Source organism: Streptomyces cavernae (assembly GCF_004023625.1).
GTDB classification, from domain to species: domain Bacteria; phylum Actinomycetota; class Actinomycetes; order Streptomycetales; family Streptomycetaceae; genus Streptomyces; species Streptomyces cavernae.
Genome location: NZ_RPDJ01000006.1, coordinates 1 through 230,686, shown reverse-complemented (window position 1 = coordinate 230,686; position 230,686 = coordinate 1). Strand labels below are relative to the sequence as shown.

General features: G+C 70.3%; 187 protein-coding genes, 16 tRNA genes, 1 other RNA gene, 8 pseudogenes and 1 riboswitch (1 of these 213 cut by a window edge). Of the genes and pseudogenes, 102 read left to right on the top strand and 110 right to left on the bottom strand.

Going from position 1 to position 230,686, the window contains the following annotated elements; all coding sequences use genetic code 11:
- A protein-coding gene (locus tag EF387_RS17565) for a GNAT family N-acetyltransferase (RefSeq protein ID WP_128377494.1) crosses the window boundary here: on the bottom strand, positions 1 to 155 show its 5' portion. It extends 298 nt beyond the left edge of the window; 155 of the gene's 453 nt are visible here — the first part of the coding sequence; the start codon lies at positions 153 to 155; its stop codon lies off the left edge, out of view.
- Between the two features lie 67 nt (positions 156 to 222).
- On the bottom strand, positions 223 to 1,089 hold the full coding sequence (locus EF387_RS17560; RefSeq protein WP_128377493.1) for a GNAT family N-acetyltransferase: 867 nt from the start codon (positions 1,087 to 1,089) through the stop codon (positions 223 to 225).
- A gap of 1,037 nt (positions 1,090 to 2,126) precedes the next feature.
- Between EF387_RS17560 and EF387_RS17555 the strand changes: the two genes are divergently transcribed.
- Positions 2,127 to 3,467 carry a globin domain-containing protein gene (locus EF387_RS17555; protein WP_420802587.1) on the top strand — a complete coding sequence of 447 codons (1,341 nt, stop codon included), beginning with the start codon at positions 2,127 to 2,129 and terminating at the stop codon, positions 3,465 to 3,467.
- 16 nt (positions 3,468 to 3,483) lie between these two features.
- Here the strand turns inward: EF387_RS17555 and EF387_RS17550 are convergent, their stop codons facing one another.
- The 5 genes from EF387_RS17550 to EF387_RS17530 form a co-directional block, all read right to left on the bottom strand.
- Positions 3,484 to 3,966 (bottom strand): NUDIX domain-containing protein, encoded by a 483-nt coding sequence (locus EF387_RS17550; protein ID WP_128377491.1) that lies wholly within the window; start codon positions 3,964 to 3,966, stop codon positions 3,484 to 3,486.
- A gap of 61 nt (positions 3,967 to 4,027) precedes the next feature.
- Positions 4,028 to 4,933, bottom strand: a complete 906-nt coding sequence (locus EF387_RS17545; protein ID WP_128377490.1) for a LysR family transcriptional regulator — start codon at positions 4,931 to 4,933, stop codon at positions 4,028 to 4,030.
- A gap of 255 nt (positions 4,934 to 5,188) precedes the next feature.
- Positions 5,189 to 6,367, bottom strand: coding sequence for a cystathionine gamma-lyase (locus EF387_RS17540; RefSeq protein ID WP_128377489.1), 1,179 nt, complete (start codon positions 6,365 to 6,367; stop codon positions 5,189 to 5,191).
- A complete protein-coding gene (locus EF387_RS17535) occupies positions 6,364 to 6,861 on the bottom strand; it encodes a low molecular weight protein-tyrosine-phosphatase (RefSeq protein ID WP_128377488.1) in 498 nt (165 codons plus the stop codon). Before EF387_RS17535 ends, EF387_RS17540 begins: the two co-directional genes overlap by 4 nt.
- 9 nt (positions 6,862 to 6,870) lie before the next feature.
- A complete protein-coding gene (locus EF387_RS17530) occupies positions 6,871 to 7,248 on the bottom strand; it encodes a phage holin family protein (RefSeq protein WP_128377487.1) in 378 nt (125 codons plus the stop codon).
- Positions 7,249 to 7,305: 57 nt separating this feature from the next.
- Between EF387_RS17530 and EF387_RS17525 the strand changes: the two genes are divergently transcribed.
- The 4 genes from EF387_RS17525 to EF387_RS17510 all read left to right on the top strand — a co-directional run bounded on the left by EF387_RS17525 (position 7,306) and on the right by EF387_RS17510 (position 9,523).
- Positions 7,306 to 7,623, top strand: a complete 318-nt coding sequence (locus tag EF387_RS17525; protein WP_128377486.1) for a cupin domain-containing protein — start codon at positions 7,306 to 7,308, stop codon at positions 7,621 to 7,623.
- 158 nt (positions 7,624 to 7,781) lie between these two features.
- Positions 7,782 to 7,994: a DUF5326 family protein gene (locus tag EF387_RS17520; protein WP_128377485.1), complete on the top strand. Its 213-nt coding sequence runs from the start codon at positions 7,782 to 7,784 to the stop codon at positions 7,992 to 7,994.
- 205 nt (positions 7,995 to 8,199) lie between these two features.
- A complete protein-coding gene (locus EF387_RS17515; protein WP_238431567.1) occupies positions 8,200 to 8,982 on the top strand; it encodes an IclR family transcriptional regulator in 783 nt (260 codons plus the stop codon).
- A 103-nt stretch (positions 8,983 to 9,085) separates the two neighbouring features.
- Positions 9,086 to 9,523, top strand: coding sequence for an SsgA family sporulation/cell division regulator (locus EF387_RS17510; RefSeq protein WP_128377484.1), 438 nt, complete (start codon positions 9,086 to 9,088; stop codon positions 9,521 to 9,523).
- A 177-nt stretch (positions 9,524 to 9,700) separates the two neighbouring features.
- Here the strand turns inward: EF387_RS17510 and EF387_RS17505 are convergent, their stop codons facing one another.
- On the bottom strand, positions 9,701 to 11,332 hold the full coding sequence (locus EF387_RS17505; RefSeq protein ID WP_128377483.1) for a YibE/F family protein: 1,632 nt from the start codon (positions 11,330 to 11,332) through the stop codon (positions 9,701 to 9,703).
- A 220-nt stretch (positions 11,333 to 11,552) separates the two neighbouring features.
- Here EF387_RS17505 and thiC point away from each other — a divergent pair, with 220 nt between their 5' ends.
- Complete coding sequence (gene thiC, locus EF387_RS17500; RefSeq protein WP_128377482.1) at positions 11,553 to 13,382, top strand: phosphomethylpyrimidine synthase ThiC; 1,830 nt, start codon at positions 11,553 to 11,555, stop codon at positions 13,380 to 13,382.
- 81 nt (positions 13,383 to 13,463) lie between these two features.
- Here thiC and EF387_RS17495 read toward each other — a convergent pair whose 3' ends face one another.
- Both EF387_RS17495 and EF387_RS17490 read right to left on the bottom strand, forming a co-directional pair.
- Positions 13,464 to 13,862: a VOC family protein gene (locus tag EF387_RS17495; protein ID WP_128377481.1), complete on the bottom strand. Its 399-nt coding sequence runs from the start codon at positions 13,860 to 13,862 to the stop codon at positions 13,464 to 13,466.
- Positions 13,859 to 14,218, bottom strand: a complete 360-nt coding sequence (locus EF387_RS17490; protein ID WP_128377480.1) for a DUF1801 domain-containing protein — start codon at positions 14,216 to 14,218, stop codon at positions 13,859 to 13,861. The genes EF387_RS17495 and EF387_RS17490 overlap by 4 nt, the downstream gene beginning before the upstream one ends.
- Positions 14,219 to 14,349: 131 nt before the next feature.
- Here EF387_RS17490 and EF387_RS17485 point away from each other — a divergent pair, with 131 nt between their 5' ends.
- Positions 14,350 to 15,234 carry a LysR family transcriptional regulator gene (locus EF387_RS17485; RefSeq protein ID WP_238431566.1) on the top strand — a complete coding sequence of 295 codons (885 nt, stop codon included), beginning with the start codon at positions 14,350 to 14,352 and terminating at the stop codon, positions 15,232 to 15,234.
- A 602-nt stretch (positions 15,235 to 15,836) separates the two neighbouring features.
- Positions 15,837 to 16,157, top strand: a complete 321-nt coding sequence (locus tag EF387_RS17480; protein ID WP_338058111.1) for a DUF397 domain-containing protein — start codon at positions 15,837 to 15,839, stop codon at positions 16,155 to 16,157.
- A gap of 71 nt (positions 16,158 to 16,228) precedes the next feature.
- Here EF387_RS17480 and EF387_RS17475 read toward each other — a convergent pair whose 3' ends face one another.
- The 4 genes from EF387_RS17475 to EF387_RS17460 all read right to left on the bottom strand — a co-directional run bounded on the left by EF387_RS17475 (position 16,229) and on the right by EF387_RS17460 (position 21,461).
- A complete protein-coding gene (locus tag EF387_RS17475; protein ID WP_162467159.1) occupies positions 16,229 to 17,101 on the bottom strand; it encodes a helix-turn-helix domain-containing protein in 873 nt (290 codons plus the stop codon).
- Between the two features lie 460 nt (positions 17,102 to 17,561).
- On the bottom strand, positions 17,562 to 18,440 hold the full coding sequence (locus EF387_RS17470) for a hypothetical protein (protein WP_128377476.1): 879 nt from the start codon (positions 18,438 to 18,440) through the stop codon (positions 17,562 to 17,564).
- A 182-nt stretch (positions 18,441 to 18,622) separates the two neighbouring features.
- Positions 18,623 to 19,780, bottom strand: coding sequence for a metallophosphoesterase (locus tag EF387_RS17465; protein WP_128377475.1), 1,158 nt, complete (start codon positions 19,778 to 19,780; stop codon positions 18,623 to 18,625).
- A 568-nt stretch (positions 19,781 to 20,348) separates the two neighbouring features.
- Complete coding sequence (locus tag EF387_RS17460) at positions 20,349 to 21,461, bottom strand: LacI family DNA-binding transcriptional regulator (protein ID WP_128377474.1); 1,113 nt, start codon at positions 21,459 to 21,461, stop codon at positions 20,349 to 20,351.
- Between the two features lie 428 nt (positions 21,462 to 21,889).
- Between EF387_RS17460 and hisC the strand changes: the two genes are divergently transcribed.
- From hisC to cydD, 4 genes are all read left to right on the top strand, one after another.
- Positions 21,890 to 22,969: a histidinol-phosphate transaminase gene (gene hisC, locus EF387_RS17455; protein ID WP_128377473.1), complete on the top strand. Its 1,080-nt coding sequence runs from the start codon at positions 21,890 to 21,892 to the stop codon at positions 22,967 to 22,969.
- Positions 22,970 to 23,228: 259 nt separating this feature from the next.
- A complete protein-coding gene (locus tag EF387_RS17450; RefSeq protein WP_128377655.1) occupies positions 23,229 to 24,737 on the top strand; it encodes a cytochrome ubiquinol oxidase subunit I in 1,509 nt (502 codons plus the stop codon).
- 16 nt (positions 24,738 to 24,753) lie between these two features.
- Complete coding sequence (gene cydB / locus EF387_RS17445) at positions 24,754 to 25,758, top strand: cytochrome d ubiquinol oxidase subunit II (RefSeq protein ID WP_128377472.1); 1,005 nt, start codon at positions 24,754 to 24,756, stop codon at positions 25,756 to 25,758.
- A gap of 52 nt (positions 25,759 to 25,810) precedes the next feature.
- A complete protein-coding gene (gene cydD / locus EF387_RS17440; protein WP_128377471.1) occupies positions 25,811 to 29,425 on the top strand; it encodes a thiol reductant ABC exporter subunit CydD in 3,615 nt (1,204 codons plus the stop codon).
- A gap of 107 nt (positions 29,426 to 29,532) precedes the next feature.
- Here the strand turns inward: cydD and EF387_RS49435 are convergent, their stop codons facing one another.
- Positions 29,533 to 29,664, bottom strand: a complete 132-nt coding sequence (locus EF387_RS49435) for a hypothetical protein (RefSeq protein ID WP_274388946.1) — start codon at positions 29,662 to 29,664, stop codon at positions 29,533 to 29,535.
- On the opposite strand from EF387_RS49435, the gene EF387_RS17435 reads away from it, so the two are divergent.
- Complete coding sequence (locus tag EF387_RS17435) at positions 29,663 to 30,709, top strand: M23 family metallopeptidase (protein WP_128377470.1); 1,047 nt, start codon at positions 29,663 to 29,665, stop codon at positions 30,707 to 30,709. The genes EF387_RS49435 and EF387_RS17435 overlap by 2 nt on opposite strands.
- 297 nt (positions 30,710 to 31,006) lie before the next feature.
- Here the strand turns inward: EF387_RS17435 and EF387_RS17430 are convergent, their stop codons facing one another.
- The 3 genes from EF387_RS17430 to EF387_RS17420 all read right to left on the bottom strand — a co-directional run bounded on the left by EF387_RS17430 (position 31,007) and on the right by EF387_RS17420 (position 33,671).
- Positions 31,007 to 31,894: an HAD-IIB family hydrolase gene (locus tag EF387_RS17430; RefSeq protein WP_162467158.1), complete on the bottom strand. Its 888-nt coding sequence runs from the start codon at positions 31,892 to 31,894 to the stop codon at positions 31,007 to 31,009.
- 78 nt (positions 31,895 to 31,972) lie between these two features.
- Positions 31,973 to 32,884: an LLM class flavin-dependent oxidoreductase gene (locus EF387_RS17425; protein WP_128377468.1), complete on the bottom strand. Its 912-nt coding sequence runs from the start codon at positions 32,882 to 32,884 to the stop codon at positions 31,973 to 31,975.
- A gap of 238 nt (positions 32,885 to 33,122) precedes the next feature.
- Positions 33,123 to 33,671 (bottom strand): RNA 2'-phosphotransferase, encoded by a 549-nt coding sequence (locus EF387_RS17420; protein WP_128377467.1) that lies wholly within the window; start codon positions 33,669 to 33,671, stop codon positions 33,123 to 33,125.
- A gap of 314 nt (positions 33,672 to 33,985) precedes the next feature.
- Here EF387_RS17420 and EF387_RS17415 point away from each other — a divergent pair, with 314 nt between their 5' ends.
- The 6 genes from EF387_RS17415 (at position 33,986) to EF387_RS17390 (ending at position 38,229) form a co-directional block, all read left to right on the top strand.
- On the top strand, positions 33,986 to 34,963 hold the full coding sequence (locus EF387_RS17415; RefSeq protein ID WP_128377654.1) for an ABC transporter ATP-binding protein: 978 nt from the start codon (positions 33,986 to 33,988) through the stop codon (positions 34,961 to 34,963).
- Positions 34,953 to 35,858: an ABC transporter permease subunit gene (locus EF387_RS17410; RefSeq protein WP_128377466.1), complete on the top strand. Its 906-nt coding sequence runs from the start codon at positions 34,953 to 34,955 to the stop codon at positions 35,856 to 35,858. The genes EF387_RS17415 and EF387_RS17410 overlap by 11 nt, the downstream gene beginning before the upstream one ends.
- The gene (locus tag EF387_RS17405) at positions 35,855 to 36,766 is read left to right on the top strand and encodes an ABC transporter ATP-binding protein (protein ID WP_128377465.1); all 912 of its coding nucleotides are present in this window, start codon (positions 35,855 to 35,857) and stop codon (positions 36,764 to 36,766) included. Before EF387_RS17410 ends, EF387_RS17405 begins: the two co-directional genes overlap by 4 nt.
- Positions 36,767 to 36,779: 13 nt before the next feature.
- Positions 36,780 to 37,499 carry an ABC transporter permease gene (locus EF387_RS17400; RefSeq protein ID WP_128377464.1) on the top strand — a complete coding sequence of 240 codons (720 nt, stop codon included), beginning with the start codon at positions 36,780 to 36,782 and terminating at the stop codon, positions 37,497 to 37,499.
- A gap of 144 nt (positions 37,500 to 37,643) precedes the next feature.
- The gene (locus EF387_RS17395) at positions 37,644 to 37,880 is read left to right on the top strand and encodes an SGM_3592 family protein (protein WP_128377463.1); all 237 of its coding nucleotides are present in this window, start codon (positions 37,644 to 37,646) and stop codon (positions 37,878 to 37,880) included.
- A gap of 264 nt (positions 37,881 to 38,144) precedes the next feature.
- Positions 38,145 to 38,229, top strand: a tRNA-Ser gene (locus tag EF387_RS17390).
- Positions 38,230 to 38,447: 218 nt separating this feature from the next.
- Here the strand turns inward: EF387_RS17390 and EF387_RS17385 are convergent.
- The 9 genes from EF387_RS17385 to EF387_RS17340 form a co-directional block, all read right to left on the bottom strand.
- The gene (locus EF387_RS17385; RefSeq protein WP_128377462.1) at positions 38,448 to 39,257 is read right to left on the bottom strand and encodes an HAD family hydrolase; all 810 of its coding nucleotides are present in this window, start codon (positions 39,255 to 39,257) and stop codon (positions 38,448 to 38,450) included.
- Positions 39,254 to 40,531 (bottom strand): serine--tRNA ligase, encoded by a 1,278-nt coding sequence (gene serS, locus EF387_RS17380; RefSeq protein ID WP_128377461.1) that lies wholly within the window; start codon positions 40,529 to 40,531, stop codon positions 39,254 to 39,256. Before serS ends, EF387_RS17385 begins: the two co-directional genes overlap by 4 nt.
- 747 nt (positions 40,532 to 41,278) lie before the next feature.
- A complete protein-coding gene (pheA, locus tag EF387_RS17375; protein ID WP_128377460.1) occupies positions 41,279 to 42,211 on the bottom strand; it encodes a prephenate dehydratase in 933 nt (310 codons plus the stop codon).
- An 82-nt stretch (positions 42,212 to 42,293) separates the two neighbouring features.
- Positions 42,294 to 43,628, bottom strand: coding sequence for an iron uptake transporter deferrochelatase/peroxidase subunit (gene efeB / locus EF387_RS17370; protein WP_128377459.1), 1,335 nt, complete (start codon positions 43,626 to 43,628; stop codon positions 42,294 to 42,296).
- A 2-nt stretch (positions 43,629 to 43,630) separates the two neighbouring features.
- Complete coding sequence (locus tag EF387_RS17365) at positions 43,631 to 46,003, bottom strand: copper resistance protein CopC (RefSeq protein ID WP_128377458.1); 2,373 nt, start codon at positions 46,001 to 46,003, stop codon at positions 43,631 to 43,633.
- A 14-nt stretch (positions 46,004 to 46,017) separates the two neighbouring features.
- Positions 46,018 to 46,497: a copper chaperone PCu(A)C gene (locus tag EF387_RS17360; RefSeq protein WP_238431565.1), complete on the bottom strand. Its 480-nt coding sequence runs from the start codon at positions 46,495 to 46,497 to the stop codon at positions 46,018 to 46,020.
- Positions 46,494 to 47,183, bottom strand: a complete 690-nt coding sequence (locus EF387_RS17355; RefSeq protein WP_128377457.1) for an SCO family protein — start codon at positions 47,181 to 47,183, stop codon at positions 46,494 to 46,496. The genes EF387_RS17360 and EF387_RS17355 overlap by 4 nt, the downstream gene beginning before the upstream one ends.
- 73 nt (positions 47,184 to 47,256) lie before the next feature.
- Complete coding sequence (locus EF387_RS17345; protein ID WP_128377456.1) at positions 47,257 to 48,009, bottom strand: YcnI family copper-binding membrane protein; 753 nt, start codon at positions 48,007 to 48,009, stop codon at positions 47,257 to 47,259.
- Between the two features lie 115 nt (positions 48,010 to 48,124).
- Positions 48,125 to 48,895, bottom strand: coding sequence for a hypothetical protein (locus EF387_RS17340; protein ID WP_202918297.1), 771 nt, complete (start codon positions 48,893 to 48,895; stop codon positions 48,125 to 48,127).
- 329 nt (positions 48,896 to 49,224) lie between these two features.
- Between EF387_RS17340 and EF387_RS17335 the strand changes: the two genes are divergently transcribed.
- Together EF387_RS17335 and EF387_RS17325 are read left to right on the top strand one after the other, a co-directional pair.
- Positions 49,225 to 49,677, top strand: coding sequence for an ATP-binding protein (locus EF387_RS17335; protein ID WP_128377455.1), 453 nt, complete (start codon positions 49,225 to 49,227; stop codon positions 49,675 to 49,677).
- A gap of 313 nt (positions 49,678 to 49,990) precedes the next feature.
- A pseudogene (locus EF387_RS17325) lies at positions 49,991 to 50,854 on the top strand (triphosphoribosyl-dephospho-CoA synthase).
- 129 nt (positions 50,855 to 50,983) lie between these two features.
- On the opposite strand, the gene EF387_RS17320 reads toward EF387_RS17325, so the two are convergent.
- A complete protein-coding gene (locus tag EF387_RS17320; protein ID WP_128377454.1) occupies positions 50,984 to 52,459 on the bottom strand; it encodes an aminopeptidase P family protein in 1,476 nt (491 codons plus the stop codon).
- Positions 52,460 to 52,645: 186 nt separating this feature from the next.
- Positions 52,646 to 54,166, bottom strand: a complete 1,521-nt coding sequence (locus EF387_RS17315; protein ID WP_128377453.1) for a PP2C family protein-serine/threonine phosphatase — start codon at positions 54,164 to 54,166, stop codon at positions 52,646 to 52,648.
- Positions 54,167 to 54,634: 468 nt separating this feature from the next.
- Between EF387_RS17315 and EF387_RS17310 the strand changes: the two genes are divergently transcribed.
- Positions 54,635 to 55,309: a bifunctional DNA primase/polymerase gene (locus EF387_RS17310; protein WP_128377452.1), complete on the top strand. Its 675-nt coding sequence runs from the start codon at positions 54,635 to 54,637 to the stop codon at positions 55,307 to 55,309.
- Positions 55,310 to 55,365: 56 nt separating this feature from the next.
- The gene (locus EF387_RS17305; protein ID WP_128377451.1) at positions 55,366 to 56,085 is read left to right on the top strand and encodes a hypothetical protein; all 720 of its coding nucleotides are present in this window, start codon (positions 55,366 to 55,368) and stop codon (positions 56,083 to 56,085) included.
- A 573-nt stretch (positions 56,086 to 56,658) separates the two neighbouring features.
- On the opposite strand, the gene EF387_RS17300 is transcribed toward EF387_RS17305, so the two are convergent.
- From EF387_RS17300 to EF387_RS17290, 3 genes are all read right to left on the bottom strand, one after another.
- On the bottom strand, positions 56,659 to 57,621 hold the full coding sequence (locus tag EF387_RS17300) for a DUF5926 family protein (protein ID WP_128377450.1): 963 nt from the start codon (positions 57,619 to 57,621) through the stop codon (positions 56,659 to 56,661).
- A gap of 232 nt (positions 57,622 to 57,853) precedes the next feature.
- Positions 57,854 to 58,483, bottom strand: a complete 630-nt coding sequence (locus EF387_RS17295; protein ID WP_128377449.1) for an ATP-binding protein — start codon at positions 58,481 to 58,483, stop codon at positions 57,854 to 57,856.
- Positions 58,484 to 58,580: 97 nt separating this feature from the next.
- Positions 58,581 to 59,390, bottom strand: a complete 810-nt coding sequence (locus EF387_RS17290; RefSeq protein WP_128377448.1) for a glycerophosphodiester phosphodiesterase — start codon at positions 59,388 to 59,390, stop codon at positions 58,581 to 58,583.
- A gap of 308 nt (positions 59,391 to 59,698) precedes the next feature.
- Here EF387_RS17290 and EF387_RS17280 point away from each other — a divergent pair, with 308 nt between their 5' ends.
- Positions 59,699 to 61,171, top strand: coding sequence for a S1C family serine protease (locus tag EF387_RS17280; RefSeq protein WP_128377447.1), 1,473 nt, complete (start codon positions 59,699 to 59,701; stop codon positions 61,169 to 61,171).
- Between the two features lie 204 nt (positions 61,172 to 61,375).
- Positions 61,376 to 61,460: transfer RNA gene (locus EF387_RS17275), tRNA-Ser, on the top strand.
- A 147-nt stretch (positions 61,461 to 61,607) separates the two neighbouring features.
- On the opposite strand, the gene EF387_RS17270 is transcribed toward EF387_RS17275, so the two are convergent.
- From EF387_RS17270 to EF387_RS17205, 13 genes are all read right to left on the bottom strand, one after another.
- Complete coding sequence (locus EF387_RS17270) at positions 61,608 to 63,014, bottom strand: tyrosine-type recombinase/integrase (RefSeq protein WP_128377446.1); 1,407 nt, start codon at positions 63,012 to 63,014, stop codon at positions 61,608 to 61,610.
- A 62-nt stretch (positions 63,015 to 63,076) separates the two neighbouring features.
- Complete coding sequence (locus EF387_RS17265) at positions 63,077 to 63,265, bottom strand: helix-turn-helix transcriptional regulator (protein WP_128377445.1); 189 nt, start codon at positions 63,263 to 63,265, stop codon at positions 63,077 to 63,079.
- 107 nt (positions 63,266 to 63,372) lie between these two features.
- A complete protein-coding gene (locus EF387_RS17260; protein WP_238431564.1) occupies positions 63,373 to 64,788 on the bottom strand; it encodes a DNA primase family protein in 1,416 nt (471 codons plus the stop codon).
- The gene (locus EF387_RS48380; protein WP_238431563.1) at positions 64,785 to 65,141 is read right to left on the bottom strand and encodes a hypothetical protein; all 357 of its coding nucleotides are present in this window, start codon (positions 65,139 to 65,141) and stop codon (positions 64,785 to 64,787) included. Before EF387_RS48380 ends, EF387_RS17260 begins: the two co-directional genes overlap by 4 nt.
- Entirely contained in the window at positions 65,138 to 66,064 is a 927-nt protein-coding gene (locus EF387_RS17250) for a bifunctional DNA primase/polymerase (protein ID WP_238431562.1), read from the bottom strand. The genes EF387_RS48380 and EF387_RS17250 overlap by 4 nt, the downstream gene beginning before the upstream one ends.
- On the bottom strand, positions 66,061 to 66,792 hold the full coding sequence (locus tag EF387_RS17245) for a class I SAM-dependent methyltransferase (RefSeq protein ID WP_128377444.1): 732 nt from the start codon (positions 66,790 to 66,792) through the stop codon (positions 66,061 to 66,063). Before EF387_RS17245 ends, EF387_RS17250 begins: the two co-directional genes overlap by 4 nt.
- A 90-nt stretch (positions 66,793 to 66,882) precedes the next feature.
- On the bottom strand, positions 66,883 to 67,191 hold the full coding sequence (locus tag EF387_RS17240; RefSeq protein WP_128377443.1) for a hypothetical protein: 309 nt from the start codon (positions 67,189 to 67,191) through the stop codon (positions 66,883 to 66,885).
- A gap of 244 nt (positions 67,192 to 67,435) precedes the next feature.
- Complete coding sequence (locus tag EF387_RS17235; protein WP_155589768.1) at positions 67,436 to 69,535, bottom strand: hypothetical protein; 2,100 nt, start codon at positions 69,533 to 69,535, stop codon at positions 67,436 to 67,438.
- A gap of 2 nt (positions 69,536 to 69,537) precedes the next feature.
- Positions 69,538 to 71,121, bottom strand: coding sequence for a hypothetical protein (locus tag EF387_RS17225; RefSeq protein WP_128377440.1), 1,584 nt, complete (start codon positions 71,119 to 71,121; stop codon positions 69,538 to 69,540).
- 76 nt (positions 71,122 to 71,197) lie between these two features.
- Positions 71,198 to 71,581, bottom strand: coding sequence for an RRQRL motif-containing zinc-binding protein (locus EF387_RS17220; protein WP_128377439.1), 384 nt, complete (start codon positions 71,579 to 71,581; stop codon positions 71,198 to 71,200).
- 16 nt (positions 71,582 to 71,597) lie between these two features.
- Entirely contained in the window at positions 71,598 to 72,488 is an 891-nt protein-coding gene (locus tag EF387_RS17215; RefSeq protein ID WP_128377438.1) for a DUF2637 domain-containing protein, read from the bottom strand.
- On the bottom strand, positions 72,485 to 72,778 hold the full coding sequence (locus EF387_RS17210; RefSeq protein WP_128377648.1) for a hypothetical protein: 294 nt from the start codon (positions 72,776 to 72,778) through the stop codon (positions 72,485 to 72,487). The genes EF387_RS17215 and EF387_RS17210 overlap by 4 nt, the downstream gene beginning before the upstream one ends.
- 38 nt (positions 72,779 to 72,816) lie before the next feature.
- Positions 72,817 to 73,080: a DUF6284 family protein gene (locus EF387_RS17205; protein ID WP_128377437.1), complete on the bottom strand. Its 264-nt coding sequence runs from the start codon at positions 73,078 to 73,080 to the stop codon at positions 72,817 to 72,819.
- Positions 73,081 to 73,656: 576 nt separating this feature from the next.
- On the opposite strand from EF387_RS17205, the gene EF387_RS17200 reads away from it, so the two are divergent.
- Together EF387_RS17200 and EF387_RS17195 are read left to right on the top strand one after the other, a co-directional pair.
- Positions 73,657 to 74,421, top strand: coding sequence for a GntR family transcriptional regulator (locus tag EF387_RS17200; protein WP_162467157.1), 765 nt, complete (start codon positions 73,657 to 73,659; stop codon positions 74,419 to 74,421).
- 198 nt (positions 74,422 to 74,619) lie between these two features.
- Complete coding sequence (locus tag EF387_RS17195; protein ID WP_338058110.1) at positions 74,620 to 75,111, top strand: histone deacetylase; 492 nt, start codon at positions 74,620 to 74,622, stop codon at positions 75,109 to 75,111.
- Between the two features lie 216 nt (positions 75,112 to 75,327).
- On the opposite strand, the gene EF387_RS17190 is transcribed toward EF387_RS17195, so the two are convergent.
- Positions 75,328 to 75,936 carry a hypothetical protein gene (locus tag EF387_RS17190; protein WP_128377435.1) on the bottom strand — a complete coding sequence of 203 codons (609 nt, stop codon included), beginning with the start codon at positions 75,934 to 75,936 and terminating at the stop codon, positions 75,328 to 75,330.
- A gap of 233 nt (positions 75,937 to 76,169) precedes the next feature.
- Here EF387_RS17190 and EF387_RS17185 point away from each other — a divergent pair, with 233 nt between their 5' ends.
- The 3 genes from EF387_RS17185 (at position 76,170) to EF387_RS17180 (ending at position 77,325) form a co-directional block, all read left to right on the top strand.
- Positions 76,170 to 76,541 carry a beta/gamma crystallin domain-containing protein gene (locus EF387_RS17185; RefSeq protein ID WP_128377434.1) on the top strand — a complete coding sequence of 124 codons (372 nt, stop codon included), beginning with the start codon at positions 76,170 to 76,172 and terminating at the stop codon, positions 76,539 to 76,541.
- Between the two features lie 359 nt (positions 76,542 to 76,900).
- A tRNA-Ser gene (locus tag EF387_RS46705) sits at positions 76,901 to 76,980 on the top strand.
- Between the two features lie 153 nt (positions 76,981 to 77,133).
- A complete protein-coding gene (locus tag EF387_RS17180; RefSeq protein WP_128377433.1) occupies positions 77,134 to 77,325 on the top strand; it encodes a hypothetical protein in 192 nt (63 codons plus the stop codon).
- A 241-nt stretch (positions 77,326 to 77,566) separates the two neighbouring features.
- Here EF387_RS17180 and EF387_RS17175 read toward each other — a convergent pair whose 3' ends face one another.
- Positions 77,567 to 78,433 carry a bifunctional DNA primase/polymerase gene (locus EF387_RS17175; RefSeq protein WP_128377432.1) on the bottom strand — a complete coding sequence of 289 codons (867 nt, stop codon included), beginning with the start codon at positions 78,431 to 78,433 and terminating at the stop codon, positions 77,567 to 77,569.
- 349 nt (positions 78,434 to 78,782) lie between these two features.
- Here EF387_RS17175 and EF387_RS17170 point away from each other — a divergent pair, with 349 nt between their 5' ends.
- From EF387_RS17170 to EF387_RS17140, 7 genes are all read left to right on the top strand, one after another.
- Positions 78,783 to 79,982 carry an acyl-CoA dehydrogenase family protein gene (locus EF387_RS17170; RefSeq protein ID WP_128377431.1) on the top strand — a complete coding sequence of 400 codons (1,200 nt, stop codon included), beginning with the start codon at positions 78,783 to 78,785 and terminating at the stop codon, positions 79,980 to 79,982.
- A complete protein-coding gene (locus tag EF387_RS17165) occupies positions 79,979 to 81,079 on the top strand; it encodes a bifunctional MaoC family dehydratase N-terminal/OB-fold nucleic acid binding domain-containing protein (RefSeq protein ID WP_128377430.1) in 1,101 nt (366 codons plus the stop codon). Before EF387_RS17170 ends, EF387_RS17165 begins: the two co-directional genes overlap by 4 nt.
- 1 nt (position 81,080) lies before the next feature.
- On the top strand, positions 81,081 to 82,229 hold the full coding sequence (locus EF387_RS17160) for an acyl-CoA dehydrogenase family protein (protein ID WP_128377429.1): 1,149 nt from the start codon (positions 81,081 to 81,083) through the stop codon (positions 82,227 to 82,229).
- A 107-nt stretch (positions 82,230 to 82,336) separates the two neighbouring features.
- Complete coding sequence (locus EF387_RS17155) at positions 82,337 to 82,846, top strand: MaoC family dehydratase (RefSeq protein WP_238431580.1); 510 nt, start codon at positions 82,337 to 82,339, stop codon at positions 82,844 to 82,846.
- Positions 82,843 to 84,009, top strand: a complete 1,167-nt coding sequence (locus EF387_RS17150; RefSeq protein ID WP_128377427.1) for a lipid-transfer protein — start codon at positions 82,843 to 82,845, stop codon at positions 84,007 to 84,009. The genes EF387_RS17155 and EF387_RS17150 overlap by 4 nt, the downstream gene beginning before the upstream one ends.
- A gap of 214 nt (positions 84,010 to 84,223) precedes the next feature.
- A complete protein-coding gene (locus tag EF387_RS17145) occupies positions 84,224 to 84,769 on the top strand; it encodes a SigE family RNA polymerase sigma factor (protein WP_128377426.1) in 546 nt (181 codons plus the stop codon).
- 571 nt (positions 84,770 to 85,340) lie between these two features.
- Entirely contained in the window at positions 85,341 to 87,017 is a 1,677-nt protein-coding gene (locus EF387_RS17140; protein ID WP_128377425.1) for a long-chain fatty acid--CoA ligase, read from the top strand.
- A 146-nt stretch (positions 87,018 to 87,163) separates the two neighbouring features.
- Here the strand turns inward: EF387_RS17140 and EF387_RS17135 are convergent, their stop codons facing one another.
- A complete protein-coding gene (locus tag EF387_RS17135) occupies positions 87,164 to 92,041 on the bottom strand; it encodes a PAS domain-containing protein (RefSeq protein ID WP_128377424.1) in 4,878 nt (1,625 codons plus the stop codon).
- Positions 92,042 to 92,242: 201 nt separating this feature from the next.
- Positions 92,243 to 92,911, bottom strand: a complete 669-nt coding sequence (locus EF387_RS49740) for an SSI family serine proteinase inhibitor (protein ID WP_128377423.1) — start codon at positions 92,909 to 92,911, stop codon at positions 92,243 to 92,245.
- 340 nt (positions 92,912 to 93,251) lie between these two features.
- Here EF387_RS49740 and EF387_RS17125 point away from each other — a divergent pair.
- Positions 93,252 to 93,342, top strand: a tRNA-Ser gene (locus EF387_RS17125).
- A 185-nt stretch (positions 93,343 to 93,527) separates the two neighbouring features.
- Positions 93,528 to 93,600, top strand: a tRNA-Arg gene (locus EF387_RS17120).
- A gap of 77 nt (positions 93,601 to 93,677) precedes the next feature.
- On the opposite strand, the gene EF387_RS17115 is transcribed toward EF387_RS17120, so the two are convergent.
- The 5 genes and pseudogenes from EF387_RS17115 to EF387_RS17090 all read right to left on the bottom strand — a co-directional run bounded on the left by EF387_RS17115 (position 93,678) and on the right by EF387_RS17090 (position 99,267).
- Positions 93,678 to 94,907 (bottom strand): site-specific integrase, encoded by a 1,230-nt coding sequence (locus EF387_RS17115; protein WP_128377422.1) that lies wholly within the window; start codon positions 94,905 to 94,907, stop codon positions 93,678 to 93,680.
- Positions 94,904 to 95,029 (bottom strand): annotated as a pseudogene (locus tag EF387_RS50030) (DNA-binding protein); the annotation flags it as partial. The pseudogene EF387_RS50030 and the gene EF387_RS17115, both read right to left, overlap by 4 nt.
- Positions 95,030 to 95,352: 323 nt before the next feature.
- The gene (locus EF387_RS17100; protein WP_128377421.1) at positions 95,353 to 96,363 is read right to left on the bottom strand and encodes a YdcF family protein; all 1,011 of its coding nucleotides are present in this window, start codon (positions 96,361 to 96,363) and stop codon (positions 95,353 to 95,355) included.
- A gap of 70 nt (positions 96,364 to 96,433) precedes the next feature.
- Positions 96,434 to 98,458 carry an FtsX-like permease family protein gene (locus EF387_RS17095; RefSeq protein WP_238431561.1) on the bottom strand — a complete coding sequence of 675 codons (2,025 nt, stop codon included), beginning with the start codon at positions 98,456 to 98,458 and terminating at the stop codon, positions 96,434 to 96,436.
- On the bottom strand, positions 98,455 to 99,267 hold the full coding sequence (locus EF387_RS17090; RefSeq protein ID WP_128377420.1) for an ABC transporter ATP-binding protein: 813 nt from the start codon (positions 99,265 to 99,267) through the stop codon (positions 98,455 to 98,457). Before EF387_RS17090 ends, EF387_RS17095 begins: the two co-directional genes overlap by 4 nt.
- Before the next feature lie 211 nt (positions 99,268 to 99,478).
- Here EF387_RS17090 and EF387_RS17085 point away from each other — a divergent pair, with 211 nt between their 5' ends.
- The 12 genes and pseudogenes from EF387_RS17085 (at position 99,479) to EF387_RS17030 (ending at position 113,705) form a co-directional block, all read left to right on the top strand.
- Positions 99,479 to 100,675 carry a sensor histidine kinase gene (locus EF387_RS17085; protein ID WP_128377419.1) on the top strand — a complete coding sequence of 399 codons (1,197 nt, stop codon included), beginning with the start codon at positions 99,479 to 99,481 and terminating at the stop codon, positions 100,673 to 100,675.
- Positions 100,672 to 101,373, top strand: coding sequence for a response regulator (locus EF387_RS17080; RefSeq protein WP_274388945.1), 702 nt, complete (start codon positions 100,672 to 100,674; stop codon positions 101,371 to 101,373). Before EF387_RS17085 ends, EF387_RS17080 begins: the two co-directional genes overlap by 4 nt.
- A gap of 131 nt (positions 101,374 to 101,504) precedes the next feature.
- Positions 101,505 to 101,852, top strand: coding sequence for a DUF4333 domain-containing protein (locus tag EF387_RS17075; protein WP_128377418.1), 348 nt, complete (start codon positions 101,505 to 101,507; stop codon positions 101,850 to 101,852).
- 218 nt (positions 101,853 to 102,070) lie between these two features.
- A pseudogene (locus tag EF387_RS50025) lies at positions 102,071 to 102,670 on the top strand (Hint domain-containing protein); the annotation flags it as partial.
- A 193-nt stretch (positions 102,671 to 102,863) separates the two neighbouring features.
- Positions 102,864 to 103,403: an NUDIX domain-containing protein gene (locus EF387_RS17065; RefSeq protein ID WP_128377417.1), complete on the top strand. Its 540-nt coding sequence runs from the start codon at positions 102,864 to 102,866 to the stop codon at positions 103,401 to 103,403.
- Positions 103,404 to 103,452: 49 nt separating this feature from the next.
- Positions 103,453 to 104,325 carry a DUF2797 domain-containing protein gene (locus EF387_RS17060; RefSeq protein WP_128377416.1) on the top strand — a complete coding sequence of 291 codons (873 nt, stop codon included), beginning with the start codon at positions 103,453 to 103,455 and terminating at the stop codon, positions 104,323 to 104,325.
- Between the two features lie 369 nt (positions 104,326 to 104,694).
- The gene (locus EF387_RS17055; RefSeq protein ID WP_162467164.1) at positions 104,695 to 105,435 is read left to right on the top strand and encodes a response regulator transcription factor; all 741 of its coding nucleotides are present in this window, start codon (positions 104,695 to 104,697) and stop codon (positions 105,433 to 105,435) included.
- On the top strand, positions 105,432 to 107,114 hold the full coding sequence (locus EF387_RS17050) for a sensor histidine kinase (RefSeq protein ID WP_128377414.1): 1,683 nt from the start codon (positions 105,432 to 105,434) through the stop codon (positions 107,112 to 107,114). The genes EF387_RS17055 and EF387_RS17050 overlap by 4 nt, the downstream gene beginning before the upstream one ends.
- Before the next feature lie 26 nt (positions 107,115 to 107,140).
- The gene (locus EF387_RS17045) at positions 107,141 to 108,781 is read left to right on the top strand and encodes a bifunctional glycosyltransferase family 2/GtrA family protein (protein WP_128377413.1); all 1,641 of its coding nucleotides are present in this window, start codon (positions 107,141 to 107,143) and stop codon (positions 108,779 to 108,781) included.
- Positions 108,778 to 110,997: an ArnT family glycosyltransferase gene (locus EF387_RS17040; RefSeq protein ID WP_128377412.1), complete on the top strand. Its 2,220-nt coding sequence runs from the start codon at positions 108,778 to 108,780 to the stop codon at positions 110,995 to 110,997. The genes EF387_RS17045 and EF387_RS17040 overlap by 4 nt, the downstream gene beginning before the upstream one ends.
- Positions 110,998 to 111,254: 257 nt before the next feature.
- Positions 111,255 to 112,730, top strand: coding sequence for an MFS transporter (locus tag EF387_RS17035; RefSeq protein ID WP_128377411.1), 1,476 nt, complete (start codon positions 111,255 to 111,257; stop codon positions 112,728 to 112,730).
- A 117-nt stretch (positions 112,731 to 112,847) separates the two neighbouring features.
- A complete protein-coding gene (locus tag EF387_RS17030) occupies positions 112,848 to 113,705 on the top strand; it encodes a TetR/AcrR family transcriptional regulator (protein ID WP_128377410.1) in 858 nt (285 codons plus the stop codon).
- A gap of 33 nt (positions 113,706 to 113,738) precedes the next feature.
- Here the strand turns inward: EF387_RS17030 and EF387_RS17025 are convergent, their stop codons facing one another.
- The 4 genes from EF387_RS17025 to EF387_RS17010 all read right to left on the bottom strand — a co-directional run bounded on the left by EF387_RS17025 (position 113,739) and on the right by EF387_RS17010 (position 118,278).
- A complete protein-coding gene (locus tag EF387_RS17025; protein WP_128377409.1) occupies positions 113,739 to 114,206 on the bottom strand; it encodes a PPOX class F420-dependent oxidoreductase in 468 nt (155 codons plus the stop codon).
- A 48-nt stretch (positions 114,207 to 114,254) separates the two neighbouring features.
- Positions 114,255 to 115,076 carry a YceI family protein gene (locus EF387_RS17020; protein ID WP_128377408.1) on the bottom strand — a complete coding sequence of 274 codons (822 nt, stop codon included), beginning with the start codon at positions 115,074 to 115,076 and terminating at the stop codon, positions 114,255 to 114,257.
- A 105-nt stretch (positions 115,077 to 115,181) separates the two neighbouring features.
- Positions 115,182 to 117,698: an MFS transporter gene (locus EF387_RS17015; protein ID WP_162467163.1), complete on the bottom strand. Its 2,517-nt coding sequence runs from the start codon at positions 117,696 to 117,698 to the stop codon at positions 115,182 to 115,184.
- 97 nt (positions 117,699 to 117,795) lie between these two features.
- Positions 117,796 to 118,278 carry a MarR family winged helix-turn-helix transcriptional regulator gene (locus EF387_RS17010; RefSeq protein ID WP_128377406.1) on the bottom strand — a complete coding sequence of 161 codons (483 nt, stop codon included), beginning with the start codon at positions 118,276 to 118,278 and terminating at the stop codon, positions 117,796 to 117,798.
- A gap of 230 nt (positions 118,279 to 118,508) precedes the next feature.
- Between EF387_RS17010 and EF387_RS17005 the strand changes: the two genes are divergently transcribed.
- Positions 118,509 to 118,703: a hypothetical protein gene (locus EF387_RS17005; protein WP_128377405.1), complete on the top strand. Its 195-nt coding sequence runs from the start codon at positions 118,509 to 118,511 to the stop codon at positions 118,701 to 118,703.
- Between the two features lie 166 nt (positions 118,704 to 118,869).
- Here EF387_RS17005 and EF387_RS17000 read toward each other — a convergent pair whose 3' ends face one another.
- The 7 genes from EF387_RS17000 to EF387_RS16970 all read right to left on the bottom strand — a co-directional run bounded on the left by EF387_RS17000 (position 118,870) and on the right by EF387_RS16970 (position 123,597).
- Positions 118,870 to 119,721 (bottom strand): RNA polymerase sigma factor SigF, encoded by an 852-nt coding sequence (locus EF387_RS17000; RefSeq protein WP_128377404.1) that lies wholly within the window; start codon positions 119,719 to 119,721, stop codon positions 118,870 to 118,872.
- Between the two features lie 244 nt (positions 119,722 to 119,965).
- Positions 119,966 to 120,826 carry an RNA polymerase sigma factor SigF gene (locus EF387_RS16995; protein ID WP_128377403.1) on the bottom strand — a complete coding sequence of 287 codons (861 nt, stop codon included), beginning with the start codon at positions 120,824 to 120,826 and terminating at the stop codon, positions 119,966 to 119,968.
- A gap of 823 nt (positions 120,827 to 121,649) precedes the next feature.
- Entirely contained in the window at positions 121,650 to 121,829 is a 180-nt protein-coding gene (locus EF387_RS16990) for a hypothetical protein (RefSeq protein WP_128377402.1), read from the bottom strand.
- 129 nt (positions 121,830 to 121,958) lie between these two features.
- Positions 121,959 to 122,043, bottom strand: a tRNA-Ser gene (locus EF387_RS16985).
- 124 nt (positions 122,044 to 122,167) lie between these two features.
- Positions 122,168 to 122,635, bottom strand: coding sequence for a tRNA adenosine(34) deaminase TadA (gene tadA, locus EF387_RS16980; protein ID WP_128377401.1), 468 nt, complete (start codon positions 122,633 to 122,635; stop codon positions 122,168 to 122,170).
- Between the two features lie 9 nt (positions 122,636 to 122,644).
- Positions 122,645 to 123,175, bottom strand: coding sequence for a tRNA adenosine deaminase-associated protein (locus EF387_RS16975; protein ID WP_128377644.1), 531 nt, complete (start codon positions 123,173 to 123,175; stop codon positions 122,645 to 122,647).
- Between the two features lie 239 nt (positions 123,176 to 123,414).
- Positions 123,415 to 123,597: a hypothetical protein gene (locus EF387_RS16970; RefSeq protein WP_128377400.1), complete on the bottom strand. Its 183-nt coding sequence runs from the start codon at positions 123,595 to 123,597 to the stop codon at positions 123,415 to 123,417.
- 115 nt (positions 123,598 to 123,712) lie between these two features.
- On the opposite strand from EF387_RS16970, the gene upp reads away from it, so the two are divergent.
- Positions 123,713 to 124,348 carry a uracil phosphoribosyltransferase gene (gene upp / locus EF387_RS16965; RefSeq protein WP_128377399.1) on the top strand — a complete coding sequence of 212 codons (636 nt, stop codon included), beginning with the start codon at positions 123,713 to 123,715 and terminating at the stop codon, positions 124,346 to 124,348.
- A 155-nt stretch (positions 124,349 to 124,503) separates the two neighbouring features.
- Here the strand turns inward: upp and EF387_RS16960 are convergent, their stop codons facing one another.
- The 4 genes from EF387_RS16960 to EF387_RS16945 form a co-directional block, all read right to left on the bottom strand.
- On the bottom strand, positions 124,504 to 125,163 hold the full coding sequence (locus EF387_RS16960; RefSeq protein ID WP_238431560.1) for a LytR C-terminal domain-containing protein: 660 nt from the start codon (positions 125,161 to 125,163) through the stop codon (positions 124,504 to 124,506).
- Between the two features lie 257 nt (positions 125,164 to 125,420).
- Positions 125,421 to 125,717 (bottom strand): type II toxin-antitoxin system VapB family antitoxin, encoded by a 297-nt coding sequence (locus EF387_RS16955; protein ID WP_003999914.1) that lies wholly within the window; start codon positions 125,715 to 125,717, stop codon positions 125,421 to 125,423.
- A 177-nt stretch (positions 125,718 to 125,894) separates the two neighbouring features.
- Positions 125,895 to 126,509 (bottom strand): HhH-GPD-type base excision DNA repair protein, encoded by a 615-nt coding sequence (locus EF387_RS16950; protein WP_128377642.1) that lies wholly within the window; start codon positions 126,507 to 126,509, stop codon positions 125,895 to 125,897.
- A 164-nt stretch (positions 126,510 to 126,673) separates the two neighbouring features.
- A complete protein-coding gene (locus EF387_RS16945) occupies positions 126,674 to 127,444 on the bottom strand; it encodes a DUF1775 domain-containing protein (protein WP_238431559.1) in 771 nt (256 codons plus the stop codon).
- A gap of 44 nt (positions 127,445 to 127,488) precedes the next feature.
- On the opposite strand from EF387_RS16945, the gene EF387_RS16940 reads away from it, so the two are divergent.
- From EF387_RS16940 to EF387_RS16920, 5 genes are all read left to right on the top strand, one after another.
- On the top strand, positions 127,489 to 127,806 hold the full coding sequence (locus tag EF387_RS16940; RefSeq protein WP_162467153.1) for a hypothetical protein: 318 nt from the start codon (positions 127,489 to 127,491) through the stop codon (positions 127,804 to 127,806).
- 102 nt (positions 127,807 to 127,908) lie between these two features.
- Positions 127,909 to 128,139, top strand: coding sequence for a hypothetical protein (locus EF387_RS16935; protein WP_128377396.1), 231 nt, complete (start codon positions 127,909 to 127,911; stop codon positions 128,137 to 128,139).
- Positions 128,140 to 128,350: 211 nt separating this feature from the next.
- A complete protein-coding gene (locus tag EF387_RS16930) occupies positions 128,351 to 129,541 on the top strand; it encodes a cation diffusion facilitator family transporter (RefSeq protein ID WP_128377395.1) in 1,191 nt (396 codons plus the stop codon).
- Between the two features lie 92 nt (positions 129,542 to 129,633).
- On the top strand, positions 129,634 to 130,137 hold the full coding sequence (locus EF387_RS16925) for a hypothetical protein (protein ID WP_202918294.1): 504 nt from the start codon (positions 129,634 to 129,636) through the stop codon (positions 130,135 to 130,137).
- 4 nt (positions 130,138 to 130,141) lie between these two features.
- Positions 130,142 to 132,268 (top strand): copper resistance CopC/CopD family protein, encoded by a 2,127-nt coding sequence (locus EF387_RS16920; RefSeq protein WP_128377394.1) that lies wholly within the window; start codon positions 130,142 to 130,144, stop codon positions 132,266 to 132,268.
- Positions 132,269 to 132,294: 26 nt separating this feature from the next.
- Here the strand turns inward: EF387_RS16920 and EF387_RS16915 are convergent, their stop codons facing one another.
- Positions 132,295 to 132,897, bottom strand: coding sequence for a TetR/AcrR family transcriptional regulator C-terminal domain-containing protein (locus EF387_RS16915; protein ID WP_128377393.1), 603 nt, complete (start codon positions 132,895 to 132,897; stop codon positions 132,295 to 132,297).
- Between EF387_RS16915 and EF387_RS16910 the strand changes: the two genes are divergently transcribed.
- The gene (locus EF387_RS16910; protein WP_128377392.1) at positions 132,884 to 133,693 is read left to right on the top strand and encodes an MFS transporter; all 810 of its coding nucleotides are present in this window, start codon (positions 132,884 to 132,886) and stop codon (positions 133,691 to 133,693) included. The two genes, EF387_RS16915 and EF387_RS16910, sit on opposite strands and share 14 nt — an antisense overlap.
- Positions 133,694 to 133,857: 164 nt before the next feature.
- Here EF387_RS16910 and EF387_RS16905 read toward each other — a convergent pair whose 3' ends face one another.
- A complete protein-coding gene (locus tag EF387_RS16905; RefSeq protein ID WP_128377391.1) occupies positions 133,858 to 134,811 on the bottom strand; it encodes a DUF72 domain-containing protein in 954 nt (317 codons plus the stop codon).
- Positions 134,812 to 135,243: 432 nt separating this feature from the next.
- Here EF387_RS16905 and EF387_RS16900 point away from each other — a divergent pair, with 432 nt between their 5' ends.
- On the top strand, positions 135,244 to 135,762 hold the full coding sequence (locus tag EF387_RS16900) for a hypothetical protein (RefSeq protein ID WP_128377390.1): 519 nt from the start codon (positions 135,244 to 135,246) through the stop codon (positions 135,760 to 135,762).
- A gap of 109 nt (positions 135,763 to 135,871) precedes the next feature.
- Here EF387_RS16900 and EF387_RS16895 read toward each other — a convergent pair whose 3' ends face one another.
- Both EF387_RS16895 and EF387_RS16890 read right to left on the bottom strand, forming a co-directional pair.
- Positions 135,872 to 136,369 carry a hypothetical protein gene (locus EF387_RS16895; RefSeq protein WP_128377389.1) on the bottom strand — a complete coding sequence of 166 codons (498 nt, stop codon included), beginning with the start codon at positions 136,367 to 136,369 and terminating at the stop codon, positions 135,872 to 135,874.
- The gene (locus EF387_RS16890) at positions 136,369 to 139,959 is read right to left on the bottom strand and encodes a polymorphic toxin type 17 domain-containing protein (RefSeq protein WP_128377388.1); all 3,591 of its coding nucleotides are present in this window, start codon (positions 139,957 to 139,959) and stop codon (positions 136,369 to 136,371) included. The genes EF387_RS16895 and EF387_RS16890 overlap by 1 nt, the downstream gene beginning before the upstream one ends.
- 849 nt (positions 139,960 to 140,808) lie before the next feature.
- Between EF387_RS16890 and EF387_RS16885 the strand changes: the two genes are divergently transcribed.
- Together EF387_RS16885 and EF387_RS16880 are read left to right on the top strand one after the other, a co-directional pair.
- A complete protein-coding gene (locus EF387_RS16885; protein ID WP_128377387.1) occupies positions 140,809 to 141,327 on the top strand; it encodes a hypothetical protein in 519 nt (172 codons plus the stop codon).
- Between the two features lie 70 nt (positions 141,328 to 141,397).
- Positions 141,398 to 143,593 carry a S1 family peptidase gene (locus EF387_RS16880; RefSeq protein WP_420802586.1) on the top strand — a complete coding sequence of 732 codons (2,196 nt, stop codon included), beginning with the start codon at positions 141,398 to 141,400 and terminating at the stop codon, positions 143,591 to 143,593.
- Between the two features lie 109 nt (positions 143,594 to 143,702).
- Here the strand turns inward: EF387_RS16880 and EF387_RS16875 are convergent, their stop codons facing one another.
- From EF387_RS16875 to EF387_RS16860, 4 genes are all read right to left on the bottom strand, one after another.
- Positions 143,703 to 144,374 (bottom strand): response regulator, encoded by a 672-nt coding sequence (locus EF387_RS16875; protein WP_420802585.1) that lies wholly within the window; start codon positions 144,372 to 144,374, stop codon positions 143,703 to 143,705.
- Positions 144,367 to 145,692, bottom strand: coding sequence for a sensor histidine kinase (locus tag EF387_RS16870; protein WP_128377385.1), 1,326 nt, complete (start codon positions 145,690 to 145,692; stop codon positions 144,367 to 144,369). The genes EF387_RS16875 and EF387_RS16870 overlap by 8 nt, the downstream gene beginning before the upstream one ends.
- Before the next feature lie 219 nt (positions 145,693 to 145,911).
- Positions 145,912 to 146,712, bottom strand: coding sequence for an ABC transporter permease (locus tag EF387_RS16865; protein ID WP_128377384.1), 801 nt, complete (start codon positions 146,710 to 146,712; stop codon positions 145,912 to 145,914).
- Positions 146,709 to 147,611 carry an ABC transporter ATP-binding protein gene (locus EF387_RS16860; RefSeq protein WP_128377383.1) on the bottom strand — a complete coding sequence of 301 codons (903 nt, stop codon included), beginning with the start codon at positions 147,609 to 147,611 and terminating at the stop codon, positions 146,709 to 146,711. Before EF387_RS16860 ends, EF387_RS16865 begins: the two co-directional genes overlap by 4 nt.
- A 273-nt stretch (positions 147,612 to 147,884) precedes the next feature.
- On the opposite strand from EF387_RS16860, the gene EF387_RS16855 reads away from it, so the two are divergent.
- Both EF387_RS16855 and EF387_RS16850 read left to right on the top strand, forming a co-directional pair.
- Positions 147,885 to 148,298, top strand: coding sequence for a hypothetical protein (locus EF387_RS16855; RefSeq protein WP_238431578.1), 414 nt, complete (start codon positions 147,885 to 147,887; stop codon positions 148,296 to 148,298).
- A 165-nt stretch (positions 148,299 to 148,463) separates the two neighbouring features.
- A pseudogene (locus tag EF387_RS16850) lies at positions 148,464 to 149,246 on the top strand (Fpg/Nei family DNA glycosylase); the annotation flags it as partial.
- Positions 149,247 to 149,354: 108 nt separating this feature from the next.
- On the opposite strand, the pseudogene EF387_RS16845 reads toward EF387_RS16850, so the two are convergent.
- A pseudogene (locus EF387_RS16845) lies at positions 149,355 to 150,024 on the bottom strand (phosphorothioated DNA-binding restriction endonuclease); the annotation flags it as partial.
- On the opposite strand from EF387_RS16845, the gene EF387_RS48370 reads away from it, so the two are divergent.
- Positions 149,948 to 150,187, top strand: a complete 240-nt coding sequence (locus EF387_RS48370) for a hypothetical protein (protein WP_238431587.1) — start codon at positions 149,948 to 149,950, stop codon at positions 150,185 to 150,187. The pseudogene EF387_RS16845 and the gene EF387_RS48370 sit on opposite strands and share 77 nt — an antisense overlap.
- A gap of 236 nt (positions 150,188 to 150,423) precedes the next feature.
- Here the strand turns inward: EF387_RS48370 and EF387_RS16840 are convergent.
- Positions 150,424 to 150,651: pseudogene (locus tag EF387_RS16840) on the bottom strand (ATP-binding protein); the annotation flags it as partial.
- Positions 150,652 to 150,773: 122 nt separating this feature from the next.
- Here EF387_RS16840 and EF387_RS16835 point away from each other — a divergent pair.
- From EF387_RS16835 to EF387_RS16820, 3 genes and pseudogenes are all read left to right on the top strand, one after another.
- Positions 150,774 to 152,027, top strand: a pseudogene (locus EF387_RS16835) (IS256 family transposase).
- 49 nt (positions 152,028 to 152,076) lie between these two features.
- Positions 152,077 to 152,538 (top strand): NUDIX hydrolase, encoded by a 462-nt coding sequence (locus tag EF387_RS16830; RefSeq protein WP_128377382.1) that lies wholly within the window; start codon positions 152,077 to 152,079, stop codon positions 152,536 to 152,538.
- Between the two features lie 606 nt (positions 152,539 to 153,144).
- Positions 153,145 to 153,474, top strand: a complete 330-nt coding sequence (locus EF387_RS16820; protein ID WP_128377639.1) for a hypothetical protein — start codon at positions 153,145 to 153,147, stop codon at positions 153,472 to 153,474.
- Positions 153,475 to 153,662: 188 nt separating this feature from the next.
- On the opposite strand, the gene EF387_RS16815 is transcribed toward EF387_RS16820, so the two are convergent.
- Positions 153,663 to 154,073, bottom strand: a complete 411-nt coding sequence (locus EF387_RS16815) for a winged helix-turn-helix transcriptional regulator (RefSeq protein WP_238431557.1) — start codon at positions 154,071 to 154,073, stop codon at positions 153,663 to 153,665.
- Positions 154,074 to 154,144: 71 nt separating this feature from the next.
- Between EF387_RS16815 and EF387_RS16810 the strand changes: the two genes are divergently transcribed.
- From EF387_RS16810 to EF387_RS16795, 4 genes and pseudogenes are all read left to right on the top strand, one after another.
- A complete protein-coding gene (locus tag EF387_RS16810) occupies positions 154,145 to 155,008 on the top strand; it encodes an NAD(P)H-binding protein (protein WP_420802584.1) in 864 nt (287 codons plus the stop codon).
- Between the two features lie 144 nt (positions 155,009 to 155,152).
- Positions 155,153 to 155,452: a DUF6959 family protein gene (locus EF387_RS50020; RefSeq protein ID WP_420802591.1), complete on the top strand. Its 300-nt coding sequence runs from the start codon at positions 155,153 to 155,155 to the stop codon at positions 155,450 to 155,452.
- 286 nt (positions 155,453 to 155,738) lie between these two features.
- Positions 155,739 to 156,461: a hypothetical protein gene (locus tag EF387_RS16800; RefSeq protein WP_128377377.1), complete on the top strand. Its 723-nt coding sequence runs from the start codon at positions 155,739 to 155,741 to the stop codon at positions 156,459 to 156,461.
- A 149-nt stretch (positions 156,462 to 156,610) separates the two neighbouring features.
- A pseudogene (locus EF387_RS16795) lies at positions 156,611 to 157,889 on the top strand (tyrosine-type recombinase/integrase).
- Between the two features lie 62 nt (positions 157,890 to 157,951).
- On the opposite strand, the gene EF387_RS16790 reads toward EF387_RS16795, so the two are convergent.
- Positions 157,952 to 158,039, bottom strand: a tRNA-Ser gene (locus tag EF387_RS16790).
- A 72-nt stretch (positions 158,040 to 158,111) separates the two neighbouring features.
- Here EF387_RS16790 and ffs point away from each other — a divergent pair.
- From ffs to EF387_RS16760, 6 genes are all read left to right on the top strand, one after another.
- An RNA gene (ffs, locus tag EF387_RS16785) (signal recognition particle sRNA small type) lies at positions 158,112 to 158,206 on the top strand.
- Positions 158,207 to 158,378: 172 nt separating this feature from the next.
- Entirely contained in the window at positions 158,379 to 160,766 is a 2,388-nt protein-coding gene (locus EF387_RS16780) for a DNA polymerase III subunit gamma and tau (RefSeq protein ID WP_128377376.1), read from the top strand.
- Positions 160,767 to 161,043: 277 nt separating this feature from the next.
- Positions 161,044 to 162,294, top strand: a complete 1,251-nt coding sequence (purD, locus tag EF387_RS16775; RefSeq protein ID WP_128377375.1) for a phosphoribosylamine--glycine ligase — start codon at positions 161,044 to 161,046, stop codon at positions 162,292 to 162,294.
- 298 nt (positions 162,295 to 162,592) lie between these two features.
- Positions 162,593 to 164,287 (top strand): M48 family metalloprotease, encoded by a 1,695-nt coding sequence (locus EF387_RS16770; protein ID WP_128377638.1) that lies wholly within the window; start codon positions 162,593 to 162,595, stop codon positions 164,285 to 164,287.
- Positions 164,288 to 164,648: 361 nt separating this feature from the next.
- Positions 164,649 to 166,208, top strand: coding sequence for a N,N-dimethylformamidase beta subunit family domain-containing protein (locus tag EF387_RS16765; RefSeq protein WP_128377374.1), 1,560 nt, complete (start codon positions 164,649 to 164,651; stop codon positions 166,206 to 166,208).
- 421 nt (positions 166,209 to 166,629) lie between these two features.
- On the top strand, positions 166,630 to 167,529 hold the full coding sequence (locus tag EF387_RS16760) for a phosphoribosylaminoimidazolesuccinocarboxamide synthase (protein ID WP_128377373.1): 900 nt from the start codon (positions 166,630 to 166,632) through the stop codon (positions 167,527 to 167,529).
- Between the two features lie 201 nt (positions 167,530 to 167,730).
- On the opposite strand, the gene EF387_RS16755 is transcribed toward EF387_RS16760, so the two are convergent.
- The 8 genes from EF387_RS16755 to EF387_RS16720 all read right to left on the bottom strand — a co-directional run bounded on the left by EF387_RS16755 (position 167,731) and on the right by EF387_RS16720 (position 172,533).
- Positions 167,731 to 167,806: transfer RNA gene (locus EF387_RS16755), tRNA-Gly, on the bottom strand.
- Positions 167,807 to 167,829: 23 nt separating this feature from the next.
- Complete coding sequence (locus EF387_RS16750) at positions 167,830 to 168,450, bottom strand: response regulator transcription factor (protein ID WP_128377372.1); 621 nt, start codon at positions 168,448 to 168,450, stop codon at positions 167,830 to 167,832.
- Complete coding sequence (locus tag EF387_RS16745) at positions 168,447 to 169,751, bottom strand: sensor histidine kinase (protein WP_128377371.1); 1,305 nt, start codon at positions 169,749 to 169,751, stop codon at positions 168,447 to 168,449. Before EF387_RS16745 ends, EF387_RS16750 begins: the two co-directional genes overlap by 4 nt.
- 49 nt (positions 169,752 to 169,800) lie before the next feature.
- The gene (locus tag EF387_RS16740; RefSeq protein WP_128377370.1) at positions 169,801 to 170,607 is read right to left on the bottom strand and encodes an ABC transporter permease; all 807 of its coding nucleotides are present in this window, start codon (positions 170,605 to 170,607) and stop codon (positions 169,801 to 169,803) included.
- Complete coding sequence (locus EF387_RS16735) at positions 170,604 to 171,596, bottom strand: ABC transporter ATP-binding protein (RefSeq protein ID WP_128377369.1); 993 nt, start codon at positions 171,594 to 171,596, stop codon at positions 170,604 to 170,606. Before EF387_RS16735 ends, EF387_RS16740 begins: the two co-directional genes overlap by 4 nt.
- A 132-nt stretch (positions 171,597 to 171,728) precedes the next feature.
- Positions 171,729 to 171,801, bottom strand: a tRNA-Gly gene (locus EF387_RS16730).
- A gap of 99 nt (positions 171,802 to 171,900) precedes the next feature.
- Positions 171,901 to 171,972, bottom strand: a tRNA-Gly gene (locus EF387_RS16725).
- Between the two features lie 243 nt (positions 171,973 to 172,215).
- Entirely contained in the window at positions 172,216 to 172,533 is a 318-nt protein-coding gene (locus EF387_RS16720) for a histone-like nucleoid-structuring protein Lsr2 (protein ID WP_128377368.1), read from the bottom strand.
- Positions 172,534 to 172,912: 379 nt separating this feature from the next.
- Here EF387_RS16720 and purS point away from each other — a divergent pair, with 379 nt between their 5' ends.
- The 8 genes from purS (at position 172,913) to purM (ending at position 181,537) form a co-directional block, all read left to right on the top strand.
- Positions 172,913 to 173,179: a phosphoribosylformylglycinamidine synthase subunit PurS gene (purS, locus tag EF387_RS16715; protein ID WP_128377367.1), complete on the top strand. Its 267-nt coding sequence runs from the start codon at positions 172,913 to 172,915 to the stop codon at positions 173,177 to 173,179.
- The gene (gene purQ, locus EF387_RS16710) at positions 173,176 to 173,856 is read left to right on the top strand and encodes a phosphoribosylformylglycinamidine synthase subunit PurQ (RefSeq protein WP_128377366.1); all 681 of its coding nucleotides are present in this window, start codon (positions 173,176 to 173,178) and stop codon (positions 173,854 to 173,856) included. The genes purS and purQ overlap by 4 nt, the downstream gene beginning before the upstream one ends.
- Positions 173,853 to 176,111 carry a phosphoribosylformylglycinamidine synthase subunit PurL gene (gene purL / locus EF387_RS16705; protein WP_128377365.1) on the top strand — a complete coding sequence of 753 codons (2,259 nt, stop codon included), beginning with the start codon at positions 173,853 to 173,855 and terminating at the stop codon, positions 176,109 to 176,111. Before purQ ends, purL begins: the two co-directional genes overlap by 4 nt.
- Positions 176,112 to 176,278: 167 nt before the next feature.
- A complete protein-coding gene (locus tag EF387_RS16700) occupies positions 176,279 to 177,157 on the top strand; it encodes a M23 family metallopeptidase (RefSeq protein ID WP_128377364.1) in 879 nt (292 codons plus the stop codon).
- The gene (locus EF387_RS16695; protein ID WP_128377363.1) at positions 177,123 to 177,920 is read left to right on the top strand and encodes a maleylpyruvate isomerase family mycothiol-dependent enzyme; all 798 of its coding nucleotides are present in this window, start codon (positions 177,123 to 177,125) and stop codon (positions 177,918 to 177,920) included. Before EF387_RS16700 ends, EF387_RS16695 begins: the two co-directional genes overlap by 35 nt.
- An 89-nt stretch (positions 177,921 to 178,009) precedes the next feature.
- Positions 178,010 to 178,834 (top strand): META domain-containing protein, encoded by an 825-nt coding sequence (locus tag EF387_RS16690; RefSeq protein WP_128377362.1) that lies wholly within the window; start codon positions 178,010 to 178,012, stop codon positions 178,832 to 178,834.
- A gap of 67 nt (positions 178,835 to 178,901) precedes the next feature.
- On the top strand, positions 178,902 to 180,428 hold the full coding sequence (purF, locus tag EF387_RS16685; protein ID WP_128377361.1) for an amidophosphoribosyltransferase: 1,527 nt from the start codon (positions 178,902 to 178,904) through the stop codon (positions 180,426 to 180,428).
- Positions 180,429 to 180,463: 35 nt separating this feature from the next.
- The gene (gene purM / locus EF387_RS16680) at positions 180,464 to 181,537 is read left to right on the top strand and encodes a phosphoribosylformylglycinamidine cyclo-ligase (protein ID WP_128377360.1); all 1,074 of its coding nucleotides are present in this window, start codon (positions 180,464 to 180,466) and stop codon (positions 181,535 to 181,537) included.
- 103 nt (positions 181,538 to 181,640) lie between these two features.
- On the opposite strand, the gene EF387_RS16675 is transcribed toward purM, so the two are convergent.
- Both EF387_RS16675 and EF387_RS16670 read right to left on the bottom strand, forming a co-directional pair.
- Positions 181,641 to 181,901: a DUF3073 domain-containing protein gene (locus EF387_RS16675; RefSeq protein WP_128377359.1), complete on the bottom strand. Its 261-nt coding sequence runs from the start codon at positions 181,899 to 181,901 to the stop codon at positions 181,641 to 181,643.
- Between the two features lie 289 nt (positions 181,902 to 182,190).
- Positions 182,191 to 183,288: a Leu/Phe/Val dehydrogenase gene (locus EF387_RS16670; protein ID WP_128377358.1), complete on the bottom strand. Its 1,098-nt coding sequence runs from the start codon at positions 183,286 to 183,288 to the stop codon at positions 182,191 to 182,193.
- A gap of 276 nt (positions 183,289 to 183,564) precedes the next feature.
- Here EF387_RS16670 and EF387_RS16665 point away from each other — a divergent pair, with 276 nt between their 5' ends.
- Complete coding sequence (locus EF387_RS16665) at positions 183,565 to 184,407, top strand: DUF8083 family protein (protein WP_128377357.1); 843 nt, start codon at positions 183,565 to 183,567, stop codon at positions 184,405 to 184,407.
- 1,110 nt (positions 184,408 to 185,517) lie between these two features.
- Complete coding sequence (bldC, locus tag EF387_RS16660; RefSeq protein ID WP_003949541.1) at positions 185,518 to 185,724, top strand: developmental transcriptional regulator BldC; 207 nt, start codon at positions 185,518 to 185,520, stop codon at positions 185,722 to 185,724.
- A 557-nt stretch (positions 185,725 to 186,281) separates the two neighbouring features.
- Here bldC and EF387_RS48365 read toward each other — a convergent pair.
- From EF387_RS48365 to EF387_RS16615, 9 genes are all read right to left on the bottom strand, one after another.
- On the bottom strand, positions 186,282 to 186,470 hold the full coding sequence (locus tag EF387_RS48365; RefSeq protein WP_128377356.1) for a DUF6274 family protein: 189 nt from the start codon (positions 186,468 to 186,470) through the stop codon (positions 186,282 to 186,284).
- Between the two features lie 232 nt (positions 186,471 to 186,702).
- A tRNA-Asp gene (locus EF387_RS16650) sits at positions 186,703 to 186,777 on the bottom strand.
- A gap of 119 nt (positions 186,778 to 186,896) precedes the next feature.
- Positions 186,897 to 190,889, bottom strand: a complete 3,993-nt coding sequence (gene hrpA, locus EF387_RS16645; RefSeq protein ID WP_128377355.1) for an ATP-dependent RNA helicase HrpA — start codon at positions 190,887 to 190,889, stop codon at positions 186,897 to 186,899.
- A gap of 161 nt (positions 190,890 to 191,050) precedes the next feature.
- Positions 191,051 to 191,776 (bottom strand): hypothetical protein, encoded by a 726-nt coding sequence (locus EF387_RS16640; protein ID WP_128377354.1) that lies wholly within the window; start codon positions 191,774 to 191,776, stop codon positions 191,051 to 191,053.
- A gap of 290 nt (positions 191,777 to 192,066) precedes the next feature.
- A tRNA-Phe gene (locus EF387_RS16635) sits at positions 192,067 to 192,140 on the bottom strand.
- A gap of 23 nt (positions 192,141 to 192,163) precedes the next feature.
- Positions 192,164 to 192,238, bottom strand: a tRNA-Asp gene (locus EF387_RS16630).
- A 251-nt stretch (positions 192,239 to 192,489) separates the two neighbouring features.
- Positions 192,490 to 193,086 carry an alpha/beta hydrolase gene (locus EF387_RS16625; RefSeq protein ID WP_162467156.1) on the bottom strand — a complete coding sequence of 199 codons (597 nt, stop codon included), beginning with the start codon at positions 193,084 to 193,086 and terminating at the stop codon, positions 192,490 to 192,492.
- Positions 193,087 to 193,137: 51 nt separating this feature from the next.
- Positions 193,138 to 193,213: transfer RNA gene (locus EF387_RS16620), tRNA-Glu, on the bottom strand.
- Between the two features lie 103 nt (positions 193,214 to 193,316).
- Positions 193,317 to 195,038, bottom strand: a complete 1,722-nt coding sequence (locus tag EF387_RS16615; RefSeq protein WP_128377352.1) for a metallophosphoesterase family protein — start codon at positions 195,036 to 195,038, stop codon at positions 193,317 to 193,319.
- A gap of 85 nt (positions 195,039 to 195,123) precedes the next feature.
- Between EF387_RS16615 and EF387_RS16610 the strand changes: the two genes are divergently transcribed.
- The 4 genes from EF387_RS16610 (at position 195,124) to EF387_RS16590 (ending at position 201,191) form a co-directional block, all read left to right on the top strand.
- Positions 195,124 to 195,474, top strand: a complete 351-nt coding sequence (locus tag EF387_RS16610; RefSeq protein ID WP_018092664.1) for a metallopeptidase family protein — start codon at positions 195,124 to 195,126, stop codon at positions 195,472 to 195,474.
- Positions 195,475 to 196,891: 1,417 nt separating this feature from the next.
- A complete protein-coding gene (locus EF387_RS16600) occupies positions 196,892 to 199,018 on the top strand; it encodes a DEAD/DEAH box helicase (protein ID WP_162467155.1) in 2,127 nt (708 codons plus the stop codon).
- A gap of 457 nt (positions 199,019 to 199,475) precedes the next feature.
- Complete coding sequence (locus EF387_RS16595) at positions 199,476 to 201,029, top strand: amino acid permease (RefSeq protein ID WP_128377348.1); 1,554 nt, start codon at positions 199,476 to 199,478, stop codon at positions 201,027 to 201,029.
- An 89-nt stretch (positions 201,030 to 201,118) separates the two neighbouring features.
- Positions 201,119 to 201,191 (top strand) — tRNA-Lys (locus EF387_RS16590).
- Between the two features lie 108 nt (positions 201,192 to 201,299).
- On the opposite strand, the gene EF387_RS16585 is transcribed toward EF387_RS16590, so the two are convergent.
- The 3 genes from EF387_RS16585 to EF387_RS16575 form a co-directional block, all read right to left on the bottom strand.
- Positions 201,300 to 201,980: a class I SAM-dependent methyltransferase gene (locus tag EF387_RS16585; RefSeq protein WP_128377347.1), complete on the bottom strand. Its 681-nt coding sequence runs from the start codon at positions 201,978 to 201,980 to the stop codon at positions 201,300 to 201,302.
- 182 nt (positions 201,981 to 202,162) lie between these two features.
- Positions 202,163 to 202,789 carry a GTP cyclohydrolase II gene (locus tag EF387_RS16580; protein ID WP_128377346.1) on the bottom strand — a complete coding sequence of 209 codons (627 nt, stop codon included), beginning with the start codon at positions 202,787 to 202,789 and terminating at the stop codon, positions 202,163 to 202,165.
- Between the two features lie 119 nt (positions 202,790 to 202,908).
- Positions 202,909 to 203,421 carry a MarR family winged helix-turn-helix transcriptional regulator gene (locus EF387_RS16575; RefSeq protein ID WP_128377345.1) on the bottom strand — a complete coding sequence of 171 codons (513 nt, stop codon included), beginning with the start codon at positions 203,419 to 203,421 and terminating at the stop codon, positions 202,909 to 202,911.
- Between the two features lie 119 nt (positions 203,422 to 203,540).
- Here EF387_RS16575 and EF387_RS16570 point away from each other — a divergent pair, with 119 nt between their 5' ends.
- The 5 genes from EF387_RS16570 (at position 203,541) to EF387_RS16550 (ending at position 208,846) form a co-directional block, all read left to right on the top strand.
- A complete protein-coding gene (locus tag EF387_RS16570) occupies positions 203,541 to 204,683 on the top strand; it encodes a dihydrofolate reductase family protein (RefSeq protein ID WP_128377344.1) in 1,143 nt (380 codons plus the stop codon).
- A gap of 89 nt (positions 204,684 to 204,772) precedes the next feature.
- Positions 204,773 to 204,846: transfer RNA gene (locus tag EF387_RS16565), tRNA-Met, on the top strand.
- A gap of 220 nt (positions 204,847 to 205,066) precedes the next feature.
- Entirely contained in the window at positions 205,067 to 206,266 is a 1,200-nt protein-coding gene (locus EF387_RS16560) for a PP2C family protein-serine/threonine phosphatase (RefSeq protein WP_420802581.1), read from the top strand.
- A 335-nt stretch (positions 206,267 to 206,601) separates the two neighbouring features.
- Positions 206,602 to 206,758, top strand: a riboswitch (cyclic di-AMP (ydaO/yuaA leader).
- A gap of 11 nt (positions 206,759 to 206,769) precedes the next feature.
- Positions 206,770 to 207,822 carry a M23 family metallopeptidase gene (locus tag EF387_RS16555; protein ID WP_128377343.1) on the top strand — a complete coding sequence of 351 codons (1,053 nt, stop codon included), beginning with the start codon at positions 206,770 to 206,772 and terminating at the stop codon, positions 207,820 to 207,822.
- 79 nt (positions 207,823 to 207,901) lie between these two features.
- A complete protein-coding gene (locus EF387_RS16550; RefSeq protein ID WP_128377342.1) occupies positions 207,902 to 208,846 on the top strand; it encodes an aldo/keto reductase in 945 nt (314 codons plus the stop codon).
- A gap of 26 nt (positions 208,847 to 208,872) precedes the next feature.
- On the opposite strand, the gene EF387_RS16545 is transcribed toward EF387_RS16550, so the two are convergent.
- From EF387_RS16545 to EF387_RS16530, 4 genes are all read right to left on the bottom strand, one after another.
- Entirely contained in the window at positions 208,873 to 210,300 is a 1,428-nt protein-coding gene (locus EF387_RS16545) for a PrsW family intramembrane metalloprotease (protein WP_128377341.1), read from the bottom strand.
- Between the two features lie 253 nt (positions 210,301 to 210,553).
- Positions 210,554 to 211,348, bottom strand: a complete 795-nt coding sequence (gene trmB / locus EF387_RS16540) for a tRNA (guanosine(46)-N7)-methyltransferase TrmB (protein WP_202918293.1) — start codon at positions 211,346 to 211,348, stop codon at positions 210,554 to 210,556.
- A 375-nt stretch (positions 211,349 to 211,723) separates the two neighbouring features.
- Positions 211,724 to 212,935, bottom strand: a complete 1,212-nt coding sequence (gene lhgO / locus EF387_RS16535) for an L-2-hydroxyglutarate oxidase (RefSeq protein WP_420802580.1) — start codon at positions 212,933 to 212,935, stop codon at positions 211,724 to 211,726.
- Positions 212,936 to 213,222: 287 nt separating this feature from the next.
- Positions 213,223 to 214,647 (bottom strand): NsdA family TPR-like regulatory protein, encoded by a 1,425-nt coding sequence (locus tag EF387_RS16530; protein WP_128377338.1) that lies wholly within the window; start codon positions 214,645 to 214,647, stop codon positions 213,223 to 213,225.
- A gap of 660 nt (positions 214,648 to 215,307) precedes the next feature.
- On the opposite strand from EF387_RS16530, the gene EF387_RS16525 reads away from it, so the two are divergent.
- Entirely contained in the window at positions 215,308 to 217,404 is a 2,097-nt protein-coding gene (locus EF387_RS16525) for an asparagine synthase-related protein (protein ID WP_128377337.1), read from the top strand.
- Between the two features lie 57 nt (positions 217,405 to 217,461).
- Positions 217,462 to 221,079, top strand: a complete 3,618-nt coding sequence (locus EF387_RS16520) for an AfsR/SARP family transcriptional regulator (protein ID WP_202918292.1) — start codon at positions 217,462 to 217,464, stop codon at positions 221,077 to 221,079.
- Here the strand turns inward: EF387_RS16520 and EF387_RS48360 are convergent.
- Together EF387_RS48360 and EF387_RS16510 are read right to left on the bottom strand one after the other, a co-directional pair.
- The gene (locus EF387_RS48360; RefSeq protein WP_238431555.1) at positions 220,963 to 223,401 is read right to left on the bottom strand and encodes a sigma-70 family RNA polymerase sigma factor; all 2,439 of its coding nucleotides are present in this window, start codon (positions 223,399 to 223,401) and stop codon (positions 220,963 to 220,965) included. The two genes, EF387_RS16520 and EF387_RS48360, sit on opposite strands and share 117 nt — an antisense overlap.
- A gap of 363 nt (positions 223,402 to 223,764) precedes the next feature.
- Positions 223,765 to 224,544 carry a TetR/AcrR family transcriptional regulator gene (locus EF387_RS16510; RefSeq protein ID WP_128377336.1) on the bottom strand — a complete coding sequence of 260 codons (780 nt, stop codon included), beginning with the start codon at positions 224,542 to 224,544 and terminating at the stop codon, positions 223,765 to 223,767.
- A gap of 372 nt (positions 224,545 to 224,916) precedes the next feature.
- On the opposite strand from EF387_RS16510, the gene EF387_RS16505 reads away from it, so the two are divergent.
- Positions 224,917 to 226,284 carry an NAD(P)/FAD-dependent oxidoreductase gene (locus EF387_RS16505; protein WP_128377335.1) on the top strand — a complete coding sequence of 456 codons (1,368 nt, stop codon included), beginning with the start codon at positions 224,917 to 224,919 and terminating at the stop codon, positions 226,282 to 226,284.
- Positions 226,285 to 226,417: 133 nt separating this feature from the next.
- Complete coding sequence (locus tag EF387_RS16500) at positions 226,418 to 228,055, top strand: ATP-binding SpoIIE family protein phosphatase (protein ID WP_128377334.1); 1,638 nt, start codon at positions 226,418 to 226,420, stop codon at positions 228,053 to 228,055.
- A gap of 95 nt (positions 228,056 to 228,150) precedes the next feature.
- Here the strand turns inward: EF387_RS16500 and EF387_RS16495 are convergent, their stop codons facing one another.
- Positions 228,151 to 229,419 (bottom strand): MFS transporter, encoded by a 1,269-nt coding sequence (locus tag EF387_RS16495; RefSeq protein ID WP_128377635.1) that lies wholly within the window; start codon positions 229,417 to 229,419, stop codon positions 228,151 to 228,153.
- Between the two features lie 124 nt (positions 229,420 to 229,543).
- On the opposite strand from EF387_RS16495, the gene EF387_RS16490 reads away from it, so the two are divergent.
- The gene (locus tag EF387_RS16490) at positions 229,544 to 230,092 is read left to right on the top strand and encodes a MarR family winged helix-turn-helix transcriptional regulator (RefSeq protein ID WP_128377333.1); all 549 of its coding nucleotides are present in this window, start codon (positions 229,544 to 229,546) and stop codon (positions 230,090 to 230,092) included.
- The last annotated feature ends 594 nt before the right edge of the window (positions 230,093 to 230,686 follow it).

Below are 230,686 nucleotides of genomic sequence, written 5' to 3'. Positions count from 1 at the left end.
TGGTTCGGGTCGTCGGCCAGCCGTTCCAAGGCCCCTCGGTAGGGAGTGAGGTCATCTGGGGATTCACGCTGGGCGCCGAGGGGGTCGTCCGCCAGCATCTCCACGATGGCGGGTAGGTCGTCCGGAGCAGCGGCTCGTATTTCAAGATCTCCCATGACTGGACCCTATCCAGGCCACCTGCACGACTCACCACGTGAGGCTGCCGACCTCGTATGACCGGCCTCAGCCCGCCGCCACCGTCAGGGGCGCGAAGCGGCGGGTCCAGTCACCCGGCAGTTCGGCAATTCCATACGTCATCACCGCGTTGCCGCTCTCGTAAGCCAGCCCGTGCTCCTTCACCCACGCCAGCAATTCCTCGTGCCGGACGTCGATGTCGGTGCGCATCAGACGGTCGGTGTGGGCGGCGAGCGAAACGATGAGGGCTTTGGCTGCCTCCGTGTCACGAGCGATCAGTGGGCCAACGACTTGGTTGGTCATATTGGGCCAGGCAGCCGCGTATCCGATGACCTGGCCGTCATTCTCGGCGACCCGTAGTTGATCGGCGAAGGCGGGCAGCCGCGTGATCATGTGGGTGCGGTCGGTGCCGAAGACCTCCGTGTCGAGCCGGAGAATCGCTTGCAGGTCCTCGGCCGTGGCCGGGCGGGTGGCGACCTCTGGTTTCCGCCCTCGGGGCTTGAAGTGTCCGCGGACCATCTCCGCATGACCGATGACCTTGAATCCCAGTTCCTCGTAGAGCGGTCGCCCGTTCGGTGTCGCATGCAGGGTCAGGGGTGTCGTGCCCATTTCCCCGATGACGTGCCGCATGAGGCGGCGACCGACGCCCCGCCGGGCATGACGTTCGGCGACCAGCACCATGCCGATGGCACCCAGTTCCGGCCGCTCGGGGGAGCCATACGAGGTCAGGGTGCAGGCGGCCACCAGTCCGCCGGCGGGGTCGTCGATGCCATAGCCCTTTCCGGCCGCGAGGAGCAGCCCCCACTTGTGCTCTTCACGGGGCCAGCCCCGGTTCTGAGAGAGATCGGCGCACGCGCTGAGATCGCGTGGCGTCAGTCGGCGGATGGGCAGAGCTGCGAGAGAGGGTGTCGACACGCAGGTCAGGCTGTCCGACCGAGCGCCTTGGCGTCCAGCGCTTTGCTGTGAGACCTATGAGCTTTTAGCCACCTTGTGGGAGTGCTGCAGGCGCTGAGGCTGAAGCGGCGTTTCACGTGAAACACGCGGTTCTCCATGGAGAAGGGGCGACTACCGGGTCATGTCCAGGAATTGAAGGAATTGCCGGGGCGGCGCTGCCAATTCTCGGTCGAGGAGGGGGGACTTGTGTGTCAGGCGCCTGCCGGTAGGGTCGACTCCGGTTCGTGTCCGGCGTGGTGCACCCCACTCCTCGATGCGGAGCACGCGTTGTTGCAGCCTAACGGGACGGAGAGATCGACGACCGGTACTTCCCGTTATGCCGTCCGTGCCTCGGCCAGGGTGGGATGCTCCGGTGAGTGCACTGCGGCCAATGTCACATTCCCGTCCTACTTGTCCGTAGGGGGCGGGAATACAGGGTTCAATATGGCCGCATCGGCCACAGGAACATACGCGGGAAGCCAGCCGTCCTCAGGGTAAGCAGGCACCTTCCGAGCGAAAGTGCGCAGACCGACCGAAAGATGTTCGAGGCGAGGCACAACATGGACGCTCCGACCACCGCGTCGGCCGACAACGGCAGTTCCGGCGGTAACGGCGGGAGCGGCTGGTTCAAGCCGCGCAAACAGCCGGACACGCCGACGGGCGGGGGCCAGGAGACGGCGGAGGGCAACCGGCTGGCTTCCATGCGTCCGGTGGGTCGGCCCGCCTCCAAAGACAGCGGTGCGACGCAGCGAATACCGCCGACGGCCGATCCCGCCACGGAGCCGGCCGAGCCGTCCCGCCCAGCACCTGAGACGCCACGCCCGGCGCCTGCGCCCGAGGCGCCCTCCCCACAGCCATCCCCCTTCCAAAGCGGTCCGGCACGGGCCGACTCGCCCCTGGCCGAGCCTCAGCAGCCCCTGGCTCCGTCCCTGGCAGCCCAGGAACAGGCCCCGCAGCAGACCTCCGAGTCGCTGTCCGTATCCGCGGCGTCGGGGGGGCACGCCTGGCACTCGGGCCCTATGTCTGCGGCGTCCGGACACGCCTGGCACTCGGGGCCCGTGTCCGCGGCGCCCACGCCCACGCCCATGCAGGCCGCAGAGACACAGACCGTGCCGGCACCCACCTCACGGCCTGACGACGGCGCCGGACAGCCCGGTACACAGGCGCAGACCGAGCCTGCGGACCCAGCCTCCGGAACCGCGCCCTACCCCGATTCGGCCCCAGGCTTCGAGAGCACGGTGGACGCTTCTCCGGATGCCATCCTCATCCGCCGAACCATGGCCGAGATCGGTCCCGTCGCCGACAAGGTCACCTCGTACTTCTACGCCCTTCTCTTCGTGCGCCACCCGGATCTGCGATCACTGTTCCCGGCCGCCATGGACACCCAGCGCGACCGGCTCCTCAAGGCACTGATGACAGCGTCCGAGCACATCGACAACACCGAGGTGCTCGTCGCCTATCTGAAGAACCTCGGCCGAGGTCATCGCAAGTACGGGACCCGGGCCGAGCACTACCCGGCCGTCGGTGAGTGCCTGATCGGAGCCCTGAGCAGATATGCGTCGGCGGTGTGGGACGAGGAAACGGAAGCCGCGTGGGTCCGGGCGTACACGACGATCTCGCAGGTGATGATCGACTCAGCGGCAGAGGATGAGCTGACTGCCCCTGCCTGGTGGCACGCCGAAGTCGTCTCGCACGAGCTGAGAACCCCTGACGTCGCGATCATCTCCGTCCGCCCCGATCAGCCGTACCCCTTCCTCGCCGGTCAGTACACCAGCCTGGAGACGCCCTGGTGGCCGCGCATATGGCGGCACTACTCCTTCGCCGCCGCACCCCGTTCCGACGGGCTGCTGTCGTTCCACGTCAAGGCGATCCCGGCGGGCTGGGTCTCCAACGCGCTGGTGCACCGGGCCCGCCCCGGCGACGTCATCCGGCTCGGCCCGCCGGGCGGCTCGATGACCGTGGACCACAACAGCGGCAGCGGACTGCTCTGCCTGGGCGGCGGCACCGGGATAGCGCCCATCAAGGCACTCGTCGAGGACATCGCCGAGCACGGGACGAGGCGCCCCGTGGAGGTCTTCTACGGCGCCCGCACCGACGTCGACCTGTATGACATCGACACCATGCTCCGGCTCCAGCAGAGCCACTCGTGGCTCGCTGTACGCCCGGTCGTCGACCAGCAGGCCCATCTCCAGCTCCCGGATGCCGTGCGGCAGTACGGGCCGTGGCACGAGTACGACGCCTATCTCTCCGGCCCGCCCGGCATGATCCGCAACGGGGTGACGGCCCTGCGGGAGGCGGGCGTCGCGCCGCAGCGGATTCGCCATGACGCGGTGGAGGAACTGGTCGGGCTGGAGCCCTAGCCGCGCGTTCAGAGCCTCATCCCAGGTCGGGGGCGTGCAGCGCCCTTACGCCCTCGATGTTGCCGTCGAGATAGTGCCGAAGCGACAGGGGCACCAGATGGACCGAGGCGATTCCGACCCGGGTGAACGGCACCCGCACTATCTCGTACTCGCCGGACGGTTCCTCGACCTCCGGGCCGTGGCGCAGCGCCGTGTCGATGGACTCCAGGCGGCAGACGAAGAAGTGCTGCACCTTCACACCGGTCGCTCCGCCGTCCTCACCGATGTGCTCGACCGTGTCGACGAAACAGGGGACGACATCGACGATCTTGGCACCGAGTTCCTCGTGCACTTCACGGTGGAGTGCGTCGACGACGGTCGCGTCGTCCGGTTCGACCCCGCCTCCAGGAGTGACCCAGTAGGGATCGACGCCGGGCTTCGTCCGTTTGATCAGGATCAGATCGTCGCCATCGAGCAGGATTGCGCGTGCGGTGCGCTTGACCACGGGTCGGACGGTCATGGGAGAAATGTGGCCTTCCTGGTTCCACGTGAAACATCGCGAACACTCGCGGGGGCGCCGGTCAACTCCAGGTGACGGCGGCGCGCAGCAGCCATTCGTGCGCCCGCGCGATATGTGGCATGGCCAGTGTGCCCGTGCGCACCACCAGGAAGTAAGTGCGAAGCGGCGGAACGGGGGGATCCAGCAGTTCCGCGACCTCGCCGCGCTCCAGCGCGGGCGCGCACAGATAGCGGGGCAGTACGGCCAGCCCGGCCCCTTTGACGGCGCAGGCGAGGACCGCACGAAGATCCGGCACGATGACGGTGCCCGAGGCGGATGGACGGGAGTCGAAGACGGTGGCCCAGTAGCGGGAGACGAACGGCAATGACTCATGGACCTCGACCACCGGCAGGTCCTTCAGAGCCTGGGCGCCCTTGCGGCGCAGCTTTGTGGAGCCGAGGCGGGCGACCCAACGCGGGGCGGCCACCAGGACGTGCTCTTCGTCGCAGAGCGCAGTCGCCGTGAGCAGTGCGCCACGTGGCTGGGCTGTGGTGATGGCCAGATCATGGTGCCCCGCGGCGAGTCCCTCGAGGGTTTCCTCGGCGTTTCCGAAGGAGGCGCGCAGGGCGAACCCCTGACCGTCGTCGCCAGTGAGCGAGGTGAGTGCGGGCACGGCGCGTTCGGCGGTGAACTCAGGCGGCCCGGCGAGGTGCAGGGTGCGTAAGAAGGAGTCGTCGTCGATCCCGGTCTCGGCGATCTCCACCAAGGCGTCGAGATGCGGCGCGGCCTTGTGAGCGAGTTCGTCGCCGATCGACGTCGGAGTCACCCCGCGGGCCTGGCGCAGGAACAGCGGCCGACCGAGTTGCCGCTCCAGGGTGCGGATCTGCGAGGTGACCGCGGGTTGTGAGAGGCCAAGCAACGCGGCGGCACGCGTGAAGGAGCCGGCCCGGTGCACGGTCACGAACGTGCGCAGCAAGGCCAGATCCATGGTGCCTGATCCCTTCCCCGTCCCTCCGGCCCCCGCGACCGCGCCCAACTATAAATAAGTCGATAGGTCTCTGTCGCTACTGTGATTGGACACTGACACAGAGTCAACTAGCCTTGTACGGGCGGTTCTTCGCGCGCGGAACCGGGACGGTCCGAGCCACGAGGGGGGAGGCTCGGACCGTCCGCCACACGCTGCGGCGTCGGTCCCGCTTCCTGCCGCTGACAGCCCGTCGGCCTCGCCAGACGCCGCCGGTGCTCAGGAATCCGTCACCTGAGCCGATTCGTCCAGCGCACGCAGGACATCCGCCACGAGGTCCTGCGGGTCCTCGATCCCGGCCGAGAGCCGGATGAAGCCCTCCGGCACCGCGTCCCCGCCCCACCGGCGACGTCGTTCGGCGGTGGATCGCACCCCGCCGAAACTCGTCGCGTCGTCCACCAGCCGCAGCGCGTCGAGAAAACGCTCGGCACGCGCGCGTGCGGGCAACGAGAACGACACCACGCACCCGTAACGCTCCATCTGCTTCGAAGCGATCTCGTACGACGGGTCGCCGTGCAGCCCCGGATAGCGCACCGCGGTCACGACGTCGGGCCGGTCACGCAGGGCCTCGGCGAGCGCCAGGGCGTTGGCGGTCTGCCGGTCGGCGCGCAGCTGGAGGGTGGCCAGCGAGCGGTGCGCGAGCCAGGCTTCCATGGGACCCGGGATCGCCCCGGCGATCTTGCGCCAGCGCCGGACAGCGGCCATCCGGTCGGCGTCGTGGCCGGTGACGTACCCCAGCAGGAGGTCTCCGTGCCCGGTCAGCATCTTGGTACCGCTGGCGACGGTGAAGTCGGCTCCCAGTTCGAGGGGCCGCTGGCCGAGCGGAGTCGCCAGGGTGTTGTCCACGGCGACGAGGGCGCCCTGAGCGTGCGCCGCCGCGGCGAGCCGTCGAACGTCGCACACGTCGAGCCCGGGATTCGACGGGGTCTCGATCCACAGCAGGTCGGCGCCGTCGAGGACCTCGAGCTGGGCGTCACCCGCGGTCGGCGCGGTGCGCACCTCGATCCCGTAAGCGGTGAGCTGCTCCCGGAGCAGGGGCAGCGCCTGGTATCCGTCGCCGGGCAGGACCACGGCATCGCCGGCGCGCAATTGGGAGAAGACGACGGCCGAGACGGCGGCCATCCCGGAGGCGAAGGCCAGGGTCTCGACGCCGTCCTGTCCGGGGGCCTCCAACTCGCTGACGGCCCGCTCCAGATGGGTCCAGGTGGGGTTCTCGTCGCGCCCGTAGGCATAGCCGCCGGTGGGTTCGCCGGGGAGGTGGAAGTGGGCGGCGAAGACAGGGCCGGGGAGGGCCGGTTCGTGCTTGACGGGTTCCGGAAGCCCGGCCCGCACAGCGCGTGTGCCGTCGCCGATCCGTTTTCCGCCGCCAGCCCTGGCACCGAATTCCCCGGACGTCATGCCGCCTGTCCCTCCACTTGGTCCCGTACCGCGGCGAGCAGGCCGTCGCTCGCCGCCTCCACCATTTCAAGACACTCCTCGAAGCCGTCCATGTCCCCGTAATAGGGGTCCGGAACGTCGAGGTCGTGGTCCGGGGTGGCGGCCGGGTCGTAGGAGCGCAGCAGCCGGACCTTGTCGGCGTCCGCCGGAGTGGGGGCAAGGCGGCGCAGGGCGCGCAGATGGCCCGAGTCCAGGGCGATCACCAGGTCGAGGCGGGAGAACCACTCGGCGTGGAACTGGCGGGCGGTGTGAGCGCCGCCGTAGCCGTTCGCCTCCAGGACGGCGACGGCGCGCGGGTCGGCTCCGTCGCCCTCGTGCCAGCCTCCGGTTCCCGCGCTGTCGACCTCGACCAGGCTCTCGAGCCCCGCCTCCTCGATCCGTGCGCGGAAGACGGATTCGGCCATCGGTGAACGGCAGATGTTGCCGGTGCAGACGAAACAGACGTGGAAGGACATCGGGGACACTCAGTCCTCGTCGGGCAGCACGACGTGCAGCGCCCAGGAGACGACGGAGATGATCAGACCGCCGACGACCGCGGTCCAGAAGCCCTCGACGTGGAAGCTCAGGTCGAGCACGCCCGCCAGCCAGGACGTGAGCAGCAGCATCAGGGCGTTGACCACCAGGGTTATCAGGCCCAGCGTCAGGACGAACAACGGGAAGGTGAGGACCTTCACGATCGGTTTGACCAGGAAGTTCACCAGACCGAACAGCAGCGCGACGACGATCAGCGTGCCGATCTCCTTGCCGGCGCTGTCACCCGTCAGGGTGATCTTGTCCAGCACCCACACGGCGACGGCCAGGGCCCCCGCGTTGGCGATCGTCTTGACTAGGAAATTCTTCATGTGTCTGATCGTGGCAGACGAGATCGGCTACGGATACAGGCGAGGCGGACGAGGCTGATGAAGGCATTCCGGTTGGACGAACTGGAGGCGGAACGCGCCGCCAACGACGGTGCCTACCTGCAGTTCCTGCGGGAGAGGAACATGTCGGTCGGCCTCTACGCACTCAACGCGGGCCAGCCAGACCCGCAGAACCCACACCGGCAGGACGAGGTGTACTTCGTCGTCAGCGGACGGGCCTCGATCACGGTCGGAATGGAGACCACGCAGGTGGCGCGCGGCAGCGTCGTCTACGTCCCGGCCGGCGTCGCACACAAGTTCCACCACATCACCGAGGATCTACGGGTCCTGGTGGTGTTCTCTCCCCCTGAGAGCTGAGCCGCGGCTCGGGGTTCCCTAGGGGAACGATCAGGGGTTGACAAGGGATCCGAGGCCCCTGTTGATCTCACCGGGCCCCTAGCATCGACAGCACGAAGTCACAGTTGCGCAGGATGCGTCGGACGCAGAACTGCCTGGGAGAGACAAGGACAAGGACGATGCGGGAGATTTTCGCGGGAATGCCGTGGTGGGTGAAGTGGGTCGCGGTGCCGGTCATCGCGCTGGTCGTGTTCGGCGGCATGATCGCGACTGTCGTCGGATTCGTGGTCGGTTTGCTCTTCAAGCTGCTGCTCTTCGTCGCCATCGTCGGCGGACTGATCTACGTGGTGCGGAAGTTCATGGCGAGCTCCTCATCGCGCAGCGACTGGTAGAAGGGGCCCCGGGAGGCACAGGCAAGGGTGGGCGGTAACAGGAAGCCGAAGTTCCCTCGGGCGGGGGAACTTCCCCGACGGGGCCGACCGGTGGCCGTGACAGGCGGTTAAAGTCCGGAATTCGACGCGGGGTTGCTCCCCCGGTGTGGCGCACATTCCCTCCCGGGCCTCCCCGCACGGGACCGCACACGCTCCGGAGTAACCCTTGGCCCTGGCCGAAACCACAACCGCCGACCTCCACCCCACGACCCTCATCGGCTCCGTGCAGCGGGCACTGCGCCTGCTGGAGTCCGCCGCGGCGCACGAGCACGGGGCCCCGGCGAAGCAACTGGCCCGCGAGGTCGGGATCGCCCTCCCCACGGCGTACCACCTGCTGCGCACCCTGACGCACGAGGGCTATCTACGCCGGGAGAAGGGGCTGTTCTTCCTCGGTGAGGCCACCGAACGACTGTGTGGCAACGGGGCTCAGCAGAAACGTCGCGGCATACTGAGCGACGCTCTGGCCCACTGGCGCGACGCCATCGGTGTGCCCGTGTACTTCGCGGTCTACCGCGAGGGAGAGATCGACGTCATGGGCGTCGCCGACACCCCCGGCAACCCCGCCGTGGCGGAGTGGGCCGACTTCCGCGAGACGGGGCATGCCCACGCGATCGGCCAGTGTCTGCTCTACCAGCTCGACGACGAGGCCCGGCGGGACCACCTGGACCGCTATCCGGTGCGGTCGATCACCCCGTACACCGTCCGCGACAACCAGGCGCTGCTGAGGCGGCTGGACGGCATTTCGCGTATGCGGCCCATCACGGAGCGGCAGGAGTACGCACTCGGGACGGTATGCGCCGCGCTACCTGTCACCGCGGGGGACACGGCTGGGGCGATCGCGCTTTCGCTTCCGGCGCATCAGGCCGAACGGCTGCTGCCCGCGGCACGGCGACTGCAGGCGGAGATCGGCAGGCTGATGGGAACCTTCGCGCTCTCTATCGGCATCTGAAAACTCACTCCTTGTGATCTGCTGTGTACGTTGAGCAATATCTCACCAGTGTCCGGGGGACGGAGGGTTCCCGGCCAGTCGAAGGCAAACGACGGGGTAGGCGATGCGCGAGTCGGTAGAGGCAGAGGTCATGATGAGCTTTCTGGTATCGGAGGAGCTGTCCTTCCGGATCCCGGTGGAGCTCGGATACGAGACCTGCGATCCCTATGCCGTCCGGCTCACCTTCCATCTGCCCGGTGATGCACCGGTGACCTGGACCTTCGGACGGGAGTTGCTGATCGACGGTATGGGTGAGGCCTGCGGGGACGGCGATGTACGGATCGAGCCGGCGGACTCCGACACGGTCGGCGATGTCCTCATCCGGCTCCAGGTAGGCGTCGACCAGGCGCTGTTCCGCTGTGGTGCGGCGCCGTTGATCACGTTCCTCGACCGCACCGACAAGCTGGTGCCGCTCGGTCAGGAACGCTCGCTCGCGGACTTCGACTCACATCTCGACGAGGCGCTGGACCGCATCCTCGCGGAGGAGCAGAGCACGGGCTGACTGCCTCCTGACCTGGGGAGGCGTAACGCTTCGGCACCCATTTGGAGTAACGCTTCCTCGCATGCGCATGCGCATGCGCATTTGGGGATGAGGGCGTCGGCGCCTCGAGGCTCCGCAGTTCGGCGGCCGACCGGTTCGGCGACTCGGCATGCGTGGTGACGGTGCACACCGGGTGACTCAGCGCTTGCGGCGTCGGCCGTGGCCGCCGCGGACCAGAGGCAGGGCTCCCGTGGTCTCGGTGGACCCCGCTGCGGCGGTCTCGGGGCCGGGCCGGTCCGCGGACACCACCAACGCGGCCAGCGCCGTCGTCACGGGGACGGAGGCGACCAGACCGATCGAGCCGATGAGGGTCCGTACGATCTCCTCGGCGACCAGCTCGCTGTTGGCGACCGTGCCCACGCTGCTCTGGGCGATCGAGAAGAGCAGCAGGAGTGGCAACGCGGCGCCCGCGTAGGCGAGGACGAGCGTATTGACGACCGACGCGATGTGGTCGCGTCCGATGCGGATGGCCGCGCGGTACAGGCCCCGCCAGCCCATGGACGGGTTGGCCGCGTGCAGTTCCCAGACCGCGGACGTCTGCGTCACCGTCACATCGTCCAGGACACCGAGCGAACCGATGATGACGCCCGCCAGCAGCAGACCGCTCATGTCGATCGTCGGGTACAGACCGTGGATCAGACCTGTGTTGTCGTCGGTGTTGCCGGTGAGCGCCGCCCATCCTATGAACAGCGAGCCGAGCACACCGATCAGCAGCAGCGAGACCAGGGTGCCTAGCACAGCCACCGACGTTCGGGCGGAGAGGCCGTGGCACATGTACAGGGCGATCAGCATGATCGCGCTCGAGCCCACCACGGCCACTATCAGCGGGTTCGATCCCTGCAGAATCGCAGGCAGGATGAAGAGGGTCAGTACCAGGAAGCTGATGGCCAGCGCGATCAGGGCCATCAGACCGCGCATCCGGCCCACCACCACGACGACGAGCGCGAAGATCCCGGCGAGCAGAATCATGGGGAACTTGCGATTCACGTCAGCGACCGAGTACTGGAGTTCCTTGGGCGCGGACGGCTCGTACGCGACGACGACCTCCTGGCCCTCCTTCAGTTGTCGCGACTGGTCCGGCTGGACGATCTCGGTGAAGGTGCGGCCCTCGTCCTTGCCCGTGTCTACGCGGATCGTCGCCTTCTTGCAGGTGCCCGTCGCCTGCTGCTGAGCCGAACTGCCCTCCGCGGTGGAGGTGTCGCCGGTCGGGGTGTCAGCCGAGGCGTTCACCGACTTGCAGTCCACCTCGACGACCTTGGTGACCGTCGCCTGCTGGGTCTGCCGGTCGAAGCCGACACCCGTGCGCTTGTGGTCGGGGGCGCCGCCCGGCCAGAGCACCAGGAGCCCCACGACGACCGCCGTGGCGAACGGGATCAGTACGGCGGCGATCACCTTGCGCAGATGCTGGGAGACGGGGGCGGCAGGGCCGTGGCTGTGTGAGTGGGAATGACCATGGCCGTGTCCATCATCTGGGCCGTGCCCGCCGTGCCCGCCCTGGCCGCCGGAACCGCCCGGTCCGCCTTGGTCACCGGAGCCGCCGTGTCCGCCAGAGCCGTTGGGCCCGGAGCCGCCGTGTTCTCCGTGTCCACCTGGTTCGCCAGGCCCGTGCCGGTCACCATGGAAGGGCCCATGCCCACCCGCAGCTACCGGGCCGTGGCCGCCGCCAGGCCCGTAACCCCGTGTGTTCCCGGGTTCATGGCCGGAGGACCCGCCGGCACCGTGGCCGTGCGGGGGCTCGGAAGGGAACGAGGACTGTTGCGTCGTGGTCACCGCCCGATCATCGCAAGAACAACGCGGGCCCACTGTTCACCGCGCCACATCTAACGCTAGCGTGGAGGGACTTTTGCACACGCGGGAGCTCGGAGCACCGGGCTGAGAGGGCGCTGACCTCCGCATACGCGATGTTTCACGTGGAACATCGACGGGCGGAAATTGCTGCGTCGACCGCTGAACCTGTTACCGGGTAATGCCGGCGTAGGGAGTAGGTCTCATGACCAACAAGGACGCACGCACGCCTGCCTCCAACCGGACGGACGGGGCATTTCCTTCGTCTGCCGCGTCCCAGGACGGCGAGGCCGGGAAGTCCATCGGCTGGCACAAGGCATATGTCGAGGGCTCACGCCCCGATCTGCGGGTGCCGGTCCGCCAGGTGCACCTCACCAACGGGCAGTCGGTGACGCTCTACGACACCTCCGGCCCGTACACCGATCCGACCGTCGACACCGATGTGCGCAGGGGCCTGTCCCCGCTGCGTGAGAGCTGGATCATCGCCCGCGGTGACACCGAGGAGTACGCGGGCCGTCCCGTCCGACCCGAGGACGACGGGATCAAGCACACCTCGCCTCGAGGCGGGCTGCGCAACCTCGACGCGGTGTTTCCGGGGCGGTCGCGGCAGCCGCGCCGCAGCCGAGACGGCAAGGCCGTGACCCAGCTCGCGTACGCCCGTCGCGGGGAGATCACACCCGAGATGGAATTTGTGGCCGTCAGGGAGAACGTCTCGCCCGAGGTCGTACGTGAGGAGATCGCGGCCGGGCGTGCGGTGCTGCCCTCGAACGTCAATCACCCGGAGATCGAGCCGATGATCATCGGCAAGCGTTTCCTGGTGAAGGTCAACGCCAACATCGGCAACTCGGCGGTCACCTCCTCCATCGAGGAGGAGGTCGAGAAGATGACCTGGGCGACCCGTTGGGGAGCCGATACGGTCATGGATCTCTCCACGGGCCGCAACATCCACACCACACGCGAATGGGTGCTGCGCAACTCCCCCGTGCCGATCGGCACGGTTCCGCTCTACCAGGCCCTGGAGAAGGTCGACGGCCGCGCCGAGGAGCTCACCTGGGAGATCTACAAGGACACGGTCATCGAGCAGGCCGAACAAGGCGTGGACTACATGACGGTCCATGCGGGCGTGCGTCTGCCGTACGTGCCGCTGACCGCGAACCGCAAGACCGGCATCGTCTCCCGCGGCGGTTCGATCATGGCGGCCTGGTGCCTGGCACACCACAAGGAGTCGTTCCTCTACGAGAACTTCGAGGAACTCTGCGAGATCCTCGCGGCGTATGACGTCACGTACTCGCTGGGCGACGGTCTGCGCCCCGGTTCGATCGCGGACGCCAACGACGAGGCACAGTTCGCAGAGTTGCGGACGCTGGGAGAACTCAACCGGATCGCGAAGAGCTTCAATGTACAGACCATGATCGAGGGACCGGGACACGTCCCGATGCACAAGATCAAGGAGAACATCGACCTTCAGCAAGAGATCTGCGAGGAGGCCCCGTTCTATACGCTCGGCCCGCTGACCACGGACGTCGCCCCGGCCTACGACCACATCACGTCAGGTATAGGCGCCGCGATGATCGCGTGGTGGGGCACGGCGATGCTCTGCTACGTCACGCCCAAGGAGCACTTGGGCCTGCCCAACCGTGACGACGTCAAGACCGGCGTCATCACCTACAAGATCGCGGCTCACGCGGCGGACCTCGCGAAGGGGCACCCGGGGGCACAGGAGTGGGACGACGCGCTGTCGGACGCCCGCTTCGAGTTCCGCTGGGAGGACCAGTTCAATCTGGCCCTCGACCCGGACACGGCCCGTGACTTCCACGACGAGACGCTCCCCGCGGAGCCGGCCAAGACAGCTCACTTCTGCTCGATGTGCGGGCCGAAGTTCTGCTCGATGAAGATCAGCCAAAGCATCACAGAGCGGTTCGGTGGCGCGGCGGTAGATGGGGCGTCTGCTGAGCAGATCGCTGAGGGGATGCTCCAGAAGTCGAAGGAGTTCGCGGCGAGCGGGAACCGGGTGTACCTGCCCATGGCGGACTGAAACGTCCGATACTGATCCGACCGCTCGCCGCCAGGGTCCCGGTCTAGGTCTTACCCACCCTGACCGGGACCTCCGGGCCGGTCACGCCGGGACGGCGTCCTGCGGGTACATGCGGAGCTCCACCGTGTTGCCGTCCGGATCCTGCACGTAGACCGACGTGGCGGAGCCTCGTGCGCCAAAGCGCTCAACAGGGCCTTCGAGGACGGTGAAGGCTCCCGCCGCGATGAACGCGTCCCAGTCCAGAGGCTCCACGGTGAGACAGATGTGGTCGATATTGGACTCTCCCCGAGGGCGAGAGGCCAGGTCGATGATGGTCTCGGAGGTGATTCTCACTGACGGGAAGGGGACCTTCCCGGCCCGCCACTCGGCGACGCGTACCGGTTCCAGACCGAGCAGTCCGGTGTAGAAGGCCAGGGACCGCTCGACATCCCCGACGTTGAGGACCAGATGGTCGAATGCCTTCACGCGCGGAGAGCTCACTTCTTCTCCAAGGCGACGGCGTTGTGCAGCCAGTTCGTGAAGAGGACGGGGTCCACGTCGTCGGTACTCATCAGCTTCACGGAGGCCATCCGGCGAGCGCCGGGGACCAGGCGCCCGGACGCGTCGACGATCTCCTGGCCTCGCCACAGCCCGAAGGTGACATAGGAGTTGTACGCCTTGAGCAGACAGACCGGGGTTCGGCCGGGTTTGTCGCCCAAACTCCACGTCGGGTGGCCGTGCCAGAGCTTGCCGGCACCATTCGGCAGGGTCGCGTCGATGAGGGGACGCAGCTTCTGGCCGATTTCCCGCAGGTGATCGTCAAGCCCGCCCAGGTAGGCGGTGATGTCGGAGGTCATGAGGCTTTCCTTATGGGGTCGGGTCCGAGTGGATGCCTCTTACGATCCGGCCGGGGACAACCGTCATCAAGGCGGAATGGGCTTACGGTCGTTGAGCCTGATTAAACGCCGGGGGGATCATGCTGGAGCGGGTGGAGATCGAGGCCTTCCTGACGCTTGCCGAGGAGTTGCACTTCGGCCGTACCGCCGAGCGCCTGCGGATCACTACCGGCCGGGTCAGCCAGCTGATCAAGAAGGTTGAACGGAGGGTCGGAGGCACGCTGTTCGAGCGGACCAGCAGGGCGGTTCGACTCACCGAGATTGGGCGGCAGTTGGCCGATGACCTGGTACCCCTGGTCGCGGGGATGGAGGAGGCGCTCCGGAGGGCAACCGATGCCAGTCGTGGTGTCACAGGAGAGCTGCGGGTCGCCTTCCTCGGCGAGTGGACGGCACCTGTGCTCCTGAAAGCGGTCGGTCTGTTCAATCGGCGTCACCCGGACTGCAGGGTCGAGGTACGGGAAGTGCAGCTGTCCAACTCCCGTGCAAGCCTGCTAGACGGCGTGGTGGACGTCCTCATCGCCTCGTACCCGTTCGACGGAATGGCTTGTGGGCCCGTACTGCTGACGGAGAAACGGGTGCTTGCCGTCGCTGCGGGGCATCCGCTCGCCGGCGAGGAGTCGGTCTCGGTCGAAGTGCTCGCCGAACACCCTGTTGTGCAGTATCCGGAGGTGACCTCAGTGGCGTTCAAGCGGGATCGCACACCGGACCACACCCCATCGGGCAGGCCGGTTCCCAGGGGGCCGGTCGGAGGTTCGTTCTCCGAAATGCTCACCCTGGTTGCGATGGGCAGGGGCGTCCTTCCCGTCGGGGAGCACTCACGGCGCTACTATCCACGACCGGATGTTTCCTATGTGCCCATTCACGACGCACAGCCGATCGAACGAGGACTGGTTTGGCTGGTGGGAAGAACCACGGAACGCATCCGCGAGTTCGTACGGGCCGCGACCGACGCTGCCGGGAAGCCGTCGATCGCCTGACATATGCCGCCGGCTTTGGCTTCCCCGTACATTCCGCTTCGTCCGGGAACGGGCCTAATACCTTCCGTTGCTTCGCGGCGCAGCACGGAGATCCCCACCAGGAAGGTCCAATCGTCCCCTCAGTGGCGGACAGGTGCGGGATCACTCCGTGCCGAGGCCCTGTGGGCAGCGGGCCTCGGCACTCCGGCCAGGCGCTCATGCCCTGTTGGGTGCCGGTGGTGAGAAGGGGCAGTTATCTGGTGCAGAGCCAGTGCAGCAGCTCGGTGACCGCATCGGACACATAAGCTGCACACGCCCCCCAGAAAGACACTGGCGCCAAGAGCGGATGCCCTCTGCTTCCAGTTCCTTCGGCTGGTCGTGTTTGCGGTGTGGCCCTCTCCGATGGAGTCGCTAGACTCCATGACAGAGCTCCTTTCGGTTTGCCAGATGAGGACGCTCGGCGTGAGGGAGTCCGCGGCCTGATGCTTGCCGGCTGGGTCGCAGGGCTCCCTTTTGCTGTGCTGGTTCGGTGATTAATCGGGTTCTTTTCGGCCAACTGTTCGTGCAAACATGCTGGCGATTTATGTGTTTATAGTGCATTTACCTCCATTTATCATTATGTGATGTGCGCCCGGTCGTCTCTTGGCAGTGCTGGTGGTGACGCTCATACTGAATTCGATGCTGGAAAGCGATGGCGTCGCCACCTCGTTTGGTTAGGACATGGGGGTTGCATGCGGCTCGACGGTACTGAAGGCCGGTGGCGAAAGAGTTCGCACAGTGCCCAGGGGAACTGTGTTGAAGTAGCTATCGGCCGTGATGTAGCAGTGCGCGATTCACATGACCCCGACGGGTCTTCTCTGGGTTTCAGTGCATATGCCTGGTCTTCTTTTCTGCTGGGTCTCGATGGCGCTGAACCCTCCTCGTCGGTAGGACCCGGCGCATGAGCGATGCTGGTCGATGAGGTGATGCCAGGACCGCGGCCAGTGATCTCATCCGTCATCGGCTCCCCATGCCTTCACTCGCCGAACAGGAAATCCCTGGTCACCTCGGTTGCCACCCCCTTTTCGACCTTCCAGAAGTCGTCCAGATAGTCGGTGGGACGGCGGGGTGATGTACGCCCCAGGGCTTTCTCGCTGAGAATCGCCTCGCCGTCCGCGTTTTCCAGATAGGCGACCATGTCGTCTTCGTCGCCGAGGAACTCGAAGAGCACATACGGCGAACGGAACTGCGGGTAGATGCCTGCGCTGAATGGGACCGTCAGCACGGTTACGTTCGGCATCTCATGAACCGTCAGCAGTTTTTCGTACTGCTTTTTCATGGTCCCCTCGGATCCAACGATCCTGCGCACCGCGGCTTCGTCCAGGATGAAGAAGATTTCGGGTCCATCGGGTTGGATGAGGCGGTCCTGACGCTCGAGCCGAAGCTGCACCAGCTGTTCCATGCGTTCGTCACCGGTACCGAGACGTTGCAGGACCTCCCGGGCGTATTCCTCGGTCTGCAGCAAACCGGGTACGAGGTTGGACTCGAAGTTGCGAATGATTGAAGCGGAGCTCTCGTATCCCAGGTACATCTCGAAGTCCGGTGAGACCCAGGAGCGGAAGCTCGCCCACCACGGCGGACGCCGGGCCGCCCGTGCCATTTCGGTCAGTGCGGCGACCTGTTCCGGGTCGGTGATCCCGTAGTGCGTCAGCAGGACGCGTACGTCGGTGACGGACACGCCCACGCTTCCGGCCTCGATTCGGATCACCTTCGAGGGTGACCAGTCCAGCTGCTCGGCGACCTCCCGCTGCTTCATTCCTGCGCTCTCCCTAGCCTTCTTCAGGCGGTCGCGCAGTCGTGCTCGCTGGAATCCCGGCTCTTCCTGGACCACTGGGCTCTCCGTCTCCACGCAGCTGACGTTGTCAGTCGGTAGGCTATCCGCCCCTAAGCGGTCCGACACCCCGCTTTGGGCCTCTCGGCGGTCCGCCCTTAGGCTGTCTGCCGCCCACCGGAGCGACTCCGGGCTCTCGGCTGTGAGTCCAGCTGCCCGGTTGCCCAACGCCCTCATGCTGCTTGCCTTCGTACGAAGTGCCTCATGATGGTCTGCCACATAGCACATAGCATGCTCTCTGCCGGTGCATAAAACAACCCCACCTGCGAATTCATATAACAGCGGGAATTCTGAGGTTTTATGCGCATAGAAATGTAGGCGATTTTCATGTGAAAGCAAGGGGTTGGGGTGCTGCTGATGCGTGACGGAGTCATGATGCCGTGAAATCGGAGAATAATTGGGGCAGTGCGGTATCAAGGGACAAAAAGGGGACTGATCGGCGGCAGGGCGTCTGCCGCCGATCAGTCTGTTACGGCTCCTATTCGGGAGCGTGCTCCGGTCCCCCGAAGTCCGGGCTGGTGAAGTCCGGGCTGGTGAAGCTGGGGCGGGGGCCGGCGGCCGGTCCTCCGTCGGGGCTGCTGAAGCCCGGGCGGTGGTAGCCCAGGTGGGGGATGCGGCCGGTCGGCGTCGGTGCCGGTGGTGCCGGACGGGCCAGTGCCGCCGATGCCGGATCCGCGAGGGCGTCCCGGAGAAACGGCAGGATGCCGCGCTCCAGAAGCGCCTCACGCCAGGCTTCCCTGGCGTGTGTCAGCTCCTCGTTCAACTCGCCGTGCGCGTCCGCCTGAAGAGAGGAGGCGCTGTTGCGCAGGGCGGTGAGCAGGAGACCGACGGCCGCGACCAGGATCGCCGCGGCGGTGATGGCGCCGAAGACCCATCCCGTGGTCAACAGTGTCTGGGCGAAGGCCGGCTCGGGGGTGAGCATCTTGAGGATGTAGCCGACGAGCAGGAAAATCGCGGCGGCCGTCCCGGCGAGGACGGGTGCGAGCACCGCGACGACTGCGACCGCCCCGGCTCCCGCGGTCTCCGTGACTTCGCCCACGGTGGCAGCGAGCCCCACCGAGCCCGGACCCTGCTCCGCGGAGCTGCTGGTTCCGTCACGGACGGGCGGGGTGGACGGCGCCGGACGGCGCAGTTCCTCGCGGACCTTTACGTAGTGCTGGTACTCGGTCGCCGCGGCCGCCGTGATGATTGCGGTGGCGTTGAGCGCCATGGTGCGCAGCTGTTCTGTATTCAGCCGCTGTCGGCCAGCGGCTGGTTCCGGACGGTGTGGTGCGGAGCGCAGCGCCTCATCGAGGATCCGCTCGTAATCCTGGCGGTCCTCGTTCATCAGGTGCTGCGGAACGCTGTTCATGTGCATCCCCCGATGCTCCGTAGGGCTTGGGGCTCGCATGGTTGTGAGCCGTCGGGCAGAAACGGAGGGGAGCCTGCTACGGATAAGCCGATGGTAGAGCGGCGACGGCACACGGTGACAGGGGGTTTCCAGAAATCACCTGCTGGCCTGCGCCTGTTCCCCGGGCTGGACGCCTGCCCGGAGAAACCTCAGCTATCCAGGGGGAGTTGCTGGACCAGCAGTTTTCCGGCCATGGTCACGCCGCCGTCCATCGCGATGGCGAGGCCGTCGGCGTAGATGTGCGGTCCCGCGACCACGGGTTTGGAACTGTCCTCGTTCTCCTCGGTGCCGACCTCGCCGAGGAGATAGGGAATAGGGCTGTGACCATGGACGATGCGTGAACCGCCATAGGTGTCGAGCAGTGAACGCACCGCTTCGGAACCACCGTCGTCGCGGAACGCGAAGCGCTTGGTGAACTTCCGGAAGAGGTCCCAGCATTCGTCGGCGTCGTTGCGGGTGAGTGCGTCACGAACGGTGTCGTTGACGGCTTCGATCGAGTCGCCGTAGTCGAGGTAGGCGGTCGTGTCGGAGTGGACGAGCAGATGCCCGTCCTCCAGCTCGATCGCGTCGAGCCGGGCCATCCACTGGAGGTGGTGGTCCTCCAGGCGTTCCATGTCGGTCTTCTGGCCGCCGTTGAGGAGCCAGGCGGCCTGGAAGGTGGCGGTGCCCGCGCCGGAGTTGACGGGAGTGTCGCCGAACCGCTTGGCCCCGAGCAGCAGCAGCTCGTGGTTGCCCATCAGCGCCTTGCAGTAGCCGCCCGCCGCGGCGGCCTCGGCGGACAACCGCATCACCAGGTCGATGACGCCGATGCCGTCCGGGCCGCGGTCGGTGAAGTCGCCGAGGAACCACAGCCGGGCCGTGCCCGCCGCCCAGTTGCCGTCGACGTCGATGAGGCCCTTCTCACGCAGCGCCGCGATCAGTTCGTCGAGGTAGCCGTGCACGTCACCGACGACGTACAGCGGGCCGGGACCGTTCGCCCCCTGCGGAGCCTCCTCCGGATCGACGGTCATCTGGAGGGTGTCGCCACGGTTGATCACCGGCAGGTCGCGCTGGGTCGGCGTGTAACCCTCCGGCTCCTCGGCGTGATCGCCGCCCTCTCCGGGCGCGGATCCCTTCGCCTGAGGTGCGGCCGGGTAGGGATGGGCCTGGTCGGAGGGGGACTGCTGCTCCGGCAGGTACGGCGCCGGGAGCGGGCCGGGCGGCATCTGCGGCGTGTGCGGACCGGCTTCGTGCACGTACGCGGGCACGCGGAAATCACGCACCGTCGGCGTTCGCACCTCGGGTCCCTGACCGGCCCCCTGAGTCATCGACCCCTCCACCACCATCGCGCCGCATCTGCACCGCATCGGACTGCCTGGTCGCAGCGGTCCGCGGTGTCGTGCGCCCATCATAGGAATGCGGATCGCGCCATGTGATGACCCAGGGGTGGTGAAATGGCGCTGCACCCCGGTTCACTGCGGTTTTCGCCCGAATTAGGCGGTGCTTCCCCCTGGCACCGCGCCCCGCGTCCGACCGGACGCAGAGGCTCCGCCCGGAAGTGCGCCCACCGGGCGAGGCGGGGCTGGACCGTGTGCCGCACCGGGGGCCCGAGCTTCCGCGGTGGGACCGGGCACCGGGAACGGAGGCCTGTGGGGCCGTGAAACCGGGGTGAACGCCGGAGAAACACGGGTACCGGTGCGGTGATCCCCCCGGCCGCCGGCCGGGGTCGACCGCCCGGGCATCCGGCACCGCTGCCCGGAGCACACCACGCACAAGACTGCCGCGAAGTGTCCGAAAAGCCCCTACCCGTCGTGGTTGACAGCCCGGCCACCACCGTCGGGGCCCAGCTGCCGTCGGCGACCATGAGAGCCGTTCCCGCGCCCGCCCTCCTGGCTCCTATCCCCCCTCGGGCCCCCGCGGCGCGCTGACCGTCGTCCTCGGCGACCTCCGCTCCGACGAGGTTCGTACGATCAGTTCGGTCGGTATCACCTGCTCGACCGGATGGTTCGACTCGACCCCCTCGATCGCGTCGATGAGTAGCTGCACGACTGCCGTGCCGATCCGGCGCGGTTTCAGCGAGAGCGTCGTGACCGGCGGCTCCGTGTTGGCGTACACGGCCGACTCACTGCAGCACACGAGCAGCAGATCCTCGGGGACGCGTAACCCGTACCGGCGGGCCGCGGCCAGCAGATCGGTGCCGTTGGGGTCGAACAGTCCGTAGACCGCGTCAGGACGGTCGGGCCGGGCGAGCAGCCGGTCGGCGGCGACGGCTCCGGCGCACGGATCGTGCGCCGGATAGGCCTCATACACCGGATCCTGTCCCACGCGCTCGCACCAGTGCAGGTAAGCGGTGGTGGAGAGGTGCGTGTACGTGTCCGTGGTGGTGCCCGTGAGCAGGCCGATCCGGCGGGCGCCCGCGTCGGCGAGGTGATCCAGGATGCCGAGGACGGCGGCCTCGTGGTCGTTGTCCACCCAGGCGGTCACCGGAAGGGCTCCTGCCGGGCGGCCGTCGGAGACCACGGGCAGACCCTGCCTCACCAGCTCGCTGACCACCGGGTCCTGATCCGAGGGATCGATGACCACGGTTCCGTCCAGGGCGACGTTCGACCACACGTCGTGGCGCGAGGTCGCGGGCAGGATGACCAGCGCGTACCCCCGGGCCAGCGCGGCCGATGTCGCGGCTCTCGCCATCTCCGCGAAGTATGCGAACTCCGTGAAGGTGAAAGGTTCATCCCCGTACGTCGTCACGGTCAGTCCGATGAGTCCGGACTTGCCGGTGCGGAGCGTGCGGGCCGCGGCGGACGGCCGATAGCCGAGCCGGTCGGCGACTTCACGGACATGGCGTCGAGTGGCGTCGGGGAGCCGGCCCTTTCCGTTGAGCGCGTCGGAGACCGTCGTGATGGAGACCCCGGCGGCCGCGGCCACGTCTCTGATGCCTGCCCGGCCCGGCCGGCTTCCTCGGCGGGAGGTCTCCGCCCGGCTCACCTGGTGCTTCCCTGCTGCTGTCATGGCGAGCCGATAGTAGGGCTCATGCGGTGGGGTAGGGCGGACGCATATGCACTCGTTGACAGGCACGTTTCTGCATGGCGGAAGGGGGCAATGACCTTGGATCGCAAGGGAGTTGCACGATCCAGTAGCAGTACGTGACTTGTCGGCGCGCGCGGGCCTGCCAAGTGGGTCATGTCTCGAAGAGGTCTCAACTCACCTTCACGAGGGATGCGCGCCACGGCGCGAGCCACCGGCGCGCGCCGAAGTGGATGGCGCGCCCCCCGTTTCGTACGCCTTCGTACGCCGATGACCACCACCCCGTGCGCCGGTGGCCGCCATCCCCCCGTCGCGGAGGCGGCCGTACCCGCGGCCGAGCCGTTCGCAGACGGCCCGAATCCTCATAAGGTGAGCAGTATTGAAAGCGCATGGTGGTCATGAGGAGGACTGCGGTGAGCGAGACGAGCCCCAAGCTGCGTGCCGTGCTGGAGGGTATCCCCACCTACAAGCCCGGCAAGCCCGCGGCGGTCGGCGGTCCGGTGACGTACAAGCTGTCCTCCAACGAGAACCCCTATCCGCCGCTGCCCGGGGTGATGGAGACCGCGATCGCCGCGGCCGGGTCCTTCAACCGCTATCCGGACATGGCGTGCACCGCGCTCATGAACGAGCTGGCGGACCGTTTCGGCGTTCCGCTGAGCCATCTGTCCACCGGCACCGGCTCGGTCGGCGTCGCGCAGCAGCTGGTCCAGGCGACGAGCGGGCCCGGTGACGAGGTGATCTACGCCTGGCGCTCCTTCGAGGCGTATCCGATCATCACCCAGATCAGCGGGGCACGGTCCGTCCAGGTGCCGCTGACCGAGGGCGATGTGCACGACCTCGACGCGATGGCCGACGCGGTCACCGACCGGACGCGGCTGATCTTCGTCTGCAACCCCAACAACCCGACCGGCACGGTGGTGCGCCGGGCCGAGCTGGAGCGGTTCCTCGACCGGGTGCCGAGCGATGTGCTGGTCGTCCTCGATGAGGCGTACCGCGAGTTCATCCGTGATCCCGAGGTGCCGGACGGCGTCGAGATCTACCGTCGGCGGCCGAACGTCTGTGTGCTGCGCACCTTCTCCAAGGCCTACGGCCTCGCGGGCCTGCGGGTGGGCTTCGCGATCGCCCACGAGCCGGTGGCGGCGGCGTTGCGGAAGACCGCCGTGCCGTTCGGTGTGAGTCAGATCGCACAAGAGGCGGCGGTCGCCTCGCTGCGCGCCGAGGACGAGCTGCTCGGCCGGGTCGGCTCCCTCGTCTGCGAGCGGAACCGGGTGGTCGAGGCACTGCGCGACCAGGGCTGGACCGTGCCCGAGACCCAGGCGAACTTCGTGTGGCTGCGACTCGGGGATCGTACGACCGACTTCGCGGCCTTCTGCGAGAAGTCGGGCGTCGTGGTCCGGCCGTTCCCGGGTGAGGGGATGCGGGTGACGATCGGCGAGGCGGAGGCGAACGACATCTTCATCAAGGCGGCGGAGACCTTCCGCAAGGAACTCTGATCGCGCCTGATTTCTCGGTTTGGAACGTGCCCCGGTCTCCAGGACCGGGGCACCGTCGCGTCTACGGGCCGACCGGTCCAACCTCCCGATGACCTTTGGTCCCCGGCAGGGGACACCCCGCCCCTCACGCGGCGCCCGGCCATGCGTCATAATTGCTTGTGAATGTGAACGCGTTCACAAGCGCCTTCTCGCGATGTCGCATGGGCGAGACGGACTGCCGTTGTGACCACGGCGACGGAAGGAGATCGACGACGTGGAACTGAACCTGGCCCTGGCGCCGGAAACGCTGGCGCGCTGGCAGTTCGGCATCACCACCGTCTACCACTTCCTCTTCGTCCCCCTGACCATCTCGCTCGCCGCGCTCACCGCCGGCCTGCAGACGGCCTGGGTGCGTACGGAGAAGGAGAAGTACCTCAAGGCCACCAAGTTCTGGGGCAAGCTCTTCCTGATCAACATCGCGATGGGCGTCGTCACCGGCATCGTGCAGGAGTTCCAGTTCGGCATGAACTGGTCCGACTACTCGCGCTTCGTGGGTGACGTCTTCGGTGCCCCGCTGGCCTTCGAGGCCCTCATCGCCTTCTTCTTCGAGTCCACCTTCATCGGGCTGTGGATATTCGGCTGGGACAAGCTGCCGAAGAAGGTCCACCTGGCCTGCATATGGATGGTCTCCATCGGCACGATCCTGTCGGCGTACTTCATCCTCGCGGCGAACTCCTGGATGCAGCACCCCGTCGGCTACCGGATCAACGAGGCGAAGGGCCGCGCCGAGCTCACCGACTTCTGGCTGGTCCTCACCCAGAACACCGCGCTCAGTCAGGTCTTCCACACCCTGTCCGCGGCCTTCCTCACGGGCGGCGCGTTCATGGTCGGCATCGCCGCCTACCACCTGGCCCGCAAGAAGCACATCCCCGTGATGAAGACCTCGCTGCGGCTCGGGCTGGTCACCGTGGTCGTCGGGGGCCTGCTCACCGCGATCAGCGGTGACGTGCTCGGCAAGATCATGTACGAGCAGCAGCCCATGAAGATGGCCGCCGCCGAGGCCCTGTGGGACGGCGAGGAGCCGGCGCCCTTCTCGATCTTCGCCATAGGTGACGTCGACAAGGGCCACAACAAGGTCGCGATCGAGATTCCGGGCCTGCTGTCGTTCCTCGCCAAGGACGACTTCACCTCGTACGTGCCCGGTATCAACGACGTCAACAAGGCCGAGCAGGAGACGTACGGGCCCGGCGACTACCGGCCCAACATCCCGGTCGCCTACTGGGGCTTCCGCTGGATGATCGGCTTCGGCATGACGTCCTTCGCCCTCGGCCTCCTCGGTCTGTGGCTGACCCGCAAGAAGTTCCTGCTGCCGGGGCATCTGCGGGTGGGCGACGACGAGGTGCCGCATCTGTCGCTGCTCCCCGGCCGGGCGCTCGGTCCGACGCTCACCAAGTGGTACTGGCGCATCGCAATCCTGACCCTGGGGTTCCCGCTGATCGCCAACTCCTGGGGCTGGATCTTCACCGAGATGGGCCGCCAGCCGTGGGTCGTCTACGGAGTGCTGCAGACCCGCGACGCGGTCTCCCCCGGCGTCTCCCAGGGCGAGGTCCTCACGTCGATGATCGTCTTCACCGCGCTCTACGCGATCCTCGCCGTCGTCGAGGTGAAGCTGCTCGTCAAGTACGTGAAGGCCGGACCGCCAGAGCTGACGGAGGCCGACCTCAACCCGCCCACCAGGATCGGCGGCGACTCCCGGGACGCCGACAAGCCGATGGCCTTCTCCTACTGAGGCCGAGGGAGCTGTCATGGAACTTCACGACGTCTGGTTCGTCCTCATCGCCGTCCTGTGGATCGGCTACTTCTTCCTCGAGGGCTTCGACTTCGGGGTCGGCGTCCTCACCAAACTGCTGGCCCGCAACCGCCCGGAGAAGCGGGTTCTGATCAACACCATCGGGCCGGTGTGGGACGGCAACGAGGTCTGGCTGCTCACGGCAGGCGGCGCGACCTTCGCCGCCTTCCCCGAGTGGTACGCCACGCTTTTCTCCGGCTTCTACCTGCCGCTGCTGCTCATCCTCGTCTGCTTGATCGTCCGTGGTGTCGCTTTCGAGTACCGGGCGAAGCGCCCGGAGGAGAACTGGCAGCGAAACTGGGAAGAGGCGATCTTCTGGACCTCGCTGATCCCGGCGTTCCTGTGGGGCGTGGCCTTCGCCAACATCGTGCGTGGCGTGGAGATCAACTCCGATCTGGAGTACGTGGGCGGTTTCGGTGATCTGCTCAACCCGTACGCCCTGCTGGGTGGACTGGTCACCTTGGCGCTGTTCACCTTCCACGGGACGGTGTTCGTCGGACTGAAGACAGTGGGTGAGATCCGGGTACGCGCACAGGGCCTGGCCTTGCGTCTGGGGCTGGTGACAGCCGGACTGGCGCTCGTGTTCCTGCTGTGGACACAGGCCGACAAGGGTGACACCGCGTCCCTGGCCGCCCTGATCGTGGCGGTGGTCGCGCTCCTGGTGGCTCTGGGGGCGGTCAAGGCCGGACGTGAGGGCTGGGCGTTCGCACTGTCAGGACTCACCATCGTGGCGGCCGTCGCGATGCTCTTCCTGACGCTCTTCCCGAACGTCATGCCGTCCTCGCTCAACGCAGACTGGAGTCTGACGGTGACCAACGCCTCTTCCAGCCCGTACACGCTGAAGATCATGACCTGGTGCGCCGCGGTCGCGACGCCGGTGGTGTTGCTCTACCAGGGCTGGACCTATTGGGTCTTCCGTAAGCGGATCGGCACACAGCACATCGCGGACCCCGCGCACTGAGTCCGACAGAGAGCCGTGTTTCACGTGAAACACGGCTACTCGACCGAAGGGCATGTTCCACGTGAAACCGATAGACCCGCGTCTCCTTCGATACGCCCGCGCCACCCGGCTCTTCCTCCTGGCGGTCGTAGGGCTCGGCACCGCCGGTGCGGCGCTGGTCATCGCCCAGGCCATGCTGATCGCAGAGGTGGTCGTCGGGGCCTTCCAGCAAGGGCTGACAGCTGCAGAACTCCGCACGCCGTTGCTGCTGCTGGTGGCCGTGGCCTGCGGGCGGGCGCTTGTCGCATGGCTCACCGAACTCGCCGCCCACCGGGCCAGCGCGGCGGTGAAGTCGGAACTGCGGGGCCGGCTGCTGGAGCGGGCGGGCGCCCTGGGGCCCGGGTGGCTGAGCGGGCAGCGGACGGGCTCCCTGGTCGCGCTGGCGACGCGCGGCGTCGATGCCCTCGACGACTACTTCTCGCGCTATCTGCCGCAGTTGGGGCTCGCGGTGGTGGTGCCGGTGGCGGTGCTGGCACGGATCGTCACCGAGGACTGGGTGTCCGCGGCGATCATCGTGGGGACCCTGCCGCTGATCCCCGCCTTCATGGCGCTGATCGGCTGGGCGACCCAGTCGCAGATGGACCGCCAGTGGCGGCTGTTGTCCCGCCTGTCGGGCCACTTCCTCGACGTCGTCGCGGGACTGCCCACGCTCAAGGTGTTCGGACGGGCCAAGGCGCAGGCGGAGTCCATCCGGCGGATCACCGGCCAGTACCGGCAGGCGACCATGCGGACACTGCGCATCGCCTTCCTGTCGTCCTTCGCACTTGAACTCCTGGCCACCATCTCGGTCGCCCTGGTGGCGGTGACCGTCGGAATGCGACTCGTCCACGGTGAGATGCACCTCTACGACGGACTGGTCATCCTCGTGCTGGCGCCCGAGGCGTATCTGCCGCTGCGGCAGGTGGGGGCCCAGTACCACGCCGCTGCGGAAGGCCTCGCCGCGGCAGAGGAGATCTTCGCGGTGCTGGAGCGGCCGTTGCCGGCGTCCGGGACCGGGCCCGTGCCGGCCGGCGGTCTTGCGTTCCAGGACGTCACCGTCCGCTATCCCGGGCGGTCGGCCGACGCGGTGACCGATGTCTCCTACTCGGTGGAGCCCGGGGAGACGGTCGCCCTCGTCGGGCCGAGCGGGGCGGGCAAGTCGACGCTGCTCAACGTGCTGCTGGGGTTTGTGGAGCCCACAGCGGGGCGGATACGGGTCGGGGGAGCGGATCTCGCTTCCGTTGACCTTGACCAGTGGCGGTCCAGGATCGCGTGGGTCCCTCAGCGACCCCATCTGTACGCGGGGTCCATCGCCGAGAACGTACGGCTGGCCCGTCCGGACGCGGACGACGAGGCCGTACGGCAGGCGCTCGCCGACGCGGGCGCCCTGGGTTTCGTCGATGCGCTGCCCGACGGGGTGAGCACGGTCCTCGGTGAGGACGGCGCCGGGCTCTCAGCCGGTCAGCGTCAACGACTTGCTCTGGCCCGCGCGTTCCTCGCCGACCGGCCGCTCCTGCTGCTCGACGAGCCCACGGCAGCCCTCGACGGGGCCACCGAGGCCGAGGTCGTCGAGGCGGTGCGCCGACTGGCGGTCGGGCGGACCGTGCTCCTGGTCGTCCACCGTCCCGCGCTGCTGGGCGTGGCGGACCGGGTGGTGCGGTTGGAGGAGGCCTCCGCTGCATCCGGCGCCGGGCGTACTGACGCCGTGCCGGATCGTCGGCTCGAAGAGCCCCACGGTGCGGGTGAGGACGGCAAGGCGGCCCTGTCCGCATCGGAGACAGCTCCGCCCGCATCGGAGACGATCCCGCCCGGGTCGGAGGCGGCCCCGCCCTCTTCGGGCACGGCTCCGCGCACCCCCGAGGCGGCCACGCAGGCACTCGAGGACAGCGGTGCGCGGCCGGACATCCTCGCCCGTGTACGCGCCATCGCCGGCCCTCGGCGGGGGCGCCTCGCCCTGGCTCTGCTGTTCGGCAGTCTCGCCCTCGGCAGTGCCGTGGGGCTCATGGCCACCTCCGGGTGGCTGATCTCGCGGGCCTCCCAACAGCCGCCGGTGCTCTACCTCATGGTCGCCGTGACCGCCACGCGGGCCTTCGGCATCGGGCGGGCCGTCTTCCGCTACGCCGAGCGACTCGTCTCGCACGACGCCGTCCTGCGGATGCTGGCCGACACGCGGGTCGCGGTCTACCGGCGGCTGGAGCGGCTGGCGCCCGCCGGACTGCGCACCACTCGGCGCGGTGACCTGCTGTCGCGGCTCGTCGCGGACGTGGACGCCCTGCAGGACTACTGGGTGCGCTGGCTGCTGCCCGCCGGGGCCGCGGCCGTGGTGTCGGCCGCCTCCGTCGGCTTCACCGCCTGGCTGCTGCCCGAGGCGGGCGTCGCGCTCGCCGTCGGCCTGCTCACGGCGGGCGTCGGCGTCCCGCTGCTGAGCGGTGCCGTCGCCCGGCGGGCGGAGCTCCGGCTGGCTCCCGCCCGGGGCGTCCTGGCCACCCGTGTCGCAGACCTGCTCACCGGCACGGCCGAGTTGACGGTCGCCGGTGCGCTGACCGCCCGCACCGCCGAGGCCCGCCAGGCGGACTCGGCCCTCACCCGTATCGCCTCCCGAGCCGCCACCGCCACCGCCCTCGGCGACGGGCTCGCCGCGCTCGCGTCCGGGCTGACCGTCGCGGCCACCGCGTTCGCGGGCGCCCAGGCGGTCGCGGACGGCCGCCTCGGCGGGGTCGCGATGGCTGTCGTCGTCCTCACCCCGCTCGCCGCATTCGAGGCGGTCTTGGGGTTGCCGCTCGCGGTGCAGTACCGGCAGCGGGTGCGCAGGAGCGCCGAGCGCGTGTACGAGGTCCTCGACGCCCCCGAGCCCGTACGGGAGCCGGAGCGGCCGGGCACCCCGCCCAGCACGCCCTTCCCGCTCCGGGTACGAGGGCTCACGGCGCGCCACCCCGGACAGGACCGGGACGCCCTCGTCGGCCTGGACCTCACCTTGGACCAGGGGCGCAGGGTGGCTCTGGTCGGGACGTCCGGGGCCGGCAAGACCACGCTCGCACAGGTCCTGCTGCGCTTCCTGGACGCCCGGGAGGGGACGTACACCCTCGGTGGCCGGGAGGTGTACGCGTTGGACGGCGACGACGTACGACGGCTCGTCGGCCTGTGCGCCCAGGACGCGCACCTCTTCGACAGCTCCGTACGCGAGAACCTGTTGCTGGCGCGCAGGGAGGCGACCGAGGAGGAACTGCGCGAGGCCCTCGGCCGGGCGCGGTTGCTCGACTGGGCCGACGGGCTGCCCGAGGGGCTGGACACGCTGATCGGCGAGCACGGGGCGCGGCTGTCCGGAGGCCAGCGCCAGCGGCTCGCGCTGGCCCGCGCGCTGCTCGCCGACTTCCCCGTCCTCGTCCTCGACGAGCCCGCGGAACACCTCGACCTGCCGACCGCCGACGCCCTCACCGCCGATCTGCTCGCCGCGACCGAGGGCCGCACGACGCTCCTGATCACCCACCGGCTGGCCGGTCTTGAGACGGTGGACGAGGTGATCGTGCTGGAGGAGGGACGGGCCGTGCAGCGTGGCCCGTACGCGGAACTGGCGGTGACGGAAGGGCCGTTGCTGCGGATGATGAGGCGTGAGGCAGAGGGAGAGCTGTCGGCCGCGATGGCGACTTGAAGGCTGAAGGAGAGCTGTCGGCCGCGATGGAGACCTGAAGGCTGAGGCCGGCGTCGGCGGTACCTCGGGACGGTGATCTGTGCGCCTGCTTCTGAGCAATCATCAGATCACCGCTCGCCGACGCGCCGCTCGGCCCCCTGTTCGGCCCAGCCCATCTCGACCATCCGAGTCAACCGGTCCCCCAGCCGTACGACTTCGACAGGACCGGAGGGCGTCGCGCGGGTCACGATCCGAGACATGCGTTCAACTCGCCGTCATCCGCTGATCGTCCCGTTCCTGTTGTGCTCGCTCGTCGGTCTCGTCGCCGCCCGCCCCGCCGACGCCCGGAGCGATGCCACCGATGTCGGAACCAGTGCCCTGGTGGCCCGGCTGTACGAGGAGGCGGCTGTGGCCACTCAGCAGTACGTGGCCGGGCAACGGGAGGCGGACGTCGTGCGGGAGCGGGCCGAACATCTGGAACGCCTCCTGGACCGCGAGCGTGCCTCGATCGCCCTGCTGCACGAGGACCTCGGCCGTATCGCCCGCTCGCAGTACCGCACGGGCGGCGGCCTCCCCTACACGGCGCAACTGCTCTTCGCGAAGGACGCCGATGAACTGATGCGGGGTCAACGCGCGGTCTGGCAGGCGGACCTCGCGCTCAACAACGCGGTCGACAAGAGCCGCCGGGCCGAGCGGCGGCTCGCCCGGGACGAGGCGAAGGTCGCCGCCGAGTGGGAGGCGCTGGACCGGCGGAACGCCCAGCTGGCCGACCTGAAGAGCGGCATCGAGGAGAAGCTCGAGCAGGCGCGCTGGACGCTGCAGGGCGAGGCGAACAGTTCGGCGGCGGCGGGCAGTTGCCGGGGTGCCGTACGGCTCGACCAGCCGGAGCCGGAGACGACGCGTGCGTGGGTGCCGCCCGTGGCCGGTTACGCGCTCTCCGCGTCCTTCGGCAGCGGCGGCTCCCGTTGGGCGAACCTGCACACCGGGCAGGACTTCGCGGTGCCCATCGGTACACCGGTGCGCGCGGTGGGCGCGGGACGTGTGGTCCGGGTGTCGTGCGGCGGCGCGTTCGGCATCGAGGTGGTGATCGAGCACGACAACGGCTACTACACGCAGTACGCGCACCTCGCCGCGGTCACCGTCGACCAGGGTGAGCGGGTCGGGCCCGGGCAGTGGATCGCCCAGTCGGGCACGACGGGCAACTCCACGGGCCCGCACCTGCACTTCGAGGTGCGCGTCACCCCGGAGCTGGGCTCCGGGGTGGACCCGGTGCCGTGGCTGGCGGAGCGTGGAGTGACCCTCTGAGCCGGGAGGCCACGCTGTCGGCGACCGCGACCGCGACCGTGCCCCCGGCCGGGACCGCTGAACGGCGACTGTGACGGAAACGGCGTGGTTGCGGCGACCGCGGCCGTGACCCGCAACAGTGGCTGTGACCGTGACCCGCAACAGTGGCTGTGACCGTGACCGTGACCGCGACTGGCGACGGCGAAGCGGCGACCGTGACGGCGCTGGCGACGGCGCAACAGCGACCGCGACACAACCGGCGACTGCGCCGGTTCCATCAGGCGAGCCGCCGGGGACCCGAGCCCGCCGGCTGCTTCCTCACTCCCGCTCGGCCAGCATCCGCTCGATCACGACGGCGACTCCGTCCTCGTTGTTCGCGACCGTCCGGCCCGAGGCGGCGGCGATCACGTCCGGGTGCGCGTTCCCCATCGCGTACGAAGCGCCCGCCCAGGTCAGCATCTCCACGTCGTTCGGCATGTCCCCGAAGGCGACGACCTCCTCCGGGCGGATGCCCCGCTCGGCGCAGCACAGCGCCAGGGTGCTGGCCTTGGAGACTCCGGGGCCGCTGATCTCCAGCAGCGCGGTCGGGCTGGAGCGGGTGACGTTGGCGCGCTCGCCCACCGCCGCGCGCGCCGAGAGCAGGAAGTCGTCCGGCGCCAGCTCGGCGTGGTAGGCGAGCACCTTCAGCACCGGCTGGTCGGCGTCGAGCGCGTCCTCGGAGAGCAGTGCCTCCGCGGCGTCGACGCTCTCCGCGGGCTCCGCGTGCAGCGGCGGGTACCCCGGCTCCAGATGGAGGCCGTACGTCCGCTCGACGGCGAAGACCGTGCCGGGTGCGACCTCGCGCACCAGCTTGACCGCGTCCAGGGCGTTGGCGTGCGCCAGCTCGCGGACCTTGACGAAGCGGTGGGCGCCGGGACCGCCGTGCAGGTCGACCACCGCCGCACCGTTTCCGCAGATGGCCAGACCATGGCCGTGCACGTGGTCGCTGACGACGTCCATCCAGCGGGCCGGGCGGCCGGTCACGAAGAAGACCTCGATACCCGCCTCCTCGGCTGCGGCGAGGGCGGCGATGGTGCGCTCGGACACGGACTTGTCGTCGCGCAGCAGGGTGCCGTCCAGGTCCGTGGCGATCAGCCGGGGAGGAACGAGGGGAGCCGGGTTCTGGGGCCGTCTGGTCGCTGAGGTCACGGGCTCATTGTCCCGCACCCGCGCACACGGCCGTGCCGAGGTCCGCACAGGCGAGTGAATTCCTCCCCTCACCTGCACGGTCGCGCCGGGTACGGGTCAGCCCAGCAGGCCGGGCGCCTCGGTGGCGATCTTCTCGAAGACCGATTCGTCCGCCGCGAAATCGGAGTCCGGAACCGGCATGTGGACCACGATGTCGGTGAACCCCAACTCCTGGTGCCGTCCCGCGAAGTCGACGAAGGCTTCGAGGGACTCCAGCGGACGGGCGCGGTCCGGGGTGAAGCCGGTCAGGAGGATCTTGTCGAGTTCGGCGACGTCCCGTCCCATGTCGTCACAGGCCTCGCCGAGCCTCTCGAGCTGCCCGCGGATGGCGTGGAGGGACTGTTCCGGGGTTCCCGTTTCGTACAGCTTCGGATCGCCCGTGGTGACCCAGGCCTGCCCGTGCCGGGCCGCCGTCCGCAGTCCGCGCGGGCCGGTGGCCGCGACCACGAAGGGGAGCCGGGGGCGCTGGACACAGCCCGGGATGTTGCGTGCCTCGTGGGCGCAGTAGAAGTCGCCCTCGTACGAGACCCCTTCCTTGCCGTCCTCGGTGAGCAGCCGGTCCAGCAGCGGGACGAACTCGGTGAAGCGGTCCGCGCGTTCGCGCGGGGTCCAGGGCTCCCGACCGAGCGAGGTGGCGTCGAAGCCGCTGCCGCCCGCGCCGATGCCGAGCGTGACCCGGCCGCAGGAGATGTCGTCAAGGGAGATCAGCTCCTTCGCGAGGGGCACGGGGTGGCGGAAGTTCGGCGAGGTCACGAGGGTGCCGAGGCGCAGCCGAGTGGTGACGCCGGCGGCCGCGGTCAGGGTGGGCAAGGCACCGAACCAGGGGCCGTCCCGGAAGGAGCGCCAGGTCAGATGGTCGTAGGTGAAGGCGGTGTGGAAGCCGAGTTCTTCCGCGCGCACCCATGCGGCACGGCCACCTTCGTTCCAACGGCGGTACGGCAGGATCACGGTGCTCAGGCGCAGACTCATGCCCGAGAGCGTAAGCGGAGCAGGGCGAGGGCCGTACTGGTGGTTGCTGCCGCGGGCGGCCGGGCCGGGAGTTTCGGCCGGGCCGGGATGTTCTGCGGGCTCTTGGGGAGTCCGGCTCCTGGGTGATACCGGCTCGTGGGTGGGAACGGCTCGTGGCGGGTTCGGCTGGTGTTCGGTATGGCCGCTGAGATTTGTGGCGCGGGCGTTCCGGGCCGGTGCGGGTACGGCGGCCCGCTGCTCAGTGGTCCTGGGGAAAGCGCAGGTAGCGCGGTGGTACGGCCGCGGTGAGCCACACCCCGTTGGCGCTCACGCGGAATTCGTGGCCGTCACGGTGCATCGTCCCCGCGTCGACGGAGAGGACCACGGGACGGCCGCGGCGGGCGCCGACACGGGTCGCTGTTTCGCGGTCGGGCGAGAGGTGGACGTCGTGCCGGGTCATGGGCCGCAGGCCTTCGGCCCGGATCGCGGCCAGACTGTGGGCCACGGTGCCGTGGTAGAGGAGAGCGGGAGGGGTGGCCGAGGGCAGCCCGAGGTCGACCGTGACCGTGTGACCCTGGTTGGCCCGGATCCGGGTGCCGTCGATCGAGAACCGGCGCTTGTCGTTGTGGGCGACCACGTGGTCCAGCTCGGCCCGGGTGAACGGGAAACCATGTGCCGTAGAGGCGGCGATGAGTGTCTCGATCTCGACCCAGCCGGCCTCGTCGAGCGTGAGACCTATCCGCTCCGGCTGGTGCCGCAGATGTTTGGAAAGGTACTTCGACACCTTTACGGTGCGTCTTGCGTCCATGTCCTCAGGGTGCCGGGTGAGCCGGACCACGCGCAGGTGATTTCTTTTGGACGATTCCGCCCCGGAGGTTTGATCCACAGCCAAGTAGGGTTATCCACAGGGGATTTGAAGAATCTGTGGACAACTAGGGGGTTCTTCACAGAGGTTTCGTCCCCCGGCCCGGGCGTGGTTTCCGTCGAAGCCTCGGACGAGATGCGCGTACCTCTTGAGTCCTACCTTCCCCTACGGGTCCGTACGACTGGAGTCTGACAAGGATCCAGCTCCCTGGGGTGACGCTGGTTGTGGTCCTCGCCACTACCGTCGATGACGTGACTGTGATCGCGACCGAAAGCCTGAGCAAGCGGTTCCCGAGGGTGACCGCGCTTGACCGGCTCTCCGTGGACATCGGGCCCGGTGTGACCGGACTCGTCGGAGCCAACGGAGCCGGCAAGTCCACACTGATCAAGATCCTGCTGGGTCTGTCCCCCGCCACCGAGGGCCGTGCCGACGTGCTCGGCCTCGATGTCGCCACCAAGGGTGGTGCCATCCGGGAACGCGTCGGGTACATGCCCGAGCACGACTGCCTGCCCCCGGACGTCTCGGCCACCGAGTTCGTCGTCCATATGGCCCGGATGTCGGGGCTGCCCCCGACCGCGGCCCGGGAGCGCACCGCGGACACCCTGCGCCACGTCGGTCTCTACGAGGAGCGCTACCGCCCCATGGGCGGCTACTCGACCGGCATGAAGCAGCGCGTGAAGCTCGCCCAGGCCCTCGTCCACGACCCGCAGCTGGTCTTCCTGGACGAGCCGACCAACGGCCTCGACCCGGTCGGCCGCGACGAGATGCTGGGCCTGATCCGCCGCATCCACACCGACTTCGGCATCTCGGTCCTGGTCACCTCGCACCTGCTCGGCGAACTGGAACGCACCTGCGACCACGTCGTCGTCATCGACGGCGGCAAGCTGCTGCGCTCCAGCTCCACCAGGGACTTCACCCAGACCACCACGACCCTCGCCATCGAGGTCACCGACTCCGACGAGCACCCGGACGGCACCCGCGCGGTGCGCGAGGCGCTCAGGGCGCGCGGAGTGGACACGAACGACAGCAGCGGGCTGCCCGGCGCCGGACACATCCTGCTGCTCACCGCCGATGGTGAGCAGACGTACGACCTCGTACGGGACGTCGTCGCCGACCTCGGACTCGGCCTGGTGCGCATGGAGCAGCGCAGGCACCACATCGCGGAGGTCTTCCGCGACGACCGGACGACGGACGCGCAGGACGCACGGAAGGAGGCGGTCGGCCATGGCGGTTGAGCAGCCCCTCGCCCCCTCCGGCGAGCAGACCCGGATCCACAACATCGGCTACCGCAACTACGACGGCCCCCGCCTCGGCCGCGCCTACGCCCGCCGCTCGCTGTACTCGCAGTCGCTGCGCGGCGCCTACGGACTCGGCCGCTCGGTGAAGTCCAAGGTGCTGCCGATGCTGCTCTTCGTGGTGATGTGCGTCCCCGCGGCCATCATGGTGGCGGTCGCGGTGGCCACCAAGGCCAAGGAACTACCGGTCGACTACACCAGGTACGCGATCTTCCTCCAGGCGGTCATCGGCCTCTACGTCGCCTCCCAGGCACCCCAGGCCGTCTCCCGCGACCTGCGCTTCAAGACCGTACCCCTGTACTTCTCGCGCCCCATCGAGACCGTCGACTACGTGCGCGCCAAGTACGCCGCGCTGGCCTCGGCGCTGTTCATCCTGACCGCGGCTCCGCTGCTGGTGCTCTACATCGGAGCGTTGCTCGCCAAACTCGACTTCACCGACCAGACCAAGGGATTCGCGCAGGGACTGGTTTCCGTGGCACTGCTGTCGCTGCTCTTCGCCGGCATCGGACTGGTGATCTCCGCGGTCACGCCCCGGCGTGGCTTCGGCATCGCGGCCGTCATCGCCGTACTGACCATCTCCTACGGAGCGGTGTCCACCATCCAGGCCATCGCCTTCGACCAGAACAGCCCCGACGCGGTCCCGTGGATCGGCCTCTTCTCGCCGATCACGCTCATCGACGGCCTGCAGACCGCCTTCCTGGGAGCGTCCTCGTCCTTCCCCGGAGGAGTGGACGTCTCGTCGGCCCAGGGCGTCGTCTACGTGATCGTCGTCCTCGGGATCATCGCGGGCTGCTACGGCCTCCTGACGCGCCGCTACCGAAAGGTCGGACTGTGACAACCCTGAAGATCGACCATGTGTCGCGCTGGTTCGGCAACGTGGTGGCCGTCAACGACGTCACGATGGACATCGGCCCCGGCGTCACCGGCCTGCTCGGCCCCAACGGCGCCGGGAAGTCCACGCTCATCAACATGATGGCCGGCTTCCTCGCCCCCTCCACCGGCTCCGTCACCCTCGACGGACAGCAGGTGTGGCGCAACGAGCAGATCTACAAGCACATCGGCATCGTCCCCGAGCGCGAGGCGATGTACGACTTCCTCACCGGGCGTGAGTTCGTCGTGGCCAACGCGGAGTTGCACGGCCTGGGCACCAAGGCGGCCGACCGGGCGCTGGCCACGGTGGAGATGCAGTACGCGCAGGACCGCAAGATCTCGACGTACTCCAAGGGCATGCGCCAGCGCGTGAAGATGGCCTCCGCGCTGGTCCACCAACCTTCCTTGCTGCTGCTCGACGAGCCTTTCAACGGTATGGACCCGCGGCAGCGCATGCAGCTGATGGACTTGCTGCGGCGCATGGGAGACGAGGGCCGGACGGTCCTGTTCTCGTCCCACATCCTGGAAGAAGTCGAGCAGCTCGCCTCGCACATCGAGGTGATCGTGGCCGGGCGGCACGCGGCCAGCGGTGACTTCCGCAGGATCCGCCGGCTGATGACGGACCGTCCGCACCGCTATCTGGTGCGTTCCAGCGACGACCGGGCTCTTGCCGCCGCGCTGATCGCCGACCCGTCGACCGCCGGGATCGAAGTGGACCTCCAGGAGGGCGCGTTGCGCATCCAGGCCGTCGACTTCGGGCGCTTCACGACGCTGCTGCCGCGCGTGGCACGCGACCACGGCATCCGGTTGCTGACGGTCTCGCCGTCCGACGAGTCCCTCGAGTCCGTGTTCTCGTATCTGGTCGCGGCGTAGGAGGCCGAAGAAGATGTACGACCCCACAGTCGCCCGGCTCACCTACCGGGCCCTGCTCGGCCGTCGCCGGGCGCTCATCCTCGGCGCGCTGCCCGTCCTGCTGATCGCGATCTCCGTGGCGGTGCGCGTGCTGGCCGGCGCCGACGACCAGGTCGCCGCCGATGTGCTCGGCGGGCTGGCGCTCGCCACCATGGTGCCGATCATCGGCGTCATCGCGGGAACCGGCGCGATCGGACCCGAGATCGACGACGGCTCGGTGGTGTATCTGCTCGCCAAGCCGGTCAAGCGGCCCACCATCATCGTCACCAAGCTGATCGTGGCCATCGCCGTGACCATGGTGTTCTCCGCGGTTCCGACCCTGCTGTCCGGACTGATCCTGAACGGCAACGGCCAGCAGGTGGCCGTCGCCTACACGGTGGCCGCCCTGGTCGCCTCCATCGCGTACGCGTCCCTGTTCCTGCTGCTCGGCACGATCACCCGGCACGCGGTGGTCTTCGGGCTCGTCTACGCGCTGGTCTGGGAGGCCCTGTTCGGGTCGCTGGTCTCGGGGGCGAAGGACCTCAGTGTCCAGCAGTGGTCCCTCGCGGTGGCGCAAAAGGTCTCCGGAGGAGACCTGATCACGTCCGACGTCGGGCTGCCGGCGGCGACCGTACTGCTGGTCGTGGTCACCGTGGCCGCCACCTGGTACGCCGGACAGAGGCTTCGGTCGCTGACGCTGGCCGGGGAGGAGTGAGAGAGGGCTCCGCGCCTGCACGCACGCACGCGTGCAGCGCGGAGCCCTCTCCCGGCGCAGGGGGTCCGTTGTCCGTCTTGACGTCGGCTTCACATGCGTATCCGCACACTTGGGCAAGGGGATGCACACGGAGGAGGAACGGGGATGGCCGAGGCAGCCCGGAACGACGATTCGGGGGATGTGGGCGACGCCTGGGACGACGTGGTGCTCGACGAAGACTTCATACGGTCCGCCGACACCAGCGAACCGTCGGCGCGGGCGCGGATGCTGGCGGCGCGGTGGCGCAAGCAGGCACCCGATCCGCAGCCCTGGCGGTCCGACGAGCCGCCGGCGGGGTGGCTCTTCAGCAAGGCCCGGCGGCGCAGGTGGCGCAGGCGTTAGGCCCTGTCGTCCCAGAACCCCGCTGAAGTAATTCGGTGGCGCCCAACGGCTGGTCAGGGCACAGTTGTTGTGTCGACGACGCCGGAACGAGCCGGCGCCACATTCTGGGAGAGGAGCCGACGATGTTCATCGAGAGTACGTCGAGCTCCCTGCAGGGCAGCCCGCGGCGGGTTCCGGAGTAGCTACCCTCCGTCGAGCCCGCCCGCACGGGAGCTGCCCGGGGCGGCCGCTTCGAGCGCGCGACTTCGCGCGGGCCGCCCACCCGGAGGATTGGCCGAGTGGTAAGGCACCGGCTTGCTAAGCCGTGGTCGGGGTCATTCCCGCGCGCGTTCGATCCGCGCATCCTCCGCTGGACGCTGTCGCCGTGACTGGGCGGTTCATTGCTCAGGGTGCCGTGGGGTTCGGCCTTCTTCGGGGCTTCGCCTCGGGCTGGGCCTGGCTTTGAGCTGGCCCTTGCCTTGGGCTGGGACCGGGGCCGGGCTTTCGCCGTGAGGGTGGTGTCCCGGAGGGCATCTCACAGCCGGGCTCCCATGCCGGGGAGGTCTGACCCGTGCCTGGGCCTCCGCGTCAGCTGCCCAGCAGGCGTTCCAGTACCACCGCGATGCCGTCCTCGTCGTTCGAGGCCGTCACCTCGTCGGCCACGCTCTTGAGCTCGTCGTGGGCGTTCTCCATGGCCACGCCGTGGGACGCCCAGGCGAACATGGAGATGTCGTTGGGCATGTCTCCGAAGGCGATGCTTTCCGTGGCCTTCACGCCCAGTCGGCGGGCCGCCAGGGAGAGGCCCGTGGCCTTGCTCAGGCCCAGCGGGAGGAGCTCCACGATTCCCTCGCCCGCCATCGTGACACCCACCAGCCCACCGGCGGCCTGGTGCGCTGCTTGGGCCAGTTCGTCGTCGGAGAGGGTCGGGTGCTGGACGTACACCTTGTTCAGCGGCGCCGACCAGAGGTCCTCCGCACTGGTGATCGGGACGTACGGCAGCGGCCCCTCCTCGTAGCGGTAGCCCGGCCCGACCAGCACATCGCCGTCGAGCCCCGCACGGCTCGCCGCGAGCAGCAGCGGCCCGACCTCCGCCTCGACCTTGGCGAGCGCCAGCCCCGCGATCTGCCGGTCCAGTGTCACCGCAGTCAGCAGCCGGTGCTCACCGGCGTGATAGACCTGCGCGCCCTGCCCGCAGACCGCGAGGCCCTCGTAACCGAGGTCGTCGAGGACGTGCTTCGTCCAGGGCACGGCACGCCCCGTGACCACGATGTGCTGGGCGCCTGCCGCGCTCGCCGCGGCGAGCGCCTCGCGCGTACGGGTGGAGACCGTTGCGTCGGAGCGCAGGAGCGTTCCGTCGAGGTCGGTGGCGATCAGCTTGTACGGGAAAGCCGCGCTCACTTGGCCACGGGCTCCAGGAGTTCCCGGCCACCGAGATACGGACGCAGAACTTCCGGCACCCGTACGGAGCCGTCGGCCTGCTGGTGGTTCTCCAAGATCGCCACGATTGTGCGAGGCACCGCGCACAGCGTTCCGTTCAGCGTCGCGAGCGGCCTGACCTGCTTGCCGTCGCGCATCCGGATCGACAGCCGACGCGACTGGAACTCGGTGCAGTCCGAGGTGGAGGTCAGCTCGCGGTACTTGCCCTGAGTCGGGATCCACGCCTCGCAGTCGAACTTGCGGGCAGCCGAGGAGCCGAGGTCACCGGTCGCCACGTCGATCACACGGAACGGCAGCTCGAGCGAGGTCAGCCACTGCTTCTCCCACTCCAGCAGCCGCTGGTGCTCGGCCTGCGAGTCCTCCGGGGCGACGTAGGAGAACATCTCGACCTTGTCGAACTGGTGCACGCGGAAGATGCCACGCGTGTCCTTGCCGTGCGAGCCGGCCTCGCGGCGGAAGCAGGGCGAGAAGCCCGCGTAGCGCAGCGGCAGCCGGTCGGCGTCGATGATCTCGTCCATGTGGTACGCCGCCAGCGGTACCTCGGAGGTGCCGACGAGGTAGAGCTCGTCCTTCTCCAGGTGGTAGACGTCCTGCGCGGCCTGGCCGAGGAAGCCGGTGCCGGCCATCGACTGCGGGCGGACCAGCGCCGGGGTGAGCATGGGCGTGAAACCGGCGGCGGTGGCCTGCGCGATCGCCGCGTTGACCAGGGCGAGTTCCAGCAGCGCGCCGACACCGGTGAGGAAGTAGAAGCGGGAACCGGAGACCTTCGCGCCGCGCTCGACGTCGATCGCGCCGAGCGTCGCCCCGAGTTCGAGGTGGTCCTTGGGCTCGAAGCCCTCGGCGGCGAAGTCGCGGATCGTGCCGTGCGTCTCCAGCGTGACGAAGTCCTCCTCGCCGCCGACCGGGACGTCGGGGTGCACGAGGTTGCCCAGCTGCAGGAGGAGTTCCTGGGTCTCGGCCGCGGCCTCGTCCTGTGCGGCGTCGGCCGCCTTGACGTCGGCCTTGAGTTGTTCGGCCCGCTTCAGCAGGTCGGCCTTCTCCTCGGCCGAGGCCTTCGGGATGAGCTTGCCGAGCTGCTTCTGTTCGGCCCGCAGCTCGTCGAAACGGACGCCGGACGACCTGCGCCGCTCGTCGGCGGAGATCAGGGCGTCGACGAGTGCGACGTCCTCTCCACGGGCGCGCTGCGACGCGCGCACACGGTCGGGGTCCTCACGGAGCAGGCGAAGGTCAATCACCCCTCAAGGCTACCGGTGTGTGCTTCGGGCTCACGACTCGATAACCCTGTGCGCTCCTTCTGTCGCCTTATGAGCGAAATATCTCACCGGATGCCCGGTCAAGTCAGAGAGCGGCAACCCCTCGGGCCGGTGCGCCCGTAGGTGTCGCGTTGACCGCGAACCCTGTGGTGCAGCCGGATCTGGGCCACGCTGCCGACATGGTTGTCCACAGGGGGTGACCCTTCCCGGAGAGTTATCCACAGGCTGTGCGGAAGATCTGTGGATTTCGGAACTGATCGTTCTGAGCGGTGTGAGCAGGATGAAGAATTCCCGGGTCAAACCGCATATAGCTTCACTTTTGGGTGTAAATAGTTCCCCCAATGGATTGCATGCCGGAAAAGAGTGGACGACGGCCAGGGAACGGAGCTGCGGTCCGAGCATCGCCCAGTGGGGGATTTGTCGACTGTGCGGCGCCAGGTTGTCGACTTGTCCCCAGGTCGAGAAGCAAACCTGTGGATAACTTCTGTGGACAACGCGAACCTGCAGGTCGGACCCCGGTCCGGCGCCTCGGCGTATCCATCGCGAGACTGCAGGGGCTGGTGTGGCTGAAGGGAAAACTACCTGCGGCGGGGAGGGCTGGAAACTGGAGGGGGTCACGGTCGCGCGGGCTGGGCACTGGCGGGTGGCGCGGTCGCTGGGGCTGGGCAGCTCAGCATGGTAGTGAGGCGGCCTCGCACCCGCCGCGCCGTCGTCGCCGACCGCGACCGATCAGAAACGGCCGTCCTGGCAGCGAGCCAGCCAGTCGGACGCCGCCACGAACTCGCTTTCCGAGGTACCGGCCCGCGGCGTGCGGACGTCTTTCGGGTCGACCCCCGCCCGCGGGTAGGAGCCGAGGAAGCGCACCTGGGGGCAGACTCGCTTCAGGCCCATGAGGGCCTCGCCCACGCGCCGGTCCGAGATGTGGCCCTCGGCGTCGATGGCGAAGCAGTAGTTGCCGATTCCCTCGCCCGTGGGCCGGGACTGCAGCAGCATCAGGTTGACGCCGCGCACGGCGAACTCCTGGAGCAGTTCCAGCAGAGCGCCGGGGTGGTCGTCCCGCTGCCAGATGACCACCGACGTCTTGTCCGCACCCGTCGGCGCCGCCGGGCGGGCCGGGCGGCCCACCAGCACGAACCTCGTCTGGGCGTTCTCCGCGTCGTGAATGCCGGTCTCCAGCGCCTGCAGACCGTAGCGCGACGCCGCGAACTCGCCCGCGAAGGCAGCGTCGTAGCGGCCCTCCTGGACCAGGCGTGCCCCGTCCGCGTTCGAGGCCGCCGACTCCCAGACGGCGTCCGGGAGGTTGTGCCGAAGCCAGTTGCGCACCTGCGGCTGTGCGGCCGGGTGTGCGGTCACCGTCTTGATCTCCGAGAGCTTGGTCCCCGGCCGGACGAGCAGGGCGAAGGTGATCGACAGGAGCACCTCGCGGTAGATCATCAGCGGATCACCCGCCACCAGCTCGTCGAGCGTGGTGGTGATGCCGCCCTCCACCGAGTTCTCGATCGGTACGAAGGCGGCCTCGGCCTCACCAGCCCGGACGGCATCGAGCGCCGCCGGTACGGACACCATCGGGACGAGCTCCCGGGTCGCGGCTTCCGGGAGCGTACGGAGGGCGACCTCGGTGAAGGTGCCTTCGGGACCGAGATACGCATAGCTGGCTGGCATGGGGTCACCCTAATGGGCCCGGCGGATTGTGGCTGACGCCTGTGGACAACCTCGCACCGGCCCCCGCCTCGGGAAGCCTCTTTCACCCCTCCAGCAACCGCTGCCCCACGTACTCCCCCTCGGCCGCCCCGCCCGGCACGGCGAACAGCCCGCTCGCCTCGTGCCGGATGAACTGCGACAACGCGTCTCCGCGGTCGAGCTTGCGCTGGACCGGCACGAAGCCGCGCACCGGGTCCGCCTGCCAGCAGATGAAGAGCAGACCCGCATCGGGCACCCCGTCGGCGTCGATGCCGTCGTGGAAGGAGAACGGGCGGCGCAGCATCGCGGCCCCCCCGTTCTGGTCGGGCCGGGTGATTCTGGCGTGTGCGTTGACAGGAACGATCAGCTTCCCGTCGGCGTCGGTCTTCTCCAGGTCCATCTCGGTCGTCTCGGTCCCGCCGGTGAGCGGTGCGCCGTCGGACTTCCGGCGCCCGATGACGTCCTCCTGGTCCTTGACCGAGAGCTTCTCCCAGTCGTCGAGGAGCATGCGGATCCGGCGCACGACGGCGTACGAGCCGTTCGCCATCCACTCCGGGTCACCCGAGGCGGGCACGAAGATCCGCTTGTCGAAGTCGGCTTCGGTGGGCTTCGGGTTGCGAGTGCCGTCGATCTGACCCATCAGGTTGCGGGCCGTCATCGGCTGTGCGGTGGCGCCGGGCGAGCGGTTGAAGCCGTTCATCTGCCAGCGCACACGGGCCGCGGCGCCCGCGTCCTTCTGGATGGCGCGCAGGGCGTGGAAGGCGACCAGAGCGTCGTTGGCGCCGATCTGTACCCACAGGTCGCCGTTGCTGCGCGACTTGTCCAAGTGGTCGGAGGAGAAGTCGGGCAGCGGGTCGAGGGCCTCAGGACGTTGTTTCTCAAGGCCCGTACGTGCGAAGAAGCTGTTCCCGAAACCGAAAGTGACCGTCAGGGAGGACGGACCGGCGTCGCGGGCGACGTCCGTGTCGTCCTGCGCGCTCGCCTCGCCCGCCATCAGCCTCCGGGCCGTGTCCGACCAACGGCGCAGCAGGGCGGCCGCCTCCTTGCGGCCCGCGCCTGCCGCGAGGTCGAAGGCGATGAGGTGGCCCCGAGCCTGGAGTGGTGTCGTGATGCCGGGCTGGTGTTTCACGTGAAACGCCACCTGGTCGGCGCCGACCGAGGTGAGAGGGGTCTCCTCGTCGGCGGCGGCCGCGGTGGCGTATCCGCCTGCGGCGCCGGCCGTCCCCAGCGCGAGTCCGGTGACGCCCGCGGTACCGAGCAGACGCCGTCGCGAGATCGAGCCCTTGGAGGCAATGCCGTCGGACACGGCCTCTTGGGAGGGAAGGCTCTTCCCCGAGGTGCGCTCCAAGGGGGACGAGTTCTTGGGCGGGGTCGCCTCCGGCGTGGACTGTCCAGCCATGTTCAGCCGATCTCTGCGTTCTTGTCGACGGTCACCTGGTCGATGTCCGACGTCCGTACGGTGACCTCGACCTGCCAGTCGCCCGCCATGGGGATCTGCACCCCACGCGCGCTCCAGTGCCCGGTGGCGACGCGGTCGGGCGTGACGGGCAACGGACCGATCTTCTTGGATTCCAGGGTGAAGGCGACCTTCACCTCGGGGACGTCGAAGGCCCGGCCGTTGGGGCGCTGCACATAGACGTGCATCACGTTGGCGCCGACGCGCGCCGGGTCGAGGTCGATCCGCACGACGCCCTTGCCGTCCTCGCCCCCGGTGTCGAAGGACATGTCCAGGGTGAGCGCGCTGGACGGGGCGGATTCGGACGCCGAGGCCGCCGATGCCGCCTTGACCTGCTCCTCCGTACGCCCCGGCTCGGTCGACGTCAGGACGGTGGTGACGGCGAGCACGACCACGGCGACCGCCGTCTCCGCGAGCACCGACCGGCGCAACCCGGGCCGCGATGGGTCGGCGTCGCGCAACCGCTTCGCCCGCGCGGTGGCCACGGCGGCCTCCTGCCGGGCGAGTTGAGCGGCGCGGAGGGAGTCACCGGAGCTCGCGGTGCCCGCCGAGCCGTTGGGGGCGCCCGAGCCGTCGGGGGAGTCGGAGGCACGGCCGTCGGCCGCGTAGCGCGAGGCAGCTGCCTCGGCCTCCGCGGGTCCGGCGACCTCAGGAACCTCGGTGTTACCCAAACCGACGTCGGCGTTGCCCGAACCCTTCGACACCTCCGAGGCTGGGTCGGCATCCGAGGAGGCACCGCTCGAGCCGTTCGCGGCGGCACCCACCGAAGCCTTCACGGCGACCGAACCCACCGCCGCGGGCTCCCTTTCCGCCACGGCCACCGCCATCGGAGTCTCCGCCAGCCGACCGGTCCACCGCCGCGAGATCCACGCGGCGCCCACCATCACGGCGACCAGGCCGACCTTGACCAGCAGCCACCGCCCGTACGAGGTGTCGGTGAGCGCGGACCAGGAGCCGGTCTGGCGCCAGCCCTGGTAGGTACCGGTCGCGGCCAGTACGGCGACGCTGCCGAACGCCAGCCGGGAGAAGCGCCGCACCGCGGATACCTCGATCGCCGGCGCCGACGTCCGGAACAACACCGTGAGCAGCGCGGCGAGTCCGCCCAGCCAGACCGCGACGGCCAGCAGATGCACCACATCGACGGGCATCGCGAGCCCGGTCTGGATGCCGGTCGAGGCGTGCTCGGCCAGCGCCCAGGTCGCGGCCAGGCCGATGGCCACGACCGAACCGCCGATCGCCAGCCCGAAAGTGAGGTCCCGCTTCTCGGCAGCAGCGTCGACCGCGTCGACCGCGTCGGTCGTCTCCGATGCGGTGGCCCCCGCCCGGCCGTCGGATCCGCCGGACTCACCGGACTCGGCGGAAGTGCCGGTCCCGGCGGCGACGGACACCCCGTCACCGTCCTCCGTGCCGGCCCCGACAGCCTCGGCCCGCTTCGTACGTCGGGCCCGCTCGCCTTCGATCGCCCGGCTCTCCTGCTCCCGCCGCGCGTACGCCCCGAAAAGCACCGCGATGAACAGCGCACCCGCGGAGAGCAGCAGCAACCGGGAGACCAGCGCGGCGCCCATCTTCGTCTGGAGCACGGTGGCGAGTGGGCTCAGGTCGAAGACGTCGGAGAGCTTCCCGGAGCCGGTGTACGAGCCGCGCAGCAGCAGGAGCATCAGCGTGCCGACGGTCAGCGCGAGCCACCCGGCGACCACCAAGCGCTGCACCGGCCGTTGACCGGCCCCAGGCTGCCAGCAGGTCAGCACGAAGGCGGTGCCTCCGACGAGCACGATGAATCCCGCGTACGACAGATAGCGCCCGAACCCGTAGAGCGCCCCTACCACTCCGCCGCCCGCGGTCTGCTCGGAGGCCGAGACGGACGTGCTGGACGGAGCGCCCACGGAGAAGGTGAAGGCGCCTGAGACGGGGTGGCTGTCCGCCGAGACCACCTGGTAGGTGACGGTGAACGTGCCGTCCGGCAGACCCGAGTGCAGGCTCACGGCATAGGTGTTGCCGCCCGCTTCGGACGTCTTTCCGGTGTCGACCCGCTTGCCCTTGGGGTCGAGCACCCGTACCGAGTCGTCGGACAGGGCGACCTCTTCGGAGAAGGTCAGCGAGACCCGGGAGGGCGCCTTGTCGACCACCGCTCCCTGCGCCGGGTCGCTTCCCGTCAGCGCGGCGTGCGCGGACACGGGCGCGGCACCGGCGAGCAGTGCGCCGGCCACCGCGAGGACCAGCAGCAGCAGCGTCCGCAGCCGGGGAACGAAGGCCCGCCCCGGGCGTGCGGCGGTCTGCGGGCGAGCGGCGCTCTGCGGGGGAGCGGTGGTCTGCCTCATCGGTGATCCCTCCCTCAGCGCCCGGACTTGGGGTTGTACGTCGGCGGCTTCACCGGGAGTTGGACGTCGATCCTGCCCGCCTTCCGGAAGCGCAGTTCCACCGTCACCTTTTCGCCCTGCTTCGGCTTGTGCGTGAGCTTCTCGAACATCAGATGGCTGCCGCCGCTCTCGAAGTTCAGCGTGCCGCCGGCGGGCACGCTGAACGTCTTCTGTTCCTGCATCACACCGTCCTTGGTGGAGTGCATGGTCACCTGGTTCGCGAGGTCACTGCGGACCGAGAGGAGCGTGTCGGCGCCTCCGGAGTTGCGTACGACGAAGAAGCCGGCCGCCATGGCGTCCGTGACGGGCGCCGGCATATAGGCGCCCGTGACCCGCAGCTCTGGTTCGGCCGCTGCCTTGGCGGAGGACCGTTCTGCCGAACCGCAGCCGGTGAGGACGGCGGCGACGGCCACCGCCACACCGAAGGCCACGGCCCGCCGGCCGGGTACTGTCACGGATTCTCACCCTTGATGATCTTGGGCATGTCCTTGGTGTAGTCCTCCACGGTGGCGTCCTCGTCGTAGAGCACATAACCCCCGTCGGTCTTCGGGGAGAACGCGATGACCTGGGTGCCGTGCTGGGAGACGACCTTGCCGGCCTTGTCCTTGGTGGGCGCCTCGATGGTGATGCCCAACTGCCGCGCGCCCGCCTGAATGGTGGCGAAGTCCCCGCTCAGACCGATGACCTCGGGATCGATGCCCTTGAGCCACTTGCCGAGCGCCGAGGGCGTGTCGCGCTCCGGGTCGGTGGTGACGAGGACGATGCGCAGCGAGTCCTTCTGGGCCTGCGTCAGCTGCTTGCTCTTGTCGATCTCCTTCTTGGCGACGGCGAGGTTGTTCATCGTCAGCGGGCAGACGTCGGGGCAGTTCGTGTAGCCGAAGTAGAGCAGGGTCGGCTTGCCCTGGGTCTCGGCTCGGAAGTCGTACTTCTTCCCGTTGGTGTCGGTGAGGATCAGGTCGGGCTTCTCGAACGGCTTGTCCAGCACCGTGGCCGCCTTGCTCGTGCCCGACTCCGCCGAAACCTGCGCCACAGGGGCGTTGGCGTCGTCGCTGCTGCCCCCGCCGCAGGCGGACAGCGCGAACACGCCGACCGTGAGGAGAGCGGCCGTCGACAGGGCCTTGGTGCGTGTCTTCTTGTGCATGTTGCAATCTCCCGAGGGGACACCCCCGGCCCCGGACGGGGCTGCGGGGGATGCCCAAGTGGTGGTCGTGGGCTCAGGCGGTGGTGCGTCGGCGGCGGCGGGCCGGGTCGCCGTACGCCACGCCCACGGCGCCGACGACGATGCCCACCACCGCGAGGACACGGGCGGTGGTGTCGCTGCCGCCGGTGTCGGCGGGAGCCGCCGTGGTCTGTTCGGCGCCGGTCTTCTGCGAGGCGGTCTCGGCCTTTGCGCCGGCGGCCGTGTCGACGGAGTCGTGGTGGCCGTCCTCCGATGCGGCGGACAGCGCGAGTACCGGCGCGGGGTTCTCCGGCTCCTCCTGCCCGTCCTGCGGCACCTCGATCCAGCGCGCGACGTCCTTGTTGGAGTAGGTCTGGATGGCCTTGAACACCAATTCGTCGGTGTCCTCGGGCAGTGCGCCGATGGAGAGCGGGAACTTCTGGAAGTAGCCGGGCTCGATGCCCCTGCCGTCGGCGGTCCAGGTGACCTTGGTCACCGCCTCGGTGATCTTCTTGCCGTGCATCTCCAAGGGCTTGTCGAGCTTGCTCCTGGTGACCTTCACGTCCCAGCCGTCGACGGCCTCCGGCATCACCGACGCGAGCGGGTGGTCGGCCGGCATGGTCACCTCGAGCTTGGTGGTCGAGGCGTTGTCACGTTCGTTGGGCACCTTGAAGTTGACGGTCGCATAACCGCCCTTGGGGGCCTCGCCCTCCGGCGCCACGCTGACGTGCGCGAAGGCAGGCACGGACAGGGCGAGAACGGCCGAGGCGGCGACGGCGCCGGCGGCGGCGATACGGGAAGCCTTCATGGCAGGGAGAACTCCACTTGTCGGTGGTCCGATGTAAGGGGATCGCACACCCGCAGCAGGCGGGCACGCGCGCGTGCCGCACGACGGGCACCCCTTCGTGGAGTGGCGCGTCGCGTCAGGCAGCGAGGCGGAACGCCGCCGCAGCGGGCGGACCACGCCGGATCACTGAATGTTGGAGCGCGGTGGTGCGCGGCGCCGACGGCGCGCGCAGGGCACCGAGAGGGACGTGCGGGGCCGCGTCCGGTGCCCCCGGCAGCCCGGTCCGCAGTGCGCGCACCAGCGCGAGCGCCCCGCGCAGGGAGCGTACGAGTGCGTATTCCCCCGAGAGCCGCGACAACCGCAGCAGCGCCAGGTCACCGTGGCGGAGCAGCCAGCCCGCGGCGACCGCCGCGAGGACATGGCCGAGCAGCATGGCCAGCGATGGAAAGGCGGACGCCACGGACGTGCTTGTCGCGGTGTGCTGTGCCGTGTCCTGCGCGGCCGGGTCGAGTCCTGCCTCGGCGAGGACACGCCGGGCCCGCGCCGGACTGATCGCCGCCGTCGTAGTACCGCACAGGAGCCGGGCGGCGCGCTCGACGAGTGCGGCGTCCGCACTGTCCACGGTCATCGTCGTGCCGTGCCGCTGCCCCAGCCCGAACAGCGCGTGGAGGGTGACCTGTCCCACAGCGAGCACCCCTGTGATGCCGGGAAGCGACCGCTCCCGCCCGGCCAGCGCCGCGGCGACGGCGAAGACGGCGAGGAACCCGGCGCCCAGCGTCCACAACGGCAGCGTCTCGCATGAGGCCAGACCGTGACCCGCGGCGGACAGCAGAACGCAGACCGCGGCGAACACCGCGGCCCGCAGCAGCCTGAGATCGCGTCCGGCGCGCCGGTGGGGGGCAGACATGGCGGGCTCATCATCGCACTGGCGTCGCCCGCCCCCCGCGGCAGGTCCGCAAGATGCCGTACGTCCCGGAACATCACTGTGTGCATGGAGTCGCCCGCCCGACGGCCGTCCGCCCCGACAGGGCACACCGTCCGGGCCGAGTACCGCTCCCCATCCAGGTCCGGGCCCTGATCGCCTCTCGGAGGCTCAGCTCGCAACGCAGGGCCATACCTGATGATCGCCGGCAGCGCATCCGCTGTATGGGCGGTATCACTTCGCCTATGAGATTGCACACGCGCCCTTGCGGCAATACGTAGGGGTATGTCGAGCCGCGGCCAGGAGGCTGGAGCATGAGCATCTGGTGGTCCCTCCATCTGCGGCGTGAGGCTGCGAGCGTTCCGCTCGCCAGGCGGCTGCTGCTCGGCACGATGGAGACCGCGGGCGTCGACCCGGACATCTCCTACGACCTCTCCCTCGCGCTCAGCGAGGCCTGCGCGAACGCAGTCGAGCACGGGGGCCGGTCCGCCCCCGAGGCGTCGGGCGCGTACCGGGTGACCGCCTACCTCGACGGTGAGAAGTGCCGTATCGAAGTGGCCGACTCGGGACCGGGTTTCCCCTCCGGACCGGCCCGCGCACCGGTCCGCCCGCCGGCCGTCGATGCCGAGCACGGCCGTGGCCTGCGGCTGATCCAGGAACTCGCCGACCACGTCCACATCGGCAACAAGCCGGGCAAGGGCGGCGCGGTGGTCAGCTTCGACAAGATCCTCAAGTGGCGCAAGGACGCACCACTGGTGGCCAGTTGAGGTCGGCCACGACCTGAGAGGGCGCCACCGATACGCCGAGCCAAGCCTCCTGAGCCCGTCGCGCATCGCCTCAGGATCCGGTATCCGCCGGCTTCCGCCCTTTCACCATTCTCAGCTCCTGCACAGCCCGGCCCCATGTCACTGATGGCCGCCGTTCGTAACTTCCCGTCGACGCACCTCGACGGTGCTCTGGTGCGCAAAGACATCACGGAGGGCAAGCGCGGGGTTCCGTTGACGCTCCGCATCACCGTGCAGGACACCACCAAGACGACCCGATCACGAACTGCACCTCCAGGAAGGGCCGATGGCCGCGATGACCGCACGGTCGGACGAAACGCTGGCGCGGGCCGCGGTGGCCGCGCCGACCGGGCAGCTGGAACTGGAGCCCAAGCCGGGACTGCCGGATCCACGCGATCTCGGGGCCGGTACCACCGGCCGGGACCTGCGTGCCCGCCGCTGGTCCGCCAAGGCGCTGGTGCCCGGCCTCACCGCGATGGCGGCGGCAGCGCGGCGCACCGGCGGGCCGACGCGGGGGCTGCGCGAGGAACTGGCGGCGATCGGGCGCTCTACGGAGCACTCGGTGGCGTTGACCGCGTCCGGCTATCCACAGGAGGGCGCCGGCGGCGGTCACCGGGGCGCGGTGTGGGTCCTTGGGCTGCTCGTCGCCGCGGCGGCCCTGGAACCCGGCGCGGCGCCACGTGAACTCACCATGACGGCCAAGCTGATCGCCGCGCACGCGGACCGGCGGGCCCCGCGGGTGCCGTCACAGGGGTCGACCGTCTCGGCGAAGTTCGGGGGGCGGGCGCCCGGGGCGAGGCTCGGGCCGGCTTCCCGCACGTACGCCGCGCCTGGGACGCACTGGCCGCGGCGCGCCGGGCGGGCGCCGCGGAACAGTACGCCCGGCTGGACGCCCTGCTGACCGTTATGTCCACCTTCCAGGACGCCGGGCTGCTGCACCAGGCGGGGCCGCACGACCTGCGCCACGTACAGGCTGGCGCCCGCGGGGTCCTTGAGGCGGGCGGCAGCTCGACGCCGGGCGGCCGCCGGGTGCTGGAGGCCTTCGACGCCGACCTGCACGCGCGCGTGGCGGCCGCGCGGCAGCGGGGCACTGCTGACGGGGGCGCTGTTCCTGGACGCGCTGCCGACGGCCCTCGGTACGCCGGCACGCGCTGCCTGACGTCCGCGCACCGAAAGGCGCGCACGGCAGGGAGGGAGCCGCCCTTCACAGCCTTCAGGATGGTGAAGGAGGCTCATCCCTGCGTGCACGGCGAAGAAGGAGTCCATCCTTCAGGACGGCGAAGTGGAATCAGCCCTTCAAGGACGCCATCCACGCCTCGACCTCGTCGGAACGCCGGGGCAGCCCGGCCGACAGGTTCCGGCTGCCGTCCTCGGTCACCAGGATGTCGTCCTCGATGCGGACGCCGATGCCCCGGTACTCCTCGGGCACGGTCAGGTCGTCCGCCTGGAAGTACAGGCCCGGCTCAACGGTGAGGACCATGCCGGGCTCCAGCGTGCCGTCGACGTAGGTCTCGGTGCGCGCGGCGGCGCAGTCGTGGACGTCCATGCCGAGCATGTGCCCGGTGCCGTGCAGTGTCCAGCGGCGCTGCAGTCCGAGCTCCAGGACCCGCTCGACCGGGCCTTCCACCAGACCCCACCCGACGAGCTTCTCGGCCAGCACGCGCTGCGCGGCGTCATGGAAGTCCCGGTACTTGGCGCCCGGCCGCACGGCCGCGATACCGGCCTCCTGGGCCTCGTACACGGCGTCGTAGATCTTCCGCTGGATCTCGCTGTACGTGCCGTTGACCGGCAGCGTGCGTGTGACGTCGGCGGTGTACAGCGTGTGCGTCTCCACGCCGGCGTCCAGCAGGAGCAGGTCCCCGGCGCGCACGGGCCCGTCGTTGCGCACCCAGTGCAGGGTGCAGGCATGCGGGCCGGCGGCGCAGATCGAGCCGTAGCCGACGTCGTTGCCCTCGACCCGGGCGCGCAGGAAGAACGTTCCCTCGATGTACCGCTCGCTCGTCGCCTCGGCCTTGTCCAGCACCTTCACGACGTCCTCGAAGCCGCGCACGGTCGAGTCGACGGCTTTCTGCAGTTCGCCGATCTCGAACTCGTCCTTGACCAGCCGGGCTTCGGACAGGAAGACCCGCAGCTCCTCGTCGCGCTCGGCGGTCACCTTGTCGGTGAGCGCGCCCTCGAGCCCGGTGTCGTGGCCGCGCACGACGCGGACCGGGCCGGTGGCCTCCTTGAGCTTGGCGGGCAGTTCGCGCACATCCGAGGCCGGGATGCCGTACAGCTGTTCGGCCTCGGTCAGGGAGTGGCGGCGGCCGACCCACAGCTCGCCGTGTCCGTCAAGCCAGAACTCGCCGTTCTCCCGGTCGGAGCGCGGCAGCAGATAGATCGTCGCCTCGTGGCCGTTCGTCCCGTCCGGGAGGCTCGTCGGTTCCAGGACCAGGACGCCGTCCTCGGTCTGGTTTCCGGTGAGGTACGCGTACTCGACCGAGGCGCGGAACGGGTAGTCCGTGTCGTTCGAGCGGGTCTTGAGGTTGCCGGCGGGAATGACCAGCCGCTCACCGGGGAAACGCGCCGAGAGGGCCGCACGGCGGGCGGCCGTGCGCTCCGCCTGGGGGATCGGCTCCAGGCCGTGCAGTTCGGTGTCGGCCCAGCCGGACTTCATGTTCTCGGCCAGCTCGTCGGACACGCCCGGGTACAGGCCGTTCTTGCGCTGCTTGATCGGCTCTTCCGTCTCTTCCGGGGTCTCCGGGAGCTCGTCGGCCACGGTCATCCTCCTTGTGACGGCACTGGACCCCCTCCATCGTACGGTCGTACGGGCGGGGGTTCCGCAGTGGTAAGTCCCGTCACCTGCGCGCCTTCGGACGCCTGGAGGCCGTCCACTCGGGTCTCCAGAGGCCGTCTGGACGAAGGTCGCCTCAGCAAAGGCCGTCACGAAGGCCCTCTCCACGAAGGACGTCTACTCGAAGCGAGCCGCGAGCAGCACCACGTCCTCGTCGCTGTCCGCCTCGTCCAACCCGTCCGGAAGCACATTGCGCAGAACATGATCGGCGAGCGCGTCGGGGTCCGCCCGCGCGGTTCTGGGGGCGCAGGCCGCCACGGAGTGCAGACGGGCGAAGGCACGGTCCATGGGGTCGCCGGTGCGGCGCAGCAGACCGTCGGTGTACAGCAGCACCGTCTCGCCCGGCGCGGCGGTCACCTCGACGCTCGGCGCCTCCCAGCACGCGAGCATCCCCAGGGGCGCCGACAGCGAGGTCTCCACGTACTCCGTGCGCCGCTCGCCGATCACCAGCGGCGGACTGTGCCCGGCGCCGGCCAGTGTGATCTTGCGCAGTGCCGGCTCGCAGTAGCCGAACAGGGCGGTGGCGCTGCGGGCGGGCTCGGTCAGACGCAGCAGCAGTTCGAGATCGGACAGGACGGCCACCGGGTCCTCGCCCTCCATCACGGCGTACGCCCTCAGCGACGCCCTCATGCGGCCCATGGCGGCGATCGCGCCGGCCCCGGAGCCCGTGACGGAGCCGACCGCGAGGCCGAGCGCGGCGTCGGGCAGCGGCAGCGCGTCGTACCAGTCGCCGCCGCCGCGCGGCCCGGTGCGGTGCCGGGCGGCGAGCTGGACACCGGGGACCCGGGGCAGCCGTGGTGGCAGCAGTTCCTCGGAGATCGTCGCCATGCACGCGCGCGTGCGCTCCAACTCCAGCAGTCGGCCGACGTGTTCGGTGGCGTAACGGGTGTACAGGCCGACGAGGTGGCGTTGACGCTCGACCGGTTCGGCGGGTTCGTCGTACAGCCAGACGGCGGCGCCCAGTCGGCCCGCCGCCTGGGTGGTCAACGGCAGCGCGTAGCTCGCGGCGTAGCCGAGCCGGGAGGCCACCTCCCGGTGATGCGGGTCCAGCCCGTCCTCGGCGAGCAGATCGGGGTGTGAGATTTCCCTCTCTCCACCCGGCAGTCCGGCAGGGGTGTCGAGGAGTCTGCCGTACGGCATGGCGCTGCGTGGCACCGTCTCGATGTGGCCGAGATCCGCCCGGTGCAGGCCCAGGCCGACGGTGGTGTCGGGGCCGTGACCGTCGGCCGGTTCCAGGACGAGAAGCCCTCGCCGGGCACCCACGAGGGCGGCTCCGGCGACGAGCACTTCGTGGAGTGCGTCACACAGCGATGCCGTACGGACCAGGCGTTCGGTCAGGTCGTGAAGAGTCGTGAGGTCGGAGATCCAGCCGGCCAGCCGGTCCTGGAGGACGGCCCCGGGGGCGGTCGGGGAGTGGACGGAAGAAGGACCCGTGGGCGGGTGCGCGGGCGCGACAGTGTGGGCCGGAGCCGGAACCGTTGAATCGATTCCAGCCACTTTCGCAGGGTGCGGGGCGTTCATGGCGTCCGGCTCTCTGACCGGTGCGTATTGCTCAATAGCATCGCAAACCCCCATGTCATTCTGCGCCGCTAGCAGTGTCTCCACATGTACACGCACTCGTGATGAGATGTCCAGCATTGTCCTGCTGGGATTCCTGGTGTCAGTGAGGCGCTTAGAACAAAGCAAAGTTGGCCTAAAACTGCCTCGGGTTACGACATATTGCGGTCGACTGGCATTGTTCGACACAGCGTCACAGCGGTCGTGATGGGTACGTACTCGGTGAAGGCCGGGGTGGTGGGGAAACCCGGAACCCGGCAACGGACCCGGGCGTCTTAACCACCGACGACCGTGCCCCATCCTCCGTGGCGGAGGCGGTTGGAAAAACGCGGGACGGCAAAACGCCAGGCGCCGCCACCCCACGCCAGGCCCATGCTTTTGACCGGCGCAGTATGGACGCGGATACAGCCAACGTTCGGCCCATAGGGGTTCCCCTTGCCTCGCGCAGGGGTGTGATGCGCCAACAGGTACGCACAGTGAAGTGATTGTTACATGGTGTGATGTCGTCCGCAGTGTTCCTCGGCGTGCAACGGAAAGGAACGAGCGCTCATGCGCGAGATCCCCGGAAGGCGACGCAGGCTCCTGTCCAAACGCAATGAGCGGAGCGACAGGGGGCCCGACATGCTCGGGGCGGCCCTGACGTTCGCGACCGAATGGCAGTGGCCCGTGCTCCCGGGTGTGGCACCGGACCCGCGGCTGAGCGGCGGGTGCGGATGCCCCGACCCGGCGTGCTCGGTGCCCGGAGCCCATCCCTTCGACCCCGGGCTGCTCGCGGCCACCACAGACGAGCGCATGGTGCGCTGGTGGTGGACCAACCGCCCCGCGGCCCCCATCGTGCTGGCCACCGGAGGCAAGGCGCCCTGCGCGGTCAGCCTGCCCGCCGTGGCCGCCTCCCGGGCGCTGGCCGCACTCGACCGGGTGGGCATGCGCCTCGGCCCGGTCGTCGCCTCACCGGAGCGCTGGGCGCTGCTCGTGGCCCCGTACTCCCTTGAGCAACTCGGCGAGCTGCTGTACGCAAAGGACTTCGTGCCCGGGTCGCTGCGCTTCCACGGCGAGGGTGGTTATCTGGCACTGCCCCCCTCCGAGACCGGTCGGGGCCAGATCCGGTGGGAGCGGGCACCGCTGCCCGGCTCGGCCGCACCCTGGACGCCCGATGTGGAAGCCGTCGTCGACGCGGTGATCGAGGCCCTCACTCATACGGGTGTGAGCGCGCCCGAGTTGTAGGGAGGTCGGGCGCGCGACGAGCCGTGCGCCCGTGAACGGCCGTTATCTTCGCGCTTATGAACCTCCGCCTGCTCGCGCTCACGGTCGCCCTTCCGCTGGCCGTCGCGTCCGCCGGACCCGTGGGTGACGGGACGGCGGCCGGCGCCGTCGTACATCAGTCCGAGCGCCTCGCTCGCGCTGGTGCGCACCCTGCCGAGGCCTCCTCCGGCGACCTCCTCCGGGACCTCCCCGAGGCACCCTCCGGCCCCTCAGACCTCTCCGGCCTTTCCGCCCTGACGCGTCCCTCCGACGCATCCGAAGACTCTGACGCATCTGAGGACTCTGGCGCATCCGGTGGCTCCGGCGCTTCCGCCGCGCCTTCCGAGGCGCCGGCCGAGGAGGTGTCCGACCCGTACGAACCGGAGGCGCGGCTACTGGGCATCGGGCTGGCCACCGCCGCCCGATGCGGTCCCGAACTCGTCTCCCCCGGCGGTGTCGAGGCGCAGACCTGTGTGATGACCCAGGGGCGGGAGACCTGGGCGCGCACGTACTACCGCAACACGAGCGGGAAGCGGCTGAGCTCCGCGCTGAGCCTCATGGCACCCGACGGCCGAACCGTGCAGACGCAGTGCGCTGTGGCGGCGGACGATGAGCCGGGGGTGTGCGAGACACCGCGGTGGCGGACCGTGGGAGCGACGAGTGCCTACCAGGCCGTGGCCGAGTTCGCGGGAGCGGGCGGCCGGGGGCCGCTGTTGCTGCGCTCCGGGAGCAACTCACCGGTGCCGAGCGCCGGTTGACGTGCCCGAGTGGTGAAAGATCACCGGATGTCCGGTGAGGGAAATGAAAAGACCCGGTTGCTGGCGACGGGGGATGCACCAGCAACCGGGCTACTGAAACGGTAACAAGAGATCGGCTGTTAGCAAATTCGGTCTTGGCTATTCGGACACCGATGTGCTTGTCACGGCGGGGGGTTGTGACAGGAGTCACCTGGTCCATGATCCCTGACCGGCCTGACCGATCAGCCGACCGGTTTTGGCACTCGGCTGTGGGGCGATCGCGGGCCGCCGGAGCGGGCGATCGCGGGCCGCCCGCACGCTCGCCACGGGGCAGTCCCGTTTGTCATCTTGGGCCGCCGCGCGCTCGACCATGGGCGGGCCGTGTCTGCGCTGTGGGCCGGCCCGAGCGGGCGAACCTGGGGTTGTCTTGACTGCGATCCGGGTCGGCCGGGCCGGCGGCCCGTGGGCAGCCGCGTCTGCGACTCGGGCCGCCGCGCGCTCGGCCACGGGTCTGCCGCGTCGACGCTCTGGGCCGACCGGGCGCGCGATCGTGGGCTGTCTGCCTGAGATCTGTCGGCCGGGCTGGCGGCCGGGTCAGCTCAGCGTGACCTGCCGGTTGGTCAGGCCGCCGCGGGCCCGCCGCTCGTCCGGGGTCAGCGGTTCCGTGACGGCGAGCGCCACGGCGAGCCGCTCGGCGAACTCGGCGGCCGGCTTCTCCACGTCGTCGGCCGTCACCCCGGACGGCAGGTCCCACACCGGGACCGTCAGGCCGTGCGCCCGGAAGGAGCCGACCAGCCTGGTGCCTTCGCCGAGCGATGACGTGCCGGCCGCGTGCAGCCGGGCCAGCGCGTCCAGCAGCTGCTCTTCGGGATAGGGCATGACCCAGCGCAGGTGGTTCTTCTCCGGCGTCTCGCACCAGTACGCGGCGTCCACGCCGGAGAGCTTCACTGTCGGGATCGCCGCCGCGTTGGCTCGCTCCAGGGACGCGGCCACCTCCGGGGAGGCGTTCTCCGCGTCCGGTACCCAGAACTCGAAGCCCGGGTGCACGACCGGCTCGAAAGCGCTCTCGGCGTCGAGCACGTCCTGCAGCCGCGGTGCATCGGCCGGGGCGCGGCGGCCCTGCACCGGGGAACCCGGCTCCGCGGTCAGTGCCCGCTGCAGGTTGTCGGCCAGGTCGCGGCTGATGTCTCCGGAGGAGGTGTCGTTCTGCAGGCCGAGCAGGACGGAGCCGTCGTCGCGGCGGAGCGCCGGCCAGGCCATGGGCAGCACCGTCGCCAGGGTCACCGAGGGGACGCCCTCGGGGAGGCCGTCCTTGAGGGTCAGCTCCACCGTGGCGGCGGGGACGAGCTCGCGCAGCGCCACCCAGTCGCACTCGCCGGGCAGTCCTTCGAACGGGCGCTGCACCAGCTCCGTCGCGGCGTGCGCGGCTGCCCGGCCGTGACAGGCCTTGTAGCGGCGGCCACTGCCGCAGGGGCAGGGCTCACGGGCGCCGACGACCGGGATCTCCCCGTTCTGCAGCTGTGGCTTGGCCTTCGTCTGGGGGCGCTTCTTGGCCATCGTGCGTGTCTCCCGGTAACGGCTCGTTTCGTACGGCGTGAGCCTAGCCGTTCGTACGAGGGCCGACGGGAACCTGTGGACAACCTGCCGGGATCCCGGCAGGTGCTGTGGACGAAGTGCAGACCGGCCGGGAGTCAGGGGAGGGTGTCGGCAGACTCATTCGGGTCGTCGAAGGCCTTCAGGGACCGGAGGGCTCATTCAACGTCGTCGAAGGCTTCTGGGAGCGGCGGACTCATTCGAGGTCGTCGAAGGCGTCTCCGAAGTTCAGGTCCGATATAGAGGAGGACGTTGGGCCCCCCACCCGCGCGGGGAAGCTCTCGCGGCGGCTGTGGACGTGGCCGTTCTCCTGGACCACGGCCCATACGGTGACCTCGCCGGGGGCGTCGTCCCGCACGCCCCAGTCGTCGGCCAGCGCCGTGATGATGTTCAGCCCGCGGCCCCCGTGTGCGGTGACCGAGGGCGTCGATGGAACCGGGCGGGTCGGGCCACCACCGTCCGTCACTTCCACCGTGAGCCTGCCTCCGGTGTCGACGCTCCACGCGGCGCGGACGTCGCCGTCCCCGTTCAACTCGTTGCCCAAGGGCCTGCCGTGCCGGCAGGCGTTGCTGAGCAGTTCGGAAAGGATCAGTACGGCATCGTCGATGACCGATTCCGCCACCCCGCCGACGCGCAATTGATCACGCATGCGGTGTCTTGCTGCCCCCACGCCCGCAGGGCCATGGGGTACGGCCATGCTCGACGACGTGGGCACCTCCTGTGCCACCACCAACGCCACCCCCGAGACCTCCTTCGCCCCACGCCACGGGTTGGATGCCCCCTTGGACTGGACCGGAAACCGTCGGATGCACGTGCAATGACGCACTCTTTACAGTCGAATACGGATCGAACGCGCCGGAGCACTCCCTGTAATCGAGTGGCCTGATTTCGACCGTGATTTCGCGGCGAGGCGGGTGTCCGGATCAGCGGCCGAGCTGGTGCAGCACCGCGCGCGGCCGGTTGGTGATGATGGCGTCCACGCCCAGTTCAACGCAGAGATCGACGTCCTCGGGCTCGTTCACGGTCCACACGTGCACTTGATGGCCCATCCGCTTCAGGCGCGAGACGTAGGCCGGATTACTACGCACGATCCGGATGGAGGGGCCGGCGATTCGGACACCCGCCGGAAGTCGTCCGTCGCGCAAACGCGGTGACACGAACTGGAGCAGATAGACCGTCGGCAGAGTCGGTGACGCGGCCCTGACACGATGCAGCGAGCGCGCCGAGAAACTCATGATGCGTACGGGGGACTCGGCGGCACTGTCCGGGGCGTCCAGGCCGAACCGCTTCAGCAGCATCAGCAGTCGTTCCTCGACCTGGCCGGCCCAGCGTGTGGGGTGCTTCGTCTCGATCGCCAGTTCCACTCGGCGCCCGGCGTCCGCGACCAGTCCCAGCAACCGCTCCAACGTCAGCACGGAGGTGTCGGCGCGGCCCCCTGGTTCCTCCTCCCAGTCGGGGGCTTCGTCGCGGTTCTTCCAGGAACCGAAGTCCAGGGCGGCGAGTTCGGCGAGCTCCAGGGCGGAGACCGCGCCGCGCCCGTTCGACGTACGGTTGATGCGGCGGTCATGGACACAGACCAGATGGCCGTCCGCAGTCAGCCGTACATCGCACTCGAGAGCGTCCGCGCCGTCCTCGATGGCCTTCTTGTACGCGGCCAAAGTGTGCTCGGGCGCGTCCTCTGAGGCTCCACGGTGAGCGATGACCTGGATCCGGTGCTGTCGTGCTTGGGTCACCGCGTCATGGTGCCACCCTAGGGGGGTACGCGCGTGCGTGGAGGGTGTCCTGGGAGTGCGCTCCCGGGAAACCCTCTGCCGTCGGTCTCTCCCAGAGGCGGCGATGTGTCCGTTTAGCCGGTCTGATCCCATATAAGGAAAGGTGCCGGACGCACAGCCGCCGCTTATGGTGCCCTGACGGGTCATGGGAAAAGCTTGCGGCATACAAAAAGAGACGCACCGCCACATCGCAACCGGGCCCGTGAACGAACCTGAGACAGCGAGACCGAGTGCGACCAGAAGGACGCCGTGGAGCTAGGAGAAGAGCTGTGAGCACCGAGAACGAGGGCACTCCGGTAACCCCGGCCCCGTCAGCACCTCCCGTGCCGGTGGAATCTCCCGCTCAGGCCGCCGGGAGTGCCCCCACCGCTCCCCTTCCGCCGGTGCCTCCGGGACCCCCCGAAGGCGGTGCTGAGCACGGGTTTTCGTACGCCTCGACCTCCGCGGGCCACTCGGACACCGCGGCGTACGGCCAGGGTGCCGAGTCGGCCTCCTCCCCGGCGGGCACGGGAGCCTGGCCGCCACCTCCACCGCCGGCCCAGCCCGCGTACGCGGCGGGCGGCGGTGCGGGACCGACCTGGGGTGCCCCGTACCAGCAGCCGCAGCCCGGTCCGAAGCCCGGCCGGATGCGCGGTGGGCTGGTCGCCGCCGTCCTGGCGGCTGCCCTGGTCGCGGGCGGTGTCGGTGGTGGCATCGGATACTGGGCGGCGCAGCGCGATGACAATGCCGTCAGCTCGACGACGGTCTCCGCCTCCCAGAGCGGCGGCGACATCAAGCGGGCCGCCGGCACGGTGGCGGGGGTCGCCGCCACGGCGCTGCCCAGCGTCGTCACCATCGAGGCCGAGGGCAGCGACGGCGAGGGCGGAACCGGCACCGGGTTCGTCTACGACCAGCAGGGCCACATCCTTACGAACAACCACGTGGTGGCGTCGGCCGCCGACAGCGGGAAGCTGTCGGCGACCTTCTCGAACGGCAAGAAGTACGAGGCCGAGGTCATCGGCCGCGCCCAGGGCTACGACGTCGCCGTCATCAAGCTCAAGAACGCCCCGGCGAACCTCAAGCCGCTCCCGCTCGGAAACTCCGACCAGGTGGCCGTCGGCGACTCGACCATCGCGATCGGCGCGCCCTTCGGCCTGTCGAACACGGTTACGACGGGCATCATCAGCGCGAAGAACCGCCCCGTTGCCTCCAGTGACGGCAGCGCCAGCAGCAAGGCCTCGTACATGAGCGCACTGCAGACGGACGCGTCGATCAACCCCGGCAACTCCGGCGGCCCGCTCCTCGACGCGCGCGGCAACGTCATCGGCATCAACTCCGCGATCCAGTCCTCGGGCGGCGGTCTCGGCGGCTCCGGTCAGTCCGGCTCCATCGGCCTGGGCTTCGCGATCCCGATCAACCAGGCGAAGAACGTCGCCCAGCAGCTCATCAAGACCGGCAAGCCGGTCTACCCGGTGATCGGCGCGTCGGTCTCGCTGGAGGAGGGCACCGGCGGAGCGAAGATCACCGACCAGGGCGCGGCCGGCGCGGAATCGGTCACACCGGGCGGCCCGGCCGACAAGGCGGGCCTCAAGGCGGGCGACGTCATCACCAAGCTGGACAAGAGGGTGATCGACAGCGGTCCGACCCTGATCGGCGAGATCTGGACCCACCAGCCGGGCGACAAGGTGAAGCTCACCTACACGCGCGACGGTGAGACCCGCACGGCAGAGGTGACGCTGGGCGAGCGAGAAGGCGACAGCTGAGGCGCCACGCCGGGCGGGCCCAGCACGAGGGGCCCACCCGGCGACCACCGACTTCTCCCCCCGGCCGCACCTCGCCTGGTGCGGGTCTCACATAGAGTCTCCGCAGGTCAGAGGCCCTGCTCGGCCTAACTGTGCGCCACGTGATCCCGTCCCCTCCGCACGCCCGGTAGGCTGTAGCCCGCTCCGGGCCCCGGCTTGGAGCGGGGTGGGTTGCCCGAGCGGCCTAAGGGAACGGTCTTGAAAACCGTCGTGGCGCAAGTCACCGTGGGTTCAAATCCCACACCCACCGCTTGCAGGTCAGAGGTATTGCAGGTCAGAAGGGGTGTCTCTCTCCGAAGGGGTACCCCTTCTGTGTGCCGCCTGTCTCACCCTGACTCACCGGTATCCCACCTTTGACCAGTGCGTATGGGCCATCTGTGGGCCAGACGCAGGCCCGTCAGCCCTTGTTCAGTTCCTGCGCGATGAGCTGATTGGAGCGGGACTGCTCGCCGCGAAGGATCTTGGCGTAGAAGCGGAAGAGCACCGCGATGCTGTGGCCGGCGCGGCGGGCCACTTCCACGGGGTCTACCCCCGACTTGATCCATAAGGACACCCCTGCATGGCGCAGGGAGTAGGGCACTTCCGCGAGCGGCGTCGCGGCGTCCTCGGGCGAGAGAACAGCCGCCCGTGCGGCATCCCAAAGATCGCAGTACTCCGTGGAACGGACCCGGCCGCCTTGGGCTGCGCGGAACAGTCGGCCGTCCGGGGCCGTGCCGTACACCGCGATGTGGTCCCGCAGCATCCGTACGAGGACGGGCGGAATCGGCACGGAACGTGTCGCCCCGCGGGCCCGACGCTTGAGGCTGCGTGCCTCGTAGGACGCGCCGTCGTCCGTCCAGCCGCCTCCCACTTCAGGACGGCTCTCACCGAGCAGCAGTTCGCCCCACTCTTGTGCGGCGTCCTCGGTGTCTGGGGGCAGCGTGCAGTCCGCGCGCTTGAGCGAGGCAATCTCAGCGGGCCGCATCGCGGCGTAGTAGAGGCACCCGAAGAACGCTGCCAAGTGCTCGCCACGGGGTCCGGTGTCGCGCACCGCGTCGATGAACGCCTGGGCCAGCGTTGGCCCCGGAACGTACCGGAAGTCGATCTCGTCGTCTGTCTCTGGCGGGGTCCAGTCCACGCGGGCGAGCGGGTTCGCGGACAGCAGGCCCTTCTCGTCCACGGTGTATCGGAGGAAGTTGCTCAGGACCATGCGCTTCCTGCGCGCCGTGTTCTCTGCGGCTTTCTTGCCGTCCATTCGGCGCGAGAGTGCTTCCAGAGCGGGACGGAGAAGAGCCGGGTTCTCCAGGGCGTTAACCTTCATGGAGTACTCAGAGATCCAGGACAGAGCGGCGCGGATGTCGGCTGGAGGTTCCTCCACCGTGTGGCGAGCGGCCATCGCCCCGTCGGGGCCCGGCAGCGCACGGAATGCCCACTGATACAGCGCTGCTCGCAGCGTCTTGGGATCGGGGGCACCCCGGGTCGTTGTGACCAGGGTCGGCACGATCACCGCGAGCGCTTCGGCGATGCCGGCCCGGTGCTTGGCCGCTGCACGCGGCCACTTCATCAAAGCGTATGCAGCGGCATGTTCGTACCAGGTAGGCGACGTAAGCGCGGCCAACTCGCGCGCCGGCAGACCGGTGTCCTCGTCGAATTGCTCGCGGTCCCGGAGAGCAGCCATGAGTTCCGAGCGGCGGCCGTCTGCTTGCGGTTTGAGCTTGAAGCTTTTCGAGTGTGGGCGAGAGCCGACGCGCCAACGCAGCTCATAGGGCTTTTGGCGTCCTGCTCGCTTGCGGATGGACCAAATGTCGACGTCGTACGTGAGCATGTGACTCCCAAAGAGGGCGGGGCCCGCCGTGTTGGCGGACCCCGCGATAGGTGCGGCTGGAGCTAGGCGGCGTTCTGCTCGCAGCGCTCCCACCAGGCGTCCAGGTCCCTCCTGCTGATTCGGACCTGGCCGTTCGGAAGCTTGCGGATTCGGGGGGCCTGGCCACGGGCGCGCATGCGGTAGAAGGCGGCGCGACTCATGCCGATCTCGTCGAGCACTTCGGGGAGCTTGAGCATCTGGGCGCGGGCCACGGTTGCGACTCCTTGTCTCGGGCCTGAGCTGAGTTGGAGGGACATTGCTCTGAGTCGTGACTCATCGCGACTCAGAGCGGGTTTGCTGGGTCGTGAGACGCGATGAGTCACGACTCAGGCGGATGTGGATCCGACGGTTTGAGGGTGATCCCGTTGTAGGTGGCCACCTGTCGGCCGTACGCGTCCCGGGGCCGTGTGCGGTTGAGCTGGGGGATGACGGATAGGAGATTGCGGCCGAAGATCTGTTTCGTGCCAGCGCGGACGCCGTTGTCCTCGGCCCACTCGCGCCAGACGGCCCACAGACTGTCCACGGGCACGCTGCACGTTGGGCCGGTCATGCAGCGTTCGCGGACGAATGCGCTGGTGGGGGATGCGGTGTCCCGCATGGTGGTGACTGCCTCACGGCTGGACGCCGGCTCCGTGATCCGGCCCTTCTGCTGGAGACGGGCGAGTCCCTCAAGTGCCCAGTTGAGGATGCCGGGCATTTCGGCGGTGAGCCGGTCGGTGAGGGTGGGATCTTCCTTGCCCAGCCACGACGTGCGCATGGTGAGCAGGACGAATCGGTTGGCGATGACGCCGGATGAGTCGCCGAAGTGCGGCAGTTCGTTGGACAGGATCACCAGCCGGGTGGGCAGCTTGCCGGTCCACTGCTCGCGGTACTTGCGGTCGACGTCGATGGTGTCCTCACCCGAGATGGTCAGCAGTCGTTCGACGATCTGACTGTTGTCGTTGCCGGACAGCCGGGCGTCGGAGATGACCGCGAGGGGTTTGCCGACGAGGGTGGCCAGTCCGAAGTTGGTGCCGAGTCCGGCGAGTGTGGGCCCGGCGAGGTTCTCTTTGCCGACCAGCGCTTTCAGTACGCGGGCGATGGTGCCTTTGCCGGAACGGGTCGGGCCGACCATGAGCAGGATCTTCTGTTGGTCGGTGCGGCCGGAGAGGACGTAGCCGAACCATTCCTGTACTGCGCGGATGGCGTCGGCGTCGTCGGGCCAGATCTGCGTCAGGAACCGTTCCCACGTCGGGGCGGTTGCGGTGGGGTCGTAGGCGAAGGGGACGGAGACGAAGTTGAAGAAGCCGGGCGTGTGTGGCAGCAGTGCGCGGTCGCGGATCCTGAGCAGGCCGTTCTCACAGGCCACGATCGGCCCGTCGTCCTGCTCGCCGTCGCCGTCGAGCCACGCGGGTGCGTCGGTGTCGGTGGGCAGGAGCGTGATGGCGCCCAACGCGTCCAGAAGGTTGCTGATCTTCTGCTTCGTCGGGGCCCAGTCGCGTTCCTCGGTCTCACCATCCTTGGCGGGCGCCCGGTAGACGGCGTGCTCAAGACGCTCGTACATCGCGGCGCGCACCTGCGCTTCGTCCATCTCGCGCCAGCAGGTGCCGTTCCAACGCATCCACGAACCGCGCCAGCGCCGGCACATGAGCTGTCCGTCCTCGGTCTGCCAGTCGGGCAGCAGATGGCGGGCGACGGCCAGGGGGTTGGACGGCGCGGGGAGTTCCTCGGTCTCGGGGGCGGGTTGGTCGGTCACGCGGCATCCCTCCCTTCCTCGGGGGTGCGGAGCGGGCAGGTGTCGCGGTGGGCTTCGTGGTCGGTGATCAGGGCGAGTACACGGGCGTGGCCGATGGCGCTGCGGTCCCGGCCGCACGCGCACCGCGAGGTGGCGGTAGGCACGGCGCCTCGGGGCGCGACGATGTGCAGCCACCCAATGGGGTAGCGGCCGTCGTCACGGCGTCGGTCAGAGCGAAGTGCAGTTCGGACGCCCTTGCGGGCGGCGACCTTCGGCTCGCCTACGGCCGTGGTGTCCACAGGCTGTGGAGCGGCGTGCGCCCCGGTGGCGGCAGGGGTTGGGCAGTCCAGGTGGGGGGAGTTGGCGCCGGTCATGCGGCCTCCCGCGGTGTGGCATGGGCGATGATCCAGTCCATGGCGCTGCGGATGGTGGTGCGGCATTCGGCCGGCGGCAGTCCGGTGGCCTCCCCTGCCCCCTGGATTGCCTGCTCGGCCACGTGCCGGGGGAGGTGGCCCCATGCGACGAACCGGGCAATCTTGCACGCGCTCTTGTGGAGCGTGTTGTTGCGGCCGTCCGGCCCGCCCTGGGTCGCCGCGCGGATGACCGCGCACTCACGGTCCAGCGCGGTTTGTGCGGCGCGGGTGCCGTCCCGTACCGGGGCCAGGTCGACGGCGGCCGGGGGCTTGTGCTGCTCGGTGAGCAGTGCGGCCAGCCATGCTGGCAGCGGTGTCACGGGGGCGTTGTCGGTGATCTCGTACACCCCGTCTGGGGTGGTGCTGCCGGGGGCGACGACGTAGCCGCCCCACGCTCGGGTGTCGATGTGCGGCCCGAGGCGGTTGGCGCTGTTCTTCAGCCGCACTCCGGCGGGGGCGGTGAAGTACAGGTGCTCTCCGCCGCGCGCGGTCCGCACCCGGTATGTACGCGGGACGGTGTGGCCGGTGCGCTCGCAGAGCGCCGCAAGGGAAGTCGCGCCGTCAGGCGCTCCTTTCGGCTCTTCAGGCTTGAGGACGTCCAGGTCGATGACGAGCAGTCCGGCCGGGCCGGTGGCGATGCCGACGTTGTACGGGCGGGTCGCCCAGGTGGCGTGGATGAGCGCGGGGTCGGTGGTGGCGCGCTGTTCGGGTTTGCGGTGGCCGTTCGCGCAGCGTCCGGTGCCGGGGCAGGCCCGTTCGGGGTGTCCGGCGGGCCGCTTGGCCCGAGGGTGCAGGGGAATGACGGGCCAACCGCGTTCGGCCGCGGTCAGTGCGGTGGCGAGCAGGGGCAGGCAGGCCAGATCGGCGGTCAGGATGCCGCTCACGCAGCCACCCCCAGCGTGCGGGAGGCGAGGAACGCGCGGCCGATCCACTCCGTGTAGGCGGGGGACAGGGCCTCCCGCAGACGGAGGTGATCGGTGGACCAGTCGATCTGCTTCGCGGCGCGGATCTCCTCCACGGTGGCCTTGCCTCCACCCTTCCCGTACGCGGCCACGTACGGGCCTTCCCGGTACTCGCCGTGCCGGTAGCCGCGCACGTAGCCGCGGTGTTTGGGATGGGCGGGCTGCCGGGTGGTCCAGCCTCCGAGTTCGAAGTAGCGGTGCATGAGTACCGCGAGTCCGAACTGTTCCCCGCACAGGCGGATGTCCTTGCGGACTTCGGAGCCGGGCACGTTCTTGATCACGTACGGCCGGCCCGTTGCCTCCAGCGCGGCGCGGGTCGGGGCAATGAGTCGGGGGTAGGCGCGGCCGATCGCCGCGTTGCGAGCCGCGTTCGTGCCCTTGGTGGGCGCACCCTCGCCCTGGCAGGGCGGTGAGGCGTGGATGAAGTCGAATTCGTGGCCGTGGGCGCGGATGAACTCGATCGCGTCGCCCTGCTGGAAGGCGTCACCGTAGTAGTCCGGCTGCTCCTGGATGTCGACGCCGGTGATGTGGCAGTTGACGAACGCGCGCCGGTAGCCCTTGGCGGCGCCGCCGATGCACGAGAACGCATCGAGCACACGGACGGGTTCGAGCAGGGCGAGCAGTCGCCCGATGTCGGGTCGATGGGTCATTCTGGATGTCTCCAGTTCCTAGATGGATGCTGGCTGACAAGGGCGGCCCCGTGATCTTTGGCGAGATGAGGGGGGCCGCCCTTGGCGTAGCTAGGTGTTCTTGGAACGGGCGAGTTTGAGGGTGATTCCGCCGATGCCGATGGGTCCGGCGGCGCCAGCGATGACGGTGGCGGTGTGGGCGGCGACGTCGAGCAGCCAGCACAGGGCGGCGGCCAGTCCCCAGCCGCCGGCGACCACGGCCCCGGCGATCGCGAAGGGGAGGACGATGCGCCGCCACGGGATGCCGGGCGGGGTGTCGTTGGCGACGAACACGACCGGCTGCCCGGTCGCCTGAGCGCGCTGGAAGACGTCGGCGGGGATGTGCGGGGCCATCTGGTCGGGCGGGGTGTGCTGGCTCATTTCAGGCTCCCTCGGGGTGAGCCACGGGCCCGCGCCGAAGGTGGCGCGGGCCCGTGCGGATGAGTGCGTGATGGACGCTGTGCTTGTCGTGCGGCTTGTCGTCTCTCTTGTCGTGCGGCTTGTCGTCTGGCTTGTCGCTTGTCTTGTCTTGTCGCTTGTCGCCTCCCAGGTCACAAGCCGTTTCCGGGACTCGTGGCCCCGACAGGCGACATGTGGTGAAGCGAGGACGACAAGCGACAAGCGATCAGTCGCCGGACGCGTGCGAGCGATGGATGTAGCGGGCTTTGGTGCCCTCCCCGACGCGGACGGCGGTGCCGTCTTGCATCCACGTTTTCAGCCAGCCGACGACCGTCTGACGGGTCGTTCCGTACTGGTCCGCGAGCGCGCGGGCGATCGCGGAGGCTCCGGTGCCCTGGGGCCCGGCGGCGATCAGCGCGGCGAGCGCGGCCTGTTGCGCGGGGCTGTCCTGCTCACCCCGCAGCGCCGACAGGTTCAGCCCTGCCGGCCGGCCCGGCCCGTCGCCCTGCTCGGGGGTGCGGGGGTCGGGCGCGGTGGCGAACTGCGCGTCGATCTCCTCACGGAACCGGCGCGCCAACGCATCCTCCGCTGACTCCGGCTGCTCGCTCAGCGCGGACAGACGCAGCGCCCCCGGCATGGTGGGTGACGCGTCGTCGGCGCCGTCCGCCGCGACCTGGTCGCGCATCCATGCGGTGCGGTCGGCATCCCAGCGCCGCGCGTAGGCGGGCCCGGCGGCCTTGGCGGAGATGTCATCGAGCCGGGGGTGCCGGTCGGATGTGGCGGCGGTGATCTCCCGAATTTGGTTCGGGAGGATCCGCCACGCCTTGAACAACGCGGCCGGCGACTCTGGGGTCCCCATGAACCCGGCTCCCTTGTGCGGGGCCTGGTCCACCCGCAGGCCGCGGGAGCCTGGGAACATCTTGGACAGGTCCATGCCCTCGGTCTCACCGCCGGTGAGGGCGACGCGAACCTTGGCTTCCCGGCGGATCATCAGGTTGTTCAGCACAGCGCCGGTGGCTCCGAGCGCGGTGATGACGGTGCGCACGCCCATGGCGCGGGCGATCCGGATCACTTCCAGGATCTTTTCCCCGAGTTTGCGGATCTGCCGGTCCGGGCTGGCCAGGATCTCCGCGCCCTCGTCAATGACGAGCATGATCTGAGGAATCTTGGCGCTGACCGGCAGCAGATCCGTGTTGGCCTTGGACAGAAGGTCCTGGTAGCCCATCTTGCGCTGCTTGGCCACGCGCACGGCCGCATCGAGCATGGTCAGGGCTTCGTCGTAGGTGCCGGCGAGCCAGTCGACGCCGGGCCGCACAGGCTTGCCGTCCTCCCGTGTGATCTCCCCGTTCAGGGCGGGCAGCACCCAGGGCAGGCCAGCCGATCCGGCATTCAGGTCGATCACCCACGTGAGGATGTCCTCGGCGCGGGCGAACCCGGCGAGGATCGCGTGCACCATGTTCGTCTTGCCCGATCCGGTCGGGCCGACGATCAGTGCGCACTGTTCACGCAGGTAGGCGAGGATCTGTTCGGCGTTGGTGCGGTAGCCCCACGGGATGCCGGTGTGCACGGAAAGCGGCCCGTAGTCGGCGGGGTAGGTGCGCTCTTCTTCCAGGACGTTGACCGTGGTCACGTCGATGATGACCCGCCCCTGGTGGATGCCGGGGGAGGCAGTGGCCGTACAGCCGTGCGGCAACCGGGCGTCCGCGGACAGCCTCGGGGACTCGGCTGCAATCTTGTTCCAGGTGGCGCCGCCGGGCGGGAGTTCGGCGTCGATGGAGAACCCGGCGCCGGTCTCCCACATCTCAACTCCCAGCACGCGCACGGTGATCGAGCAGACGCGCTGAATGCGGTCGACCCATTCCGCGGCGATCGCACGACGCTCCGCGGACAACTCCGCGGCAATGGCCCGCTGTTCAGCCGCGATGGCCTCCTCTTCCCGCGCTTCCTCATACAGCGCGCTGGATCGTGTGGCGGCGCCGATGCCGACACCGATCGTGGCGAGCGAGCCGAGGGCGGCCCAGGTGAGCGGGCCGTGGGTCATGGCCCAGGTGGTCCAGCCGGCGCCGACGAGCCAGGACGCGGCCTTGGTGGCGAGGGTGCGGCCGGCGTTGCGTACCCGCAGGCCGACCACGGTGTGGCCGATGGCGCCGGCGGCGCCGACGGCGAGGGCCCAGCCGGGGGGCATGGCGGTGGCGGCGCCGGTGGTGGCGACGGCGAAGGCTCCGGTGGTGGCGGACAGGGCGCCGGTCACGGGTCCGTGACCGGCAGCCCAGTCCAGCACCGGGCCACTGCTCGCGTTCTTGTTGGCGGTGGCGGTGCTGCTCATGGTTAGACGTTCCAGCCCTTCTCGGCCTCGGTGCCGTTGCGGGGGTCCTCGTGGCGGGCGATGTCCTGCTCGTGGGCCTGACGGAAGAGCGGGCCCATGTCCTCCGCGACGGCGACGGCGCTCATCAGGGCGCCGAAGATGTCGTTGAAGCCGTCCGCGACTTCCTTCTCCAGCGGGAACTCGCTGTCGGAGCGCTCGGCGAGGATCTTCATCACGTTCGCCACGCTGGTCAGCGCGGCCGGGAGCCCTTCGACCATGGCGAGGATCTCCATGGCGTTCTCGGGGTCGTACTGGTTGGCGGCCTGCTCCATCTCGGAGGCGGCCTCTTCGAACCGGAAACCGGACACGTGCTCTCCTTCACTCACCTCGGGTGTGGTGCTGGTGGGGACCGTGGCCGCGGGCCGCTCCACGCCGTCCGCGATGCCGTCCGTGCCGTCCTTCGCGGCCTCCGCATCGGCGGCGGCCTCCTGCTCGCGCAGCTTCTTGCGCGTGGCCTCGTCGCGCTCCGCGCGCTGCTCAGCCGCCGTGCGGACCAGGCCGCGGAACAGGCGGCGCCCGGGGTACATCAGCCACGGGATATCGAACTTGCGTCCGATGGGGGTGGTGATCAGTCCGAGCAGTCCGATGGGCAGGGCGAGCAGCGCGGCGAGCAGGCGGCGGCCGTGGAAGCGGGCCGCTGACCTGCGCAGCGCCTTTCGGGCGGCCTTGCGGGCGGGGGCCTTGCGGACCGCGGCACGCTGCGCCGCCACCGTGTTGCCGGCCCTGGCGTCCCGCTTGGCCCGGTTCTTGGCGATCGCCGCATCCCGTACAGCGCGGGCCTTACGGGCGGCACCACCCAGCAGGCGGCCCCCGCCGTTCCCGCGTTTGCCCAACTGGCCCTTGCCCGCTGGTGTCTTGGTGTTGCGGCGGGCGTCCGCTACCGCGCGGCGGGCGGCGGTGGTCTGCGCCCGCTTGTCCGCACGGGATGCGCCCCCGGCTTGCTGCGCTGCCCGGAGGGCCCTTATCTGTTCGCCTCGGCCGGGTGCCTTGCCCGTGGCGCTGGCCGTGCGCTTGGACGCGCCGTGACCGGGCTTCCCGGTGTTCTTTCCGCTGGTAGCGGTGCTGCCGTGCCGCCCGGCCGGGCCAGTGCCACGACGGTGCCGACCCGGCACGCCGCCGGACCGGCCGGCGCCACCGGAACGAGAGCCTGACGAACGGCTTCCGCCGCGGTTGGCACCGGCTCCCGCGCCGCCGCGGCGAAGGACCGTGCTGCGGGCGGCCGTGCGGTCGGCAGCACGGGCAGCGGCCCGGCGGGCGTCACGGCGGGTGTTGGGCTTGCGGGACCGGGTGGCGGCGACCGTGCCGAGCACGACTATGCCGGTAGCGGCCACAGCCGCGGCGATCGGTCCACCAGCCAGGGAGGCAGCGGCGACCGCGCCGACCGTGCTGTTCGCTCCTGAGAGGGCGAGCGGGACGATGGGCCAGCCACCAGGCGTGTGCTCTACCTCCTTCGCATCCTTCGCCGCGGCGGGCGCGGGGTCGGGCGGCGGGGGCGGTGTGGTTGGGGCAGCCTCGACGGCTACCGGCTCTGTGCTGAGTTCCGTCATGCTGAGAGCACTCCTTATGGGGAGTAGGGCCCGGCCGGGGCTGTAGGAGGTGTTCGGCCGGGCCTGCCAACAGGGCTTATGCGGTGCTCTGTTCCTCGGTGGCGATGCACGTGCCGCAGATCCCGTACGAGCGGGGGATGCAGTAGCCGACGTCGAGTCGGCAGCGGGGGCAGGTGCGGCGGGCGAGCATCGCCAGGGCGAGCGCGCCCCACTTCCGCGACGTCATCGGCCGCACGGGCTTCGCGCGGTCGATGCGGTAGAGGTAGGCGACCTGGGCGCCGCCGACGCGCCGGTTGCGGCGCATCACCTGCGCGGCGATCGGCTGGCCACCCGGCCGTAAGCCGCGGGCGCGGAGCTGACGGCGGGTGGCCAAACCGTCCGGGGCGAGCCGGTAGGGGTAGGTCGGGATGCCGTAGCGGGCGCCGTTGGGGTCGAAGCAGTCGGCGTAGGCGTGGGACATGGCAGCGTCCTCCCGCTCAACCGGCGATGGTGGCGGGGAAGTCGGCCAGGTACGGCTCACGCGCTTTGACCCGGCCGCGCGCCGTGCGGGCGGTCGACTCCGACGCTCCGAGCCCTGCCGCGGCCATTGTCTGGGTCATGCGGGCGGTGCTCGGCTGAGTGAAGTCGGTGCCGTACAGGGCCCGTACCAACTGATCCACCCGGTTCGGGTAGACCACCGGCATGCACAGGTCGACGGCCGTCGACGGACGCTCGACGGGAGACGCGTCCGGGGCGACGGGCGTCGAAGCGTCCTCGACGCTGTGCACTGCCGCCGGGAGTTCCGGGACCGGACCGGCGTCGTGGCGGGGCTCGACGGGCGGGACGACCGCGGGGCGGTCGACGCTCACGATGACGGGCGTCGACGGTCCTTCGACGCCCGGCGGGGGCGTCGCGACGCCCGTCGACGTTCGGCGGGCGAGGTAGGCGTGCACCTGCCGCATCAGTGCACCGAACGCCAGCAGCGCGGCCACCGGGGGAACCGCGGCAACCACGTAGTTGAGCGCGCCGGCATCCTGCCCCACCCCGGCCACGTTCAGCGCGATGGAAGCGCCATCCCCTGCGGTGACCAGCATGATTGCCCACCAGTCGACCCGGTGGGCGAGCGAGGCACGCAGGATGAGCAGCTCACCGATCACGATGAACAGATCCACCGTGGCCGGCCACGCCCATGAGCGGGCCACCGCTTCGGCCATGCCGTGCGCGGCGGCGACTTCCTGCAAGTGCTCATACGACAGCCAGAACGCCACCGCGGTCAGCACCACCGTGAGCGCCGCGGCGACCGCGGTGATGGCGTGGTCCACATTGACGGGCGTCGACGGTGCTTCGACGGGCGTCAACGATGCGTCGACGCGGGTCGGGGCGCTCATGCCGCCGTCGCTTCCGCCGGTACCGGAGCGCACACGTCGCCGTAACCGACCAGCTCCACCGCCGCGCCCGCATACGCGGCCACCGCGCGCAGGACGCGTGTGCGGCCGTCGTTCTGCTCGCGGTAGAGCACCACGTCCGGGGCGATGCCCAGGGCCTCCCGCCATGCCTCGAAGCCGGGCAGGCCGGAGTGGAGCGAGAGCTCCAACCGCTCCGGGTAGACGGGCGAGACGCTCACGGTCGGCGCCGGGAGGTGCCCGAAGTCCGCGGCCAGCAGGCGCAGCGCGCGCATGGGCACGGTCAGATCGTCCAGCGTCGGCGTCTCGGTACTCACGCGCTCACCCCCGTGGCCGGGGCGGACAGGTTGGTCAGCTCCACTCGCGCGGCCAGCGCCCGGCGGCGGGCCCGGCGCAGCCGGCGCGTGTCCAGCTCGCTCGGGGTGCGGTCGAGAGTGGCGATGTAGGCGTCCATCAACTCGATGTCCGCGGCGATGACCGGCATCTCCCGGTCGATCGCGTCCAGCTCCGCATCCGTCGGCTCCAGCCAATCAGCGAACGCGGTAACAGCTTCCTGAACAGTGACGATGTGGCTCATTGGGTCGTGTTCTCCCTTGCAGGTGGTACGGCCCGAAAGCACCCTCCGGAGCGGCTACTCCGGAGGGTGCGCGCCGTTGTAGTGGAAGACCGCGCGAGAGCCGCGCGGCACGGCCGCGAGATCAGCGGCCGGAGTGCCCCGGGCCGGATTTGATCCGGCGCCCTCACGGCTGGATGCCGGGGCGGCTGAGGACCGAGGACTTCCCCGGTAGCCGTCGCCACGGCCATCGGGCCCGAGCCTCGAGGTATCGGGGCGCCCTATGCGCACTGCTCGGCGCCAGCAGAACGACCATGAACGGTCGTCGACGGTCATCACCCGGCCGTCGCGGGGACGGGGCGTGATAGCCCTGTCGATCTCAAAGCACTCTGTTCAGTTCTCAAGGAACGGCCGCTTCCTTCGAACCCGTTTCACGGGGCCCTCCGGGCGGTGACGTCACATCAGAAGGTGGTGCAGATCCAGCAGTTGGACTTGTTCCAACAACCTGATGGGTCATGAGTTTGCATGCCTCGCTTGGGAAGCGCAAGCGTTTCGGCGTATGTTGTTGGAACAAGTCCGTCAAAGCTTGGGAGGTTCAACGTGGGCGAGCAGACTCCGCGTTACCACCGCATCGCCGATGAGCTGCGGCATCTCATCGACACAGGGGAACTGGAGCCCGGCCAACAACTGCCGACTGAGCACCAGTTGATGGCGCAGTACGACGCCAGTCGGAACACGATCCGACTGGCCCTCAGACGGCTGACGGACGAGGGCCTGGTGGTCGCCGGCCAGGGGCGCGGAAGCTTCGTGAGGAAGAAGCACCCAGCCGCAATCTGGGACTGGTCGGTGCTCGAATCTCGATCGCGACACAACTCCACACACAGCAACGGTGATCAGTGGGCAACCGTGGTTGCCGAGAGCGGCCGAAAGCCTCGCCAAGAGGTCAACGTGTCGATCAGGCGCCCACCGACCGAAGTTGCCGAGCAACTAGGTCTCGACCCCGAGACTGCTCTGACCGTTGTCCGGGAACGCGTCAGGTACGTGGACCAGGAGCCGTACGCTCTTGCCGATTCGTACTTCCCCGAGGAACTCGTCAGGGGGACGCCGTTGATGCTGCCTGAAGACGTGTCAGCTCCCGGTGGGGTCCTGGCCAGCAGTGGACTGATCCAGGAGCACTACCAGGACGAAATCACGGTTCGCATGCCGACACGCACCGAGTCTGAGAAGCTCGGGCTCCCTGCCGGAACCCCGGTTGCCGTGCATCGGCGCACCGGCTACGACAAGGACGGTCGCGCACTTCGTGTCATGATCACCGTTTTGCCTGGGGATCGCCACATCATCCGCTACGACGTCCCGGCAGAGTGACTCTTGATCATCCCTAGGCAACTCGATCGCCGCGTACCAGAACCGGCCGAGCCGGCGCAGGTCTGGTACGCGGCGTTCGGCTCCAACATGCACTTGAAACGCCTGTCTTACTACCTCTCGGGCGGTCAGCCGCCCGGGGGGCGTCGCACGTACCCCGGCTGTCGTGACGGGAGCCCACCTGAGCGTATGGACCCGGTCATGCTCCCCGGTGAGCTGTACTTCGCCCTGGAGTCTCAGGCGTGGACCGGTGGCATGGCCTTCTATGATCCGAACGTCGACGACCAGATGGCCGCTCGGGCGTACCTGGTCACGGCCGAACAGTTCTCGGACATTGCGGCACAAGAGATGTACCGGAAGCCAGGGGAGAACCTCGACCTGGGCAAGGTGCTCGCCACAGGCCGAGCCGTGATGGGCCGCGGGCGATACGAAACGCTGGTCTGTCCGGGCTATCTCGATGGACATCCGGTGCTGACTTTCACAGCCCCATGGGCCATGGATGACGTTGAGTGGAACCCGCCGGCCGCGAACTACCTGCGTCACCTCGGTTCCGGCCTGGCCGAGGCTCACGGATGGCCAAGCGAGCACATCGCCCAGTATCTGGCGTCACGTCCCGGGGCGGTCGGTCACTGGACCGCCGAGACTGTGGCAGCTCTTCTGGAGAGTTCGAGTCGTGCGGGGCTGCGAGGATAAGACTCGGGGGCGCAACGGCCTCGGTTCGAAAATCTCGGCATCACAGCGGAGTTTCATGCTACGGGGTTTACGACCAGGTGCAGCCCCGAAAGCGGTGCTGTTCCTAGGGGGCGTGTTTGCCGCTCTGAATGCGCCCGGCTCTGACCCTCGATGTCACCGGAGGGCAGCCCGCCCGGATCGATCTGGGCGGGCTGCTGCGACATCCCAATTCGGCGCTCAGGCGTTGCTCCACGCTTCACGGAATCGCTTGCGGTCGTCCTCTGTTTCGTGCGTCCGGCGACTGGCGAGCAGGACATGCCAGGCAGTGGTCTCGGCGTCACGCAGCCACAGCATCCCGAGGTACCGGCCACCTGCTGCGAACGTGTTGCGGTCCAGTGCGCGGCCAATCACTTCGGCCACGGCGTCGCGCTGCTGGTCGTCAAGCTTTTCCAGAAAGCTGAGCACACGGCCAGCAATGCCCGCTTCATTCCCGTTGAGCAGGTAGTCGAAGAAAGGGCCACCCGCGTTGGCGGGAACGATGTTCCAGGCGGCACTACCTCCCGCATCCCTGAGCGAACGCCAGAACTCATCCCCTTCGGGGGTGCCTGGCAGAGGGAGCGCGGCGAAGAGGTCGACCAGATGACCGTTGGCCGCTTGGTTGTATGAGACGTCACAGGCTGCAGCGGAGGCAATCCTAGCAACGTGCTCGGTGTTAAATCCCCCGTCCTTTGGCCAGTCCAGCGGAGTGTTGAGCTGGTGGGTAAGGTGCTGGGTCAGTTCGTCATCTTCGTCTAGGTAGCGCCGGACGATCACAAGTGCCCCCATTTTCGGTATCAGATAGCGCACATGGCGGTTTCTCTCCGCTTGTCAGTATGCCCAACTAGCCACTGATTTACTGGAGCGTGTGTACTACGTCTGAAAATGCCCGTCTGTTGACCTGATGGTGGCGTTACCTGAAGGGTTGGAGCGAGAGGCCGAGAAAAAAATCTGCTGTGGTGAAGCAACCTGGTCCACCGTCGGCTCGTATTAACAGTCGACCGATTCGACTCTTGTCGACTTACAGAACGCGGAGAACTCCCATGAAACAAATCGCCAAGCGGGCGGCTCTGGCCGCGACGACGACCTTGGCGCTGACGGCCTCGCTGACCGCCGTCACGGAGGCGGACGCGTTCGCTATGAACAAGGTGGACTGCGGCCGGAGCGACTTCGTGCAGGTCACGTGGCACGACGGCGGCGTCGGCTACTCCCCCGATCTGTGCTTCGCCAACGCCGGACAGGTCCTCCTGCCCGGCGGCCATGCGTGGATCCACCGGATCTCGACTGGCAACAACCGCGTCCAGTGGTTCGGGGACGGAAGGTGGCAGCCCGCCGACGGGATCAACAAGTGGACCGTCATGACCTTCCCGAACAACCCCGGCGGGGTGAGAGCAGAATGGATCAGGATCCTCTGAACCAGCGGCAGTTGCCCCAAAAAGCATGACCATACTTCTGTAAGGCAACGGCGAGGGCGGGGCCCAGCTTCTAGGGCCTAACTTGGCAGGGTCGGGCCGAAGGGGTGAAGTACCGCCGTGACGAAGATGGACGGGCCTCTCAAACGAGGAGACTGCCGAAGCTCGACGCAACAGGGCCGTGCTTTGGCCCGCCGGCACAACAGCAGTGGCAGGTCTCGTGTCAGCCGCGGCCCCGTTGATTACGGCCCTCAGGGGTTAGTTCCGAGCGTGCTGGGCGGTGGGGCGACAGCAGGCTGTGGGCCATCTGTGGGCCAAGAAGGCACAGCACCTGCTTGACCAAGAAGTTCATGCAGGTCAAGGGCCGAGGGACCGCGAAATGGCGACGCTCTTGAAAACCGTCGTGGCAGCGATGTCACCGTGGGTTCAAATCCCACACCCACCGCACGATGAGCAGTACGAACGGCCCTTGATCAGGTCATATGGTCGGGGCCGTTGTGTTGGGCGGCGTCCGGTTGGGGTAGTGGTTACGCACTGATCCGCCCGAGATGCGCGCAGCCCGCACTCTGCCCTGATCTGCGGAGCTGCCTGCTGCGTGGCGGCGGCAGCCGTCCCACGACTGGTCTCGGCCCACCCGGATGCCGAGGCGGCCGCCGTACTGATGCGGGCGTGTGCGGTATTCGCCGTCACCGGCATCGCCTTTCTCCTCGACGGCCCGGCGGCGCGCAGCACCGCGGTCACTCCGGTCACGAGCCGCACGCGCCGTGCCGTCCGGCTGGGGGCCTGACTGCTGCTGCCGGCCGCTGCCTGGGCTGTCGCGGCCGCTCTGGTCCGAGCGGCCATGCCTGACCGCCGCATACCGCCGGCCGGGGAACGCGTCGCGCCGATTCGCGACCGCCGATGATCCCGCACCCGACCGCGCAGCCGCGTGCGCGCCTGAGCGCGTACGCAGACCGCCTCGCTGCGGTCACGGCTCACCGGTCGGCCAACCCCCGGGGCCGGCCCGGGTGGGGCGCACCCCGGCGGGCTCAGGGGCGGTGGCCCGTCAGGCGCGCCGCGGAGGCGATCGTCGCGCGGGCTTCGCGTTCCGTGAGGCCCGTGCGCACGGCCGCGTCCGCGAGGGGTGTGACCAGTTCCGATCCGATGCCGTTCTCGTAGGCGCGGCAGGCCGCCCAGAAGAGGCGGGTGTTGCGTTGCCCCTCATGCGCCGCCAGGACGAATTGCACTAAACCCTGACCGTGCCGACCGGTGGACGACGGTGTCGAGTGATGTGCCCGGGGCGGGGGCATCAGGAGGCGCAGCAATGAGGGCGGGCAAGGGGCGGGTGCGAGGTGGGCCGTGCCGGGGGCCGTGCTGTAGACGCCGTGCTCGGTGCGTGATCCGGGGCCGACGAGGTAGCCGCCGGCGCCCCGGACGTCGATGCCGGGCGCAAGCCGCCCCGCCGAGTTGGGAACGACGACGTCCGGCGGGCCGCTCAGCCAGATGTGGCGTCCGCCGCTTGGCGTGATCACCACCACAGTGGCCGGGATGGTGAACAGATGCCGCAGTGCCAGTTCGCGCAGGGCCGCGGAGGAATCCGTGCCGGACTTGGTGTCCAGGTCGATGCCGATGAGGTGGTGTGGATGGAGTCCGCACGCGATCCCGTAACCGGTGGCCCAGGGGGCGGCGGCGAACAGCTCTCGGATGCGGTGCGAGTCGGTCGTGGCGTCGTACACGCCGTGCCCGAGACGTCCGCACTCGCCGTGGCAGGGGGTCGGTACGGGGTCGTCGCGATGCGGTGAGCGGAGGGCGGGCAGTTTGGTGCGGGACAACGGGATGACGGCCAGTCCGCGCTCGGCTGCGGACAGGGCGTGTGCGAGGGCCATGGTCGTGGCCTGCCGGTCATGGGTGGCCATGGCTTCATTTTCGTACGAATGTTCGAAGAAGGGAAGGGGGTTTGTTCGAACAGGCGGCGCAGGTGTTCGGGTCTTCTGTGGCAATAAATCGAACGTCTGGCTGGGTGTCGGTGTCGGTGCCCGCGCCGGTGCTGCTGTCTGTGGCGGTACCGGTGTCAGCCTGCGGTTGGGCGCAAGGCTGAGGGGTGAGGGGTGAGGGGTGAGGCGGTGGGGCGTCGTCGAGCGGTGGCGTGGCGCCGCGTGGTCGGGGTCCTGTGTGCCGTCCGTGACCTTGACACCCACCACTATCTGACGGACAGTCAGAAACCGTTGCTCCGTTGTTCGTACGAGGTCCGGGAGGGCCGCCACCGTGCACCTCGCCCCCACCGAGCGCCAGCAGCGACTGCGCGCCGAACTCCGTGCCTACTTCAGGAATCTGATGCCGGACGGGCCGCCCTCCGCCTCGGATGCCGCGGCTCAGCGCACCCTGCTGCGGCGCATAGGCGCGGACGGGCTGCTGGGCCTCGGGTGGCCGGTCCGATACGGAGGGCAGGGGCGTGGAGCGGACGAGCAGTTCGTCTTCTTCGACGAGGCCTACCGTGCCGGCGCCCCGGTTTCGATGGTCACGCTGAACACGGTGGGGCCGACGCTCATGAGGTACGGGAGTGACGAGCAGAAGGCGTACTTCCTGCCGCGCATCCTCAGCGGGGACGTCGTCTTCGCGATCGGCTACTCGGAGCCGTCGGCGGGGACGGATCTGGCGGCGCTGCGAACCAGGGCGGTGCGTGTTGCAGGCCCGGAGGCGGGCGATGTGAGCGGCCGGGACGGTGACGCCTGGCTCATCGACGGGCAGAAGGTCTTCACCTCGAACGCCCAGAACGCCGACTGGATTTGGCTCGCCTGCCGCACCGCTCCCGACGCGCCCAAGCACCAGGGCATCTCCATCATCCTCGTGCCGACCTCCGCGCCCGGCTTCTCCTGGACGCCGATCGAGACCGTGGGCGGGCTGACGACGACGGCCACGTACTACGACGGGATCCGCGTGCCCGCCTCCCACCTCGTCGGTGAGGAGAACGGCGGCTGGAACCTGATCACCAACCAGCTCAACCACGAGCGGGTCGCGCTCGCCGCGATCGGGATGCAGGCCGAGGACTTCTACGCGGCGGTGCTCGCGGCGGCCCGTACAGCCGATCCAGTGACCGGGCGGCGTCGGGTTGACGAGCCGTGGGTGCGATCCAAACTGGCCGAGATACATGCCCGGCTGGCGGCAACACGCCTGCTCAACTGGCGTTTGGTGGGTGATGTCGGGGCGGGTCGACTCGCGCCCGGCGACGCGAGCGGCGTGAAGTTCGCGGGAACCGAGTCGGCGGTCGCGGTGTATCGAATGTGCCAGGAAATTCTGGGGGAGGCGGGCCTGATCCGCTCCGGTTCCCCGGAGGCGTTCGGGGACGGAGAGCTGGAGCGGATGAACAGGGCGGCACAGATCAACACGTTCGGGGGCGGGGTGAGCGAGGTGCAGCGGGAGCTGGTGGCGACGATGCGGCTCGGGATGTCGAGGGGGCGCCGGTGAGCCTGTACGAGGAGCTGAAGGCCTACGAGGGACGGGCGGCCGCTGTCGCCGGGGTGGGAAAGGACCCGGTCAACGCGCCGATGATCCGTCACTGGTGCGAGGCCATGGGCGACACCGACCCGGCGTACTTGGGACCGGACGCCGTGGCGCCGGCGACCATGCTCCAGGTATGGACGATGGGAGGCCTGTCCGGCCACGCGGGACGCTCGGACGCGTACGACGAACTTCTGGGACTGCTCGACGCCGCCGGCTACACGTCGGTGGTGGCCACCGATTGCGAGCAGGAGTATCTGCGACCGCTGCGCCCCGGGGAGGAGATCACCTTTGACGCGGTGATCGAGTCGGTCTCCGACCGGAAGACGACGAAGCTGGGCACGGGGTACTTCGTCACGACCCGGACGGAAGTACGTGCCGACGGCGAGCCGGCCGGAACGCACCGGTTCCGCATCCTCAAGTACTCCCCCAAGGTCTCGGCTTCTCCCCCGATCCAGGCCGCGCCCGCAACCTCGGCTTCTCCCGCGATCCTGGCCGCTCCCCGAACCGCGGGTTCTCCCTCGATCCAGGCCGCTCCCCCAACCTCGTCTTCTCCCCGGCTCTCGGCTTCGCTCGAGCGAGGGGGAGCGGAGACGCCGTCGGCCCCTGAGCAGGGTGGAGCACGATCGGTCCGCCGGAAGACCGGGGGCGGTCCGGAGCGACGCCCCCGTCCCGTCGTCAACCGGGACAACGCCGGCTTCTGGGAGGGCGTGGCCCGGCACCGGCTGCTGATCCAGCGCTGCGCCGGTTGCAAAACCCTGCGTTTTCCGTGGCTGCCGGGCTGCAGTACCTGTGGCTCGCCGGACTGGGACACGGTGGAGGCGCGCGGGGAGGGGACCGTCTACTCCTATGTGGTGATGCACCATCCGCCGTTCCCCGCCTTCGATCCTCCGTACGCGGTCGGGCTGATCGAACTCGCCGAGGGGGTGCGGATGATCAGCAACGTGGTCGGTGTCCCGCACGACGAGGTGCGGATCGGCATGCCCGTACGCCTCACCTTCCAGCGCGTCGACGAAGAGCTGGAGCTGCCCGTGTTCAAGGCAGTCGAGGGGAGTGCGGTCTGAGATGGACTTCACGCCCACCGAGGAACAGTCGGCGGCCCGGGCACTGGCGGCGCAGATCTTCGGCGACCTGTCGACCCACGAACGCCTGACGGCTGTCGGCACAGGCAGCGACGCCGAGCTCTGGAAAGAACTGTGCTCTGCCGGACTCACGGCCGCCGTGGCGGACATCGGTCTGCTCGGCCTGGTGCTCGTTCTGGAGGAACAGGGCCGGACGACAGCGCAGGTGCCGTTCGCGGCGAGTTGCGTGTACGGCGCGCTGGCCGTCGCGGCGCATGGTTCTCGGGAGCAGCGGGGGCGGCTGCTGCCGAGGATCGACGACGGGACGGTCGTGGTGAGCGGGGCGCTGTCCGCCGGGGGAGGCGGCGTACGAGCAGCCGAGCGCGCCGATCGTGGAGGGGGGACGGAAGGGGTCGTCGAACGGGGCGAGCCGAGCCGGACGGACGGAGCCTGCGAGCGGGCCGAGTTGACCGGGACGGTACCCGCGGTTCCCTGGCTCCGCGACGCCACTCATGTCCTCGTCGCGGACGACCGTCACCGGCTCTGGCTCGTTCGGACCGCCGAAGCGCAGTGCACACAGGTCGAGCTGACGGCACCGTGGGCCGCCGGACGCCTGACGCTTGACGGCACGCCCGGTGAGCGGATCGGTGATGAGCATGCGTTCGATGACGTGCTGGCCGCCGCACGCATCGCCTTCGCGGGGCTCCAGGCCGGAGTCTGCGCGGGATCGCTGGCCCGGGCCGTGCAGCACACGAACACCAGGGAGCAGTTCGGGCGTCCACTCGCCGCCAAGCAGGGGGTTCAACTCCGGGCCGCCGACGCGTACATGGACACCGAGGCCATCCGGGTCACCGCCTACGAGGCCGCCTGGCGGCGGGACGAAGGGCTGGAGTACGCCACGCATGCGCTGACGGCGGCGTGGTGGGCTTCGGAGGCGGGCCACCGCGTGGTGCACACCGGTCAGCATCTGCACGGCGGTACGGGAGCCGACCTGGAACACCCCGTGCACCGGCACTTCCTGTGGGGCCGCCAGTTGGAAGCGTATCTGGGCTGCGGGAGCGAAGTGTTGCAGGAACTGGGGGAGTTGATCGCGAGAGGACCGGGTGAGGGACAAAAGCTGGGACACGCGGAGAGGGAGGGGGTGGAGGAATGAACGCGGAGGCGAAGGCCGACGAGAGCTCGTTGGCACCGGGTGCGGGTGCGGGTGCGGGTGCGGGTGCGGGTGCGGGTGCGGACACCGGCGTGGGCGTGGGCGCGGGCGTGGAGCCACCGGTCCGGCCATGCGCGGGGGACCTCCTGCCGGCACTGGAGATTCCGATCACGCGCACTCTGATCGTCGCAGGGGCGATTGCGTCCCGGGACTACCAGGACGTGCACCATGACGTGGAGCTCGCGCGGAAGAAGGGCTCCCCCGACATCTTCATGAACATCCTGACGACCAACGGGCTGGTCGGCCGGTACATCACGGACCACCTCGGACCCAAGGCCGTGCTCAGGAAGGTGGCGATCCGGCTCGGGGCGCCCAACTACCCGGGAGACACCATGGTGTTGACCGGCAGGATCGAGACGGTGGACGGCGATACGGCGACCGTGAAGGTCGTCGGGGAGAACGGCGTCGGCAGACACGTGAGCGGCACGGTCACCGTGGTGCTGCCGACGCCGGAAGCGACCGTCGCCGCAGGCCCGGGGGATGGCGGCGCCCGGGATCCCGACGCTGGTTCGGGGTCCCCGCACACCGGCACGGCCGTGGCGCAGGGTGGTGCGTCATGAGCGTGCGTTTGAAGGACACGCTCGGCGGGCGGGCCGCGGTCGTCGGGATCGGGGCGACGGAGTTCTCCAAGGACTCCGGGCGCAGTGAGCTGCGGCTGGCCGTCGAGGCGGTGCGGGCCGCGCTCGACGACGCGGGGCTGACGCCGGCCGATGTGGACGGCATGGTCACGTTCACGATGGACACGAGCCCGGAGATCACCGTCGCCCAGGCGGCCGGCATCGGGGAACTGTCCTTCTTCTCCCGCGTGCACTACGGAGGCGGTGCGGCCTGCGCCACCGTGCAGCAGGCCGCGCTGGCCGTGGCGACGGGCGTCGCCGAGGTGGTGGTCTGCTACCGGGCGTTCAACGAGCGCTCGGGCAGGAGGTTCGGCTCCGGTGTACAGCGACGCGAGCCGTCCGCGGAGGGGGCGGCGCTGGGCTGGTCGCTTCCGTTCGGACTGCTGACGCCCGCGTCCTGGGTCGCCATGGCGGCTCAACGGTATCTGCACACCTACGGACTGACCCCCGAGGCGTTCGGGCAGGTGGCCGTGGTCGACCGGAAGTACGCGGCGACCAACCCGGCGGCGTACTTCCACGGCAAGCCGATCACGCTCGCCGACCATGCGGCCTCGCGGTGGATCGTCGAGCCGTTGCGGCTGCTGGACTGCTGCCAGGAGACCGATGGTGGGCAGGCGTTGGTCGTCACCTCGACTGAGCGGGCGCGCGATCTGCCGAACCCGCCCGCGGTGATCGCCGCCGCGGCTCAGGGCGCGGGCCGGGCACAGGAGCAGATGACCAGTTTCTACCGGGACGACCTGACCGGCCTGCCGGAGATGGGAGTGGTGGCTCGGCAGTTGTGGCGGACGTCGGAGCTGACCCCGGCCGAGGTCGACGTGGGCATTCTCTATGACCACTTCACGCCGTTCGTGCTGATGCAGCTGGAGGAATTCGGGTTCTGCAAACCCGGTGAGGCCGCGGACTTCGTGGCAGAGGAAAGACTGCCGCTCAACACGCACGGGGGTCAGCTCGGGGAGGCGTATCTCCACGGGATGAACGGGGTGGCGGAGGCGGTCCGCCAACTACGCGGCACGTCCGTGAATCAGATACCCGGGGCGCAGCGGGCGCTGGTCACCGCAGGAACGGGGGTTCCCACCTCAGGGCTCGTTCTGTGCGCGGACGGATGAGCGAGGGACGGACGACACCTGCGTCAACGGTCCGACGCCGGGGGCACTGGCGCGCCGCCGGGGGAGACTTTCTCGGGGGTGAACCCTCAGAATCTCCCCGCCCCGGCTCCACCTTCAGTAGGTGGGGCCTACCCCCCTCCTACAACCTGAGGGGGACAACGCTTCGGGACCTGCGGCCGATCCGTGGGAGAAGGGCTGTCCCTAGCGTGGAGCCATGACCACACCCGTCTGCACCAGCGCTTCGAACGTCGCGACGCGGACCCGTTCGTACCCGTCGTTCTCCTCCTACGTGAGGGCACGTCAGCCTGTGCTGTTGCGTACCGCCCGCTCGCTGACGGCCAACCCGACCGACGCCGAAGACCTGTTGCAGACCGCGCTGACCAAGACGTACGTCGCGTGGGACCGGATCGAGGACCACCGCGCGCTGGACGGCTATGTCCGCAGGGCGTTGCTGAACACGCGGACGTCCCAGTGGCGCAAACGCAAGGTGGACGAGTTCGCGTGCGAGGAACTGCCGGAGCCGGAGGGCATGCCCGCCGGGGACCCTGCGGAGCAGCAGGCACTGCACGACGCCATGTGGCGCGCGATCATGAAGCTGCCCGCGCGGCAGCGGGCCATGGTGGTCCTCAGGTACTACGAGGACCTGAGCGAGGCCCAGACCGCGGAGGTACTCGGAGTGTCGGTGGGCACGGTGAAGTCGGCGGTGTCACGCGCCCTCGGCAAGCTCCGCGAGGACCCGGAACTCGGCCCCGTACGCTGAGGCGGGACCACCGCGATCGGTCTGCTTGCTCTCAGCGGAGACCTGCCCGGACGGTACCTCCTGCTCGCTCTGCCCCAGCCATAACACGCTCCAGCCCATCTCCCGCCCCAGTCCATCACCCGCCTCACCCCCTCATCCGGCGCCGGCCTGCGCCTGCCCCAGCACCCAGACTCCGCTGTCTGCCCCAGCGTGCGCGGTCTGGCCAGCGCCCTCTGCCGTCCGCCCCAGCGCGCGGTTTGGCCCAGCGCCGGCTGCTCTCTGCCGTCTGCCGTCTGCCCCAGCCTTCTCCGCTGTCGGCCCAGCCTCCGTCGCCCGCGCCGCGGCCTCCGTCGCACGCCTGCCCGCCGCCGTCCGGCGCGCAGGTTGTCCGGAATGTCTCTGCCCGGTATGCGGCTGTCCGGTACACCGTTCTGTCGGCGAATGGCTGCGATCCGGTGGTCGCGTCGCAGGCCAGGCCTGATCGATCATCCCGGTTCCCAGTGACATACCCCGCGGTATGTGAGCAGAATCAGCGCAACCCTTTGCAGCGGCGCCGGTCGGGAACGGCGTCGCTGAGCCGCCGCGTAAGGCAATGTCGCCCCAGGAGGACGCCGTGCTGAGCACGATGCAGGACGTACCGCTGCTGATCTCGAGGATCCTGGACCACGGGTCGAGGCTTCACGGAACCTCCCAGGTGACCACCTGGACCGGCGAAGGCGCCCCGCAGCGCCGGAGTTTCGCGGAGATCGGAGCCCGGGCCGCCCAGCTCGCGCACGCATTGCGCGAGGACCTCGGCGTCGCGCCGGACGACCGGGTGGCCACGCTGATGTGGAACAACGCCGAGCACGTGGAGGCGTACTTCGCGATCCCCTCCATGGGCGCTGTGCTGCACACGCTCAACCTCCGGCTGCCCCCCGAGCAGCTCGCGTGGATCGTCAACCACGCGGCCGACCGGGTGGTCTGCGTCAACGGGTCGCTGCTTCCGCTGCTGGCGCCGCTGCTACCGCACCTCAAGCCGGTCGAACACGTCGTGGTCGCGGGCCCCGGGGACCGCTCGCTGCTCGACGGCGCGGCCGTCCAGGTCCACGAGTACGAGGACCTGATCGCGTCGAAGCCCACCAGCTACGACTGGCCCCAGCTGGACGAACGCCAGGCCGCCGCCATGTGCTACACCTCCGGCACCACGGGCGACCCCAAGGGCGTGGTCTACTCGCACCGGTCGATCTACTTGCACTCCATGCAGGTCAACATGGCCCAGTCGATGGGGCTGACCGACCAGGACACCTCGCTGGTGGTGGTCCCGCAGTTCCACGTCAACGCCTGGGGACTGCCGCACGCCACCTTCATGACCGGTGTCAACATGCTGATGCCGGACCGGTTCCTGCAGCCCGGACCGCTCGCCGAGATGATCGAGACGGAGCGCCCCACCCACGCGGCCGCCGTCCCCACCATCTGGCAGGGCCTGCTCGCGGAACTCAGGGCCAAGCCGCGTGAGGTTCGTTCCCTCTCCCAGGTCACCATCGGCGGCTCGGCCTGTCCTCCCTCGTTGATGGAGGCCTTCGACGAGCTGGGCATGCGCGTCTGTCACGCCTGGGGCATGACCGAGACCTCACCACTGGGCACGATCGCCCGGCCGCCGGCCCATGTGATCGGCACGGATGAGGAGTTCGCGTACCGCCTCACGCAGGGCCGTTTCCCGGCCGGTGTCGAGGCGCGGCTGACCGGTCCCGGTGGCGAACGCCTGCCCTGGGACGGCGAGTCGGCCGGTGAGCTGGAGGTGCGCGGGCCCTGGATTGCGGGTGCGTACTACAACGGCCCCGACGCAGAGCCGTTGCGTCCCGCCGACAAGTTCAGTGAGGACGGCTGGCTGAAGACCGGAGACGTGGGAACCATCAGCCCCGACGGTTTCCTGACCCTCACCGACCGTGCCAAGGACGTCATCAAGTCCGGCGGCGAGTGGATCTCCTCCGTGGAGCTGGAGAACGCGCTCATGGCCCATCCGGATGTCGCCGAGGCCGCGGTCGTCGCCGTCCCGGACGAAAAGTGGGGCGAACGCCCGCTGGCCACCGTGGTGTTGAAGGAAGGCGCGAGCGCGGACTTCGCCTCGCTGCGAACCTTCCTCGCCGACGAGAGGCAGATCGCCAAGTGGCAGCTTCCCGAGCGCTGGACGATCATCGAGGCGGTGCCGAAGACGAGCGTGGGCAAGTTCGACAAGAAGGTACTGCGCAGGCAGTACGCGGACGGGGAGCTGGACGTCACGCAGATCTGACGCGCAGACCGGCAAGACAGACCTGAACCGGAGATCTGGACCGGAGACCTGAACTGGGCGTGCATCCATGAGGTCACGCTTCCGGGGAGGTCGCTCAGTGGGGCACTGTTTCACGTGAAACAGTGCCCCACTTGACGCACATACGGTCAGTTCGTGCCGATCCGTGCCAGCAGGTCGACGATCCGGGTCTGTACCTCGGTGCTCGTGGAGCGTTCCGCGAGGAACAGCACGGTCTCGCCGGCGGCCAGGCGCGGCAGTTCCGAGCGGTCGACGGCGGCGGTGTAGACGACGAGCGGAGTGCGGTTCAACTGACCGTTGGCGCGCAACCAGTCGATGATTCCGGCGCGTCGGCGGCGCACCTGCATCAGGTCCATCACCACAAGGTTCGGCCGCATCTGGGCCGCCAGGGTCACCGCGTCGGCGTCGTTCGCGGCCCGGGCCACCTGCATTCCGCGGCGCTCCAGGGTGGACGTGAGCGCCAGCGAGATCTCCGCGTGCTCCTCGATGAGGAGCACACGCGGCGGGTGTTGCTCGGAGTCCCGCGGGGCGAGGGCCTTCAGGAGCACGGCCGGGTCGGCGCCGTACGCGGCGTCGCGAGTCGCCTGGCCGAGGCCTGCCGTGACAAGGACGGGTACCTCGGCGGCTACGGCGGCCTGACGCAACGACTGGAGCGCGGTGCGTGTGATCGGCCCGGTGAGCGGGTCGACGAAGAGCGCGGCCGGGAAGGCGGCGATCTGTGCGTCGACCTCCTCGCGGGAGTTGACGACCACCGGGCGATAGCCGCGCTCGCTCAGCGCCTGCTGGGTCGCCGCATCCGGCGCGGGCCAGACGAGAAGACGACGCGGGTTGTCGAGCGGCTCCGGCGGAAGCTCGTCGTCCATCGGCTGAGGCTGCGGCGGGTCGGCGACCTCGACGGCGCCACCTGGCCCGTCGAGTGGCTCCGGTCCTTCGTCAGCGTTCTCGTCCGGGGCGCCTATGGCGTAGGAACGTCCGGCCCCGTCGGTGGTCGTGGTCAGCCGGGCCTGGGTGTTGTTGGGGTGCGGGCGGGCGCCCGTCTCGGGGCGCTCGGTGGGCTCGGGAGGGGTGCCGAGCTTACGGCGGCGGCCTGAGCTGGTCCCGCTGACCGGCGGGGGCGTGGCCTGCGGCAGGCCGTGCTGGGGCAGCCCTTGCGGCAGGTTCTGCTGCGGCTGCCGTACGAAGGGGACGCCCTGGCCCAGCGTACGAACGCTTATGGCACGGCCCTGCGTCGAGTTGGGATCGACGGGGGCTTCGGCGGGCAGGGGCTGGGCCACTCTCGGCTGAGTGCCGGCCGTCTGTGGCCGGGTCCGGGCCTGAGCGTTCCCGGCCGCCGTACCGGCGAGTGAGGGGTTCGTGGGCACGGCGCCGGTGGTGGGGCCGGTCGGCCCGCCGGGGGTGAGGGAACCCGCGGGGTACTGGCCGGTGGCGGGCGACGCGGGCGGAGCGCCGACGGGGGTACCGGTCGGGGACGCCTGCCCAGGGGCGGCGACCTGCGGGGCGGCAGGGGCCTGGGCCGGGGCGGCGGTGCCGAGCGCGGGCCGGCCGTTCGGATTCTGTGTGGGGGAGGGCGCGACCGCGGGGGCGGCTGCGGCGCCGGGCGCGGGCACCGAGACAGCGGTCTGCGGCTGAAGACCCTGCCCGGATGTGCCCTGCGGCGGCAGAGCCTGGCTGGGGACGGCTTGACCGGGGACTGCCTGGCCGGGGACCGCTTGACCAGGGATGGCCTGGCCGGGGACCGCTTGGCCGGGGACTGCCTGGCCGGGCGGGAGGGCTTGGCCCGGACCCGACTGAGCGGGAATGCCCTGTCCGGGCCCACCAGGCCCAGGCATCCCCTGCTGCGGGACACCCGGACCCGGCACCGACTGCGCGGGGCCCGCCTGCCCAGGGATGCCCTGTGGGATGCCCTGTCCCATGGTGCTGTGCGTGGGAAGCGCCTGGGCCGGGAAGCCCTGCCCCGATGTCGCCAGACCGGGGTCGACCTGCGCCGGCACACCCTGTCCGGCGAGGCTGTGACCGGGGAGCGCCTGCCCGGGGACGGTGATACCCGCGTTCACATGTGCCGCGACCGCCTGCCCGGGCACAGGCACCGGGGCCCCCTGTCCGACCGGGCCGGGGCCCGCGAGGCTCTGCTCGGGCACACCCTGCCCGGGAGCCGCGACAACGGCATTGGCCTGGGCCGCGACGGCCTGCCCCGGGGCTGTCTGCGCAGGGACTCCCTGGCCCGGAATCCCCTGCCCTGCCATCCCCTGCCCCATGGTGTGCTGCTGCCCGACAGCGTGCTGCGTGGGAAGAGCCTGTGCGGGAAGACCCTGTGCGGGAACGCCCTGCCCGGCCGTCGCAGCCTGCACTTGCACCTGCGGTTGTGCCTGCGCCTGTGCCGGTACCGGCGTCTGTGCCGGTACCTGCGCCTGTGCCGGGACCGGCATCTGCGCCTGTCCCTGTCCCTGTCCCTGTGCAGGCACAGGAACTGATGCCGGTGTCGCCGCCGCTGCCGGGGCTTGTGCCTGTGGTGCCCGTCGGCGGCCCGAGGGCGTGGAGACCGGATGGGGCTGGGGCGGGGTGTGATCCTCCGCCGGGTCGTGCAGTGCCGCGTCGTGGCGGCCCTCGTCGTACCCGTCGTGCCCGTCGTATCCGTCGTGCACGTCGGGTCCGGCCATGGGCATGGGCTGGGCGGGCGGCAGCGGAGCCGCCACGGGCTCGGGCGCGGTGCCCCGGTCCGCGGCCGCGGGCGGAAGGGCGAACACCTGACGAGGCCCGCTCTCCTGCGCGGTGGCCCGCTCCTGCGCCGCGGCCAGGGCCCGGCGACGGCGCCCGGTCGGCTGGGCGACCCCGGTCCCGGCCGCGTTCTCGCCCGGCCCGGCGGGCAGGGCCGGTGGCAGGGCCTGGCGCGCGGGCTCCGGCTGGACCCGTCCCCCGGGCGGCACGGGCACTCCCTGCGGCGGCACGGTCTGCCCCAGTGCGGGCCCGCTGGACGCGGCGTGCTCGGCCGCCGTCATCACGGATCCCTCCGAGACGGCACCGTCCGTCGGACGCCCACGCCGCCGTCCCGAACCGGCCCCGACACCGGTAGCGGCCTCGGGAGCGCCCTCGGGACCCGGAGGCTCAGCCGCGGCAGCCGCAGCCGCCGCCGTGGTCCCGTCGGCAGCCTCGGCCCGCCGACGCCGCCGTCCGGTCGGCGGGGCCGGCTCCGCGGCCTCGTCCTCGCTCTCCAGGAAGGCGTCCACGGACGAACGCCGGGCCCGTCGGCGCCCACCGCCCCCTTGGGCGGCGCTGTCCTGCGCGACACCTTCCGGCGCGGCCTGCTCGAGCACGGCGACCTCGGCCGCGGCCGGGGGAGGCACCACCCCGGCACCACCGCCGATCGGCACCTCCAGGACGAACGCGCTGCCGCTCATCCCCGGCACCTCATGCGTCTGCAGCACCCCGCCGTGCGCGCGGACGATCCCGCGGACGATCGGCTCGTGCACCGGGTCTCCCCCGGCGTACGGCCCGCGGACCTCGATGCGTACGCCCTCACCGCGTTGGGCCGCCGCCACGACGACGGTGTTGTCCATGTAGCCGCCGGTCACCATGCGAGCGTTGCCGGTTGCGTCGACCCCGGCGACGTCCGCGATGAGGTGCGCGAGCGCGGTCGCCAGTCGCTGTGGGTCCACCTCGGCCTCGATCGGCGGCGCGTGCACGGCGAACTGCACCCGTCCGGGCCCGATCAGTTCGACGGCGCCGTCGACACCGGCCGCGACGACCGCGTCCAGCATCACGTTCGTGCGGGAGATCTCCTCGGCCCCGGCGTCGAGGCGCTGGTAGCCGAGGACGTTGTCGACCAGGGTCGTGATGCGTGAGTAGCCGGCCGCGAGGTGGTGCAGGACCTGATTGGCCTCGGGCCACAGCTGGCCCGCGTCGTCGGCGGCCAGCTTGCCGAGTTCGCCGCGCAGTTCGTCGAGCGGGCCGCGCAGCGAGGAACCGAGCACCGCGAGCAGTTGCTCGTGTCGTGCGGCCAGCGCCTCGTAGCGGTCCTTCTCGCGTTCGCCGAGGGCCGCGTACCTCTCGTCGTTCGCGGCGAGCTCCTCGTCATGGCGCTCGACCACCTCGGCCAGCTCGGTTGCGTGCCGTTCGCGCAGTTCCTTGAGCTCGTCGGCGTGCTCGGCCGTGATCCGCTCGAGCTCCTCGGCGTGCGCGGTCTCCGCGGCCTGCTTCTCCCCCAGCAGCGTTTCGTACGGCCGCCGGTCGGTGAAGGTCATCACGGCGCCGACGAGCTGGTCGCCGTCACGCACGGGCGAGGTCGTCAGGTCGACCGAGACCTGCTCGCCGTTCTTGGCCCACAGCACCTGCCCGCGCACCCGGTGCTTGCGCCCGGAGCGAAGGGTGTCGGCGAGCGGGGACTCGTCGTAGGGGAAGGGCGAGCCGTCCGCACGCGAGTGGAGCACCAGCTGGTGCAGCTCCTGGCCGCCCAGGTCGCTGGCGCGGTAGCCCAGGATCTGGGCCGCGGCCGGGTTGACGAGGACGATCCGTCCCTCGGTGTCCGTGCCCACCACGCCCTCGGCGGCGGCGCGCAGGATCATCTCGGTCTGCCGCTGCGACCGTGCGAGCTCGGCCTCGGTGTCCACGGTGCCGGAGAGGTCCCGTACCACGAGCATCAGCAGCTCGTCGCCGGTGTAGCCGCCGTCGTACGCCTGCTGGCCATTCTCCAGGTTGGCGCTGGTGACCTCGACGGGGAACTCGCTGCCGTCGGTGCGCCGGGCCACCATCCGGGTCGGTTTGGTGCGCCCGCGCTGGTCCGTCGTGTCCGGACGGCGCATGGAACCGGGGATGAGGCGGGAGTCGAACTCGGGCAGCAGATCGAGCAGCCCGCGCCCGACGAGCGCGGTGCCCGGTGCCTCGAAGGTCCCCAACGCGATGGTGTTGGCGTTGACGACGGTGCCATTGGCGTTGACCAGGACCAGCGCGTCAGGGAGCGCGTCCAGTATCGCTGCGAGGCGAGCAGCGCCTCGGGATGGCCTGCTGCTCACGAGACGCGTCCTCCCTGTTACCTCTCTTGCCGACCGCGGACGCCATCTTGCCAATCTGCCCGCGACGTGTCACCCGAGGGAGTCTACGGGCAGCGGTTGCGCTCGCGATGCCGGATGAGAGGGAGGTCGCACGCGGAACTGACGGGGATGCTGTGACCGTGCGTTTCGTTTCCGGAACGGTCGGAATTTCTGTGCCGACGCCTACCCGCGGGTCCGTACCCGGTCCTCTGCGGGGCGCTGTACGACGTCCTGCGCGGCATGCTGTACGAGGCCCTGCGCCCCCTGTCGTACGTGTCCGGGTGCGGGTTTCCCGCCACGGACGGGTGCGAGGTGCTTCGCGGGGAGCCGCGCGGGGTGCCCGACCGCCGGGTCCGCCGGGTCCGCCGGGTCCGTCGGGCCGACCGGAGCGGTGTCCGGAGTGGTGTGCGGTCCGGGTTCCTGGGCTCGGACGTCCGGGAGCACGGGGACGAGGGCGTCCCAGCGCTCGATCTGGCACCCGTTGGTGCGGTCGTAGTGGGCGTCGACCGGGCGTCCGGCCCAAGTGCCGGTGATGTGGGCGGTGGCGGGGCCACCGTTGATCATGGTGCACATGCGTTCGGCGGGTTCCGGTAGCGGAGCGAAGGGGCTCTTCCCCCAGACCGTCTTCTTCTCGAGCAGGTCGCACGCCCGGTCGGGCGTCGGGTGGCTGCCGGCCGCGGGGCGGCAGCGGAGGTCGTAGGTGACGCCCGCTCCCTCCCCCGTGTGGCTGTAGGTGATGGTGAGGTGACCGTCGGCCGGTTCCGCCGCCCGGGCCGCGGCGTGGGCCGGGCCGGGGAGGGAAGCGAGGGCCGCGATCGAGGCGGCGGCGGTCAGGGCGAGGTGACGCAGCATGGCGGCTCCAAGGTGGGCTGGTGGGACGCCGGGGGCGGGCGCACCGTGACCTCGGTGCCTACGAGGACGACCCCGTGGCGTGCGTGAGGCACCGAGGCGTGTACGAGGCACCGTGGTGGTGTGCACGAGGCACTGCGGTGTGCACGAGGACTAACGCCGGACAGACCGCGACGTTGCGCCACCGCCGGCTGCCGTACCGCGGTCGGACGTGTCATGACCGGCACCGCGCTTTGCCCTGCGGGCTTCCCGCCTAGTACCGTGGGGGGCGATTGGTGACAGCCCGCTCGGCTGTGTCATCATCTGCAACGCACCACTCGCGCTCGCGCGGGCGGTCGTAGCTGGAGGCGTCGCCTAGTCCGGTCTATGGCGCCGCACTGCTAATGCGGTTTGGGCCTTAAAGCCCATCGAGGGTTCAAATCCCTCCGCCTCCGCGCAAGATCCCGAGGCCCCGGTCGTTCCAGACCGGGGCTTCACCCGTCTCGGAGCACGTTTCCGCAGGTCGGGCCGGGTGCGGTAAACGGATTTCGCCTCACGGGCCCAGTCATGTAATGTTGTTCCCGCGACGCCGACCGGGCCGAAAAGCCCGGAAGGAAGAGCACAACAACAGAACAGACAAGCACTCGTAGCTTAACGGATAGAGCATCTGACTACGGATCAGAAGGTTGCAGGTTCGAATCCTGCCGAGTGCGCACAGGTGAGAGGCCCCGGAGAGATCCGGGGCCTCTTACGCTTCAGGGGCGTACAGCAGCGAAGTACAGCAACCGCCTCAGCCGGTACCGCCCATGGCGTCGGACAGCTTGCCGATCGCGGCCCGCACTTCCTCCTCGCTCGCCTCGGCGTAGACCTCCATCGTCATGGCGATCTGCGAGTCCCGAAGGATCCGCTGCGCCACCTTCGGGTGGACCTTCAGCGCCACGAGGAGCGAGCTGCAAGTGTGCCGCGTGTTCCGGAGCGGGATCACCCGGAGTCCGGCGCGACGGGCTCGCAGGGCGAACATGCGGGTCATGTTGCCCGGCTCGATGGGCGTCCCGTACTTCGTGGTGAAGATCAGGTCGTGGCTCTCCTGCCAGAGCTCCCCGGCGGCCTTCCGGTCGCCGCTCTGCTGAGCGCGGCGCATCCGCAGCGCCTTGAGGCACAGCGTCGGCAGAGGAAGGAAGTCGTCGGAGTCCTCGGTCTTGCTCTCGCGGTGCAGGATCTGACGCCCCGCCCGCTGGATCTGGTGATCCACATACAGCTCCCCGGTCTCGAAGTCGACCGACTTCCACATGAGACCGAGGACTTCACCGCGGCGCAGCCCGAGGCACAGCACCAGCACCCAGGCCGCGAAGAGATGGTCATCCCGGGCGGCGGCATCGGCGAGGAACCGGCCCGCCTCGGCCACGGACCACGGCTTGATCCGACGACGGCGCGGCTTGGGCACCTTCACGAGCGAGGCGACGTTCTTGGTGATCTCCTCCTCGGCGACAGCGTGGGTGAGAGCGGCGCGGAGCGCGTCACGAGATCCCTGGATCACCCGACGGGACGGATACGACTCACAGCACTCGCCGACCGCGCAGCACTTCCGACGGTTGGACTCCCGCTTGGCGTCCTTCCCTTGGGCGCAGCACTGGCAGACCGCCGACAGCTTGGTCAGCCACTCGCGCACATCCCGGACCGTCAGCTTGTCCAGCCGCTTCACGCCCAGGTGCGGGGCGATGTAGAGCCGCACGTAACCCTCGTACGAGACGTACGACAGCGGGGCGAGGTTGGGCTTCACGATCGAGTCCAGCCAGTAGTAGGCGAGGAAGGCGGCGAGCGTCCGGTGACGAGTGGCGACCGGCCCCTTCTTCGCCTCCGCGTGGAGTGCCAGCCACTTCTCGTGAACCTCTTCGCGCGTCTTGCCGTAGGCGAACTTCCGGGCCCGCTTGCCGTCCGGCTTGGTCACCCAGACGTAGGCCGCGTAGCCGTTCTTGTACGGGTAGATCGAGCCCTCACCGTTGCCGCGCTTGCCGCTCATGCCGCCCACCCTTCGGCGTCGACGTCGGAGGTCACGCGTCGGACATACTCGTCCACCCAGGCCGGGAGGATGCGCCGGTTGCGGCCGACTTTCACGGAACGGATCTCCCCGGTGAGTTTCCTGCGCCTGGTGGACCTCATGTACGGCAACCGCCTGCGCCGTGGGAGCAAGTAACCGCGCCATCGCCCACCAGATGACGAAAGGCCAGATCCCGAGGCTTCGCGGGCGGTTTCACGGTTGAGCTGGAGATCTCGGGCGATGGTCGCGGCGAGGGCTGATTCGCCGGGGGTGTGGCCGTGTGGGAGCTCGTCCAGTAGGCCGCCGCCGGGGACAGCGCCGGCCAGGCGCTCCAGTAGTACGGCGCCGAAGAGGAGGTCATCGAGTTCCGGCGGATGTACGGCCGCCCTGACTGCTTCATCCGCGTCGCCGTCGCCGGCCACGCCGCCTACGCAGACAGGAGAACGCCGAGCAGGGCGAGCAGCGCGCACACCGTGAGGTTGGCTTTCCTGTGGTGCAGGAAGATCGCGGTGAACTCGCGGATCGTCGCGCTCGGCCAGAAGTAGGCCGCGGTGGGTGAGCCGATGACATGGCCGTCGAGGCCGGTGCGGCGGGCCGTGAGTGCGGCGCGGAAGACGTGGAAGTTGTTGGTGACGACAGCACAGCCGTAGTCCGGCTTGCGTGCCTGCATGATCGCCTTGCTGAAGCGCAGGTTCTCCTCGGTGGTGCGTGAGCGGTCCTCGCGTACGACGTGGGCCTCGGGGACGCCGTGCGCGATGAGGTGGGCGGCCATCGCGTGGGCTTCGGGCAGGTCCTCGTCGGGGCCCTGACCGCCGGAGGTGATCAGCACCGGGGGCACACCCCGGGCGGCCTGCCGCTCGTACACCGCGCGTCCCCGGTCCAGTCTGCTCGCCAGCAGGGGAGGCACCCGGGATCCGCCGACCAGGCCGGAGCCGAGGACGACGACGAAGTCCACGTCCTGATCGACCCTCATCCGCGCGTAGAGGAAGGCGTAGACGAGGAAGGAGAGGAAGAGGTACGAGACGTACGCCGCCACCGGGAGTGCCGCGCCCGCGACCCGCCAGACCAGCCGGGAGTCGGCGTCGGCGGCGGTCAGGGTGAGGGCGACGCAGCCGAGGATGCCCAGCCCTGCCAGCCCCGAGAGCAGGTTGGCCGGACGTCGGCCTTCCGTGCGGACCATCTTCACGCCGTTGGCGATCAGGAGGAAGGCGAGGACGAACACACCCAGGGCGAGCAGCAGGACGGTCACGGTCACCGCTGCGACGAGCGGCGCGGGCGGGCTGCCGTTCGCCATCTGGGCGAGCAGCGCCAGGGTCAGCATCACGAGGGCCAGGCCGAGCAGCACGGCGTTGCCGAAACGACGGGGGTCGCGCCGTACCCGGGCGAGGTAGAGCAGGAAGGTCAGCCCGGCGGCGATCGCGAAGAGGAAAGGCACCATGTCTCAACTTCGGTGATGGGTCGGTTGGTTGACGGGGCACCAGTGGTACCCGTGCCCCGGCGGTGGGCGGTCACTCGCCGCGCGGGCCCGACGAGGCCGTGACCGACTTCAGCAGGGGGCGGCTGAGGGCGCTCGCCGCCAGCAGTCCCGCGACGCCGAGGCCGAAGCACGCGGCGAGCAGGGCGATGCCCCCGAGGTCGAGGGAGGAGGAACCGCCGGCGAGGACGGTGAGCGGGGCGGCGGCGAAGAGGCCGGTGAGAACGGCACCGCCCGCCAGTACGGCCACGGGGATGAGGGTCTCCTTGCGGCGGGCCTCGTCCAGGATCCGCAGCGGGGTGCCGGCGAGCCGGAGCAGGCCGTAGGTGCGGCGGCGGTCCAGGACCGAGGAGGCCGCAGTGATGCCCGCGGAGGCGATCGCGATCACGAAGGTGACGCCGAGGACGACGCGGGTGGCGGTGGAGAAATCCTCCGTGAACATCTTGCCGGACCAGTCGACGTCGGTGCCGGTGACCGGGTACTGGCCGGGCACGAGGGACGTCAGCGCGGTGCGGGCGCGGTCCAGGTTCTCGGTGTCGCCGGGCACCGTGACCGTGACCTGGACGCTGTCCTCGCCGCCGACGACGGCGACCCGGCCGGTGTCGCTGCCCACGGTGGCGGTGACGCGGGCGTCCTTCAGGCGCTCTCGCGCCTCGTGCTGGACGGCGGTCACCTGGCTCTTGGGCACGGCCACGGCGAGGGTGTCCGGGCTTCCCCAGGAGGAGGAGCCGACGACGCCGAAGGGGGCGAAGAACCCGGCCACGAATCCGGCGAGGGCGAGCCCGGAGACCGTACGCCACGCGCTCTTGGGGTCGTCCAGCATGCGGCGCCCGGCGAGCAGGGTCGCGGGGGTCGCGGCTCTGGCGCTGACGACGCGGCCAAGGATGCCGACCACCCACGGGCCGATCACGGACAAGGCGAGGAAGACGACGGCGAAGAACACCAGGATGGCGTTGACCTCGTCCTTCTTGTTGTCGGTGAACCACGCATAGCCGACGATCACAGCGACGAAGACCAGCGCCCGCAGCACGTGCATCCGGGGCGCCTGCGAGCGACGCGCCACGCCCAGCGGGCCGACCACGACCTGACGCAGCCCGGCGAGCGCGCTGACGACCACCATGGCGACCACTGCGGCGAGTACGGCGAGCAGCACGGGGAGTCCGACCCACAGGTCGGCGACATACCAACTGCCGCCCGCCACGGGCACCTGGGCGACGGCCGGCAGCAGCAGCGCGTATCCGACGGCGCCCAGCAGCGCGCCCGCCGCGCCGGTGAAGGCGGCCTCGGCGGCGGTCATCCCGGCGATACGGCCGGGCGTGGCGCCGATCAGCCGCAGCGCGGCGAGGCGCTGGTCGCGGCGGGAGACCGACAGGCGGGCGGAGGAGGCGCCCAGGACCAGCAGCGGGATGACGACAAGGATGGTGGCGATCTTGGCGAGGGTCACGTAGAACCCGCCGATTCCGTACTGCAGGGGGCGACCGGTGAAGTCGGCGACGCGGGTGGGCGTCACGGTGTCGTCGGGGCGGCGCGGGTCGCGCGGGGCGGTGACGGCGGCGGCGGTCGGTTTGTGGCCGACGACGGCAACCAGTTCGCCCGGGTGGGCGAGCGCCTCGCGGCCCAGCGTGCCGGCCGGGGTGCCGGGCACGGGGTGCCGGTCGGCGGGCAACCGGTGGAGCAAGTCGGCCAGAGCGGGGGAGACCCACGTTTCGCCCGGCTTGGGGAAACGGGGCATGCCGGGCAGGGCCGGGGCCTTCTTGCCCGGCAGTTGCGCGACGTCGACGACGGTGACCGGTGTGCCGCCGCTGAATGTGGTGCCGACCGCCTCGACGGCGACCGGGGCCCCTGAGCGTACGGGGTTGCGCCAGTCGATGCGGTCGGCGCGCTGCTGGAAGCCGAGGTTGGCGGCCACGCAGACGAGCAGGAGTGCGGTGCTGATGGCGGCCGCGGCGACGGACAGCCCGGTGGCGAGCAGCCCGGTGCGGCCGCCGGCGCGGGTCAGCCGCCAGGTCAGAGTCCAGGTGGTGCGGTCCAGTGCCCTCATCGGCCTCAGTGCCCTCATCGGTCGTACCTCGCGTCCGCGTCGCCGGACGGGTGTCCGGCCGCGCGCCAGACGGCGAGGCCCGCCGCCTCGGCGGCGTGGGCGGTCGCGTCGCCGACCGCGGCCCTTGCATACGTGCGGCCGGCCTCGCTCAGGCGTCCGTCGCGGACGCGGACGGTGCGGTCGCAGTAGGCCGCCACGTTCGCGTCGTGCGTGACCACGACGAGCGCGGCGCCCTGACTGCGGGTGATCTCGACCAGCAGGCCGATGACCTCCATGCCCGTGGACTGGTCGAGCGCACCCGTCGGCTCGTCGGCGAAGATCACCTGTGGGCCGCCGACCAGCGCCCGCGCGATGGCCACCCGCTGTTCCTGCCCGCCGGACAGCTGCCCCGGCCGCCGGTCCTCCTTGCCCGCCAGGCCCAGCGGCGCGAACCACTCCCGCGCCTTCGCGACCGCCTGGCGGCGGGGCAAACCGCCCAGCATCAGCGGCAGGGCCACGTTCTCGTCGGCGGGCAGCTCCGGCAGCAGCTGGCCGGACTGGAAGACGAAACCGAAACGGGTCCGGCGCAGCTCACTGCGCTCCGGCTCGCCCAGCTGGTCCACACGCTCCCCGGCCAGCACCACCTGGCCCTCGTCGGGCCGTTCGATGCCGGCCAGGCAGTGCAGCAAGGTGGACTTGCCCGACCCGGACGGTCCCATGACCGCCAGCGACTCGCCTGCCGAGACGGACACGTCGACGCCGGCCAGGGCGCGGGTCAGGCCGTAGGACTTGGTCAGACCGATGCCGGCCAGGACGGGGGAGGTGGTGGTCGTACGGTACGGGGTCATCGGGCCACGTCCACGGTGACGAGGGCGCACAGGACGAAGCACAGCCCGGCGAGCGCCGCCAGGGCGAAGTCGAGAACGGTGAGGATCTGCATGCCGTCGACGATGCCGCCGCAGCACACCGCGCGTCCTCGGCCGCCGGGCCGTTACGGGCACCCGGCATCGGCCTGCAGGCCGACCCGCGCATCGGCCGTCCGTCCGTACTCTTTCCGGCGTGGAACCCGATACGCCGCTCTCCCCGGCCATCCGGCACGCCATCACGGTCTCGCTCTGCGGGGGCCTGGCCCTGGTGTGGCTGCTCGACCTGGTGGCCTACTACGACCCGCAGCACCGGTGGTCGAGCCGGCTGCCCCTTGTCGCCGGTCCGCTCGCCGCCGCCACGCTGCTCCTTCCCGCCCGCCGGCCGGGTCCCGAATGGCGTGCCGGTGCCGCCGCGCTGGGCTCCCTGGCCCTGACAGCGGGCCTGGGTGCGTATGCCCCGCTCTCCAGCGGTACGTGGGGCATGCTGGAAACGGTCGCCCTGCTCGTGCTGCTCACCCGGACCGCTCGGCGGGTGGAGCGGCCGGCCACCGCCGTGGCGCTGTCGGCGGCGCTGGCGGTCGCGGTGATCGCCCTGCCGCTGCGCGCGGGCGCGGAGCATGACTTCTTCGGATACTCCTTCCTCTTGACCCTCGCCGTCGGCGGGGCCGTCGGCCTGGCCTGCTACCTGCGTCTGCTGGACGCCCGCCGGGCCCGGGCCATGGACGCCGTACGCCAGAACGAACGCCTCGAACTCGCCCGCGATCTGCACGACTTCGTCGCCCACCACGTCACCGGCATCATCGTGCACGCCAACGCCGCGCTGATGATCCAGGAGACCTCCCCGGAGCAGCTCAAGCCCCTGCTGGAAGGCATCTCCCGGGCCGGTGGCGAGACCCTGGATTCCATGCGCCGCCTGGTACGGGTACTGCGCGAGGAGGACCACCAGGCCGCGCGCCCGGGCGAGCTGCTGACCGAGCTGGACCGCCTGGTCTCCGCGTTCGCCGGGCACGGCACCGAGGCGCGGCTGGATGTCGAGGACTCGGTGCGCGGGGTCCGGCTGGCCCCGGAGGTGGAGACCTCCGTTCACCGCGTGGTGCAGGAGGCGCTGACGAACGTGCGCCGCCACGCCCCCGGCGCCGACGTGGCCGTCCGCCTCGACCTCCACCAGCAAGGCGACCGCGATCGGCTGCGGGTGGGGGTGCTCAACACGGCACCAACGGCCCGCGCCACCGCCCCGACAGGCGGCCGGGGCGGCTTCGGCCTGGTGGGCCTGCGCGAACGCGTCGAAGCGGTGGAAGGCACCCTCACCAGCGGCCGGACAGCGGACGGCGGCTGGAGCGTGAGCGCCGCCTTCCCGGTCCTGCCGGCTGTGGAAGGATCACCCGCGTGAACCTCTCCGACGCTACGAACGGGGCGGGCGGTCCCCGCACACGAGTGCTGATCGCGGACGACCAGGAGATGGTCCGCACCGGCTTCCGGCTGATCCTGGGCACCCAGCCCGACCTGGAGGTCATCGGCGAGGCCGCCGACGGCGCCGAGTGCGTCGAACTCGCCCGCCGTCTGCGCCCCGACGTGTGCCTCGTCGACATCCGCATGCCCAAGCTGGACGGCCTGGAAGTCACCCGCGCCCTGGCCGGGCCGGGCGTCACCGACCCTCTGCGCGTCGTGGTCGTGACCACCTTCGACCAGGACGACTATGCCTACACCGCCCTGCGCAACGGCGCCTGTGGCTTCTTGTTGAAGGACGCCGGATCCACCCTCCTGATCGAGGCCGTACGATCCGCCGCCCGCGGCGACGCCCTGGTCTCCCCTGCGGTCACCGTCCGCCTCCTCAAGCACCTCGCCGGGCAGCAGCCTGCACCAGCCACCCCGCATCCGCTCTCCCAGCGGGAAATGGACGTCGTGCGCCTGCTCGCGGTGGGCCGCACCAACCAGGAGATCTGCGACGAACTGTACCTTTCCCTGGGCACCGTCAAGACGCACCTGGCCAACATCAAGGACAAGCTGGGCGTCCGCAACCGCGTCGAGATCGCCGCCTGGGCCTGGCACACCGGCCTCGTACGGGACCGCCAGGCGCCGCCCGCCTGACCGGTCCGGGTCGGCCTGCAGGCCGACCACGGGCAGCCATCTTCGGCTCGCAGGCCGAAGCGTCGGGGCCGCGCGGCGAGCCAGTCTCCTCAGGAAGCGTCACAGAAGCGAGCGCCCCCGAGGAGAAGATCATGAAGTACGTCGTCGTGTCCCTGACCGCCGCCACCGCCGTGGCCCTCGGCGGCCTGGCCGTGGCCGGACCCCGGCTGCTGAGCACCGAGTCGACCAGCACCGTCGGCGCCACGGCCACCGTGTCGCGAACGGAGGTCGAGAAGCAAGTCCGTGAGCACTACGCCCTGCCGCTGGTGCAGGAGAAGCCGCGGGCGGTCAGCTGCGCCGGAGGTCTGAAGGCACAGCAGCGTGCCATGGTCGACTGCACGGTGACGTCCAAGGACGGAAAGAAGCAGCACATCGCGGTGTCCGTGACCAAGGTCGAGGGAAACGAGGTCTCGTACGACTACGTGATGCTGAGCGACTAGAGCTTGTCCGGCGGCACTCACGTCGTGGCCGACACCACATCGCGGTCACCGGGCGGCTCCAACCCGTCCTGGCAGCGACAAAGGCAGGAAGGGTAACGGTCAGCTTTCCGCCCGTGCGGTGGCTACGCGCGCCTGCGCCACGTGGCAGGCTCACCGCCTGGCGACAGAGTTCAGTCCGGGAAACGGCACGACCGCTGAGGGCTGTGGCGACGCGGACGATGCCAGCCCTCCGGGCCACCCCCGCCCCGAGCTGTCCGGCTCTGCAGTTGGTACGGAGCCGACGGCGACGCACTCAACGCAGGACTGTCCTGCGCGTCCGCGATTCCCGTCGCCGGCTACGGCGCCTCCGCCGTGAAATTCGGCAAATGGGGCGACAAGGCCTGGGGAGCCCTCAAGGGACTGTTCGGGAAGGGCGCCAAAACCTGCAAGGTTTCAACAGCGTCGCGCCCGAGACCCGCGTGGTCATGGCCGACGGCACGGTCGAGCAGATCCGTTACGTGCGGGTGGGTGACCGTGTGCTCGCCACCGACACGAGGACGGGGCTGACAGGACCACAGACCGTGCAGCGCGTGATCACCGGCGACGGGACGAAGCGCCTCGTGCGGATCACCGTCGAGGGTGCCGCCGGGAGCACTGCCGGGAGCTTCACGGCGACCGACAACCATCCGCTGTGGCTGGCCGACCGGAACACTTGGACCCCCGCCGGCCAGGTGCGGCCCGGGCACTGTCTCCGCACACCCGACGGGACGCTCCGCACCGTCCTCGCCACCCGCGGCTGGGCCCAGGAACAGCAGGTCTACAACCTCACGGTCAGCAACACCCACACCTCGCCGGTCCTGGTGACTCTGGAACCACCGTGGCCACTACGCGAATTCGCCCGCCCGCACCCGGCCCCGTCTGGGCGGAGCCCGGACGCCGTACCCCGGGAAGGGTGTGTCCTCACGGCGCAGCCGGCGCTGACCCCTTTTCTCGTGGCCTTGGTCTCCTTGTGCGTGAGGGTGAGGAGGGTCCGTGGGGGAGTCGGTCGAGCGGGTGGACGAGCGGGATCGGGTCGTGGGGGTGGTGGACAGGGCGCAGGCCGTACGCAGCGAGTGGCTGCGCCGGGTGGCGATCACCGTGTGCCGGGATGTCGATGGGCGGGTGCTCGTGCATCGGCGGGCGGACGGTGTCGCTCGGTTTCCGGGGCAGTACGACTGGCTGGTCGGCGGGGCCGCGGGGGTCGGGGAGTCGTACGAGCAGGCGGTGGCCCGGGGGGTCTTCGAGGAGTTGGGGGGTCCGCGTCTCGGTGCGGTTCCTCTTCAAGTTCCTGTGCCGGGGGCCATGAGCCCGTACTGGCTCGGTGTGCACGAGGCCGTGCCGACGGAGGGGATGGAGCGTGCCGTGCGACCCGATCCCGCGGAGATCTCCTGGCACTCCTGGATGACCGGGGTCGAGTTGCGGGCCGCGCGCCGGGAGTGGGCGTTCGTGCCGGACGGGCAGGAGGTGTTCCGGCGCTGTGCCGCCGCCGACGACGACCCGGGGCGTTGTCAGTGGCTGCCCCTACGCTCGTGACCGGTGGGTGCGGTGGGCGCACTGGATGGGATGGCACGGTGTGACGGGCATGGCTTCGGCAGCGGATCGGACATGGCGCAGTACGGGGCTGCGGTGGTCCGCTCATGGGCCCGTGCTCACCTGGGACGGTGGGCGTGAGAGCGGGCTGGCGTGGGGGAAGCGGGTCGCTTTCGGCGTGGCCGTCGGAGCGGTGCGGACGTGCGTCGGGGCGCGTGGTCACCCGTGTGCCGTGCGGGCCGCGGTGCCGGGGCGGAGCACCGGCGCCCGCTGCGAGGAGTGCGCGCGCATGGACCGTGCGCACTCCGTCGCCGCCGATACGTACGCCGACGATCCACGGCCCTACTCCGTCTACCTGGCGTGGTTCGGGCCGGGCATGGTCAAGGTCGGGATCACCGCCGTCGAGCGTGGATCCGCCCGGCTTATGGAGCAGGGGGCCGTCCTGTTCAGTTGGCTGGGCCGGGGGCCGTTGATGGCCGCGCGGCGGACCGAGGAGCTGTTGCGGGCGGCGCTCGACGTCCCCGACCGGATTCCGTATGCCGACAAGCGGGCGGTACGGGCCGCGTTGCCGGAGCCCGCCGTACGCGTCGCCGAGCTCGGAGAACTGCATGCCCGGGCCCGGCGGCTGGCGGGCTGGCCCGAGTCGCTGGAGCGGGCGCCCTTCGAACCGGTCGACCACACGCGGGTGTTCGGCCTCGCCGGGCTGCCGCCCGCGTACGGATCCGTCGGCGAGCTGGCGCCCGGCGCCCGGGTGAGCGGTGAACTCCTCGCCGCCGCCGGGCCGGACCTGCACCTGGCCACGGTGCGTGGCGTCGTCGTACTCGACACCCGACTGCTGCCGGGGTGGGAGCTGACCGCGGCGGGCGACGGTGGGTCGACCGTGCCGGTGAGGGAGTTCGGCGGGGTGCAGGGAGGGCTCTTCTGAGGCCGATCAATGGGTTCCCCGGTTGTGCCGTGGGTGGGCGGGAGGGTGGTGCGGTGCCCGCCGTGTTAGCTCGTGGACCGACCGCGATTCTCATCTCCGTGCGCACCGTTTCCGCCCGCGCACAGCTTTCACCGCACTCCTTCCCCACCTCCGTCCGCGGCTCCCCGGCCGCCGCGATCACCGTCGAGTTCCCTGGTCATGGCGTTTTGGCGGTCGACGAATCCCCGTCACGAGGATCACGGGGGCGCCACGGGGGCGCCACGGGACAAGCGACTCCCAGGTGTTCACTGAGAGCCGCCTGTGCGTTTCTCAGGAAAATCACAGCTTCCCGAAAGGGCGCTCTCAGAGGACCCCGACATGGTGCTGACCATGACCACGACCTCGCCCCAGGGGCGCACCGAACTGCTGAGGCCGGACGGGAGCCCCGTCCGAGTGCTTGTGGTGGACGACGAGATGTCGATCACCGAGCTGCTGTCCATGGCCCTGCGCTACGAAGGCTGGCAGATCCGCAGCGCGGGCGACGGGACCGGAGCGGTGCAGACCGCCCGCGAGTTCCGTCCCGACGCCGTCGTGCTCGACATGATGCTGCCCGACATGGACGGCCTCACCGTGCTCGGTCGCCTGCGCCGCGAGCTCCCCGACGTCCCGGTCCTCTTCCTGACGGCCAAGGACGCCGTCGAGGACCGGATCGCGGGGCTGACCGCGGGCGGCGACGACTACGTCACCAAGCCCTTCAGCCTCGAAGAGGTCGTGGCCCGGCTGCGCGGCCTCATCCGGCGTTCCGGCGCCGCCGACCGGCGCTCCGACTCCGTGCTCGTCGTCGGCGACCTCACCCTGGACGAGGACAGTCACGAGGTGTCCCGGGCCGGGCAGGGCATCCACCTCACCGCCACGGAGTTCGAACTGCTGCGGTTCCTGATGCGTAATCCCCGGCGCGTGCTCAGCAAGGCGCAGATCCTCGACCGCGTGTGGTCGTACGACTTCGGGGGGCAGGCGAACGTCGTGGAGCTCTACATCTCCTACCTGCGCCGGAAGATAGACGTCGGCCGGGAGCCCATGATCCACACCCGGCGCGGAGCCGGCTACCTGATCAAGCCCGCGGCGTCATGAGTGGTGGGCGACGACGGCCACAGAAGCAGCGGCGAGGACAGCCTCGGACGCTGCGGGCACGGCTCGTCGTCGCGTCCGTGGCACTGATCGCGGTGGTGTGCGCGGTCATCGGCACGGTCACCACGATCGCCCTGCGCGAGCACCTCTACGAACAGCTCAACAATTCGCTCAAAGATGTCGCGGCGCGCGCCTCGGGACCGCGGGACAAGCCGGCCGGGGTCGGGCAGCAGTCGGCGAACCAGCCGCAGGGCGACGACAGGGTGATCCCGAACAAGGACCCGCTCGACTTCGTCGTCAAGGGCCCGAAGTCCGAGCTGTCCATCGGCGCCGTCGTCGACGGGGTCAACGGCGCCATCACCCGGGCCGAGTACGGCAAGGAGGTGCAGACCGATTCCACCGACCGCCCTGAGATGCAGTCCTACTCCCTCAACGCCGCCCAGAAGGCGGCGCTGGCGAAGGTCGCGCGGGACGGGAAGCCGCACACCGTCACCATCCCCGGCCTCGGCGAGTACCAGGTCCAGTTCACCGAGGGCTTTCACGGCACCTTCTACGTCGCCCTCCCCACAGACGACGTCAACGACACCCTCAACACCCTCATCCTCGTAGAGGTAAGCGTCACCACCGCCGGCCTCGTCGCCGCCTCGCTGGCCGGTGCCGCCATGGTCGGTGTCGCCCTGCGCCCGCTGCGCCGGGTCGCCTCCACCGCCACCCGCGTCTCCGAACTCCCGCTGCACACGGGCGAAGTGAACATGACCGAGCGGGTGCCCGACACCGAGGCGGATCCGCACACCGAGGTCGGACAGGTCGGCGCGGCGCTCAACCGCATGCTCGACCACGTCCACGGCGCGCTGCACGCGCGCCAGCAGAGCGAGATGCGGGTCCGGCAGTTCGTCGCCGACGCCAGCCATGAGCTGCGTACGCCACTCGCGTCGATCCGCGGCTACGCCGAGCTCACCAGACGCGGCCGGGAGGAGACCGGGCCCGACACGCGGCACGCCCTCGGCCGGATCGAGTCCGAGGCGAGCCGGATGACGCTGCTCGTCGAGGATCTGCTGCTGCTCGCGCGACTGGACGCCGGGCGGCCCCTGCAGTTCATTCAGACCGACCTGGTGCCGCTCGTCGTGGACACCATCAGCGACGCACGCGCCGCAGGACGCGAACACAACTGGCGCCTGGAGCTGCCCGACGAGCCGGCCCTCGTGTCGGCGGACGCGGCCCGGCTCCAGCAGGTGCTCGTCAACCTGCTCGCCAACGCCCGGACGCACACACCCCCCGGTACGACCGTCACCGCACGCGTGCGCCGCCAGGGACCCTGGCTGTGCGTGGAAGTCCAGGACAACGGCCCCGGCATCCCTCAGGACCTGCTCCCGCACGTCTTCGAACGGTTCGCGCGCGGCGACTCCGCGCGCTCCCGCTCCACCGGGTCGACCGGTCTCGGGCTCGCCATCGTGCAGGCCGTGGCGGCGGCACACGAAGGTGCCGTCACCGTCGACAGCGTGCCCGGGCAGACGGTGTTCACGCTGCACCTGCCCGCGCTCCCGGTCGAAGCGGCCCCGCACTTCAGCTTCGACGCGTTCGAGTCCTTCGACTCGGTGGACCACGCGGACTCCGGCGACCCCGCCGAAACAAACCCGCAAACGTACTCACAGGCACAGCACAGCACCACCACATGGGCATAACAGCGCACTTCAGCAGTGTGCTTGTCATGCAAACCGACTCTTCTCCCGGCAACCTGCCGGCGCGGGAGCACCTCCCGGCCGGGTCCGCCGGTACGCCTGTCCTGGACGTAGTGATCCCCGTCTACAACGAGGAGAAGGACCTCCAGCCGTGCGTGCTCAGGCTCCACGAGCACCTCGCCCGGACCTTTCCGTACGCGTTCCGCATCACCGTCGCGGACAACGCGTCCACGGACACCACCCCGCTGGTGGCCGCACGGCTGGAGTCGGAGATACCTGAGGTCAGGTCCTTCCGCCTGGACCAGAAGGGCCGCGGTCGGGCCCTCAGGACGGCGTGGTCCGCCTCGGACGCCCCGATCCTCGCCTACATGGACGTGGACCTGTCCACCGACCTCAACGCCCTGCTGCCGCTGGTGGCCCCGCTGATCTCGGGCCACTCCGACCTGGCGATCGGCTCGCGCCTCGCCCGCTCGTCGCGAGTCGTGCGCGGCGCCAAGCGGGAATTCATCAGCCGTGGTTACAACCTGATCCTGCGGGGTTCGCTGCAGGCCCGCTTCTCCGACGCGCAGTGCGGTTTCAAGGCGATCCGGCGCGATGTGGCACAGCTCCTGCTGCCGTTGGTCGAGGACACCGGCTGGTTCTTCGACACGGAGATGCTGGTCCTCGCGGAGCGTGCCGGACTGCGCATTCACGAGGTGCCGGTCGACTGGGTCGACGACCCCGACTCGACCGTCCACATCGTGAAGACCGCCACCGAGGACCTGAAGGGGGTGTGGCGGGTCGGGCGGGCGCTGGCCACCGGCTCGCTGCCCCTGGACCGTCTCGCCCGTCCGTTCGGGGACGACCCGCGCGACCGCGACCTCACGGGCGTGCCGCGCGGACTCGCCCGCCAGTTGGTCGGGTTCTGCGTGGTGGGCGGACTGTCGACCCTCTTCTATCTCATGCTCTACAGCGGTTTCCGTACGTTCTCGGGGTCCCAGTTCGCCAACGCGCTGGCCCTGCTGGTCTCGGCGATCGCCAACACGGCGGCCAACCGGCGGCTGACGTTCGGGGTGCGGGGCCGGGGTGGTGCCGTCCGCCACCAGGCGCAGGGCCTGGTGGTCTTCGGAATCGGCCTCGCCCTCACCAGCGGTTCGCTGGCCGCCCTGAACGCGGCGACCTCCGACCCCGGGCACTCCACGGAACTGGCGGTGCTCATCGCCGCCAACCTCGCGGCGACGGTGCTGCGCTTCCTGCTCTTCCGCGCCTGGGTCTTCCCGGACCGGCGGGACGACAAGCCCGCGGTCGCGCGCCAGCAGCACGGCTACGACACGACGGCGGTCCGGCCTCCGTACGAGTCGGCGGCCCGGTCTCCGTACGAGCAGTACGGCGTCCGGTACGCGACCCAACAGCAGAACGGCGGCACTCAGCCGCACGGCAGCACTCAGCCGCACGGCAGCAGCCAGCATCACGGCGCCGCGCAGCAGCACGGCAGCGCCCAGCATCACGGCACCGCTCGGCGGTACGGCAGTCCGTACGCGACGCAGGCCACCTCCCCGTGCGGCCCTCAGGGCACGTACGAGACCGGCCAGTTCCGCGCCGACGGCGCCGCGGACCGCACCCCGTGGGACTCCACCGTGCAGTTTCAGCCGGTGCGCCCGCACGACGACGACCTGAGGAACGCACGATGACCATCCAGTCAAACCCGACCCCCCAGGCGTCCCCCGCCTGGGGACCGCCGGACCCGGACAGCAGAACCGCGACCACCGTGCAGGAGCGGCCCGAGTCGCCCCGGCCGAGCACCGGCCCCGACGCCGGTGAGCCCAAGCAGCCGCTGGGGCGCCGACTGTGGCGCGGCCGGCCCGAGGACCCCAGCTGGGCCCGGCCCGCGTTCCTCGCCACGCTGCTCCTGATCGGCGCGCTGTACACCTGGAACCTCTCGGCCTCCGGGTACGCCAACTCCTTCTACTCCGCGGCCGTACAGGCCGGCAGCCAGTCGTGGAAGGCGCTCTTCTTCGGCTCGCTCGACTCGGCCAACGCCATCACCGTCGACAAGCCGCCGGCCTCGCTGTGGCCGATGGCGCTGTCGGTCAAGCTGTTCGGCCTGAACTCCTTCGCGATCCTGTTCCCGCAGGTCCTGATGGCGGTCGCCACCGCCGGTGTGCTGTACGCGGCCGTGCGGCGCCGGTTCGGCGCCGCGGCCGGTCTGATCACCATGGCGGTCTTCGCGCTGACGCCCGTCGCCGCGCTGATGTTCCGCTTCAACAACCCGGACGCGGCCCTCGCGCTGCTGATGGCCGTCGCGGTCTACTGCACGCTGCGCGCCCTGGAGAAGGCCCGGACGAAGTGGCTGGTGTGGGCCGGTGTCGCGATCGGTCTCGCTTTCCTGGTGAAGACGCTGCAGGCCTTCCTGATCCTGCCGGTGCTCGCGGTCGTGTACGCGGTCTTCGCTCCGGCGAGCCTGAAGAAGCGCGTCGGGCAGGTGCTGCTCGCCGGGTTGGCGATGGTCGTCTCCGGTGGCTGGTGGGTGGCGATCGTCGAGCTGTGGCCGGCGTCCTCGCGTCCGTACATCGGCGGCTCGCAGACCAACTCCTTCCTGGAGCTGACCTTCGGCTACAACGGCCTCGGCCGCATCAACGGCAACGAGACCGGCAGCGTCGGCGGCGGTGGCGGCAACGGCGGCGGCAACGGCGGCGGCAACTGGGGCGAGACCGGCTGGGACCGGATGTTCAGCTCCGGCAGCGGTGGCCAGATCTCCTGGCTGATCCCGGCCGCGCTGATCCTGTTCGGGGCTGCCCTGTGGCTCACGAGGAAGGCCAGGCGCACGGACACGGCGCGCGCCGCGTTCCTGCTCTGGGGCGGCTCGCTGCTGATCACCATGGTGGTCTTCAGCTTCATGCAGGGCATCTTCCACGAGTACTACACCGTCGCCCTCGCCCCCTACATCGCGCCGCTGGTCGGTATGGGCGCGGCCGTCCTGTGGGAGGAGCGCGGCAAGGTGTGGGCGTCGCTGACGCTGGCGGGCGCCATGACGGCGACCGCGGTGTGGGGCTACGTCCTGCTCAACCGCTCCTCGGATTACCTGCCGTGGCTGAAGTGGCTGGTCCTGGTCGGCGGTCTGGTCGCCGCGTCGGGCTTCGTCTTCATCGCCCGGATCGGACGCCGACTGGCCCTCGCGGTGCTGGCGCTGGGCCTCGTCACCTCCGTGGCGGGTCCGACGGCGTACACGCTGACCACGCTGAACGAGGGCCACACCGGTTCGATCGTCAGGGCCGGTCCGGCGGTGGCCGGTGGCCGCGGTGGCCCGGGCGGGGGCGGTGGTCCCGGTGGCGGTCGCATGGGTGGCGGTTTCCCCGGCGGGGCTCCCGGCCAGAACCAGCAGGGCCAGCAGAACCAGCAGGGCAACGGCCTCCCGGGCGGCGCCGCCCCCGGCGATGGCCTCCAGAACCAGCACCAGGGCCAGAGCCAGCAGGGTGGTGCCGGCGGCGGTATGGGTGGAGGCGGCGGTATGGGCGGCCTGCTCAACGGCGCCGCCGTCAGCGACGAGGCCAAGAAGCTGCTGGAGGCCAACGCGGGTGACTACACCTGGGTCGCCGCGGCCATCGGCGCCCAGAACGCCGCGAGCTACCAGCTCTCCACGAGTGAGCCCGTGATGGCGATCGGTGGCTTCAACGGTACCGACCCGTCCCCGACACTGGCCGAGTTCAAGAAGTACGTGAACGAGGGCAAGATCCACTACTTCATCGCCGGTGGTGGCATGGGCGGCGGCGGTATGGGTGGCGGCCGGCGCGGCAGCGACTCCGGTACCTCGTCCCAGATCAGCACCTGGGTCCAGGAGAACTTCAAGCAGGTCACGGTCGGATCCGCGACCTTCTACGACCTGACGCAGCCGACCAGCGGCAACTGACGACTCCCCCGGAAGGGCTCCCCGGCAAGGACCACCCGGAAGGGCTGGGCTCCCCGGGAAGGGCTCCCCCGGAAGGGCTCCCGGGGAAGAATTTCCCCCCGCAAGGGCGGTGTCCGAGGTCTCGACCTCGGACACCGCCCCCTTCTCTTTTCCGCTGTACGGCGTACAGCAAAGTTCCTGTACGCCGTATAGGGAAAGCTTTACGGTGTACGGGACCCCAGGCCTGTCCCTTTCCCGTACACCGCAGAAGGACATCCATGACAACGCAGGGGCACCCCCAGCGCTGGCTCATCCTTGGCGTCATCTGTCTCGCACAGCTCACCGTGCTGCTCGACAACACCGTGCTGAACGTCGCGATCCCCTCCCTCACCAAGGAACTCGGCGCGGCCACCTCCGACATCCAGTGGATGATCAACGCCTACTCACTGGTCCAGTCGGGTCTGCTGCTCACCGCGGGCTCCGCCGCCGACCGCTACGGCCGAAAGAAGATGCTGATCGCGGGCCTCGCGCTGTTCGGCATCGGTTCGGTGGTGGCCGGACTCGCCGACACCACCGGTCAGTTGATCGCCGCCCGTGCGGGAATGGGTGTCGGCGGCGCGCTGCTGCTCACCACCACGCTCGCCGTCGCGATGCAGATCTCCACGCCCGAGGAGCAGCCCAAGGCGATCGGCATCTGGTCCGCGGTCAACGCGCTCGGCTTCGCGACCGGGCCCCTCGTCGGCGGTTTCATGCTCGAACACTTCTGGTGGGGCGCGATCTTCATGATCAACCTGCCGGTCGCGGCGCTCGGTCTGGTGGCGGTGGTGGCCCTCGTACCCGAGTCCAAGAACCGCCGTGGAGACCGTCCTGACCTGCTGGGTGCGCTGCTGTCGACCCTCGGCATGAGTTCGCTCGTATTCGCGATCATCTCCGGTCCCGAGCACGGCTGGACCTCCGGCCGGGTCCTGGCGACGGCCGCGGTGGCCGTGGTGGTGCTGGCCCTCTTCGCCTACTGGGAGAGCCGGATCCCGTACCCCATGCTCGACATGCACTTCTTCCGCGACCGCCGGTTCACGGGCGCCGTCGCGGGAGCGGTGCTCATCACCTTCGGCATGGGCGGCTCGCTGTTCCTGCTCACCCAGCACCTGCAGTTCGTCCTCGGCTACGAAGCCCTGGAAGCCGGACTGCGCACGGCACCGCTCGCCCTCACGGTCGTGGTCCTCAACTTCTCGGGCCTGGCGGCCAAGTGGACGACGAAGCTCGGCCACCCGGTCGCCATCCTCCTCGGCATGATCCTGATGTCCGTCGGCCTCGTGTCGATCGCCACGCTGACCGAACACGGCTACCCGGGCACGCTGCTCGGCCTGCTGCTCATCGGTGCGGGTGCCGCGATCGCCAGCCCGGCGATGGCACACGCCATCATGAGTGCGATCCCGCCGGAGAAGGCGGGTGTCGGCGCCGGAGTCAACGGCACCCTGGCCGAGTTCGGCACCGGGCTCGGTGTGGCGGTGCTCGGCGCGGTCCTCAACTCCCGCTTCGCCGCGCTGATCCCGGTGGCGGCGACCTCGCTCCCCGCGGCACTGGCCGGGGCGGACTCCGCTCAGGAACGCGACCGGATCACCGACGCGTTCGCCGGTGGCCTGGAAACCAGCCAGTTGGTGGGGGCGGCCGCGGTACTGCTGGGTGGTGTGGTGGCGGCCGCGTTGCTGCGGCGCGCCGAGCGGGAGGATTCTGCGGTGACGGCATCGGTGTGACGGTCCGGCGGCCCGGGCCGGACACGGGGCGACGCCGCGCACATAGCATCGGGGAGGGGCGGGTTTCGGCCCCTCCCCGGAGCACGAGGCGGAGTACCAGGTCGAGGAAGGTGCGCCATGGTGAGGGCAGCCGAGCGGACGGGGCGGCCGGCGCGGGCCAGCGTCTGGCTGGAGGACAGGGCGCGGCGCGGCGGGTCGGCGCGCGGCGGCCAGCCGTCCGGGCTCGACCGGGACCGCGTCATCGAAACGGCGGTACGGCTGTTGGACGCCGAGGGGCTGGCCAAGTTCTCGATGCGCCGGCTCGCCGCCGAGCTGAACGTCACCGCGATGTCCGTGTACTGGTACGTGGACACCAAGGACGATCTGCTGGAACTGGCGCTCGACCTGGTGTTCGGCGAGATGCGCGGGCCCGACGCGGACGGGCCCCACTCCGACGCGGACGGGCCGCGCTCCGACGCGGACGGGCCGCGCTCCGACGCGGACGGGCCGGACTCCGTCGGGGACTGGCGGGACCACCTGCGGCAACTCGCCGTTGCCTACCGGTCGGCGCTGGTCCGTCACCCGTGGGTGTCACCGCTCGCCGGGAGCTTTCTCAATATCGGCCCGAACGCGCTGGACTTCTCCAGGGCCATCCAGGGGGTTGTCCGGCGCACCGGGCTGTCGCCGGCGGAGCAGGCGGGGGCGATCGCCGCGGTCTTCCAGTTCGTGTACGGCTTCGGCACGATCGAGGGCCACTACCTCGAACGGTGTGCGGCGGCGGGGGTGAGCCCGGACGAGTACTTCAGGCAGTCCATGGCCGCCGTGACCGAGGCCCCGCAGATCAGCGACGTCATCGAGGCGTCCAGGGAACTGATCGAGGCCCGGGGCGCCGGCACGGTGGCCGAGATGTGGGAACGCGACTTCACCACGGGTCTGGAGATCCAGATCGCGGGAATCGAGGCGATGGTGGCGCGCGCCCGACGGGACGGAGCCTGACGCACGGGTTCCTCCGGGGCCTTGCCCTGGCGGTCAGGGGGTGGCGAGCCGCGCCGGGAACCCCCCGGTGGCCACCGGTCCCCAGCGTTCGGGCGTGACCCTGATGATCGACTTGCCCTGCTTGACCATGGCCGCCCGGTACTCGTCCCAGTCCGGGTGCTCGCCCGCGATGTTGCGGTAGTACTCGACGAGCGGCTCGACCGAGTCGGGGGAGTCGATCACCTCGGCGGTCCCGTCGATCTGCACCCAGGGCCCGTCCCAGTCGTCGCTGAGCACGATCAGGCTGACCCGCTCGTCGCGTTTGGCGTTGCGGGTCTTGGCGCGCTCGGGGTAGGTGGAGACGACGATCCGGCCGGAGTCGTCGACGCCGCAGGTCAGCGGGGAACCCTGGGGGCTGCCGTCCGAGCGGCGGGTGAGCAGGATCGCGCGGTGGCGCGGCCGTACGAAGTCCAGCAGCTCGTCACGGGAGACGGCGGTGTTCGTAGCGATGTTCGGTGCCATGCCCGCAGCCTAGGCGCTGGGCCCGCGCGCCGGGTGTCCCTGTCGTTCCTATGTTTGCGGCAGCGTGTCGCCCTGCACGGCCTGTACGTCCAGCTCAACCTTCAGTGTGGTGCCGATCAACGCGATGCCCGCCTTGACCACCTGGTTGTGGTCGAGGGCGAAGTCGTTTCGGTGCAGTTCCGCGGTCGCGCGGAAGGCGGCCCGGGTGCCGCCCCAGGGGTCGGAGCCGGTGCCGAGGTAGGCGAGGTCCAGCTCGACGGGTCGTACGACGCCGTGCAGGGTCAGTTCGCCGTGCACGGTCCACCGGTCGGTGCCGGCCGCCGTCAGGTCCGTCGACACGTAGGTGATCTCCGGGTACCTCGCCACATCCAGGAAGTCCGCCGACCTCAGGTGGTCGTCCCGGGTGCGGTTGCCCGTGTCGACGGAGACCGCGCGGATCACCGCCTCCACCCGGGACTTGGTCACGTCGTCCGGGGAGATCTCGATCCGCCCGGAGAATTCCGTGAACCGGCCGTGCACGCTGGAGATCCCCAGGTGCTGGGCGACCGCGCCCACGGAGGTGTGCGCAGGGTCGATCGTCCAGGGCCCGGGCGGCGGCAGCTCGGTGCCGCCCTGCCGGGCCAGCACCACCTGCCCCACGTCCGCGCGACCGGTCGCGGTCACGATCGCGCTCGACGCGGCGGGCGCGTACCCCATCGCCGTAACGATCACGGTGTACGCCCCGGGTACCAGCGCGGTTCCGTCCCGTACCAGACCCTCCTCGTCGGCCCCGGCGCGCAGCACCTGTGTGCCGGTCGCGTCGGTCACCGTGACGACCGCGTGCGGGACGGCCCAGCCGTCGCGTGTGCGTATCCGTGCGGTCAGTCCCATGACGTCTCTCTTCTCACTTCGCTTGCGGCTGGCTGGACCGGCGGCATCGGGCCGGTCCGTGGCGCGCGCTCCGCCCGGGACGCGCGCCACGGGCCGGGTCCCGGTCTACTCGTCCGGGTGTGCGAGCTCGATGTCGTGGCCGTCGGCTCCGGGGCCGTCGATGGTCAACGCGGTGGCCACGGGCGGGTAACCCGTCGCGATGACGGTGTACTCGCCGCTGTCCAGGTCGGTGAAGGCGTACGCCCCGTCCGCCCCGGTCGTGGCCGTGCCGACGACGTTGCCCGCCGCGTCGACGAGGGTGACACGGGCGTCGGCGAGCGGGCCGTGCGGTGCCCGGACCGTGCCCTGGAGGCGGGCGCCGGCGCGGAGGCCGACCTCGACACGGGTGATCCCGGTGCCGCCCACCTCGACGGGCAGCGCGGCCGGACGGTGGCCCGCGGCGTTCACCGCGACGGTCACCTGACCCGGGACCAGTTCGCTGAAGCCGAACTCGCCCTGCTCGTCGGTCCTGCCGGTGGCCAGCACATCGCCGCGCACGTCGGTGACGATGACGACGGCGTCCCGCACCGGCGCCCCGGTCCCGGCGTCCCGCACCAGGCCGGTCAGCCCGCTGGTGCCGCTGAGCAGGATGTCGTAGGTGACCGGGTCCTCGCCCACGACGACCGTCGAGGCCTGCGGCTGGAAGCCGTCGGCGGAGGCGATCAGGACGTAGCTGCCTGTGCCCGGCGCGTCGACCGAGTAGGCGCCGTCGGCCTGCGCGACCGAGCGGCTCAGCTGGCGCCCGGCCGCCGATATCAGCGTGACGGCGGCCCGAGGGACGGGCGCGCTCTCGGTGCCGCGGACGAATCCGTGGACCGGGACGCCCCCGGTTGCCCGCTTCTCACCAGTCGCCGGGTTCTCATCGGCCGCGGCGTTCTCGCCGGCCGCCCGGTTCTCACGGGTCGCGCCGTTCCCACCGTCCCGCGCCGCGGCCTCGTCCGCCTCCGAAGCCACCGGGCTGGGGGCGGTGGTAGGGGCCGTGCTGGGGATCGGGCGGGGAGCCGGGCTCGGGGACAAGCCCGCGGCCGGGCTGGGCTCCGGAGCCGGAGCGGGCGCCTTCTCCTCGGCGGCCTGCGTGAGGGCACCCGAAGTACGCAGCGGCACCTCCTTGATGAACAGCGTCACGAAGAAGGCGACCAGCGCCATGCCGGAGGCGATCAGGAAGACGTCCGCGATGCCGTGCCCGTACGCGCTCTCCATCACCGTGCGCAGCGGCGCGGGCAGCTTGTCCATGTCCGGAATGCTGTCGCCCGAGCCGGAACCGGAGGCGAGGGCCGCGTACTTGGGGTCGATACCGGTGAGGCCGTCCTTGACGTAGTCGGTGATGCGGTTGGTCATGATCGCGCCCAGTGCCGAGACGCCGATCGCACCGCCGAGGGAGCGGAAGAAGGTCACCACCGAGCTGGCCGCACCGAGGTCCGCCGGGGCCACCTGGTTCTGCGTGGACAGCACCAGGTTCTGCATCATCATGCCGATGCCGAGCCCCATGACCGCCATGAAGACCGCCGTCTTCCAGTACTCCGTGTCGTAGCGGATGGTGCCCAGCAGGCCGAGGCCCGCGGTGACGAGGACACCTCCGGCGACCAGCCAGGCCTTCCACTTGCCGGTCTTGGTGATGATCTGACCGGAGACGGTGGAGGAGACGAACAGTCCGCCGATCATCGGGATGGTGAGGACGCCCGACATGGTCGGGGACTTGTCCCGGGCCAGCTGGAAGTACTGGGCGAAGAAGACCGTGCCGGCGAACATCGCGACACCCACGAAGAGCGAGGCGATCGACGACAGGGTGATGGTGCGGTTGCGGAACAGCCGCAGTGGGATGATCGGCTCGCTCGCCTTCGACTCGACGAGCACGAACACCAGCCCGAGGACGACGGATCCGCCGACCATCGCGTACGTCTGCCAGGACAGCCAGTCGTATTTGTCACCGGCGAAGGTGATCCAGACGAGCAGCAGCGAGACCGCGGCGGAGATGAAGAACGCGCCGGCCCAGTCGACCTTCACCTCGCGCTTGACGACGGGCAGATGCAGGGTCTTCTGCAGCACGATCAGCGCGATGACGGCGAAGGGCACGCCCACGTAGAAGCACCAGCGCCAGCCGAGCCAGGAGGTGTCGGTGATGACACCGCCGAGCAGCGGGCCGCCCACGGTGGCGACGGCGAAGGTGGCGCCGAGGTAGCCGGAGTAACGACCGCGCTCGCGCGGGGAGATCATCGCGGCCATCACGATCTGCGCGAGCGCGGACAGACCGCCGACGCCGATGCCCTGGACGACACGGCAGGCGATGAGCATGCCGGGGTTCTGGGACAGACCGGCGGCGGCCGACCCCAACACGTAGATGACCAGGGCGATCTGGACGAGCGCCTTCTTGCTGTAGAGGTCGGCGAGCTTGCCCCACAGGGGTGTCGACGCGGTCATCGACAGCAGGGTGGCGGTGACGACCCAGGTGTAGGCGGACTGACCGCCGCCGAGGTCGCCGATGATCTCGGGCAGGGCGTTGGAGACGATCGTCGACGACAGGATCGCGACGAACATGCCGAGCAGGAGGCCGGAGAGGGCCTCCATGATCTGCCGGTGTGTCATGGGGGCTCCGCCGGAGGAGTCCCCTCCGTGCCTGGCGCCGTGCTTGGCGTGGGCCCGCACACCGGCTGGTGTGGTCGTTGCCATGGACTTCCTTCTCTTACTTGTGCGGGTGTACGGGGGTCGGTTCGCTCGTGTGGGGCGGGTGGGGCGAGCGGCAGTCGCCGAAGCGTGCGCGCAGCCGGGTCAGCAGCCGGATGAGCTCGTCGATGTCGTTCTCACTCCAGTCGCCGAGGCGGTCGGAGAGCATCCGGGTGGTGCTCTCGAAGATCTGCTGGAGCTTCGCCTCGCCCGCGGGGGTGAGGCGCAGGATGCGGGAGCGCTTGTCGGCCGGATCGGGTGAGCGGTCGATCCAGCCGCGCTCCGCGAGGTGTGCGACCTGGCGGCTGGTGACCGACATGTCCACGGCCAGCAGCTCCGCGAGACGGCTCATTCGCATCTCGCCGTGCCGACCGAGCAGGGTGAGGACCGCCGTGGATCCGGGCGGGCAGTCGTGCGGAAGGGCCCGTCCCAGTTCTCGCTTGACGGCCCCGAAGGCGCTGAACTGACGGGCCAGCTCCGCGAACCGTTCCGGTCCGGCCATCGGGCACCTCCCTCCCAAGTTGTTGCTTAGGGCAACCATAGGTTTGATTGGTTGCTACAGGCAAATGATGGACCGGGGTGGAGGGGCAAAGACTCGGCAAAGGCAGGCGGGAGCGCCTTCGGGGAAGCACCTTCGGGGCCGTTGAGGGGTTCCCGCGCCATCGGCGAGGGGGTGGTGCCCGAGGGGCCCGGGCTTGGGCGCCTCGCCCGGATTCGCTAGGGTCCTGGGCCATGGCAAACACCCAGGGACCCGAGGGCAACTACGACCCCGCGGGTAGCACCCAGATGTTCCGCGCCTTCGTCGACGAGGAGTCGCGGGGCGGCCGGCAGTCGGCGGGCCAGTCGGGCCCGCGTATCGGTCTGATCCTCGGCGTGGTCGTCGCTCTGGCGGTCGTCGCGGGCGTGGCCTGGCTCGCCCTCAAGTAGCGCCGGACCGGATCCGCTTCATCCGTCTCGGCCACCGCATCCGTCGCGCGCAGGCACGGTCGACGCCGCTCGCGCACATGCGACCGCCGAGGCTGCCTCAGGCGCGCCTCGGCGGTCGGGGTTTCGTGTGGGGCGGAGTGCTGGTCCGCCGCGGATCGGTCCGATATCAGTCCGAGATCAGCCCGTCGCGGAGCTGGGCCAGCGTACGGGTCAGCAGCCGGGAGACGTGCATCTGGGAGATGCCGACCTCTTCGCCGATCTGCGACTGCGTCATGTTCGCGAAGAAGCGGAGCATGATGATGCGGCGCTCGCGGGGCGGGAGCTTGGCGAGCAGCGGCTTGAGGGACTCGCGGTACTCGACGCCCTCCAGGGCCGAGTCCTCGTAGCCCAGGCGGTCCGCCAGGGAGCCCTCGCCGCCGTCGTCCTCGGGCGCCGGGGAGTCCAGGGACGAGGCCGTGTACGCGTTGCCGACGGCGAGACCGTCGACCACGTCCTCCTCCGAGACGCCGAGGACCGCGGCCAGTTCGGTCACCGTCGGGGAGCGGTCCAGCTTCTGGGAGAGCTCGTCGCTCGCCTTGGTGAGCGCCAGCCGCAGCTCCTGCAGACGGCGCGGGACGCGGACCGACCAACTCGTGTCACGGAAGAAGCGCTTGATCTCACCCACGACGGTCGGCATGGCGAACGTCGGGAATTCGACGCCCCGTTCGCAGTCGAACCGGTCGATGGCCTTGATCAGACCGATGGTGCCGACCTGGACGATGTCCTCCATCGGCTCGTTACGGCTGCGGAAGCGTGCCGCCGCGTAACGCACCAGCGGGAGGTTGAGCTCGATCAGGGTGTCGCGTACGTAGGCACGCTCGGGGCTGTTCTCGTCGAGTGCGGCGAGCCGCAGGAACAGGGAGCGGGACAGGGTCCGGGTGTCGATGGCCCCCGTGGCGGGAGAGCCCAAGAGCTCGGCGGGCGCGGAGTCGCTCTGCGGGAGCGTGAGCACCTTGGAGCTGCCCTGGTCTGCGGACATGCCACCCCCTCTGGGTCGCGGACGGACGCGGCGAACGCTCCCGTCTTGAGGAACGCAGCCTTCACCTGAATACCGGAAGCAAGGCCGCGGCAAACGCGCTTGAGGAAGAATGTCACATGTCGGCAACACGCTGTAGAGACATGTCGACATGGAAAGGGTGAATCGCCCCTGCATAGAGGGGGTATCGGCCTTTTTCGCGTGCGGGCGTCCGGAGCGGTTCGACTCCTCGAACCACCCGATACAGCTACGCCTCGATACGGTTTGCGGATCGCAGCCGGGCAAAGCTGCGCGCCAGCAGCCTCGACACGTGCATCTGCGACACACCCAGTTCCGCGCTGATCTGGGACTGCGTCAGATTGCTGTAGTAGCGCAGCAGGAGGATCCGCTGTTCGCGCTCGGGCAGTTGTACGAGGAGGTGGCGTACGAGGTCGCGGTGCTCGACGCCGTCCAGGGCGGGGTCCTCGTAGCCGAGACGGTCGAGCAGACCCGGGAGGCCGTCTCCCTCCTGTGCCGCCTCGAGGGAAGTGGCGTGGTACGAGCGCCCCGCCTCGATGCAGGACAGGACCTCGTCCTCCGTGATGCGCAGCCGTTCGGCGATCTCCGCGGTGGTCGGGGTGCGCCCGAAGGAGGTGGTCAGGTCCTCGGTCGCGCTGTTCACCTGCACCCACAACTCGTGCAGTCGGCGCGGGACGTGGACGGTGCGCACGTTGTCGCGGAAGTAGCGCTTGATCTCGCCGACGACGGTCGGCATCGCGAAGGTGGGGAACTGCACGCCCCGGTCGGGGTCGAAGCGGTCGATCGCGTTGATCAGGCCGATGGTGCCGACCTGGATGACGTCCTCCATTGGTTCGTTGCGGCTGCGGAAACGGGCGGCCGCGTACCGCACGAGGGGGAGGTTGGCCTCGATCAGCGCGCCACGCACCCGGCTGTGTTCCGGTGTGCCGGGGTCCAGCTCCTTGAGCTGGGCGAAGAGGACCTGGGTCAGCGCCCGGGTGTCGGCGCCGCGGCGTCTGCCCTCGGGGGCGTCCTGGGCCGGCGGGCCCTCCGGGGGGGCGGTCTGCGCTGGCGCCTGCGGCGGTGCGTGAGGCGCAGTACTGGCCGGCACGGTCAACTCCACCTCGTCGAAACATCGTCGAACAGAACCGTCAACCTATCCGTCAAAAGCGGTCATAGCATCACAAGACATGTGCACTGTGTGCAAGCACCGCATAACGCCGTGTTGTGGGTGGGAGGTGGGTCGAGGGTGCGAACATGACGAAGCCTTCCGCGGCCGGCCGCGGAAGGCTTCGCGCGGGAGGGCGAGCCGCGGAAAAATCGGAGAAAAGGCCAGGAAAGGCGCCGGAAAAGGGTCGGAAAAGGGTCGGAAAAGGGCGCGGTGGAGCGCGTTGAAGCCCCGGGAAGGTGACCGGAAGGCGCCCGGAACGCGCCCGGAAGATGCCCGGAAGGCGGCCTGAAGGCGCCCCGGTCGGAGCTCGGGAGGGGCTTGGAAGGAGCCTGCGAAGAGGGCGGAAGAAAGCCGGAAAAGGGTCGGCGAAGAGTGGGGGAAGTGCCCCGCAATGGCGGGAAATCCGCCGGGTGCGGAGCCTAGGCGGATGCTGGTTGCGCCGTGCGGGGAAGCGCCTTGCGGGACCGGGTGTCCGCGGGGCGCGGGAGCGGGCGGAGCTGATCGCGCCGCGTGAGGCAGTGTCGTGCCCCGGGCGGGGTTGTCCGCCGGGTGTGGAAGCTGCTCGCGCCGTGCGGATGGATCTGCGGGCCTGGAGGCGGCGGAAGCTGCACGGGCCGTCTGGGGCTGTGTCGTGTGGGGCGGGCAGTGTCTCGCCGGGGTCGGGAAACCGCCTGGTGACGGCTTGGCGAGAGGGTACGGAGTGGCCGAGGCTAACCTAGGCGAGGCGAGGCGAGGCGAGGCGAGGCGAGGGGCGGGAAAGGTCTCAGCTTTGGGCGCCGTTGGCGATCCAGGTTGCGAAATCGCCCAGGGCGCGGGCGGCGGACGAGATGCCCTCGAACCCGATCTCCACGTAGTCGGCCGCCTTGGCCGGATCCGTGATGATCACATAGACCACGAAGACCGCCACCACGAAGATGGCGATCTTCTTAGCGTTCACCACCATGTCCGTGGCCTCCCCTGTCGGCGACGTGCGTTGCCCCTGTTGACGGCGGTGAGTGTAACCCGTTGTGGTCACCGGAGCTCCGGTGAGATCACACGAAAGGCCCCGCCGTGAGACGGGGCCCTTCCGGAGCGGTAGCGGAGGGATTTGAACCCTCGGTGACTTGCGCCACACTCGCTTTCGAGGCGAGCTCCTTCGGCCGCTCGGACACGCTACCGGGAGAGATCCTAGCCCAAGAAGTGCCGTGCGCTGAAATCGGTATTCGGGAGCCAGGGGGACGGGCTGTCGGGGCCCTGCGGAGCGGCCTCTGAGCCGGCGTCGGGTGCTCCTGCGAAGGGAGTTCAGCGTGCCCTGAAGAACTCCGTGAGCAGGTGCGCGCAGTCGTCCGCGAGCACGCCCTCGATGACCTCGGGGCGATGGTTGAGCCGGCGGTCCCGGACGACGTCCCACAGGGAGCCCGCGGCACCGGCCTTGTCGTCGCGCGCCCCGTAGACCACCCTGTCCACCCGGGACTGCACGATCGCGCCCGCGCACATCGTGCAGGGCTCCAGGGTGACCACGAGCGTGCAGTCGACAAGCCGCCAGGACCCGCGTTTCGCGGCGGCCCGCCGGATGGCGAGGACCTCGGCGTGCGCGGTCGGATCACCGGTCGCCTCACGCTCGTTGTGCCCGGCGGCCAGCTCCGTGCCGTCCGCGGACAGTACGACGGCGCCGACGGGAACGTCGCCGCCCCGGCGGGCCAGTTCGGCCTCCTCCAGGGCGCGGCGCATCGCCGCCCGCCAGCGGTCGCGTACCGGATCGGTCGTCATCCGGAGAACCTAGCGGACGGTCTCCAGCACCTCCCCGGCCCCGAGGACCTCGGCGATCGCGGTCAGCGCGTCGCCCTCGTCCAGGGCGAGGAGTTCCTTCTCGGAGACACCCAGGTCGACGAGGATCTCGCGGTCGCCGAGCGAGCCGGCCGGCACCGCGTCGGAGCCGCCGTCCTCGTCGTCGTCGCCGTCGGGTTCACCGTCCTCGGTGCCGTCGAGGTCGAGGGAGTCCAGGTCGTCGGCGTCGTCGTCCCCGGGCTCCCTTCCGAGCAGTTCGTCCGTGAGCAGGATCTCGCCGTACGAGCTGCGGGCAGCGGCGGCGGCGTCCGAGACGTAGATACGAGGGTCGTCCTCGCCTTCCACGCGGACGACGCCGAACCACGCGTCCTCCTGCTCGATGAGTACGAGCACCGTGTCCTCGTCGACCGAGGCTTCCCGGGCCAGGTCGGTCAGATCCGACAGGGTCTCCACATCGTCGAGCTCTGTGTCGCTCGCTTCCCACCCGTCTTCGGTGCGCGCGAGCAGTGCGGCGAAGTACACCGTGACTCTCCCACTGGTCATAGGCGTGCCGGTTGGGGGTCCCCCCGGCGGAGGTTGCGGGCGGGGAGTTGCCTCTCCGAGCCCCACCCACTCGGAATCGTGGCAGAAACGAAGCGTTCAGGAGAGGTCTTCCGCCTGCTGTGTCTGCCAGGTTTGATCGCTCGATGCTGCCTCGGCGATCTTATGCGCCCGCGCACGAGTACTCGCACCCGGTAGTCGTACGCGCCCGTCGAGCGCCCCTACCAGCGGAACGTACGCATCCGCATGACGTGGCGCAGCCGGGCCACCTTTGCGCGGCGGGGCTGCACCCGGGCACGCAGCTCACGGGCCTCGGTGAGCTCCCGGAGGAAGCGCGCCCGGCGCCGTCGCCGCTCGGCATCGCTCTCCTGCTCCGCTCGGTCTTTCTGCTCCCGATCCGGCATCCGCAACACCCCCAGTCGATCCCTCCCACTTTCCCTCCGACGGGCGGTTTGATGCCATCGATCAGGTGACAGCCAAGCGGAGCTGGTTGCCGGTGGCCCGGCTACTGTGGTGGCCATGCGTCTCCACGTCGTCGACCATCCCCTGGTCGCCCACAAGCTCACCACTCTGCGCGACGAGCGCACGGACTCTCCGACGTTCCGGCGGCTCGCCGACGAACTGGTCACTCTTCTCGCCTACGAGGCCACCCGGGACGTGCGGACCGAGACGGTCGACGTCGTGACCCCGGTCGCCTCCACCGCGGGCGTCAAGCTCTCCCACCCGCGTCCCCTGGTCGTCCCGATCCTGCGGGCCGGGCTGGGCATGCTCGACGGCATGGTCCGTCTGCTGCCCACCGCCGAGGTCGGCTTCCTCGGCATGATCCGCAACGAGGAGACGCTCGAGGCCTCCACGTACGCCACCCGGATGCCGGAGGACCTCTCCGGCCGTCAGGTGTACGTCCTGGACCCCATGCTGGCCACCGGCGGCACGCTGGTCGCGGCGATCCAGGAGCTGATCAAGCGCGGTGCGGACGATGTCACCGCCGTGGTGCTGCTGGCCGCCCCCGAAGGGGTCGAGACGATGGAACGCGAGCTGGCCGGGACTCCGGTGACGGTCGTGACGGCCTCGGTGGACGAGCGGCTCAACGAGCACGGGTACATCGTGCCGGGGCTCGGCGACGCGGGTGACCGCATGTACGGCGCCGCGGAGTAGCACTCCAGGGGGCGCGTCCGGGGACGCCGACTCCCTCCGCCCCCTGGACGGGTGGTACTGGTCCGCGCGGGTCGCTTTCCCACCCGGCCGGACCGCCCGTGCGGGGCATGGCGAGCTGCCCGCTCACCAGTTCAGCAGCTCACCAGTTCAGCAGCTCAGCAGCTCTTCTTCGACGCGGACGCGGACCCGGCAGGCGTGGGCTCCGGGTTCGCCAAGGCGCTCAGGGCCTTGGCCGCCGCCGCCTTCTCCGTCAGGGCCCTGAAGCCGTCGCCGAGGACGAGGTCCACTTCGGTGCTCTTCGTCCGCCCGTCCGTCGTGAGTTCCGCCCCGGCCAGCTGAGTGGCGAGCACCGGCATCGCCCCCTGCTCCGCGCCCTCCCCGCCGAGCACTATCCCGGGGCCCTCCACCTTCTTGTCATACTCCTTCGTCGCGTTGCCCACCGTGCCGATCCGGAATCCCCGCTTCTTCAACTCGGCGGCGGTGTCCTTCGCGAGGCCGGTGCGGGCCGTCGCGTTGAGGACGTTCACGGTGATCCGACCGGGTTGCGGCAGCGCGACGGTGGGTTTGGCCTTGGCCTTGGTGGAGGGGCTCGTCGTCGGGCAACCGCGTACGGGCCCCCCGGTGGCCGCGTCGGCTCCTCCGGTGAAGACGTCGATGAGCTGCAGTGTTCCCCACCCGGCCAGCCCCAGCGCGGCAACGCCGGCGACGACCGCGAACACGAGCCTGCGCCGCCCCCGGGGTCGGCGCATCCGCGGGTACTTGTCCCCCGTGATGCGGTACCGGCCGCCCATGCCAGGGGGTGTCAGCATGCTCATGGGCGCAGCGTAGTGCGCTGGAGCTGCGATGCCTACTAGATGATCATTGCTCCGCGCACCTGCTACCCGAAAGGGTCAACTTCCGCGCACAAACCGTCCACTGAAGGGTGAACCGTCTCCGGCGGCCGAGCGAACAACCGGCGGACGAGCCCTGAACCGAAGTCCGTCCGGACGCGGGATCGGTCCAGCTCCGGGGCGCGTGTGCCGCCGTATCGTCGTCGTCGACGATGTCAGCCGGCTCCAGGGCGCGGGGTCAGTCAGTCCAGTTCCAGCACGCGGGCGTGCAGAACCTGGCGCTGCTGGAGTGCCGCGCGGACCGCGCGGTGCAGTCCGTCCTCCAGGTAGAGGTCGCCCTGCCACTTCACGACGTGCGCGAAGAGGTCACCGTAGAACGTCGAGTCCTCGGCGAGCAGGGTTTCCAGGTCCAGTTGCCCCTTGGTCGTCACGAGCTGATCGAGGCGGACCGGGCGCGGCGCGACGTCCGCCCACTGCCGGGTGCTTTCCCGGCCGTGGTCGGGGTACGGCCGGCCGTTTCCGATGCGCTTGAAGATCACACGGAAAGCCTACCGGCCCAGACCTTCCGGGCGCAGCCATGGCGGCGGAGAGTGCCCCTGGAAATGCCGCCTCAAATATGGGCGAACCGGTACTTCTGTCAGACTTACGTCGACCGTCCGAACCGGTGAACGGGGTCGGACGGCACGGTCGCGACGCCCACGAGGGTGGTCAGCGGTTCACTTCGCCCCGGGCGCCCGGGTGGCTTTGGCGGCTTTCGCGGCCTTGGCCGCCGCCTTCATCTCCTGCTTGTGCGCGCGTACCTTCGTCAGGGACTCCGGGCCGGTGATGTCCGCCACCGACCGGAACGACCCGGCCTCCCCGTATGCCCCGGCTGCCTCCCGCCAGCCCTCCGGGTGGACGCCGAGCTGTTTGCCCAGCAGGGCGAGGAAGATCTGGGCCTTCTGGGTGCCGAATCCGGGCAGTTCCTTCAGACGCCGCAGCAACTCCGCACCGCTGTCGACTCCGTCCCAGACGGCGGCGGCGTCCCCGTCGTAGTGCTCGACGAGGTACTGGCACAGCTGCTGGATCCGGTTGGCCATGGACCCCGGGTAGCGGTGCACCGCGGGCTTGGTGGAGAGCAGCGTGGCGAAGGCCTCGGGGTCGTACGCGGCGATCTCGTGCGCGTTGAGATCGTCGGACTCCATACGCCGGGCGATGGTGTACGGGCCCGTGAACGCCCACTCCATCGGCACTTGCTGATCGAGGAGCATGCCGACGAGCGCGGCCAGTGGACTCCGGCCGAGCAGCGCGTCGGCTTCGGGCTGCTGTGCGAGGTGCAGGGTGACGTCCATGTCCTCGATAATCGCGCGTGCTGGCACGGGGCGCAGTCCAGGGGTACTCGCGGCCCGCCCTGGTCCAGGCCTTCCGGCGCGGGCGGGGCTCGGCTCCCGCCCGGCCGGTCCGCTTCGGCTCGGCCGGGGCCGCGCCGACCGGACCGGACCGGACTGTCGGAGGCCTACGCCGTGGCCCTCCGCCTCAGCAGCCACCACGTTCCGCCGCCCGCCGCCAGCAGGGCGACGACTATGACGCCGATCAGCAAACCGGACGAGGAGCTGTCGTCGTCGTTCTTCTCGGCCGCCTCGGCGGACGGCTCCTGCGACGCGGTGGACTCCGACGCGGAGGGCTTCTCCGTGGACGGGGAGGCCGAGGCGGTGGCGGACTGGTTCGGGTTCGTGGTCGGGCTGGAGCGGGAGCTCGGGGAGAGCGGCTTGGCGCCGGGTGCCGCCGCCTTGAGTTCGAGCACCGGCGCCGGCTGCTCCGGCTCCTCCCCGCCGGTCGGCAGCTCGATCCACCGGGAGACCTTGCCGTCGCTGTAGGTCTCCACCGCCTTGAACGCCAGCTCCTCGGCGTCCGGCAACTGCTTGATCCGTATCTTGTGCACGGCGTCGGTCCCGTTGGCCAGCTTCGGGCCGCTGACGGAGTAGCCGTCGGCGGCGGGCTTCAGCTTCCAGCCCTTGGGCCCCTCGGCCAGCGAGACGTCAGCGGGCGCGATGCCCTCGGGCAGCACGATCCGCACCGAGGTGAAACCGGCGGAGGCGTTCTCGGCCTCGGAGGTGACGGTGAGCGTGACGTTCCGGGCGAGTGCCTGCGCCTTGTCGGCCTCGACCTCCACATGGGCGAAGGCCGCGGTCGTCAGGGCGAACGAGAAGGTCACCGTGGCCGCGGCCACGAGGCCCAGGCGGGTGGTGCGAGTGGTACGACGCCGGGGCGGCGTTGCGGGCGTCACGGCAGATGCCGTAGTGCGGGCCGACACAGGGGAACTCCTTGCTGATGGACCGATGGGTCCGTGGGCGGCCGGGCCGGGGCCCGGCCTTGCGGGTGGTGGCGTGGGGGACATCCGCCCGCGGTGGTCCCCTGCGCACCACCGTGTGCTCCAGCACTTCCCAGGTCACCCGCACCGGGACGTCCGCACGGGTCACCGTCCGCACCGGCTCCGGAAGCGCCCCCGCCGTCACGCGCACGCTCGGCAGTACCCGGGCGACCAGGCCGCGCAGCGCCTCGGCGATCCGGACGTCCGCCCGGTGCAGCAGCCAGGCGACCACCATGGCGGAGGAAGCGTGGACCGTTGTCATGGCCGCCCCGTCCTGATGCCAGACCGCGTCGTCCGCCGGCGCCGACGCGTGGTCGTGTGCCCCGGCCGCCGTACGGCGCCGGCTCAGCGCGAGATGGAGGGCTCCCTGCGCCGCCAGGGTGAACAGCACGGTCGCGCCGAGCGGGTACCGCCGCCTGGCCAGTGGCCACGCCCCGGCGCACTGCGCCGCCATCGCCGCGCCGATCAGCCGCCACGGCACCGGGCCCTCGGCCACCGAGTGGTGGCCGAGCACCGCGAGGACGCTGCCGAGACCGGCGAACAACGCGACGCGGACGCCGACGCCCGCCCGGCTGGCGCTCGCCGTGGTTCTGGCGCTCGGCGCTCGGTGATCGGACAACATGGCCGTCCATCATCCCCCGGCGCTCGCCGCCTCGTCCCGCGAATCCCTCGGCCGGATCCGTCGACCCCGGAGAAGGCGCAGTTCAGGGCGGTCTTAACGGTCATGACAACGGTCACCGATGCAGCCTTTGGCGATCCGACGCCCCATGCGTTTCACTGCCATCGAGGCGTCGGTCGACGGCGCGGGAAGGCGTGGACACCATGAGCGATCATCGCCATGAGTACGAACCGAACGGCGGCCCGGAGAGCCGGGCGCCGCGCGGCTCGGGTGACCACGCCCACGGTGCGCGAGGCCACCAGAGCGACAAGAGCCACCGCAAGAACGATCGCCACGGTCACGAGCACAGCAACAGCCACGACCACAGCGACAGTCACGAACACGGCAACGGCAACAGCGGCAGCCACGAGCACAGCAACAGCCACGGTCACAGTCACGGGCACAGCCACGGTCCGGGCGGGCATTCCCACGGCATCTCCGCCGACGCCGATCGCCGCTGGCTCGGCCTCGCGCTCGGACTGATCACGACCTTCATGGCCGCCGAGGTCGTCGTCGGTGTGATCGCGGACTCCCTCGCGCTGATCTCCGACGCGGCGCACATGCTCACCGACGCCGCCTCGATCGTGCTCGCCCTGATCGCGATGCGGCTCGCCGCGCGCCCGGCCCGCGGCGGCTACACCTACGGCCTGAAGCGCGCCGAGATCCTCTCCGCCCAGGCCAACGGCCTCACCCTGCTGCTCCTGGGCGCCTGGCTCGCCTACGAGGCGGTCCGCCGGCTGCTCGAGCCGCCGGAGGTGGAGGGCGGCCTGGTGCTCGGCACCGCGCTGGCCGGCATCGTCGTGAACCTGATCGCCACCTGGTGCCTGTCCCGGGCCAATCGTTCCTCTCTCAATGTCGAGGGCGCCTACCAGCACGTGCTGAACGACCTCTTCGCGTTCATCGGGACCGCCGTCGCCGGTCTGGTGGTGATCCTGACGGGCTTCGCCCGCGCCGACGCCATCGCCACCCTCGTGGTCGTGGCGCTGATGGTGAAGGCGGGGTACGGGCTGCTGCGCGAGTCCGGCCGGATCTTCCTGGAGGCCGCCCCGGCCCATCTCGACCCGGACGAGCTGGGCGACGAACTCGTGGCGCAGGCGCGCGTCGTCGAGATCCACGATCTGCACGTGTGGCAGATCACGTCGGGTCAGACGGCCCTGTCCGCGCATGTGCTGGTGGAACCGGGGGGCGACTGCCACGCCGTGCGCCGTGACTTGGAGGAACTACTGCGCCACGGGTACGGCATCACCCACACCACCCTCCAGGTGGATCACGCGCCCGAGGAAGTGCTCCAGGTGATGATGCACTGCGAGGACCCGCACGGCCCGGCCCACCGCGAGGAACCACATCCGCACTGATCCGCCGTGGTCTGCGGTGAGCGTTACAGCGGATCCGTCCGTACGTAACACGAGATACGAGAACCAGAATCCCGACACGGAGACGACACGACGTGGTGCGACAGCGAGGCATCCTGTTGAGTGCGGCACTGACCGGGGGCATGGTCCTGGCCGTGGGGTGCTCGGCGGACAAGAGCGCGGACAGGTCGAACGACTCCCCGAAGCAACGGGCGAAGACGGTCGCCGCGGCGCCGGCCAACATCGAGAAGATCGCCGACCTGACGGATTGCAGGGTCAGCATTCGCTCGGACAACACCGAGCTGCGCGAGGGCGTCTGCAAGACCGACCTCGGCGACTACCTCATCACCACGTTCCCGCAGGAGAAGTTCAAGAAGATCTGGCTCGACACCGCGAGCATGTACGGCGGGAAGTACCTGGTCGGCCCACGCTGGGCGATCACGGCGGAGCCCGCCCTGCTGGGGAAGCTCCGCAAGAAGGTGGGCGGATGGATCGAGGACACCTCGGTCCGCCCGTCGCAGGGCACCGGCTCGCAGGGCACCGGCTCCCAGGGCCCGGCGCCGCAGGGCCCCGTCGCCTCGCAGAGCGCGAGCGGGTAACCGCATGCGCCGCGTTCTCTCCCTGCTCGCCGTCATCGCCTCCATAGCCGCCCTGCTGCTCGCGGGCGCGGGGCCGGCCTCGGCGCACTCCGCACTGCGCAGCACCGACCCGCGCGACGGGACGGTCCTGAAGACCGCGCCCCGGCAGGTCACGCTGACCTTCACCGAATCGGTCGGCCTGTCCGAAGACTCGCTGCGGGTGCTCGACCCCGGAAACCGCCGGATCAACGAGACCAACGCGGCCCATGTGAAGGGCCGCAGCGAGACGGCCCGCGTCCAGCTCCGCGACGGCCTGCCGGACGGCACGTACACGGTCGCCTGGCGCGTGGTCTCCTCCGACAGCCACCCGATCTCCGGCGCGTTCACCTTCTCGATCGGCGCGCCCTCCGAGACGGCTGCGGAAGTCGGCCCGCAGGAGGATCCGGCATCCAGCGCGCTCTACGACGCAGGCCGGTACATCGCTTACGGCGGCCTGGCGCTGCTGATCGGCGCCACGACCTTCGTCCTGGTCTGCTGGCCCACGGGTCTGACGGTCCGTCCGCTGCGGCGACTGCTGCAGATCGGCTGGTGGACCCTGCTGGGGTCCACGGTGGCACTGCTGCCGCTGCGGGGTCCGTACGAGTCGGGCGGCAGCCCTTCCGGCATCCTCGACCTCTCGCTGCTGGGCCGGACGCTGGAGAGCCGTCCGGGTCTGGCGCTGGTGGCGCGGCTGGTGCTGATGGCCGGGGTCGCGGTCTTCCTCGTCCGGCTGGTCGCCCGCTCCCGCGCCGAGGAGAAGCCGAAGCGTGCCGAGCAGGTGGTGGGGGTGCTGCTCGCCCTCGCGCTGGCCGTCACCTGGGCCGTCGCCGAACACGCCTCCGCAGGCACTCAGGTACCGCTGGCGATGACCTCGTCCGTGCTGCACCTGCTGGCGATGGGGGTGTGGCTGGGTGGGCTGGTCGCGCTGCTCACGGCGTTGCAGGCGGGACGGGACACGGAGCTGCCCGCGGCCGCCGTCACCCGTTTCTCCCAGCTGGCGTTCACCTCGGTGGCCGTGCTGGTCGTCACCGGTGTCTACCAGTCCTGGCGGGGCCTCGGCTCCTGGGAGGCCCTGACCTCCACCGAGTACGGCGAACTCCTCATGGTGAAGACGGGTGCCGTGGTGGCCCTGGTCGCGGCTGCGGCGTTCTCGCGGCGCTGGACCGGAAAGCTGCTGCGGGCGCCAGGGGGCGCAGGGGCCGCGGCGAAGCCGGAGACGGAGCGCGGCACGGACTCCGCGACCACGTCCGCGGGGACGTCCGCGACGACATCCGCGACGACGTCCGAAGCGGAGCCCGTGCGGGAAGTGGAGCCCGCGTCGGAGCGCGAGTCCGAGGCGGTGGCCGAGAAGGTCACGGTGCGGGTGGGTGCCGTTGCCGCGGAGGCGGGCCGCGCGGTCACGGAAACCGCGTCGGCGCCGGGCGCCGGTGACCGCTCGTCCGGTCTCGACGACTCCTCCGGTGCCGGAGGCGGTGACGGTGACGGTGACAGTGACGGCGATGACGACAGCTCGACCGACCGCAACGGCCCGTCCGACCGCAACGGCTCGTCCCACAGCGGTGACAGCGCCGACACCGTCGCCGCCCCGGCGCAGTCGGCCCGGCAGTCGGCCCCGCAGTTGGTCGTACGGGGCCGGCTGCGGCTGTCCGTGCTGGTCGAAGTGATGGTCGGCGTGCTGGTGCTGGTGCTCACCACCGCCCTCACCGGCACCCAGCCGGGCCGGGCAGAGCTGGAGACCGCCGCGGCGATGGCCGAGGCCGGCGTCGGTCAGCGCACGGCGTCCACCACGATGATCCCCTTCGACGTCGGGACTCCGAACGGCCGGGGCAAGGTGCAGGTCCTCATGGAACCCGGCAAGGTCGGCGAGAACACCGTCGAGTGCGTGATCTTCGGACCCGACGGCGGTATCGCGACCGTCCCCGAGATCCGGCTCAGCTTCACCCTGGCGAAGCAGAAGATCGGTCCGCTGGACGCCCGGCTCACGAACCGGGGCGGCTACTGGGCCACGGAGAGCGTCAACCTCCCCATCGCCGGCACCTGGACGATGAAGGCAACCATCCGTACCACCGACATCGACCAGGTCACCGTCTCCAGGATCGTCAAGATCTACTGACCCGACGAGGCCCGCTCGGTCGGCCGTTACGGCCGAGTCGGGCCTCCATCGGTACTGTCCAGTCGTGCGGTACTGCCCAGTCGTGCCTCCAGGCCGTCCAGGACGCAGTCGAGGCCGAGTTTGAAGGTGTCCTCCCGGCCGGCGCCCGCGCCGTCGGAGAGTTGGGACTCGTACAGACGCCGCAGCCGCGGGTAGCCCTGGACGGCCTGACCGGCGGCGGGCAGCAGATGCCGGAGCCACTCGTCCTCGCTGCGACCGCTGCGGGCGACCTTGGTCAGCCAGGCCGCCTCGACGGTGGCCACGCCGATGACGTACGCGATCATCGTGTTCATGGCACGGTCGGAGGCCTCCAGGTCGAAGCCCGCCGCCTCGAAGACGCCGAGCAGGTCCTCGGACATTCGCATCAGGTTCGGTCCCAGGTAGGCGACGCCCGACTCGCCGAGCACGGAGACGATCCACGGGTGGCGCAGGAACGTCTCGCGCAGGCTGTGCGCGCAGCGGACGGCGGCGGACCGCCAGCCCCCCGCGGCGTCCGGTTCCGGTACCTCGACCTCGCCGTACACCTGGTCGACGACCAGTTCGATCAGTTCGTCCTTGTTGGAGACGTGCGGGCTGATGCTGGTCCTCACCCAGTACCTCCAGTTCGTCGAGGGCTACACACCGACCGAGACGGGTCTGGCCTTCCTGCCGCTGGCGGTCGCCTCGCTGCTGTTCAACGGGGTCGGCGCGGCGCTCGCCCAGAAGATCGGCAACCGAGCGCTGGCCGTGGGCGGCCTGCTGGTCATCGCCTCCGGCTTCGCCGTCCTCGCCACGCTCTCGCAGGGTGACGGCTTCGGACTGCTGACCGCCGCGATGCTGCTGATGGGTGCCGGCGCCGGCCTGGCGATGCCGGCCACGACCGCCGCGCTGCTCGGTGCGGTCCCGGAGGAGCACGCCGGTGTCGGCTCCGCCCTGAACGACACCATCCAGCAGGCCGGCGCGGCGCTGGGCGTCGCGGTCATGGGTGCCGTCCTCTTCAGCACGTACACCTCCTCGATGCCGGCCTCGGCTCCCGCCGCGGCCCGCCACTCGGTCGCGGACGCCCTGGCGACCGGCGACTCGAGCCTGGTGGCCACGGCCCGCGAGGCCTTCACCAACGCCATGTCGGGCAGCTTCCTGGCCGGGGCCGCGGGGGTCGTCGCCGCCGCGGCGGTGGCGGCGGTGCTGATCCGCGGGGGCGGCCGGAAGGGCGACGCGGACGCCGCGGACACAGCGGGCTCGGCGGACGCGACGGACTCGGTGGACGCGGCGGACTCGGTGGCGGTGTTGGACGAGGGTGAAGGCGAGTTCCACCGCGGGAGTGGCCCGGTACCGGGGTCCTCGAGTAGTTCCGCGAGTCGTTCGGTGAAGGAACCCGTGTCGGGACACGCACACGCGGCTCGCTGAGCGGGAAAGGAGCCGGGAGGCCAGCCGAAGCGTACGGCGTGAGGGCCCCGACCGGGTTACCCGGTCGGGGCCTTCGGGCGTACGGGCACGGGATCCATCAGGGGCATCGCCTCGGCGGCGAACGCCAGGTCATTCTTCATCGGGCCTTCCTCATGAAGAGATCCCTAGCCGCGGGATCCTTCATGGGCCCGACATCCTTCACGGGCGCACCCCTCCGGGAGCCCGAGTAACCGTCGCATCGACTCCGCCGAGCTCACTGCCGCGTCGGCGCAGCAGTTGTTGAACAGGACGTGCACCTCGTCGGCCCGCTCGGCCATGACCCGGATGCGCGGGATCCATTCCTCGAGCTCACACTCCGAGTAGCGGTGCCGGAACCGCTCCTCCTTCGAGCCGGTGCCCCAGGCTTCGTTGCGGCCGTGGAAGCGCACCAGCGCGAGCCGACGCGAGGTGACCTGGGTGACCGGAGGCATGGACGTGGGCAGCGACTGCGTCATGTCGACCGCGACGGTGCTCATCTCCAGCTCGGTGAGGAGCGCACAGGTGGTGTCCGCTCGGTCGGCGCGCCACCACGAGGGATCCCGGAACTCGGCGGAGACGGGCCAGCCGTCGGTGCGGTCCCGGCACTCCCGTAGCAGGGCCTCGGCCCGGGCACCGGGTGTGAACCACGGCGGGAACTGGAAGAGCACACTGCCGAGCCGCCCGGCGGCCCGCAGCGGTTCGAGGGCGGTGGCGAAGCGCGCCCAGACCTCGTCGAGGAGTCCACGATCGTCGTACGCCCGCCGCCTGCCCGCGACCGCGGCCCGCAGCTCGACGGGTAATCGGTCGGTCGGTGTCGGGTGCCCGGTGAGCAGCGAGAACGCCTTCACGTCGAACCGGAAACAGTTCGGCGTCCGCTCGGTCCAGAGTCTGCTGTTGCGCACGCCGGGCAGGGCGTAGTACCCGGCGTCGACCTCCACCACGGGGAACCGTGAGGCGTAGTACCGCAGTCGCCCCTCCGCGTCCCGGCACCCCGGTGGATACCAGCCGCTGGACAGCAGGTCACGGTCCGTCCAGGAACAGGTGCCGACACGAACCCCGGCGGTCCAGCCCGCCCTTGCTGTGACTCCCGACTCGCCCATGGGGCCCGGGTACCCGGGTCGGGGGAAGTAAGAGGGCCTCTCCGGCGTGGCAGCCGGGAACCCGTCACGGCGAACGGTATCGGGGGACGACGGCCGCCGGTGGACCGTGGACCGTGCGCGGACGGCTGCCCCCGTTCGTACACCCCCACGCCCCGGGCGAACGCACGCCGCGCACCCGCACGCCCCGGCGAACGCACGCCGCTGGACCAGCCGCAGGGGCAAGGGCAGCACGCACCCGGGCGAACGCACGCCGCACACCCGCACGCCCCGGGCGAACGCACGCCGCGCACCCGCACGCCCCGGGCGAACGCACGCCGCGCACCCGCACGCCCCGGGCGAACCCACGCCGCACACCCGCACGCCCCGGAGCACTCACGCCCGCCCGGGCGAACGCAAAAGGCGGCCGGGACCCTCGCGACGTACGGTGAGCAGGTGAGCCGCCCCACGGCCCCACCCGCGGACCGCGTCAGCACACCCGACGGACCCCGGACCGACTTCGCCGGTGCCGTGTACGGGTCCTTGCTGGCCGCCTCGGTCGTGGCCACCGCCGGCTCCGTCGGCGAGTATCCGCGGCTCCAGCTCGCGCTGCTCCTGTTGATCACGGGGCTGGTGTTCTGGGCGGCGCACGTCTACGCGCGCCTGGCGGGGGAGCGTCCACTGGGCCGGCCCTGGACCCGCAGTGAGATGCGCCGGGTGGCCGTACACGAGTGGCCGATCGTCGAGGCCTCCGTCCTGCCCGCGGTCACCGTGGCGGTCAGCCCTCTCCTGGGAATGGACCTGTCCACGACCGAGTGGCTGGCCCTGGGCATCGCCGTGGGCCAACAGGTCTTCTGGGCCTGCCTGGGTGCGGCCCGGGCAGGCGTCTCGCGTTCGCACGTGGTCGCCGAGGGCGCCGTCAACCTCGTGCTGGGACTGATCATCATCGCCGCCAAAGCGGCCCTGTCCCACTGAGGCCGCCGCCACCTGCCGTGGGTGACCGGGGGTGCGCACCACAGAGCCGCACGGAACAGGGCGAGGCCCCGACTGTGATCGGTCGGGGCCTCGCACATCAGGCGGTGGTTCAGATCAGGTCTTCGCCCGTGTCCTCGTAGTCCGCCTCGTCCCCCTCGGGGTTCGAGGGGTCCGCGCCGATCATGGCGAGGAGGAGGTACGCCCCGTAGGGCGCACCCTCACCCTCTCCGGCGACGGCCTCGGAGCCCTCTCCGGTGACGGCCTCGGAGCCCTCTCCGGTGACGGCCTTCAGGCTCGCCACACCACCGGTGCCTTCTTCGTCGACCTCGAACCCGGCCGCGTCCAGGCCCAGCCGCTCGGCGAGCGGCCCTGCCGTGGCGCGCAGCCGGTCGGCCGGCTGTCCCGCTCCCGCGAGAGGGGAGACGACGAGAAGGTCGGCGAGGAAGCCCCGGCGCAGACCGTCCGGGTCGGCTTCCGCGAACTCCACCGCGCGCGGGCGGAGTTCGGCGACCAGTGGCAGCCAGGCGCGCAACGCCGCCTCGGCAGTGCTCACCTGCTCCAGGTTGCAGCTGACGCGGAAGACCACGTCGTCCGGGGAGAACCGCATCAGTGGGTCACGTATCCCTTCTTGGAGATGTTGGCGTGGGAGAAGTCCTTCCCCTGATTCTTGCTGCCCGCGAACGTCTCGAAGCCCTTGCCCTTGGGGATCTGAACGTCCCACTCGTCCTTGCCGTCCTTGGCGCGGGTCCAGATGTTGCCGTACTTGTCCGGGAAGCCGCCGCCCCTGACCTGGGGCCGCTTGGGGTCCCACTTCTTGGGGGGCACGTACGGGATGGGTCCGTCCGTCGGCAGGTCGTACTTCTTGGCGGTGGCGAGCCAGTTCTTGTTCTTGTACGCCTTGCTCGCGTCGCCCGCCAGACTGTTGAGCTTCTGGAGCGCCTCGCCGTACTGGCTGGGCGACAGGTGCTTCATGCTCTTGATCGCGTTGCCGACCCAGTCGAGGTCGTCTGCGTACTTGGCGAGGTGCTCGAACTTGTCCAGGTACTTGGCGAACTTGGCCGGCTTGGCGAGAGCGTCACCCGCGTACGGGATGAACGCGGCCAGGGAGAGCCCGGCGCCGCTCCAGTCGCCCTGGAAGAGACTGATCAGGCCCGAGGTGCCGTCGCTGGCGGGCGTCGGGTCGAACATGCCGGTGATGTCCAGGACCAGCTTCGCCTTGTCGGCGGCCGACAGACCGCCCTCACCTTCGAGGTCCTCGTCCGACGCCGGGTAGTCCTTCTGGCCGTCGCCCTCGACCGGGCTGGCCTCCTCCCCCTGCTCCTTCAGCTCCTCGACGAGCTGCTTCAGGGCGCTCTTCAGCGCCTCGCCCGCGACCTTCGCGGCTTCGGTGGCGGACTTGCCCGCCGCTGTGGCCGAGGCCGCGGCCGCGGAGGCCTGGCTGTAGGCGTAGTCGGCGGAAGCCGCCGCGCGGGACGCCGATGCGGCGGCCTGGTGCGCGGACTCGCCCGCGGCCGCGGCCGCCTGGTTGGCGGTGGCGGCGGCGTTCTTGGCCTGGTCCGCCGAGGTGCGGGCCCGCGCGGCGGAGTCCTCCGCCTCGTCCGCGGACTTGTCGGCGTCCTTGGCGTAACCGGCTGCCTTGGCGGCCGAGTCCTGGGCGTCCTTGGCGTGACCGGCCGCCTCGATGGCCGCATTCCTGGCCTTGGCCGCTGCTTCGGCCGCCTGGTACGCGTTCTGGTTGGCGGTGGCCGCGGCGCGGGCGCCCTGGGCGATCAGCTTGCGCACGCCGGCCACGTGGGCGGCCTGCTCGAAGTCCTGCTGTGCCGTCTTGTACTGGATGCTGTTCACGAAGTCGCGCAGCATCCCGGCCGAGCCGGCCAGGGCGACCCGGGCCGCTGCCTCGGTCTGTGCGCCGCCGGTCTCGAGGATCCTCAGGGTCTCGGCCCGGTCGTCCTCCTCACGGGCGGTGTGCTGCCCCTTCTCCAGGAATTCCAGCAGTGCGCCGGTGGTGCCCTTGTCGATGGCGGCGCTCGCGGCCCGCTTCACACCGGGGCCACCCTTGTCGGCGATCTCCAGAACCCTGACGCGGTAGTCGTCGGCCTGGACGGTGTGCTGCCCCGTCTCAAGGAACCGCACGACATCGGCGTGCGTTCCGGCCAACGCCTGCGCGGCGGCGGCCTTGAGCGCTGCCGAACCGGTCTCCTTCAGGTGCTGAGCCTGTGCCCGGTCGTCCTGCTCGGCGGCGATGCCGTAGCCGGTACGGACCCACTCGCGGACGTCCTCGTCCGTGCCGGTCAGAGCTGCCTGGGCGGCCTGCTGGGACCAGGGGCCGCCGTCGGTCAGGATGTGGATCGCGGCAGCGCGGCCCTTCGCCGCGACGACCGCCGCTTCGGCGCCCTCGGCGCGGGCGGCGGCGAGCAGCTCCTTGGTCTCGGCGCTGCGGCGGTCGGCCTCGGCCACCGCGGTGGATTCCTTCGCCTCGGCCGCGTCCTCCCGCTTCTTGATCTCCTCGGCGACCTGGATGGAGGCGTCCTGGTCGTTCTTGAGCTGGGCGGCCTCCGCCTCGCGAGCGGTCGCCTCCACGCTGCGGGCCTCGTCCACGGCGTCGGTGGCCACCTTCGCCGCGGCGAGCGCGGCGGTGGCGTGCTTGGCGGACTTGTTGGCGTAGTCCTTGGCCTGGCCCGCGAACTGCACGGCCTCGTCTGCGGCCTTGGCCGCGGCATCCGCGTGTTCGGCCGCGGAGATGGCGGCCGCGCGGGACTGACGGGCGGCGGCCGCGGCCTTGTTGGCCAGCGCCTCGGCGTCGCCCGCGGCCCTGGTCGCGGTGGCCGCCGCACGGCGGGCACGGGCCGCGGCCTCGGCGGCGCGGCGGGACTCGGCGGACGCGACGTTCGCCTGGGCACCCGCCTCGGCGGCCGCGGTGGCCGCGGCGGCGGCGTTCTGGCCCGCGCTGGCCGCGGCCTGTGCGGAGTTGATCGCCTGAACCACGGCGTTCAGCGCGTTGAGGACCGCGTCGGCCGCGTTGCGGGCGTTGACCGCCGCGGTCCGGGCGGTCTTTGCGGCGGCGGTGGCGGCGTCCGCCTGCGCGGCGTCCTTGGACGCGGCCGTGGCGGAACTGTAGGCGTTGGCCGCGGCCTGTCCGGCGGCCGCTGCGGCGGCTGCCGCCGCGGAGGCGGCGTTGGCCGCCGTACGAGCGGCGGACGTGGCCTCGTTGGAGGCGCGGATCGCGGTGCTCGCCGCGGTTGCGGCGGCGTCCGCGGCGTCGGCGGCACGACCGGCTGCCTTGGAGGCGCGAGCCGCGTCCGCCTGGGCGGCGGCGGTCTCCTTGGCGGCCCGCTCGGCCGCCGCCTTCGCCTGCGCGGCGGCGGTGACGGCCTTGGCGGAGGTCTCCTTGGCCTTCGCCGTCTCGGCCTTGGCCTTCTGACCGGCACGCTTGGCCAGTTCGGCCAGTGCCCTGACGGTCATCGTCTCCTGGTCGCGGGCGCGGGCGAGATGCTGGCCGCTCTCGACGAACTCATGTACGTCCAGGGCCGATCCGCTCATGGCGGCCTGTGCCGCGGCCTTCACCTTCGGACCGCCGAGTTGCATGATCGTGAGGGTCTGGACGCGCTCGTCCTCCTCACGGGCGGTGTACTGCCCAGTGGACAGGAAATCGGCCAGAGCCTGATCCGTATTCGCGTCCAGCGCCTTCTGCCCGGCCGTCTGCACAGCGCGGTCACCGGCGTTCATCACGCGCAGGACTTCGACTCGCTGATCGTCCAACTGGGGAGATTTCCAGCCACTGGAAAGAAATGCGTTGATGTCCTCGGGAGTTCCGGACAACGACTGCTGGGCGGCCTGGCGGACTCCCGGGCCGGCGTTGCTCAGTATTTTCAGTACGGCGAATCGGTTGTCCTCCTCGATCACCTTCTTCAGGCCCGACACGAGGAATTCGTGAACTTCGGCGTCCGTCCCGGTGAGGGCCTTCTCGGCGGCCTGCTTGGTGGAATCTCCGCCCGTCATCCAGGCGCTCAGCACCTGGGACCGTTCACTCTGCGCGAGGACGGCGCCGACCGCCCCGGTGCCCGTGTCGGCCAGCGCGGTGTCGAAGGCCCCGGCCAGCAGGGCGAGTGCGGTGACGCCGACCGTCGCGGCCCGCACCAGCGAGCTGTCGGGCGATATCGCCCGTCTCGACCGGCTCGCCCATCTGTGTTTGTTCATTTCCCCCTCCTATTGCTTTCCGCCGGCGTGGTCCGCCCCGGCGGGATGCCGATGAGGTCGTCATGGCGACGACGCGCCACCGCGTACCGGCCACCCGCCGCTGCCCGCCGACGAGACACCGACATCCGTTCCGCATCCGCGAACCAGCACAACTTCCTGATGGCACCGCACACCTGATGAGCAGTCATTCTTCACATGGCTCCGACCCGAGGTCACCCCGGACCTTCGGACATGGCCTTCGGGCCACGCCGGCCCGGGCCGCCCGGCCGCCGATCCGCCCCCGTCGCAGGGATCCGAGAGTGCCGCCGGCGGCACGGCGGCCGCACTTGGTGACTCGTCGGGATCGGGCACCCGCCGGCCTGATCGGCCGGGCGCCGCGGGCGCCGTTGGCGCGCCCGGACCTGTCGGCACCGCCGACACGACTGCGCGGACCGCCGTCATGACTACCGACAACGCCGGTCACGAAGCAAGGTGCGACCGCCCTGCCGGCCGTCCCTGATGACGAGTTTCCTGCTACTGCCCGTAATCATTACTGGAGGGTAGGGTACTGGCGCGAACCGCGGACGTTCTGTGACTCCTGTCACTATGAGAAAACTTTCACTTGGGCCGTCCCGGGTGATAGCTATGGATCCGTCAAGTCGAACTCAGGAACGGCACAGCGGTTCGCGACAGGGGGAGTTGGCCGTCTGCCCGGTGTGTGCAGATGTGCATCTATGTCTGATTCCTGACTTCTTTTCGACTTCGTCCGCGCATACCGTCTCTCATGCACATCGGCATGCGCGCACGGCGCTTTTGGGGGAATTTCCCATGCGCTTTTCTCAACGCAGGGACACAGGAAACGGGACACCCATGAGGTTGATTTCTCGCGTGCTGGTTGCGGGTATCGCCGCGGCCGGTGCGGCAGTGCTGGTCGGAACGGTCGGCGTATCGGGGAACGGGAAAGCGGCCGGTGCCGCGCAGGCCCCGGAGGTCGCTTCGGTCGCCGGTGAAGCCCCGGCGTACGCGGTCGAGGACTTCGCGTATCCGCAGGCCGACAAGATCCTCGAAGAGCGGGGGTTCACCCTCAAGCGGGGTGACGGACACATCGTCCTCGCCGAGTGCGGCAGCCAGACGGGGCTGCTGGAGGTGTGGGCACGCAGCAAGGAGATGGTCTGCTTCCGGGTCACCGGAAACAAGGGCTATCTGAGCCTCGAGCTGCCGTCGGTCTACGGAATCAAGGGCAACGACTACCAGACCGAGGTCAACATGACCGTCGACAACGAGGAGAAGACCTTCGACGTCGACCAGAACGCCTGGACGCCGGTCGGGGAAAGCGCCGATCCGGACGGGCGCAGCCACGTGCTCGTGGAGATCACCACCTCCAAGTAGCGCCCCGCCCGCCGACTCTTCGACCGGCCGATCGCTTCCGGTCCGCCGATCCCGTCTCAAGGAAATGGTCATGCATCGCCCACGCAACGCCCGCTATGCCGGGCTGGCCGCTCTGGCCGCGGTTCTCGTCGCGGCGCCTTTGACCGTGACGGCCGCCCCCGCCCGGGCCGTCACCGGCACCCCCGCGTCCGACAACACCTACGGTTTCACCGCGCGCCTGGACATCGGCGACGGCCAACGCGCCTGCACCGGTGCCCTGGTCGACGCGCAGTGGCTGCTCACCGCCGCCAGCTGCTTCGCCGACAACCCCGTAGCGAGCCTGACGGTCCCCACCGGCAAGCCCGCGCTCAAGACCACCGCCACCATCGGCCGCACGGACCTGACCACCACGAACGGCCAGGTGCGCGACGTCATCGAGCTCGTGCCCCACGCCGACCGTGACCTGGTGCTCGCCCGGCTCGCCCGACCGGTCCCCAATGTCACCCCGGCCGTCCTCAGCGCCACCGCACCCGTAGCCGGGGAGGAGCTGCGGATCGCCGGTTACGGCCGCACCAAGGACGAGTGGGCCCCCCTCAAGCTGCACACCGGCAGCTTCACCGTGGACAAGGTGGAGACCGCCCAGGTCGGCCTCACCGGCAAGAACGGGGCCGCCGTCTGCATGGGCGACACCGGAGGTCCCGCGCTGCGCGAGGCGGGCGGGAAGATCGAGCTCGTTGCCCTCAACAGCCGCTCCGCGCAGGGCGGTTGCTTCGGCATCGACGCGGCCGTCACCAGCACGGCCGCGGTCGACACCCGCGTGGACGACATACGCGGCTGGGTCACCGCCAAGGTCGGCGCGACCCCAATCACCGACTTCAACTGCGACGGCGCCGAGGACATCGCCGCCGGCGATCCCAAGGCGACCGTCGGCGGCGACGCGAACGCCGGACTCGTGCGCGTGGTCTACGGGGGCGGCAAGGGCACCGCGGAGCTCACCCAGGACCTCGACTCCGTGCCCGGCAGTGCCGAGGCGAGCGACGGATTCGGCGAGCAGCTCGCGGTGTTCGACCACAACGAGGACGGCTGCACCGACCTCGCGGTCGGCGCGCCCTCCGAGGACATCGGCACCGCGGCCGACGCCGGCCACGTCGCCGTGCTGTACGGCGCACCCGGTGGCCTGACCAAGGGCCAGGCCGCGCTGCCCCTGGAACAGGGCATAGGCGCGGGTGGCATCAAGGCGGGCGCGTCGGAGGCCGGTGACCGGATGGGCCACGCCATCGCCGCCGGACACACCGCGGCCGGCGAGCCTTACCTGCTGATCGGCGTGCCCGGCGAGGACGCCGGCACCATCACGGACGCGGGCAACACCTACTACCTGCGCGGCAGTGTCAACGTCGCGGTGGGCCAGGACAGCCCGGGTGTGGCGGGAGCAGCGGAGGCCGGCGACCGGCTGGGCACCTCGGTCACCGGTTCGCCGAACCACATCGCGATCGGCGCCCCGCAGGAGGCCATCGGCACCAACAAGGCCTCCGGCGGCGTGACGGTCCTCAAGCACGCGCTGAGCTCGGACAACATCCCGGCCCCCGTGGCGGGCATCGACCAGGACACCGACGGCATCGGCGGCTCGGCGGAGGCCGACGACGAATTCGGCGCCTCCCTCTCCGCGATCGCCTACCGGCCCTCCGGCGCCGCCGCCGCGACCGACTCGATCATCGCCATCGGCGCCCCCGGTGAGGCCGTCGCGGTGGGAACCGACAACCGGGCCGACGCCGGACGCGTGGTCACCGTCCGGGTGACCGCGGCAGGCGCGGTGACCCAGCTCGGCGACCTCGGCCAGGAGAGCACCGACGTCACCGGCACCGCCGAGACCGGCGACCGCGTCGGTGCGAAGGTATCGGCCGTGAACACCGCACCGAACGCGGTGGGCACCGCCGCCACCCTGCGGCTGGCGGTCGGTGTCCCGGGCGAGGCCATCGGCAGCGTCACGGCAGCCGGCGCGGTGCACACCTTCTCGCTCCTCGGCGCCCCCGGCGACGGCGACTCCTGGCTCGAGGCGGGCAACGGCCTGCCCGGTACCCCGGGTGCGAACCAGCTCGTCGGCAGCAGCATCCACGCCACCGGCACCCGGCTCTACGTCGGCATGCCCAACGGCCCCGCCACCTACGGCGCCGTGCACGCGCTGCCGTGGGCGAACCCGATCGGGACGACCGGAAACGTGACCACCTACCAGCCCGGTCAGAGCGGCCTCCCCGCCGCGGGCAAGGCCTTCGGCACGGCAATCCGCTAGCCACGGGTAGCCATTTGCAACTACCGGCGCCTGCGCCGAGTGGGCCCCGGAAGGACTGTGCCTTCCGGGGCCCACAGTCGTTGGGGGACCCCTGTTCCCCGGCTCCGGCTCACCCCAGAATGCCGCGGTCGTACGCCACGGCCACCGCGGCCGCCCGGTCCTTGACTCCCAACTTGCCGTACAGATGGGTGAGATGGGTTTTGACCGTGGCCTCGCTGATGAAGAGTTCCCGGGCGATCTCACGGTTCGACGTGCCCTTGGCGACCAGTTCGAGCACTTCGCGCTCGCGGGCCGAGAGGACCTCGCCCGCGGGCACGGCGGGCTTCCTGACGGCCGTGACGAGACGGGACGCGACGGCGGGCGAGAGGACGGTGCGCCCCTCGGCGGCGGCCCGGACCGCCGTGAACAGCTCCTCACGGGGCGCGTCCTTGAGCAGATAGCCGGTGGCGCCCGCCTCGATCGCGGGGATCGTGTCGGAGTCCGTGTCGTACGTGGTGAGGACGAGGACCCTGGCACGGGCGCCGCGCCGGGTGAGCTCGGCGATGGCCTCCACCCCGCTGCCGGTCGGCATGCGCAGGTCCATGAGGACGACGTCCGGGTCGAGGCGCAGGGCGAGTTCGACGCCCTCGGTGCCGCCCCCGGCCTCGCCGAGGACGTCGAAGCCGGGTTCGGAGGCGAACATGCCGCGCAGGCCGTCCCGTACGACGGGGTGGTCGTCGACGATCAGCAGGGTGATGACGCGGTCGGCCATGGTGGGGTCGGTCGTGATGCGGTCAGTCATGGCGCACCAACGGTACGCGAGCACTGATCGCGGTGCCCTGCCCCGGATCGGACTCGACGGCGACGGTGCCCGCGATGCGTTCGGCGCGGGCGCGCATCCCGTCGAGCCCGAAGCCGCCGGTGCCGGTGCGCGGTGGCAGTGCGTGGGGGTCGAAGCCGCGCCCGTCGTCCCGTACGTCCAGGGTGACCTCGTCGCCCATGTAGGAGAGGGTGACGCCGACGCGGGTGGAGCGGGCGTGCCGGGCCGCGTTGGCGAGGGCTTCCTGGGCTATGCGCAGGAGGGTGACGGCCACCTCCTCGTGCAGCGGCTCCTCGGTGCCGGTGACCGTGAACCGGGCGGTGACACCGGTGCGTTCGGACCATTCGGCGACGGTCTTCTTCAGCGCCTCGGGGAGCGTGTCGTGCTCCAGGGCGGCCGGGGAGAGGTTCTGCACGGAGCGCCGGGCCTCGCCCAGTGACTGGCGGGCCAGGGCCTGGGCGCGCTCCAGGTGCTCGCGGGCCAGGGCCGGGTCGGCTGCGGAGGCGACCACCTGGAGCTGGGCGATGATGCCGGTCAGGCCCTGGGCGATGGTGTCGTGGATCTCGGCGGCGAGCCGGCGGCGTTCGTCGGCGACGCCCGCCTCCCGTGCCTGGACGACGAGTTGGGCGTGCAGGGCGGCGTTCTCGGCGAGGGCGTTCTCCAGGGCGGCGATGGTCTCGGCCCGTTCCTTGACCTTCTCGGCCTCCTTGGCCTCCAGATGGGTCATGACGATGACGAGCACCGTGTTCAGGAGGAACAGCGCGCCGAAGGCGACCCAGTTCATCGGCGAGGCGGGCGGCAGACCGCCGGACTGGGAGCCCGCCATGGTGACGGCGGTGACCACGAGCCCGGCCTGGGCGGCCCGTGGCGGCAGCAGCCGCGCGGCATCGAAGTAGCCCATGCAGGCGTAGATCGCGAAGAAGGGGTTGAGCCAGGTGAGGGCGAAGGCGAGGGCGGTGCGCAGGGTGAAGTAGACGTACCCGGCGGTGGTGTCCTTGGGCAGCACCCGGTCGTGGCTGCCCAGCGAATCGGCATCGGCCGCGCAGACGGGCTTCCCGTCCGGGGCGCCGCTGTCGGCGGAGCCGGCCGCCGGGTCCGCGGCCAGCAGCCGCGGCACCGCCCGCGTCCACCACGCCTGGAGAGCCAGTGAGGCGACGACCAGGCCCCCCGCGACGTACATCTCCGGCGGGGTCATCACCAAGTCGGCGGCCGCGGCACCGATGAATGTGGCGAGGCCCAGCAGGCCGTACGGGCCGTACCGGAAGAACTGCGCCCAGCGTTCCTCGACGGTCTTCGTCATTCGGGCCGTGCTCCCCCCACTCACTCCCAACTCCCCCGTGAGATCCCAACTCCCGTGGCCAGGCGGCAACTCCCGTGGCCAGGCGGCAACTCCCGTGGCCAGGCGGCAACTCCCGTGGCCAGGCGGCAACTCCCTTGGCCAGGCGGCAACTTCCCTGGCCGGGTCGCAACTCTCCTGGCCAGGTCGCAATTCCCCCCGTCAGGTTCCAACTCCCCCGGCCTACTCCCACTTGAACCAGCGCCGGGCCGCGGCCATCAGCAGCACCGCCCACAGCGCCGTGACTCCGAGGTGCGTCCAGCTGGGCCAGTCCCCCGCGGTGGCCGCGTCAAGGGCCTGCGCCGCGGCACCCAGGGGGGTGAGGTCCACCACGCGCTGCAGGGCGTCGGGCATGGTCGAGACGGGCAGATAGACACCGGCGGTGAACATCATCGGGAAGAACACCACCGACCCTACCGTCTGGGTGATCTTGGTGGTGCGGCTGACGGCGGAGACGGTGCCGCCGAGCGCCAGGGCGGCCAGCGACGCGAGCACCAGAGCCACGAGATACCCGGGGAACTGGCGGGGCAGGGCCACCCCGAACACGATCCGGCCCACGGCGAGGGCGAGCGCCGCGGAGAGGACGACGGCGGCACCGTGCAGCACGATCTGCGCGCCGATGAGGGAGCCCGGCCGCACGGGGGTGGTGGACATCCGGCGCAGGACGCCCCGCTCGCGGTAGCCGGTGAGGACGGGCGGCATGGCCTGGATGCCGGCCGTGATCACACCGAGCAGGACGGCGACGGGGACGTAGAGGTCCACGACGCGCAGGCCGTTCAGATCGGCCGAGGCTTCCCGGAAGGACGGGATCGAGCCCAGGATGCACAGCAGGACGGTGGGGAAGGCGAGGATCCAGAAGAGGGCGGAGGGCTCCCGCAGGAAGAGACGTGCCTCGGCCTTGAGGACGGCGATGGCGCTGCCCTTGACGGCGGTGGTACTGCCCTGGCCGACGGAGGGGTGGGTGCGCGTGGTGGTCGTGGTCATGATTCCGTTCCCGTCAGGTCGAGGTACGCGTCGTCCAAGGTGGCCTCGGTGACGCGGAGTTCGTAGGCGGTGACACCCCGCCCGGCGAGCAGCGAGAGCACGGCGTTGACCGTCTCGTCGGTGCCGTCGACGAGGATCCGGCCGTCCTTCTCCGTCACGGACGAGACCGAGGGCAGGGCCGCCAGCTCACGGGTGTCCAGCGGGGCGGAGGGACGGAAGGAGATCGCCGTGCCGCTCGCGGTCCGCCCGATCAGCCCGGCCGGGGTGTCGAGCGCGGTGACCCGGCCCTTGTCGATCAAGGCGATCCGGTGGCACAGCCGCTGTGCCTCCTCCATGAAGTGCGTGACCAGCAGCACGGTGACACCGCTGTCGCGCACCTCCTCGATGAGTTGCCAGGTCTCGCGGCGGGCGCGTGGGTCGAGCCCGGTGGTCAGCTCGTCCAGTACGACGACACGGGGGTTGCCGATCAGGGCGAGTGCGATGAACAGCCGTTGCTTCTGGCCGCCGGAGAGCTTCGCGAAGCGGGTGCGGAGCTTGTCGGTGAGACCCAGGCGCTCGGCGAGGGCGCGCCAGTCGGCGGGGTCCGGGTAACAGGCGGCGTACAGTTCGAGCGCCTCCCGGACGGTGATCTTGGGCTGGAGTTCGCTCTCCTGCAGCTGCGCGCCCAGGAGGCGGGTGACGGCGCCGCGGTCGGTGAGGGGGTCGTACCCGGCGACGCGGACGCTGCCGCCGTCGGGACGCCGCAGCCCCTCGACGCACTCGACGGTGGTGGTCTTGCCGGCGCCGTTGGGGCCGAGGATCCCGAAGACCTCACCCTCCTCCACGGCGAAGGACACGCCGTCGACGGCCTTCTTCTCCCCGTAGGCCTTGTGCAGGCCGCTGACTTCGATGATTGCCATGTCCAAGAGCGTGCCGGGGAGGGCAGTCGCGGACATCGGCCATCACGCTCGAAGGGCCATCAGCCGATCGGTCGATGGCCGGCTACGACCGGGCGCACCGCCCCGAGCTCGCGGCTGTCAGTACGGCTGTCAGCGCGGTCGGGGGCAGCCAGACCTTGAGAGTGGCCGGAAACCGCATGAGTACGAGTACTCATGAACGGCACCACGCGTCGCGGCAGACTGTGGGTCTTTGCCGGACCGACCCAGATCAACAAGGAGCCGAACGTGAGACGGATGCGGACGAGAAAAGCCCTGGCCGTGACGGTGCTTGCGGGCTTAGGCCTGACGGGTGCGGCGGCGGGCCCCGCCGCCGCGTCGACCGACGTCCTGTTGCCCCATCCCGGCCCGGACGGCCTGCTATGGGTGGAGGAACAAATCGGGGACGGCGGTGCCGCGTCGGGCGGTGCGTGGGACGGTCTGCCGACCACGCTCACGGTGGCCTGCGAGGGCGGCGGCAGCGTGCGGGTGACGATGGAGTCGCAGCAGGAGGAGGTTGCCGCCTTCTCCGTCGACTGTCCGGCCGGGGCCGTCGGGACCGGCTCGGTGACCATGGACGCCGGGGTGGTCCGTCGGGGGTCCTTCTCCGTGGCCGTCGACGCCACGAACGAGACCATCCGGTGGGCGCTGACCGTGACGCAGCCCGAGTAACGGTCGTCCGTCACCACCTCCGGACGAGAGAATAGGTCCGAACACGGACACGGGATCGTCGGGACACCGGATGGTGGGTACACCGGTTTGTGGGGACACCGGATCATCGGGACACCGGATCGTGCGCCACACCTCCTCGACGACGATCCAGGGAGGAGGCCCTCCATGCCGGAACTGCCGGACGTCGAGGGATTCCGGGAGGTCCTCGAGTCCTGTGCGAAGGGCAGGGTCATCCGGCGCGTCGACGTGCGCGACACGGGCGTACTGCACGGCGTGAGCACGCGCCGGCTGCGCGACGCGCTGGAGGGCCGGCGTTTCACCGAGCCGGAGCGGCACGGGAAGTGGCTGCTCGCCCGCACCGGCGGCCCCACCCTCGTGCTGCACTTCGGCATGACCGGTCGACTGGTCTGCGGCCGCCCCGAGGACGCGGTCGAAGCCCACGACCGCGTCCTGTTCACCGTGAGCGGCGGCCATCAGCTCCGCTACCGCGACCAGCGCAAGCTCCAGGGCCTCTGGCTGTGCGACGACGAGTCCGAGGTCGCTCGGCTGCTGGACCGCCAGGGCCCCGACGCGATGGCGGTGGACCGCGGGGAGTTCGAGGCCGCGCTCTCCGCACGCCGCGGCAGCGTCAAGACCGTCCTCACCGACCAGAGCGTCCTGGCCGGACTCGGCAATCTGCTGGCGGACGAGATCCTGTGGCGCGCGAGACTGCGCCCGACCATCCGGGCGAGCGATCTGACCGAGACCGACCGCCGCCACCTGTACACACACATGCGCCGCACCCTGCGTTCCGCGGTCACCGCAGGCTGCGTCCCACCACGGGACTCCTGGCTCACCGGCCACCGTGACACCCCCGACCCGACCTGCCCGCGCTGCGGTGATCACCTGCGCCGGTCCCGTATGGCAGGCCGCAGCACGGTCTGGTGCCCGCGGTGCCAGTCCCAGGGGTCCTTAGGCCGCCGACGGAGAGCCGTCAGGACGGGGGAGCCGTCAGGACGGGGGAGCCGTCAGGGCGGGGGAGCCGTGGGGACGGAGAGCCGTGGGCACGGAGAGCCGTCAGACGGTGGCGGCCGGGCGGGGGTCGCCGTGGAAGACCTGGCTGGTGTGCCAGGACCGGTGCTCCGGCGCGACGGCGCGGGAGCCCGGCTGGGGGCCGATGAGCTGGCGCCCCGCGAGTGCCAGGACGTGCTCGCCGGCGGCGGCGCTGCGGCCGACGAAGCGCCGCGAGACGAGGATGCGGTGGCCGTCGCCTATGCCGAGCACGCCCTTGTCGAAGAGCTTGTGGTGCAGTGAGCACAGGCACAGTCCGTTGTCGACGTCGTCCGGACCGTCGAACGCCCACCAGCGCACATGTGCGGCCTCCAGTCCGACCGGAACCGTGCCGATCCTGCCGTCGTAGCCGCAGAAGGCGCACTGGTACTCGTAGGCCGTCAGGACCAGCTCCCGCATCCGCGGATCCCGCTGCCTCCGCACGACCGAGACGGCCGGGACCCGTTCGGACTCCGCCGGCAGCAGCTCCAGGCCGACCGCTTCGCACAGGTCACCGTGCAGGGAGGGCGGGAAGTTGGAGTCGAGCAGGACGCGCCATCCGACCGAGCAGCGACGGCTCCCGCCGCAGTGCCGCCCGCAGTTCCGGCACCAGCCGCCCCGTGGCTCCCGTGGCGCGCAGCTTCCCCACCTCGGGGCCCGGGCTGCCCGGTCCGCGATCGGTACGCACCTCCCACACACACGTCGGCGGCCGCCGCCTGCGGGGCGACGGCCAGCAGGCCGCCGAGGACGACGGCGGACAGGGCACCACCGGTCCAGGCGGCGACGAGACTCTTCTGGTGCACGGAGACCTTTCGCGCTGTCCGGGCAGGACGTACAGCGTGGAGACACATGAGGTGTGAGGAAGGTTGCACCGCGCGCCCGAGGACGTGAGAGGCCCGGAGACGAGCGCGACAAGACCGAGGCGATCTTGGGCCGACGGGGACGGAAAGCGCGACGGAGCACGACGAAGGCCCCGACCGGCGAACGGTCGGGGCCTTGTGTTTGCCCTGGTCGGGCGGCTGCGGAGGATACGAGATTCGAACTTGTGAGGGGAAGAACAGTAACCAGAACCACAACCACAGAAGCCCAGCCCTGCTCACGCCTTGCGCCATACGGTGAGCAGCTGGTCGGGGCCGTAAGCCGCCTGAAGACCGGAAGATCTGATCCCGCTGCGGGAGACCGCCACGAGCGGTACTGGCTCGTCGGTGACCGCCGCCCGGTGCTTCTGCAGTGCGGCCAGGTCATGGCTGTCGAACACGGAGTTCTCCAACCACTTGACCGAGCCGAGGAACAGCAGTTGCTTGGCCACCGGCTGCCGGTCGGCGAGCAATGCTCGGAACCTGTGGATCATCCCCGGGTTGGACGCCAAGGGCGTACCTTCCCGAATGATCCTGTGATGGTCACCGAGTAGGCCCGCGTTGCAGCGCGGGTCGGGAAGGCACGCCCGTGCTCAGCGTAGTGAATACCGAGGGTTCCACCGAGTCCGGTTCCCTGATCGACGAGATCGTCCGCGAGGGCGCCCGCCGCATGCTCACAGCCGCGCTGGAGGCCGAAGTCAACCAGTACATAGCCGAGTTGGCGGCCGAGCGGGACGAGCGTGGGCACCGCCTGGTGGTCCGCAACGGCCGTCACCGGCCCCGCACGGTCGTAACCGCGGCCGGTCCGGTCGAGGTCACCGCGCCTCGGGTGAACGATCGTCGGGTGGATGAGGAGACCGGGGAGCGCAAGCGGTTCTCCTCGAAGATCCTGGCGCCGTGGTGCCGCAAATCGCCGAAGGTTTCCGAGGTGCTGCCGCTGCTCTACCTGCACGGACTGTCGTCTGGGGACTTCGTGCCGGCGCTGGAGCAGTTCCTCGGCTCGGCGGCTGGCCTGTCGTCGGCGACGGTGACCCGGCTGACCAGGCAGTGGCAGGACGACCACGCCGCTTTCCAGAAGCGCGACCTCGCGGACCGCGACTTCGTCTACGTATGGGCTGACGGCGTGCACCCCAAGGTGCGGCTCGGTCAGGCTCACTCCTGCGTGCTGGTGCTGCTCGGGGTGCGGCTGGACGGCACCAAGGAACTGATCGCGCTCGCCGAGGGACTGCGCGAGTCCATCGGGTCGTGGGCCGACCTGCTGCGCGACTGCCGGCGGCGCGGCATGCGCGACCCCGAGCTGGTCGTCGGCGACGGGGCGATGGGGTTGTGGAAGGCCCTGGCCGAGGTGTTCCCCGCCGCCCGGCACCAGCGCTGCTGGGTCCACAAGGCCCGGAATGTCACGAACGTCCTGCCGAAATCCGCGCAGCCGGGCGCGACGAAGGCCATGCAGGAGATCTACAACGCCGAGGACCGCGCGCACGCCGAGAAGGCGATCGAGGCGTTCGCGAAGACCTACGGGGCGAAGTGGCCCAAAGCTGTCGCAAAGATCGCCGAGGACCGGGACGAGCTGCTGGCGTTCTACGACTTCCCTGCCGAGCACTGGATCCACCTGCGGACCACGAACCCATCGAGTCGACGTTCTCCACAGTCAAACTGCGAACCAAGGTCACCCGCGGAGCCGGCAGCCCGGCCAGCGGCCCTCGCAATGGTCTTCAAACTCGTCGAGTCCGCCCAGGAACGCTGGCGCGCGATCACCGGCGCCTCACTCGTCGCCCTGGTCCGCTCCGGCGCAAGGTTCGAGAACGGCCACCTCGTCGAACGGCCTGAGACCGCCGCAGCGTGACCACAGCACCGCCACGACACAGTTGACGAACTCATGAAGGGACAATCCGATGCAGCCCGCGCGCGTGAGAACAGCCGCCTACGTGACCCGCAACGTGCCCGGCGGCCGGGAACTGCTCGTTTTCGATCACCGGGACCACCCGGAGGCGGGCACCCAGGTCCCGGCAGGGGGCGTGGATCCCGGAGAGCTTCTCACCGACGCCGTCCTCAGAGAGATCACGGAGGAGACCGGCGTTGCCGCCGTTACGCTGGGCCCCGCCCTGGCCGTGCAGCAGCGCCCGCATCCGCACACCGCCCAACCCCGGGTCACGGTGTTCTTCCACGCGCAAACCACCGAGATTCGCGACACCTGGACGCACACCGTTGCAGGCCAAGAAGGTGACCAGGACCACGGCCTGGTCTTCCGGTGCTACTTCATCCCGGTGGAACAGGCAGCCGGTCTACTGGCCGACAACCAAGGCGAGTTCATCCCCCTCGTCGAACAGCTCAACATCCCCACAACCACCTACTGATCACGATCCACAGGTCTTGACTATTGCTCCCGGTCGGCGCCCACCAAGTCGATCTCCACGTCGTTGCTGCGGGTCCAGTACCCGCCGATCGCCGGGGCGGCGGGCAGGAGCCCGTCCGGCAGGAGGCGGGCGAGGGATGGCGGACGTCGCTGTACGGCAGGTGCCTGGCCCAGCCGGCGACGATCTCCGTCGGCGTCGGCTGTCGCAGTCCGAGCGTCGCGAGCCTGGGATGCGGAAGCGTGCGCCTGACTGTTCGCCGAGAAGTCCTGAATCTCGGCTGTAAACGCAGCCAAGAATGCGACGGTCCAAGCCGAAGAGCAGAGCCGCAATCGCGGCTCGGCTCTTCGTTTCGCCTGTTCAGGCGGCTGCGGAGGATACGAGATTCGAACTCGTGAGGGGTTGCCCCCAACACGCTTTCCAACTGTTGTGGTGGTCTTGAGTGACTCGGACGGGGCCGTTCACCTGCGTTCACGGGCGGCCGGTCGTGAGAGCGGCCAGCGGCTTCGGTCCCGTCTGAACGTCCGTGAACGGCGCTGAATGAGACGGAAACTGAGACGGACGGCGGGGCCGGGCTCGCTAGCATCTTCGCTGTTGAAGGGGGATGTCATGGCGCTAGTTCGCAAGGGATCACGACGGATCGTTGTCGATGGCACGGCCTACCGCTGGCGGCTGAGAGGCAGGCCGACGTACTTCCAGGGGCTGGCCTGGTCGCCGTGCACGTTCGCCGTCGAGCATGCGGACACCCCGGGCATGACGCTCGTGGTCACCACCCACCAGCCGCATCCGAGCAACTGGATCGGTCGTGATGCTGAACCTGTACTGCCGTCCGGTGTGGCTGCGGCTGTTCGGCTTGCCCTGCATGCGGGTTGGACTCCGACGGCTCCGGGCTCCGCGTTCCACCTCGATCAGGTCGCCGACTTCACAGCCTCGCTTTGACGCGGAGAGCACCGCTTTAGGAGTTCGGTCGAGCGGCTCTCCTGAGGCCCTCGCAGTCCTAGGTGATGGCGCTCCTTGAAAGCGGCTCTGGCCGCAGTTGCGTGAAGTGTTGAGGCATGGGCGCCGGAGTGCGTACGTCGCAGAGGTGCTTGGGAGTTCGGCGTCGGTACAGGTACGTGGTGAGCGGGTCAGGATCCGGCGTCGTATCGGGCGCGTGCTGTCTGCATCTCGGTCTCGTGGGCGACTGCCCATTGGCCGAGCGTGATCAGCAGTTCTCGCAGCGAACGGCCGAGGTCGGTCAGGGCGTACTCGACCCGCACTGGTGTGCCGGGATGAAGGGCTCGGCTGATGAGTCCGTCGCGTTCCAGCGATCGCAGCGTGCGCACCAGCATGCGGCGGCTGATGCCCTGGACCGACCGGTCGAGCTCGTTGAACCCATGACTGCGCTGCGCCAGAAGCGACAGCAGCACCGGGCTCCACTTGTCGCCGACACGGCGTAGCAGCGCCGTTGCCGGACACCGCTCGTGGTCGTCGACGGTGACCGGCACCGTGACGCCGACGACGGGTTCGAGTGCCGAGGTTTCAGGGAGGGGTGACATCAATGTGCCTTCTTACGAGACGACGCGCGCTCACCAATCATCAGATTAGACACCCGGCAAAGGAGCTTGTAGTGATCGCAGTGACTGGAGCCTCGGGAAACCTGGGCAGCTTGACTGTCCGGCATCTCATCCAGCGCACCGACGCCGCCCGCGTCCTGGCGTTGTCCCGCACCCCGGAGAGGAGTGCCGGCTTGGGCGTCAAGATCTGCCACGGCGACTTCGACGAACCGGACACGCTGGTACGGGCTCTCGACGGCGTGGAACGGCTGCTGATCATCAGCATCGGCACCGACGACCGGCTGCCCAAGCACGCCCGGGCGATCGACGCCGCCGCGAAGGCGGGTGTAGGCCACGTCGTCTTCACCTCCATCACCCGCGCCGGCGACCCAGGACATCCCAATCCCCTCGTCCCCGACTACGGGGCCACGGAACGGATGCTGGCGAACTCCGGGCTGCCCTTTACGGTCCTGCGCTTCAACGTCTGGGTCGAGATGCTGACCCTGATCGGCGTGGCCCCCCGGGCCGTAGCCACCGGAGTCCTTCCCAGTAACAGTCGGGACGGGCGCATCGGCCACCTCACCCGTGACGACAGCGCCGCCGTGGCCGCCGCCGTCCTGGCCGAGGGAGGCAGTCAGGGCGAGATCCTGGAGGTCACCGGGCCCGAGGCGGTGACCGACACAGACATCGCTGCTGCGCTGACCGAGGCCACCGGCCACCGCGTGCGGTGCGAGGACGTGTCCGACGCCGAACACCCCCAGCGGCTCGTCGATCAGGGAATCTCCGAGCACTTCGCTCACGGCTGGAGCACCGCCGGCATCGCCAAACGCAATGGCTGGTACGACATCACCACCCACACCGTCCAACGACTCACCGGCGAGCCCGCCACACCGCTCACCGACTACTTCGCAGCGCACCGCGCCGATTTGGTCGACTGACCCTGGCACCGCGGAGGCGCCCGCCCCGCTGCGTGGATCTCCTCACTGACCTGGGGATCCACGGAACTGCGGACAGAGCCGTTTTCAAAGGTTCTCATCAATGCGTGTGTGATCGCTCAAGGCCGCCTGCGTCCATGGTCGTTAATGTCAGATGGTGATGTCAGGTTGGATGGTTCGATGAAGCGCATTGAGGCCGAGCTGTTCATAGATGGCGGCAACGACGCCGTGGTTCACATGCCCGGCAGACAGTTCCCCGGGGTCCTGGTGCAGGGCGACTCCCTTCACGTCCTCCGCAGCCACGTGGCGGAGGTGGTGCAGGCATGCGAGCGAGGCGACCTGAATGAAGCTCGGGACTCCGTCGGCCTTCTTCTGGCGAACGTGGATGCTCTGCTGGCTCGGTACGAGGCCGCGTTGGGCGAGCACGAGATTCCGCGGCCGTACTGAGCTGCCAGGCCATCAGCTTGGGAAGCTGTGACACTTTGCGGCTGGTTGGGGCTCTGACCTGGGCGAACGGATGGGCTGCGGCCTCTGCGGGCTGGTTCGTTTTCACCGTGGTTCCCCGCTCGTTCCGGTGCGCTTGTGGTGCGGGCCGAAGGCGCGCCCGTCGGCGGCTAGGATTGCCAGCTCCCGTCAGCAGGCCACGACCTTGACGGGGCGGCGTCCAGCGGACCCTTTGAAGACAGGCCTGTTCCGGCGCCGCTGTATGGGCGCGGATGAAGGAGACAGTTGCGTGGACACCCTCTCGGTGACGCTGGTCTCGGCGTTAACCTCAGGTGCCATCTCCATGGGGCTCGTGTGGCTGACCAGCCGTCAGCAACGGCGAGATAGCAAACGCACTCAACGCGAGACTCAGAACCTCTCGTACCTCAACCCCCTCAGGTGGCACACCGCTGAAGCTCATCACCGGCTCTCCCTCTACGCCACCTCTGTCGACCGGCATGGCTTCTACCGACCGGCTCAGGTCCTCAACGAACCGGAGGAGGTCGACGGTAAGAGCCCCGCTTGGTTTGCCGGGACGGGCGTCGCGCTGGTTTCAAGCATCTGGATGACTTCCTGCCTGTTCGCCCAGATGACTCGCACGCGTCACGACATACCGTTCCTGCGCTTGCCGGGAAAGGATGACACAAGACTTTCCGCCCTGATATTGAAGGTGCATGTAGCTTTCGCCGCCTGTGACGTCTACTACGCGACGCAGTCAAGCATCGGTACCGACGTCATTCTTGAACCCGAAGGACGACTCAGGAGCTACAGAGAATTTTGCGACCTTCTTTCGCAACCGGATCGGAGGGTGTGGGCAGACCCCCTCATCTGGTTCCACCTCGCCATCGCCAACGGTGAGCGCCGCCCCAACCTCCAGCGCGCCTTGGACGCCCTCCAAGAGTTGTCTGGGTTCCTCGACGACAGCCTTGCCGGCGGCGCGTCCCTGCAAGCGCGCTGGGACGCGGAGCTCTAGAACAGGCCGCGACGGCCAGCCCGTGATGATGGCTTACAGGCCCTTAACTTGGGAAGCTAAGGGCATTTACGGCTCGTGGTAGGGCTGACCTGTGACGGAGCGGCGTCGCCGCCCCGGTCTCCATCCCGGCACCCGACAGGAGCCTGCCTGTGGCAGAGAAGAAGGGCACCCGCCGCGCCAACGGCGAATCGGCCATCTACCTCGGGGCGGATGGTCGTTGGCACGCGCGCGTCCCAATGGGCTACAAGGACAACGGGGAGCCCTACCGCCGGCACCTCACGCGCAAGACCCGCGATGACCTGGTTGAGGAAGTCAAAAAGCTGGAGAAGCAGCGCGACGGGGGTTCGGCGCAACAGCCGGGCAAGGCGTGGACGGTTGAGAAGTGGCTTCAACACTGGGTCGAGAACATCGCCAAGCCGACCGTCAGCGAGAACACGTACGACGGCTACGAGGCTGCCTTCGCGTGCATCTCGTTCCCGGTGTCGGCAAGCACCGCCTTGACCGCTTGCAGCCCGAGCACCTGGAAAGCCTGTACCGCCCTATGCAGGCGAATGGGGAGCGCAAGGCGGGCACGGCTCATCAGGCCCACCGCACCGTCCGAACCGCGCTGGGGGAGGCGGTACGGCGCGGCTACGCGGCGAAGAACGCCGCCGCGCCGGCGAAACCGCCTCGGATGGAAGAGGACGAATCCGAGGTAGAGCCCTACTCCGTGGAAGAGGTTCAAGCCTGTTGCTCGAAGCCAACAAGCGCCGGAACAGTGCCCGTTGGATGCTGGCACTGGCGCTCGGACTGCGACAGGGCGAGACGCTCGGACCGCGCTGGTCTGACGTCGACCTGGACAACGAGTACCTGAAGCTACGCCGGAACCGTCTGCGCCCCCGGTACGAGCACGGGTGCCCGGAAGCGTCGCCGTGCGGCCGAAAGGCGGGGTACTGCCCCAGCAAGGTGCAGGTCCGGCGTGAGACGAAGAACACCAAGTCGCGAGCAGGCCGCCGCGCCGTGCCCCTCCCGGGCCCGCTGGTCGCCATGCTCCGTGCACACCGCGAGACGCATGCGCGAGAGCGCAAGGCGGCCGGCGACCTGTGGGCCGAGTCGGACTACGTGTTCACCAAGCCGCTCGGTGGCCCACTGAGCCCGAACACGGACTATCACGACTGGAAGCGGCTGCTGGACGACGCGGGGGTTCGGAATGGGCGGCTACACGACGCCCGGCACACGGCCGCCACCGTGCTCATGCTGCTCGGTGTCCCGGCCCGCGTCATTGATCAGATCATGGGATGGGAGCCGGGCACGTCCGCGAGCATGCGGGCGCGGTACCTCCACGTGCCGGACGCCATGCTCAAGGATGTCGCCCGGAAGATCGCCGAAGCCATCTGGGGAACCCCCGAAACACCCGCTGTGGACGAAAACCAGGACAACGAGGGCTGAGGACAACGACGAAGGGCCCCACCGTGAGGTGGGGCCCTTCGACATCGTGCCCGGTGAGGCACTGGCGGAGGATACGAGATTCGAACTCGTGAGGGGTTGCCCCCAACACGCTTTCCAAGCGTGCGCCCTAGGCCTCTAGGCGAATCCTCCGTCGGGAACATTACATGACTGAGGGTGGTGGTTGCGAACTCGTTCCCGCCCGTCGGATCGGGTACCCTTGGCGCAGCCCCTCACGTGGCGCTATCTGACTGAACTCCCCCAGGGCCGGAAGGCAGCAAGGGTAGGTTGGCTCTGGCGGGTGCGTGAGGGGCGTCTGCGTTTCCCGGGTGGTTCCATAAGCCGGGGCCTTCGTGAGGGTTCTTTCGAGCACGGGGCCCTTGTTTCGCGAACTGGGGGGCTTGTCCGAGAACTGGCGGCCCCTGTTCCGTGAACCGGGGCGCTGTGCTCCGGCGGCCCGGGTTGTCAGTGGGCGCCTATAACCTCGTAAGCGTGTCGTCTCTCGCGCTGTACCGCCGTTATCGCCCGGAGTCGTTCGCCGAGGTCATCGGGCAGGAGCATGTCACTGACCCGCTGCAGCAGGCGCTGCGGAACAACCGGGTCAATCACGCGTACCTGTTCAGCGGTCCGCGTGGGTGCGGGAAGACCACCAGCGCACGGATCCTGGCCCGGTGTCTGAACTGCGAGCAGGGGCCCACGCCCACTCCCTGCGGTGAGTGCCAGTCCTGCCGGGACCTCGCGCGCAACGGCCCGGGCTCCATTGACGTCATCGAGATCGACGCCGCCTCCCACGGTGGTGTCGACGACGCACGTGACCTGCGTGAGAAGGCGTTCTTCGGCCCCGCGAGCAGCCGGTACAAGATCTACATCATCGACGAGGCCCACATGGTCACCCCGGCGGGCTTCAACGCCCTGCTGAAGGTGGTCGAGGAGCCCCCCGAGCACCTCAAGTTCATCTTCGCCACCACGGAGCCCGAGAAGGTCATCGGGACCATCCGGTCGCGGACGCACCACTACCCCTTCCGCCTGGTGCCCCCGGGCACCCTCCGGGACTACCTCGCCGACGTCTGCGGACGTGAGGGCATCCCGGTGGAGGCCGGGGTCCTGCCGCTCGTCGTGCGGGCCGGCGCCGGGTCCGTGCGGGACTCCATGTCGGTCATGGACCAGCTGCTCGCCGGCGCCGCGACCGACGGCGTGACGTACGCCATGGCGACCTCGCTGCTCGGCTACACGGACGGCTCCCTGCTGGACTCGGTCGTCGAGGCCTTCGCGGCGGGGGACGGGGCCGCCGCGTTCGAGGTCGTGGACCGCGTGATCGAGGGGGGCAACGATCCCCGGCGGTTCGTCGCCGACCTGCTGGAGCGTCTGCGGGACCTCGTCATCCTCGCGGCCGTTCCCGACGCCGCGGAGAAGGGGCTGATCGACGCCCCCGCCGACGTCGTGGAACGGATGCAGACCCAGGCCGGCGTCTTCGGGGCCGCCGAGCTCAGCCGGGCCGCCGACCTCGTCAACGAAGGGCTCACCGAGATGCGCGGGGCGACCTCGCCCCGGCTGCAGCTCGAGCTGATCTGTGCGCGCGTACTGCTGCCCGCGGCGTACGCCGACGAGCGGTCCGTCATGGCCCGCCTCGACCGCCTGGAGCGGGGCGCCCAGTCCACGGCCGGGGGCCCCGGACCCGCGATGGGGTACGTACCCGCCTCCGACGCCCACGCCCACCCCGCCCACCCCGGAGCGCAGGCACCCGCCGGACCGGGGCCGGGGCCCGGCGTGCCGCCCGGTGGCGGACCCGCCGCGGCTCGGGCCGCCGTGCGGGGCGCCACTGCGCCTCAGACACCCGACCCCGGTCAGCCGCCCGCTCCGTCCTTCACGCCCGCCCCGGCCCAGCCGCCCGCTCCGCCCTCAACGCCCGCCCCGGCCCAGCCGCCCGCTCCGCCCTCAACGCCCGCCCCGGCCCCGGAACCGTCTGCCGCACCGGGTGCCTGGCCCACCGCCACCGCCGCCGGCAGCGGCCGACGCCCCGGCGGCTGGCCCGCCACCGCGGCCCCCGGTGGGGGACAGTCCCCCGCCACGTCCGGTACGCCCTCGCCCGATCCGGGCCCGCCCACCGGCGCTCCGGCCCAGACGCCCACCGGTGCTCCCACCCAGACGCCCACCGGCGCTCCTGCCCCCACGCCCTCCGGTACATCCGCCGGTACGCCTGCGGGTGCGGCGCCTCCCGCCCGGTCCAACCCGGCGCCCGCCCCGGCCGGTGGCGGTGGGCTCGATCCCCGCATGCTGTGGCCGAACATCCTGGAGGCGGTCAAGAACCGCCGCCGCTTCACCTGGATCCTGCTCAGCCAGAACGCGCAGGTGACAGGCTTCGACGGCACGACCCTGCAACTCGGCTTCGTCAACGCCGGCGCCAGGGACAACTTCTCAGGCAGTGGCAGCGAGGACGTTCTGCGTCAGGCGTTGCTCGAGCAATTCAACGTGCAGTGGAAGATCGAGGCGGTCCTCGACCCCAGCGGAGGGTCGGCTCCGGCGCCCACGAGCGGCTTCGGCGGTGGGGCAGCGGGCGGCGGGTCCGCGGGCGGCTACGGCGGAGGGAGCGGCTACGGCGGGGGCGGCAGTGGGACCCCGGCCGCCGGCGCCCGCCCCGGCCCGCAGTCGCAGCAGGCCCCGGCCTCCCGGCCCGCCGCGCCCCAGGCACAGGCGTCGTCGGCCCAGTCCCCGCCGCCGGAGCCACGTCCGGCGGCCGCGCCCGCGCGCCCCTCGGTGTCCATAGAGGACGACGTCCCGGAGGACGACGACCCGGATCTCGACGAGTCGGCCCTGTCCGGCCATGAGCTGATCGTCAGGGAACTGGGTGCGACGGTGGTGGAGGAGTTCTCCAACGAGTGACGACGCCCTCACGCACCCGGACCCGAAACGAGAGCCGATGACTCAGACCCGGTAACCCCAGACCCGTAACCGACAGGCGGGAACACCGGCGCCGTAACCGAGAGTCGGAAGCACAGCCGTAACCCCGACCCGGCAACACGGGCGCGCCGTAACCGAGAGTCGGAAGCACCAGAGCCGTAACCCAGACCTGGCAACACCGGCGCCGTAACCCAGTCCAAGACCGAGCGCTGCAGAGGCCACCAAATCGCCCTCACCCGGCTCCGGCTAGGCTGACCCCGTGAAGGTCCTCGTCATCGGCTCCGGTGCCCGTGAGCACGCCCTCTGCCGCTCCCTGTCCCTCGACCCCGCCGTCACGGCGCTGTACTGCGCCCCGGGCAACGCAGGCATCGCCGACGTGGCCGAGCTGCGTACCGTCGACGCGCTCGACGGCCGGGCGGTGGCCACCCTCGCCACCGAGCTGGGCGCCGAACTGGTCGTCGTCGGCCCGGAGGCGCCCCTCGTGGCGGGCGTCGCCGACGCCGTGCGCGCCGCCGGTGTGCCCTGCTTCGGCCCCTCCGAGGAGGCCGCGCAGCTCGAGGGCTCCAAGGCCTTCGCCAAGGAGGTGATGGCGGCCGCGGGCGTCCCGACCGCGCGCTCGTACGTCTGCACGACGCCCGAAGAGGTGGAGGAGGCGCTCGACGCCTTCGGCGCCCCGTACGTCGTCAAGGACGACGGACTGGCCGCCGGCAAGGGCGTCGTCGTGACCGGTGACATCGAGGCCGCCAAGGCGCACGCCGACTCCTGCGAGCGCGTCGTCATCGAGGAGTTCCTCGACGGCCCCGAGGTCTCGCTCTTCGCGATCACCGACGGCGAGACGGTCGTCCCGCTCCAGCCCGCCCAGGACTTCAAGCGGGCGCTCGACGGTGACGAGGGACCCAACACCGGAGGTATGGGCGCGTACTCGCCGCTGCCGTGGGCCGACCCGAAGCTGGTCGACGAGGTCGTCGAGACCGTGTTGCAGCCGACCGTCGACGAGATGCGCCGCCGGGGCGCCCCGTTCGCCGGACTCCTCTACGCGGGCCTGGCGATCACCAGCCGGGGCGTACGCGTGATCGAGTTCAACGCCCGCTTCGGGGACCCCGAGACCCAGGTGGTCCTGGCCCGGCTGAAGACCCCGCTCGGGGGCGTCCTGCTGGCCGCCGCACAGGGCACCCTCGCCGACATCGAACCGCTGCGCTGGAGCGACGACGCGGCCGTGACCGTGGTCGTCGCCTCCCACAACTACCCGGGCACACCGCGCACCGGTGATCCCATCGAGGGCCTGGACGAGGCCGGGAAGACCCCGCACGCATACGTCCTGCACGCCGGTACCAAGCGGGACGGCGACGCGATCGTGAGCGCCGGCGGGCGTGTGTTGTCGGTCACGGCGACCGGAGCGGGACTGGCCGTGGCGCGCGAGCGCGCATATGCGGCGGTGTCCCGGATCCGCCTCGACGGCTCCCAGCACCGCACGGACATCGCGGCGAAGGCGGCGGCGACCGAGGCGTAGTGTCCCCCGGCGGGGCATCGACGGCCTGCGGGTAACCCGCGGTAATGCGAAGGCCGCCATGTCAGCCACCTCTGCCCCGAGCCATTCCATCGAGTGAGCAATGCCCCATCCGGCTGACGGCGGACGAGGCCCCAACTAGGGTGCGGCGCAAGCGTTCCGGCACTTGGCCCACCGGCATTGCGATGTCCGTGGCGGGTGCGACTCTGGGGGAGTGAGCAATGCCATGGGTGCCCGTCGGCGGTGGCTGGGTCAGCACGCGCCGGGCGGACAGTAGGGGGTGACGCAGGTCGTGTCCGGTATGGGTGCGGAGGTGGGCGCGCAGGCCGCGCGCTCCCGGGCTCTCGCCGTGCTGCGTATCCGCAGCAGGGCGCTGGCCGTCGCCCTGCTGCCCGCGGCCGTCGCCGTCATCCTCGTGGCCGGTGAGGTCACCGGACATCTCCGCGGCGTCGGCTGGGACACGCTGCGCGTGGCCGTGACGGTGCTGGCGGGTGTGGTCCTGCTCGCGGCCGCCGCCATAGCGCTGGTCGTCGCCCGTGCCCGCCCCGCCGTGAGCCCCACGGTCCCGATCACCGAGGAGGCCGCCCCCGACCTGTACCGCATGGTCCGCGACCTGGCCGACCGTCTGGACGTCCCCGCGCCCTCGGCCATAGCGCTCACGCCCGACTGCGACAGCTGGCTCGAGGACCGCACCCACCCCGCGCACGCCCCTCCACCGCCTCCGGACGGGGACGAGATCGGGAGCGTACGGGGTTTCTCCGGGCGCCAGCGCCGCGCCCCGGCCGCGCCCGTGCTGGTCATCGGCTCGCCGTTCCTGTGGTGGATGCGCGTGGGGGAGCTGCGGGCGGTCCTGGCCCCGGTCGTGGCCGGTACGGGACCGTCGGCACAGCCCGACATAGCGGCGGCCCGTCGCTTCGTACGGGGACTGGACGCCGCTGTCGCGGTCGGCTCGGGGCCGGCCCGGTGGGCCGTGGCCCGCTGGGCGCTGGGCGGGGTCGGCTGGGTGGCGCGGCTGCTGCTGCGCGGCTGCCGGAGCCACGCGGCCGAGATGGAGCGCGGCGTCGCGGCCGCGGCGGCGGAGCGTGCACAGGCTGTGGACTACGGTCTGCGGATCGTCGCGCAGGAGCAGGTGGGGCTCGCCTACGCGGGCTGGGACCGTCTGCTGACCCGGGTGGCGCTGCCGGCCTGGCGGATCGGCCGCTGGCCCTCCCGGCTGGACGCGGGAGTGGTCGCGGCCCTCACCGAACTGTCCCGTCGCGACCGCCTGGCCGAAGGCTTCGCCTCCCGCCTCGGTGAACGCCCCGCCTGCGATCTGCTGGAGGAGCCCGGTCTGGTGGACGAGGCGGCGTCCCTGCTGGCCGCCCGTCTCTTCCACGGCGGCCCTCCCGAGCCCGGCCCCGACTGGGCGCCGGTGAACTGGCAGGAATACCCCGACGAAGTGGTCGACCGTAAATGGCGCACGGACGCCGCCCGGCTGCACCGCGTACTGGACAGCCTCGGGGTGCGCCGTTCCACGGACCCCGGAGGCCCCACGCTGGCCCGGGTCATGGACCACCTGGCCGCCACGAAACCCCACCCCGGTTCGGCCCGCCCCGGCCCCCCATCCGAATCACTGGCCGCCGGACTCACGGCAGAGCTGGCCCGCGAGGAACTCGCCGCGCCGGACCGCTCCCCCGCACCCGCGGACCACGGAGCCGACCGGGCGCTGTGGGACGAGGGCATGCTCCCGCTCTTCCCGCTCCAGCCCCCCCGCACGGGCCGCGAACTCCTGGCCGACCACGTCACCGCCATGGTGTGCTGCGCGGCGATGGACACGGCCGGAGCCACCCCGGGCCTGGACTGGCTGGACGGCCCGTCCCTGCTCCAGGCCGGGCAACGGGTCCCGGACCTGGCCCCGCGAGTCCTCAGCCTCATAGAGGACGGCAACCCCACTCCGCTCCGCGACTGGCTCCGCAACCTGGGCGTCCGTGCGGAGAAGCCGGTCCGCCTGGTCTGAGGTGCCCTGGAGTGCGCCCCAGCGCGGGGAGGGTCCGCGGGGGCGGACCGGAGGCGGACCGGGGGCGAAACGGAGGCGGACCGGGGGCGGACACCGCGCAGGAGCAGCCACTCCGCTCCGACTGAAGGCTCCCGGCCGGGCGGTGGAAAACCCGCCAATCCGAAAACACCAAACGCTGCCAAAACGACCGGAACAGCACACGTTCCCGTCATCAAATAACGACGAACGGTGACGGAGTGCGTGCGTAATGTGATGTGCTGGGACCGATCGCTGAACGAGGCAAGAGCCACGGGCCAGTGCCACACGCCCATCCGGGCGACAGCGCACACCCGAACGGGGGCCACGAGGGAGGGGAGCACGCATGGGGTCGGAGCCGGGTCCGGAGCACACCCGCCGCTGGGAATCGGGCGCACTCGCCCACGCCGTGTCGGACCCCTTCGGGCAGGGCCCCGTCCCCTGGATCCGCGGCACGGAACACTACTTCGGCGACACGGGCAACATCGTCCCCTGGTACGTGGACCCCATCCCTGCCGAGGCGGCCGACCACACCGGCGGCCACGCCGCCTCCCGCACCAGGACCCGCCCTCGGACCCGGCACGACCGGGGCAGGATCCCCCACCCCCGGACCGGCGGCGGCCCCCGGGCCGCCGACGATGTGCGCCGCCAGATCAAGGGCTTCGCCTCGACCGGAGCCGTGGCCCCGGGCGAGGCCATCGACTTCCACATCACGGTCGACCCGCCCCAGCAGTTCGGGGTCGACATCTACCGCATCGGCCACTACGGCGGAGACGGCGCCAGCAAGATCGTCACCAGCCCCCGGCTGTCCGGCATCGTCCAGCCCTCCCCGCTCACCGCCGACCGCACCATCTCCTGCCACCACTGGTGGCAGTCCTGGCGCCTGCAGATCCCCGACCACTGGAACATCGGCGCCTACGTCGCAGTCCTCACCACCGCCGACGGCTACCGCTCGCACATCCCCTTCACCGTCCGCGACAACCGCCCCGCGGACCTGCTCCTCCTGCTGCCGGACATCACCTGGCAGGCGTACAACCTGTACCCGGAGGACGGACGCACGGGCGCGAGCCTCTACCACGCCTGGGACGACCAGGGGCGGCTCCTAGGCGAGAACGACGCCGCCACCACCGTCTCCTTCGACCGCCCGTACGCGGGCCTGGGCCTGCCCATGCACGTGGGCCACGCCTACGACTTCATCCGCTGGGCCGAGCGCTACGGCTACGACATCGCCTACGCCGACTCCCGCGACCTGCACGCCGGCCGTGTCGAACCCACCCGCTACCGGGGCCTGGTCTTTCCCGGCCACGACGAGTACTGGTCGGCGTCGATGCGCCGCAACACCGAGCTCGCCCGCGAGAACGGCACCTCCCTCGTCTTCCTCTCCGCCAACACCATGTACTGGCAGGTCGAGCTGGGTCCGTCGCCGTCCGGCGTGCCCGACCGCCTGCTGACCTGCCGAAAACGCAGGGGACCCGGAAAACCGGCCCTTTGGCGCGAAATGGACCGCCCCGAACAGCAACTGCTCGGCATCCAGTACGGGGGCCGCGTCCCCGAACCGCACCCGCTGGTCGTGCGCAACGCCGACCACTGGCTGTGGGAGGCCACTGGAGCGGGCGAGGGCGACGAGATCGAGGGCCTGGTCGCCGGCGAGGCCGACCGCTACTTCCCGCGTGTCCCGCTGCCCGAGCATCAGGGCCGGATCCTGCTGGCCCACTCCCCCTACCAGGACGCCGAGGGCGTGGTCCGTCACCAGGAGACCTCGCTCTACCGATCCCCCTCCGGCGCCCTGGTGTTCGCCTCCGGCACCTTCGCCTGGACCCCGGCACTCGACCGCCCCGGCCACACCGACCCCCGCATCCAGCGCGCCACCGCCAACCTCCTGGACCGCATCTGCAAGCGCGACTGAACGCATCCGTGCGGACGGTCGCGGAGGCGGACGCGGAGGCTGACGCGATGTTTGTCGCGCCGACGGTCGCCGAGGCTCACGCGATGCCTGTCACGCCGATGCTCCGGCAGGCAGGCGGGCGGGGCGGGGCTGCGGCAGGCGGTCGTTAAGGCTGTATGCGCGGCGCGTGGCGGGGCTCGGTCAAGGTGATCCGGCGGCGCTCCGCGCGTCGTCGCGAAGGCTGTCGCGGCGGCGCTCGGTGGGCCGGCGCTGGCCGGCGCCCTGCGAGACGGTGAGCCGGTCGGGACGGTGATCCGGCGGCGTTCGCGTGCTCCGCAGGGGCCCTCGCGGTGGCTGAGCCCCCGCGCCACGGCCCCAGCACCCGGCCGTTCCCCGTATACGGGAGAATCGAGGCACTTGGCCAGAACCGCGGGGAGGAACCGTGTCCGGATTCGTCGTAAAGCCCGAGCCCCTGCAGGTTCCGGGCCTGGTGCACCTGCACACCGGCAAGGTGCGGGAGCTGTACCAGAACGAGGCGGGCGACCTCGTGATGGTCGCCAGTGACCGCATCTCCGCGTACGACTGGGTGCTGCCGACCGAGATCCCCGACAAGGGCAAGGTCCTCACCCAGCTCTCGCTCTGGTGGTTCGACCAGCTCCGTGATCTGATTCCGAACCACGTCCTGAGCACGGAACTCCCCGCCGGCGCCCCCGCCTCCTGGCAGGGCCGCACCCTCGTCTGCAAGTCCCTGCGGATGGTCCCCGTCGAGTGCGTCGCCCGCGGCTATCTGACCGGTTCGGGCCTCGTCGAGTACAACGAGTCCCGTACGGTGTGCGGCCTCGCGCTGCCGGAGGGGCTCACCGACGGGGCCGAACTCCCCGCCCCGATCTTCACTCCGGCCACCAAGGCCGCCGTCGGCGACCACGACGAGAACGTCTCCTACGAGGAGGTCGCCCGCCAGGTCGGCGCCGACGTCGCCGCACAGCTGCGCCAGGCGACCCTGGCCGTCTACAACCGCGCCCGCGTCATCGCCCGGGACCGCGGAATCATCCTCGCGGACACCAAGTTCGAGTTCGGTCTGGAAGGGGAGTCACTCGTTCTGGCCGACGAGGTGCTCACCCCGGACTCCTCCCGCTTCTGGCCCGCCGACTCCTGGCAGCCGGGCCGTGCCCAGCCGTCGTTCGACAAGCAGTTCGTACGGGACTGGCTCACCTCCGCGGAGTCCGGCTGGGACCGCCACGGCGAGCAGCCCCCGCCCGCGCTGCCCCAGCAGATCGTGGACGCGACCCGGGCGAAGTACGTGGAGGCGTACGAGCGGCTGACGGGCGCGAGCTGGTCGTAGCGGCCGCGGCTCCCCTCGTACCGGACCCGCCTGCGCACGGGGTCCGGTACGCACGGGGCGAGGCCGGAAACTCCGGTGAGGTCGACAATCCCAGGCGCCGAAGAACCGGACGCCGAAACCCGGACGCGCCGGAACCCAGGCGACGTCGATACCCCGGGACGACGACGAAGACCCCGGTCACCTGGACCGGGGTCTTCGTTCTGGAGCGGACGACGAGGCTCGAACTCGCGACCTCAACCTTGGCAAGGTTGCGCTCTACCAACTGAGCTACGTCCGCACTGCGCCGTTGCGCGAGAGCTACTATACCCAACCTCGCTCCCGGGCGAGACGTACCGCGGAGTGCCGGTTCTCCGCCCCCAGCTTGGACACGGCCGACGACAGGTAGTTCCGGACGGTCCCCTCCGCCAGCGCGGCCCGCTCCGCGATCTCCGCGACCGGGGCCCCGTCGGCGGCGAGCTCCAGCACCGTGGCCTCCCGCTCGGTCAGCGGGGAGTCCCCGGCGGAGATCGCGTCGGCCGCCAACTCCGGGTCCACGTAACGGTTCCCCGCGTGGACGGTACGAATGATCTCCGCGAGCCGCTGCGCGCTGACGGTCTTCGGCACGAATCCCCGAACCCCCGCGGCGAGCGCGCGTTTCAGATGCCCCGGCCGCCCGTGGCTGGTCACGATCAGTACCTGGCACGCGGGCAGCTCGGCCCGCAGCGATGTGGCGACCTTCACACCGTCCGCCCCCGGCATCTGCAAGTCCAGTACGGCAACGTCCGGCGCGTGTGCCCGCGCCATCGCCAGGGCCTCCGGTCCGCTGGCCGCCTCGGCGACGACGGTCAGGTCGTCCTCCAGCCCGAGGAGCGCGGCGAGCGCCCCCCGAATCAGGTGCTCGTCGTCGGCGAGCAACAGCCGGATCGGTCTGACGGCGGTCATGACAGGACCTCATTCACGGAACGGGCGGTGGCGCTCGGGCCGGGCAGCGGTGTGGTCTCCGGTAAGGGGACGGACGCGGTGACGCGGAACAGACCGCCGGACGTGCGCCCGGCGGTCAGGGTGCCGCCCACGGCGGACAGCCGCTCCCGCAGCCCCGGGAGCCCGGACCCCTTGTGCTCCTTGCCGGCTGATCTATCCGTTTCATCCGTTCCATCTGTTCTGCCCGCTCTGTTCGCTCCGTCCTCTAGGCCGTCGTTCTCCACCATGAGCACCACAAGCCCCTCTGCCACCCGCAGGCTGACCGCGCAGCGGGCGGCGTCCCCGTGGTGCAGCACGTTCGTCGTCGCTTCGCGCACCACCCAGCCGAGCGCCGACTGCACTTGGGCCGGCAGGCCCGTCGTCGGGCCGCTGATCTCGCATTCGATCCCGGCGGCCGTCAACACGCCCTGCGCACCGGAGAGTTCGACCGCGAGATCGGCCTCGCGGTAACCGCGTACCACCTCTCGCACCTCGCGCTGCGACTCCTGTGCGATGCGCTGCACCTCGATCATCTGCTGCACGGCCTCGGGCCGTTCCCGCCGCGCCAGTTGCACGGCGAGCTCGCTCTTCAGCGCGATCACGGCCAGGTTCCGGCCGATCACGTCGTGCAGGTCACGGCCGAAACGGAGCCGTTCCTCGGCGACGGCGAGCCGGGCCCGGGTCTCGCGTGCATCGTTCAGTTCGTAGACGGCCTTGAGCAGCCAGACGGAGACCATGCCGGTGAAGTAGAAGAACCCGCCGCCCACGGTCGATACCGCGAAGATGAAGGCGGCCTCCGGCACGCCCAGCGGGAAGGCCACGCACGCCGCCCCCAGGGCGAAGCCGAGGATCATGGAGACCAGGCGCCGGGTATTGCGCATCCCGAGTGCAAGAGCACAAGTGCCGAAGCCCAGGGTCCCCATGAACACCATCGTGGCGCCGATCGCGTCCTCGTCGCTGGGGGCTTTGCGCGTCGCGAGGACGAGGGCCCCCAGGCCGATCACGGCGGTCGCCACTCCGACGGCCCAGAGCATCCGCCGGGGCTGGGGCCGTCGGCCGCTGATCCAGTCCAGGCTCCGGGCCCACGACACGCCGCACAAAGCCGCATGCACGCACACCATCAGGAACAGGATCCAGTTCCACGGCGTCCAGAGATTGGCGAAAGCCGCCAGTCCGAAGGAGGCGATCTCGATCAGCACGAACGAGTGGAACGACCACCTCGTGTACGTCTCCACCTTCTGCGGCGTGCTCTGCTCCCGCCACCAAGCCCCCGGCCCACGCACAGTGCCGCCCCCCTCAGTCCCCGTGTCGAGTCCCCGTATCGGTCCCCGCTCAGCGCCGCGGCTCCCAGCGGAACCACCGTCCCACGGCGTACACCGCGAGCACCGTCCAGGCCACCCCCGTGGCCGTGGCGCCTAGGGCGTCATAGGCGGAGAGGTCGCCGGTCCAGCCACCACGAATCAGGGTGATCGCGGGGGACAGCGGAAGCAACTCGCAGATGGAGGCGACCCGGTCCGGCAGGACCTCCAGCGGGATCATGATGCCGGAGCCCAGCCATGACAGGAACACCATCGGCACTGACGTCACTTGGGCGCTCTCGGTGGTTCTGCTGAAGCTCGCCGTGAGCGCCCCGAGCGCCGCGGACAGCACCAGGCCCAACACCAGTCCCAGCACGGTGTAGTGGGTGGCCTGCGGCGCGCCCGTGTCGAGGAGCACCGCGCAGCCGATCGCCACCAGCACGGACTGGGCGACGGCGATGCTGACCACCGGTAGGGCGGCGCCGACAAGGATCTCGGTGTCGTTCAGCTCACCGGTGCGCAGCCGCTTGAGCACCAACTCCTCGCGGCGGGCCACGTAGATGCTGGTCAGGGGGGAGTAGACGGCGAACAGCAGCGAGAAGCCGATGGCCGCGGTCAGCAGGACCGCCCCCAGCGAAAGGCCGGCCTCCTCCAGCTCCATGCCCTCGGTGACCTGGCGGGCGCTGAACGGCAGCACCAATGGCACCACCAGCGCCAGGACGAGCGTGCCCTTGCTGCGCATCAGCAGGGTCAGTTCCGCCCGCGCCAGGGCGGCCAACCGGCCCGCTCTGGTGGTCGTCACCGTCCGCGCACCGACCGCTCGCGTCTCCACCGCGCTCATGCCACCGTCTCCTTGTCCTTCGCCCCGGCCACCCCGCCGGCGTCCCCGTCGCCCCGCTGCGCTCCCGCCTCGCGCGCTATGCCCAGGAACGCCTCCTCCAGCGACGCCGACCGCACGTCCAGACCGCGCAGTTCGACGCCGGCCCGCTCTGCCCACACCAACAACCCCGTGGCGGCCCGCTGGAGCGCATGGGTGCGCAGCCGGACCGTGCGGCCCGCCGTCTCGTGGCCGGTCACGCCCAGTTCGGCGAGCGGGGGCAGGTCGCCGAGGAAGTAGCCCTCGGGCAGTTCGAAGGAGATCCGGGACGGCTGGGTCGCGGTCACCTCCGCCGGGGTGCCGGAAACCGCGATCCTGCCCTCGTGCAGGATCGCCAGCCGGTCGGCCAGGTCCTCGGCCTCTTCCAGGTAGTGGGTGGTGAGCAGCACCGTCGTGCCCTCGTCCCGCAGCGCGCGCACCAACTGCCAGGTGTCCTGGCGGCCTTCGGCGTCCAGGCCGGTGGTCGGCTCGTCGAGGAAGAGCACCTCGGGGCGGCCGAGGAGGGCGAGCGCCAGGTCGAGGCGCCGCTTCTCACCCCCGGAGAGCTGCTTGACCCGGACGCCGGACCGCCGCGCGAGTCCGACCATCTCCAGGGCCTCGTTCTGCGGCCGGGCCCCGCTGGTGCAGCCCGCCCACATGCGTACCGTCTCGGCGACGGTCAGTTCGGAGGGGAAGCCGCCCTCCTGCAGCATCACGCCGATCCGCGGCCGGACGGCCGCCCGCTCGCGGTAGGGGTCGTGGCCCAGTACGCGTACCTGCCCGTCGGCCGGGGGTGCGAGGCCCTCGAGAAGTTCGACGGTGGACGTCTTGCCCGCGCCGTTGGTGCCCAGCAGCGCGAAGAGCTCACCGCGGCCCACGGAGAAGGTCACGCCGCGCACCGCCTCGAAACCGCCCCCGTACACGCGGCGCAGGTCAGTGACCTCGATCACGTCGTCGTGCCTGTTCGTTGTCATGGACCAAGCGTCCCCGCCGGGCGGCCCGCACAGCAGTGCGCTGTGTCATCAACCCGTATGACAAATGTCAGACGCGGAGCGTCCGTGGGAACACGAAAAGGGTCCCGGTAACAACCGGGACCCTTTATCCGGAGCGGACGACGAGGCTCGAACTCGCGACCTCAACCTTGGCAAGGTTGCGCTCTACCAACTGAGCTACGTCCGCATTGCATCCGACAGGCTCTCACCGGTCGGCGCGTGCACCACCCTACCTGATCGAATCGACCAGTCCGTAGGGACTTGGTCGGATCGGTAGGAGATGCAGAGCGGGTGACAGGAATTGCACACTGCGCCTTCCCCCTGGAAGGGGGATGTTCTACTACTGAACTACACCCGCGTGATCCCGCTGAGCTGGGCCTTTCGGCTTTGCCCTGCGGCGTGCTTCAGACTCTAGCTGATCAGTAGGGGTGGTGTGCAACTCGGTTGCCGGGAGGGCGAGCTGACGGTCCCTCCCGGCAGCTCGGCTGCCAGGAGGGCATGTTGGATGGCCGGCCGATGCGTGCGGACGTGGGTGGACCTGGGGTCCCGGCCGACGACGGACCGGACCGCCGACGGCCCTTCGGCCGGAGCCGGAGTCGGCTCAGTTCGCGGCCTGGAAGGCCTCGTAGACCTTCTTCGGGATGCGCCCGCGTGCGGGGACGTCCATCTTGTTGGACTGTGCCCAGGCGCGGACGGCGGCGGGGTCGGGCGTCACCGAGGTGTGCTTGTACGCCTTCCCGGACTTCGACTGCTTGCGGCCGGCCTCCACGTAGGGGGCGAGCGCCTTACGCAGTTTCTTGGCATTGGCTGGATTGAGGTCGATCTCGTACGACTTGCCGTCCAGTCCGAAGGCGATCGTTTCCGCCGCTTCTGAGCCGTCGATGTCGTCAAAGAGAGTGACCACGACACGCTGCGCCACGATATTCGGTCCCTTCGTGCGACATCCTCGCGATCACACTCGATGACGTGCGGCGATGCACGGAGATGGTGATGCGCCAAGATGTCGATTGTCCGGCTGCTTCCGGGGCAAAGTATCGGCTTTTGCCATTTCCTTTGTACAGTCCCCGGCATTGCATTGTGAAGCCCGACTAAATCTGTCCGCGTGTCCGAAGGCAATGGGGAGCGGGGATCTTTCCCAGAATTTTCCGCGACGGTAGCCGGTCCGATGCGGGATCGTGATGCCCCCGGCGGTGCCGGTCGTGATGGCGGTCACGTAGTTTCCTACGAATCTATGCGCGTAGAAATCGCCGCCGGGTAGTCTGAAGTGACCTGCTCAGCACCACACACCGGGAGTGCCAGTGGCACGCGTCGTAGTCGACGTCATGCTCAAGCCGGAGATCCTCGACCCTCAGGGCCAGGCGGTGCAGCGTGCGCTGCCGCGCCTCGGTTTCGAGGGCGTCTCCGACGTACGTCAGGGAAAGCGTTTCGAACTCGAGGTGGACGGACCGGTGGACGACGCCGCGCTCGCCCGCATCCATGAACTGGCGGAATCCTTCCTCGCCAACACCGTGATCGAGGACTTCACCGTGAAGGTGGAGGAAGAGATGGTGGAGGCAGGAAAGTGACCGCTCGTATTGGGGTCGTCACTTTTCCCGGAAGTCTTGACGACCGGGACGCTCAGCGGGCGATCCGGCTCGCCGGAGCGGAGCCCGTGGCGCTCTGGCACAAGGACAAGGACCTCAAGCAGGTCGACGCCGTGGTGCTGCCCGGCGGATTCTCCTACGGCGACTATCTGCGCGCGGGCGCGATCTCGCGCTTCTCCCCCGTGATGGAGACCGTGATCTCCGAGGCGAAGTCGGGAATGCCGGTTCTCGGTATCTGCAACGGCTTCCAGATCCTCACCGAGGCGCATCTGCTGCCCGGTGCGATGCTCGGCAACGACCATCTGCACTTCATCTGCCGTGATCAGAAGCTGCGGGTGGAGAACGCCGGGACGTCCTGGACCAGCGATTACGAAAGCGGCCAGGAGATCCACATCCCGCTGAAGAACATGGACGGGCGGTACGTCGCCGACGAGCGCACCCTCGACATGCTCGAGGCGGAGGGCCGGGTCGCCTTCCGCTACCTGGACTTCAACCCCAACGGTTCGCTCCGGGACATCGCCGGCATCACGAACGAGGCCGGCAACGTCGTCGGTCTGATGCCGCACCCCGAGCACGCCGTCGAGCCCCTGATCGGGACGGGCCGCACCGACGGCCTGCCGTTCTTCACCTCGATCCTCAAGAAGCTGGTCAAAGCATGAGCCGGACGCCTCTGGACACGGTCGAGCACGCGGCCGAGACCCCCGACGTCGAGCTGCCCTGGGCCGAACTCGGCCTGAAGAAGGACGAGTACGAGCGGATCGTGGAGATCCTCGGCCGCCGCCCGACCGGCGCCGAGCTCGCCATGTACTCGGTGATGTGGTCCGAGCACTGCTCGTACAAGAGCAGCAAGGTCCACCTGCGCCAGTTCGGCGAGAAGGCCCCGCAGTCCGACGCCCTCCTCGTCGGCATCGGCGAGAACGCCGGCGTCGTCGACGTCGGCCAGGGCTACGCGGTCACCTTCAAGGTGGAGTCGCACAACCACCCGTCGTACGTCGAGCCCTATCAGGGCGCGGCCACCGGCGTCGGCGGCATCGTGCGCGACATCATCGCGATGGGCGCGCGCCCAGTCGCCGTCGTGGACCCGCTGCGGTTCGGCGCGGCCGACCACCCGGACACCAAGCGCGTCCTGCCCGGCGTGGTCGCGGGCATCGGCGGCTACGGCAACTGCCTGGGCCTGCCCAACATCGGCGGCGAGGTCGTCTTCGACTCCTGCTACCAGGGCAACCCGCTGGTCAACGCCGGCTGCATCGGCGTGATGCGGCACGAGGACATCCACCTCGCGAAGGCCTCCGGCGCGGGCAACAAGGTCATCCTCTACGGGGCCCGCACCGGCGGCGACGGCATCGGCGGCGCCTCCATCCTGGCCTCCGAGACCTTCGACGACGCCAAGCCGTCGAAGCGCCCGGCGGTCCAGGTCGGCGACCCCTTCCAGGAGAAGCTCCTCATCGAGTGCACCCTGGAGGCGTTCCAGGAGAAGCTGGTCGTCGGCATCCAGGACCTCGGCGCTGCCGGTCTGTCCTGCGCCACGTCCGAGCTGGCCTCCAACGGCTCCGGCGGTATGCGCGTCACCCTCGACGACGTGCCGCTGCGCGACTCCACGCTCTCGCCCGAGGAAATCCTCATGAGCGAGTCGCAGGAACGCATGTGTGCCGTGGTCGAGCCGGACAAGGTCGACCGCTTCCTGGAGATCTGCGCGAAGTGGGACGTCATCGCCACCGTCATCGGTGAGGTGACGGACGGCGACCGCCTGGAGATCTACTGGCACGGCGGCAAGATCGTCGACGTCGACCCGCGGACGGTGGCACACGAGGGCCCGACGTACGAGCGCCCGTACGCCCGCCCCGAGTGGCAGGACGCCCTCCAGGCCGACGACGCGGGCAAACTGCCGCGCCCGGAGACCAGCGAGGAGCTGAGGGACCAGGTCCTGAAGCTGGTGAGCTCGCCCAACCAGGCCTCCAAGTCCTGGATCACCTCCCAGTACGACCACCTCGTGCAGGGCAACACGGTCCTCGCCGAGCCAGAGGACTCCGGGATGATCCGCATCGACGACGAGACCGGGCTGGGTGTCGCCATCGCGACCGACGGCAACGGCCGGTACGCCAAGCTCGACCCGTACACGGGCGCGCAGCTCGCGCTGGCGGAGGCGTACCGCAACGTCGCCACCACCGGTGCGAAGCCGCTCGCGGTGTCCGACTGCCTGAACTTCGGTTCGCCCGAGGACCCGGCCGTGATGTGGCAGTTCGCGGAGGCCATCCGTGGTCTCGCCGACGCCTGCCGGCAGCTGGGCACCCCCGTGACCGGCGGCAACGTCTCGCTCTACAACCAGACGGGCGAGGCCGCCATCCACCCCACGCCGGTCGTGGCCGTGCTGGGCGTCATCGACGACGTCGCCCGCCGCACCCCGGTCGCCTTCCAGGAGGAGGGGCAGCTGCTCTACCTCCTCGGCGACACCCGTGAGGAGTTCGGTGGTTCGGCCTGGTCGCAGGTGGTCCACGACCACCTCGGCGGGCTGCCGCCGGTCGTGGACCTGGAGCGCGAGCGCCTCCTGGCCGAGATCCTGATCTCCGCCTCCCGCGACGGCATGATCGACTCGGCGCACGACCTGTCCGACGGCGGACTGATCCAGGCCGTGGTCGAGTCGGCGCTGCTCGGCGGCAAGGGCGCCCGCCTGGTCGTCCCCGACGGCCTGGACGCGTTCACCCTCCTGTTCTCGGAGTCGGCGGGCCGCGCGGTCGTCGCCGTTCCGCGCTCGGAAGAGGTCCGCTTCAACGACATGTGCGGGGCGCGGGGTCTGCCCGTGACCCGGATCGGTGTCGTGGACGGTGACACGGTGGAGCTTCAGGGCGAGTTCGAGCTGACCCTGGCCGAGCTGCGCGAGGCTCACGAGGGGACGATCCCGGCGCTGCTGGCCTGACCGTCTGCCCCTCGTCCTCCGCGTGGAACCCACGAAGAGGCCATGACGAAGCCCCCGCCCGTCCGGGCGGGGGCTTCGTCATGCCTGCTGTGGCTCGCTGTTGCTTGCATTGCGCAATTACGTGGTCTCCTTGGGATCTGGGTCACGAGACGAACCATGGGGGAACGATGTCCATCCGCAAGCCCGCGAAAATCGTCTTACGGGTCCTCCTGCTGGCCTTCTTCGCCATGGCCATCGGGGAACTGCTGCCCGGCTACCCGATCAGCTGGCAGTGGGCCTACTTGCCGCTGACGGCCGCGGTCGTCCTGGTACTGACCGTGCAGTGGATCGTCGCCAGGTCCCCGGTCTGGGACGAGATCGCGGCCCGGCCCCCGGTCGAGGTGGAACCACCGGTCAGGGGCCGCTGGACGGCACGGAACAGCCCGGCCACCAAGACGCCGAGCCATGGCACGCACGCGTACGGGCAGACGTACGCGATCGACATCACCGCCGAACCCGAAGACGGTGAGGGACGCCGCCCGGAATTCGCCATGCTGTGGCCGCCGCTCCGGCGCAGCAGCGCCTTCCCCGCGTACGACGAGCCGCTGTTCGCCGTCGCGGAAGCCACCGTCGTACACGTCTCCGACTGGCGGCGCGACCACCTCAGCCGCAACTCCCTCCTCATGGTTCTCTACGTGCTGTTGCTGGAGGGACCGGCCCGGGCCGCCCTGGGCGTCGGCTGGGTCACCGGAAACCACGTCGTCCTCGAGCTGGGGGACGGGGTCCACGCGATGTACGCGCATCTGCGGCGCGGCTCCGTGACCGTCCGACCGGGCGACCGGGTGCGGGCCGGACAGCAGATCGCGCGGTGCGGCAACTCCGGCAACTCCACCGAACCGCATCTGCACTTCCAGCTGATGGACGGCCCGGACCTGAACTCCGCGCACGGCCTCCCGTTCCGTTGGCGGGACGTCGGCCTGCCCGCGAACGGCGACACATTCACAGTCGAGCACGCACGACTAGGCTCTGACCATGCCTCCGGCCAAGAAGCGCACCCGTACCTATGACCCCGTCAAGATACGCACGGCGGTACTCACGCAGTTCGGGCACGTGCGGAACGGGGTGCGCGGCCTCGGCCCCGAGCAACTCGCCGGGCCCACGCGGCTGGGGGAGTGGACGGTACGGGATCTCGCGGCGCACATCGGCATGACCGTGGAGAGCGTCAGCGTCGCGCTCGACCGGGAGGAGCCCACGACGGCCGCGTTCGGCCTGCTGGACTACCCGTTCATCACCGCCCCCCTGGCGCCGGCCATCGCCGACGGCAGCCGTGCGCTCGCCGAGCGCACCCCGGATCTCGACGCCTTCTTCGCCCGCACCGAGGAGCGGATCGTCGAGCGTCTCGCAGCGGCCGTCGGCACCCGGCCGCTGGCCCTGCGCGCCGGTTCCATGACCCTCACCGACTACCTGGTCACCCGCACCGTCGAACTCGTCGTCCACACCGACGACCTGAACGCGGCCGTACCGGGCCTCGACATCCCCGTCGAGCGGCAGGCGCTCGCCGCCTGCACCCGGCTGCTGGCCGACGCGCTCGCCGTGAAGGCGCCCGGCGCCTCCACCGAGGTGCGGGTCCCGCCGTACGCGGTGGTGCAGTGCGTCGAGGGCCCCCGGCACACCCGCGGCACCCCGCCGAACGTCGTCGAGACCGACCCGCTGACCTGGATCCGCCTCGCCACCGGCCGCCTCGACTGGAAGACGGTCCTGGACGACGCGAAGCTGAGCGCGAGCGGCGAACGCGCGGATCTCTCCGGGTTGTTGCCCCTGATGAGCTGACCGGGCTGCTGCCCGTGATGAGCTGACGGGGCTGTTGCCCTTGCTGAGCTGAGGGGAACCGACACCCCCACCCCTCCCGTCCCATCGCCATGAACAAGCAGCGAGTCACCCTCACCCTCCTGACCCTGCTCCCGCTCGCCGTGGCCTGCGGCAGCGAGTCCGGCAGCGACTCCGTCGGAACCGGAGCGGGACCTGGCGGCTCGAAGGCCGCCGCGGCGGTCACCGGCGTCCACTGGAACGTCGACCGGCTCACTGTGGACGGGAAGGCGCAACAGGCCCCCGACAGCGCCTATCTGAAGATCGACGAGAGCGGCGAGGTCAAGGGCAACTACGGCTGCAACGGCTTCGGTTCGAAGGCGACCTTCAAGGACGGGGGCATCGCCTTCGCCGCCGCCGAGTCCACGGAAATGGGCTGCACGGACATCTCGATGGAGTTCGAGCAGAGCCTCTCCCGCACCCTGGCGAGCGGCCGGCTCGACGCCGCGGTCGACGACGGCAGGCTCACCCTCACCAATGACGAGGGAGACACGGTGGAACTCAGTGAGGAGAAGCCCGCCGAGTTCTACGGCACCACCTGGAAGGTCACCTCGCTGACGGAGGGCGACACCGCCCGCTCCCTCCCCGCGGACGCCCGCGACAAGGCCTGGCTCACCTTCGACGAGAAGGCCGGCACCGTCGCGGGAAGCCTCGGCTGCAACCGCGTCACCGCCAAGGCGACCGTACGCGACGGGAACATAACCTTCGGTGCCCCGGCGACCACCCGCAAGATGTGCTCAGGCTCACTCAAGGAAACCGAAGACGCCCTGCTGGGCCTGTTCAAGGGCACGGTCGACTACCGCCAGGATCACCGCGGCATCACGCTGACCAGCGAAGACGGCAAGGGCATCGCGGCGGTCGCGGACACCCGCCGGTAACCGTCCGCGATCTGGGACGCCGCCTGCAGATTCGGACCAGTGCGCGATCTCGCCTACACTCGGTGGCGTGCCACGTGGTGACGGTCGACTCAATCACGATCTGCTCCCCGGTGAGAAGGGCCCGCAGGACGCGTGTGGCGTCTTCGGTGTCTGGGCTCCGGGTGAAGAGGTCGCAAAGCTCACGTACTTCGGTCTCTACGCCCTTCAGCACCGGGGCCAGGAATCCGCGGGAATCGCGGTCAGCAACGGCCGCCAGATCCTCGTCTTCAAGGACATGGGCCTGGTCTCCCAGGTCTTCGACGAAACCTCCCTCGGAGCGCTCCAGGGTCATATCGCGGTCGGTCACGCCCGCTACTCGACCACCGGCGCCTCCGTCTGGGAGAACGCCCAGCCGACGTTCCGGGCCACCGCGCACGGCTCCATCGCGCTCGGCCACAACGGCAACCTGGTCAACACGGCGCAGCTCGCCGAGATGGCCGCCGACCTGCCCAAGCAGGACGGCCGTACCACCCAGGTCGCCGCGACCAACGACACCGACCTCATCACCGCGCTGCTCGCGGGCCAGAGGGACGAGGACGGCAAGCCGCTGACCATCGAGGAGGCCGCCGCCAAGATCCTCCCGAAGGTCAAGGGCGCCTTCTCGCTCGCCTTCATGGACGAGAACACGCTCTACGCGGCCCGTGACCCGCAGGGCATCCGCCCGCTGGTCCTCGGCCGGCTGGAGCGCGGCTGGGTCGTCGCCTCGGAGACGGCCGCCCTCGACATCACGGGCGCCAGCTTCGTCCGCGAGATCGAGCCCGGCGAGTTCGTCGCCATCGACGAGAACGGTCTGCGCACCTCGCGATTCGCGGACGCGAAGCCCAAGGGCTGTGTCTTCGAGTACGTCTACCTCGCCCGCCCCGACACCGACATCGCCGGTCGGAACGTCTATCTGTCGCGGGTCGAGATGGGCCGGAAACTCGCCAAGGAAGCCCCTGTCGAGGCGGACCTGGTCATAGCCACCCCGGAGTCCGGCACCCCCGCCGCGATCGGCTACGCGGAGGCCTCCGGCATCCCGTTCGGCGCCGGTCTGGTGAAGAACGCCTACGTCGGCCGGACCTTCATCCAGCCCTCGCAGACCATCCGCCAGCTCGGCATCCGCCTGAAGCTGAACCCGCTCAAGGAAGTCATCAAGGGCAAGCGCCTGGTCGTCGTCGACGACTCGATCGTGCGCGGCAACACCCAGCGCGCGCTGGTACGCATGCTGCGTGAGGCCGGGGCGGCCGAGGTCCACATCCGGATCTCCTCCCCGCCGGTGAAGTGGCCCTGCTTCTTCGGCATCGACTTCGCCACCCGCGCCGAGCTGATCGCCAACGGCATGACCGTGGAGGAGATCGGCACCTCGCTGGGCGCTGACTCCCTCTCGTACATCTCCATCGACGGCATGATCGAGGCGACCACGATCGCCAAGCCGAACCTGTGCCGCGCCTGCTTCGACGGCGAGTACCCGATGGAGCTGCCCGACCCGGAGCTGCTCGGCAAGCAGCTGCTGGAGACCGAGCTGGCGGCCGGTCCCGCCGCCCTGGCCGCGAGCGACGCGATCCGTCGTCCCTGAGCCCCGTAGCCCTCAATCGAAAGATCTCCCGGACCATGTCTGAGACGACAGCCACCGGTGCTTCCTACGCGGCGGCCGGTGTGGACATCGAGGCGGGCGACCGCGCCGTCGAGCTGATGAAGGAGTGGGTGAAGAGGACCCGGCGGCCCGAGGTCCTCGGCGGCCTCGGCGGCTTCGCCGGCCTCTTCGACGCCTCCGCGCTCAAGGGGTACACCCGCCCGCTCCTCGCCTCCGCCACGGACGGCGTGGGCACCAAGGTGGACATCGCGCGGCAGCTGGGCGTGTACGACACCATCGGCCACGACCTGGTCGCCATGGTCATGGACGACATCGTGGTGTGCGGTGCCGAACCGCTGTTCATGACCGACTACATCTGCGTCGGCAAGGTCCACCCGGAGCGCGTGGCCGCCATCGTGAAGGGCATCGCCGAAGGTTGCGTCCTCGCGGGCTGCGCCCTCGTCGGTGGCGAGACGGCCGAGCACCCGGGGCTGCTGGGCCCGGACGACTTCGACGTCGCGGGTGCGGGCACGGGCGTCGTCGAGGCCGACCGGCTGCTCGGCGCGGAGCGCATCCGCCGGGGTGACACGGTCATCGCCATGGCCTCCTCAGGACTTCACTCGAACGGGTACTCGCTCGTCCGTCATGTCCTGCTCGACAGGGCGAACCTGGCCCTGGAGGCGCAGATCGAGGAGTTCGGCCGGACGCTCGGCGAGGAACTGCTCGAACCCACCAAGATCTACTCGCTGGACTGTCTCGCGCTGATCGGCGCCACAGAGGTGCACGCCTTCAGCCATGTCACCGGCGGCGGACTCGCGGCCAACCTCGCCCGGGTGATCCCGGACAACCTGCACGCCGTCGTCGACCGCGCCACCTGGACCCCGGCCCCGGTCTTCGACCTCGTCGGCAAGGCCGGCGACGTCGAACGGCTGGAGCTGGAGAAGACGCTGAACATGGGCGTGGGCATGATCGCGATCGTGCCCACGGAGTCCACCGACACGGCCCTGGCCACCCTCGCCGACCGCGGTGTGAAGGCATGGGTCGCCGGTGAGATCACCGAACGCGGCGATCACACCACGGGGGCCGAAATGACCGGCGACTACGCCCGCTGAGACCGCAGACGGAGCACATGGCAGCATGAAACCCGGTCCGGCGCTGGGCCCCGGACCGGGTGAGGTTGTCGCAGCCGCTGAATGAACTGCCAGGAACGCGCGGTCAAGCGCCGCGGCGCCGCTGATGCGACGAGGGATCGGACTCGTCGTCCTCGTCCTCGTCGTCGTTGTAAAGATCCGCGTACCGCGCGTACGGGTTGTCTTCGTCTTCGTCGTCGTCCTCGAACGGCTCGCCATTCGGCGGCTGGCTCGAAGTCGATGCGCCCAGTTCATTGGCCAGACGCGACAGGTCAGTCCCACCGCTGTTGTACTTCAGCTGGCGGGCGACCTTCGTCTGCTTGGCCTTGGCCCGGCCGCGCCCCATGGCTCGACCCCCTCGGTGACGGGGCTCGACGGCCCCAGAGTCTTGACACGCGTTCATGATCCGGAACGGGCTCTCCGTGGAGAGGCCGCTCCGTAGGGCTTCCACGGTACCTGAGCCCACGCCCCTACGGTACGTCGCCCGCAGGACGTGCCTCCGCCCAGAACCGGCGAGGAGCCCTGTCCCCGCTGGTCAACCGCGATTTTAACCTCTTCTCGGCGGCGACCCGCCGACGGGAGTGAGAGTTAGCTCCCATTCGCCCGCCGACGGGTCCCTGTCAACCGCGTCGCCCTCAGCGGGCAGAGCGGGCTTCGGCCATCCGCTGCTCGGCGATCCGGTCGGCCGCGGCGGCCGGCGGAATCCCGTCTTCCTTCGCACGTGCGAAGATTCCCAGCGTGGTGTCGAAGATCTTCGCGGCCTTCGCCCGGCACCGCTCGAAGTCGAAGCCGTGCAGTTCGTCGGCGACCTGGATCACCCCGCCCGCGTTGACCACGTAGTCCGGCGCGTACAGGATCCCGCGGTCGGCGAGGTCCTTCTCCACACCCGGGTGGGCCAGCTGGTTGTTGGCCGCACCGCACACGATCCGCGCGGTGAGCGCCGGCACCGAAGTGTCGTTCAGGGCGCCGCCGAGGGCACACGGTGCGTACACGTCCAGGCCCTCGACCCGGATCAGCGCCTCGGTGTCCGCCACCGCGGTGACCCCGGTCGGGTGCCGGTCCAGGATCCGCCGCACTGACTCCTCCCGGACGTCCGTGATCACGACCTCGGCGCCGTCCGCCCGCAGGTGCTCCACGAGGTGATGGCCGACCTTGCCGACGCCCGCGATGCCCACCTTGCGGCCGCGCAGCGTCGGGTCGCCCCACAGGTGCTGCGCGGAGGCGCGCATGCCCTGGAAGACGCCGTACGCCGTCAGCACCGAGGAGTCACCGGCGCCGCCGTTCTCCGGGGAGCGCCCGGTCGTCCAGCGGCACTCGCGGGCCACGACGTCCATGTCCGCCACGTACGTGCCGACGTCGCACGCGGTGACGTACCTGCCGCCCAGCGAGGCCACGGCCCTGCCGTAGGCGAGCAGCAGCTCCTCCGTCTTGATCCGCTCGGGGTCCCCGATGATCACCGCCTTGCCGCCGCCGTGGTCGAGGCCGGCCATGGCGTTCTTGTACGACATCCCGCGGGAGAGGTTGAGCGCGTCGGCGACGGCCTCGTCCTCGTTCGCGTACGGGTAGAAGCGCGTACCGCCGAGCGCGGGGCCCAGGGCGGTGGAGTGGATGGCGATCACGGCCTTCAGGCCACTGGGCCTGTCCTGGCAGAGCACGACTTGCTCATGGCCACCCTGGTCCGAGCGGAAGAGGGTGTGCAGTACATCAGCAGGTGCGCCGGTTACGTCGGTCACGGTGGTGACTCCCGGTTGAGTGTCGGCGGTTGAAGCGGGGTCCCGTACGGGTGGCGGGCCTCCGTGGTCCGAGATTAGAGCTGTTTCGAGCCACCGGGTCACCGCCGTCCGTGCAGTGTTCAGGATCACCTTCTCGTGCGGGGGCGCCGTGGGACGATTTCCCTGTTCGGTGTCTCCCGCGTGGTCGGCTCCTGTGGTCCGCGGGCCTGGTCCACCCGAGTCCCGGTCGGCAGGCCCCAGGGGTTTTCCCGTCGGCTCGCGGGGGAGGGAGCAGGCGTGCCCAAGGTGTCCTCGGTGATCGTCCCGTACGCGTCCTACCTCCGCGTGTACGAACCACTGGCCGCCTTCCCCGAGCCGGAGCGCAGCCACTGGGCCCGCTACGCCCGCCGCGACGGCCGCCCCTCCTACCAGGACGAGCTGCGCCGCTCCCTCGCCGACCTGCTCCCCACCCCGCCGGTGCCCGTACCGGTCCACGAGAGCGACGACGCCTTCGTGGCGGACGTGGACGGCGTGCTGTGCGTCTGCCCCTGGCGCACCCGGCTGCGCGGCTGGCAGGCCCTCGGTGACCTCGCGGAGGAGCTGCCGGCGCCGGTCCTGGACGCGGTGCTGCCGCCCGTGGTGCGCCGGCAGGCCGCGCAGGACTACGAGCGCTGGATGGCCCGCAATCCGGATGCCCGGCCATGGATCCGCACGGCGACCTGGCAGGTGCCGCTGAACTGGTTCGTCCTCGTCTCGGACGACGAGCGCCAGTACGAGAAGGGATCCCCGGACGCGCCTCCTGTCCTGCGCTACCGCACCCCGATGGTGCAGGCCCGACGGCGGGTGGCACGGGGCCTCAGGACCCTGCGGGAGACCATCGACGAGGGGCCGCTGGTTGACGGCCTGCTGGACGTGGGGCGCTGGCTGGAGGAGTTCCACCCGCGGTCGCTGGTGGAGCTCGACTACGGCGGCCTGGTGCACGTACTGCCGCCCGAGGAACTCGACGGCGACCACTCGGCGGCGGACGTTTCCGAGGGCATCGAGGCGCTCCGCACCGGGGACGGGGCGGGGGCCGGGGAGGCGTACGGGCGGCTGGTGGAGCGGTGGCGGGGGGTCCGGGAGCGGCGGTCCGCCAATTAGCCGGGCCGGGCCGTGGGCGCCGTGATGGTGGCGTGTGCGGCTCGGGGGTGGCTGAGCGTGGGTGCCTGTGCCGGGTCGTGGGTGGGGCTCGCGCTGGTGCCGTGAGCCATGTGTGCGTGTGCGATTCGTGGGTGGGTGCTGTGGCTCCGCGTGGGTGCCTGCGCCGGGTTGTGGGCGGTGCTCGCGCTGGGCTGTGAGCCATGTGTGTGCGACGCGTGGGTGGCTGAGCGTGTGCCTGTGCCTGTGCCCGTGCCTGTGCCGGGTCGTGGGTCGGCTCGCGCTGGTTCTGCGGGCCGGTGATGGCTGATCTTGTGCGCCTGTGCCTGTTCTTGGGGCGGGGCCGTGCCGGTTTCTCCGTCCTCGGTCTGGCGCGATGCATGTTTCCTGTGGGGTCTGTGTGACCCGAGCGCCAGCCGCTGTGGGCGGAGAACCCGGCGCGGCCCCTTGCGTCGGATGGCGGCTGCCGGTCGTGGGCCCCTGCGGACGGCGCGGTGTGTCAGGCGGTTTTGGGGGGTGACCGTCGTGGGGAGTGGGGCGGTCAACTCCGGGTTTGAGGTGGGGCGTTGGGGGTGGGAGATCCAGTTCTCTGAAAGCGTTTGCCGACATCGCTGTCATCCGCGCGCGAACTGACGTACGGTCATCTCTTACCGGAGACCCCTCACCAGGGGACGTAGATCCCCGATCCGGGCCTATAGGTGCAAGCGTGACGGAACGCACTTACAAGTACCTTGCGCCTAAGGCCCCTCCTCGTGCCAAAATAGGACAAGGAGTCCGGGGAGGGCTCCTTCCGTCCACGTTTGGGCGGAATCTCAGCATTGCACGCTATGGGGGGTCCTGTGACTCCTGATCGCCCTGTGACTGTTCGTCACAGTGACGTGACTGTCCGCTATGGCATGGTCCATCGGCTTCCGTCGCTGATGAACACCTGGGAGGGCAATTCCATCGGTTTGGCCGACGCGGCTGGACAGATGGTGTAGTTGTAGTGCCGAGGACAAGCCGTTCGTCCTATAACCGACTCGACCCGCGTCCACCATTTCGGGCAACGCGGGTCAAGGTGCAGAATTTAGAGGAAAGAACCGAGAAGGTTCGGTTCTCCCGAGGAGGCCGCTCATGACCGCTCGCACCCCTGATGCCGAGCCGCTGCTGACCCCGGCTGAGGTCGCCACCATGTTCCGCGTCGACCCCAAGACGGTCACGCGGTGGGCGAAGGCCGGAAAGCTCACGTCCATCCGCACGCTCGGCGGGCACCGCCGCTACCGCGAGGCGGAGGTCCGCGCTCTGCTCGCGGGCATTCCGCAGCAGCGCAGCGAGGCCTGACAACTGCATATCCGTCGGGCATATCCCCAGGTCCCCCACTTAGGGAGCCGCCCGACACCACAGCTCCACACGACGCGGATCCTGCCCCAACAGGGTCCCCGCCCGGGCATCTGAGACATGGGTGCGTCGTCGATCGCGCTGGACTCCGCCGGGTCCAGCGCGATCTTTTTATGCCCGCCCAAGGGTCGCGCCGGCCGTGCCGAAGGGGTCGATCGCGCTGTGGATCAAGGGAGTTGAGGCCCTCGCGCGGGGCCTTGGGGCTCCACTGTGAAGGCTCTCGCAGGGGCTGCGGAGGCGGGCCGAAGCTTCTGTGAAACACCTCCGGAGCTGGTGCAATTGCACATATTAAATTGACCCGTTGTAGGGCATCCGTAAGCGAGGTACTCATCGCGATAGTTTTGGTGACACCCGTCACACGCTTCGGACCTTGATGGCGATGAAGTCCCTGCGCTAGGAGCGCGGCTGCCTGCGGTCGCCGAAGGTGTCACGTACGGCAGTGAGCAGGGTGAGCATGCACCCAAGAGCGCGCGCCCACAGGCGTGTTGGCAAGCCCTTGGTCATCCCTTGGGGGGAGTTTCGCCTTCGGGGGCGTCGGAGGCCTCTGGAGCGCCTTGTACGGGCTCCAGGGCCAGCCGTAAGAGCTGGTGGCAGATGGGGCAGTGCCGCGTCAGATGGCGGTACCCGGAAGCGGCCGACAGGTGGGCGCGGAGCAGAGCCCGCGTCGCGTGCCTAGCGGACGCCGGCATAGCCACCTCCAGGAGGGGTCGGAAGCCCTGGAGTTCTGAAGTACCGGGGGAATGTGACGTCGTCAAGGGCCGCCGACCGTTATTGGCCCGGCCGTGATGTGGCCGGACCGGTCCCCGGGTGGCCAGGGGAGGCGGTCTTGACGGCTGGGGTTTCCGGGGCGCGGACTGCCGCGACGAAGAGCCGGAAACGAAGCAGGGCCCGCATCCTCGGATGCGGGCCCCTCATGTGCTGCGGTCCTGACGGGATTTGAACCCGCGGCCTCCACCTTGACAGGGTGGCGAGCACTCCAAACTGCTCCACAGGACCTGGTTTCGCGGCCCCGCGCGACGGACTCGCATATTGGATACCGCGTGCGCTGGGCTGCGAGAAGAGACTGTACAGGAGGGTGGGCCCGGCGGTCGAACTCACTTAGCGTGCCGGGCCTGTTACGGAACGGCCGCGTCGATCGCCTTCACGATCCGCTTGTCGGAGACCGGGTACGCCGTGCCCAACGCATGGGCGAAATAGCTGACCCGGAGCTCCTCGATCATCCAGCGGATGTCCAGCACCTGCTGCGGCACGGGCCTGCCCTGCGGCAACTGCTCCAGCAGCCAGGCGTACTCGTCCTGCATCTCGTGGACCTTCTCCATGCGGGTGGTGTCCCGCTGGACGCCCGTCGGCATCTGCTGCAGCCGGCGGTCCGCGGCGACCAGGTAGCGCATGAGGTCGGGCAGGCGGCGCAGCCCGGACGCGGTGACGAAACCGGGCTTCACCAGGGCGTCCAGCTGGGTGCGCACATCCGTGAGGTTGGGCAGCAGGGCCGGGCTGCGCACCGACTTCCACCGGCGCTCGCACGCCTGCCAGGCGGCCAGCACCTGCTGGACCTGCCCGACCGCCCGGACCGTCGTGTCGACGATCTCCGCGCGGACCTTGTCGTACAGCTTCCGGTACGACTCCTCGTCCCACGCCGGTCCGCCGAAGTCTGCGATCAGCTTGTCCGCCGCGGCCATCGCGCAGTCGTCGAACAGTGCCTGGACCGAACCGTGCGGATTGGCGGAAAGAGCCAGCTTCTGGGCGTTCGTCAGCTTCTCCGACGCGAACTTGGCCGGGTTCACCGGGATGTTCCGCAGGATGAGGCGGCGGGTGCCCTGCCACATCGCCTCGGTCTGCTCGGCCTCCGAGTCGAAGAGGCGTACGGAGACCGTGTCGCCGTCGTCCACCAGTGCCGGGAACGCCTTGACGGGCTGGCCGGCCCGGCGGGTCTCGAAGACGCGGGTGAGCGAGCCGATCGTCCAGTCGGTCAGCCCCGTTCGCTCCAGGGACTCCCCGCCCTGCCGTTCCGCCGTCGCCGCCGCGGCCTGTGAGAGCGCCTCGCGGGCCCTCGGCTTCAGCTTGAGCCGCAGCGTCTCCAGGTCCTTGTCCTCGGCCAGCTTGCGGCGCCGCTCGTCAATGATCCGGAAGGTGATCGTCAGGTGGTCGGGGATCTTCGACCAGTCGAAGTCCTCGGCCGTGAACGGGACTCCGACCATGCGTTTCAGCTCACGCGCCATGGCCGTGGTCAGCGGCTCATCCGAGGGCTCCGCCTGCTGAAGGAAGGCCTTGGCGAAGTTCGGTGCCGGTACGTAGTTGCGGCGGATCGGCTTCGGCAGGGAGCGGATCAGCTCCGTGACGAGTTCCTCCCGCAGGCCGGGGATCTGCCAGTCGAAACCCTCGTCCGTGACCTGGTTGAGGACCTGGAGCGGGATGTGGACGGTCACCCCGTCGGCGTCCGCGCCCGGCTCGAACTGGTACGTGACGCGGAACTTCAGCCGGCCCTGGCGCCAGGAGTCCGGGTAGTCGTCCTTCGTCACCGCACCGGCCCGCTCGTTGATGAGCATCGACCGTTCGAAGTCGAGGAGTTCGGGTTCCTCGCGGCGCTTGTGCTTCCACCAGGAGTCGAAGTGGGCGCCGGAGACCACGTGTTCGGGGACCCGCTGGTCGTAGAAGTCGAACAGCGTCTCGTCGTCGACGAGGATGTCCCGTCGGCGGGCACGGTGCTCGAGCTCCTCGACCTCGGTCAGGAGCCTGCGGTTGTCGGCGAAGAACTTGTGGTGCGTCCGCCAGTCCCCCTCGACCAGGGCGTTGCGAATGAAAAGCTCGCGACTGGTCTCCGGGTCGATACGGCCGTAGTTCACCTTCCGCTGGGCGACGATCGGGACGCCGTACAGCGTCACCTTCTCGTACGCCATCACGGCCGCCTGGTCCTTCTCCCAGTGCGGCTCGCTGTACGTGCGCTTGAGCAGGTGCCCGGCGAGCGGCTCGACCCACTCGGGCTCGATCTTCGCGTTGACCCGCGCCCAGAGCCGGGACGTCTCCACGAGCTCGGCCGACATCACGAACCGCGGCGGCTTCTTGAACAGCGCCGAACCCGGGAAGATCGCGAACTTGGCGTTGCGGGCGCCCAGGTACTCGTTCCTCGACGTGTTCTTGCCGCCGTCCCCGCCGGAGTCCTTGATGTCCTTCATCCCGATGTGGGAGAGGAGGCCCGCGAGGAGGGAGACGTGGATACGGTCGGCCGGCGCGTCGTCCTCGTTGAGGTGGATGCCCATCTGCTTGGCGACCGTGCGGAGCTGGGTGTAGATGTCCTGCCACTCGCGGATCCGCAGGAAGTTCAGGTACTCCTGCTTGCACATGCGGCGGAAGGACGACGAACCGCGCTCGCGCTGCTGCTCGCGGATGTACCGCCACAGGTTGAGGTACGCGAGGAAGTCGCTGGTCTCGTCCTTGAAGCGGGCGTGCTGCTGGTCCGCCTGGGTCTGCTTGTCGGCGGGGCGTTCGCGCGGGTCCTGGATGGAGAGCGCGGCGGCGATCACCATGACCTCGCGCACACAGCCGTTCCCGTCGGCCTCCAGGACCATACGGGCCAGCCGGGGGTCGACGGGAAGCTGGGCGAGCTTGCGCCCGGTCTGCGTGAGCCGCTTGCGGGTGTCCTGCTGCGCCGGGTCCAGGGCGCCGAGCTCCTGGAGGAGTTGGACGCCGTCCCGGATGTTGCGGTGGTCCGGCGGGTCGATGAAGGGGAACTTCTCGATGTCGCCGAGGCCTGCCGCGGTCATCTGCAGGATGACGGAGGCGAGGTTCGTCCGCAGGATCTCCGCGTCTGTGAACTCCGGACGGGCGTTGAAGTCGTCCTCGGAGTACAGGCGGATGCAGATGCCGTCGGACGTGCGGCCGCAGCGGCCCTTGCGCTGGTTGGCACTGGCCTGCGAGATCGCCTCGATGGGCAGTCGCTGGACCTTGGTCCGGTGGCTGTAGCGGGAGATACGCGCCATGCCGGGGTCGATGACGTACTTGATGCCCGGGACGGTGAGGGAGGTCTCGGCGACGTTCGTCGCGAGGACGATCCTGCGGCCGGTGTGCGGCTGGAAGACGCGGTGCTGCTCGGCGTGCGAGAGCCGGGCGTAGAGCGGCAGGACCTCCGTGAAGCGGTAGTTCTTCTTCGTGAGGGCGTCCGCCGTGTCGCGGATCTCGCGCTCGCCGGAGAGGAAGACGAGGATGTCGCCCTTGCCCTCGGCCATCAGCTCCTCGACGGCGTCCGTGATCGCGGTGATCTGGTCGCGGTCGGTGTCCTCGGAGTCCTCCTCCAGGAGGGGCCGGTAGCGGACCTCCACTGGGTATGTGCGGCCGCTGACCTCGACGATCGGCGCGTCGCCGAAGTGGCGGGAGAAGCGTTCCGGGTCGATGGTCGCGGAGGTGATGACGACCTTGAGGTCCGGGCGCCGGGGCAGCAGCTGGGCGAGGTAGCCGAGCAGGAAGTCGATGTTGAGGGACCGCTCGTGGGCCTCGTCGATGATGATCGTGTCGTAGGCGCGCAGATCGCGGTCGGTCTGGATCTCGGCGAGCAGGATGCCGTCGGTCATCAGCTTGATGAAGGTCGCGTCGGGGTTCACCTGGTCGGTGAAGCGGACCTTCCAGCCGACGGTCTCGCCCAGCGGTGTGTCGAGCTCCTCCGCCACCCGCTCGGCCACCGTGCGGGCCGCGATACGGCGGGGCTGGGTGTGACCGATCATGCCGCGGACGCCGCGGCCCAGCTCGACACAGATCTTGGGGATCTGGGTCGTCTTGCCGGAGCCCGTCTCACCGGCCACGATCACGACCTGGTTGTCGCGTATGGCCTCGGCGATCTCGTCCTTCTTCTGGCTGACCGGGAGCTGCTCGGGATAGGAGACCGCCGGGACGCGGGCGCGGCGCTGGGCGATCCGTTCCTCGGCCTTGGTGACCTCCGCCTCGATCTCCGCGAGCACGGCGGCGCGGGCCTCCGGCTTACGGATCCGGCGCACACCGTCGAGCCTGCGCCCGAGCCGCTGCGCGTCGCGCAGGGACAGCTCGGTCAGGCGGGAGCCGAGATCACCGAAGGACGGGGCGCCGACGGGCGCGGGGGCGGAGGCGGGGTGCGTGGACATACGCGGTCCAGGATCTCACCTCGGGGAAAGTAGGGGCGAATGCTTTTGCCCGGCTCCTGGTGGGTGCGGGTTTCGCCATGGCGAAGGCCCCGTCCTGAGGGGACGGGGCCGGGCCGGTCACCTGAGGTCTGAGTCTCCTTCAGGCTGTGCTTCGTCGGCCGTCATTTGACGATGAGCCGGTAGCGGACGCTCACGTCCACGCCGGGTGCGGTGCCGTGGAAGGTCAGTACGTGAGTGCCCCGGCGGAGGGGCTTGAGCAGCACCCAGTAACCGTCACTGACCCCCTCGTAGGGGCCGGCTGCTTCCGGGGCCTCGAAGATGTTGTCCTCGGGCAGCGTGAAGCGGAACGGCGGTGGCGGCGACGCGGCGCGGAACGCCTTGCTGAGCCTGAGACGCCGGCCGTCCAGGGTGGCCTCGTACGTGGCGTTGTCCAGGTCGATGCTCTCGCGGAGTTCCTGCCGCAGCTGCTTGTACGTGAGGACGCCGGGCCGCTCGGCGTAGAAGCCGTTGATGATCGGGGAGAACAGCGCCTTGCCCGCGGGGAGGGTGCACGTCCGGCTGGCGCTGCCCGCGCCGAAGGTTCCTGCCAGGAACCAGACCGGACCCGACTGATCGATTCCGCACCTGGCTCCCGTCGGGTCGGTGAGCGGATTCACGGATCCGGGGATCTCCAGAGCCCAGCGCCACCACTCGGCTCCCCACTGACCGTACGTCCTGCCCGCGTACCTCGACCAGGGCGGAACGACGCGGGCGGAGCCATGACCACCCGCGGCCCATACGGGGTCGGGCGTCGGTACGGGGGCTGCGCCGGACGCCGATGCGGGGGTCGGGATCAACAGCAGAAGCAGCGCGGACATCAGTGCGAGGACGGCTCGGTGTGTTCTCACGGAACGCACCCGTCGCAACGCGTGAGCGCTCATGAAGGCCTCTTCTTTCTTCCGTACGGTCTTCCGTACGGCTGCGCCAAAGCCCGGCCGCTCATGACGGTCGGTTCCACGCGATCACCGATGCCCCAGCGGGGCGGAACAGTGGCGCGAGTGCGCGGTGAGTCCACCGAACGGCCGGAGGCAATGACCGGTGTGGCCCACGGCGGCGGCGCAACGGGCGCTGCCAGCCGACACAAAAAACGTCCCCTCCGCGTACATCGGAGGGGACGTTTGCCCCGATAGGGCCATTGTGGCTGGGGCCGGGGTCGAACCGGCGACCTTCCGCTTTTCAGGCGGACGCTCGTTCCAGCTGAGCTACCCAGCCACGGGATCCGTGATGAATCCCAGCGGTCCTGACGGGATTTGAACCCGCGGCCTCCACCTTGACAGGGTGGCGAGCACTCCAAACTGCTCCACAGGACCAAGCTGTTGTGCGGACAGTCTCCCATATGGGGGTCTGGGTCACCAATCTGGTTTCCGGGGGTTCCCGTGGGGTGATGTCGCTGGATCAGCGTAGCAGACCGTGGGGGCTGGTCCGCGCCATGTGACCTGCGGGCCCGGGGGCCTCGCAGACCGGATGGCGGTGGCCGGGCGGGTGTCCCGTCAGGCCTTGAGGAACGCGGTGGCGAGCTCGGCGGGGCGGGTGAACTGGGACTCGTGGCTGCCGGGGGTCTCTATGACCGGGTGTCGGGGCCGAGGCGCGCGGGGAAGCGGGGAGTCCAGCCGTAGTCGCCGGGCGGGAGGGACAGGTCCTCGGCGCTGATCACATAGGAGGCGGGGACGCCGAGGGCGGCGGGGTCGACCGGGGTGACCGTCTCGGTGAAGTAGCGCATGGGCTGGGGTACGAGGAGGCTGTGGATCAGGCGCTGGGTGCTGTCGTCGGCGTCCTGCATGAAGGCGGCGGTGAACACCTCCTGGGGGAAGACGACGCTGTTGTTCCCGGAGGCCGCCGCGACCTGGGTGAACATCTCCGCGTAGTGGGGTGGGACCGCGTCCAGGAGGCAGGCGTCCTCGGCGGGGACGAACGCGCCCCAGTAGATGAGTTTGCGCAGCCGGGGCGCGAGGCGGGGGGCCGCGGCCGTGAGCGGGTAGCTGCCCCAGCTGTGCCCGACCAGGGTGACGTCGCGCAGGTCGTGGCGTTCGACGAGGTCCACGATGTAGTCGCCGACGTCGGCGAGGCTGTGGCGCTCGGGGTCGTCGCCGTCGCCGAGGCCGGGCAGGTCCGGGGCGAGGACAAGGGGAGTTCGCCGTCGGCACTGTCGTGCGGACAAGCAGAAAACGCAGGTCAACAGAGTTTGACCTGCGTTGCGCAAACGACCTTCTGGTGCCCCCAACGGGATTCGAACCCGTGCTACCGCCTTGAAAGGGCGGCGTCCTAGGCCGCTAGACGATGAGGGCTATCGGCCCACCTGGGCGCCTTTCGGCGCGTCGGGGACGTGAGAAGCATATGTGATGGCAGGAGGTATCGCCAAAACGGTTTCACGGGGAGGGGGCGCCGGATTCACGGCGGCGGGGTCGTCGGCGAGGACGGTGACCGCGTTCCCGGGCTCTGTGTCGTGCCGGGGCTCTGTGTCGTGCTGCCGGGGCTCTGGGGCGGGTTCGAGGGTGCGCCGGGCTGGTTGTCCTCCTGGAGGTGACGGCTCACCTCCGCCGTCGTCAGGCCCAGTCCGCCCAGTTTGATCTCGTCCCAGGCCTGCAGCCGGCGCGTGTCGCGGTCCAGGTACAGCACCGACGTCTCGATCGGGTCCGGGTTCTTGCCCTCCACCGCGCGCAGCCCGCTGCCCCCCGTCGAGCCCTCGATACGCAGCCGGGTGCCGTACTTCATGATCTCCATCTCGGAGTGGTGGACGTGTCCCGCCAGGGCCAGCGGTACGTCGCCGTCCGTCTCGCGCGCCGCCACCGGGTTGTGCGCGACGGCCACGTCGACCGGGGTGCCCGCCGCCTTCTGGCCCCGCAGCGCGGAGGCCAGGCGGGCGCCCGTGATGCGTTCCGCCGGGTCGCCGGCCGCCTTCACGGAGCGGTCCGGGGTGTACTGGGGATCGCCGATGCCGGCGAAGCGGACACCCGCGACCGTGACGGCCCGTCCGTCGTCCAGGACGTGCACGTTCTTCATGCCTTGCAGGTAGCGCTGGGTGGTGAGGGAGTCATGGTTGCCCCGGACCCAGACGTAGGGCGCCCCGAGGTCGGGGATCGGGTCGAGGAAGCCGTTCTCGGCGGCGCTGCCGTGGTCCATGGTGTCGCCGGAGTCCACGATCACATTGATCTTGTACTGCTTGACCAGCGAGGCGATGATCTTCCAGCTCGCCGGGTTGAGGTGGATGTCGGACACGTGCAGCACTCGGATGGTGGACGGGTCCGGCTGGTACGCGGGCAGCGTGGAGGTGACGTCGTACAGCTTGGTCACATTGGTGACCAGGCGTGCCAACTCCTTCTGGTAGACGTCGAATTCGGTGACGATGCTGCGGGCGTTGCCGACCAGTGAGGGGGCCGAGGAGAGCAGGCCGGAGAACTTCGGCTCCAGGACCGACTTGGGGTTCCAGGTGGCGAAGGCGGTGGCGCCGGAGGCCACGAGCAGGGTGAGGGCCAGACCGCCGGCGGCGAGTGCGCGTCGCGGACGCCGGTACACCGCGAGGCCCAGCGCGGTGGCGCCGGAGACGACCGCCACGCAGGACCGCACGGCCAGGTCGAGGGTGCCGTGCTCGACGTCGTCGGTTATCTCGTCCTGCAGACCGGAGATGCGCTCCGGGTGGTCGACCAGGGCCTGGGAGCGGACCGGGTCCAGCTGGTCGACGCTGACGTCCAGGCGGAGCGGGGCGGTGTGACTGTCCAGTTCGAGCGCGCCGAGCGGGGAGACGTTGATCTTCGTGCCACCGGTGGCCGATGGGCGGAGGGTCATCGTGGTGTTCATGGGCCCGACCGGGGTGCGCACGTTGCCCACGATGAGCAGACCGAGCCAGGCTCCCAGCAGGACGACCGCGACCAGGCCCACGGCACGGGTCCAGGGGTGGGGCTGCGGGACGAGTTCGAGCGTCGGGCTGCTGTAACCGGGGTGCCCACGGGGCTTCTGGCGCGGGGCGGGCTTCTGATGCTGTGGGTTCTTGGGTCGCCGTTGTCGGTGCAGGTGGTGGTGGTTCTGCTGTGCGCCGCGTGCTCGGTACTGGCGGGCCGGTGCGCCGAGGGCCTTTCGTAGGCGGTTCAGTGCGGCTGCGGGGAGGCGGGCCATTGGTCCCGTATGCCCAAGCCCGGGCGCCGGTATGCGAGGCGGTTCACGTCTCTCGTACACGTGTGTCGTACCCGACAATGACCCTGTGCTGGAGATGACGCGCGAGGAGTTCGAGGAACTGGTTGCCGAGGCGCTGGACCGGATCCCGCCGGAGCTGACGCGGTTGATGGACAACGTGGCGGTGTTCGTCGAGGACGAGCCGCCCGCGGACGATCCCGAGCTGCTCGGGTTGTACGAGGGGACTCCGCTGACCGACCGCGGGGAGTGGTACGCCGGGGTGCTGCCGGACCGGATCACCATCTACCGGGGGCCGACCCTGCGGATGTGCGAGACGCGGGAGGACGTGGTGGCGGAGACGGAGGTGACCGTCGTGCACGAGATCGCCCACCACTTCGGCATCGACGACGAGCGGTTGCACGCGCTGGGCTACGGGTGAGGGTCCCCCCGGCGGGGCTCGGGTCAGGTCGGTCCCGCGGGTTCGCTGCGGGCTCGGGTCCGGTCGTTCCACGGGCGCACGTCGGGCTCGGTTCGGGTCGGTCCCGGCGGGGCTGGTGTCGGGTTCGGTTCCGGTCGGTTCCACGGGTTCGCTTCGGGCTGGGGTCGGGTTGGTCCCGGTCGGCTGCTGTCGGCTCCGGGTCGGGTCCCCCGGCGGGGCTCGGGTCCGGTTGGTCCCGTGGGCTAGGGGCGGCCGGTTGGTCTCCGCGGGCTCGTGTCGCGTCGGGTCGGTTACCGCGGGCTCGCGTCAGGTTTGCGCCGGGGCGTGTCCTCCTGTGGGGGACGGGAGTTGGGCAGGGGGACTCCCGCAACCTTCCCCGGAGTTCTCGGCTTCGTTCGAGAAGGGGAGACCCCGACCGGAGGTGGCCGCCCGTGCGTGCCGTGTACGTACCCGTCCGTCTGGCCGCCGTGGTGCTCGCCGTGACGACCGCCGCCGGCTGCGTGAGCGTGGGCGGTGACGGCGAGAGCGGCTCCGCCCGGCCGTCCAGTTCCGCCGCTGGACAGCGTGCCGGGGAGGCTCCGGACGGAGGATCCGTTCTGGAGGACGGTGATGCCAGGGCCGAGGGCGGGCGGCACGCCGGGAAACACGGGGCGAAGAAGCGGGGGAAGCACGGCGCCCGCGGGGCGAAGCCTTCCGGGGCCGCGCCCGGGCGTGGAAAACGGGCCAAACGGCCTGCCGAGGCGTCCGGTGGGCAGGGCGGGCACGGGGCTGGTCGGGGCGGCGGCCGTGGGAACGGCGGTGGCTCAGGTGAGGCCGGGAGCGGGGGTCCCCCGCAACCCGGTGCCACCGGTGGCGAGCCGGTGCCTTCCGAGCCGGCCGCGCCCACGCCCACGCAGGAGCCGGAGACCCCGTCGCCGCCGGAGCCCACCACCGCGGAGCCGTCAGCCTCGGCGCATGAGCCGGTGTCGCGGATGGTGGAGCGCGAGGAAGCGAGGCCTTCGCCGGAGGCGGGCGTTCCTGTGTAGCGGTGGCGGCTGTGGTTGCGTCCGCCGGTGGCGGGCGGGGGTGGCTCTTGTGGCTGTGGCTGTGGCTGTGGCTGGGGCTGTGGCTGCGGCTGTGTTGAGCGTGCTCGTGAACGTCCGTTGGCCGGGGTGCCGGAGGTGCGGGGAAGCGGGCGGGAAACGCTGTCTTCGAGGGGCGTGGCGGAGGTAACACGCCCTGGAGGGCGCTCGGTTTGCCATGTGGGGTGGGGGGTGCGTATGGTGGTAGATCGTTTGATCCCATTTGCCCGGCGCCTTGAAGACGCGCCGCGTTGGCGCGTACTCCCTGCCGTGGCCGGACCGCATAGAGGCGGTTGATTGCGACTTTCACGGAGTCTGGGCGCGTGCCGCAGAACTCCGGAAGGTTCGTATTTCGCATGTCTGTTGCCAGTGTCGAGCACGTCGTTCTGCCCGAGGACGGGGAGAGCTCTGCTCCCGAGGTCACGTTCGCCGAGCTAGGACTGCCCGAGGGCGTCGTCCGCAAACTCGCGCAGAACGGTGTGACCGTCCCGTTCCCGATCCAGGCCGCCACCATCCCGGACGCCCTGGTCGGCAAGGACATCCTGGGCCGAGGCCGCACCGGTTCCGGCAAGACCCTCTCGTTCGGTCTGCCGCTGCTCGCCACCCTGGCCGGCGGCCACACCGAGAAGAAGAAGCCCCGCGGTGTCATCCTCACGCCGACGCGTGAGCTCGCGATGCAGGTCGCCGATGCGCTGCAGCCCTACGGCGACGTCCTCGGCCTGAAGATGAAGGTCGTCTGCGGCGGCACCTCCATGGGGAACCAGATCTACGCCCTCGAGCGGGGTGTCGATGTGCTGGTCGCCACCCCAGGACGACTGCGGGACGTCATCAACCGCGGCGCCTGCTCCCTCGAGAACGTGCAGATCGCCGTTCTCGACGAGGCCGACCAGATGTCCGACCTGGGCTTCCTGCCCGAGGTCACCGAGCTGCTCGACCAGGTCCCGGCCGGTGGTCAGCGCATGCTCTTCTCCGCGACCATGGAGAACGAGATCGCGACCCTGGTGGAGCGGTACCTGGACGAGCCGGTGAGCCACGAGGTCGATGCCGCGCAGGGCGCCGTGACCACGATGTCGCACCACATCCTGATCGTTAAGCCGAAGGACAAGGCGCCCGTCACCGCCGCCATCGCCTCCCGCAAGGGCCGCACGATCATCTTCGTGCGGACGCAGCTCGGTGCCGACCGGGTCGCCGAGCAGCTGCGCGACGCCGGCGTGAAGGCCGACGCGCTGCACGGCGGTATGACCCAGGGGGCCCGTACCCGTACCCTCGCCGACTTCAAGGACGGGTATGTGAACGTCCTCGTGGCGACCGATGTCGCCGCGCGCGGTATCCACGTCGACGGCATCGACCTGGTGCTGAACGTCGACCCCGCCGGGGACCACAAGGACTACCTGCACCGCGCCGGACGCACCGCGCGGGCCGGGCGTACGGGAACGGTGGTGTCGCTTTCGCTGCCGCACCAGCGTCGGCAGATCTTCCGTCTGATGGAGGACGCGGGCGTGGACGCCTCGCGCCACCTCATCCAGGGCGGTGCCGCGTTCGACCCCGAGGTGGCCGAGATCACCGGTGCCCGGTCGATGACCGAGGTGCAGGCCGAGTCGGCGGGCAACGCGGCGCAGCAGGCCGAGCGTGACGTCGCCCACCTCAGCAAGCAGCTGGAGCGGGCGCAGCGCCGGGCGGCCGAACTGCGCGAGGAGGCCGACCGGCTGATCGCGCGGGCGGCCCGGGAGCGGGGCGAGGACCCCGCGGCAGCCGTGGCGGCCGCCGCGGTGGAGGCAGCCACGGCCCCGGTCGTCGCCGAAGCCGGCGAGCCCGGGACCGCACCCGCCGCCGAGGCCGTGTCGCTGCCCGAGCAGCGGACCGCCGCCGAGGTGTTCCGGGACACCCGCGAGGAGCGCGCCGAGGGCTCGTACGAGCGCCGTGAGCGCGGTGGCTTCCAGCGCGACCGCCGGGACGGTGAGCGCGGTGGCTTCCGGCGTGACGACCGGGACGGTGAGCGCGGTGGCTTCCGGCGTGACGACCGGCGCGACGACCGTCGTGATGACCGGCGGGACGGTGACCGTGGTGGGTTCAACCGTGACCGCCGGGACGGCGGCCGTGGGTTCGAGCGGCGTGACGACCGCGGGGGCCGGTCCTTCGAACGCCGTGACGAGCGCGGTGGGTTCGGCCGGGACCGCCGGGACGGCGGGCGGCCCTTCGAGCGGCGCGACGACAACCGGGGTGGCTTCCGGCGTGACGACCGCGGGGGCCGGTCCTTCGAACGCCGTGACGAGCGCGGTGGGTTCGGCCGGGACCGCCGGGACGGCGGACGGCCCTTCGAGCGGCGTGACGAGCGCGGTGGGCACCGCAGCGACCGTCCGTTCAACCGCGACCGCCAGGGCGGCGAGCGGCACGACCGTCCGCACGGCCGCCGTGACGACCACCGCGGCACCGGCTCCTTCGGCCGCCGCGAGGACAAGCCGCGCTGGAAGCGCAACGGCTGACGGATCGTAGAACCGCCGACGGCTGGTAGAACCACCGACAGCGGGAAGAACCGCTGACGGCTCGTGGAACCGGCGACGGATCGCGTGCAACCGCCGACCGCTGACCGCGACCGAAGAGTTCGCCACGAGGGCCCGTACGACACCCGGTGTCGTGCGGGCCCTCGGCGTACCAGGGCTCGGTCCACCAGCTTGTACAGCTGTACGACGACGGGGTGGAGGAGACCAGGCTGGATGTCGACGGCCGACGGTCGGCACGGCGTCGTACTTCTACGCACCGGCGGCCCCGGAAGCCCGCGGATCGCTCAGGAGACACAGGTCGCGCAGCCGAGAAATGGGGCCACAGATGTCGGGGATGCGAGCGGTGCGCGGGTCGAGTTGACTGTTCCAGCCAGGTAACGGTCGAATTTCGGCCTTACGTGATGCATGTCACGACCCCGACGAGGGAAACGCTGGGGGCATGACAATAGACGCCACCGGGAAGCCATCGCCGGATGCGACCGGCCTGACCGACGAAGAGCGCCTCGCCCAACTCGGGTACACACAGGTGCTCGCCCGCCGGATGTCCGCGTTCTCGAACTACGCGGTGTCGTTCACCATCATCTCCGTGCTGTCGGGATGCCTCACCCTCTATCTCTTCGGCATGAACACCGGCGGGCCCGCCCTGATCACCTGGGGCTGGGTCGTGGTCGGACTGATGACCCTCTTCGTCGGGCTTTCCATGGCGGAGATCTGTTCGGCGTACCCGACCTCGGCGGGGCTGTACTTCTGGGCCAAGCAACTGGCTCCGCAGCGCAGCGCCGCGGCCTGGGCCTGGTTCACGGGCTGGTTCAACGTCCTCGGACAGGTGGCGGTGACCGCCGGCATCGATTTCGGGGCGGCCTCGTTCCTCGGCGCCTATCTGAACCTGCAGTTCGGCTTCGAGGTCACTCCCGGGCGGACGATCCTCCTCTTCGCCGGCATCCTGCTGCTGCACGGACTGCTGAACACCTTCGGCGTCCGGATCGTCGGCATCCTCAACAACGTCAGCGTCTGGTGGCACGTCCTCGGCGTCGCCGTCATCGTCGGGGCGCTCACCTTCGTACCGGACAACCACCAGTCCGCGTCCTTCGTGTTCACCGAGTTCGTCAACAACACCGGCTGGAGCAGCGGCCTGTACGTGGCGCTGATCGGTCTGCTGATGGCGCAGTACACCTTCACCGGGTACGACGCCTCCGCGCACATGACCGAGGAGACCCACGACGCCTCGACGGCCGGCCCGAAGGGCATCGTCCAGTCCATCTGGACGTCCTGGATCGCGGGCTTCGTCCTCCTGCTGGGATTCACCTTCGCCATCCAGTCCTACGACGGGGCCCTCACCTCCGCGACCGGGGCGCCGCCCGCGCAGATCCTGCTCGACGCACTGGGCGCCACGGCCGGCAAGCTGCTGCTCCTCGTGGTGATCGGGGCACAGCTGTTCTGCGGAATGGCGTCCGTGACCGCCAACAGCCGGATGATTTACGCGTTCTCGCGCGACGGCGCACTGCCGTTCTCGAACCTCTGGCACACGGTGAGCCCGCGCACCCGCACCCCGGTCGCGGCGGTCTGGCTCGCGGCAGGGGGCGCGCTGGTCCTCGGTCTGCCGTATCTGATCAATGTCACCGCGTACGCGGCGGTGACGTCGATCGCGGTCATCGGCCTCTACATCGCGTACGTCATCCCGACCCTGCTGCGGCTGCGCAAGGGCGAGGACTTCGAGCGCGGTCCGTGGCACCTGGGCCGCTGGTCCCGGGTGATCGGGATCGTGTCGGTGGTGTGGGTGGGCGTGATCACGGTCCTGTTCATGCTCCCGCAGGTCTCCCCGGTCACCGCGGAGACGTTCAACTACGCGCCCGTGGCGGTGCTGGTGGTCCTGGGCTTCGCGGCGACATGGTGGCTGGCCTCGGCCCGACACTGGTTCCTCAACCCGGAGCACGCCCGCACGATCGCCCGCGAGGAGGCCCGGACACCTGGGCCCGAACCGGTAGATCCCTGACAGGTTGATCACCCGACGCGGCCGGGACCGGCGATACCCGATCGGAACCCCGGCCACGTCGGGCTATGCTCAGGGAGGCACACCGCCAAGGGCCGTTAGCTCAATTGGCAGAGCAGTGGACTTTTAATCCATTGGTTGTGGGTTCGAGTCCCACACGGCCTACCGGGTCTGACCTGGTCGGATGAAACGAACAGGCCCCCCGGAGATCGATCTCCGGGGGGCCTGTTCGGTCTCTGGGAAGTCTGGGGAAACGGTGAGGCACAGGAGCCCTCAGCGCAGTCGGCGCGCCCGCAGCACCACGTCGTCGGTGTGGTGCGCGCCGGCCCCGCCGTCAGGTGCCACGCGTGGCCGCTGCTCGTCCACCTCCACCTCCCAGTCGTCGTTGAGCAGAGCGGCGACCATCGAGGGCCAGACGTAGTCGGCCGGGTCGAAGCCGCTGTCGTCCGCCTGCTGACTGTCCATCCCCGCGTGGTGCACGAGCAGCAGCACGCCGCCGGGCGCGACGGCCGAGAGCAGCGCTCGCTCGGCCGCGGCGTCGGGGGTGCGCAGCAGGGCCGGGTACTGCGCGGAGACCAGGTCGAAGGAGGCCGGCGGGAGCGCCGCCTCCGTCAGTGCGGCGTGTACCCAGCGGACGGTGAGGCCGGCGTCCCGCGCGTGCCCAGCCGCCCGCTCCAGCGCCACGCCCGAGACCTCGAGCGCGGTCACGTCCCAGCCGGCGCGCGCGAGCCAGACGGCGTCCGCGCCCTCGCCGCAGCCGACGTCGAGCACCCGCCCGGGTGTGAGCCCGGCGACCTCGGCCACGAGCGCACCGTTGGGCCGGCCGCTCCACAGCTGTTGTCGGTCGGCGTATCGGTTGTCCCACTCCGCCCGCACCGCGGGGTCTCCGACGTATCCGTCGGCAGGAAAGGGAGCTTCGGACGCGGGCGATCCCACTGAGATGTTGTTGGTCACGAGCCCACCGTCGCCCATCGCTTCCCGGTCCCGCCACACCTGTTGCCGGTCCGGCAAAACGGCGTCCAGATGGCGTCCAGGATCGGGGAACCGGGCGGCGGGCGCCCACTCGGCGGCTTCGGGTGGACGGCGAGTCCGCGCGCGGTGGACGGCTCGGCCCGTCTCCGCTCGCGGTGGCCGGCTCAGACCGCCGAGAGCTCGGTGAGCGGCAGCGTGTGCTGGGTGTGGACGACCTTCGCGCGCAGGTAGCGGACGTTGTGGCTGGTGCGGAAGACGCCCGTCGGGACGCGGTCGCGGACGGTGACGCCCAGGTCGGTCAGCTGTCGGGCCTTGTCGGGGTTGTTGGAGAGCAGGTCCAGCTCGGGGAGGCCGAGGGCGTGGAGCATCTGGGCCGCGGCGGTGTAGTCGCGGGCGTCCTCCGGGAGGCCGAGGGCGGCGTTCGCCTCGTAGGTGTCGAGGCCCTGGTCCTGGAGGGCATACGCGTCGAGCTTGTTGTAGAGGCCGATGCCGCGCCCCTCCTGGCGCAGGTACAGCAGCACCCCGCCGCGGGTGGCGATCTGCTCCACCGCCTCGCGCAGCTGCGGCCCGCAGTCGCAGCGGGCCGAGCCGAAGACGTCGCCCGTCAGGCATTCCGAGTGCAACCGGACCAGCGGAGTGCCCACCGCCTCGCCCAGCACCACGGCCAAGTGCTCCTGACCGTCGGCCAGTCCGTGGAACGTGACCAGTTCGGCGTCCACCGTGTAGCCGTCGCCGAAGCGCAGGGGCACGGTAACGCGGGTGCGGACGGTGGCGGTGGGCAAGTCACGCATGTCGGTCTCCGCTCCGGCGAGTTCTCTGCTTCAGCTCATTAGTTTCAGATTTGAAGCACTCAGGTATGGAGCGAGACTCTACATGTGCTTAAAACTTCAAGCAAGGTGTTTCGCGGCCCTCAGTGACGCGACTCACCCTGTGAACGCCGCCGCCACGGCAGTTCATCCCCGTGCGGCCCGTCCCCCTGGATCGCCCGCGCGATCCCGGTGCAGATCTCTTCCAGCTGTCGCACCTGCTCGGGCGAGAGATGGTCGAACACCGCGGCCCGCACAGTCGCCACATGGCTCGGCGCGGTCCGCTCCACCAGCTTCAGCCCCGCGTCGGTGAGCACCGCGAGGCAGCCCCGCTTGTCGGTGGGGCAGCCCTCGCGGCGGACCGCTCCGTCCTTCTCCAGCCGGGCCACGGCATAGGTCAGCCGACTGCGGGTGATCTTCAGGGCCTCGGCCAGTACCGTCATTCGCAGGCGCCGCTCGGGAGCCTCGGAGAGAGTGACGAGAATCGAGTAGTAGAGGTGGGGCAGCCCGGCCTCCTGCTGGAGCTGCCGGTCGAGTGCGTCCTCCAGGAGGGTTGCTGCGGAGACGTACGAGCGCCAGGCGCGCTGTTCGTCGGGCGTGAGCCAGCGGGTCGTCATATGCCCAGTGTAAGAAGCTTTAAAGTTGAAGCAATGAGTTCCGGGCGTCAATGAGTCCCGGACATCAATGAGTCGCGGAAATGTGCCGCCGAGTCAACCGTCGATCGTGGAGCCGTCGTATGTCCCAGCCCTATGTCCTGCTCTCCGCCGCGATCTCCCTCGACGGTTTCCTGGACGACACCGGCCCCGAGCGGCTGCTGCTGTCGTCACCGGCCGACTTCGACCGGGTGGACGAGGTCCGGGCGTCCAGCGACGCGATCCTCGTCGGGGCGGGCACACTGCGGGCGGACAACCCCCGGCTGCTGGTCAACTCCGCGGAACGCCGCGCGGCCCGGGTGGCGGCCGGAAAGCCTGAATACCCGCTGAAGGTGACCGTGACGGCCGCCGGAGAGCTGGACCCCTCCGCGAACTTCTGGCACACCGGCGGGGAGAAGGCCGTCTACACCACGGACAAGGGCGCCGAGCGTGCCGCAGAGGCCCTGGCCGGCCTGGACGTGGACGTCGTCGCGGTCGGCCCCGAGCTCGAGTGGCGGAACGTACTGCACAACCTCGCGGAGCGGGGTGTCGAACGGCTGATGGTCGAGGGCGGCGGCCGGATACACACCCAGCTGCTCCAGCAGGGACTGGCCGACGAACTGCAGCTGGTCCTCGCGCCGCTCCTGGTGGGAGCACCGGACGCGCCGAGGATGTTCGGGCCCGGCGCCTACCCCGGTGGTCCCGGCAGCCGGATGCGACTGCTGGAGACGCGGGCGATCGGCGACGTCGTCCTCATGCGGTACGTCCCGACCGCGCCCGGCACCGGGAGCCTGCCCACCGCCGCGGACCGGCGCTGGCTGGCGCTCGCCTGCGAGCTGGCGGACCGGTGCCCGCCCTCGACGACGGCGTTCAGCGTCGGTGCGGTGGTGGTGGCCGCCGACGGCACCGAGCTCGCCCGCGGCCACTCCCGCGAGGCGGGCGATCCGGTGGTGCACGCAGAGGAGGCGGCGCTGGCGAAGCTGGACCCCGCGGACCCGCGGCTGGCCACCGCCACGGTCTACAGCAGCCTGGAACCGTGCGCTCGGCGTGCGTCCCGTCCGGCACCGTGTGCCCGGCTGATCCTGGACGCCGGCATCCGCCGTGTGGTGACGGCCTGGCGCGAGCCGAACACCTTCGTGCCCGGGGCGGACGGCAACGGGCTGCTCGCCGCGGCGGGGGTCGAGGTGCTCGAGCTCCCGGAGTACGCGGAGTCGGCCGCGGCCCCGAACCGGCATCTCGTGGGGTGAGCCGCTTCCGGTTCGGTCCGTGTCCGGTGTGGCCGGTCAGAAACCCGTGCGCGGGGGGCCGCGCACATGGCGTACACTGGAATCACCGACGCGGGGTGGAGCAGCTCGGTAGCTCGCTGGGCTCATAACCCAGAGGTCGCAGGTTCAAATCCTGTCCCCGCTACTGAAGTCCGAAGGCCCGGATCCTCAAGGATCCGGGCCTTCGGTGTGTTTCGAGGATGCGGGCCCGCGGTTGTTCCGGGCCTTCGGCGCGCTGCGGACCAGCTCGTTCACCCACATGGGGACGGCTCGCGCGACACGCGCACCCGCCTGGCCACGTCGCATCGCCCCGCGCCCGCACCCCGGCCATGCTGGACCGCGACCGGCGGCAGGAGAGGTAAGCGGTGGGCCAGCGAGGCGAATCCGGGGAGAGGCCCGACACCCGGTCCACGGGCAGCGTCGCGGATCCGGGATTCGGCGGTGGCGAGGCTCCGCCGCCCGCACCGGTGGCGCGTGGGATGTCGTACAAGCTCGTACGGGCCCTTCCGGCGGTTCTCGTCGTGCTCGGGGTCGGTTACGACCTGCTGACGCCCCAGGAGTTCAGCGCGGTGCCGTTCTTCACCGCGGCGCCGCTGGTCGCGGCCCCGCTGTACTCGCTGGGTGGCACGCTGCTCACCGGAGCGGCGGTCATCGCGGCCGTGTTCACCGTGCATCTGAGGTTCGATCACCCGTTGGACGCCGACGCGATCACCGGGATGGTGACCGTCGCCACGGTCGCCGTCCTCGCGGTCGTCATCAACCGGCTGGTCCGCCGCAGCGGCGCGCAGCTCGCTTCCGCCCGTGAGATCGCCGAAGCCGCGCAACGGGCCGTACTCCCGGCGCCGGCCGGACGCATCGGCGGTCTCGACATCGCCGCCCGCTACGTGGCCGCCCAGGCCGGAGCCTTCATCGGCGGAGACCTGTACGCGGTGCAGGACACGCCCCACGGCGTACGTCTGGTCGTCGGCGACGTACGCGGCAAGGGGGTGAGCGCGGTGGCTGCGGTCGCCGTCGTCATCGGTGCCTTCCGGGAGGCCGCAGAACAGGAGACGACCCCGGAAGCCGTGGCCCAGCGCCTGGAACGCGCGCTCACCCGCGAAACCACCCGGCGGGGTGGCCTGGAGGCCTTCGAGGACTTCACCACGGCCGTCCTCGCGGAGCTCCCGCACGGCGAACAGACCGTACGGATCGTCAACCGAGGCCATCCGGACCCGCTCCTGCTGTACGCGGACGGCGTCCTGGACGTCCTTGTCGAGGAGGAGCCGGCACTCCCACTCGGCATGGGAGAACTGGGTGCCTGGCCCGACCGCGCCCGCGAGGCCGCCTTCCCGCCCGGCGCCACCCTGCTCTTCTACACCGACGGCCTCTCGGAGGCGCGCGACGAGAACGGCGTCTTCTACGATCCCGCGAACCGGCTGCGCGGCCGGACCTTCCCCGGTCCGGAGGCGCTGCTCGACACGATCGTGGAAGAGGTCCGACGACACACCGGGGGCGGCACGACCGACGACATGGCTCTGCTCGCCGTGCACCGGCCGCGGGAGCGACCGGCGGCACCCCGGGCGTGAGAAAGGCCACATCCGCGCCGAAAGCCCTCGCGGCTGAGACAACGGGCGTCGGCCGCCGTATTCATTGGCACGCGACCTTCACGCGACCTTCGCATGCCCTGAATCCATCACTCCCCGTGAGTGAACGACCGCCCTCTGCATAACAACTGACACACCGTCACAAGAATTTGGAACGCCGCATCAAGGTCAACTCGCCCGGTTTGGGCCCCGCATGACCCCTTCGTGCAGGCCAAACTGCCTTAATGATCAAGAGCAACCGCTTGGAATCCACTACCAACGTCTATTAACGTTCGATAACGCAGCGCGGTCGTCCCAGCCGTCACAAGAGGCGGCTCCGTGCTCATGCGCCGAATCCCGCAAGGGAACCGGGGAACCACCAACTTGGGGTGAATCGGGCGGATTTTGCGGTGGAGACACCGTGATTGACGCGCGTAGGAGACCTTCCTGCTCCGAACCCGTCAGCTAACCCGGTAGGCGAGAAGGAAGGAAAGGAGTACGCCCACGTGGCGTCAAACCGGCCTGGTTCCGCTACCTCGTTCGCGCCCAACGACACGCAAACCGCCTTCGTCTTCGGACGGCAGGGCGACGGCGACGGGGAGACGTGGGAGGAATGGAACCCCACCGCGGAGACCGTCCGCCCGGTCCGTGGCCGGCACCGCGTCGCCAAGCAGCGCGGTGGAGGGCTCGCCCGTAGCTCCACGATCCTCGGTGTCGGCGTCATAGCCGCCGTCGGCGGTGGCGGGATGGCCTCCGCGCAGAGCGGCAAGGCACCGGTGGCGATCTCGATGCCCGACCTGGCTTCCATGCCGGGCGTGGGCTCACTGATCTCCGACGAGGACGACGAGCCCAAGGAGTCCGAGGAGTCCACCACTCCGCTCACCCAGGTGAGTGTGACCACCCCCGAGACCGAGCAGGGCAACGCCGACGCGGGCGAGGCACTGCGGGCGCGGATCATGGCCCAGGCCGAGCGCCAGCAGGACCAGGCCGACGCCGCGATCCAGCAGGCGGCCGAGCAGGCCGCCGTGAACAAGGCCGCCGCGGACGCCGAGGCGCTGCAGAAGGCCGAGGCTGAGAAGGCCGCCGCCGCCAAGGAGAAGGCGGAGGAGGAGGCCAGGCAGGAGGCCGAGGCCAAGCGCCTCGCCGAACTCTCCAAGAGCTTCTCGCTGCCGACCTCCTCGTACACGATCACCTCGACCTTCGGGCAGTCCGGCGCCCTGTGGTCGTCCGGCTATCACACGGGCCTCGACTTCGCGGCCCCGTCCGGCACGCCCATCAAGGCCGTCCACAGCGGCACGATCACCCAGGCGGGCTGGAGCGGCTCCTACGGCTACCTCACGGTCCTCACGCTGGAAGACGGCACCGAGGTGTGGATGGCCCATCAGTCCTCCATCAACGTCAGCGTGGGCCAGAAGGTCAACACGGGCGATGTCATCGGCCGCGTGGGCGCGACCGGGAACGTCACCGGAGCCCATCTGCACATGGAGGTCCACCCGGGCGGGGCCTCCTCGGGCATCGACCCGATGGCGTGGCTGCGGAGCAAGGGCCTCAACCCCTGAATGTGAAGATTTCGTCGCACGGGGAGGCTGGTGCCGCTTCGGCGGAATGCCGGCCTCTCCGCGCACGCTGAACCTGAGCATGACTTCTCTTCGCACACTCGGCTCCTCAGAACTCGAGGTCTTCCCACTCAGCCTGGGCGGCAACGTGTTCGGCTGGACCGCCGACGAGGCGCAGTCCTTCGCGGTGCTCGACGCCTACACCGCCGCGGGCGGCAACTTCGTCGACACCGCCGACGTCTACTCCGCCTGGGCGCCGGGCAACCGGGGCGGTGAGTCGGAGACCGTCCTCGGCAACTGGCTGGCTGCCCGCGGCAACCGCTCCGAAGTCGTCGTCGCCACCAAGGTGGGGGCGCATCCCGACCACAAGGGCCTGTCGGCGAACACGGTCAGGGCGGCGGCCGAAGAGTCCCTGCGTCGTCTGCGTACCGACTACATCGATCTCTACTACACGCACTACGACGACCCGTCGGTGCCGGTCGAGGAGATCCTCACCGTGCTGGACGGGCTGGTGCGCGAGGGCAAGGTCCGCGCGATCGCCGCGTCCAACATCAGCGCCGGTCGCCTCCAGGAGTCCCTGGACTTCTCCGACCGCGAGGGCGTGGCCCGCTATGTGGCGCTGCAGCCGCACTACAACCTGGTCTCGCGCGACACCTACGAGGGCCCGCTCCAGGACATCGCCTCCCGCGGGGGCCTGGCCGCCGTCCCCTACTACGCGCTGGCTTCGGGCTTCCTGACGGGCAAATACCGCCCCGGTGCGAAGGTGGACAGCCCCCGGGCCGCCGGCGCGGGCGAGCACCTGCAGACCGAGCGCGGCGTACGGGTCCTCGCGGCCCTGGACCGGATAGCCGAGGAGCGGGGCGCGGAAGTGGCCACGGTGGCCCTGGCCTGGCTGGCCGCCCAGCCGACGGTTGCGGCGCCCATCGCTTCGGCCCGCACGGTGGAACAGCTTCCCGCACTGCTGGCGGTGGCGGACCTGACCCTGAAGGACGACGAACTCGCCGAGCTGACGCGGGCTTCCGCCTGACCGGCGCCGTGCGTCTCGGGTGGGCCTCAGGTCCGGTACGGGTTGTACGCCGCCGGGTGGGACACCGGCTGCCCGTACAGCGGCTGCCCGTACGGCGCTGGGGCCTGCCCGTACGGTGTCGGCGGCTGTCCGTACAGCGGGGCTCGATCCCCCGGCCCGTACGGCAGCACACCCGGCCCGTGGAGCGGCATCATCTGCCCGTACAGCGGCCACGGGGGCGGCATACCCACGAACGGGGTCGTCGCCCTGGCCCCGTAAGCCAGGGCCGGGCGGGCCGTCTCGCGGCGGTTCCACAGCTCGGTGAGCAACTCCCGTTCCCGTACGACGAAGTCGGCGCCGGCCCGGCCGCGGCGTCCCCTGCGCCGCAGGAAGGCGAGCGACGTGGCGTACGCCTCGTACTCGGCGACCTCGCGTCCCGCGGCCTTGCCGCCGTGGTGCGTCGCGAACTCCCGGGCCAGCCGCCTGGCCTTCATCGACCCCAGCGCCGACGGCTCGGGCGGCAGCAGCCAGCCCGCCATCACATAGGCCGGCAACTCCTCGCGGACCGTTCGCAGTTCGCGGTGTCGCGTCCAGATCGCCAGCCAGCTCAGCAGCCCGAACGCCGGCACCATGAACGCGAGGTAGACGGCGAAGAACCCGTAGTCCCCGAACGTGGATGACCCGTTCCACACGGAGTGCATCCCCATCGCGAGCAGCAGCCCGCCGAGGGGCGGCAGCACCCTCCGTAAGTGCTGCCGGTCGCCCGACAGCGCGGCGATGCCGAACCCGATGCCGGTGAGCACGGTGAACAGCGGATGCGCGAACGGCGACATCACCACCCGCACGAAGAAGGTCGCCGCCGTCATCGAGGCGAGCCCGTGATCACCGCTCAACTGGTCGGTGCCGAAGGCCGTTCCGAGGTAGAGGATGTTCTCGGTGAAGGCGAACCCGGTGGCCGTGACGCCCGCTATCACCATTCCGTCGACGATGCCGCTGAAATCCCGTCTGCGGAACAGGAACACGAGTAGCACCGCGGCGGCCTTCGCGGACTCCTCCACGATCGGCGCGATGACGGTGGCTCCCAGGGTGTCCGCGCTGCTGCGGTCGGCGGTGGCCGTCTCGATCCATCTGGTCGCGAAGCTGTTGGCCACGATGGCTATCAGCGCCGCGGCGCACGCTCCCCAGGCGAAGGAGAACAGCAGGTTCCGCCAGGGGCCGGGCCTCACCCCGTCCAGCCAGCGGAAGGCTGCGACGAGCAGCGGCACGGGCAGCACCGCGAGACTCAGGCCGACCAGGAAGCCGTCCGTTCCGGTCTGTTCGCGGACGAGGGCCAGGATCACCAGACCGGACAGGGCGAGCAGGACGCTCAGCCCGCCGTAGCGCACCCATCGACGTTGCCACCAGTGAGCGTGCCGGGGTACGGCCCCGCCGCCGGTGAAGGCGTGGGGTGTCGCGTGAGGGGGACAGGTGGCCACAGCAATGACCCTAACGAGGGAGCGGTGTTGACCGCGACGGTGCGTTGTGTCGTGTGTGAGGCGGCTTCGTCGGCACTGCCGCCGGTGTGCTCGACCGGGGTGGGACGCTGTACGGGTGTTCAGCTGGTGCGGTGTCAGGTGGTGAGGTGTTCAGGTGGTGAGGCGGTGAGGTGGTTGGCCCTTGAGGCCTTGAGGCCGTGAGCCCATGGGCTGGTGGGCCGGTGGGGTGGTCAGCCGGTGGGCTGTTCGCTGGTCAGCTGTCTGCTGTGTGCGCGATCCGCCGGAAGAGCAGGTCGTGCACTACATGGCCTTTGTCCAGGCCCTGGCTTTCGAAACGGGTCAGGGGTCTGAAGTCCGGCCTCGGTGCGTATCCGCCGTCGGGGCGGGTGTTCTCGAACTCCGGGTGCCCGGTCAGCACTTCGAGCATCTGTTGGGCGTACGGTTCCCAGTCCGTGGCGCAGTGCACCAGCGCGCCCGGCCTGAGCCGGGAGGCCGCGAGGGTGAGGAACTCCGGCTGGATCAGCCGGCGCTTGTGGTGGCGCTTCTTGGGCCAGGGGTCCGGGAAGTAGACGCGCAGTCCGTCGAGCGAGTCCGGCGTGAGCATCTCGCGCAGCAGGATGATCGCGTCGCCGTTGGCCACCCGGATGTTGGACAAGCCGTTCCGGTCCGCGAGATTGAGCAGGTTGCCCTGGCCCGGGGTGTGGACGTCGACGGCGAGGATCCCGGTCCCGGGATCCGCGGCGGCCATCTGCGCGGTGGCCTCGCCCATGCCGAAGCCGATCTCCAGCACGACGGGGTTGGTGTTGCCGAACAGCTCCGTGAGGTCGAGCGTGTGCCGGCCGTCGATGTCGAGGCCCCATTTCGGCCAGAGCCGCTGCAGCGCGTCGGCCTGGCCGTGGGTGACCCGGCTGCGCCGAGGCTGGAAGCTCCGGATCCGTCGCTCGAAGTGCGCGCCTGCGGGGTCGGCCTTCGGGCCGTCGGGAAAGCGGGGCTCGCCCTTGGCGCGAGGGCGGCTCGGCAGGGCGGGGCTGGGGCGGGAGTCAGACACATCAGACACAGTGAGTCCGATTTTACGGCCCTGCGGATTCCTCCGGTCGGGGCTGGTCCTGCCGGGCGGATTCGTCCGGTCGGGGCTGGTCCTGCCGGGCGGATTCGTCCGGTCGGGGCTGGTCCTGCCGGGCGGATTCGTCCGGTCGGGGCTGGTCCTGCCGGGCGGATTCGTCCGGCCGGGGCCTGGACCTTGGCCGGGCGGACAGGTTCGTCGGGGCGGGGTGTGTTCCCTGGCGGGCGGAGGTCCGGCTTGGTGCGGGGTGGGGGAACAGATCCCGTCCCCGGCGCCCTCGCCCTCAGGTTCGTCGGGCCGCGGTGTGTTCCCTGGCGTACCGATCCTCCTCCGCTCCTCGGCCTGGCCGTGGCGGCATCGTCACACCCGCCCCAGCGCAGCCAGCACCCTCCGCCCCACCTCCCGCCCGATGGGCAGCGAGGCCGTGGCGGCCGGTGAGGGGGCGTTCAGGACGTGCACCGCCCGCGGCCCCTCCTCGATCAGGAAGTCGTCCACCAAGGTCCCGTCACGAAGAACGGCCTGGGCCCGCACTCCGGCCGGCGCGGGGACGAGGTCGTCCGGCGCGACGGCGGGCAGCAGCCGCCGCACCGCCTGTGTGAACGCGGCCCGGGACAGCGAGCGCCGGACCTCTCCGGCCCCGTAGCGCCAGTGCCGGCGCGCCATCCGCCACGCCCCCGGCCAGGCGAGCGCCGCCCCCAGCTCCCGGGGGCGCACGGTCCGCCACCCGTAGCCCTCGCGGGCCAGCGCCGGCACCGCGTTCGGCCCGACGTGGACGCCCCCGTCGATCCCGCGGGTCAGATGTACTCCGAGGAACGGGAACGCCGGGTCCGGAACCGGATACACCAGGCCGCGCACCAGTTCCGGCCGCCGCAGGGAGTAGTACTCGCCGCGGAAGGGGATGATCCGCGCCCCGGCGTCGTCCCCGGTCAGCCGCGCCACCTCGTCGCAGTGCAGCCCGGCGCAGTTCACCAGGACCCGTCCGCGCACCACGTCCCCGTCGGCCGTGCGGACGGCGACTCCGAGGTCGCGGCGACGGTCGACCTGTACGACGTCCGCCCCGTACCGGATCTCCGCCCCGGAGGACTCCGCCAGCTGCCGGGCCACCGCCGCGAAGTCGCAGATCCCGGTCGTGCCGACGTGGATCGCGGCGAGGCCCCGTACCTCCGGCTCGTACTCCGCGATCTGGGCGGGGCCCAGCTCCCGCACCGGGATGCCGTTCTCCCGGCCGCGCTGGACGAGGGAGTGCAGCCGGGGCAGCTCGGAGCGCTCGGTGGCGACGATCAGCTTGCCGGTGACGGCGTGGGCGATGCCGTACTCGGCGCAGAACTTGACCATCTCGGCGGCGCCCCGGACGGCGTAGCGGGCCTTGAGGGAGCCCGGTCGGTAGTAGATGCCGCTGTGGATCACTCCGCTGTTGCGGCCCGTCTGGTGGTGGGCGGGGCCCGGCTCCTTCTCCAGCACCGTCACCCGTGTGCCCGGCGCGGCCCGGGTGATCGCGTACGCCGTCGACAGACCGACGATCCCGCCGCCGATCACCAGCGCGTCACAGTCGTGAGCGATCTTCTGCCGCACCGTGTCCACCTCCCGGCTTCGATAGTGCACTGCGCCACTGACAGTGCGCTCAAACCCGTGGAACACGGCCGGTCACCTGGAGTCAATGCCCTGGCCCCCGAAGGCCCCGGAAGGCCCCGGCCCCCGAAGGAGGAGCCGGAGCCATGGGGACCCCTCTGCCGGAGCCATCGGCACGCCCAAGCCCGAATCACGGGCACCCCGAGCCCGGGCCATGGATACCCTGCGCCCGAACCATGGGCACCCCGAGCCCGGGCCATGGATACCCCCGCGCCCGAGCCACGGGACCCCTAAGCCGGAGCCATGAGCAGAGGCCTGGCCCGCTCCCGCAGCTCCACCACGCGTGGTTCGTCGCCGTACGGCTCCAGCCGGTGCAGGAGGTCCTTCACGTACTCGGTGGTGCGCGCCGAGGAGATGCGCCCGGCGACCTCCACCGCCCGTACGCCCTGCTCGCACGCCGCGTCCAGGTTGCCCGACTCCAGCTCGGCGACCGCCGACACCACCAGGCGCAGGCCGTGGGAGCGTACGAACTCCTCCGTCGGCTTCGACAGCGCCTGCTCGGTGAAGCGCCGCACCTGGCGCGGGGCCTTGAGGTCGCGGTAGCACTCGGCGGCGTCGGCGGCGAACCGGTCGTAGGAGTAGAAGCCGAGCCAGGACGGGTCGTTGTCGCCGTCGCGGGCCCGCTCCAGCCAGCTCTCGGCGGCCCGCAGGGCCCCTCCGGCCGCCTGTGCGTCACCGGCACGCGCGTGCGCGCGTGCCTCGACGAGGCGGAAGAAACTCATGGTGCGGGCCGTCGCCAGGCCCCGGTTGCGTTCCACGGCGGCCTGCGCGAGGTCGACGCCCTCGTCGCCGAAACCGCGATAGGTGGCCTGGAGCGACATGGAGGCGAGGACATAGCCGCCGAGGGGCACGTCCGCGGCCGCGCGGGCCAGCCGCAGCGCCTGGATGTAGTAGCGCTGGGCGGCCTCCTGTTGACCCGTGTCAAAAGCCATCCAGCCGGCGAGCCTGGTGAGTTCGGCGCTCGCACCGAACAGCGCCCGGCCCACCTCGTCCGAGTAGGAGCCCAGCAGCAGTGGCGCCGCCTCGACCCTCAAGCACTCGGGGACCATCGACGAACGCCAGTCGCCACCGCCGTACTTGGAGTCCCAGCGCCGGGCGTCCTCGGCGGCCTCGCGGAGCTTCAGCACATCGCTGTGGCCGACTTTCAGCGGCGAACCGCTGCCCTCGGCGGGCCCCACGTCACGCGCCACCGAACTGTCGGCCGGGGTTATCAGCCAACGTGACGCGGGCGTTGCGTACGCGCTCACCGCGAACGATCCGGCGAGCGACTGCCATATGCCGCCGCCGCCGGCCCGGCGCCCGGCGAGGTCGAGGCGGTACAGCTCGGTGGCCGACTTCACCGCCTGACCGACGTCCCTGGGGAAGGCGAGGCCGACCTCCGGTGCGGGATCCGCGTCCGCCAGTCCGATCTCGTGGAGCGGTACCGGGCGGCCGAGTTTCTGCCCGATGGCGGCCGCGATGAGGTGCGGGGCCGCACCCTGCGGCACCATGCCCTTCGACACCCAGCGCGCCACCGAGGTCTTGTCGTAGCGAAGTGTCAGACCGCGCTGTGCGCCAAGGTCGTTGACGCGACGGGCGAGGCCTGCGTTGCTGATTCCCGCGAGGGCGAGAACGGCGCCGAGTTTTTCGTTCGGCCCGCGTTGCTCCCTGGACATGCGCCACCCCTCGACACAGACGGCTGCCGCTCTGGCATAACCACGCGGCATTCGTAAACCCAGCGTAGTTCGCTGCATCCCAACCGTTAAGAGGCATAGTTCCGGATGGCGAGATTGTGGTCCGTGCGGAAGTACGGAGTGTTGCGGCGTGCTCCCGCTGTGTGGCCGTGCGCCCGTCCGTGCGCTCTTCTCCGGCCACGAGTGGAGCGCTTCGATTGCTCTTGCGTGGGTCGGCCCGCTGTACTGGATCCAGTGGGCTGGGGGACACCGCCGCCTCAATCCCCGCGGGCGGCGGACCAGTCCGGGAGGCGAGTCCCGCCTCCCGGACTGTGCGCTGCGCGGAGCCGGTACGGAGCGTGTTCGAATCCGGGCTCCTTCTGCTGATTTGGCCGAAAATCAACCCCTCCAAACGATGCCAATTGGCCCTCTCACCACGCCACTTGACGGCGCGTTGGGTGTTCACAGGGGGCGTATCAGGGGCGCATTCACGTCGCAGTTGCGATGTCCCACGCGTGCCTCGTCCCGATCGGGGGCATCTCCCAAGGGGCGCACTCCGGGGAGCGCAAGGGGCGCCACCGCCCCTCCCGTCCGCTTCCTTCGTGGCAGCATGGTGCCCAGTTCGTACGGTGCACTGGTTGTCCACAGCCTGTGGAGGCGGCGATGCGGTGGTTGGTGGGGTGGAGCAGTACCGCCGCGCAGGCGCCCGTGATCGGTGCGGCCGGCGCCACCGGGAGCGATGGCGAGACGGTGCACCCGGTGGGTTCCCAACTGCTGTGGGGCGACCCCGATCCGCTGTGGGCGGTCGGCGACTGGCGGCCCGACGAGGTCCGCGTCGTCAGGGCCGACGAGCAGACCCGCATAGCGGTCCTCGGCATCTGCGGCGCCTCCGACGAAGAGCTGCGCGTGGGCCTGTTCGCCGCCAGGGGAGGCGCACTGCGGCATCTGACCGCCTGGGCCGGCAGCTACACGGCCGTCGTCCAGGTCGGCCGGAGGATCACCGTCTGCGGCGACCTCGCAGGTGCCCGGCCCGTCTTCTACACGCCGTGGGCGGGTGGCACGGCCTATGCCACCGCCGCGCTCCCCCTCGCCGACCTCATCGAGGCGAACCTCGACTTCGGCCATCTCGCGGCCCTGCTCGCCGCCCCCGAGGTGCCGGCCGCCCTGCACGACTCGACCCCGTACGACGGGGTGCGCCGCATCCCCCCGGGACACGCGCTGATCCTGCGCAACGGCGCCCGGGAGATCGCCGGATACGAACCCGTCGCCTCCCTCGCCGTCGCCGCACCTCCCGCCGACGCCGACAGCGCCGTGGACGCCATACGCGACGCCCTGGTGGAGGCCGTACGGGCCCGGCTCGCCGCGCCCCGGCACGTGCCCGGAGCCGACATCGACCCCGGGCCGGTGCCCGGCATGGGACCCGCCGAGCGGCGCGCCGCGCGCGGGATGCCCGTCCCCGGCATCGGAGCCGACCTCTCCGGCGGACCCGCCTCCGGCACCCTCGCCCTGCTCGCCGCCGGTCTGCCCGGAATGCCGGGCACGGTCCTCGGGCACGGCACGGGCGCCGGTGAACGCCTCCTCGCGGTCACCTTCAACGACCTGGCCGTACGCGGCCGGGAAGCGGAACTCGAGCGCGCAGGCTCCCTCGCCGCCAACCCCCGGCTCCACCACGTGGTCGTCGCCGGGGGCGAGGAGACGCTCCCCTACGCCGAGTTGGAGGGCCCGCTCACCGACGAACCGGGCCCTTCCCTGGTGACCGCCGCCCGGCACCGGGCCCGGCTCGCCTCCGGAAGCGCCGACCACTTCACCGGCTACGGCGCCCGGCAGGTCCTCGACGCGCACCCCGCCCGCCTCGCCGACCTCCTCATGGACCGCCAACGCCGCCACCTCGTGCGCCCCGTCGCCGCGCTGGCGAAGGCCGAGGGTGGCTCCGTCATGGTGCCCGCGCGCGTCTACGCGGCCGCACGCAAACTGGCGCGCACGCCCTACAAGACCGGGATCGACACACTCGCCGACCGGTTGCTCCACCAGCGGCTCGACGAGCCCGGAGGCGCCGTCGGGGCGTCACTGGCCGCGCTCACCTGGGGCAGACCCGGGCCCGCGGCGCGCTGGCTGACCGGGGAGGCGCTGGCCGAAGTATCGGTTCGTCTGCACAGCGCGCTGGATCGTCCCGTGGTGGGTCCCGGACAGCGCCCCGGCGACTTCCGCGCCCGTGCCGCGCTGGCCCGGCACGCCGGAGACCTCCGCGTCCTGGAGCAGGCCGCGGAGATCCGCTTCCAGCGGCTGCACGCGCCGTTCCTCGACAACCAGGTCGTGCGGGCCTCCCGGGCGCTGCCCGAGGCCCTGCGGGTGCGGCCCGGGGCGCGCGCGGTGATCCTCCGCACGGTCCTGGAGGGGGCGGGCGTCGGCGAACTCCCCCCTGGGTGGGGCGCGCCCTCCAACGCCTCGTCCGCGGCCGCGGCGCGGGCCGGACTGCGGATGTCGGTGGACACCCTGATAGCTCTGTTCGACACGCCGTTGCTGGCACAGGCGGGGCTGGTCGAGGCCCGGGTGGTGCGCAAGGCGCTGCGGGGCGCGGCGGAGGGGGAGGCGCTGCCACTGGACGGGCTGGCGGATCTGGTGTCGCTGGAGCTGTGGTTGCAGCGTTTGCTGGCGCGGCGGGGGACGTGCTGGACGGGGATGCCGGCGCGGGCTCGGGCCGTTCCGGCGGGCATCACGCCTCGGCGGGGGGCGTTGGGCGCGGGGGCGCGGAGGGTTTGACCGGGCGGGGACAGGCCGCCTGCGTGTGGCGCGGTGCGCGACGGGGACAATGGGTGGGTGCGGTACAGGATCCTGGGGGTGGCCCGGGCCGAGGATGAGCGGGGGGCTCCCGTCGGGGTGGGAGGGCCCCGGCTGCGCGCTCTGCTCACGGCCCTCGCCCAGCGGGCGAACCACACCGCGGGCCGGCAGACACTTATCGACGAGGTGTGGCCCGACAGCCCGCCGCACGACGCCCCCGCCGCCCTCCAGGCCCTGATCGGCCGCCTCCGCAGGGCCCTCGGCAAGGACGCCATCACCTCGGAACCGGGCGGTTACCGCCTCGCCGCCCAGCCCGAAGACGTGGACCTCCACCGTTTCGAACGCCTCGCCCGTGACGGCAGGGCCGCCCTGGTCGCCGGCGCCCCCGAGGCAGCGGCCCGCACCCTGCGCGAAGCCCTCGGCCTCTGGTACGGGCCCGCCCTGGCCGACCTCCCCGACCGCACGGCGGCCGCCCGTCCCGAGGCACTGCGCCTGGAGGCGATCAGGGACCGGGTCGCGGCCGACCTGCTCTGCGGCCGAGCCCACGAGGTCATACCGGAGTTGATGGAACACACCGCGACACACCCGTACGACGAACCGCTGCACGCCCTCCTCATCCGGGCCCTCCACACGACGGGCCGCACCGCGGACGCCCTCGGCGCCTACGAGGAACTGCGCCGGACCCTCGCCGACACCTTCGGCACGGACCCCGGGCCGGAACTACGGGCACTGCACGCGGAGTTGCTCCGCCCGGAGGCACGGCTTCCGGAGGCGCGGTCCCCGGAGGCGCGGTCTCTGGAAGCACGGCCCCTGGCAGTACGGTCCCCGGAAGCGCGGTTCCTGGGATCACGGCCTCTGGCAGCACGGTCTTCGGAAGCACGGCCCCCCGAAGCCCGGCCCCGGACAACGCGCCCCAGTACAACGGTTGACGGGGCCGGGCCCCGTCAACGGCGGAGCGGCGGCGTCACGCCGACGTGGGGCTCCGACGCGGGTCCGGCGGCCCGGCGGAACGGCAACCTCCGTCCGCGGCTTACCTCTTTCGTGGGCCGGGAACCCGAACTCGCCGCCATCCGCTCAGACCTGCGCAAAGCCCGCCTCGTCACGCTCACCGGACCGGGCGGCTCGGGGAAGACCCGCCTCGCCGAGGAAGCCGCCGCCGTGCTGGAGCAGGCATGGCTGGTCGAACTGGCCCCGCTCGACCGTCCGGAGGCGGTGACGGATGCGGTCGTCAGCGCCCTCGGCCTGCGCGAGACCGTGCTGATGACAGGCGACCTGGCCGTTCCACAGGACGACCCGATCGCCCTGCTCGTCGAGTACTGCGCCCCGCGCAGCCACCTGCTGATCCTCGACAACTGCGAACACGTCATCGACGCGGCGGCCGAACTCGCCGAGACACTGCTGACGCACTGCCCCGGCCTCACCGTCCTCGCCACCAGCCGGGAACCCCTGGGCGTGCCAGGCGAGAGCGTGCGCCCGGTCGAGCCCCTGCGACCCGACTCGGCGCACCGGCTGTTCATGGAGCGCGCGGCGGCGGTCCGTCCCGACGCCGGGGAACTCCACGACCCGGAGGCGGTCGACGAGATCTGCCGCCGGCTCGACGGTCTGCCCCTGGCCATCGAACTCGCCGCCGCGCGGCTGCGGTTGCTCACCCCACGGCAGATCGCCGACCGGCTCGACGACCGCTTCCGGCTGCTCACCTCCGGGAGCCGTACGGTGCTGCCCCGCCAGCAGACGCTCCGCGCGGTCGTCGACTGGTCCTGGGACCTGCTCGACGAGCGGGAGCGGACGGCGCTGCGCGAGGTCTCCGTGTTCGCCGGCGGCTGGGACCTCACGGCGGCTGAGGCGGTGTGCAGCGGTCCCGCGGCCGACCTCCTGGGTGCGCTCGTCGACAAGTCCCTGATCGTGGCGGCCCCGTGCGAGCGCGGGCGGAGCGGTATGCGCTACAGCATGCTGGAGACGATCCACGAGTACGCCACCGAGCGCGCGGCCGAGGTCCCAGAGCTGCGTACCGCGGCCGAGCGGCGGCACCGCGACTGGGTCCTCGCCCTGGTGGAGGAGGCCGATCCCCGACTGCGTTCGGCCGACCAACTCCCTTGGATCCAGCGCCTGGAGAGGGAGCTGGACAACATCCGCACCGCCCTGCTGCGCGCGACGTCCTCCGGCGACGAGCAGACGGCGGCCCAACTCGCCCTCGCCACGGGGTGGTTCTGGTGGCTGCGCAATTTCCGCCGGGAGGCCACGGAGTGGGTGAACCAGATCCTGCTCCTGGGAGCTGACGCGGACGCGGCCGCCCGGGACGGACGGCCGCTGGAGCGGGAGCGGAATCCGGCGCCGGACGCGAGGACCGGGTCGGACGCGGGTGCGGTGCCGGGCCCACAGGCGGAAGCGGGACCGCGGTCGCCGGATGCGGGGAACGTCTCCGCGACATCGTTCGGCGGGTTCGCCGCGATGAACGCCTTCCTCGACCATCCCGAGCCCGTCTCGCACCCCCGGTACCGGGCGCGTATGCAGCTGCGGCTGCTGCATCTCTTCCTGGTCGCAGAGGCGGGTGCGATCGGGGTGCCGGAGGACGCACGGGCGCGGGAGTACGTCGGGCGCGTACGGGCGGCTTTCGAGCGGCAGGGACCGGACTCGGCCAGGTTTCCGGGACTGATGTGGCCACTGACCGCGTACATCCTGGACGGCCCGACGGCTGTCCGGCCGCTCGTCGACGCCGCGATCGAGAACTGCCGCCGCCACGGAGACGACTGGAGTGTCGGCGTCAGCCTGATGTTCCGTACCCACATGGCCATGGACACCACGCCGGGCGGTGCGCACGGAGTGGACGACGACGTGGCCGAACTGCGGGCCATCAGCGCCAGGACCGGAGACCGCTGGTTGCGCGCGCAGGTGTGCGGAACGGCCGGAGAGGTGGCGTTGGCACACGGTCGCTTCGACGAGGCGAAGACGGAGTACGAGGAGGCGCTCCGGCTCGCCTACGAGGTGGGCGCGCTCGCCGAGGCACCGATCCTGCTGGCCCGCCTCGCCGAGATGGCGTACTACGCGGGCGACCGGGACGGTGCGCTGACCGCGCTGGACGAGGCGAGCGCGGCGGCGGAGCGTCATGGCGTGGCGGACTCCCGGGCCTTCGTCCGGCTGATGCACGCCCAGCTGGCCTTGGACGACGGGCAGATCGCCCGGGCCCGTGAGCTGTGTGACCAGGCGCGGGCCGAACTCGTACGAGGCACACCGCCGCCGCAGTTCATCGCAGGGCTGAACGGGCTGGGCGCGCTGATCACGGCCGCCGAGTCGCAGCCGGAGCGAGCGCTGGCGCAGATGAGGGACGCGCTGAGCGAGGCGGTCGAGAGCCGCTGCTCGGATGTGATCACGGCGGGGCTGGTCGACGGTGCCGTGCAGATCCTCAGCCGCCTCGGTGACCATGCGCGCGCGAGCCGGCTGCTGGCCGCCGCGACCGCTCGGCGGGACGGCCACCCGCTCCCGATGCCCCAGCGCAGGGCGCTCCGGAGAGCCGAGGAGGCCGCGATCACGGCGCTGGGACGCTCACGGTTCGAGGCCGAGCGCGCGGCGGGAGCCGCCCTTGCCACCGGCGACGTGCTGCGGGAGATCGACGGACGTCTCGCTCGGCTTCCTTCCGCGGTCCCGGCCGCGGACGGCTGAACCCTTCGATTTCGTCTCGCCGGGCCGCGTCGCCGGATCCGGCCCGGGGCGTGGGGCGCGAGTGGAGCCCCCGCCTCCGGGCGGCTTGCGACCCTCACGGCCGACGGGCGGCGGGAGCGCGGGTGCACCGTCTTTCTTCTTCGGGCGCGGGGCCCCTTTCTCAGGGCGCGGGGCCGCCCCCTTCTTCCGGTTCGGGGCCCCCTTCTTCGGGTGGGGGACCGCTTTCTTCTTCGGGTGCGGGGCCGCTCCCTTCTTCGGGTGCGGGGCCCGCGGGCCGCCGTCCTTGACCTGGGGGACGGCCGGTCCGCCGCCCTCGACCAGCGGGGACCGTCCGTTCCGGTCCTTCTTCCGCTTCCCGGCGGGGGAACGGTCCCGGCCGTGGTCGTGGCCCGCATCGCCGTCGGCGGCCGATGCGCCGCCGGGCGAGGGGCAGTCGCCCTCGGGCCTGCCCGGGGCCCCGGCAGCCCCGGCAGCCCCCGCACCTTCGGCGATCGACGGGCCGCGACGCGCCTTGCCCGCCGCAGGGGTGTCCTCACCGCCCGCGGGTGAGCCCACCTCGGTGGTGTCCCCACCGACCTCGGAGGAGTTCTCGACGACTTCGGGGGCGTCCTCACCGGTCCCGTGGACGGACTTCGGCTTCGCGGCCGGTTCGCCGTGCCCGGCCGGTGCCCGACCGTTTTCAGCGAGCAGCTTCCCCCGCCCGGTGACGTGTCTGGTGGGAGCGAGTCCCCGCCCGTTCCGGTCGGAGACCACCGAAGCGGACGGTCCCGGAGGCAGCGGCCGTGCCGCCGCGGGGGCGCGAACCCGCTCCGTCGCACAGGGCGCCGATAAGTCGCTCGGTCCGCGCTCCGCACGTCCGGCGTCGGACTTCTCCCGTGCTGCCTCGGGGTTCCTCCTGGGCGGCAGCGGGAGCCGGGCCCGTCCGGGTCCGTCCGGCTGCGTCACCGGCGGCCCGGCGTGCGCTCGCCCCGGGGGACTGTCCCTGGTCGCCAGCGAAAGCACCATCGCGGCGGCGGTCACCGCCACGACGCTCGCCGCCACCCCCGCCTTCGCGGGGATTCCCAGCCCTTGCGAGATCAGCGACCGGCCGCCCGCCACGGCGGGACCACCGCCCGGCACAACACAGACACCCGCGCCGCCGGCTGCCGCGCTTCCGGCCGCTGTGCCGCCGACCGCCGCGCTTCCGGCCGCCGTGCCGCCTGCTGCCGCGCTTCCGGTCACCGCGCCGCCGCTTCCGGTCACCGCGCCGCCGGCCGCCGTGCCGCCGGCTGCTGCCCCGCTCACCGCGCCCCCGCTCACCGCGCCCCCGGCCACCGCGCCCACGGAACCGCCGACGAGTGCCGCGACCTTTCCGTACCCGGCGGTGCCGAACCAGCCGATCACCGCGATCGGTACCACAGCAGGGATCCCCACGGCCACGTCCTCGATCTGGCGCGCCGCCAGCCGGCACTTGGCACACTCCGCCAGGTGCTTGCGCAGTCCCCGCTCTGCTCGGGTGCGCAGGCTGCCGCGGGCGTAGGCGCCGAGCCGGTCGGCGTAGCCGGCGCAGTCCGCGTCGGTGGCGAGGGCGGCGCTGACGTGGGCCTGGAGATAGGCCTGCTTGAGACCCTCGCGGGCCCGGCTGGCGAGCACGCGCGTTCCGTTGGCGTCCAGGCCGAACAGGGTGGCGACCTCGCTCGGCGACTCGTCCTCGACCTCGGTGTGCCACAGCACGGCCTGCCAGCGCTCCGGCAGCGAACGGAACGCCCGCATGGCCAGGGACTTCTCGGCGGCGTGCATCGCACGCACGTCCGCGCCCGGTGCGCGTACGTCCGCGCCGGGGCCGAGCCGGCCGTCGTCGGGGCAGTCGCGCGTGGACTGGGCGGCGAAGACCGCGAAGTCGTCGATCAGTTGCTCGCGCTTCGCGGACGTCGTCCAGTGCGCCGCGACGCGTCGTACGGAGGTGAGCAGATACGCGCGCACGGCGTGCTTGGGGCCCGAGCCGCCGCGCACCGCCTGCAACATGCGGGCGAAGACCTCGGCGGTGAGGTCGTCGGCCGTGTGCGCGTCACGGCAACAGGTGTGCGCGTAGCGGCGCACCGCGCCCTCGTGGCGCCGGTACAGCTCCTCGTACGCCGTGTCGTCGCCAGACCGCATCCGCTCGATCAGGTCGCCGTCCGACGGCGGCGGCACATGTTCCGTACGTCCCTCGCGCTGTGCGGGGACGGTCACGATGCCGTCGTCGGCCGAGATGCCCGAGGCGCCCGGTCTCGGCGCCCGCCCTACGGCCCCGGGGACGCAGAGCGCCTCCTCCTGCGACTCCTCCCGCCCGTCAACGCCCATCGAGGACAGCCCCTGCCTGCACATACGACCCGAACACCGGGAAAGACTGCCATACGATTCCCCGGCATCCCCTCGCCCGAACGGGCCAACCACTCGTCCGAGCGGCTCCGCCCTGCGGTGCGTGTGATTCACCCGTTGGTGGAGCCTCTCCCTGCCCGACCGCGCTTGGCATCGCTCGAACAGAGGAGCCCATGGAGACGCACGGAGCAGGGCCGGGGGGGGCCCCCCGGGGGGGGGGGGGGGGGGCCCCCCCCCGGGGGGGGGGGGGGGGGGGGGCGGGGCCCCCCCCGCCCCGGGGGCCCCCCCCGGCCCGTGCTCCGTGTGGCCGGTGTGGTCGCTGCGGTGCCCACCCGGAGCCGACGGTCAGGACGGCCGCGAGCGCAGGCCCTCCAGCAGGATGTCCAGCAACCGCGCCGAGGCCGCCGCCTGCTGCGCCGCGTCCGGCAGCGACGGCGCCGCCGTGGCGATCACCAGCAGGACGTCGGACACCGTGACGTCCGGACGCAGTTCGCCCGCCGCCCGGGCCCGGTCGACGAGCCGGCCGACGACCTCGAGCAGCTCGGCCGCGCCCGCGTCGTCCGCGACCACCCCCTCCTCGCTCGACGGTGTCCGCTGTTCGACCAGCCGCAGTTCCGGCCCGGCGGGCCGGTGCGGCGCGACCCGCGTCTCGTCCCGTACGGCCACCGAGTCGTCGGCGACGCCGACCCGCAGCACCTGCGGCGGCAGCAGCCGCCCCGCGCCCGAGGCGACCGACGTCCGCAGGAAACGCGAGAGCGCCGACCACGGCTCGTCCTCCTGACCGAGCGCCGCCCGTGCCTGGTCGGTCAGCCGAGAGGTCTCCTCCTCGGCTATCCGCCGCACCAGCACGTCCTTGCTCGGGAAGCGCCGGTAGACCGTGCCGACCCCGACCCGGGCCCGGCGTGCCACGTCCTCCATCGGCGCGCCGTATCCCAGCTCGCCGAAGACCTCCCGTGCCGCGCGCAGTACGTGCTCGAGGTTGCGCTGGGCGTCGACGCGCAGCGGTGTGCTGCGTGAGCCGTCCCGGCCGTTCATGCTCGTCGTACCGACCGTTGCCCCGGAACCGAGTGCCGTGCCGGAACCGAGCGTGGATGCGGACGACCAATGAGTGTCCTGAATGTGCATAACGTTCCCCCGGTAATGACGTCTCCCCCCGGAGACTCTCCCCGCCATTGGAAGTCGGAGCACGCGGATCATGCATTGCGTGCAGGCCCGTCCCCCGAACCCGCCGAGTGCATCCCCCTACACTCCGACGACACACGAACATAGTTGAGCCAGGGTCAATTCAGAAGGGGCAGGTTCCGCACGGCGTGCCCCCCGATCGGACCACGAGCCGCATGTGTCCCGATTGCGCCAATCTCCATACCCCCCACATCCCGACTGACCTGCGGATTTTTCCGGAGCTTGGGAGATTCGGCCAACCCTGTGGACCGAAGAGTTCCGGTCACACAAATTGCCGGGACTGTGGACAAACGCCGGAGCCGGGTGCGTCATGGGATGGTGAAGGAACCTGTGCGCATTCTCATGGTCGGCGGCGGCTACGTCGGGATGTACACCGCGCTGCGGCTCCAGCGGAAGCTCAAAGCGGAGCTGAGGAGCGGCGAGGTGGAGATCGTCGTGGTCACACCCGACCCGTACATGACCTATCAGCCGTTCCTGCCGGAAGCGGCCGCCGGCTCGATCTCGCCACGTCACGTCGTCGTACCGCTGCGCCGCGTCCTCGACCAGTGCCGGATCCTGATCGGCGAGGCCACCGCCATCGACCACGCCAAGCGCACCGCGACCCTCACCACGCTCGCCACCGAAGAGGAGGGCACCGGCTCGATCCGGATGACCTACGACGAACTGGTCCTCGCGCCCGGCTCCATCTCGCGCACCCTCCCGATCCCCGGTCTCGCCGAGTACGCGATCGGCTTCAAGACCGTCGAGGAGGCCATCGGCCTGCGCAACCACGTCATCGAACAGATGGACATCGCCTCCTCCACCCGCGACCCCGCCATCCGTGACGCGGCGCTGACCTTCGTCTTCGTCGGCGGCGGCTACGCGGGCGTCGAGGCGCTCGGCGAACTGGAGGACATGGCCCGCTACGCCGCGCGCTACTACCACAACGTCACGCCCGCCGACATGAAGTGGATCCTCGTCGAGGCCAGCGACCGCATCCTGCCCGAGGTGGGCGAGGAGATGGGCCGCTACACCGTCCGCGAACTGCGCCGCCGCAACATCGACGTCCGGCTGGAGACCCGCCTGGAGTCCTGCGAGGACCGGATCGCCGTCCTCAGCGACGGAGCCCGCTTCCCGACCCGCACGGTCGTGTGGACCGCCGGCGTGAAACCGCACCCCATCCTCGCCGCCAGCGATCTGCCGCTGAACGAGCGCGGCCGCCTCAAGTGCACCGCCGAGCTGACCATCGAGGGCGTAGAACACGCGTGGGCCGCCGGCGACGCCGCCGCCGTCCCCGACGTCACCGCCGGCGAGCCCGGCAGAGAGACCGCGCCCAACGCCCAGCACGCGGTCCGCCAGGCCAAGACCCTCGGCGACAACATCGCCCGCTCACTGCACGGCCAACCGCTCGAGACCTACGCCCACTCCTACGCCGGCTCCGTGGCCTCGCTGGGGCTGCACAAGGGCGTCGCACACGTCTACGGGCGCAAACTCAAGGGCTATCCCGCCTGGTTCATGCACCGCGTCTACCACCTCAGCCGGGTGCCGACCTTCAACCGCAAGGCCCGCGTGCTCGCCGAATGGACGCTGTCGGGTCTGTTCAAACGGGAGATCGTTTCCCTGGGCTCACTCGAACATCCCCGTGCGGAGTTCGAACTTGCGGCCGGTGGAAAGCCCCCGCACCACCCGAAGGGGTCGTCCTGACCGGAGCTCGGAACTCCGCCGTAACACGCGACGTCTGACGGATGCCGTTCCGGTCGGCCAGACTGGTCCCTGACCATGGGCGGGCCGCATGTTGAATCGCCCGCCCCTTGACCTCCACGAGGCTTGTCCCACAGTGAACTTCACGCGCTGGAGCGCCCGGCTCCCCGGAACGCAGCGCCGCGCCGCAGCGCGGACCGACCACGGCGTCTCCCCGGCACCACGAGTGGACTCCGTACCCGCCGCCCGCGCCGAACAGCTGACCGGCGACGAATCGCTCGGCCCCATGGTCGAGAACCTGCCGGTCCGCGAGGTCCTCGACCGCATCCCCGCCCTCGTCGCCCTGGTGCACGGCCCCGAGCACCGCATCGCCTACGTCAACGACGCCTATGCGGCGGCCTTCGGCGTCCGACCGCCCGGCGCGCCCGCCCGCGAGGCACTCCCCGAACTCCGGACCCTCGGCCTGCTCCCGCTGCTCGACCAGGTCCTGCGCAGCGCCAAGCCCCGCACCGTCAAGTCGCGCAAGGCGCCCGACGGGCGCTCGTACACCTTCACCTGCACCCCCGTCACCCTTGAGGGTGAAGGTGTCCTGATCTTCGCCGCCGACGTCACCGACCACGCCGAGGCCGCCGAACGGCTGCGCGCCAGCGAGCGCACCCAGCGCGAGACCGCCGTCACCCTTCAACGCTCCCTGCTGCCGCAGGAACTGGAGCAGCCCGACGACCTGCGCATCGCGGCCACGTACCACCCCGGAGGTACGGAGACAGCGGTCGGCGGCGACTGGTACGACGTGATCACCCTCGGCGGTGGTCGCACGGCCCTCGTCATCGGCGACGTCATGGGGCGCGGGGTGCGCGCCGCGGCCGTCATGGGCCAACTGCGCACCGCGGTCCGCGCGTACGCCCGCCTGGACCTGCCGCCGCACGAGGTGCTGCAACTGCTGGACGGCCTGGCCGCGGAGATCGACGCCAACCAGATCGCCACCTGCGTCTACGCCGTCCACGACCCCAACGAGGGCCGCCTGGTCTACGCGTCCGCCGGCCACCTCCCGATCCTGGTGCGGGACGAGACCGGCCATGTCCTGCGCGCCGACGAACCCACCGGACCGCCGCTCGGCACCGGCGGCTGGATGCACACCTCGGGTTCCGTGCCGCTCGGCCCCGGCTCCACCGCGGTCCTCTACACCGACGGCCTGGTCGAGCGCCGCGACGAGGACCTCGACGAGGGGATCGCCGCCCTGGAGCACGCCCTCGTCGACGCCACCGGCACACCCCAGGTGGTCTGCGACCGACTGGTCCGGGCGGCGGGCGTCAAGGCCGACCACGACGACGACGTCGCCGTCCTCGTCCTCCAGCACCCGGCCCGCACCGGCCCCGACGGAGAACTCTTCCGCAACGCCGCCCTGGAACTGCTCGGCGGTGTGGAAGCGGCACCCCGCGCGCGTGCCTTCGCCTCCGGCGTCCTGACGAGCTGGCGCTTCCCCAGGGAGCTCCATGACCTGGGTGTCCTCGCGGCCAGTGAACTGGTAGCCAACTCCCTGCAGCACGGCACCCCGCCGATGCGGCTGCGCCTGCGCCGCACCGACCGCCGGCTGATCATCGAGGTGACGGACGGCGACGACCACCTGCCGCGCCGCCGCAGGGCCGAACCGGGCGACGAGAACGGCCGCGGTATCGCCATCATCGCCACGATCGCCTCCAACTGGGGCGCACGACGGGTGCCGGACGGCGGCAAGGCCGTGTGGTGCGAGTTCGCGTTGCCGAAGGAGACCTGAGCGGCGGCGACCCGGCTGACGAGCTTTCGCGCCGACCCTGCTGAGAGCCGTCCGACCGGACCGGGTTGCCCTCGGTCCGCCGGACGCGATGACCGTCAGGCGCGGGACGACAGCTCCGCCGGTGTCCCGCCCCGGGCCACCACACGGCTGGGCGCCGACGACGGCTGGTTCTGCAGGGATGTCAGCTGCCGCCCCAGCCGTATCGCCAGGACGCTGATGCCCAGGGACATGAGCAGGAAGGTCACGATGTACGGCGCGTGCAGGGAGGCTCCCAGCGGTCCGCCCACCGCGGGCCCGACGGCCAGCGCGAGCTGCTTCACCAGGGCGAAGGCGGAGTTGTACTGCCCCGCCATCCCGTCCGGTGCCAGATCGGCGACCAGCGGGGCGACGGTCGGCGACAGCATCGCCTCACCGAGCCCGAACAGCGCGTACGTGGACACGAACGCCGCGGTCGCCATGGTCTGTCCGGCGTTCGCCAGGCCCGCGTATCCGGCGGTCAGCCAGGCGAGGGCCCAGATCAGCCCGACGGCGGCGATCACCCGGGAGCGCCTGCGGCGCTCGACGAACCTCAGCACCGCGAACTGCGCCACCACGATCACCGCGGTGTTCGCCGCCAGCGCCGTACCGAGCGCGGAGGTGGATATCCCGGCCGCCTCGACGCCGTACGCACTGAGTCCCGACTCGAACTGGCCGTAGCAGGCGAAGAACAGCACGAACCCCAGCACACACAGCTGCACCATGGCCCGGTTCCTCAGCAGCTGACGCCAGCTGCCCCTGCCCTTCGTGACCGAACCCGCGATCCGCGGTGCCTGCGGCACCCGGACCGTTGCCATGATCACGACGAGCACCAGGAACATCGCCGCCTCGATCGCGAACAGCAGCGTGAAGGAGCTCGCGCGAGAGGCGTCCACAAGATGGCCGCCGATCAGACCGCCCACACCGAGCCCGAGGTTCTGCAGAAAGAACTGCGTCGCGAAGGCCCGCGAGCGGGTGCCCGCCGGCGAGCAGTCCACGATCATCGTCGCGAGCGCGGGCTGCATCACGGCCTGCCCCGCACCGAGCGCCCCCGCCGACAGCAGCACCGCCGCCGCTGTGCTCGCCACGCCCAGACTGAGCGCACCGAGGGCGGCCGTGAGCAGGGCGGCGATCAGCACCGGCAGGGGGCCGCGCCGGACGATGGCCCGCCCGGCGAAAGGCAGCACGATCAACGCGGCCACGGCGAAGACGGCGAGTACGAGACTCGCGGTCATGGCACCCAGGTCCCGCACCTGTGCCACATAGACGTACAGATACGGGACGGTGAAGCCGAGGCCGAAGGCACTGAGTCCGTTGCCCACATGAATCCGGCGCATCACCGCGCCCACCCCCCTCGTCACGTTCACCTTCCTCAGGACTGAAGTCTGAAGACTTCGAAGCTAAAACTTAAGACTCTGAACAGTACACCTCGAAGGACTTCGACGCCAAGCGCCTGCATGTCATACTTCGGCCATGGGCGACACCCCTGGCGTCGAGGAGCCGACGCTCGAAGAGCAGATCGCGGTCTACCAGCGGGAGTTCAAGGATCTCGATCCCCAGGTGGAGAAGATCGTCTCGGCCCTCGGTCGCCTCAACCGCCGGATGAACGTCGCCTACGGCCGCCAGACCGCCAACCTCGGTATCAGCAACGCCGAGTGGGAGGTCCTCAAGGCCCTCGTCCTCTCCGGCCCGCCCTACCGCATGGGCCCCAGTGACCTCGCGAAGCGCCTCGGCCTGACGCCGGCCGCGATGACCCATCGCATCGACCGCATGGTGACCGAGGGGCTCGTGACCCGGGAGCGCGACGGGAACAACCGGGTGCGAGTCATCATTGAACTGACGACGGGCGGCCGCGAGAAGTGGCTCGAGGCGATGCGCAAGGCCAGCGTCTTCGAAGAGGACCTGCTCCAGGACCTCACTCCGGTGGAACGCACCACACTGGGCGAGGTCCTGACCCGGCTGCTGCGCCGGGTGGAGGACTCCCAGCCGGACGCAGGGGGGCGGCTCAGCGACCTCGACTGAAGCCCGGCCCGAGAGGCCGTCCGAAGTCGCAGGTCAGGGGTTGTTGACATCACCCCGCTGAGTCCGTAAAGTACTTCGAGTTGCCACGGGGCCGTAACGGTTCTGCGGCAGCACTCCCGCCGCTCAAGCGGCAAACCAAACCACCAGCACGATCTCCCAACGGGGTCGAATTCGGCATGCCTGAATTCAATTCCGTGGATGCGATTGCAGAGGCGATTATGAATCGCCGGGAGAATCCGCTAAGGTTTGAGACGTCGGAACGGCCCAGCGGCCGCAAAGACAACCCAGTCCGACTGGGAATCGGGTCCGAAAGGATCTGATAGAGTCGGAAACGCAAGACCGAAGGGAAGCGCCCGGAGGAAAGCCGCGAGAGAGTCTCTCGGGTGAGTACAAAGGAAGCGTCCGTTCCTTGAGAACTCAACAGCGTGCCAAAAGTCAACGCCAGATATGTTGATACCCCGTCCATCGATTGATGGTCGAGGTTCCTTTGAAGAAATACACAGCGAGGACGCTGTGAACGGCCGGGCTTATTCCGCCCGGCGGTTCCGCTCTCGTGATGTGTGACCGGGATGACCCGGAAAGCATTCACGGAGA

Bases quoted from the DNA above. Each gene is read 5' to 3' on its own strand.
- EF387_RS16510 (WP_128377336.1), bottom strand. From the start codon at position 224,544: ATGCACATTCAGGACACTCATTGGTCGTCCGCATCCACGCTCGGTTCC.
- EF387_RS17340 (WP_202918297.1), bottom strand. From the start codon at position 48,895: ATGTCTGCCCCCCACCGGCGCGCCGGACGCGATCTCAGGCTGCTGCGG.
- EF387_RS17315 (WP_128377453.1), bottom strand. From the start codon at position 54,166: ATGCTGGACATCTCATCACGAGTGCGTGTACATGTGGAGACACTGCTA.
- EF387_RS17420 (WP_128377467.1), bottom strand. From the start codon at position 33,671: ATGGACGCAAGACGCACCGTAAAGGTGTCGAAGTACCTTTCCAAACAT.
- EF387_RS17395 (WP_128377463.1), top strand. From the start codon at position 37,644: ATGGCCGAGGCAGCCCGGAACGACGATTCGGGGGATGTGGGCGACGCC.
- EF387_RS17045 (WP_128377413.1), top strand. From the start codon at position 107,141: ATGCAAACCGACTCTTCTCCCGGCAACCTGCCGGCGCGGGAGCACCTC.
- EF387_RS16575 (WP_128377345.1), bottom strand. From the start codon at position 203,421: ATGACGACCCGCTGGCTCACGCCCGACGAACAGCGCGCCTGGCGCTCG.
- EF387_RS16905 (WP_128377391.1), bottom strand. From the start codon at position 134,811: ATGGGCGAGTCGGGAGTCACAGCAAGGGCGGGCTGGACCGCCGGGGTT.
- EF387_RS17335 (WP_128377455.1), top strand. From the start codon at position 49,225: ATGAGCATCTGGTGGTCCCTCCATCTGCGGCGTGAGGCTGCGAGCGTT.
- EF387_RS17305 (WP_128377451.1), top strand. From the start codon at position 55,366: ATGAACCTCCGCCTGCTCGCGCTCACGGTCGCCCTTCCGCTGGCCGTC.
- EF387_RS16860 (WP_128377383.1), bottom strand. From the start codon at position 147,611: ATGGCAATCATCGAAGTCAGCGGCCTGCACAAGGCCTACGGGGAGAAG.
- EF387_RS17400 (WP_128377464.1), top strand. From the start codon at position 36,780: ATGTACGACCCCACAGTCGCCCGGCTCACCTACCGGGCCCTGCTCGGC.
- EF387_RS17245 (WP_128377444.1), bottom strand. From the start codon at position 66,792: ATGACCCATCGACCCGACATCGGGCGACTGCTCGCCCTGCTCGAACCC.
- EF387_RS16600 (WP_162467155.1), top strand. From the start codon at position 196,892: ATGTCTGTTGCCAGTGTCGAGCACGTCGTTCTGCCCGAGGACGGGGAG.
- EF387_RS17035 (WP_128377411.1), top strand. From the start codon at position 111,255: ATGACAACGCAGGGGCACCCCCAGCGCTGGCTCATCCTTGGCGTCATC.
- EF387_RS17050 (WP_128377414.1), top strand. From the start codon at position 105,432: ATGAGTGGTGGGCGACGACGGCCACAGAAGCAGCGGCGAGGACAGCCT.
- thiC (WP_128377482.1), top strand. From the start codon at position 11,553: ATGACCAACAAGGACGCACGCACGCCTGCCTCCAACCGGACGGACGGG.
- EF387_RS16885 (WP_128377387.1), top strand. From the start codon at position 140,809: ATGAGGTTGATTTCTCGCGTGCTGGTTGCGGGTATCGCCGCGGCCGGT.
- pheA (WP_128377460.1), bottom strand. From the start codon at position 42,211: ATGCCAGCCAGCTATGCGTATCTCGGTCCCGAAGGCACCTTCACCGAG.
- EF387_RS17005 (WP_128377405.1), top strand. From the start codon at position 118,509: ATGGCAAACACCCAGGGACCCGAGGGCAACTACGACCCCGCGGGTAGC.
- EF387_RS16765 (WP_128377374.1), top strand. From the start codon at position 164,649: ATGGGGTCGGAGCCGGGTCCGGAGCACACCCGCCGCTGGGAATCGGGC.
- EF387_RS17185 (WP_128377434.1), top strand. From the start codon at position 76,170: ATGAAACAAATCGCCAAGCGGGCGGCTCTGGCCGCGACGACGACCTTG.
- EF387_RS17090 (WP_128377420.1), bottom strand. From the start codon at position 99,267: ATGACCCCGTACCGTACGACCACCACCTCCCCCGTCCTGGCCGGCATC.
- EF387_RS16770 (WP_128377638.1), top strand. From the start codon at position 162,593: ATGGGTGCGGAGGTGGGCGCGCAGGCCGCGCGCTCCCGGGCTCTCGCC.
- EF387_RS17140 (WP_128377425.1), top strand. From the start codon at position 85,341: ATGTCGCCCCAGGAGGACGCCGTGCTGAGCACGATGCAGGACGTACCG.
- EF387_RS16675 (WP_128377359.1), bottom strand. From the start codon at position 181,901: ATGGGGCGCGGCCGGGCCAAGGCCAAGCAGACGAAGGTCGCCCGCCAG.
- EF387_RS16830 (WP_128377382.1), top strand. From the start codon at position 152,077: ATGCAGCCCGCGCGCGTGAGAACAGCCGCCTACGTGACCCGCAACGTG.
- EF387_RS16505 (WP_128377335.1), top strand. From the start codon at position 224,917: ATGGTGAAGGAACCTGTGCGCATTCTCATGGTCGGCGGCGGCTACGTC.
- EF387_RS16940 (WP_162467153.1), top strand. From the start codon at position 127,489: ATGGACCGATGGGTCCGTGGGCGGCCGGGCCGGGGCCCGGCCTTGCGG.
- EF387_RS17490 (WP_128377480.1), bottom strand. From the start codon at position 14,218: ATGACCTCCGACATCACCGCCTACCTGGGCGGGCTTGACGATCACCTG.
- EF387_RS48380 (WP_238431563.1), bottom strand. From the start codon at position 65,141: ATGACCGGCGCCAACTCCCCCCACCTGGACTGCCCAACCCCTGCCGCC.
- EF387_RS16890 (WP_128377388.1), bottom strand. From the start codon at position 139,959: ATGAACAAACACAGATGGGCGAGCCGGTCGAGACGGGCGATATCGCCC.
- hrpA (WP_128377355.1), bottom strand. From the start codon at position 190,889: ATGTCCACGCACCCCGCCTCCGCCCCCGCGCCCGTCGGCGCCCCGTCC.
- EF387_RS17210 (WP_128377648.1), bottom strand. From the start codon at position 72,778: ATGCGCGCGCTGCGCCTGCTGGCCGCGGACTTCGGGCACCTCCCGGCG.
- EF387_RS16920 (WP_128377394.1), top strand. From the start codon at position 130,142: ATGCGCCGCGTTCTCTCCCTGCTCGCCGTCATCGCCTCCATAGCCGCC.
- EF387_RS17025 (WP_128377409.1), bottom strand. From the start codon at position 114,206: ATGGCACCGAACATCGCTACGAACACCGCCGTCTCCCGTGACGAGCTG.
- EF387_RS16695 (WP_128377363.1), top strand. From the start codon at position 177,123: ATGCCTCCGGCCAAGAAGCGCACCCGTACCTATGACCCCGTCAAGATA.
- EF387_RS16530 (WP_128377338.1), bottom strand. From the start codon at position 214,647: ATGTCCAGGGAGCAACGCGGGCCGAACGAAAAACTCGGCGCCGTTCTC.
- EF387_RS17535 (WP_128377488.1), bottom strand. From the start codon at position 6,861: ATGTCCTTCCACGTCTGTTTCGTCTGCACCGGCAACATCTGCCGTTCA.
- EF387_RS16735 (WP_128377369.1), bottom strand. From the start codon at position 171,596: ATGACAACGAACAGGCACGACGACGTGATCGAGGTCACTGACCTGCGC.
- EF387_RS16970 (WP_128377400.1), bottom strand. From the start codon at position 123,597: ATGCCGGATCGGGAGCAGAAAGACCGAGCGGAGCAGGAGAGCGATGCC.
- EF387_RS17220 (WP_128377439.1), bottom strand. From the start codon at position 71,581: ATGTCCCACGCCTACGCCGACTGCTTCGACCCCAACGGCGCCCGCTAC.
- EF387_RS17075 (WP_128377418.1), top strand. From the start codon at position 101,505: ATGAAGTACGTCGTCGTGTCCCTGACCGCCGCCACCGCCGTGGCCCTC.
- EF387_RS16950 (WP_128377642.1), bottom strand. From the start codon at position 126,509: ATGGACGTCACCCTGCACCTCGCACAGCAGCCCGAAGCCGACGCGCTG.
- EF387_RS17300 (WP_128377450.1), bottom strand. From the start codon at position 57,621: ATGGCCAAGAAGCGCCCCCAGACGAAGGCCAAGCCACAGCTGCAGAAC.
- EF387_RS16615 (WP_128377352.1), bottom strand. From the start codon at position 195,038: ATGGCCCGCCTCCCCGCAGCCGCACTGAACCGCCTACGAAAGGCCCTC.
- EF387_RS17355 (WP_128377457.1), bottom strand. From the start codon at position 47,183: ATGCACAAGAAGACACGCACCAAGGCCCTGTCGACGGCCGCTCTCCTC.
- EF387_RS17310 (WP_128377452.1), top strand. From the start codon at position 54,635: ATGCGCGAGATCCCCGGAAGGCGACGCAGGCTCCTGTCCAAACGCAAT.
- cydD (WP_128377471.1), top strand. From the start codon at position 25,811: ATGTTCCACGTGAAACCGATAGACCCGCGTCTCCTTCGATACGCCCGC.
- EF387_RS17525 (WP_128377486.1), top strand. From the start codon at position 7,306: ATGAAGGCATTCCGGTTGGACGAACTGGAGGCGGAACGCGCCGCCAAC.
- EF387_RS17235 (WP_155589768.1), bottom strand. From the start codon at position 69,535: ATGAGCAGCACCGCCACCGCCAACAAGAACGCGAGCAGTGGCCCGGTG.
- EF387_RS17150 (WP_128377427.1), top strand. From the start codon at position 82,843: ATGAGCGTGCGTTTGAAGGACACGCTCGGCGGGCGGGCCGCGGTCGTC.
- cydB (WP_128377472.1), top strand. From the start codon at position 24,754: ATGGAACTTCACGACGTCTGGTTCGTCCTCATCGCCGTCCTGTGGATC.
- EF387_RS17010 (WP_128377406.1), bottom strand. From the start codon at position 118,278: ATGGCCGGACCGGAACGGTTCGCGGAGCTGGCCCGTCAGTTCAGCGCC.
- EF387_RS17410 (WP_128377466.1), top strand. From the start codon at position 34,953: ATGGCGGTTGAGCAGCCCCTCGCCCCCTCCGGCGAGCAGACCCGGATC.
- EF387_RS17480 (WP_338058111.1), top strand. From the start codon at position 15,837: ATGTGCGCCCGGTCGTCTCTTGGCAGTGCTGGTGGTGACGCTCATACT.
- EF387_RS17465 (WP_128377475.1), bottom strand. From the start codon at position 19,780: ATGACTCAGGGGGCCGGTCAGGGACCCGAGGTGCGAACGCCGACGGTG.
- EF387_RS17550 (WP_128377491.1), bottom strand. From the start codon at position 3,966: ATGACCGTCCGACCCGTGGTCAAGCGCACCGCACGCGCAATCCTGCTC.
- EF387_RS16855 (WP_238431578.1), top strand. From the start codon at position 147,885: ATGCGGACGAGAAAAGCCCTGGCCGTGACGGTGCTTGCGGGCTTAGGC.
- EF387_RS17015 (WP_162467163.1), bottom strand. From the start codon at position 117,698: ATGACACACCGGCAGATCATGGAGGCCCTCTCCGGCCTCCTGCTCGGC.
- EF387_RS17270 (WP_128377446.1), bottom strand. From the start codon at position 63,014: ATGCTCACGTACGACGTCGACATTTGGTCCATCCGCAAGCGAGCAGGA.
- EF387_RS16875 (WP_420802585.1), bottom strand. From the start codon at position 144,374: ATGACTGACCGCATCACGACCGACCCCACCATGGCCGACCGCGTCATC.
- EF387_RS16820 (WP_128377639.1), top strand. From the start codon at position 153,145: ATGGCGCTAGTTCGCAAGGGATCACGACGGATCGTTGTCGATGGCACG.
- EF387_RS16930 (WP_128377395.1), top strand. From the start codon at position 128,351: ATGAGCGATCATCGCCATGAGTACGAACCGAACGGCGGCCCGGAGAGC.
- EF387_RS17240 (WP_128377443.1), bottom strand. From the start codon at position 67,191: ATGAGCCAGCACACCCCGCCCGACCAGATGGCCCCGCACATCCCCGCC.
- EF387_RS17195 (WP_338058110.1), top strand. From the start codon at position 74,620: ATGCTCCCCGGTGAGCTGTACTTCGCCCTGGAGTCTCAGGCGTGGACC.
- EF387_RS17345 (WP_128377456.1), bottom strand. From the start codon at position 48,009: ATGAAGGCTTCCCGTATCGCCGCCGCCGGCGCCGTCGCCGCCTCGGCC.
- EF387_RS17030 (WP_128377410.1), top strand. From the start codon at position 112,848: ATGGTGAGGGCAGCCGAGCGGACGGGGCGGCCGGCGCGGGCCAGCGTC.
- EF387_RS17115 (WP_128377422.1), bottom strand. From the start codon at position 94,907: ATGAGCGGCAAGCGCGGCAACGGTGAGGGCTCGATCTACCCGTACAAG.
- EF387_RS16990 (WP_128377402.1), bottom strand. From the start codon at position 121,829: ATGGTGGTGAACGCTAAGAAGATCGCCATCTTCGTGGTGGCGGTCTTC.
- EF387_RS17100 (WP_128377421.1), bottom strand. From the start codon at position 96,363: ATGGTGCCTTTCCTCTTCGCGATCGCCGCCGGGCTGACCTTCCTGCTC.
- EF387_RS17225 (WP_128377440.1), bottom strand. From the start codon at position 71,121: ATGACGGAACTCAGCACAGAGCCGGTAGCCGTCGAGGCTGCCCCAACC.
- EF387_RS17040 (WP_128377412.1), top strand. From the start codon at position 108,778: ATGACCATCCAGTCAAACCCGACCCCCCAGGCGTCCCCCGCCTGGGGA.
- EF387_RS17020 (WP_128377408.1), bottom strand. From the start codon at position 115,076: ATGGGACTGACCGCACGGATACGCACACGCGACGGCTGGGCCGTCCCG.
- EF387_RS17205 (WP_128377437.1), bottom strand. From the start codon at position 73,080: ATGAGCCACATCGTCACTGTTCAGGAAGCTGTTACCGCGTTCGCTGAT.
- EF387_RS16550 (WP_128377342.1), top strand. From the start codon at position 207,902: ATGACTTCTCTTCGCACACTCGGCTCCTCAGAACTCGAGGTCTTCCCA.
- EF387_RS16700 (WP_128377364.1), top strand. From the start codon at position 176,279: ATGTCCATCCGCAAGCCCGCGAAAATCGTCTTACGGGTCCTCCTGCTG.
- EF387_RS17520 (WP_128377485.1), top strand. From the start codon at position 7,782: ATGCGGGAGATTTTCGCGGGAATGCCGTGGTGGGTGAAGTGGGTCGCG.
- EF387_RS17320 (WP_128377454.1), bottom strand. From the start codon at position 52,459: ATGACCGTGGCCGACGAGCTCCCGGAGACCCCGGAAGAGACGGAAGAG.
- EF387_RS49435 (WP_274388946.1), bottom strand. From the start codon at position 29,664: ATGTCTCGGATCGTGACCCGCGCGACGCCCTCCGGTCCTGTCGAAGTC.
- EF387_RS17060 (WP_128377416.1), top strand. From the start codon at position 103,453: ATGGCTTCGGCAGCGGATCGGACATGGCGCAGTACGGGGCTGCGGTGG.
- EF387_RS17460 (WP_128377474.1), bottom strand. From the start codon at position 21,461: ATGACAGCAGCAGGGAAGCACCAGGTGAGCCGGGCGGAGACCTCCCGC.
- EF387_RS16580 (WP_128377346.1), bottom strand. From the start codon at position 202,789: ATGCGTGACTTGCCCACCGCCACCGTCCGCACCCGCGTTACCGTGCCC.
- EF387_RS16815 (WP_238431557.1), bottom strand. From the start codon at position 154,073: ATGTCACCCCTCCCTGAAACCTCGGCACTCGAACCCGTCGTCGGCGTC.
- EF387_RS16740 (WP_128377370.1), bottom strand. From the start codon at position 170,607: ATGAGCGCGGTGGAGACGCGAGCGGTCGGTGCGCGGACGGTGACGACC.
- EF387_RS16490 (WP_128377333.1), top strand. From the start codon at position 229,544: ATGGGCGACACCCCTGGCGTCGAGGAGCCGACGCTCGAAGAGCAGATC.
- EF387_RS17000 (WP_128377404.1), bottom strand. From the start codon at position 119,721: ATGTCCGCAGACCAGGGCAGCTCCAAGGTGCTCACGCTCCCGCAGAGC.
- EF387_RS16525 (WP_128377337.1), top strand. From the start codon at position 215,308: ATGCGGTGGTTGGTGGGGTGGAGCAGTACCGCCGCGCAGGCGCCCGTG.
- EF387_RS17425 (WP_128377468.1), bottom strand. From the start codon at position 32,884: ATGAGTCTGCGCCTGAGCACCGTGATCCTGCCGTACCGCCGTTGGAAC.
- EF387_RS16690 (WP_128377362.1), top strand. From the start codon at position 178,010: ATGAACAAGCAGCGAGTCACCCTCACCCTCCTGACCCTGCTCCCGCTC.
- purM (WP_128377360.1), top strand. From the start codon at position 180,464: ATGTCTGAGACGACAGCCACCGGTGCTTCCTACGCGGCGGCCGGTGTG.
- EF387_RS17095 (WP_238431561.1), bottom strand. From the start codon at position 98,458: ATGAGGGCACTGAGGCCGATGAGGGCACTGGACCGCACCACCTGGACT.
- EF387_RS48360 (WP_238431555.1), bottom strand. From the start codon at position 223,401: ATGGGCGTTGACGGGCGGGAGGAGTCGCAGGAGGAGGCGCTCTGCGTC.
- bldC (WP_003949541.1), top strand. From the start codon at position 185,518: ATGACCGCTCGCACCCCTGATGCCGAGCCGCTGCTGACCCCGGCTGAG.
- EF387_RS16880 (WP_420802586.1), top strand. From the start codon at position 141,398: ATGCATCGCCCACGCAACGCCCGCTATGCCGGGCTGGCCGCTCTGGCC.
- EF387_RS16595 (WP_128377348.1), top strand. From the start codon at position 199,476: ATGACAATAGACGCCACCGGGAAGCCATCGCCGGATGCGACCGGCCTG.
- purL (WP_128377365.1), top strand. From the start codon at position 173,853: ATGAGCCGGACGCCTCTGGACACGGTCGAGCACGCGGCCGAGACCCCC.
- EF387_RS17055 (WP_162467164.1), top strand. From the start codon at position 104,695: ATGACCACGACCTCGCCCCAGGGGCGCACCGAACTGCTGAGGCCGGAC.
- EF387_RS49740 (WP_128377423.1), bottom strand. From the start codon at position 92,911: ATGCTGCGTCACCTCGCCCTGACCGCCGCCGCCTCGATCGCGGCCCTC.
- EF387_RS17555 (WP_420802587.1), top strand. From the start codon at position 2,127: ATGTCTGCGGCGTCCGGACACGCCTGGCACTCGGGGCCCGTGTCCGCG.
- EF387_RS17545 (WP_128377490.1), bottom strand. From the start codon at position 4,933: ATGGATCTGGCCTTGCTGCGCACGTTCGTGACCGTGCACCGGGCCGGC.
- EF387_RS16960 (WP_238431560.1), bottom strand. From the start codon at position 125,163: ATGAGCATGCTGACACCCCCTGGCATGGGCGGCCGGTACCGCATCACG.
- upp (WP_128377399.1), top strand. From the start codon at position 123,713: ATGCGTCTCCACGTCGTCGACCATCCCCTGGTCGCCCACAAGCTCACC.
- EF387_RS17175 (WP_128377432.1), bottom strand. From the start codon at position 78,433: ATGGCCACCCATGACCGGCAGGCCACGACCATGGCCCTCGCACACGCC.
- efeB (WP_128377459.1), bottom strand. From the start codon at position 43,628: ATGGCTGGACAGTCCACGCCGGAGGCGACCCCGCCCAAGAACTCGTCC.
- EF387_RS17510 (WP_128377484.1), top strand. From the start codon at position 9,086: ATGCGCGAGTCGGTAGAGGCAGAGGTCATGATGAGCTTTCTGGTATCG.
- EF387_RS17145 (WP_128377426.1), top strand. From the start codon at position 84,224: ATGACCACACCCGTCTGCACCAGCGCTTCGAACGTCGCGACGCGGACC.
- EF387_RS16870 (WP_128377385.1), bottom strand. From the start codon at position 145,692: ATGACGAAGACCGTCGAGGAACGCTGGGCGCAGTTCTTCCGGTACGGC.
- EF387_RS17540 (WP_128377489.1), bottom strand. From the start codon at position 6,367: ATGACGTCCGGGGAATTCGGTGCCAGGGCTGGCGGCGGAAAACGGATC.
- tadA (WP_128377401.1), bottom strand. From the start codon at position 122,635: ATGACGACCGATCCGGTACGCGACCGCTGGCGGGCGGCGATGCGCCGC.
- EF387_RS17435 (WP_128377470.1), top strand. From the start codon at position 29,663: ATGCGTTCAACTCGCCGTCATCCGCTGATCGTCCCGTTCCTGTTGTGC.
- EF387_RS17530 (WP_128377487.1), bottom strand. From the start codon at position 7,248: ATGAAGAATTTCCTAGTCAAGACGATCGCCAACGCGGGGGCCCTGGCC.
- EF387_RS17365 (WP_128377458.1), bottom strand. From the start codon at position 46,003: ATGAGGCAGACCACCGCTCCCCCGCAGAGCGCCGCTCGCCCGCAGACC.
- EF387_RS48365 (WP_128377356.1), bottom strand. From the start codon at position 186,470: ATGCCGGCGTCCGCTAGGCACGCGACGCGGGCTCTGCTCCGCGCCCAC.
- EF387_RS17160 (WP_128377429.1), top strand. From the start codon at position 81,081: ATGGACTTCACGCCCACCGAGGAACAGTCGGCGGCCCGGGCACTGGCG.
- EF387_RS16570 (WP_128377344.1), top strand. From the start codon at position 203,541: ATGTCCCAGCCCTATGTCCTGCTCTCCGCCGCGATCTCCCTCGACGGT.
- EF387_RS16895 (WP_128377389.1), bottom strand. From the start codon at position 136,369: ATGCGGTTCTCCCCGGACGACGTGGTCTTCCGCGTCAGCTGCAACCTG.
- EF387_RS16750 (WP_128377372.1), bottom strand. From the start codon at position 168,450: ATGACCGCCGTCAGACCGATCCGGCTGTTGCTCGCCGACGACGAGCAC.
- EF387_RS16865 (WP_128377384.1), bottom strand. From the start codon at position 146,712: ATGACCACGACCACCACGCGCACCCACCCCTCCGTCGGCCAGGGCAGT.
- EF387_RS17215 (WP_128377438.1), bottom strand. From the start codon at position 72,488: ATGAGCGCCCCGACCCGCGTCGACGCATCGTTGACGCCCGTCGAAGCA.
- EF387_RS17470 (WP_128377476.1), bottom strand. From the start codon at position 18,440: ATGCACATGAACAGCGTTCCGCAGCACCTGATGAACGAGGACCGCCAG.
- EF387_RS16910 (WP_128377392.1), top strand. From the start codon at position 132,884: ATGCTGGTCCTCACCCAGTACCTCCAGTTCGTCGAGGGCTACACACCG.
- EF387_RS50020 (WP_420802591.1), top strand. From the start codon at position 155,153: ATGTCAGATGGTGATGTCAGGTTGGATGGTTCGATGAAGCGCATTGAG.